Consider the following 229727-nt stretch of genomic DNA (forward strand, 5'->3'; position numbering starts at 1 on the left):
ACGCGACGTCGACCGCCTTGCCCAGCAGATCGATCCCGGAGACCTTCGAGGTACGGCCGGAGGGCAGCACGGTCACGCTGTCGCCGACGCGGAACGTACCGGCCGCGATCTGACCGGCGTAACCCCGGTAGTCCGGGTACTCGGCGGTCTGCGGGCGGATCACGTACTGCACGGGCAGCCGGGCGTGGCAGTGCGCCAGGTCGTGGCTGACCGGCACCGTCTCCAGGTGCTCCAGGACGGTCGGGCCGCCGTACCAGTCCATGTTCGCCGACGGGTCCACCACGTTGTCACCGGCGAGCGCCGAGATCGGGATCGCGGTGATCTCGGGAACGCCCAGCTCGGAGGCGTACGCCGTGAACTCCTCGGCGATCGCCGCGAAGACGGACTCCTTGTACTCGACGAGGTCCATCTTGTTGACGGCGAGGACGACGTGCGGGACGCGCAGCAGCGCGGCGACGGCGGCGTGCCGGCGGGTCTGCTCGATGACGCCGTTACGGGCGTCGACCAGGACGACGGCCAGGTCGGCCGTCGAGGCGCCGGTGACCATGTTCCGCGTGTACTGCACGTGACCCGGCGTGTCGGCCAGGATGAACCGGCGGCGCGCGGTCGCGAAGTAGCGGTAGGCGACGTCGATGGTGATGCCCTGCTCGCGTTCGGCGCGCAGGCCGTCGGTGAGCAGTGCGAGGTCGGGCGTGTCCTGGCCGCGGCTGGCCGAGACGCGCTCGACGGCCTCCAGCTGGTCCGTCAGGATCGACTTGGAGTCGTGCAGCAGACGGCCGACGAGCGTGGACTTGCCGTCGTCGACGGAACCGGCGGTCGCGAAGCGCAGCAGAGTCGTGGCCGACAGCTGCTCGACCGACAAGGGCTCGGTGGGTTCGGTGGTGCTGGTCATGTCTAGAAGTACCCCTCGCGCTTGCGGTCTTCCATCGCGGCCTCGGACACCTTGTCGTCGGCGCGGGTGGCGCCCCGCTCGGTGAGGCGGGAGGCGGCGATCTCGGCGATGACGGCGTCCAGCGTGGACGCGTCGGAGTCGACGGCGCCCGTGCAGGACATGTCACCGACGGTCCGGTAGCGGACCTGCCGCTTCTCGACCGTCTCGCCGTCCTTCGGGCCGCCCCACTCGCCGGCGGTCAGCCACATGCCGGCCCGCTGGAACACCTCACGCTCGTGCGCGAAGTAGATGTCGGGGAGTTCGATGCCTTCGCGGGCGATGTACTGCCAGACGTCCAGCTCGGTCCAGTTGGAGAGCGGGAAGACGCGGACGTGTTCGCCGGGTGCGTGGCGGCCGTTGTAGAGCTGCCACAGCTCGGGGCGCTGGCGGCGCGGGTCCCACTGGGAGAACTCGTCGCGCAGGGAGAAGACGCGTTCCTTGGCGCGGGCCTTCTCCTCGTCGCGGCGTCCGCCGCCGAAGACGGCGTCGAAGCGCTCCGACTGGATCTTCTCGGTGAGCGGCAGGGTCTGCAGCGGGTTGCGGGTGCCGTCCGGGCGTTCCTTGAGGACACCGCGGTCGATGTAGTCCTGCACGGAGGCGACATGGAGGCGCAGGCCGTGCTTCTCGACCGTGCGGTCGCGGTATTCCAGGACTTCGGGGAAGTTGTGTCCGGTGTCCACGTGCAGCAGCGTGAAGGGGATCGCCGCGGGGGCGAACGCCTTGAGCGCCAGGTGCAGCATGACGATGGAGTCCTTGCCGCCGGAGAAGAGGATCACCGGCCGCTCGAACTCGCCCGCGACCTCGCGGAAGATGTGGACGGCCTCGGACTCCAGCGCGTCCAGATGCGACAGCGCGTACGGGCTGATGCTCCCGGCGTCGCCCTCGGAACTGCCGGCCGACTCGGAGACAGTGGCTGCGGTCGTCATGCGAGACCCCTTTCGGTGAGCAGCGCATGCAGCGCGGCCGCGGACTCCTGCACGGTCTGGGTGTGCGACTCGATGCGCAGATCGGGCGACGCGGGCGCCTCGTAGGGGTCGTCGACGCCGGTAAGCCCCGAGATCTCGCCCGCGGCCTGCTTGGCGTACAGCCCCTTCACATCGCGTACGGAGCAGACCTCGACCGGGGTCGCGACGTGCACCTCCAGGTACGGGGTGTCCCCGGCCTGGTGGCGCCCCCGCACCGCCTCACGGCTGTCCGCGTACGGCGCGATCACCGGGACGAGCGCCTTGACGCCGTTGCGGGCGAGCAGCTCCGCGAGGAAGCCGATGCGCTGCACGTTCGTGGCGCGGTCCTCGCGGGAGAAGCCGAGACCCGACGAGAGGAACTCGCGGATCTCGTCCCCGTCGAGCACCTCGACACGGTGGCCCTCTTCGCGCAGCCGGCCGGCCAGCTCGTACGCGATGGTGGTCTTGCCGGCACTCGGCAGACCCGTGAGCCAGACGGTGGCTCCGGTCGTCACTTGCTGCTCCTGAGAAATCGTGGGGTCCGCGGCGTGCGCGGTCGTGTGCGGGGTCGTGTCCGTGGTCGTCATTCGTGCAGCCCGCACTCGGTCTTGGCGCGTCCCGCCCAGCGGCCGGCGCGTGCGTCCTCGCCCTCCAGCACACGGCGGGTGCAGGGCGCGCAGCCGACGGACGCGTAGCCGTCCATCAGCAGCGGGTTGGTGAGAACCCCGTGCTCCGCGACATAGGCGTCCACGTCGTCCTGCGTCCAGCGGGCGATCGGCGAGATCTTGACCTTCTGCCGCTTCTCGTCCCAGCCGACGACCGGTGTGTTCGCCCGGGTCGGGGACTCGTCGCGGCGCAGCCCGGTCGCCCACGCGTCGTACTTGGTCAGGCCCTCTTCCAGGGGCTTGACCTTGCGCAGCGCGCAGCACAGGTCGGGGTTGCGGTCATGCAGCTTGGGGCCGTACTCGGCGTCCTGCTCGGCCACCGTCTGGCGCGGGGTGAGCGTGATGACGTTGACGTCCATCACGGCCTCGACCGCGTCCCGGGTGCCGATGGTCTCCGGGAAGTGGTAGCCGGTGTCGAGGAAGACGACGTCCACACCGGGCTTGGCGCGGGAGGCGAGGTGGGCGACGACCGCGTCCTCCATGGAGGAGGTCACGCAGAACTTCGTGCCGAAGGTGTCGACGGCCCACCGGAGGATCTCCAGGGCGGAGGCGTCCTCCAGGTCGCGCCCCGCCTGCTCGGCGAGGCTCTTCAAGTCCTCGCCCGTACGCTCTTCCTGAATCGTCGTCATATCTCTGCCCCTCCACGATCATCCTGGCGAAGCCCCCGGGCCAGCAGCCCGAGGAACTTCAACTGGAAGGCTCGATTGCACGCTGCGCATTCCCACGCGCCGTGGCCCTGCTCGCTCGGACGAAGGTCTTCGTCACCGCAGTAGGGGCAGTGGAAGGGGGCCGCTCGCTCGCTCATGAGAGGGACTCCTCGGAGGCTCGGGTGGCCCACTTGGCGAAGCGCTCGCCTTCCTCGCGCTCCGCCTGGAAGCGCTTGAGGACCCGCTCGACGTAGTCGGGCAGCTCCTCCGAAGTGACCTTCAGGCCACGGACCTTGCGGCCGAACCCGGCCTCCAGACCGAGCGCGCCGCCCAGGTGCACCTGGAAGCCCTCGACCTGGTTGCCGTTGTCGTCCAGGACCAGCTGGCCCTTGAGACCGATGTCCGCGACCTGGATACGGGCGCAGGCGTTCGGGCAGCCGTTGATGTTGATGGTGATCGGCTCTTCGAACTCGGGGATGCGGCGCTCGAGTTCGTCGATCAGGGAAGCACCGCGCGCCTTGGTCTCGACGATCGCGAGCTTGCAGTACTCGATGCCGGTGCAGGCCATCGTGCCGCGCCGGAACGGGGAGGGCTTGACGGTCAGGTCGAGGGCTTCGAGGCCCTCCACCAGCGAGTCGACCTGGTCCTGCTCGACATCGAGCACGATCATCTTCTGCTCGGCGGTGGTGCGCAGGCGGCCGGAGCCGTGTCCCGCGGCCAGCTCGGCGATCTTCGTGAGGGTCGTGCCGTCCACGCGGCCGACGCGCGGCGCGAAACCGACGTAGAAACGGCCGTCCTTCTGCCGGTGCACACCGACGTGGTCGCGCCAGCGGGCGACCGGCTGGTCGGGCGCGGGGCCGTCAACCAGCTTCCGCTTGAGGTACTCGTCCTCCAGGACCCGGCGGAACTTCTCGACGCCCCAGTCGGCGAGCAGGAACTTCAGACGGGCGCGGGTGCGCAGCCGCCGGTAGCCGTAGTCACGGAAGATCGAGATGACGCCCTCGTAGACGTCCGGGACCTCGTCGAGCGGGACCCAGGCGCCGAGGCGCTGGCCGATCTTCGGGTTGGTGGAGAGGCCGCCGCCGACCCAGACGTCGAAGCCGGGGCCGTGCTCCGGGTGGTTCACGCCGACGAAGGCGATGTCGTTGATCTCGTGCGCCACATCCAGCAGCGGCGAGCCGGAGACCGCCGACTTGAACTTGCGGGGCAGGTTCGAGAAGTCCTTGTTGCCGACGATCCGGCGGTGGATCTCGTCGATCGCCGGCGTGCCGTCGATGATCTCGTCCTCGGCGATCCCGGCGACGGGCGAGCCGAGGATGACGCGGGGCGTGTCACCGCAGGCCTCGGTCGTGGACAGGCCCACGGCCTCCAGGCGGTCCCAGATCTCCGGGACGTCCTCGATGCGGATCCAGTGGTACTGCACGTTCTGCCGGTCGGTGAGGTCGGCGGTGCCGCGCGCGAACTCCTGCGAGATCTCGCCGATGACGCGCAGCTGCTCGGTGGTCAGCCGGCCGCCGTCGATGCGGACGCGCAGCATGAAGTACTTGTCGTCCAGCTCCTCCGGCTCCAGGATCGCGGTCTTGCCACCGTCGATCCCGGGCTTGCGCTGGGTGTACAGGCCCCACCAGCGCATCCGGCCGCGCAGGTCGTTGGGGTCGATCGAGTCGAAGCCCCGCTTGGAGTAGATCGTCTCAATGCGTGTCCGCACGTTGAGACCGTCGTCGTCCTTCTTGAACTGTTCGTTGCCGTTGAGCGGGGTGAAGTGACCCACGGCCCACTGACCCTCGCCGCGGTGACGGCTCACCTTGCGGCGGGGCGCGGCGGCGGGATTCTGCGGGGTGGCGGCCATGGTTGCTACGTCCTTCGAGACTGCGGGACAGATCTGTCAGCGGCTCTGACCTGCGCATACGGGCGCATACGGAAGTATGGGCGCGTCACTGCGCAAGGGTCGCAAAGAGGGGAGAGTCGGGCGTTGCTGGACTGGTCAGCTCGCCGGACAGATGGCGCTGGACATGCGGCCGAGGTCGACGTGCCGCCGACTCACCAAGGCAATTCCAGTTCCAGACATGACGGAAGCGTGTCACGGGGATCTCGGGCCAGTCCACCTTCATCCACCATGTGGACACCCTGGTCCCGCATCGTGAGACAAGGGTGGCGTCGGTCACATGTCCGGGCCGCCGGCGCTGCCCAAACGCGCCGGAAGCCGGTCACGGACAGGTCACCAGCAGGTCAGACCGCCCGGGCTCCCGGCCAGGGTCCCGGTGCGGCCACCTCCGGCTGCTCCTCCGCCTTCGTGTCGAAGAGCTTGAAGCCCCGCCGCAGATAGTTGTCCATCGCGTGCTCCCCGTCCAGGCTGCATGTATGCAGCCAGACCCGCTTGGTCTCGGCCCGCCCCGGCCAGCGCCCGGCCAGGTCCCAGGCCCGCGCGACCCCGTAGGAGAGGAGATGCCCGCCGATCCGGCGCCCCCGGAAGGCGGGGATCAGCCCGAAGTACACGACCTCCACGACCCCGTCGTCCTGCGGCTCCAGCTCGACATAGCCCGCGGGCGTTCCCTTGTCGTACGCGACCCAGGTCTCCGCGCCCGGCCGTTCCAGGGCCTCCTGCCACTGCGCGTACGTCCAGCCGAGCCGGTCGATCCAGCGGATGTCCCCGCCGACCGACGCGTAGAGGAAGCGGCTGAACTCGGGCGAGGGCACCTCGGACCGTACGATCCGGACGTCGCCGTCGGGCGCGCTCGCGGGGAGCAGGTCGGTCGGGGCCGTCTGCTCCAGGGACCAGGTGGTCACAGTGGCGTTGCTCATGCGAGCCAGGGAACCATGGGGGCACGCCGGCCTCCAAAAGTGACCCCGGAACCGCTTTCGGGAACCCGGGCGCGATCCCGGGCCCGAGTGGACGCCCACCTCAGCGAGCCGTCCGCTCCAGCCAGCGGTCTGCTCAAGCGAGCCGTCTACTCCATCGACCTGTCGACCGAGGACAGCGGAACGGCGTACAGCACCCGCTCCCGCACCGAGGTGCCGTCGGAGGCCCCGGTCAGCGTCCACAGCTCACCCGTCTCCTGCCAGTAGGAGAGGGACGCGGTGCCCAGGCCCCAGCACGCGTGCGACCGGTCCGCCGTGCAGGTGGCGGCCTTCGCGCCGCTGTCGGTCTGCCGCCAGAGGGTGCTGTGCTGGGTGGGGCTGTCCGTTGCGTGGCCCACGTACCACCGCGCCTCGCGCGTGCCGCTCGGTGTGTGCGACAGGACGCCGGACACTCCTGCCGCCTTGGTCTCGTAGGCCTCGACCGCGTCGACATACCCCTGGGAGTCGGCGAGCAGGCCCGTGCGGTAGGCGGCGGTGCTGTACGAGTACCGCCAGACACGGGACCGCGCCGCGCCGCCGGAGGTGGACTGCTCGGTCGCGACCAGGCTGTCCGGCGCCGTCGTACGGTCGAGGGAGAGGGAGCCGAAGCACGGGACCGCCTTGTCGCTGCCCGCCGTACACGCGCCGCCGGTCACGTCGTAGGAGCCGACGGCCGGGAGCACGTACTGGTAGCCGTCCGCCGAGTAGCCGTCGCTCACCCTGCCGACGGCGCCGCTGTTCACGTCGGCCTTCAGGATGCGGTGCATGTCGAAGACGAGCAGGCCCGCGCCGTGCGCGGCGGTGACGATCAGCTTGTCCTGGTACCAGACCATGCCGCCGAGGCCCGAGCGGACCGCCGTGAAGTCCTTGCCGCCGTCGCGCGGGGCGACGAGCAGGACCCAGCGGTACGTGAGGGCGTCCGGGTCGGTCGCGTCGACGAAGGCGATCCGGGCCAGGCCCTCGTCCCGGGTCGGCGCGGCGGCCTGCTGGTCGATGTGCGTCCAGCCGGCCAGGATCACCCGGTGCCCGCCCCACTGGCCGTCGTCGTCGGCGTCACCGGAGGTGGTCACGGACCGTGGCTGCCACTGGAGGGTCCTGGCGTCGCCGCTGTCCCAGCAGTACGCGCGCGTGGCCGTGGGCTCGACGGGCAGCGCTCCCCGCTCGCCGGCGGCGCAGCCGGCCTTGTCGCGCATGGAGCGGTCGGCGCTCTGAAGGACGCCGTCGACACCGACGTTCCCGCCCATGTCCTCGGTGAGCGTGTCGAGGGTGTCCCGGGCGACCAGGTTCTCGTGCAGACGCAGCTCACCGGTCGCGGCGGCCGACGTGAGCGGCGTCAGCCCGCCCGGAGTGCCGCTTCCCGTGGCCTGGGAGGCGCTGATCAGGGTGGCGGCCGCGGTGAGCGCGAGGGCGGTTCCGGCCAGGGTGGCGCGCAGCGCCTGTCCCCTTCTACGACGACGGTGCCTGCCACGCTGCTTCATGCGTCCTCCTGAGAAGGCCAACTGCCTCTCACACTCCGGGGGTTGACGGAGAGACGGGTGGGGTGGCCTGAGAGGGGATGCTACGGCAGATGCCCACGGGCCTGGTCGAAGACCCCGGAAGACACTCACGAAATACGCACGCCACGACATTCGTCATCCACACGCGACGGCACTCGTCGACCGGGAGTCACCCACGAAACACCCTCACGACGGACCCTCACGACAGACCCTCACGACAACCCCTGTCCCTGCCACGGCGCCCCGCCCGCCCGCGCCCCCAGCACCGCCGGCGCCGTCGAGTGCGGCAGCAGGTCCAGCGGATCGTCCGGCAGCAGGACCTCCACCTCCACCTCCTCGCGGAAGCGGTACGGCCGGTGGTCGAGCAGGCCCGTGAAGCGTCGCCGTACCCGGGACAGTTCGGCGCGGACCGTCACCGTGCGGGTGGGGTCGCCGAACAGGTCGACGGCGAGCTGGGCCGCGCTGCGTCCCTGGCGGTGCACGGCGAGCACGTACAGCAGCTCCGCGTGGCGGGGGGTCAGGTCCTGCGCCCAACTGCCCGCCGCTCCCGCGACGGTGGCGCACGGCCGCCGGGGCTCGCTGAGGTCCAGCACCACACGGCTCGCGGAGCCGGAGGTGTCGGTCTCCGTGACCCGCAGCAGCCATCCGCCGGGCATCGGCTCCGCGACGCACATCCCGAGCGAGGGCAGCCAGACCCGGCCCGCGCCGAAGGAGTTGGGGAGGGGGACCCGGTCCACGGGCGGCATCCCCGTGACGGCCGCCAGCCAGCCGTTCGTGTCGACCACCAGCGCCTTGCCGCCCAGCCGGCACAGGAGGGGCGCGGCCACCGCGCGCAGCCGCTCGATGGCCGTCAGATGCCTGCTGCGCAGTTCACTTTCGGCCAGCCGGGACACCGAGTCGACCAGGGCGAGCGTGGCCGGATGAAACGTGCTGTCCGGCCCGCTCACGTCGATGATGCCGAGCAGCCGCCCGTCCCGGGGGTCGTGCACCGGCGCGGCGGCACAGGTCCAGTCGTGCAGCGTGCGCACGAAGTGCTCGGCCGAGTGCACCTGGACGGCCGCGCCCGCCGACAGCGCGGTGCCGATCGCGTTGGTGCCCGTCGTGTCCTCGCTCCACGCGGCGCCTTCCTCCAGGCAGATGGTGTCGGCCCGGCGCAGCACCCCCGCGTTGCCCTCGCGCCACAACACCCGGCCCTCGGGGTCGGTGACCACCATGATCTGCAGGGACGCGTCGGCGACCGATCCCAGCCCGCCGCTGAGGATCGGCATCACCTCGGCGAGCGCGGTGGATGTCCGGCGATGTTCGAGTTCGTCCGTCTGCAACAGCACACTGTCCGTGCCTTGTTCGGGATCGACACCGAAACGTTTCACTCGTTGCCATGACTGGCCGATGACCGGTCGCGGTGCGATCGGGGAGCGTTCGCCTCTGAGCGTCGCGGCCCAGGTTTCCTGGAGGTGCCGGACCGTTTCGGACGCGTCCAGCGGAGCGAAACGGGCGGGGTTGAACGATGTGGTCTTCACAGGGCACTCCCGAAACCAGTACCGCGCATGAGCAGTGACGCCGCCGTCATCCCACATCGTGCCTGCTCCCGGCGCGGTACGCGGGCAGTTCGCACAAGGTGCGCAAAGGAATGCAACGGTCTGCAACTCTCGCCAACGGTCACAAGGTTCCTTGAAACTGACAACGACGTCACCTCGCGCGGCGTCCGTGCTCCTCGAACGGGGCCACAAGATGCGGGGGTGGTGCCGTGTCGGCGCAGCACCACCCCCGTTCCCGCGCGCTCACCTGCGAAGAGCAACGGAATCCGGCCGCCCGCGGTTCAGGAAACCGGCCGCGCCCGCTCCACCACCGTGGCCAGATCCAGACTGTGCGGCAGCGTCCCGAAGGCCGAACCCCAGTCCCCGCCCAGCCGTGAGGCACAGAACGCGTCGGCGACCTCCGGGGGCGCGTACCGGACGAGCAGCGACCCCTGGAGCACCGTCGCGATCCGCTCGACGAGACGGCGGGCGCGGCCCTCGACGCCGTCCAGGTCGGCGAGTTCGGCCAGCAGGTTCTTGATGGCCCCGTCGAGGCGGTGGTCGGCGCCGCGTGCCTGGCCCACCTCCCGCAGATAGGCGTCGAGGGCCCCCGGCTCCCGTTGCAGCGCGCGCAGCACGTCCAGCGCCTGGACGTTGCCCGCGCCCTCCCAGATGGAGTTGAGCGGCGACTCGCGCAGCAGCCGGGGCATGCCCGACTCCTCCACGTATCCGTTGCCGCCCAGGCACTCCAGCGCCTCCACGGCCACCGGCGTGCACCGCTTGGTCACCCAGTACTTGGCGGCCGGCACCGCGAGCCGCAGGAACGCCCGCTCCTGCTCGCTCCCGTCGTCGTAGGCGGCGGCCAGCCGCAGCGCGAGCGTCGTCGCGGCCTCGGACTCCAGCGCCAGATCGGCGAGTACGTTCCGCATCAGCGGCTTGTCGACGAGCCGGCCGCCGAACGCCTCACGGTAGGTGCAGTGGTGGATCGCCTGCGCGACCGCCTGCCGCATCAGCGAGGCCGAGCCGAGCACACAGTCCAGCCGGGTCGCCGCGACCATCTCGATGATGGTGCGCACCCCGCGCCCCTCGTCCCCGACCCGGCGCGCCCAGGTCCCGTCGAACTCGACCTCGCTCGACGCGTTCGACTTGTTGCCGAGCTTGTCCTTGAGCCGCTGGATGCGGAACGTGTTCTGCGAATCGTCCTCCAGAACACGCGGGACGAGGAAGCAGGTGAGCCCGCCCGGCGCCTGCGCGAGGACCAGGAAACCGTCCGACATGGGCGCCGAACAGAACCACTTGTGGCCCGTCAGCTCGTACGTCCCGTCCTCGGCGAGCGGCCGCGCCTCGGTCGTGTTGGCGCGTACGTCGCTGCCGCCCTGCTTCTCCGTCATCCCCATCCCGAAGAGCACGCCGGCCTTCTGGGAGGCGGGCCGCAGCCCCTGGTCGTAGACCGTGGACGTCAGCCGCGGCTCCCACTCGGCGGCGAGCGCCGGGTCGGTGCGCAGCGCGGGCACCGCCGCGTGGGTCATCGACAGGGGGCAGCCGTGGCCCGCCTCGGCCTGCGTCCAGACCACGAAGGAGGCCGCGCGCCGTACATGGCCGCCCGGACGGTTCCAGGCCGCGGTCAGCCCCGCGGACACGCCCTTCCCGAGGAGCCGGTGCCAGGCCGGATGGAACTCGACCTCGTCGATCCGGTTGCCGTAGCGGTCGTGGGTGCGCAGCTTGGGCGGGTTCTCATTGGCCAGCACCCCCCACTCCTGTACCTGAGCGGAACCGGCGCTGCGCCCGAGCGCCGACAGATCGTCTCGCGCCTCCTCAAGGATCTCCGGATCGAGATGTCGGCCGACCGCCTCCACGAGGGCCCGGTCGGCGGCGAATACGTCATATCCGACCAGGGGTGGAGCCTGGTTGGTCACGGTGTGGGTGCTGGCTGCCATACGGATACGGTAAGGACGTGCACCAGGCAAAAGAAACACCTGAACGGCCTCCCTCGGGCCGCTTCCACCGCGCTCGCGCGCTGTACAGGAACGTATCGAAGCGCAGGACCGCCTGGCTGCTGCTCAAGGACACCGTCAACTCGTGCATGGAGTACCGGATCCTGGGGCTGGCGGCCGAGGCCGCCTTCTTCACGCTCCTGTCCGTGCCGCCGCTGCTGCTGAGCATGATCGGACTGCTCGGATACGTGGACGCCTGGACCGGCGCCGACACGATCGCCAGCCTGGAGACCAACATCCTGGAGGCCTCGCGCACGGTCCTGTCCGACAAGGGCGTGCACCAGATCGCCGAACCGATCCTCCACGACGTGATGAAGGGCGGCCGGCCCGACATCATCTCCCTCGGCTTTCTGTTCGCCCTGTGGTCGGGCTCCCGCGCGGTGAACGTCTTCATCGACACCATCACCGTGATGTACGGCCTCGACGGCGCCCGCGGGATCGTGAAGACCCGGATGATGTCGTTCCTGCTGTTCATCGTGGCACTGCTGATCGGTTCGATCGCGCTGCCCCTGATGGTGGCGGGCCCGGACGCCGTGGTGAACGTCGTGCCGTGGTCGGCGACGCTCGTACAGGTCCTGTACTGGCCCGTCGTCATCGTCCTGTCGGTCGTCTTCCTCACGACGCTCTACCACGTCTCCGTGCCGGTGCGCTCCCCGTGGGTCGAGGACGTGCCGGGCGCCCTGGTGGCCCTCGGGATGTGGGTGCTCGGCAGCTTCCTGCTCCGCATCTACCTGACCAACACGGTCGAGGGCCCCACGATCTACGGCTCCCTCGCCGCGCCCGTCGCCGTTCTGCTGTGGATCGGCGTGTCCGCCTTCGCGGTACTGGTCGGCGCCGCCGTCAACGCCGCCATCGACCGGATCTGGCCGGCCGCCGCCACCGCCGCGGCCCGCGCCGCCAACGAACGCCTGCGCGAGGCCCAGGCCGCCGAGTACGTCGCCCGCGCCGCCGCGCACCGCTCGTACGACGCCGATCCCGACGACCTCGACGACTCCGACATGCCCTCCGAGTTCCCGGAACGCTGGTCGCGCTTCCTGCCCCCGGAGGACGTCACCTCCCGGCTGCGCACGCACGCGAAGAGCACGCATCACCATCCGCACCGGAACGGGGACGCACCGCCACCGGGGCAGTGATCAGGCCTTCCATGTGCCGGCCGCCGCGGCCTCCCGGGCGAAGTCAGTGAAGTCGCGCGGCGGGCGGCCCAGGATCTGCTGGACGCCGTCCGAGAGGTAGGAGTTGCGGCCGTCGAGGAGGCTCTCGAACAGGTCGACGAGGAACTCGACCTCCTCCGGCGGCACCCCGAACCCGGCCAGGTTGTCGCCGTACTGGCGCGCCGTCACCGGGGTGTACGTCAGCTCGCCGCCCGTCGCCTTCGCGATCTCCGCGACCGCCTCGCGGAAGGTCAGCAGCCGGGGCCCCGAGATCGCGAGCTCCTGACCGACGTACCGGTCGCCCGACGTCAGCGCGGCCACCACGACGTCCGCGATGTCCCGTACGTCGATGAACGGCTCGCGCACCTCACCCGCGGGGAAGACCAGCTCCCCGTGGCGCAGTCCCTCCACCAGCGGGCCTTCGCTGAAGTTCTGCGAGAACCACGAGGCCCGTACGATCGTCCAGTCCGCGCCCGACGCCCTGAGCGCCTCCTCGGTCGGCCGGGCCCGCTCCTCGCCCCGCGACGACAGCAGCACCAGCCGCCGTACGCCGAGATCGACCGCCCGCCGCCCGATACCGCCGACCGCCCAGGCGGCCTGTGGGGAGCCGACGTCCGAGGGGTACACGAGATACGCCGCGTCGCAGCCCCGCAGGGCGTCCGCCCATGTCGTGGGGTTCTCCCAGTCGAAACCCTGGGCGCGCGACGCGGCCCGCACCGTCAGCCCGGCCGCCCGCGCAGCCTCCGCGACCCGGCGCCCGGTGCGCCCCGAGGCGCCTGTCACCAACACCGTCATGTTCTTCGTGTTCTCTGCCATGCCTGTCAGTCAACTGCCGCCCGGTGCAAGGAACCATCGCTGAACGGCTCATTCCCATGCGTACGCGTCTACTCTGACGCCATGGACGCCCTGGCAGGCCTTTTGGAGGGTCCACGCGCGCGTGGAGCCTTCATGATCCGTGCGTGCTTCGACCCGCCGTGGTGTGTACGCGTCGAGGACCGCGCTCCCCTGACGATCATGCTGGTGGTCCGCGGCGACGCCTGGGTCGTACCGGACGGGGGCGAGCGGATGAGGCTGAAGGCGGGCGACCTTGCCATCGCGCGCGGCCCGGACCCGTACCTCTGCGCCGACGACCCGGGGACCGCGCCGCAGGCGGTGATCCTGCCGGGCGGCGAGTGCACCTACCCCGACGGGCGCTCTCTGAAGGGCCAGTGGGACCTCGGCGTACGCAGCTGGGGCGACCGGCTCGACGGCTCCACGGTGCTGCTGATCGGGACGTACATGATGCAGGGCGAGATCAGCGGACGGCTGCTCGACGCCCTGCCGCCCCTTCTCTCCCTCACCTCCGACGTGTGGGAGTGCCCGCTGACGCCGATCCTCGCCGAGGAGATGGTGCGCGACGAGCCCGGGCAGGAGGTCGTCCTCGACCGGCTGCTCGACCTGCTGATGATCGCCGCGCTGCGGGCCTGGTTCTCGCGCCCCGAGGCCGAGGCGCCCGCCTGGTACCAGGCTCTCGCGGACCCGGTCGTCGGCCGGGTGCTGCGGCTTCTGCAGGACGACCCGGCCCACCCCTGGACGGTGGCGACCCTCGCCGCCAAGGCCGGGGTCTCGCGGGCCGCGCTGGCCCGGCGCTTCAGCGAACTCGTGGGCGAGCCCCCGATGACGTATCTGACCGGCTGGCGGCTGGCCCTGGCCGCCGACCGCCTGGTCGAAACGGACGACACCCTCGACTCGATCGCCCGCCACGTCGGCTACGGCAGCGCGTTCGCGCTGTCCAGCGCGTTCAAGCGGGTGTACGGCGTCAGCCCGCAGGAGCATCGGACGCGGGCGGCGTAGCCTGGCGTACGTGTACGTGGAACGCGCGTCCCGGCTGGCGGGCGCCGTGGTGTGGAGCCGCGTCCTGCCGGGGAGCGGCGCGGCCGTACGGCCCGTGCTGCCCGACGGTTGCATGGACCTGCTGTGGACCGAGGGACGGCTGCTGGTCGCCGGTCCCGACACGCGGGCGTACGTTCCCGATGGCGTGCCCGGTGGCTGGGCGGGCATCCGGTTCTACCCCGGTACCGCGCCCGCGTTGCTGGGAGTTCCCGCGCACGAACTCCGCGACCGGCGGGTGGAGTTGGCCGACCTGTGGCCCGCTGAGGAGGTCCGGCGCCTCACCGGGAAGGTCGACGGGGCCGCCGACCCCGTGAGCGCCCTCGAAGAGGTGGCTCTGGAGCGTGCGGTGGACACGGACCCCCCGGATCCGCTCCTGCGGGGTCTGGTCGCGGCGCTGGACCACGGCCGGCCGGTCGCCGCGGTCGCTGATGAACTCGGCCTGAGTGCACGGCAGTTGCACCGCCGCTCGCTGGCCGCGTTCGGCTACGGGCCGAAGATGCTGGCCCGGGTGTTGCGGCTGCAGCGGGCCCTCTCGCTCGCGCGGGGCGGGGTGCCCCTCGCGGAGACCGCGGCTCGCGCCGGGTTCGCGGACCAGGCCCATTTGGCGCGGGACGTACGGGAGTTGGCAGGGATGCCCGCGGGGGAGCTACTGCGTCTCGGGTAGCCGCGCGAACAGGTCGACGCCGTTGCCGTCCGGGTCGTGCACGACGGCGTACCGCTGGCCCCAGAAGGCGTCCCACGGCTTGAGCTCGCCGTGATGACCGGCACCGACCAGTTCCTCGTACACGGAGTCGACCTCCGCGGGGCTGTCGCAGAGGAAGGCGAGCGCGATCCGTCCGCCGCCGGCCGGGGGCTGCCAGCCGCTGTGGAACGAACGGATCGTCTCCTCCGTGTCGAGCGCCAGCCGCAGCCCGCCGGGCAGCTCCGCCTCGACGTGCGGCTGGTCCTCGGAGCCGTCGGGGAACTCGATTCCGAGGCGACGGTAGAAGGCGAGGGAGGCGGCCATGTCGGAGACGACGAGGCCGATCACATCGAATCGTGGAGTCATGAGGGCACGGTAGTCAGGGCGGGGGAGCGGGGTCTTGAACGAATCGGACACGGTCCGCGGACACGGTCTGCACGATCATCGGCCGGGCCGGGCCGGTCTTTCCCTGGGCATTCGAAAATTTCGGTCTCATCGCCTCGCTGGAGCTCACCCCGCCGGGCGTATGCGGAGGGAGGCGGCGGGTTCGTCGGGTTCGTCGGGGTGCACGCCGCCGCCGGCGAATCCTCGTACGAGGGGAGTGCCCGGTGGGTCTTGCCGGTCAGAAGCTGACCTCCTGGGGCCGGCCTTAGTCTGTGGCCATGCTGCTGATCTACGACGGGGCGGTCGCCCCCGACGCGCCCGCGCCACGGACCGGCGGAGTCCCGCTCGCTCCGCGGGGATTCGCCTGGCCGAGGTACCGCGAGTGCGGCGGGGTCATGCAGTTCCTCGCTCATCTGCCCCTCGACATCGGCGTGGTCGCGGTGTTCTTCTGCCAGAACGACCCGGGCATGTGCGACGACTGGAATGCCACCGGCGGTGCCAACCGGGCCTACCTCTTCACCGGCGAGCTCGCCCGGGCCGCCGTCCCCGCCGAGGGCGAGACGCTGCTGGGCGCCGTCACCGCACTGCGCCGTCATCCCGCTGACACGCCTGCGGAGGAGCCGGTCCTCGGACGGCTCGGCGGCGAGCCCGACTGGCTCCAGGGCGAGGAGACCCCCGACTGCCCCCGCTGCGCCGGCCGCATGGCGTTCGTGGCCGAGCTGGAGGAGGGGTGCGACTTCGCCACCAAGGCGAACTTCGGCGGCGGGGGCCGCGGTTATGTCTTCGGCTGCCGTCCCTGTGGCGAGGCCGCGTTCCTCTGGCAGCGCTGACGGCCGTCGAGCTGAGTCTGGGGCTGGAGCCGGGAATCGCCCTGCGGCGACTCTTCCGCTGCCCGCCCCGCCCCGCCCGCGCCACTGTCTATCCGGGCGCCGGGCCCGTGCTCGACCTCTCCACCAGGCGGGTCGACAGCTCCGTGCGCGTGCCCTCCGGCTGGTCGCCCGCCATCATGCGGACGAGCAGGCGCAGAGCCGTCGCCGCCATCTCGGAGAGCGGCTGGCGCACGGTGGTGAGCGCCGGGGTGGCCCAGCGGGACTCGGGGAGGTCGTCGAAGCCGACCACGCTGATGTCGTCCGGGACGCTCAACTTCCGCTCTGCCAGGGCCTGGTAGACGCCGAGCGCCATCTTGTCGGAGCAGACGAAGACCGCGGTGGGCGGCTCGGGGAGGTCGAGGAGTTCCAGGATGCGGCGGTGCGCGCCGGTCTCGTTGAAGCTGCCGTAGCGGATGAATTCGGGGCGGTGCCGGATCCCGGCCGACGCGAGGGCCGAGCGGTAGCCGGCGATCCGGTCGCTGCTGCATATCTTGCGGCGGTAGCCGCCGATGGCGGCGATGCGCTCATGGCCGAGGGAGAGCAGATGCTCCGTCGCGAGCAGTCCGCCCTGCCAGTTCGCCGCGCCCACCGACACTACGCCCGGCGGCGGTTCGAGGACCGGGTCGATCATCACGAACGGGATGCGGTGCTGGTCGAGCCAGGCGTACTGCGACGCGGTCAGCTCGGCCAGGTTGAACAACACCCCTGACGATCCCCGGGTGGTGAGTTTGTCCAGCCAGCCACGCTCGGGACGCCCGCCCCTGGTACGGGTGAGCCCCGCCGACACCACCACTTCCAGGCCCGCGTCATGTGCGGCGCCCTCCACGCCGTGCAGCACCGCGCCGGACCAGGAGCTCTCCAGGGAGTGCACCACCAGGTCGACCAGGCCGGGCGCCTTTGACGCCTCGAAGCGGGGTCTGCGGACGTAGCCGAGCCGGTCGAGCGCCTCGGTGACCCTGCGGCGGGTCTCCGGCGCCACGTCCTCGCGGCCGTTGACCACCTTCGACGCCGTCGGCACGGACACCCCGGCCTCGCGCGCGACGACCGCCAGCGTCGGCCCGGTCACGCTTCCCGTACGGACCATGGAGTCCGCCCCTCCGGCCCGCCCGAGGGCCATCCCTGTGGCCCCGAGGGCCATCGAAAGTTTCGAATAGCGCTGCTCACGCGACCGAAACATTGACCGCCTAGCAAGCGCTTCCTACATTAAGCCCGCCTCAACACGGCGTGAAGAAGCAGGGATTCAAAGAATTTTGTCGCGCCGAAACTTTCGAAATGCCGAACAAGCGAGCCGCATTGCCAGACACACGCGAGCCGCATTGTCGAACGCGGAAACAGAGGGGTGAGGGCATGAAGTACCAAGCCAGCCAAGGGATACGGGTGGCGGTCGGCGCCGCGGTCATCGCCCTCATGGCGTCCGGCTGCGGCGGGGGCTCCTCCGACAGCGCCGACGGCGGAACCATCACGCTCACCGTCACGACCCACGTCGACTACGGCTACCGGGACCTCTACAAGGAGTACGAGAAGAGCCACCCCGGCATCAAGATCAAGGAAGTCCTGATCGACGACCTGCCGAAGAAGCTCGTCACCCAGCTCGCGGCGAACCGCGGCGCCTCCGACGTGGTCGGCCTCGGCGACGACATCATCGGCAAGTTCAAGCCCAGCCACCAGCGCTTCCTCAACCTCGCCGACTACGGCGTCGACAACACCTCCGACCCGTGGGTGCAATGGGCGTACGACTATGGCACGGTCGACGGCGGCAAGTACGTGCTGGGCATGCGCACCGACCTCGGCGGGCTCGGCATCTGCTACCGCACCGACCTGTTCAAGCAGGCGGGACTGCCGACCGACCCCGAGAAGGTCGCGGCGCTCTGGCCCACCTGGGACAAGTTCACCGAGACGGGCGAGAAGTTCAGCGCCAAGGTCAAGAACGCCTCCTTCACCGCCAATACGGGTGACGTCTGGGTCGGCATGGGCAATCAGCTCAAGGAAACCTTCTTCGCCGAGTCCGACGACTCATTCATCGCCGACAAGAACTCCGCCCTCAAGACCGACTTCCTGACCGCCGCGAACATGTCCGTGAAGAAAGTCAGCGGCGGATATCCGCCCTTCACCCCGGAAATGGCGAACGCCCTGAAGACGGGCAAGGCGGCAACCGCTGTCTGCCCCGCCTGGAAGCTCGACCGCACCAAGGAGGCGTCCGGCGCCGCCAACGCCGGCAAGTGGTCGGTGGCCGCGGCCCCGCAGGGCGGCAACTGGGGCGGCTCCTACCTCCTGGTGCCCAAGCAGACCAAGCACCCCAAGGAGGCCGTGGCGCTGGCCCGTTGGCTGACCTCCTCCAAGGTGCAGAAGCAGCTCTTCCTCTCCAAGGGCTACCTCTCCAGCCACCCGTCGGTCTACAACGACCCCCAGGTGCAGGCGAAGAAGGACGCCTACTTCTCCAACGCCCCCACCGGCAAGATCTTCGCCGAGGCCGTCGACACCATGCAGCCCCTCTACCGGGGCACCAAGGACAGCGACGTCGCCACCGCCTTCATGAACGGCCTGCTCCGCGTCGAACAGGGCAAGCAGAAGCCGGAGGCCGCCTGGAACCAGGCCGTCTCCGACGCCAAGAAGGTCGCGGGGGAATGACCCGATGACGGTCACCGAGACCCGTCCCGGCACGGGGGCACCCATGGCCCCCGTGCCGGGACGGCACCACCGCCGAGGCGGCTGGCGCACCCGCCTCACCCGCTTCGACCTGCGGTACACCCCGTACGTCTTCATCGCCCCGTTCTTCGTGATCTTCGGCGTCTTCGCCGCCTATCCGCTCCTCTACACCGGCTGGATCTCCTTCCACAAATGGGCGATCATCGAGGGCGACCAGGGCTGGACGGGCCTGCACAACTACCAACTCCTGTTCCAGGACTCGTACTTCTGGAACGCGCTCCTCAACACCACGCTCCTGCTGGTGTTCGGCACCGGAGTCCAGCTGCTCCTCGCGCTCTGGCTCGCCGGCATCCTCAACCGCAGGCTCAGCGGCAGCGCGGTGTGGCGGGCCGGGGTCGTGCTGCCGCACATCGTGTCCGTGGTCGCCGTCAGCCTCGTCTTCGCGCAGCTGTACGGCTTCCACACCGGCATCATCAACGACGTACTGAGCCTGGTAGGCATCGACCGGATCGACTGGCAGGCCAGCCGCTGGACCGCCATCCCCGCCGTCTCCACCATCATCATCTGGCGCTGGGCGGGCTACTACGCGCTGATCTTCCTCGCCGCGATGCAGGGCGTCCCGCGCGAACTCCATGAGGCCGCGATGCTCGACGGCGCCTCCAACCGGCGCATCTTCTGGTCGATCACCGTGCCGTCCATCCGCCCCACCATCATCTTCTCCGTCGTCATGTCGACGATCGGCGCCATGCAGACCTTCACCGAGCCCCAACTCTTCGACACCCAGGGCACGGAGGGCACGGGCGGCAGCGACCGGCAGTTCCAGACGCTGATGATGTACCTCTACGAGAAGGGCTTCCGCGAGTTCAACGCGGGTTACGCGGCCACCCTCGCCTGGGTGATGTTCCTGCTCATCGCCGTTCTCTCCGGCATCAACTACGCGCTGTCGCGGCGCATCGCATCGAAGGACTGATGCCGTCATGACCCTTGCCCTGCCCAGCCGGAAGACCCAGCAGGCCACCGGACGGCCCGGTTTCCTCGTGTACGGCGTCCTCGTCGCCGTCCTGGCCGCCTCCCTCTTCCCCCTCTACTACTCCTTCGTGCTGCCCACCCGCGACAACTCGGTGATCGGCGACTCGGCGCTGACCCTCACACCCGGCGGCAACCTGGTCCACAACATCCAACGCGTCTACGACACGGTCGACTTCTGGCTCGCGCTGCGGAACTCCCTGATCGTCTCGACCACGGTGACGGTCTGCTGCGTCCTGCTGTCGTCCCTCGCCGGGTTCGCCTTCGCCAAGCTGCCGTTCCGCGGCCGCAACGCGCTGTTCCTCGCGGTGGTCGTCACCGCGATGCTCCCGACCCAGCTCGGCATGATCCCGCTCTACATGCTGATGGGAAAGCTCGGCTGGATCGCCACCCTCAAGGCCGTCATCGTCCCGGCGCTCGTCAACGCCTTCGCCGTCTTCTGGATGCGACAAGCCAGCGAGGAGTCCGTCCCGTACGAACTGGTCGAGGCCGCCCGCGTCGACGGCTGCTCCACCCTCGGCATCTTCTGGCATGTGGCGCTGCCCGCGATCCGCCCGCAGGCCGCCGTGCTCGCCATGTTCACCTTCATGGCCACCTGGAACGACTTCATGTGGCCGCTGATCGTCCTGGACCCCTCCATCACCCCGACGGTCCAGACGGCCCTGTCCTCACTCGCGAGCGGCTACGCCCTCGACTACACCCTGATCCTCTCCGGCGCCGCGATCGGCGTACTGCCGCTGCTGCTCGTGTTCCTGCTGCTGTCCCGGCAGATCGTGGCGGGCGTGATGCAGGGCGCGGTGAAGGGCTGACCCGCACCAATCACCAATCACCCATCACCAAGCACCAACCTGCGTACCCCGAACCCTCTGCTGAAGGGACCTGCATGACCGCGGGCCATATCCGCAACCCCGTGCTGCCCGGGTTCCACCCGGACCCGAGCATCCTGCGCGTCGGAACGGACTACTTCCTCGCCACATCCACCTTCGAATGGTTCCCGGGCGTTCCCGTGCACCGCTCGACCGACCTCGTCCACTGGGAGCCGGCCGGTCACATCCTGGACCGGCCGGACCTACTGGACCTCCGTGGAGTCGCCGACTCGGCGGGGGTATGGGCGCCGTCGCTCTCGTATCACGACGGCCGTTTCTGGCTGGTGTACAGCATCGTGCGGACCATCGGGCACCCCTACAAGGACGTCGACAACTACCTGATCACCGCGCCCGCGATCGACGGCCCATGGTCGGAGCCGGTGTTCCTGAACTCCTCCGGCTTCGACCCGTCCTTCTTCCACGACGAGGACGGCCGCAGCTGGCTGCTCAACATCCAGTGGGACCCGCGCGAGGGGCACCCCTCGTTCGCCGGGATCCTGCTCCAGGAGTACGACGCCCAGAAGCAGGCCCTGATCGGGGAGCCCCGCAAGATCCTCACCCACAAGGAGCTGATCGAGGGCCCCAACGTCTACCGCCACGACGGCTGGTACTACCTGATGCTCGCCGAGGGCGGCACCGGCTGGAACCACGGCATCCTCATGACCCGCTCGCGCGACCTGACGGGCCCGTACGAACTCGACCCGGACGGCTCCCTGTTGACGACCCGGGACACCCCCGACTGGCCCCTGCAGAAAGCGGGCCACGGGGAACTCGTCCAGACCCCGGAGGGCGAGTGGTACCTCGCCCACCTGGCCTCACGCCCGGTGCGGACGGCGGAGGGTCCGCGCTGCATCCTGGGCCGCGAGACGTGCCTTCAGCGGGTGACGTGGACGGGGGAGGGGTGGCTGCGGTTGGCGGACGGGGGGCGCAGGCCGAGGGTGGAGGTTGCGGCGCCTGTGGGGGTGGAGTCGGGGCGGGAAACGGTGGCCGATGTCCGCGACGACTTCAACACACCCACCTTGGAGGGGAGTTGGAGCACCTTGAGAGGACCTGCCTCCCCGGACTGGCTGACCCTCACCGAGCGCCCGAGCTACCTCCGGCTCCGCGGCCGCCAAAGCCTCCACTCACACTTCGACCAGAGCCTGATAGCACGCCCGCTCACCTCGGTCCACTGCGAGGTGACCACCGTCGTCGACTTCCGCCCCTCGCACTTCTCCCAACTCGCGGGCCTGGTCTGCTGGTACGACACCTCCACGCACTACTACCTACGCCTCACCCACGTCGAGGGCAGGGGCCGCGTACTGGGCGTGGTCCTCACTGACGACGGCACGTACCGGGAACTCCCCGACACCGAACTGGCCGTGGACGACTGGCCATTGGTCCACCTGCGAGCCCGCTTCGACGGCGCGGAACTTCACTTCTCCGCCTCACCCGACGGAGCCGTCTGGTACGACCTGGGCCCGGCCCTGGACGCGAGCAAGCTCTCGGACGACTACGGGGGGCGGTTGCGGTTCACCGGGGCGTTCGTGGGGGTGTGCGTGCAGGATCTGGGCGGGACTCGTGTGGTGGCGGACTTTGACTGGTTCGAGGTGCGGGAGCTGGGTGAATAGGTTCGGGCGCTGGATCGGACGACGCTGTCGGCGCGGGCGTCGCGTGCGCCGCTTCACGGCTTCCATGCTTCATCGATCTGGAACCACACAACGGTTCCACCGAAGCGGCTGGGGCCGGCGGCCCAGGAATCCGCCAGCGCGTCGACCAGACAGAGCCCTCTTCCTTGCGCGTCACTGGCACTGGGACTGCGCAGCCGCACTTCAGCAGGGAACCCAGGGTTATGGACGTCGACCCGCAGGGCCTCTCCTAGGCGAGACCACTCGACCCGCACCCGCCAGGGTTCTTCGGCCTCTCCGTAGAGAATCGCGTTCGTCACCAGCTCGGAGAGCATGAGCACGCAGTCATCGATCGAACAGGCCAGGTTGTACGGGGCGGTGAACTTCCGGAACCATCGTCTCGCCCGAGCTACGGACTCGGGCACGGGATAGAGGGTCATGCCCCCGATCGGCGATGGTCCGGCAACCGCGGCTTCGGACTCTTCACGCGCATCCGCCATGAGCGCCACTACTCCCTACCGGTGCCGTCACAGTCGAGACAGCGCCGATTGGACGTAGCACGGGCGCGAGCATCGGCGGCGGAGAGCGCCAGGGCCAAGCGGGAGCTGACGTGCTTCCGCCCCCGTCCCCGGCATCCACGGCAGACCGCTTCCCGCGAGACGTGCCGTAACTCCCCGCATTCCTGGCTCACGCCCGTGCCCCTTCCGACCAAGTGGCCTTAGCCACTTACTGGATAGTGGCATTAGCCACTCGAAGCCGCAAGCGGCTCACGAGAGAAGCGCGACTTTCTAGCTGATCGGGTAGCCCTGCTCGAACGCCCAACGTCCCGGCGGGTAGGTGGCCTCAGCGAACTCCAGCGGCCGATCCTGCATGTCATAGACCACGTGGTGGACAATCAAGACAGCGTCTCTGGGCTCAAGTTCAAGGTCGGCGACCTCGTCGTCGTTCGCCAGCCGGGCACACATCCGGTCTTCGGCATAGCTTCCCTGGCGACCCGTCATGCTCTCGACGTGCATGAGCGTCCCCTCCTGAATCCGTTCAGGATCGAGGAGCTTGGGGGCCCGCTCGCCGACATCGGCATCGAACCAAGAAGTGGAGATGGCGATGGGGCCGGACTCGTTCTTGGTCACGCGGCGACGATGAACGGCTCGGGTTCCAGCCGCCAGACTCAGCGCCTCGGCCACGTAGTCGGGGGCCTCCAGCCAACCCGCGGAGGTGATCACCGCATACTCGCCCGGCGTATAGATCTTGCCGGTCTGCTTGGCTCGACCGTAGAGCTCCCGAGCACGCCGATTCACCGCAAGACCGCGCACGTAAGTGCCCGATCCCTGGCGCTTCTCCACCAGGCCTTGATGACTCAGGGCCTCCAGCGACCTCGCGGCCGTCGGGCGTGAAACGCTCCAGTCGGCCGCCAGCTGACGTTCCGACGGAACCTCGTCGCCAGGCCTCAAGTCACCCCGCAAGATCTGATCGCGGATGTGGTGTGCGATCTGGAGGTACTTGGGCTGGGTCTCTTCGATCTGCGGCATCGGAGCCCCTTCCCTAACTGGCTATTACCAGTAGCCACTATAGGATGAGTGGCCAACAGGGGAACCCGTACGCTGATGAGGGTGACCCGCTTGATCGTGGCAGCAGGAGGAGGCGGCGACGCCGTCGCCGCCGCAATGCTCGACGCAGCCCTCTACGGAGGCGGCGACAGTCCGGCGGTGATCCTCACGTACGCATGGGACCGCCTCCTGATCGATCCAGTGCCAGGACCGCGAGGGCCGGCGAACTTCACGGGCCTACTTCCCCTCACGCGAAGCGTCTGGACTGTCCCGTCCGACGCGAAGCCGGTTGCCCCGGCAGGCTCGACACTCCCGCGGCTGGCAGCCGAGCTCCCCCACACCTTCGCCCTGATCGATCCCTTGCACGGCGCCGAGGGCATTATCCGCCAACTCGAAGAGCTCATCGAGCACCTGACCCCCGAGTCCATCGACCTTCTGGACGTGGGCGGCGACATCCTCGCCAAGGGTGACGAGCCCACGCTGCGCAGTCCGCTGGGCGACGCCCTCACGCTGGCCGCATGCTGCCAGGTCAACGCGCCAGTCCGGCTACTGGTAGCCGGTCCCGGCCTTGACGGAGAGCTCCCGGCCGAGGTTCTGACCGACCGCATGGGCCCGGCAGCCCTGACGCTCACGGCCGATCACGTCGAACCGATCAGCTCAATCCTGGAATGGCACCCGTCCGAGGCGACAGCGATGCTGGCGGCCACAGCCCGCGGAGTCCGAGGCCTCTGCGAAGTCAGAGACGCGGGCCTACCGGTCCCCCTCACCGACGAAGGCCCCAGCGTCCACGAAGCGGACCTGGACGACGCCTTCAACCGCAACGAGCTGGCACGCGCCATCCTCGCGACGGAGACCCTTGCCGAGGCGGAGCAGTACAGCCGCCAGGTCTGCGGATACTCGGAGATCGACTACGAGCGAAACAAGGCCAGTTGGCTCGGCAGCCAGCCGGAACAGAAGCTCGACCCGGAATCCACGCTCCGCCAACTCGACCAGTTCGAGACCAAGGCCCGCGACCGCGGCATCACGCACACGACGTTCCGCAGGATCACTGAGGCGCTGGGCCTCAACGGCAAGCAGCGCCAGGACCTGAGGGCTCTGCTGCTGAGCAGTCGGCCGGAGCAGTACGCCGCTCCGCTGTGGTGCATCGCGTGAGCAATGCCGCTGCTCATGCACGCTCTTATCTGCCGGCCCCCGGTACGTTGCTCACCCAGACGGACTGGGGCTCGCTGGAACATGCTCTGGGACCGGCCGTTGAAGCCCCCGAGATGCTGGCCGCGCTGCTGGAACCCGACCAGGCCGCACGGACCAAGTCCCTGCTCTATCTCGATCACGTCCTGCACCACCAGAACACGTTGTACGCAGCAACGGTCCCAGCAGCGCTGTACGTCGCCGCAATTCTCTCGGCCACACACACCGAAAGCACGATCGACAACGAGTGTCGCCCACTACCCGACCCCCTCCGCACCCACCTTCTCGACTGGATGGACTCGGTTGCACACGAAGTCACCGACGAGGTAGCGGCCCTGAGCCGCAAGCACGGGTTCCCGTTGCGCGACTATCCCCCAGCACTCGGAATCCAGGAGATCCGTCCACTCCTTTTTCGTGCAGCCCACGCGCACACGAGCGACTCAGACCTACACGTCCGTGAAGCCGCCGTATCGGCCTGCATGCCGCTCCTGGACGACCCACGACTTCACCACCATCGATCCGCGCTGGTTCCACTCATCCGCAATGTCCTGGGCACCGGTGCGCGCTGGCAGTACCGCGAACGAGCAATGGACACGCTCGATGCATGGGGCGAGGACTCTTCAGGGATCGAAGGGCAACAGAACCCCTTCGAAGTCTGCGATGGCGACCAGGCACCGTCGCCGGACAGCCCATCACTATGGCGCACAGACAAGGCCCACGCGCACGGATACAGCGAAGATCCGCCCTTCTGATCGCGGGTCCATCCGTGATCAACCAAGGCCGCTAGCCTGCGAGTTACAACCTTCTCTACCTCATCGAGTTACAACCTTCTCTACCTCATCAAGGCGGACTGGCCCCTTGGGCTCTGGCCCTCTGCGCCTTCGGCGCCCCGGCCCTGACCCCTGGGGCCGCAAGCGAGTAGCGGCCCCGAGGTAGAAACCCAAACGGGCAAGCCACGGTCAGAACGAGCCTCCAGCGGTGTCTCGGCCGGCACCCGGATGGAGGGGGCGCCGTTCGAGGCCGCGGGTCGCAAGTGGCGTGCGCGGGGAGCTCCCATCCCGTCCGCCGTCGACCCAGGCAGAGCCGAGCAGACGCGGCCCATGGTGTCCAGGCCGTTCGTACAGTGGCGCGCTCCACCTGGACGCCATGAACCAAGCCCGCTCCACGGTGTGTGGGTCGACGGCGGACGGGATGGGAGCTGGGGGAAGCGGTGGGTTGAGGTGGTGCGTGGGGCAGTTTCGTTTCGAACACTGAACCACGCAAACGTCTCGGAAGCGCACGGTAGCTATGAGGGCAGCCGCCCGGAGCCTAATCTGCTCGGCGAGGGGGGAGGCGCGCAGCAGGCGACAATCCACCAGGGCGCGCCCTGTAGAGATGACCTCACTACTGTTAACGGCGCTGGGTGGTGCGTTGACCGCGGTCTTGGTGTCCCTCTTTGCCGCGTGTACCCGTCAAGGACAACGCGCCTGGGCCCGTGCGCGGTCCTATCCGCGACGATGGCGAGTTAGAAGAGATGCTCAAGCCGCTAGAGCGGGGCAGGGGGACCGAGCATGGCTCACCAACCCGATCGGTGGTGACACCTTCGATGGTGAGATCAAGGTCGAAGGCAGAGCCCTTGACCTGCCTGAAGACCATGAAGTGTGGATCGTTCACCGCGTTCCGAACGGCACCGAGATTTGGCCGAAGGAGAAGCTGGCCCCCGACGTGGCTGGGTGGTTCGAGGTGATCACCTTGGAAGGGGGCAGGGCCCGCTCGATGGCTGTGGTTGTGCTGCTGACACCCAAGCAGGTGAGCCAAGAGTTCGAAGACTGGTTCCAGCGAGGACGACAGACTGGCCATTTCCCCAGCCTCCAGCTTCCGTCTTCTGCTCGTGTGCTGGCTAGCGCTGTCGTTCGCTGTAAGGCTATTCAATAGGTCTTGCCTTCGATAGTCACGCTGCCCGCGAGCAGTGCGAGCACCCCACGAAAGACCACCGCCGCTCCCTTGCCTAATCTCCACGGTCAGCGTCACATCGCGGCATTGTTGCAGGGGGCGAGTATGCCCGCACCTGATCCGCTGCCTCGACTGCTAGCCCTCCCCGTACATCTACGAAGTGCAGCAGCCACAGCAACCGCCCTGGGTCGGCGATGCACTTGCAGGGCCTCAGCGCGACCGGTATGACCGTCACCGACCTCCACGACTACGGATCATATGCGTTGTTTATATAGTGGGCAGCGCATATCAGCGGGAGTTGAGAGAATTCTCGGCTTTATCAACGAGTTGCCTATAGTAGGGCCAGGCGGGCAGGTCGGCTGGCCTCGCCGCGTCGCGATGCGCAAGAAACGGTGCCGCCTTGTATTTGAGCTTGGCCAAAGAAGGTGACCAAAGTTCAAGAAAGTCCCTCTCGTTGACATACCCCTTGGCGCAATAAAAGCCTGCGACGTCAAGGGTGGCCAATGCTCGATTTGCTCTGCCGTATTCTTCTCGGTCGAGTTCGGATACCTCTTTGTCGAGGTTGAAAAGGATATGTCTTCCGGCCTGCAATTCGGGAGAGAGGAGAGTCTCGTGCAGCTTGAGGGTGAGGTCTCGTTTGTCAAGCCTCTTTCGATCCGCAAGTGAGAAGACGCTGATTCCGAGTGCAAGAATGGAAATGGCAACTCCGGCAAATTGCATGGCGAACCTCAGTCAATTCGTGCGCATCGGCGGGCTCGAGAATGCATGTTTCTTGTTCTTGTCCGACACAAGTTTAGGGTGCGCATTTCAGTCGCGCTAGAGGGGAGTCGGCCCTGGTAGCTGAACACTTAATGCGGGTGCCGGCGGGCGGCTACAGATGACCACTCTTCGCCGACCGCTGCGGCCAACCCGCGTGTTGCCCGGAACCCGCTGACGAGCGGGCCGTCTTGGAGGCCGCGATCTGCGCGCTTACCCTCAAGACGGCGCGCGAGGTGCGTCTCATCGTCCAGTGCTTGGACCAGTTGATCATCCAATGGCAAGGCGTGAACACCTGCGGCCGGCGCATGAATCGGTGGTGGGAGGACGCTTTCTGACCCTAGAGATCAGAAGGCCAGCCACAGCACAACGCAGGCTCCGGCCCATGCCACAACGATGCCAGATACAGGGTCAACCACCGTCAACAGCGGTGGCCAACGGCCGCGTGCATGCCCGCTAGCTCGCCCAGCGAAGCCGCAGGTCACCGGCGGAATGCCCCAGCCTCTCTCCTCAAGCGGTGCTTTGAGAGCGCATGGGCACCACAACTCAGCTGGTCCGACCGCTGTCATCATCATTGGGTGGCAGCAGAGCAACTACCCGCAGGGTGGACCCTTGAGGAGATCCGCAACGTGTCCGGCGATCGGGAGGCCATACCTCTCGACACCGATCGCGAGGTGACGTGGCAGGGCCCGCGCGCGGAAGGTGAACGGCTCATCCCGGAGATCGTCTTGGGGTTTCATGGACTGTGTCTGGTGAAACCCGTCAACGACGACGACTGGTACATGGGCAGTCTGAACGAGGACGGCAGTGTCATCTGCTGGAGCGCCTACAGCGATCTCTACGAGGCGCTCCGTGGTCTGTAGTCATCGACTTCCGGGGTCCGCGAGCCAAGTCCGCCAGACATGCCGCGTGTTGGGGAGATCGGGGCGGTCGAGGAGCCAGAGTACGTAGCCCGCGTGGAGTTGTGCCCATGGGTTCTCCGAGTGGTGAGCCCGGTGGAGTCTGGTGCGTAGGTCGTCGCCGTCGATGGCCCGGGCCACCCGTACGTACTCACGGTCCTTGCAACGGTAGGCCCGCTGGACGACGACCTCGACGAGATCGAGGAGCTTTGCCTTGACCGTTTCGTCGCGGTGGCCGCAGCGCGCCATCTCTCGGATGAGTGCTTGCTTCGTGCCCCACGCCTTGGCGTGCTGTGTCCACTCCTGCGGGAAGCGCGCCTCCCACTCCAGGAAGAGCAGGGCGAAGGGGAGCTGGGGCGATACGCCGATGTCATCGCGATGCGGTGCGTGCCACAAGGCTTCCGGTAGGCAACGGCTTCCCGCCTCGTCGTACAGTCGGCGGGCCGCGACGACCGACGGCTCCTGGTGCCAGTCTTCCGAGCCGGCCCTGGATGCCCGGAGCCAGGCTTCGTTGTACCGGGCACGTGCTGCCTGGACCTCTGCGCGGGCCGCGGCCAGACGGGCCAGCGCCGCACCTCGGTCGACAGGGTCGGGCGCTATCAACCCGTAGCTCCACCCCAGACGCTCAGCCCACTCGCGGGCGCCCTCCACGCTGGGGCCTGCCGCTTCTGTCATGTGGCACTTCTTCCTCGACCTGTACACAAAGGCGATCCCCATGGTGGCCTACCCCGCCGTGGTCAAGGGAGACGGTCGAGTAACGGCCCGGTGGGTGGCTGTGCATGTGCGGAGGTGTGGAGGTCGCATACGATCGACGCATGATGCTACGAAAGGGCCGTGCCGCGTAGGTCCCCGCATGCGCTTCGGGACGGGCCGCCCGAACGCCGAAGCCGCGGTTCATTCAGCCCATTCAGTCCATTCAGTACGTTGCACATCGGCATGTGCCCTGGGCCGCCCGTGTGCACCGGCGTGCATACGTATCTCTTTGTCGACGGCCTTGACCTGATCTCGCGCAGCGACAGCGGGGGCGTGGGTATGGGTCCGGAGCAGCTTCTCCGGCCCGGGGGGCCTCTCTATCCGACGGATGCCGCCCGCAGCGTATGCCTGGCGTGTCAGGAGCAGTCCGACCTGGGCGGCTCTGCGGGGCTCCGCATTCGTGTGCGGCTGCGTGGTGAAACGGTCGTGTGGAGCGAGCTGATGTATCCGGGTCTCGACCACGGGGTCATTGAGGAGGTCCGCTTCCACCTGGGGCAATATCTGGGCGAGATCGAGCGGGCGTACCGACTGCACGCCCGGTAGGCATCCCGGGGGCGCGTGCCGCCGCGCAGTGCGGGGGCGAGAGCGGCGGCAGTCAGGTTCAAGTCGAGCTCCGTGGAAGGTGGTTGGCGGGTCACCACTCGGCGAAGGAGCCGTCCCGGTGGCGCCAGATTTCGTTGCGCCAGCGGTGGCCCTCGGTAGCGGCGCGGCGGACCGCCTCCTCGTCGATCTCGATGCCAAGGCCCGGGGCCGTGGGGCGCTCGACCTGGCCGTCGGCGAAGCGGAAGGTCGCAGGGTCCGCCAGGTGGCCGAACGCGGGGGCGGGGGAGTGGATGTCGAGGCTCTGTTCCTGGATGAGGAAGTTCGGGGTGGCGAAATCGACTTGGAGACTCGCGGCCAGGGCGATGGGGCCGAGTGGGCAGTGCGGGGCGAGGGCGACGTCGTACGCCTCGGCCATCGTGGCGATACGGCGGACCTCGGAGATGCCGCCCGCGTGGGAGAGGTCGGGTTGGGCCACGGCGATGCCGGTCGGGAGTACGTCTCTGAAGTCCCAGCGGGAGTACAGGCGTTCGCCGGTGGCCAGGGGGATGGGGGTGGTGGCGGTGAGTGCCGTCAAGTCGCGGGAGAATTCAGGCAGGACTGGTTCCTCGACGAACATGGGCTGCAGGGGTTCGAGGAGGGGCAGCGTGCGGCGGGCCGTCGCTGTCGAGAAGCGGCCGTGGAAGTCGATCGCCATGTCCACCTCCCAGCCGACCGCCTCCCGGAGCGCGGTCAGGCGGTCCACCGCCCGGCGCAGGGTCGCCGGGGTGTCCAGGGGGCGCAGGCGGTCGGTGAGGTTGAGCTTGACGGCGTCGTAGCCCTGCTCGACGGCGCACAGTCCGGCCTCGGCGAGTTCGGGGGCGGTCGCGCCGTGGATCCAGCGGTAGACCCGGGCCCTTTCCCGCACCGGGCCGCCCAGCAACTCGTACACGGGTACGCCCAGTGCCTTGCCCTTGATGTCCCACAGAGCCTGGTCGATGCCGGCCAGTGCGCTGGAGAGCACCGGGCCGCCCCGGTAGAAGCCGCCCTTGGCCAGCACCTGCCAGTGGTCCTCGATCGGACCCGGGTCGGCGCCGAGCAGTACGTCCGACAACTCGGCCACGGCCGCGGCGACCGTCTCCGCGCGGCCCTCGACGATCGGCTCGCCCCAGCCCACGATGCCCTCGTCGGTGGCGATCCGGAGGAACAGCCAGCGTGGCGGCACGCGGAACGTCTCGACCTTGACGATCTTCATGTGACCTCTCTGGGGGCTGACCTCAAGGGGCTCTTGGGTCGTTGGGGTCTCTGGGGTCTCTGGGGGTTCGTGGTCTGTTCGGTCTGGTCGGTTTCTTTTTGGGTGCCAGTACGTTCGGTGACCTAGCGCCGGATACTCCAGCCTCCGTCGACCGGCAGCGCGGCCCCAGTGATGAATCCGGCCTCCGGTGAGGCGAGGAAGGCTACGGCGGCGGCCACCTCCTCGGCCCGGCCGAACCGGTCGAGTACCGTGCGCGCGGCTTCGGCGCGCATGTCCTGGTCCGGCGTCCGGTTCCACTGGGGTGTGGCGATGGGGCCCGGGACGACCGCGTTGACGCGCAGCGCCGGTCCGTACTCGACGGCCAACTGCCGTACCAGCGACTCGAGTCCGCCCTTGGCGGCGGCGTACGCCGAGAAGCCGGGCGAGCCGATGCGCGCGTGCACGGAGGAGACGGCGACGACGTTGCCGCGGGCGGCGAGGAGCGGCTTGTGCAAGGCGCGCAGGCCGAGGTAGGTGGCCTTCAGGCAGACGTCGACGATCCGGTCCCAGTCGTGTTCGGGCAGTTCGTGCGCGGGGCCGACGGTCAGCGCATAGGCGTTGGAGACGAGGATGTCGACCCGCGGCAGCTGCTCCGCGAGGCGGCGCCAGTCGTCCGCGACCGCCACGTCGCACTCCACATGCCGGGCGTCGCGTCCGGAGGACACCAGCTCGGCGGCGACCCGCTCGCCCGCCTTGGCGTCGATGTCCGCGACGACCACGGCGGCGCCCTCGCCCGCGAGCCGCCACGCACAGGCCGCACCGATGCCGCTGCCACCGCCGGTGACCACCGCGACCTTGCCCTTGAAACGCGTCGAGGTCGTCGAGGTTGCTGAGGCCATCGAGGTCGCTGAGAGGGCTGAGTCCGTCGAGAGGGCCGGGTCCGTCGAGGACAGTGAGTACGTCGAGTGCGGTGAGCGCGGCGACTCTGCCGAATCCGCCGAGTGCGATGACTCCGCCGAGTCCGCCCAGTGCCCCGACCGCGATGCGCGGCGGCCCGAGTCCGTCATACCGTCCGCCTGTTACTCGACGTCCCCGTCATCCGATTGAGCGCCGCCGCCAAATCCGGCGTCTCGCTGAGCACCAGCGCCGCCCCGCCCAGCGCCCCGACCCGCGCCCCGAGCCCCAACCTGGCCGGTACGACGTCCACTTCACGGACGAGGGACAGCGCACGCCCCCGTATCGCCTCGCGCATCGGGGCCAGCAGCACCTCGCCTGCCCGGGACAACTCCCCGCCTACGACAATGCGTTCGGGGTTGAGCAGATTGCAGAGGTTGGCGAGCACCTGGCCGACCACCGTGCCTACATCGGCGAACACCTTCTCGCCCGCAGGGTCCCCGGCCGCCGTGCGGGCCAGCATCTCCTCCAGGCCCACCTCCAAGCCCGCCTCCAGGCCCACCCCCTCGCCGGACCCGGACCCGGACCCGGACCCGGACCCGGACCCGACGGTCGGACCGGAGCCAGAGCCCACGCCCCGGCCAGAACCGTCGCCGACGCCGAACACCGCCCGCAACGCCCCCACCACCGCCGGAATCCCCGCATACAACACCAGGCACCCCCGATTCCCGCACGGGCACCACGGCCCGTCGACCGCCACCGACACATGGCCCAGCTCTCCCGCCGCGCCGACCGCCCCGCGATACAGCCGTCCGTCGAGGATCAGCCCGGAGCCGATGCCGCTGGACAGGCCGAAGTAGAGCAGATTCGCCGCTCCGCGCCCGGCGCCCCAGCGGGCCTCCGCGACACCTTCGAGCCGGGTGTTGTTCTCCACGGTGACCGGCAGTCCGAGAGCCCGCTCGAACTCCTCGGCGGCGTGCACGTGCGACCAGGGCTGCCCGGGCAGGGACACCCCGACGACGCCGGTGTCGCGGTGGATGGGACCGGGGACACCCACTCCGACACCGATGACCTGGGCGCGGTCCAACTCCTCGGCGTCGAGGAGCCGTTGGAGGAGCGACGCACCGACCGCGATGCGTTCGGCGGCCGGGGTGGCCGGGTCCAGCGTCGCGCCCTCGCTCGCGATCTCCCGTGCGGCCAGGTCGCTGAGGTGTACCCACACGCCGTCGAAGGTGTGGTTCATCCCGGCCACGACAGCCGCCCGCGGGTTGACCGACAACCGGTTTCCCGCACGGCCGTCGAGATCGCCGTCCCGTTCCTCCTCGGACTCGGCCAGCAGACCGCGCGCCATCAGCTCGCTGACGATGGTCGACACGGTGGTCCGCGACACACCCGCCTGACGTGCCAACTCTGCGCGGTGCAGGGGGCCTTGGGCCAACAGGAGGGCGAGAAGCTGTTCCTGGTTCGACCGCCGCAGGCTGCGCAGCGACCCTCCGGGCTGGTGGCTCATGACGCAGAGGTTACCCAGTCTTTTCGAAAGTCCGTCAAGACTCTTGACGCAGTTTCCGGACAGGAAGAAGCTCTGCCCCATTGGACAACAACCGGTTTCTACGTCGGCCGAGTTGTGGCCGGCAGGCCGATCTCTGGCCGCGATCCCCAACAGTCGCCCGAACATTCCGACAGTCGCCCGAACGGCCCGACAGTCGCCCGAACAGTCCGAAGCAGGAGGTGGTGCGTTCATGCCCTCACGTGCTGGTGCTCCAGGTGCTCCCCTGAGCCGCCGCCGATTTCTCGCCCTCTCGGCAGCCGGTGCCGCGACCGGTGCGGCAGCGCTGAGCGGTTGCGCACTCCAGGTGTCCACTGGGGTCGGTGGCTCGGGCGAGACCGTCACCGTGATGGCCAAGCCCGGTGACATCACCCCGGAGCTGGTCACGCAGGCGCGGAAAGACCTCGGGGTCAAGATCGTCACGGTGCCGTACAGCATCACCAAGCTGGTCGCCATGATGACCAACGGCAATCCGCCCGATCTGGTGCGCGGTGTCGGCGCCGTGGACGCGCCGTACTTCGCGGCGCGCGACGTGATGGAGGACCTGGACCCGTACTTCGCCGGAAGCGGCGTCCTCAGGCTCGACGACCTGGACCCGGTCAACGACCTGTGGCGCTACGACGGAAGGACCCAGGGCAAGGGCCCTCGCTACGGCATGGCGAAGGACTTCTCCCAGGACTCCATGTTCTGGTACAACACCGGACTCTTCGACGAGGCGGGTGTCGGCCATCCGCCGGAGACCGACCCGGTCACGTACGAGGAGTGGCTGGACAAGGCCAAGCGGCTCACCCAGCGCAAGAACGGCCAGACGACCGTCTTCGGCGGCAGCTACAACGGCGTACTCACGCCCAATCTCCTGGCCAGTCTGACGGTGGCCGCCGGAGGAAGTCTCTTCAGCGACGACTTCTCCCGGGTCGACTTCACCACCCCCGAGGCCCGCAAGGCGCTGGGCTGGTACATCGACTACTGCCGGACCAGGGTCGGGCCCAGCATCATCCAGCCGGACCCCAACACCTGGGACGGTCCCACGTACTTGGCGAACCGGCTGGCCATGTCGAACTCGGGCTACTGGCTCGGCGGCATGATCAACACCGACAAGAAGCTGGCGCCGGTGTCCCGTCTCGCCCCCGCCCCGGTCTTCGAAGGCGGCCGGCGGGTCAGCCCCTGCCAGGCAGGCACCGGTCTGTGGATGCCGAGGAAGGCCCACAACAAGGACGCCGCCTGGCGGGTCTTCGAGTGGTTCTTCGGCGAGGCACCGGCCAGGGCGCGCGCCTCAGCCGGCTGGGGCATTCCCACCCTGAAGTCCCTGCGTTCGCTGATGCCGGCCCAGGAGGACTACCAGAAGCGGGTGTTGAAGGTGCAGAACGCCGAGCTGAAGCACTTCTCGGTGATCGCCTTCACCCCCTACGCCTCGGTGGATTCGCTCTTCGCCCTCTTCAACCAGATCGCCCCGGCCGCGATGAAGGGCGAGATGTCCGTCGACACCCTCGCCGGACGCCTGAACTCGGTCATGAACGAGCAGCTGAAGCGCGGGAAGGAGCAAGTGGGATGACGGCCGATCAGATCTCCACCGTCGTGGACCGGCCCGGTACGACCGAGTACGCCGACCGGGCGGGGGGCGCGGACCGCCGGCCCCGGACGTCCATGACCACGCGCAGGCACCGGGCGTTCTACCTGTTCACCTCGCCCTGGATCATCGGGTTTCTGCTGCTGACCATCGCTCCCATGGCGTACGCGCTGTGGCTGAGCTTCACCACGTTCGACGGCATCTCGCCCCACTGGAGCTATGTCGGCCTCGGCAATTACCGTGAGCTGTTCGCGGACTCGCAGACCTGGGACGCCCTCGGCAGGACGGGCCTGTTCGCGGTGACTTCGGTGCCGCTGTCGATCGTCGCCGGGCTCGGGCTCGCCGTTCTGGTCAACCGGCCCCTCAAGGCGCGCGGCCTGTTCCGTACCCTGCTCTACCTGCCGGCCGTGGTGCCGCCGGTGGGCGCGGGCATCGCCTTCAAGCAGCTCTTCGACCAGAACTCCGGTGCGGCCAACGGTGTCCTGAGCCTCTTCGGCATCGACGCCCTCGGCTGGCTCGCCGACCCCTATGCCCGCTACGTACTCGTGATGACGGTGCTGTGGAGCGCCGGAAACATCATGATCATCTCGCTGGCCGGGCTCCAGGACGTCCCCCGTGAACTCCACGAGGCGGCCCGTATCGACGGTGCGAGCGCCTGGCGGAGCTTTCGCAGTATCACCGTGCCGCTGCTCTCGCCGGTGCTGCTCTTCCAGACCGTGACCGGCGTGATCGCCTCGGTGCAGACCATCATGCCGCTGCTGCTGTCGCCCGACGGCAGCGTGGCCGGCGTCACCGCGATCCCGCAGTCCAACTACCAGTACATGATGCACGTCTTCGTGGAGTACTTCGCGTTCGGCCGTTACGGCTACGCCTCCGCGCTGCTGTGGGTGCTCTTCGTCCTGATCCTCCTCGCGACCGGACTCATCTTCAGACTCACGTCCGGCGTGGTGTTCTACAACGTCGACCCGGAGGCGAAGAAGTGACCGCCACCAGCCCGCCCAGCGACTCCGCACCCCGCGTACGGATACGCGCGAACCGCCTCGTTCTCTACACGGTCCTCGTCGCGATCACCGGTCTGTTCCTCGGCCCGTTCGGCTGGCTGGTCCTCACCGGCCTGAAGACCCCGGCCGAACTGGCCGCCTCGCCCGTGCACTGGCTTCCCGACCACATCCAGTGGCACAACTTCGCGGACGCCTTCAACCTCGTCGACTTCCTCGGCTACGCCCGCAACTCCCTGATCATCGCGCTCATCTACGCCACCCTGGTCACCCTCAGCTCGGCCTGGGTCGGCTTCGGGTTCGCCCGTCTGGAGGCGCCCGGCAAGAAGACGCTGTTCGGCATCCTCATCGGCTCGATGATGCTGCCGCAGATGATCACCCTGCTCCCGACCTACCTGATCTTCGCGAAGCTCGGCATGGTCGACACCTACTGGCCGTGGGTGCTGTGGGGCCTCGGCGCCGCTCCGTATCTGGTCTTCCTCTTCCGGCAGTTCTTCGCCGGCCTGCCCCGCGAGCTGGAGGAGGCCGCGATCATCGACGGCTGCGGATACGCCGGGATCTTCTGGCGGATCTTCCTGCCGCAGTCCTGGCCGGTCCTCTCCGCGAGCTTCGTGATCGCCTTCACCTGGACCTGGGGGGACTACATCGCCCCGCAGTTGCTGCTGTCCACGGACAAGTCCACGCTCGCCGTCGCCGTCATGTCCACCTACGTCACGTCCGCCGGAACGCCGGTCACCAACCTCCAGGCCGCGGCCTCCGTGATGTACGTCGTCCCCATCCTGCTGATCTTCCTCGTGGCCCAGCGCGGTTTCGTCGCCGGGATGTCCACCTCCGGACTCAAGTGACCGTCCGCATCTCCCGTCCGTATCTCTCGTCCGTATCTCTTGTCCGGCGCTCCCATCCGTTCCGTTCCGCACCCGCAAGGAGTCGAACATGACCCCGTCCCCGTCCCCGTCCCCGTCCGCGTCCCAGTCCCCGTCCCTGTCACGCCGCACCGCCCTCCAGGCGGCGGGCGCCACCGTGCTCGCCGCCGGACTGTCCGGCCTGACGGCCACAGCGGCCCGGGCGGACGACGACAACGCCGCGCCGAAGCTGGTCACTTACCCGCGCCCGTCCACCATGGCGACCAACACCAGCTTCAAGGTGCGGGTCCGGGTCGCCCCCGACGGTGAGTGGCAGACCCTCGACATCTGGCGTCCGCAGCTGGAGGAGATCAACCCGAACACCGGCTCCGGCAAGGTCTACAGCGCCTCGATGGTGTACTTCGACTTCTGTGGCTCGGCCGAGATCGAGATCACCTACCTCAAGGGCGGCACCACCAAGGCCCGGGTGAGACCCGACGCCCTCGGCATCGCCCCCGAACTGCTCGGCGACACCCTCCGCTTCACCCTCGACCAGCCGCGCGACGTCGTCGTCCAGATCAACGACGAGATCTTCGACTGCCTGCATGTGATCAGCAACCGCGTCGAACACCACCCGCCCGCCGAGGACGACCCGGACGTCATCTACTTCGGCCCCGGCGTGCACACCGTCACCGGCAACGTCCTCACCGTCCCCAGCGGCAAGACCGTGTACCTCGCCGGCGGCGCGGTCCTGACCGCCCAGGTGTTTTTCAAGGACGTGGAGAAGGCCTCCCTCATAGGACACGGCATGCTCTACGCCAACCCCGGCGGCGCCATCCTCTGCGAAGGCAGCAAGAACATCCGCGTCGAGGACGTCATCATCATGAACCCGAGCGGCTACGCGGGCATCTTCGGGGAGAGCGAGAACGTCCACGTCAAGAAGGCGCGTTCGTTCAGCTCGAAGGGCAACGGCGACGGCTTCGACGTCTTCTCCTCGTCCGGGATCGTCTTCGACGGCTGCTTCATGCGCAACTCCGACGACTGCTTCGCGATCTACGCCCACCGCTGGAACTACTACGGCGACACGCGCGACATCACCATCCAGAACTGCACCCTGTGGGCCGACGTCGCCCACCCCGTCAATATCGGCACGCACGGCAACACCGACGCCCCCGAGACCATCGAGAACCTGGTCATCAAGAACGTCGACATCCTCGACCACCGCGAACCGCAGATGGGCTACCAGGGCTGCATCGCCCTCAACCCGGGCGACTCCAACCTGATCAAGAACGTACGTATCGAGGACGTCCGTATCGAGGACTTCCGCTGGGGCCAGGTCATCCACATGCGGATCATGTACAACACGAAATACAACACCTCGGTCGGCCGCGGCATCGAGGACGTCTACGTCAAGAACCTCAGCTACACGGGCACCCACGCCAACCCGTCGCTGTTCCTCGGCTACGACGCCGACCACGCCATCAAGAACGTCACCTTCGAGAACCTGGTGATCAACGGCCTGGTCGTCGCCGACTCGATGAAGAAGCCGACCTGGTACTACACCACCGACTCCGTGCAGTGGTTCTACAACGAGCACGTCACGGGCCTCAAGTTCCTCACCACCGCCGAGGCCGCCGCGTCATGACCCACGGACCCAGCCGCCGCGGCTTCCTCGGCGGGAGCGCCGCCCTGCTGCTGGCGTCGGGCGCGAGCACCCTGCTCGTGCCCGGCACGGCACGGGCGGCAGCCACCGACAGCGGTTTCGCCCACCCCGGACTGCTGCACAGCGCTGATGACCTCGCCCGGATGAAGGCCGCGGTCGCCGACAGACAATCGCCCGTATACGAGGGCTACTTGGCGCTCGCGGCCCACGCGCGCTCCTCGGCCACGTACACCGTCCAGAACACCGGCCAGATCACGTCCTGGGGACGCGGCCCCTCCAACTTCATGAACCAGGCCGTCGCCGACTCGGCCGCCGCCTACCAGAACGCCCTCATGTGGTGCGTCACGGGCGAGCGCGCCCACGCGGACAAGGCGCGCGACATCCTCAACGCCTGGTCGGCCTCGCTGACGGCTATCACCGGCGCGGACGGCCAACTCGGCGCCGGGCTCCAGGCGTTCAAGTTCGTCAACGCGGCCGAACTGCTGCGGCACAGCGGCTACGACGGCTGGGCGGACACGGACATCGCGCGCTGCGAGGACTCCTTCCTGCGCGTCTGGTATCCGTCCGTCTCCGGCTACATGCTCTACGCCAACGGCAACTGGGACCTGACGGCCATTCAAACCATTCTGGCCATCGGTGTGTTCTGCGAGAACCGCACCCTCTTCGAGGACGCCCTGCGGTTCGCGGCTGCCGGCGCGGGCGACGGCAGCGTGCCCCACCGCATCGTCACCGACGCGGGCCAGGGCCAGGAGAGCGGTCGCGACCAGGGCCACGAACAGCTCGCCGTCGGTCTGCTCGCCGACTCCGCCCAGGTCGCCTGGAATCAGGGCGTCGACCTCTACGGCCACCTCGACCACCGGATTCTCGCGAACGTCGAGTACGCGGCCCGCTACAACCTCGGCGGCGACGTGCCCTTCACCCCGGACCTGGACCGGACGGGCAAGTACATCAAGACCACCGTCTCCGCCGTCTCCCGCGGCAACCTGCCCCCGATCTACGAGATGGCCTACGCGCACTACGCCGGTGTACGTGGCCTCGACGCCCCGTACACCCGGCAGGTGCTCTTCCGGGGCTCCGGCGGGACCCGCGTGGTGGAGGGCAGCAACGACGACCTGCCGTCCTGGGGCACGCTGACGTACGCCGGGGCCCAGGCTTTCCCCACGACACCGACGGCACCCGCCGGCCTCTTCGCCACCGGCGACGACAACGCTGTCACGGTGTCCTGGCTGCCCTCGGCCTGGGCGAGCACGTACACGGTACGGCGGTCCACCGACCCCGAAGGCCCGTACGAGAGCCTCGCGGCCGGGGTGGAGTCAGCGACGTACACGGATCGCTCGGTGCGTGCGGGGCGGACGTACCACTACACGGTCTCCGCGGCGAACGCCCTTGGTGAGAGCGGCAGTTCGGGTGCGATCACCGCCACGGCCGGGCTGCCGGGCCCCTGGGACTCCGACGACGTGGGCGAGGTGCGGCGCGTGGGTGCCGCCGTCTTCGACGGTGAGCGGTTCGTTCTCGAAGCGGGCGGGGCGGACATCGGCGGCACGACCGACGCGTTCCGTTTCGTGCGGCTGCCGCTGCGCGGGGACGGCGTGATCACGGCACGGGTCGTGCATCCGCTCAGCTCGCAGTACTCCAAGGTGGGCGTGAGCGTCCGCGGCTCCCTGGCGGCGGACGCGGCGCACGCCTCGATGCTGATCCAGGGGCTGCCGCTGCACACCTGGAGCGGGGTATGGACCACCCGGACATCAGGGGGCGGGCAGACCACCGGCGCCGGCAGCACCCCCGTCCCGCCGTCCCAGCGGCAGGCGATCACCACCGGCGCCTCCTTCCCGATCTCCGCCCTCGGCACCCTTCCCGAGTCGGCGACACCCTTGACCGCGCCCTACGTGGAAGGGGCGGGCGACGGCTACCGGCTCCGGAAGCCCTACTGGGTGCGCGTCGAGCGCCGGGGCAGCCGCTGCACCGGATCCATCTCCCCGGACGGCGTCGAGTGGACCGAAGTCGGCTCCACCGACGTCGAGTTGGGGCGCACCGCGTATGCGGGTCTCGTGCTCACCTCCTGCCTGGGCGTCGACGCCTCGTACGCCGAGACCGGCACCGGCGCCTTCGACAACGTCAGCGTGACGTCCTCGTCCGGAGAGGTCTGGTCCGTCCCGCGCCCCGCCCGCACCGTCACCGACCCGCGGGCGGCTGCGACGGCCGACGCCATCGAGCTGACCTGGACCGACCCGGACCTGTCGTCCAGGTACTCGGTGCTGCGAGCCGACAGCCCCGACGGGGCCTACGGGAAGATCGCCACCGGCGTGGGGCCCGTCGGGTTCGGCACGCGGACGCGGTACGTCGACGCGACCGGGACGCCCGGACGGACGTACCACTACAAGGTCGTGAAGACCAACACGACGGGGTGCGGCCCGCGTTCGGCGAGCGTCAATGCGGTGATGCCGACGCCCTCGGTGCCGGGGATGCTCTCCTCCGCGACCGCGTTCGCCAACCAAGGTGTCCCCTTCCGGCATCTGATCAGGGCCTCGCACGAGCCGGTGCGCTTCTCCGCCGCGGGCCTGCCGCGAGGGCTGCGCGTCGACCGGCGTACCGGACTCGTCTCCGGAATCCCGCTGGAATCAGGCGAGTTCACGGTGACGACCGCCGCCTCGAACGCCTCCGGTACCGCTGTCTCCGACCTCGCCCTCACCGTCGGCACACCTCCGCCCACTCCATGGTCGTACGGCGATCTCGGTGATGTCGTGGTCGACGAGCGGGAGTTGGGGACGTACGGCGTGGTGTTCGTCCGGACCCCCGGGATCACCAGCAGCGACGGCACAGCCTTCGTCGTGCGCGGTTCCGGAACCGATCTGAATGTCAACGGCCAAGGGATGACAGGGCAGTTCGTACGTCGCCCGATGAGCGGCGACTGCGCGATCACCGCCCGGCTCGTGTCCCGTGCGGGCGCGGTGACGGCCGACCGGGTGGGGCTGCTGATGACCAAGTCCCTGTCGCCGTTCGACCAGGCGGCCGGGGTGATCGTGACCAGTGGCGGGACGAGCGCGGCCGGGACGCCGCAGCTCATGCTCCGCAAGACGGTCGCGGGCGCCTCCGCCTTCACCGGGGCGGCGGGAACCATCGGCGTGCCCTGCCTGCTGCGGCTGACACGGACCGGGACCGCATTCGCCGCCGCCGTGTCCACCGATGACGGCGCCACCTGGACCTCCATCGCCGCGGGCGAGATCCCCGGCTTCGGTGACGCCCCCTATTACGTGGGTCTGGTGGTCTGCTCCCGAGACCCCCTGGCCCACAGCACCTCGCACTTCGAAGAGGTGAGCATCACCCCCACCTAGCGGCCGCGGGGCCGCGAATCCTCCAGAGGATCGGAGATGCAAGAGTGATGAGCCGCATCACAAACCCCCACACGCAAGGCAGGCAAGGAGAGTTGAGCCGCCGGGGTCTGCTCAGGACCGCCGGCGGGCTCAGCGCAGCCCTCGCCGTCGGAGCGTCCGCCGCCGCCCTCACCGGCACCACGGCGGACGCCGCACCGGCGACCTTCACGCACCCCGGAATGCTGCACGCCTATGGCGAGCTCAACCGCGCCAAGGTACGGGTCGCCGCGGGCGACGACCCGTGGCTCTCCGGCTGGAACCGCCTCACCGCCAACAGCCACTCGGCGAGCACCTGGACGCCCAACCCGCAGGCCACGATCATCCGTGGCGGGACCGGCGAGAACTACGGCATCCTCTACAACGACATCCACGCCGCCTACCAGAACGCGCTGCGCTGGAAGATCGCGGGGACGACCGCCAACGGCGCCACGGCCGTGAAGATCCTCAACGCCTGGTCGTCCACGCTCACCACCGTCACCGGCAACGCCGACCGGTTCCTGGCCGCCGGGATCTACGGCTACCAGTTCGCGAACGCCGCCGAACTCATGCGTGGCTACAGCGGGTTCGACCTCGACGCGTTCAAGACGATGATGCTCGACGTCTTCTACCCGCTCAACAACGACTTCCTGGTCAACCACAACACCGCCTGCATCACCAACTACTGGGCCAACTGGGATCTGTGCAACATGAACTCGATCCTGGCCATCGGCATCCTGTGCGACGACGCCACGAAGTACGACCAGGCGGTCAACTACTTCAAGACCGGCGCGGGCAACGGCTCCCTCACGCACGCCGTCCCCTTCCTCTACGACGACGTCGACGGCTACGACCTCGGCCAGTGGCAGGAGTCGGGCCGCGACCAGGGGCACACCATGATGGGCATGGGCCAGATGGGCGCGTTCTGCGAGATGGCCTGGTCCCAGGGCGACGACCTGTACGGCTACGACGACAACCGGTTCATGAAGGCCGCGCAGTACGTCGCCAAGTACAACCTGGGCAACGACGTGCCCTACACCACCTACAGCTGGGGCACCGGACAGAGCTGCGCGTACAGCGAGCAGACGGTGATCTCCAGCGCCTCACGCGGCCAGGTCCGGCCGGTGTGGGACATCCTCCACTACCACTACGCGCGCCGCAGGGGCCTCGACGTCCCGTACATCACCGCCATGGCCGAGAGCGTCCGCCCCGAGGGCGGCGGCGGTGACTACGGCTCGACCAGCGGAGGCTTCGACCAGACCGGCTTCGGGACGCTGATGTACGCCAAATAGGACGTCCAGCACGCGCTGCGTCCGCCAAATGGGGACGTCCGCAGGAATACCGCGAGGTGATGTGATGCTCTGATGTGAACGATTCGCGGCGCGGTGAGGAGCTGGTGGTCGGATGGCGGTGGACGCGGTGGACCCGGTTTCCCGGACGGAGGACCCGGAGGTCGCCACCCCGTACGGAGCGGTGCGCGGCCGGTACGAGAACGGGATCGCCGTCTTCCGCGGCATTCCGTACGCGGCACCGCCGTTCGGCCCCCGCCGCTTCCGGCCACCGGAGCCGCCCGAGCCCTGGGACGGGGTGCGTGACGCGGGCGCGTTCGGGCCTACGCCGCCCAAGCCGCCGTACTCGGAGGCGTTCGCACGGCTCCTCGCCGACCCCGTCGTGCCCGGCGACGACTGCCTCAACCTCAACGTGTGGACGCCGGAGCCGGGCCCCGGCGCCCGGCTCCCCGTCATGGTGTGGATCCACGGCGGGGCCCTGACCCGCGGCTCCTCGGCCGTGCCCGTGTACGACGGGCGTGCCTTCGCGCGCGACGGCGTCGTCCTCGTCTCCTTCAACTACCGCCTGGGAGTGGAGGGTTACGGCCTCTTCCCGGACGCGCCCGCCAACCCGGGGCTGCGCGATCAGCTCGCGGCGCTGGAGTGGGTGCACGAGTCCATCGCCCAGTTCGGCGGAGACCCCGGCCGTGTGACCGTCTTCGGCGAGTCGGCCGGAGCCATCAGCATCGGCGCGCTGCTGGCAAGCCCGCGCGCCCGGGGCCTGTTCCACCGGGCCGTCCTGCAGAGCGGGCCGCCCGAGGCGAGCGACCGCGACAAGGTGCGCCGGATGGTGCGCAGGATGGCCACCCGGCTGAAGGTCCCCGCGACGGCGGAGGCGTTCGCCGCCGTGGACCGCGAGCTGCTCCTGCGCACCCAGGCCGACGTGGGGAAACTCAGCAGCCCGGTGCTCGGCGGGCCCGCCTTCGGCATCGTCGTCGACGGCGACGTCGTCCCACGCGATCCGCTGGAGGCCCTGGTCGAGGGTGCCGCGCCGGACATCGACCTGATGCTGGGCTGGACGAGCGAGGAGTACCGGCTGTGGCTGGTCCCGGGAGGCCTGCTGGAGCGGGTCGACCGGCTCGGACCCGTGGCCCTGGCCGGCGCGATGGCCCGCTGCCACTGCGGTCACGAGGTGCCCCGCGGCTACCGCGCCATCCACCCGGACGCGGGCACCGCGGACCTCGTCGGCCAGATGGTCACCGACCATCTCCTGCGGGTGCCGCTGCACCGCCTCGCGGACGCGCGCCGCGGGCAGACCCCAGCGTACGTCTACGAGTTCGCGTGGCCCTCGAACGTGCCGGACCTCGGTGCCTGCCACGCCCTGGAGCTGGGCTTCGTCTTCGACACCGCCGACGTACCGGAGTCGGCGAAGCTCGCGGGTCCGGGCGCTCCGCGGGAGCTCGCCGACGCCATGCACACGGCGTGGGTACGGTTCGCGGTCGACGGCGACCCCGGGTGGGCCGCCTGGGACGCCTCGCACCCGGTCCGTATCTTCGGCAGCGGCGAGCCCCACACCGTCCACGGACCGCGTGACCGCGAACTCGCCCTGTGGGACGCCGAGTCGGCGAAGCCCGTCAGTTCTCCGGAATCCACACCCGCATCGCGCCATCCCGCCGGTTGGCCCACGCGTAATACGGCACCGCTGTCAGCCGTACGGCGCTTCCGTCGCTCCGGCGGTGCCCCTCGGCCGTGACGACGGTGGGCGGCGGCCCGCAGATTCGCCGGGTTCCCGGCCTCCTCCAGCTTCAACGGGCCCTGCGGGATGCTGACTTCGGCATTCGTGCGACGCCGGGCCGCCCAGAATCCGTCAGTGATCCGCGCGGCCGTTGCCGGACGCAGGGCGGTGTGCGAGCCGCCGGTGAGGCGGATGGGGCCGGAATTCAAGCGCGTCAACCCTTCAGTCCTGCCGAGGCCATGCCTTCGACGAAGTACCGCTGTGCCACCAGGAACAGCGCGATCATGGGCAGCGTTGCCAGGACCGTGCCCGCCATGACGTAGTTCCACTGCACCGCGATGTCCGGCTTGCTGAAGACCGCCAGGCCCAGCTGGATCGGGCGCATCCGGTCCGTGCGGGTGACCAGCAGCGGCCACAGGAAGTCGTTCCACGCGGACTGGAACTGGAACACCGCGATCGTGATGACCGCCGGCTTGATCAGCGGAGTCATCACGCGCGCCCAGATGCCGATCTCGCCCAGGCCGTCGATCCGGGCCGCGTCCGCGAGCTCGCCCGGCAGATCGACGTAGAACTGGCGCGCCAGGAAGACGTACAGCGGCGCCAGCGCACCCGGCACGATGAGTGCCCACCAGGAGTCGAGCCAGCCCGTGCCGCCCTGCCCCAGCCAGTCGTTGCCGCCGAAGAACGGGATCGAGCGGACGATCAGGAACTTCGGGATCACGATCACATACGCCGGGACCATGATCATGGCGATGGTGAAGCCGAGGACGAGGCCGCGCCCGCGGATCGGGGTACGGGCCAGCGCGTATCCGGCGGAGGTCGCGAGGACCACCGTGATCAGGGTCTGGCCGACGGCCATGATCAGGCTGTTGAGGAAGTATCTGCCGAACGGCGCCGCGTTCATGGCGTCCGCGAAGTTGCCCCACTGGACATGGTGGACATGGTGCGGGAACCAGGTCGACTCGCCCAGCTCCGCGAACGGCTTGAGCGCCGTGAGCAGCATCCACACGAAGGGCGTCAGCATCACGACCGCGCCGAGGGAGAGGGCGGCGTAGAGGGCGATCCGTCCCGGCCGCACCGCGGGCGGCCTGCGGGTCGTGGCGGGGTCAGTCACGGCGGGCTCCCTGGTTGAGACGCATGACCAGGGCGGTGACCAGGCCGATCAGGGCCAGGAAGACGACCGTCTCGGCGCACGCGTAGCCGAACTTCAGCCGGTAGAAGGCGTTCTTGTAGATGTCGTACGTCAGGACGAGGGTGCTGTTGATGGGGCCGCCGGCCGTCATCACATACACCTGCTCGAAGACCTGGAAGGAGAAGATCACGGAGGTGATGAGGACGAAGAGGTTGCCGGAGGAGATCGACGGCCAGATGACATTGCGGAACACCTGCCACCGGTTCGCCCCGTCGAGCTGCGCGGCCTCCTTCAGCTCCGGCGGCACGGTCTGGAGCGCGGCGAGATAGATCACCATCTTCGAGCCGAGGCCCTGCCAGACGCCGAGCATCATCACGGACGGCAGCGCCCAGTCGGGGGAGCCGAGCCAGTTGATCCGGCCGACCCCGAAGAGCGCGAGGAACTGGTTGAACACGCCGAGATCCGGGTCCAGGACCCACAGCCACACCACCGCGACGGCGACCGTCGCCGTCATGTGCGGCAGGTAGTAGACCGTGCGGAAGAAGCCGCGGGCCGCGATGCGCTCGTTCAGCGCCAGGGCGATCAGCAGGGCCAGGCCCATGCCGACCGGGACCACGACCACCGTGTAGACGATCGTGTTCCACAGCGCCGTGTGGAAGCGGTCGTCGTGCCAGAGGGTGCGGTAGTTGTCCAGGCCCGCCCAGCTCGGGGACTGGAGGAAGTCGTAGCGGAAGAAGCTGAAGCCGACGATCATCAGCATCGGAGCGGCCACGAAGACCAGCATGTGCAGCAGACCGGGGGCGAGCAGCACCCAGCCCGCGCGGCGCCGGGACCTGTGCAGGTCCGCCCCGGTGCCGGCGCGGGCACGACGGCCGCCGTCGGGACGGAGGGGCAGGAGTTCGGCCGCGGGGGTGACCGAGGTGGTCGAGGCGGTCACATCGCACCTGCCTTCACGGCGAGGGAACGCAGCGCGTCCCGCACGGAACGGCGACGCAGCAGCGCCTCGTCGAGCGTCGGGGCGAACGAGTCCTGGAGATCGAGCCAGTTGGGCGCGCCGCCCGCGTACGCGGCGTCGGCCGTCGACTTCGCGGCGAAGACACTGGCCGGATTGGAGGTCTCGACCGCGGAACCGGCCGCGGCCTTCGCCGCCGGGATCGCCAGGTTCAGCTTGGCGAGGTCCTGCTCGGCCTCGGGGGAGGTGAGGACCTTCAGCAACTGGTAGGCGGCGCCCGGGAGATGGGTGCGGGAGGAGAGCGAGACGATCTGGCCGCCCAGGAACATCGAGGGCTCCGCGTCGGTGATGTGGAAGAATCCGAGGTCGTCGCAGACCTTCCGGCCCACACCCGTCTTGGCGCCGCAGTCGACGTACGCCCCCATGAAGCCCATCGCGGCGCGCCCCGACAGGACCATCGGGCTGCCGTCGGCCTGCCCGGTGCCGTAGTCCTGGGAGCCGTCGGTGTTCATCAGGCCGTCCATCGCCCGGAGCGCACGAACACCCTTGGCGTCGTCGAAGGCAGCCTTGCCGTCCTTGTCGTAGACGCTGCCGCCGGACGCCTTGAGGAAGGTCAGATAGTCCTGGGTGTACTGGTGGGTGGTCGGGTTCACCCAGAAGTCGAACCCGGAGCGGACCAGTCGGCCGTTCTTGCGGACCGTCAACTTCTTCGCGTACGACCGGAGTTCGGCGAAGGAGGTCGGAGGCTTGTCGGGGTCGAGTCCCGCCTGCTCGAACATGCTCTTGCGGTACGCGATGACCTTCGCGCCGCCGATGTTCATCACGCCGTACACCTTGCCGTCGTACACGGCGGGCCGCACGAAGCCCGGACGCACCTGCTCGGCCAGTGTCTTGGGGGTGAGCCCGAAGGACGACAGATCGGCGAAGGCACCCTTGTCGGCGAACGGGGGGATCCAGCCGACGCCGGTGACCATCACGTCCGGCATGTCCCCGGAGGCTATGGACGTCGCGACCTTCTCGTTGAGGTGCGCCCAGGAGGCCAGGTCCGTCTCGACCCTCACCTTCGGATACGTCTGGTGGAAGGTGTCGATGACCTTGTTCAGGGCCGCCTTGCCCTCCGGGGACGTCGGATAGCCCGGTGTCATGAAGTGCAGGGTGCCCGTGACCTCGGACGGGTCGGCGTCGGTGGTGAAGCGGCCCGGCGGTGCGGTGCGGTCGGCGCACCCGGTCAGGCCGCCCAGCAGCCCGAAGAGGGCCGCCAGCGCCGCGGCTCCCCGCCGCGTTCGCGCTGCGCTGCGCATAGCGGTGTCTCCCGTGTCTCCCGCGTCTCCTCGGGATAGAAACCGGTTGTTGTCCGGGTGAGCATAGGAAGGGCGGCCGTGCGCGACAAGGGTTCGGACGCGAATTCCAACAACCGGTTTCTAGGCAGTGCTTAGTGGTGTGGCGGGGCCGAGTTGCCGGCGAACAGACGGTGCAGGGCCAGCGCGGGGAGACTCATTCCCCAGAGCGGGGCGAGTGTCGGCAGGCGCCACAGCACCGCCGCCCAGGTCACGCACAACAGGACGGCCGCGGCGCAGCGCCCCGGGTGGGTCGTGGCCCGCAGCAGACACGCACGAAGCCATGCGCGCGGGGAATCCTCGGGGTGCCGGGCGGCCACGTCGAACACGGTGACGTGTACGAGGGCGGTGACGACGGCGACAGGCACAAGGGCGGCGGTCGCGAGGAGCAGTACGGGGCCGGGGGCGCCCAGCCAGAACGAGCCCGCCACCCACAGCCCGAGGACGCTCGCCAGTCCGCCGGCGGCCAGCGGCAGCGAGCCCCTGAGCCGTGCGCGGAACGCCCGGAAGAACGCTGCGGCGACCCGGGTCCCGCCCTCCTCACGCCACTCCCGCAGGGCCGTGTGCAGGGCGATTCCGGCGGCGTACGAGGTGATGACCGGGAGCGAGGCGAGCAGCCAGCAGAGGTTCAACACCGCGAGATACGCGGGGAATTCGAGCCACTGGAGAACGCGGGTGGTGGGGCGGGGGTGGGTGTGCGGGGGCTGCTCGGCCGAGGGGGTGCGCGACCGTGTGGGGGTGGGGGAGGGCGACCGCCCGGGTGGGAGGGACGGCGAGGGCGAGGGCGACGGTCTGGGCGATGGCGATGGCGATGGCGATGGCGATGGCGAGGGCGAGGGCGAGGGTGTGGGCGCGGGCGTGTCGGTAGGGCCTGCCGTCCGTCCGTGCCCCGCGTTCACCGTGCCCCACCGCCCGGAGCCGCCACCGAGTCCCGGACGACCACGTGCGTGCCCAGCAGAAGGTGTTCGTTCGGGGCGTCCGGGGTGCGGCCGAGGGCGGTGCGGACGGCGAGGCGGCCGAGTTCCTCGTAGGGGACGTGGACGGTGGTGAGCGGGGGGTGCAGGTCCCGGGCGAAGGGGATGTCGTCGTAGCCGGCGAGGGAGACGTCGGCCGGGACGCGCAGGCCCGCTTCGTGGAGGGCGGTCAGCGCGCCGGAGGCGACCATGTCGGTGGAGGCCATGACGGCCGTGAACTCCAGCCCCTGCGTGAGGGCTTGGCGCATCAGGCGGTGGCCGGAGTCGCGGGTGAAGTCGCCGTACAGCCGCAGCGCCGGGTCCGGGTCGAGGCCGCGGGCCCGGTGGGCGGCGAGATAGCCGCTTTCGCGGCCCTGGGCCGTGGTGTTGTCCGCGAGGCCCCCCAGGAACAGCACCCGCCGGTGGCCCTGGGCCAGGACGTGCGCGCACAGGGCGTAGGCGCCGCCCTCGTTGTCGTACTCGATGACGGTGACCGGTGTCCCGGGCGCGAGCGGCGGGCGTCCGCACAGGACGAGCCGCGATCCCGCCGACGCCAGTGAGTCGGCGATGCGGGCCATCCGCTCGCGGTACTCGGCGGTGTCGGTGGCGCCGCCGACCAGGATCACCGCGGCGGCCCGCTGGGCGCGCATCATCTCGATGAACTCCAGCTGGTGTTCGGCGTCGCCGTCCGTGCTGCACACCAGGCACAGATGCCCGAGCCGGGTCGCCTCGCGCTCCACCCCGTGCGCCATGTGCGCGAACGACGGGCCGGTGATGTCGTCGAGCACGAACGCGAGCGTCGGTGTACCGGCTCCCGCGATCGCCTTGGCGCGGGCGTCGGCGACATAGTCCAGATCGCGCACCGCCCGCATCACCCGCGTGCGCGTCGTCGTGCTCACCGGGTACTCGCCGCCGAGCACCCGCGACACCGTCGACGCCGACACCCCCGCGTGCGCCGCCACGTCCCGGATCGTGTGCCGGCCCCCGGCGTCGGTGGTGCTCTTCCTCGTCATCCCCTGGCCCCTTTCCTCCGCCCCGGGCGACGATGTCTCCGGCGCCGGGGCCTCTCGGGAAGTGCGGCAACATGAACGGCAACCGGTTCCCGAGCCGGAGGCTAGCAGGGGGAGCGGCGCAGGACGAGGGGCGGGGAAGGGGCGGGCAATTCGAAAGTTTCACTCCTGTGCCGCGGCCCGCTCTGGGCGCTTTGGGGCGCCCGGCATCAGGCGGCGAGGCAGAAACCGGTTGCTGAAGATGAGTGCACCTCATCGCAGCTGATTGCGGCGGATCGCGGGTGGTCATCGCAGGTCGTCACGGGCGGCAGGCCGGGCTCAGCCTCCTCCGGGCCAGCCGTCCCCACCGCCCCCACCTGCCGACCTTGCATGAAAATGCGAGATGTTGCATAGTCTTGCCATGTCCAAGGTCCTCACCTCCCTCCCCACCGGCGAGCGCGTCGGCATTGCCTTCTCCGGCGGGCTCGACACGTCGGTCGCTGTCGCCTGGATGCGCGACAAGGGTGCCGTCCCGTGCACGTACACCGCCGACATCGGCCAGTACGACGAGCCCGACATCGCCTCCGTGCCCGACCGCGCCTTCGCGTACGGCGCCGAGATCGCCCGGCTCGTCGACTGCCGTGCCGCGCTGGTCGAGGAAGGGCTGGCGGCGCTCGCGTGCGGCGCGTTCCACATCAAGTCGGGCGGGCGTCCGTACTTCAACACCACGCCGCTGGGGCGGGCCGTGACCGGCACGCTGCTGGTGCGGGCCATGCTCGAGGACGGGGTCCAGATCTGGGGCGACGGCTCCACGTTCAAGGGCAACGACATCGAGCGGTTCTACCGGTATGGGCTGCTCGCCAACCCGCACCTGCGGATCTACAAGCCCTGGCTGGACGCGGACTTCGTCACGGAGCTCGGCGGCCGCAAAGAGATGTCGGAGTGGCTGCTCGCGCACGCGCTGCCGTACCGGGACTCGACCGAGAAGGCGTACTCCACGGACGCCAACATCTGGGGCGCCACGCACGAGGCCAAGACCCTGGAGCACCTCGACACCGGCATCGAGACGGTCGACCCGATCATGGGCGTGCGGTTCTGGGACCCGTCGGTGGAGATCGGCACGGAGGACGTGACGGTCGGCTTCGACCAGGGCCGCCCGGTCACCATCAACGGCAAGGAGTTCGCCTCCCCGGTCGACCTCGTCATGGAGGCCAACGCGATCGGCGGCCGGCACGGTCTGGGCATGTCCGACCAGATCGAGAACCGGATCATCGAGGCCAAGAGCCGCGGCATCTACGAGGCGCCCGGCATGGCGCTGCTGCACATCGTCTACGAGCGCCTGGTCAACGCGATCCACAACGAGGACACCGTGGCCGCGTACCACAACGAGGGCCGTCGGCTCGGCCGACTGCTCTACGAGGGCCGCTGGCTCGACCCGCAGGCCCTGATGGTGCGCGAGTCGCTCCAGCGCTGGGTCGGCGCGGCGATCACCGGCGAGGTGACCCTGCGGCTGCGGCGCGGCGAGGACTACTCGGTCCTCGACACCCGCGGCCCGACGCTCAGCTACCACCCGGACAAGCTCTCCATGGAGCGCACCGAGGACTCGGCGTTCGGCCCGGTCGACCGCATCGGCCAGCTCACCATGCGGAACCTGGACATCGCCGACTCCCGTGCGCGCCTTGAGCAGTACGTGGGCCTCGGCCTGGTCGGCACCGCCCACCCGACGCCGATCGGCGCCGCACAGGCTGCCGCGACCGGTCTGATCGGCGCCATGGACCAGGGCGGCGCCGAGGCGATCGCCTCACGCGGCGAGGCCACGGCCGAGGAGACCGCCGAAGAGGCGATGCTGGACCGCGCCGCGATGGAATCCGGCACGGACTAAGACGGGCTCGGGACTGGCCCCGGCGGACTCTGTTCCGCCGGGTGCCGTCAGAGCGCCCCGTCAGGGGCGCGGGGAACTGCGCGAGCAACCCCCACGCACCCGCGCTTTGGGGGCGCGGGGAACTGCGCGCCCAGCTCCCACGCACCCGCAGACAACGAACCACCCGGTTCTTCCAGGGGCGCGGGGAACTGCGCAATCTTTTAGGGGGGTCTGGGGGCGCAGCCCCCAGGGATGGGACGGGTAGGGGCGGCGGGGGCGAAACCCGTTACGCCGCCCGCAACGCCTCGCTGATCCCCGAGATCGCCCCCGGCCCCACCCGGCAGCACCCACCCACAAGCCGCGCCCCCGCCCGCTCCCACCCGGCAACCTGCTCGGCGGTGAACGAGGACCGCCCGGTCCACGCACGAGCCTCCGCGTCCCACGCCTCCCCACTGTTGGGATAGACGACCACCGGCTTGCCGGTCACGCGCGCCGCGATCGCGATCGCGGCGTCCACATCCTCCGGAGCACAGCAGTTCACACCGACCGCGATGACCTCGTCCGCGTCGGCGGCCAGAGCGAAGGCATCCTCCAGCGGCTGCCCGGCCCGCGTACGGTCTCCGGCGACGCTGTACGACAGCCACGCCGGCACACCGAGCCCCCGCACACCCCGCAGCAGCGCCCGCGCCTCGTCGGCGTCCGGCACGGTCTCCAGGGCCAGAACGTCGGGCGCGGCGGCGGCCAGTACCTCCAGGCGCGGGCGGTGGAACCGCTCCAGCTCGGCCACGCTCAGCCCGTACCGCCCCCGGTACTCCGACCCGTCCGCGAGCATCGCCCCGTACGGCCCGACCGACGCGGCCACCCACAGCTGCCGCGAGACGCCCTTCGTGTGCGCGCGCCGGGCGGCCTCGCGGGCTAGCTCGACGCTGAGGCCGAGAAGTTCGGCCGCCCTCTCGTGGGGGATGCCGCGCTTGGCGAAGCCCTCGAAGGTCGCCTGGTAGCTCGACGTGATCGCCACGTCCGCGCCCGCCTCGAAGTAGGCGAGATGCGCCTCGACGATCGCCTCGGGCCGCTCCGCGAGCAGCCGCGCCGACCACAGCTCGTCACTCAGGTCGTGACCGGCCGATTCGAGCTGGTTGGACATGCCGCCGTCGAGGACGACCGGGCCGGCGGAGAGAGCGTCGGCGAGGCTGCGGGAGGTGTCGCTGGTCATGTCACGACGCTAGTCGATACGGGAGGCCGCGCCTCTTCGAGTCCACCAGATGAACAAAATGCCCGCGATGTGGGACATGGGAGTACCTGGCCCCCACAAGGCGGCCTATCTGGAGCGCTACGCCGAACCCGACAAGGGGTGGGAGGACCGCGCCGAAGCCCGCTGGCCCGCTCCCTACTGGTACATAGACACGGGGATGGCCGCACTCCTCATGCCGCTGAGCGCGATCGACGAAGGACTCGACGCCTGCTTCTTCGGCATCATGCCCGAGCACCTGCTTCCCTTCCGAGCCGAGTTCGGGGTGCCCGAGGCGTACGACCCGATCGGCGGGATCACGATCGGCTACCGCGCCGATGACCTTCCCCCGGAGGGTCCGCAGGTCGCGGAACGCCGACGCGGAGCGGACGAGGTCATCCACCGCGGCCACTGGGGCCGACACGGCTGACCGGGAGACGTCACCACGTATGTCACCTTGGGGCGAGGTCACGTAGAAGCCAGGTCACGTCAGGCGAGGTCACCGTGAGGCCGCGTGCCGTCGTCCGCCGCGCCGGCGGCCGCGCTTGCGTCGGGCCGAGGGGACGACCAGCGCGCCCAGCAGCATCGGGATGAGCAGGAGGGGCCACCAGGTGCGCGTGTCGTCGGTCTTGTCGAGGGCGGTGTGCTTTACGGAAGGCGCGGCGGAGGCCGACGGGCTTGCCGGGCGATGCTTCGACGCGGCGGCCTTGAGGACCACGTCGTTGCCGTCGCCCCCGTGGTAGCTGATGCGGTACGTCGTGTCGGCGAGCTTGAGGGTGGCGCCCTCGGCGAGGTGGGTGAAGGTGCCGGTGGTCTTCTCGTGGCCCGTGTGGTCGAGGAGGGTGATCTCGGGAGCGGGGTCGGTCGCCGCAGCCGAGAGGTCCAGATCGCCGGCGAGGCGGACGGCTCCGGTCACCTTCAAGGGCTTGTCGCGGAGGACCAGTTCGCCCTGGGCGCGCTGGGTGTAGTCGCCGGTCACGGTCAGGGCGCCCGCCACCACTCCCTCGTTCGTCAGCGAGCCTCGCACCGTGCCCTTGCCGGTGAGCGACGTCGTCACCCGCAGGCCGCTCGCGCGGGCGTCCAGTCGCGCGCCCGTGGACGTGAGCCGGATCGCCTTGCTGTGGGCGAGCGAGGCGCCCCCGGTCAGGGCGAGCGTGCCCTTCGTGACCGTCGTCGTTCCCGTGTACGTCACCCCGCCACCCGTGAGCGTCGTCGTCGCGGCGCCCGCCTGCGTGAACCCGCCGCTGCCGCCAAGTCGGGAGAAGGACAGGGGAGTTGAGGTGTTGTGGACGACCAGCATGCCGTCGTTCACCACGCGGCGCCGCGCCGTGCCCGTCATCAGTAAACCGTCGCCGCCCCGTTCGCCCGAGCCCAGGCGCAGCACGGCTCCCTTCTCGATGGTGGTCGACCCGTCGTAGTACTGCTTCGCCGCGAACGTGACGTCATTGCCCCGCGTCCCCTTGATCACGATGTCCCCGGCGCCGGGCGCGGCCAGCGTGTCGTGATACCTGCCGCCGCCGATGGGGGCGCCCAGCGTGACCGGGCCGTCGTAGGCGAACGTCAGCAGTGAGCGCCGCCCGCTCGCCTCGTGCAGGTTGATGTAGACGGTGTCCTTGGTGCCCGGCATGAAGATCTTGTGGGTCGTGCCGTCGCCCCACTGGACGTTCGCACCCTCGATGTTGGTGCCGCGCTTGTTCAACTGGTGGGCGATCGCACGCCAGTTGATGCCCGGGTCACTCAGGGACGGATGTGTGTCGTCGCCCCGGTCGCTGTAGCTGTACTGGCCGGTGAGCACCACCTTGCTGCCGGGCCGCGTATGGACGTTGACGTCACTGCCGTACGCGCGCTGGTAGAAGTTCTGGCGAAGAGTGATCGTCTGGTACAGCGGGGTGTCGATGATCCAGGAGCCCTGATTGAGGATCGCGCGGGCGTCAGGGAGGGCCACGGGGTACTCGGGGCGGCCCACCGCCATGCCCGTGCCGTTGTCGATCACCCCGGAGAAGGGGTGGGTTCCGGCCAGGTCCAGCGTGCCCCACATGTTGCGGGGCTGGGTGACCAGGCCCGAGCCGCTGATCGTGCCGATGTTGAAGGTGCGGGTCAGGGAGAGGCGGAGGGTGCCGTCGACCCGGACGTTGAGCTGGTTCAGCTGGTAGCCGGGCGTGCTGTAGGGGAAGTGGCCGATGAGGCCCGTCCCGCCGCCGGTGCCGTACTGCAGGGTCGTACCGCGGGCGACCGTGATAGCGGGCGGGTCGGGGTTGCTGACGGTGGTGTACGGGTGGTTGCCGCCCTGGGTGGTCACCTTCTGCCGCCGCCGGGCCGCCGGGAGCGTGAAGTCGCTGTCCTTGGTCAGGATCAGGGTCCCGCCGCCGCGCACGGTGAGCGTCCCCTCGCCATGGAACACCCCGTCGTACGTCGTCGTCCCGGCCGGCACGGTCACCACCGTGTCGCCGGTGAGCGTCACGTCCCGGCCCGCGAGCACATCGGCCGTGACATCCCGGCTCGTGGCGGCCGTCGCGGTGGGGGCGGTGAGCATGAGAGCGACCGCCGCGAGGAACCCGGCGGCGGCCGCTGACTTCTGGGGGATATGGCTGCGCACATCATCGGAGACGGTCCCGGCGGCCGCCGATAACAGAAACTTCGCGACCGTTTCTCTCCCCCCGCTGCCGTGTGCGCCGGGTGCCGTCCCGGCGAAGGTTCCCGGCACCGGGGTCGGCGTCAGGGGCTGGCCGTCACACGTCGAACGCCGTGTCCCGTGCCACCTTCTCCCACACGGCGATCTCCGCACGCTGCGCGTCGAGCTGGCCGGTCACGGCATCGACCCCGTCGTCACCGAGCGGCAGCCGCAGCGGGGTGTGCTCGGCGGCGAGAGCGGTCAGTACCGCCGCGACGCCCCTCGCCGGGTCGCCGGGCTGGGCGCCGTCACCGGCGGCGACGGCCTGGCGGGTCGGGCCGACCGTGGCCGCGTAGTCGGCGATCTCCTCACTCACGCCGGCCGCTCCCATCAGGTTCGTCCGGAAGGCGCCCGGCTCCACGATCAGCACCTTGATGCCGAGCGGGCCGACCTCGGCGGCCAGCGCGTCCGAGAAGCCTTCGAGCGCGAACTTCGTGCCGCAGTACGCGGAGAACCCCGGGTAGGTCATCTGCCCGCCCATGCTGCTCATCTGGACGATCGCCCCCGAGCGCCGCTCCCGCATGTGCGGAAGGACGGCGCGCACCAGTGCCGCGGGTCCGAAGAAGTGCAGGTCGAACAGGGACCGCAGCTCGCTGTCCGTGGTCTCCTCGGCGGCGCCGACATGGGTGCGGCCCGCGTTGTTGACCAGGACGTCGAGCCGCCCGTGCCGCTTCACCACATCGGCCACGACGGAGTCGATGCCCGCCGGGTCCGTGACATCGAGGGCGAGCGCCTCGACCTGGTCGGGGTGGGCCGCCACCAGGTCGGCCAGTGCCTCGGGCCTGCGGGCCGTGGCGACCACGACGTCTCCCTCCGTGACGGCCGCCTCGACGAAGGCCCGTCCGAAACCGCTGTTCGCGCCGGTGACCAGCCACACCTTGCTCATGTCCGACTCCCTCGTACATTCCCTCGTGCGTTCTTGCCTTCGATGTGTCGAGCTTCGCCCCGCACCCGCTCGCCCGTCCAAGACCCTTCGTGATAACCAATGGCTATGGCCATGGACGTTCACGGACGGGACCTGCGCTACTTCGTCGCGGTCGCAGAAGACCTGCACTTCACGCGTGCCGCCGAGCGCCTCTTCGTCTCCCAGCCCGCGCTGAGCAAGCAGATCCGCATGCTGGAACGGCAGCTGGGCGCCGAGCTGTTCGAGCGGGACCGGCAGGGCGTGCGGCTGACCGCGGTGGGTTCGGCCCTGCTGCCGTACGCGCGCCGGGTGCTCGCCGACTGGGACGCGGCGTCCGACGCCGTCGAGCGCGCCAAGGCCGAGCAGCAGGCCACCCTCGTCGTCGGCATGAGCACGAGCCCGGGGCGCGGCGGTCTGCTGCCGGCCATCAGGTCACGGTTCAGCGAGGCGTGCCCGGCGGCCAGGGTCGAGCTGCGGCAGGTGAGCTGGACGGATTCCAGCGCGGGGCTCGCGGACGGTTCGGTGGACGCGGCGTTCGTGTGGCTGCCGGTGCCGGACGAGGAGCGCTACGAGTGGGTGGTGGTGGCCGAGGAGCCCCGCCATGTCGCGTTGCCGGAGACGCATCCCCTCGCGCCCCGGCCGGAGATCGACTTCGCGGAGCTTCTCGACGAACCCTTCATCGCCATCCCCAAGTCCGCCGGTGTGCTGCGCGACTACTGGCTCGCGCTCGACGCCCGCGCCGGGAGTCCGGCACGGATCGGCGCGGAGGCCGCGAGCGCCGACGAGACGTACGAGGCCCTCGTGGACGGCCGCGGCGTCTGTCTGCTCGCCGCGGGCAACGCGCCCCTGCTCACCCGGGGCGGCGTCGTCACCCGCCCCGTGCGCGGCATCTCACCGAGCCGGCTCGCCCTCGCCTGGCGTGCGGGCGACCGCCGTCCGTTGGTGGGGGCGTACGCGGAGGCAGCCCGCCTGGCCTCGGGCGACCGCCCCGGCTGAAGCGTCCGCCGCACAAGTGGCGGGCGCTGTACGGGAAGCGCTTGCTCGCAGAGAAGTGTTCAGTTCTGTCCGACCCGTTGACCTTCCCGTAACACACCCTTACCTTTTCGGCGTTCGGTAATGGCAGATGTCGTTTCAAAATGTTGGACCTCTTTCGTTTCCTGCCACGCCCCCCTCCTCCGAGAGGCATGAGATGAGACGTGTGTATGCAATCCTCCTCGCCCTGTGCTGCGCGCTCGCCGCGGCGCTGGTGACCGCGGGGCCCGCCCAGGCCGCAGCCCAGACCATCACCAACGGCACCCAGTTCACGGACACTTCGGGCAACGCCGTGCACGCGCACGGCGGCGGGGTCATCAAGGTCGGCAGCTACTACTACTGGTTCGGTGAGGACCGCAACGCCGACAACACCTTCAAGTACGTCGACGCCTACCGCTCCACCGACCTGAAGAGCTGGGAGTTCCGGGGCCACGTGCTGACCCAGTCCAGCGCCTCGGAGCTGGGCACCGCCTACATCGAGCGGCCCAAGGTCATGTACAACGCGTCCACCGGCAAGTTCGTCATGTGGATGCACAAGGAGAACGGCGTCGACTACAGCGAGGCGCGCGCCGCCGTCGCCGTCTCGGACACGGTCGACGGCAACTACACCTACCAGGGCAGCTTCCAGCCGCTCGGCCAGTACATGTCCCGGGACATCACGACGTTCGTCGACACGGACGGCACCGGCTACATGATCTCGGCCGCCCGCGAGAACTACGACCTCCAGATCTACAAACTCACCGCCGACTACACCGGCATCGACAGTCTCGTCGCCGACCCCTGGCACGGCGGACACCGTGAGGCACCGGCCCTCTTCAAGCGCAACGGCGTCTACTTCATGCTGACTTCGGCCGCCACGGGCTGGAACCCCAACCAGCAGCAGTACGCGACCGCCACCTCCCTCGCCGGGCCGTGGACCGCGATGACGAACGTCGGCGACTCGACCGCGTACGGCTCGCAGACCGCGTACGTCCTTCCCGTGCAAGGGACTTCGGGCACCTCGTACCTCTACATGGGCGACCGCTGGGGCAACTCCTTCGGAGGCACGGTCAACGACTCGCGTTACGTATGGCTGCCGTTGACCTTCCCGACGACGACCACGATGTCGATGTCCTGGTCCCCCGAGGTCACCGTCGACACGACCGCCGGCACGGTCAGCGGCAACACCGCCACCTACGAGACCCTGACGGCCCGTCACTCCGCCAAGTGCGCCGACATCCCCAGCCAGTCGTTGTGGCAGGGCATCGCGCTCACCCAGTACACCTGCAACAGCGGCAACAACCAGAAGTTCTGGTTCAAGGACATGGGCAGCGGCTACTACGAGCTGATGGGCCGGGGAAGCTCCCTGTGCCTGACGGAGAACGCCACCAACGTCACCCAGGAGAACTGCGCCGGCGCCACCACCCAGCAGTGGTCGGTCACCACCTCGGGCAGTTACGTCCTCATCAAGTCCCGCGCGAGCGGTGAGTGCCTGGACGTGAACGGCGCGTCCACCGCCAACTCCGCCGCGATCATCACGTACACCTGCAACGGAGGCACCAACCAGCAGTGGACACGCAGCAGTTGACCGACAGTCAGCGAACTGGATTCCAGCCGTCCGTGCCCGCCAGATACTTCTGGGCCGTGTAGTTCGCGGCCTGGGAGTCGGTGAGCTGCGGGCGGTTGGAGTTCACCGTCGCGCCCGCGCCGGTGTTCTGGTACTCGAAGAACCGGGCGTTCTTCCATGAGTAGCCGCTCATGTCCGTCCAGGGTCCGGCGACCTTGACGGCGGCCGGCAGCGAGGTCTGCCGGATCACCAGCTGGCCGACCGCGTCCGACGTCGGATGCCAAGGGCGGCCCAGGTAGTAGGTGTTGGCCGCCGCCGAGCTGGAGACCGAGCTGCCGGTGACGAGGATGCCGTACGTCTTCGCCGAGCTGGTGTTGGGTGCCGACAGGAAGCCGTTGAGGCCGCCCGCCGCCGCGCCCGAGTCGCGCAGCTGGATGTTCACCCGGTCGTAGACGGCGGTCGCGTTGCCGAAGACGAAGTCGACGTCGCCGGAGATGAAGGACGAGTAGAAGTACTGCCGGTACTGGCCGGTCGACGACGGCGACCAGTTCAGCACCGTGTCCTGGCGGCTGATGAACCGGTCGTTGGTGAATGTCTGCCGGTCGCCCTGCGCGGTGACCGCGACGGCCTGCGTGTCCGTGATCTCCGGATGCGCCGCCTTGTCGAAGGTGTTCCGGACGGTGATCCCGGTGACGGTGAGGTTGCTCGCGGAGAAGGTCGCCACCGAACTGCCCAGCGTCCCGTACTTGTTGCCGCTCGCGTCGGTGTACCCGGCGGCCCGGTCGTAGGTGATGACGACGTCCTCGGCGTTGCCGGTGGCGCCCTTGATGGTCAGCCCGGTCTTGCTCACGGGCACGTTGACGATCTCCGTGTACGTCCCTTTCGCGACGGAGACCGTGTCGCCGGCGGCGGCCGCGTTCACGGCCGCCTGCACGGTCGTGTACTGGCCCGAACCGTCCTTGGCGACGGTGATGACGGTGGCGGCCTGCGCCTGGGTCACCAGCGGTACCGCGGCCAGCCCGAGGGCGGCCGCGGTACCGGTCGCCACGGCGGCGGCTCGGCGCCGGGCGGGGGAGAGGCGGTGCGTGGTCGGCTCATTCATGCCTACTGGTCGCCGCCCCCCGCCCGGACGTTGCCGGGCAGCGGATAATTTTGACCACAGCCCTAGGCGAGCAGGTCGATCGCGTCGATCGAGGTGCCCGCGCTCAGGAACGCCGTCGTCCCCGAACCGCTCACCACGTCGATCTTCAGCACGTTGTACTGGCTGGTGTCCGTGAGCCACGCGCTGGCCGGAACGCTGTAGGTGAACGTGTTGTTGTTGCCGCGATACGAACCCACCGTCAGTGATCGCGTGCTCGGCTGGGTGGGTGGCGAGGGGATCGACGACACCCAGCTGTTGACGGTGACCTGCGGCCGGCCGTTGGCGTACGCCGTCGTCACCCCGATCCGCAGCGTGTGCGCGGCGGCGGCCTGCGCCGCGGTCAGCCTGAAGTAGACCAGCAGACCGCTGTTGACGTCCTTCCAGATGTACGCGGGGAAGGCCGACGTCTCGCTGCCGCTGCCGATCACCACGTTGCCGGTCCACGCCGACGCCCGGACGTCCGACGGATGCGCGTACGTCATCAGGTCCGCGTTCTTGAACCCGCTCGGCGTGCCGTCCCAGTTGCCGATCCGCCAGATCGCGCCGGCGTTGCTCGGGTCGTTCGAGGAGGGGATCGCGATCGTGTTGAGGGTGGTCGTGCCGCCCGCCGTGACCGTCACCGAGGTGGTGTAGACGGCGAGTTCGCCCTTGAAGACGGTCAGCGTGTACGTGCCCGGCAGGACGCCCGTGATCGAGTAGTAGCCGTCGGACGCCCGTGCCGAACCCCAGTACTGGGCATCGGAGTTGGCGAGCCCGACCGTGTACGCGTAGGCCGTGTCGCGCCCGGAGATCCCGACCCCCGCGACCCGGCCGCGACCGCTCGCGGCGACGTACCCGGAGATGCCGAGCGAGTCCGCCCACGAGGTGCTGAGGGTGCCCGGGTACAGCGAGGAGGAGGGCGCCCCGCCGTCCGTGAGGGCGATGACGTACGGGCCCTGGAGCCCGAAGCGCTGGGCCTCGGTCTGGTTCTCGCCGTAGTACAGGATCTCGTACAGCCCGCCGCCGTCCGCGCTCTGGTGGCGCAGCAGGGAGCGGTAGAACGGGCCGCCCGAGGCCTTCTCGTGGTTGCTGCGCACGACCCACAGACCGACGCTTCCGGTGGTCCAGCCGACGTAGTCGTAGTCGATGACGCGGAGCTTCGAGTAGTGCTTGGAGCGGGTCTGGCCGTCGGACTTCTGGAAGACGTCCGAGGCCTCGATGGTGGTGGGCGCGTAGGTGTAGGAATCGGGCTCGTCGTTGAGGAACAGGCCCGCCTTGACGCGCACGATGTAGCGGGTGGCGCTGACCGAGGTGTCGGCCTTGTTGGTCCACAGATAGACGTTGTTCTCGCCGCTGCGGGCCGCGTAGTAGTGCTTGAGCGTGCCGTACGCGACGGAGACGAGGATCGTCGAACCGGACTGTGCGATCGTCACGGTGGAGGTGCCGAGACCCGACTCGACGTGCGAGTTCTTGCCGCCGTAGCCCTGGTACTCGGTGCCCTTGTAGACCAGCGACGTCAGATCGCCGTTGGTCTTGCTGACCTTGAAGACCAGGTTCGCGCCGGTGTCGATGACGTAGTTCGAACCGTCGTCCGTGTAGCCGAAGCTCGCCGCGCTCGCCGTCGTGGCGAGGGGACCGGCCAGGGCGGCCGAACCGGCCGCGGCGGCGCTGCCGAGAACGAAGGTGCGGCGGCGGACCGGTCTGGGGGCGGATCCGGACATGGGGGTGCCTCCTTCGGGAGGTGTGGGGGTGCGGGTGTCTCGCAGCGTGACAGTTGAATCGATTTCGCGAAAGGCCTTACGCGCGCCTGGAGTTGGCAATCATGTGAAATCGACCCCAGGACTAGAAAGCGCTTGCCCGGAGCGGTACGGTCCAGCCGCCAGGTCCTGTCGCCCTGTTGGAGGAGCCGCACATGAGACGTTTCAATACCGCCGTGCTGGTGGCGGGCGTCGCCGCCACCGCGCTGTCGGTCACCCCGGCGCAGGCCGGGTCGGACGAGGGGCGGCGCGCCCTGGGCCTGGAGAACTGCACGGCGACCGCCTGCCACTTTGACGTCGAGCCCGGGACGTACGACGTGAAGGTGCTGCTCGGCGGGGACACCGCGGCCAGTACCGCCATCAGCGGCGAGACCCGCCGCTCCCTGCTTCCCGAGACCGCCACCGAGGCCGGCCGGCGGGTGGCCCGCAGCTTCACCGTGAACGTCCGCACCCCCGAGGGCGAGCCGACCGGGCCCGAGGGCACCCCGGGCCTGGACCTCGTCCTCGGCGGCTCGGCGCCCGCGCTGGCCGACATCCGGGTGACCCCGGCACGGCCGCACACCCGCCAGATCTTCCTGGTCGGCGACTCGACGGTGTGCGACCAGCCCGGCGACCCGTACTCGGGCTGGGGCCAGCAGCTGCCGCAGTACCTGCGCAAGGGCCTCTCGGTCGCCAACTACGCGGACTCCGGGGAGAGTACGGTCACCTACCTCGCCACCCCGGCGCTCTTCCCGACCGTCCAGCCGCTCATCCGCAGACACGACCTGGTGCTCATCCAGCTCGCGCACAACGACAAGACGACCGACGAGGCGACGTATCGCGCGAACCTCGAAACCCTCGTCGCGGGCGTCCGCGCCCAGGGCGGCGAGCCGGTCCTCGTCACCCCGATCGTGCGCCGCTGGTTCAACGCGGACGGCACCCTGAACAACAACACCGCGCTGCTGGTGAACGGCCTCGGCGTCGACCACCCGGCCGTCATCCGCTCGGTCGCCGCCGCCGAGAACGTCCCGTTCATCGACCTGACGGCCAAGACCAAGGCCCTCGTCGAATCCCTGGGCGTCGAGGGCTCCAAGGCGATCTACCTCTACAACGAGAAACGGGACAACACGCACACCTCGGTGCACGGCGCGACGGTGTACGCGGGTCTGGTCCGTGACGAACTCCTCGCCCAGCATCTGGTGCCGGAGGGCCAGGTGAGGGTGGGATGAACTCCTGGGGCGTCCCGACCGGAACCGGGGCGCCCCAGGTGTCCGCCCGGCCCGAGACAGAAAGCCGTATTGATGCCCTCTGAGCCCGCAGCGCCCGTCGAGACTCCCGGACCCGCCGAGGACCGCACGCTGAGCCCGCACACCGGCTACACGCGCGCCCATTGGGAGGCGGTAGCGGACAACCTCCTCGCCGCCGTCGCGCCGTACGCCACCGGGGACGGCGCGCTCTACCACCTCCCCGGGGAGCACACGAGCTGGTCCGGCAGGCTCTCGGACGGCCTGGAGGGTTACGCCCGTACGCTGCTGCTCGCGGCCTTCCGCCGCGACGAGAAGGTCCTGGAGCGATACGCGGACGGTCTCGCCGCCGGAACCGCCGGTGTCTGGCCCCGCATCGAGGACCGCGGCCAGCCGCTCGTGGAGGCCGCGTCGATCGCCCTCGCGCTGCGGCTGACCCGGCCGCTGCTGTGGGACCGCCTCGACGACGGCGTACGGCAGCGGGCCGCGGAGTGGCTCGGCGACGGCCTGACGGCCGAACCCTGGCCCTGCAACTGGGAGTTGTTCCCGGTGACGGTCGGCGGTTTCCTCCAGGAGATCGGATACGAGCCCGAGGCGTCCGCCGCCGCGATCGACCGCGGCCTGGAGCGCATCGAGCAGTGGTACGTGGGCGACGGCTGGTACACCGACGGCGACGGCCGGAAGTACGACTACTACAACGGCTGGGCGATGCACCTGTACCCGTTGCTGCACGCGTGGCTCTCCGGCGACACGCGCTTGCTCGACCTGTACGGCGGCCGTCTGGAAACCCATCTGGCCGACTACGCCCGGCTGTTCGGCGGCGACGGCGCGCCCATGCTCCAGGGCCGCTCCCTGACCTACCGCTTCGCGACCACCGCGCCGCTGTGGCTCGGCGCCCTCACGGGCCGTACTCCGCTGTCGCCGGGCGAGACCCGACGGCTGTCCTCCGGTGCCCTGCGCTACTTCCTCGACCGGGGCGCGGTGGACGACCGGGGCCTGCTCAGCCTCGGCTGGCACGGCCCCGACGAGGCCCTGGTGCAAGGCTATTCGGGCCCGGCCTCCCCGTACTGGGCGAGCAAGGCCTTCGTCGGACTGCTCCTGCCGCCGGAGCACGAGGTCTGGACGGCGCGGGAGGAGCCGGGCCCGACGGACCGCGCCGACGCCGTCACCCCGGTCGGCCCGCCCAACTGGCTTCTCCAGTCGACCAGTTCGGACGGCCTGGTCCGTCTCCACAACCACGGCAGCGAGGACGTCCGCTACGACCCGTACTACACGCGGCTCGCGTACTCGACGGCGACGGAGCCGTCAGCGTCGTACGACAACAGTGTGATCGTCGGCGACGACCCGAGCCGTACGGGCATCGAGCCGCTGGGGGTGGGCGAGGGCTGGGCCGCGTCGCGGCACACGGCGGGCGGCGGCGCCCGGGTCACCAGCCTGGTCCTCGCGCACGGCGCGGTGGAGGTACGGGCCCATGTGGTGGCGGGAGCGGCACCCGGGACCGGAGTGCGGGTCACGGGGTGGACGGCGAAGGGCGAGGCGCGTGCCGAACTCGTGCCTGTCCACGGCCTGTTGGATGCGTCGACGGGCCTGGCGGGCCTGGCGGGCCTGGCGGGCCCGGCGGGCCTGGCGGGCCTGGCGGGCCTGGCCGGTCGGGCGGATCCGACTGGCCTGACCGGCACTGTCACCGGCGAAGGCTCTCTCTTCGTGGCACTCGCCCGCCTCACTGCCGAGCCGGACCCCGTTCCGCTGGCGGAGGCGGCGGCCGTACGAGTGGACGGGGCGGGGGAGTTGACGGTCGCCTGGAGCGGTGGGCGCGAGGTCCGGGTGCGGCTGGGCGACGGTGTGGCCGAGGTGCGCAGCCATACGGCCCGGGAATAGTAGACATCGCGGTTCCGCATGTGAATCGGCCGCGCCTTATGCGGCCCACCCCCCGCTGCTTCACTTCACCGGTGCACACACCTGTCTCATGAGCCTCCGTCATGAAAAGGGAGTTGTTGTCCGTGGAAGGAAGCAGCACGAACGGTGTGACGATGAGGGCGCGCCTCAAGGCACTCATCGCGGTCGGAGCGGCCGTCGCCTTACCGACGGCTGTCCTACCCGCGTCCGCCCGAGCCGCGACGAGAGCGGGCACGCTCTCGGTCGGCGCCGGGGAGACGTACGTACTGAGCGCGACCACGAGCCTGAGCGGCCTCTCCCTCGCCGAGGGCGGAACCCTCGCCGTGCCGGACGGGTACAGCCTGACGATGACGGTCGACGGCGTGGAGACAGGGTCGGCGCTCACGGCGACCCTGGCGACGGACACGGCCATCGTGCCCGGCACCTACGAGGGTGACATCGTGCTCACCGTGGCCGAGCGGAACACGGCGACGTTCGCGAATGTGACCTTCCCGCTGCGGCAGGCGCTGTACGTGGACTCCACCGGGGTGGTCTCCGCGAAGTCCGCCCTGTCGGCCGTGACCGGCGGCCGGGTGACGGACACCTCCGCGCGCAGGGTCGCCGTCGTCTCGACCGGAGAGGCCTTCGACGGCGTGTACGTGGCGGCCGGCGGCGCCTACACCCTCCGGCGGTCGACGTTCGCCTTCACCGGCAACGGGCGGTGCGACTTCGTCGGCGACGGGGCCGCCGTGGTGGGGACGGGGGCGGGGACGACGCTGGTCGTCGACGGGGTGACCATCTCCAACAAGGGCGTGGTGCGCGGCGCCGTCGTCGCCGCCGACGGGGCCGCGGTCGTCGTCAAGAACTCGACGATCCAGTGCCTCAACGGCGTCCTGCCCTCCGACTACGTGCCGGCCGGCGGCGCCAACATGCTGGTGGTGCCCTGGCGCCTCGGCATCTCCGGGAACGTTCGGGCCACCAACCTCCTGGGCACGAACACCAAGGCCACGTACCTCAACTCCACCATCGAGTCCGAGACTTGGGGAGCCTTCTCAGTCGACTCGGTCAGCAACGCGCGGGCGACGGCCATCAACTGCCGCATCGCCAACCTCGGCGCCGAGGGCTACGGCAGCTTCGCCGACGGCAATGTCGTCGAACGCATCCTGGGCTGCGAGATCGACGCCGGTACGTACGCCACCATCATCGGCGCCTCCAACGGCACCCTGTACTACGGCGACAGCACGGCGGAGGATATCGCCGCGCTCAACTCCGAGCTAGAGCTGGGCCTTTCGGACGCCGAGCTGGCCGCACTGCCCGAGCGCGCCACGAACATCGACTCCGGCGGCTTCGGCGTGATGTGGCACGGCGCCGGCACGCTGCACATCACCGGCGGGACCGTGCTCAACTCCGCGTACACGACCCTCCTCGACAAGGCCGTGCGGGCCACCATCACCGTCGACGGATCGCAGGGCGCCCAGCTGAACCCCGCGGACGGCGTCATCCTCCAGGTGATGGAGACCGACAACCCCGGCTCCAACGACGGCGTCTACACCGAGCCCACCGGCGATCCGGCCCGCGACGCGACCTTCGACGTCACCCAACTGCACGACGCCGACACCACCGCGACCTTCACCGCCATCGCCCTGAAGGGCGACTTCTACAACGCCCGGCGCAGCGGCCAGAACATGGCGCTGACCTTCGACGCCACCGAGGTCGAGGGCGTGCTCTCCGCCTCCGCGTCGAAGCACGCCGTCGACTCCATCAGCTCCGCCGAGTACGCGGAGCTGGGCCACGTCACCAACACCGTCCAGCCGGTCGTCAACAACGGTGTGCTCGTCACGCTGACCGGCGGTTCGACGTGGACCGTGACCGGCACGTCGTATCTGAGCGTGCTCTCCCTCGACGCCGACTCCACCGTCACTGCCCCGTCCGGCGGAACGGTGACGATGACGGTGGACGGCACGGAGACGCCCGTCGAGCCGGGGCGGACCTACACCGGCTCGATCACGCTCACCCCGGCATGAGGTACATGGGGCGCCCTACCGAGTGACGGAGGCGTCCTACGGAGTGACGCGAGCGATCTTCAGGGTCGTCGAGGTCGGGGACGCGCCGTTGAGCGCCGTGGTGTACGAGGGCGTGACCGGGGCGTACGCCCAGGTGAGCGCGCCGTTCGCTGACACGGCGACGTCACCGGTGATCCGGGCCCCGACGACCTTGTCCGCGCTCTGGAACTTCCCGGTCCAGTCGATGAGACGCAGGTGGGTGCCGGTGAAGGTGCCCGTGCAGGTGCCGGCCGAGCACTTGGCGTTCTTCAGGGACTCCCAGGAGACGAGCAGCCGGTCCTTGCCGTACGGGGCGACGTGGACGTTGATGTTCTCGGTGCCCTTGGCGCTGGTCAGGTAGACGGGCTTGCCCGACGGGGTGGTCTTGTTCTTCAGGAACGCCACCGCCACCTGGTGGGTGCTCGTCTTCGGCTTCACCGTCCAGCCGCGGCCGCTCGCGTCGTCCGGGTTCTTCGCGGCGGAGGCGGCGCCGCGGGAGGCGAACGCGGTGGCGTACCGGCCCGTCGAGGACTTCACCAGGTCGCCGGTGCGGCCGGCGAACGTGCCGCCGCAGTAGCCGGCCCAGCACTGCTCGCGCTGCACGACCGGCGCGGTGTCGGGCGCGCCGATGCCCGTCGACACGAACAGGCCCGAGCGCCAGTCGTCGAAGCACAGCGAGGTGAAGGCGCCGGACGTCTCGGCGTGCAGGGCGATGCCCTCGTTGTGGCTGCATCCCCAGCTCCAGCCACCGCTGAGCTTGGCCCCCTTGGAGCTGACGTACGCGAGCTTGTCGCCGTAGTGGCCGTCGGCGAAGCCCCCCGCGCCGTGCACCACGAAGTATGTGCCGTACTTGGTGCCGTTCCACGTGAGCTGGCCGTCGAGGAGCGGAGCCGTGTCGTTCGAGGCGGTGCCCGTGAGCTTCGTACGGAAGGCCTGCTTGCCGTTCTTGTAGCGGACGATCGCCGCCGCCGTCTCCTTCCACTTGTTCGTGTCGGCGACGCGGGTCAGCAGCGCGAACCCGTCGTTGTGCGCGACGAGTCCGCCGACCTCCTTGGTGCCCTTGACCACCGTGTCGGCGCCGGAGCGCTTGCCCGCCGCGGTGAGCGGTGTGACATGGATGCCGTCGGCGGCGGGCCATGCGACGCGCAGGGTGCCGTTCGGCGCCACGGCGGTGGCCGTACGGGTCCACTCGCGGCTGTTGTTGTAACCGGCCGCCAGATAGGGGAACTTGGCCGACAGACTCACGGTGGTGTTCGTGACGGTGAGGCCGGTCGTGGCCGTCGTCGCCCCGTTGGCGGTCGCGTACCAGGCCCCGGCCAGCAGGGAGGCGGCCGCGAGCGTGCCCACGACGGGCTTGCGGGCGATACGGCGACGGCGGTGCGTTGTGGTGGGTCTTGCGTTGGTCATGCCGGGTAGTCGCCGCCGACGGGCGGAAGGTTGCCCGGCATTTTCGTGGCCATGGTTCGGCGGTCGCCGAAGTGTTCGCCCCCTAGCGTTCCGCACATGAACGATTCCCCGCAGGAACACCCGGCCGAAGCCGTTCCGGAACACTCGGCCGAAGCCGTGCCGGAAGCCCTGGCCGAAGCCGTCACCTCGATGGTCGACCACGTCCTTGCCCTGGCGGCCACCTGGACGACCTGGGACGGCAAGCCCGCTCACGTCGACGACCGCGTCTACACCCCGCACAAGGCCATCCGCCGCGTCGCCGACCATCTCATCGACCACCTGGCCGAGTTGGAGGCCCGCCTCGTGGGCGAGGAACCCCGGCCCGACCACTGGCACGCCTCGGCGAGCACGACGGAGGCGGACCGCGCGCCGTTCACCCAGGAGGACCTTGACGAGGCCCGCAGCAGGCTCACCCGGCTGGCTCGGATCTGGGCGAACCGGCTGGGCACACTGACCGCCGAACAACTCGACGACTCCCCGGGCGAGGGCTGGACGTTCCGCGAACTCGCCCTCCACCTCAAGGGATCGACGTACTACGCCGATGCGGTAGGAAACCTGGCATGACCCCCTTCGCCGCGCTCCACCACGCCGACACCCCCCTCCTCCTGCCCAACGCCTGGGACCACGCCTCCGCGGCGCTCCTCGCCGCCCAGGGCTTCGAGGCCATCGGCACGACGAGCCTCGGCGTGGCCGCGCCCGCCGGTCTGCCGGACGGCGCGGCGGCGACCAGGGACCTGACGCTGAGCCTCACCCGGCGCCTCGGCGCCGGCTCGTACCTGCTGTCGGTGGACGCGGAGGACGGCTTCGCCCAAGACCCGGACGAGGTCGCCGAGTTGGCGCGCGCACTGGCCGACGCCGGAGCCGTCGGCATCAACCTGGAGGACGGCCTGGGTTCGGCCACACTGCACGCGGCGAAGATCGCCGCAGTGAAGGCCGCCGTGCCGGACCTCTTCGTCAACGCCCGTACCGACACCCACTGGTTGGGCGACGGTGACGAGCGGGAGACCCTGCAACGCCTCGACGCCTATCAACAAGCAGGAGCCGACGGTGTGTTCGTCCCGGGCCTGACCGACCCGGCCGGGATCGCCACCCTCCTCAAGACCCTCGCCGTCCCGCTCAACATCCTCTACTCACCCTCAGGCCCGACCGTCGCCCACCTCGGCGACCTGGGCGTACGCAGGGTCAGCCTCGGTTCGCTGCTCTACCGGCGGGCGCTCGGCGCGGTTCTGGAGGCGGTGGCGGACATCCGGGGCGGGCGGTCGCCCCAAGGCGCTGTGCCGTCGTACGACGAGGTGCAGGCCCTCATTCCGGTCAGGACTCCCCCGGGCCCGGCCGAGTGAGCGTCCGGGCCAGCAGGTCCGCGAACTCGACGGGGTGTTCCAGACAGCCCAGGTGACCCCCGGGGAACTCGACCAGGTCGGCGCCACTGAGTTCGGCGAGCAACACGGCTGTACGGTGCGGGAGTTGGTGCCGGGAGTCGTGCCCCGCGCCGAGGGCGAGCCGGGAGGACAGGCGCTTTAGGGTGTCCGCGTCCGGTGTGTGGGTGGCGAAGGGGCGCAGGACGTGGGCGAGGAAGATGCCCATGGGGGTGCCCCCGGTCGGGTCTTCGGGGCGGGGTTCCTGCGGCGGCCCGGGCTCCCAAGTGCGGTACTCCAGACCGGCGCTGAGGCGCGCCATCGCGGGCCCGACACCCTCCGTGCGGCAGATCTCGTCCACTTCCCCGACCATCGCCCGCTGCCGAGCCGCGTCGGGCAGCACTTCCACGGTCGGCGGTTCGTGGGCGACCACGCGCCGCAGCCGTTCCGGGTGGCGGGTCAGCAGGTCCAGGGCGACGATGCCGCCGGAGCTGGTGCCGAAGACGTACGCGGACTCGCCGTCGGGAAGCACCGCTTCGAGGAGCCGGTGGGCGTTGTCGCTCCACGCCTCCACCCGCTGGTCGCCGACCGGCTCGTCCAGCGGTCCGCGCGACAGCCCCAGCGGGTCGTACGTCACCACGGTGAACCGTTCCGCGAGGCGCGCGGTGACGGCCTCCAGGCCCATGGGATGACCGGCCCCGCCGGGGATGACCAGCAGCACGGGGCCGCTGCCGCGCACGTCGTAGGCGTAGGGCAGATGGTCACTCATCAGCGTCGTCCTTGTCGTCTTCCTTCGTCGGCGGCCAGTTCTCCAGGGCCACGTGCAGGGCGTCCAGCGCGCGCTCCCAGGACCTCTGTACGTCACGGGGGGCGCCGAAGCCGCCGATCGCTTCGAGGTTGCAGTAGCCGTGGAAGGTGCTGCGCAGCAGGCGTACCGCGTCGGTGAGGTCGGGCTCGGACAGCCCGTAGGCGCGCAGCATGCCGTATGTGACCTCGGCGGTGCGGCGGTACGTGGTGGACCCGGCGACCACGGCGGGGTCCTGCTGTGTGTGCGTGGCGCGGTAGCGGCCGGGCCGCTCCAGGGCGTACTCCCGGTAGGCGCCCGCGAAGGCGACGAGCGCGTCCTTGCCCGCGCGCCCCGCCACGGCCGTGGCGATCCGGTCGATCATCTCGCCGGCCGCGAGCAGCCCGATCCGCGCACGCAGGTCCTGCACGTTCTTGACGTGCGAGTACAGACTCGCGTCCTTCACCCCGAACTGCCGTGCCAACGCGGACACAGTCACGTTCTCGAACCCGACCTCGTCCGCGAGATCGGCCGCCGCTTCCACGACACGTTCGGTCGTGAGCCCGACGCGAGCCATGGGGACCACCTCACACTGGACTGTTACCTAGGGCGTCTAGGTAGCAGCCTAATGCAGTCTGCCTCGGCTGTGTGCGGCGAACTCCACGAACTCCGTCCAGGCGGTGGGGGAGAGGGCGAGCTGGGGGCCGCGGGTGTTCTTGGAGTCGCGGAGGTGGATGGTGGCGGGGCAGGTGGCGACTTCGACGCAGTCGCCGGAGTCGTCGCCGCTGTACGTCGACTTCCTCCAGGCGAGGGCCACTTCGACGCAGTCGTCGCCGTCGCTGCCGCTGTAGCTGCTCTTGAACCAGTTCAGCTCGGTGGTGCTCATAGCGCTCCTCGCATCCGCTGCAACAGGCTCCGGGAATCATCAGGGGTGAGGGCCTGTGAGCGCAGTTTCGCATAGCGCATGTGGAGCACACTGATCGATTTCGGGTCGGAGATGAACTGGCCGCTCCGCTGGCCCTCGCAATAGGCGAACCACTCGTTCTCCGGAGTTTCGAGTAGCCGGATGGGGCCGTCGAAACCAGCATGGACGTCGCGCGTCATCGACATCAACTGGAACTCCACGTTGCGGAGTTCCGTGACCTCCAGGATGTGGTCGATCAGCTCACGCGTGACATCGACCCCACCGGTCCGCCGCTGGAACACGTGCTCCTCCACGATGAAGCTGAACGCTGTGTTGGGCCGCTCGGCGAGCATGCGCTGGCGCTCCATGCGCGCGACGAGCTGAGCCTCGATCTGGGAGTCGGTCAGCAGGGGTACGCGCGCTCGGAAGAGGGTGCGTGCGTACCCTTCCGATTGCAGAAGCCCCGGGACCAGCCGGTTCTCGTACGTGCAGAGACTGATCGCCAGCTCCTCCAGCTCCGCCCACCTGCGGAACCATGACGCCAGCCCCTCCTCCCGCCCCGCGTACTTGTACGCCGCCTTGAGTGCCCCGAACGCGTCCAGGATCTCCTCTGCCCGCTCGACGAAGACGCGGGGTGGGAAGCGCCGCCCCTGCTCGATCGAGGCCACCGTCGACGGATGGAACCGCACGAGCGGGGCGTACGTCTCCTGCGTGTACCCCGCCCGCATGCGGAAAGCCTTGTGCACCGCGCCGAACGACTTCAAGCTGCTGGACGGCTCGGGCTCGTTCGTGATGCTGTCGTTGCTGATGGTGCTTTCGGTCATGTCGGGTACCCCCGAGTGCGTTGGTGCCAACCCCGCCAAGTCACCAAGAGTCACGCACAGTTACGCCTACTGTCCAGTCCGTGAACTCGTACGGCGCGCAGCGTACGAGTGGCGGACCTGGTCGACCGGCCCGCCCCCGGCCACCGTTGACCCATGCATGGAGACACCCGGGCCCAAGAAGCCGTCACCGTACGTACGTTCACGCAGCTCTTCAGCTGCACCCCGCGAGGGGCCCGGCTCGCGCGGCGGCTCGTCGAGCATCGGATGGAGGCGTGGGGGTTCGCGTACGACGGGAACGCGAGTCTGGACGTGGCGCTCGTTGTCGCCGAGCTCGCCGCGAACGCCGTGCTGCACGGGCGGGTGCGCGGGCGCGACTTCCGCGTACGGCTGGTGCTGCGCGACGGCCTTGTACGGGTGGAGGTGGCCGACGGGCGGACGGACCGGCTGCCTGTGTTGCGGGCGCCGGCCGACGAGGGCGGGCGCGGGCTGCTGCTCGTCGCGGCGACCGCCGAGCGGTGGGGCGTGGAGCCTCGGCCTGGTGCGCCGTACAAGGTCGTCTGGGCGGAGGTCCGGGTGGAGTGCTGATACGGAGGGCAGTCGGCTGGAACCGTGGTGAGGGTTCCAGCCGACATTGCTCCCCCGCACACCAAGCTACGCACCCGGCGCCCGCCCGAGTCTCCGATTCCCGCCCGCGGTGTCGCCGATTCGCGTCACGGAACCGGGCAACTGTCGTTTACGTCAAGGGAGATGAGGCTTCTGCGCGTGCGGGCGCGGTAGATGAGGGGCAGCCCATGAGCGACGGCGAGTTAGGCGCGTTACACGTACGCCGAGCCACTGTGGGCCAACTGCAGACCGCCGCCTCCTCGATCCTCGCGCCGCTCGCGGTGACCGCTCCGGGCGTCGACGGCTTCCACGCCGACATCGACGCGGCGGCGGTGGGGCGCGCGGCCGTGGCGCGGATCCGGGGCTCGGCGCATCTGGTCACCCGGACACCCCGGGCGATCACGTCCACCGATCCCGAGCTGCTGAAGGTGACGCTGCACCGGTCGGCGGGGCCCGCCGCCGCGGACCAGGGCGGACTTCAATCCCGGGCGCACGGCGGGGACTTCGTGGTGTTCGACATGTCGCGGCCGTACCGGCTCGCGGTCCCCGACGGCTGCGACGTCATCGCCGTCGGCATCTCGCGCACCGAACTGGGCCGCCACGCCGACACCGTGGCCCGGCAGGCGGCCCGGCGGCTGCCGGCCGACGCGGGAGCGCAGGCGGTGCTCTCCGCGTTCCTGCTGGGCCTCGGCCGGCACCTCGATGAACTGACGGGACCGGCGCAGGCGCAGGTGGGTGACGCGCTGGTGTCCCTGCTGATCGCGGCGTTCACGGAGTCCGCCCCCGGCCGGATGGACACGGAGACGGACCTGGTGGACCGCATCCGTGTCTACGCCCTGGCGAACATCTCCGAACCGTCCCTGTGCGTCGACTCGGTCGCCGCCGCGCACGGCATCTCGGCACGCCAACTGCACCGCCTGTTCCACCGCACCGGCACGCCCTTCGCGGCCTGGCTCCGCCAGGAACGCCTCGAACGCATCCGCCGCGACCTGCTCGACCCCGCCCACGACAGCCGTACGGCGGCGGCGGTGGCCGCGCGCTGGGGCATCCACGACCCACGGCACCTCGCCCGCGCGCTCAAGGCGCACTACGGCCAGTCGGCGCGCGACCTGAGGCACGGGCGAAGGGAGCCGGGGCGTCCGTCGTGATCGCCGCGGGAAGGCTACGCGTTCGGGTTGAGCCCGTTCGACAGGCCCGTGTAGGCGGGCTTCGCCGCATAGTTCTCGTCGTACGGGAGGGCGGCGCCGTATCCGCTGAAGGTGCCCGGGATCCACGAGTACTTGTCGCTGACGCCCCACACGGTGACGCCCGCGCAGCGCGGGACGCCGAGGCAGTTCTCGCTGGCCGTCTTGTAGTCGGCGGACTGCTGGGCGAGTTCGGCGGAGGAGGCGGGGAGCGGGATGCGGATGTCGAGCTCGGTGACGGAGACTTCGAGGCCGAGGTCGGAGAACCGCTTCAGGTTCGCCTTCATGGTGGACGGCACCTGCCCGACCACGAAGTGCGACTGGAAGCCGATCCCGTTCAACGGGACGCCGTCCGCGAGGAGTTGCTTGGCGAGGGCGTACAGGGCGTCGCTCTTCGCGTTGTCCGCCTCGATGCTGTAGTCGTTGATGTACAGCTTGGCGGCGGGATCGGCGGCGTGCGCCCACTTCAGCGCGTTCGCGATGTACCCGGTACCGAGCTTGTCCTGCCACAGCGAACCGCGCATCGAACCATCGTCGTTGAACGCCTCGTTGACGACGTCCCAGGCGTACACCTTGCCCTTGTAGCGCCCGACCTCGGTGTCGATGTGGCTCTTGAGGATCGAGTTGAGCTCGGACGCCGAGAAGTTCCCGTTCTTCAGCCAGGACGGCAACTGGGCGTACCAGGCGAGCGTGTGCCCCCGTACTCCTTGGCTGTGCGCGCTCGCATGGGCGACGAGCCGGTCGGCGGCGGCCCAGTTGAAGGATCCGCGGGTCGGCTCGACGGCATCCCACTTCATCGCGTTCTCGGCGGTCACCGAGTTGAACTCCCGGTCCAGCACGCTCGTGTACGCGGAATCGGAGGTGAGCGGTGTGTCCCCGACGGCCGCGCCGATCTTCACGCCGCGCCCGTCCGCGTACCCGCGCAACGTGGTGGCGGCGCTGGCGTCGGGCGTGAGCTGCGGCAACGCGACAGCCGCCGCGGCGACGAGCACGCCGGCGGCGACGAGGGGGAGGGGACGGAGGCGACGGCGACGCCTGTGTGCGGGTGAGTACGGCACGGCTGCTCCTCTACTCCTTGCGAAGTGGGATGGGGGGTGTGCGGGTGCGGTGCTTTCCCCTGTGTCGCCGCTGTGCGCGGAAAGGTTGCCGCGGGCCGGCATCCAGTCGCGGCGGGTTCCGTCACTCCGGGGGTGGATCTTCGGCACCCAGTGAGCCCAGCGCATGGCCCGGCGTACGGAGTGGTCGTACGGGCGTGCGGATGCTGGGCTCATGTCCACCCTCACTTCCCGGCATCCGTATCGCTCGCGCGTGGGGCGGGTCGCGTCGGCCATCGCCGCGGCGCTGGCGCTCGTCATCGTCCTGCCCGGTGGGGCGGTCGCCGCGCCCGGCGATCTCGACTCCACCTTCGGCAGTGGCGGCAAGCTCACCATCGACCGTGGCTACTTCGAGGAGGGGCAGGACGCGGCCCTCCAGCCCGACGGCAAGATCGTCACCGTCGGCACCGACCAGCAGGCCGGGTGGCTGACGCCCGATTTCTCCGTGACGCGGCACAACGCCGACGGCAGTGCGGACACCTCGTTCGGCGACGCCGGCGAGACGGTCACCGACTTCGGCGGTGGCACGGACCAGGCGCAGGCCGTCGCGCTCCAGCCCGACGGAAAGATCGTCGTGGTCGGCCGCACCGAGGTGCTGCCGGAAGGCGAAGGAGGCTGCTGCTGGTTCACGGTGGCCCGTTACACGGCGGCCGGCAGCCTGGACACCACCTTCAGCGGCGACGGCTGGGTCCGCGCCGACTTCGGCGACAACGGCTCCTCGGACGCCCAGGCGGTCGCGGTGCAGCCCGACGGGAGGATCGTCGCCGCGGGCCAGACCGGCGGCCGGTTCGCGGTGGTCCGCTACGACACCGACGGCAACCTCGACACGAGCTTCGGCGGCACCGGCAAGGTCGTCACCCCCTTCGACCAGGGCGCGCTCGGATACGACATGGCGCTCCAGCAGGACGGCCGGATCGTGGTCGCGGGCTACACCGGAAGCACCGCCTTCGACTTCGCGCTCGTCCGCTACAACACCAACGGCGGCCTGGACACCACCTTCGGCACGGGCGGCCGCGTGATCACCGACTTCGGCGACTACGACGTGGCACAGAGCCTCGGCGTCCAGCCGGACGGCCGGATCGTCGCCGTCGGATACAGCGGCGGCGACTTCGCACTGGCCCGGTACACCACCAGCGGCGGCCTGGACGCCACCTTCGGCACGGGCGGCAAGACCACCACCGACCTCGGCGGCAGCGCCGACCGGGCGAACGACATGGCACTCCAGTCCGACGGCCGGATCGTCGCCGCGGGCATCAGGAACACCGACTTCGCCGTGGCCCGCTACAACACCGACGGCACTGTGGACACCGGTTTCGGCACGGGCGGCCGTGCGGTCACCGACTTCGGCTACTACGACGAGGCCCGTTCCGTGGCCGTACAGTCCGACGGCCGGATCCTCACCTTCGGCAACACCGGTGACGACCGCGCGATGGTCCGCTACCTGGGCGGCAACGGCACTCCGCCGCCCCCGGACCTGTCGGTCACCAAGTCCGGTACGGCCACGGTCGGCATCGGTGACCGGGCCACCTACACCGTGACCGTCACCAACAACAGCACCACGACCGCCGCCACCGGCGTCGCCCTCACCGACACGCTCACCGGCCCCGCCGCCACGGTCATCTCGGCCACGCCCGGCCAGGGCACCTGCACCACCACCGCCACCGGCGCGAACTGCTCCCTGGGCACGCTCGCCGCCGGCGCCCACACCACGGTGACCGTCGTCGTCGAACCCCGCGCCACCGGCACCCTCACCGACCGGGGCACGGTCACCGCCACCCAGACCGACCCCACCCCGGGCAACAACAGCGCCACGGCGACCACCACCGTCAACAACAGCCATGGCTGCACCATCATCGGCACCAGCGGCAACGACACCCTCAACGGCACCTACGGCAACGACGTGATCTGCGCCCTCGGCGGCGACGACACGGTCAACGCGAGCTTCGGCAACGACACGGTGTACGGCGGTTACGGCAACGACCGCCTCGACGGCAGCTACAGCGACGACACGCTGAACGGCGGCCCCGGCAACGACAACCTGATCGGCAACTACGGCAACGACAAGCTCAACACCGTCGACAGTGTCTCCGGCAACGACACCGCCAATGGCGGCCTCGGCACGGACACATGCACGACGGACACGGGGGACACACGGATCAGCTGTCCCTAGGGTGCATCAGGGCACATGAGGGCGCATCAGGGCACAACAGCGCGGGGCCCGGACCGGTCGGCGGTCCGGGCCCCACTGCTGTCACTCCCCGGCCGTGCCCTCAGCCATTGACCCCCGTGTAGTGGCGAAGGCTCCAGTGCCACAGCAGGCGGGAGCCGAGGTAGGCGGCCAGGCCCAGCAGCGGGGAGCCGGCGGCCAGCCAGTACGGCACCCCCGAGTCGCCGCCGTGACCGGTCAGCACGGACACCGGGAAGTACGCGACGAAGGCCAGCGGCAGCCCGTACGTGAGGAAGCCGCCGACCGCGCGCGGCAGCACGTTGAGCGGATAGCTGCCGAAGGTGCCGAGCAGTTCCTCCAGCCAGCGGCCCCAGTAGTCCGCGGCGGGAAAGCGCAGCGAGGCACAGGCCACCGCCGTGAACAGCGCCGCCTCAAGAAGCATGCCGCCGAGCACGCAGACGACGAGATACGAGATCCGGGCGGCGTTCCAGTCCAGGTGACTGCGGCCGATCGCGCCCGCCATCAGGCCGGCCGCCACCGTCAGGTCGCCGATCGCGTTGGTGGGGAAGTGGGACAGCTGGAGCTGGCGGTAGACCGGCATGGGACGGACGAGGTACGTGTCGATCACGCCCTCCTGGATGCGGTGGCCGAGGCCGTGCACGCGGCCCAGGAAGAGCACGAAGAGACCGTGCGCCACCAACCGCGTCGCCGCGATCAGCAGCACGTCCTCGCTCGCCCAGCCGCCCATCCCGGTGAACCGGGTGAGCAGCACCGTCGCGAACACGATCACCGACACCTGCCAGACCGCGCCGATCGCGATCATCATCAGGAACTCGGAGCGGTACTCCAGCTGCGCACGGAAGTTGAGGCGCGTGATGCGCCACACCACCCGCCAGGGTTCCAAGGACATGGTCAGCCTCCCTGCGAGATCACGCGCCGGGCGGCGCGCCGCCACAGCAGTCGGGTGAACAGGGCGAGCGCCACCACCCAGGCGGCCTGCACGGCGAGCTCCGGGCCCGCGTCGGACAGCGGGATCCGGCCCACGTACAGCGAGAGCGGCACACTGAGCGTCGCCTGGAACGGCAGGAAGCGGCTGAGCGTGATGAACCAGTCGGGGAAGAACCACAGGGGCGCGTACACCCCTGACAGCAGGTTCTGCGCGAAGATCAGGATCATGATCGCGACGTCGTTGCGGAGCGTCCAGAAGCACAGCTGGTCGATGACGAGCATGATGTAGTAGAGGACCCACTGGCCGAGCAGCACGCTCAGCGCGAACACCCCCGCCACGGCGGCCGACTCGGGGGGTTGCACGACTCCGGCGGCCAGACAGATCGCGTATCCGGTCAACGCCCAGGCGAATCCGTACAGTTGCTCGCCGAGCGCGCGCAGCGCGTAGTAGCGCTGGGGTGGCAGCGGGCGCAGATACCAGTACACGATCGTGCCGAAGTGCATGTGCTGCTGGACGGTGTCCCGTCCCGAGTACTGGTCCAACTCCCGTATTCGGATGGCCAGTACGGCGAGAACGGCATAGGTGACCGCCTGGTCGCGGCTCATCCCGGCCGTGCTGCCGGTCGACGCGTACAGGCCGCGCCACAGCGACGCCACCAGCACGACCTGCACGGTGAGCCGGAGCAGCGCGGCGGTCATCCGGGGCGGGGTGTGCAACTCGCCCAGCGGAGTGACCCGCGCGGTCCGCCAGCCCCGGGGAAGGGTGATGCTCATGCTGCCTCCGCCTGGACGTAGGCCGCCCGCATCACGTCCTCCAGGTCGGCCTCGTCCACGGCGACATCGGAAACCTCGTACCGCTCGATGACCTGCTTCAACGCCTGGTGGACGGTGGGCGCGGTCGCCCCGTCCGGCCCGAACACGACCCGCGCTCCCTCACGCCGCAGCACGACGATCCCGGGCAACGGCTCGACGGGCGCGTGCGGATCGGCGAGGGTGGCCCGCACCTGCCAGGTCGAGCCGAACTTCCGGCGGATCTCGTCGAGCGTGCCGTCCAGGACGAGCCGCCCGTGGTTGATGAGCACGACCCGCTCGGCGAGCCGCTCGACCTCCGTCATGTCGTGCGTGGTCAGCAGCACCGTCCGGCCGCGCTCCTCCACCTGGTGCTTGAGGAAGCCGCGCACCTGCTCCTTGACCACCACGTCCATGCCGATGGTGGGCTCGTCGAGGAACACCACGGGCGGGTCGTGCAGCAGCGACGCCGCGAGATCGCAGCGCACCCGCTGGCCCAGGGAGAGGTGCCGTACGCGGGTGTCCCAGAAGACGGAGAGTTCGAGCAGCTCGTCGAACTCCCCGAGCCGGACGCGATGTTCGCTCTCCGGCACCCCGTAGATGTCGCGGAGGATCGCGAACGACTCGCGCACCGGGAGGTCCCACCACAGCTGGGTGCGCTGCCCGAACACCGCACCGATGTTGCGCGCGTTGCGCTCGCGCTCCTCGTACGGGACCACTCCCGCGACGCGTGCCTCGCCGGACGTCGGGGTGAGGATGCCGGTGAGCATCTTGATGGTGGTGGACTTGCCCGCGCCGTTCGGGCCGAGCAGTGCCAGCAACTCGCCGGGCGCGACATCGAAGCTGACGTCGGCGACGGCCTCCTTCGCGACGCGCTCGGGCTTGACGAGGGACTGGAGGGCACCGGTGAACCCGGGGCGGCGGACGGTGGTGTGAAAGGTGCGGGAGAGGCCGCGGACCTGGATGCTGCCGTTCACGGTGTTGTCGCGGTTCACAGCATTCATGTCGTTAACCCCTTTGCACCGTGCACCTTGTACGTGCGATTCACGCTGTTCACCCGGTTCGGGGCGAATGCGAGGCGGGACGCGAGCGCGGCCGGACGGCTGAAGAGCCGTCCGGCCGCGGGGCGTAGGTGAGGATCAGTCATGGATCTCCGAGAAGACGAACGAGAACTCCGCGGGAGCGGCTCGCAGTTGGTACTGGGGCAGCGCACCGGGGCCGCACGACTGCGAACCGATGCCTTGCTGGCCGTGGTCGAGGTTGACCCAGACCGTGTTGCCCGGCGCCAGATCCGTCAGATGCTCGGCGGTGTCGAGCTGTTCGGTCGTCCAGCGGCGCGCGGTGAACCAGAAGCATGGATCACCCTCGACACGCAGTCCACCGATTTCCGCCCAGCGGACGTCCGCCCGCGCGCCGTTCTCCTGGGGGCGGACGTAGGGCGTCTGCAGCTCGTCGACCGTCGACTCCCAACGCCCCACCATGGAAGCGGACTTGGTGTCCGGATACCCCTCGCCGGGGCCGCCGCCGAACCACTTCACCCGGTCCGCCGAGCCGGCGAGCCCCAGTCGGATCCCGAGCCGTGGCAACGGCAGCGTCCAGTCGCCCTCGGGTGACACGGACACCGTCAGCCGCAGCCGCGTCCCGTCGGACGTCCACCGGTACACCGTGCGCAGGCCCACCTCCCAGGCGGCGGGCGCCACCCGGGTACGTACGGTCAAGGCGTCGTCGCCCAGCTCCACCGCGTCGAGCCGGTGCCGCATCCGGTGCAGGCCCAGCTTGCGCCAGAGCAGGCCGTAGCGGGCGTCCGGCTGCCAGGGCGCGCCGTTGTCGTTGTCGGTCGGCGCCCGCCACACATCCAGGCGGAGTCCGGTGACGTCGATGCCGCCGATCGTCCTCAGCGCACCGGTGCGGGCGTCGAAGGCGGCCGGGCCGAGCGTGATGACCTGCTCGCCGGGCACGGGACCGTCGGACCGGGCGACCTGTGTCAACACACTGTCATTCAGGGGAAGTTGGGCCCAGGCGACCTGATGGCCCCGCGGGCCCCACGGGGTGTCGGCCGCCAGTACGGCCCGTACCGTCCACTGCGCCTCGGCCCCCTGCCCGTCCACGGGCGGCGCCGGCAGCTTCACCTCCGCGGACTCGCCCGGGGCGAGCGCGGGTACCGACAGGGCGCCCGTCTCGACCGTCTCGCCGTCGACCTGGTACGACCACTCGAAGGCGAGCGCGGAGAGGTCGGCGAAGTCGTGGGCGTTCCTGACCCGCACGGTTCCGGCCGGCCCGTCGCCGTCGATGCGGACCGGCTCGATCACCTTCTTGTACTCGACGAGCCCCGGCGACGGCGTCCGGTCCGGGAAGACCAGTCCGTCGCAGACGAAGTTCCCGTCGTGCAGCTCCTCGCCGAAGTCGCCGCCGTACGCGAAGGTGTACCGATCGTCCTTGATGCCGTGGTCGATCCACTCCCAGATGAAGCCGCCCTGGACGCGGTCGTACGACTCGAAGAGATGCTGGTAGTCGGCGATGCCGCCCGGGCCGTTGCCCATGGCGTGCCCGAACTCGCAGAGGATGAAGGGGAGTTCGCGCCGCTTCAGCCCCCCGCCGTCCAGGCCCCGGCCGATGCGCTCGACCTCGGCGTGGTCGGCGTACATCCGTGAATACATGTCCGTGTCACGGCAGTCGATGTCACCCTCGTAGTGGATGAGCCGCGAGGTGTCCCGGCCGCGGATCCACTCGGCCATGGCGGTGAGCCCGCGCCCGGTGCCGGCCTCGTTGCCGAGCGACCAGATCACGACGGACGGGTGGTTCTTGTCGCGCTCGACCATACGGGCGGCGCGGTCGAGCAGCGCCGGGGTCCAGCGGTCGTCGTCAACGGGGTTGTCGCGCCAGGCCTGTTCGGTGAAGCCGTGGGTCTCCAGGTCGCACTCGTCGATGACCCACAGACCGTACTCGTCGCACAGGTCGAGGAACGCGGGGTGCGGTGGGTAGTGCGAGGTGCGGACGGCGTTGATGTTGTGCCGCTTCATCAGCAGCACGTCCTCGCGCATGGTCTCCAGGTCGAGGGCGCGGCCCTTCTCCGGGTGCCATTCATGCCGGTTGACGCCCTTGAAGAGGATCGCCCTGCCGTTGACCTTGATCAGACCGTCCTCGAGCGCGACCGTGCGGAAGCCGATGCGCAGCGGGACGCGTTCGCCCTCCGTGACCAGTTCGCCGTCGTACAGACGGGGCGTCTCGGCCGTCCAGGGCAGCACCGGCACGGTCACCGGCTCGCCGGTCGCGACATCGATGTCCAGGGCGGGCACGAGGACCCGCCCGTCGATGTCGGAGTCGACGCGCAGCGTGCCCTCACCGGCGAGGTGGTCGTAGGAGGCATGCACGAAGAAGTCGAGCGCGCTGCCCGCCGGACGGTGCAGCAGCGTGACGTCCCGGAAGATGCCGGGCAGCCACCACTGGTCCTGGTCCTCCAGGTACGAGCCCGCCGACCACTGGTGCACCCGGACCGCCAGCACATTGCCGGACGGCTTCAGCAGGTGGCCCACCGCGAACTCGTGCGGCAGCCGGGAACCCTTGAACTCGCCGATGTCCGTGCCGTTCAGCCAGACCCGGGCGCAGGACTCGACACCGTCGAAACGCAGTACCGCACCGCCGTCCGAGGGCCACTCGGACGGCAGGTCGAAGGTGCGCACATGGTCACCCGTCGGGTTCTCGGTCGGCACGCGCGGCGGGTCGACCGGGAAGGGGTAGAGGTGGTTGGTGTAGATCGGTGAGCCATGTCCCTGGAGGACCCAGTGGCCGGGGACGGAGACCTCCGCCCAGTCCCCGGCGTCGTACCCCTCCGCGGCGAAGGAGTCGTCCTCGGCGTCGACGGTCGCCGAGAGACGGAAGCGCCAACTGCCGTTCAATGACAAGGACGTGGCATCCGAGGACGCGTACCAGGCGCGCGGCGGCAGTGCACCGCTGCCCGGCGAGACGTCCTCGACATAGTCAGTGGCGGTGGTGCGGAAAGACATCGGTCTCCAGGTCCTCGGAAGAAGGTGTCAGCCCTTGATGCCGGTCTGCGCGATCCCCTGCACCAGCCAGCGCTGGAGGAAGAGGAACACGAACAGCAGGGGCAGGATGGAAATGGCGGTGGCCATGAAGATCAGGTGGTAGTTCACCGTCTGGTTGGTCATGTACGAGGAGAGCGCGACCTGCACGGTCCAGGCGCTGGGATCCTGGCCGATGACCAGCGGCCACAGGAAGGAGTTCCAGCCGTTGATGAACGTGATGGTGGCGATCGCCGCGAAGAAGTTCAGCGAGTTGGGCACGACGACACGCCAGTACGCGCCCCAGTAGCCGAGCCCGTCCACGCGCGCCGCCTCCTCCAGCTCCTTGGGGAACCCCAGGAAGTACTGCCGGAAGAGGAAGCAGGTGAAACCACTGAACAGGCCCGGAATGATGAGACCGCGGTAACTGTCGACCCAGCCCAGCGACGAGACCAGCACGAAGCTCGGGACGAAGGTGACGGCGGTCGGCACCATCAGGGTGAACAGGACGGCGTAGAAGATCTTGTTGGCGTGCCGGTAGGGGATGCGGGCCAGGCCGTAGCCGGCCAGCGAGCACACCAGCAGGGTGCCGAGGGTGTGCAGCACGCCCACGATCATCGAGTTCACCATCGACTGGCCGAAGTCGACCGTGGTGTCGTGGAACGGCTCGGTGATGTTCTTCCACTGGATGTCCGTGGGGAAGAACTTCCAGTTCTCGCCGGTGATGTCGGGGTCGGTGGAGAGGGAGTTGCGGATCAGCAGGTAGAACGGGATCAGGAAGAGGAGGGTCGCGACGCCGGTGGCGATGTACAGGCCGGTGGAGCCCATGACGCCGCCGCGCTTCGCGCGCAGCGGCCCCTGCGTCGGCCGCTCGCTCTTCCTCACCTCGGGTACGGTCGTGGTCACTTCGACTCGTCCCCCTTTCCGAAGCCCATGATCTTGCCCTGGAACAGGGTCACGATGACGATCAGCATGGTCAGCATGACCGCGCCCGCGCTGCCCGCGCCGTAGTCCTGGTTCTGGCCGAGAGCCATGTAGTACAGCTCGACGAGCGGTGGGCGGCCCCAGGTCGTCTTCGCCAGGAGGTTGAAGAACTCGTCGAAGGCCTGGTACGCGGCCACGAGCAGCAGCAGGATCACGGCCGTCGAGGTGGCCCGCAGCTGCGGCAGCGTGATGTGGCGGAAGGTCTGCCAGCCCGGCTTGGCACCGTCGATCGCGGCGGCCTCGTAGAGCTCCTGCGGGATGTTCTGGAGCGCGGCCAGGAACAGGATCATGTAGAACCCGGACTGCAGCCACAGGCGGGCGCTGACGATGACCAGCCAGTACCACGGCGGGTCGGGGTTGGCGAGCCAGGCGACGTTCTCCACGCCGAACCAGCCGATGACGGTGTTCGCCAGACCGAAGCGGACGCCGTTGAAGATGGACATCTTCCATATCAGCGAGGCGGCGACATAGCTGCACGCGGTCGGCAGGAAGAACACCGAGCGGAAGAACGCCCGCATGAACCGCAGTCGGTTCACCAGCATCGCAAGACCCAGCGAGAGCGCCCAGGTGGTCGGCACGATGAACGCGGCGAAGACGGTGAAGGTGAGGAGCGCACCGGTGAAGTTGCCGTTGTCCAGCATGAACCGGTAGTTGTCGAAACCGATGAACTTGCTCGGCGTGACGGTGAAGCGCGCCTCGAAGAAGCTGAGCCAGATGCTCCAGCCGATGGGAACGTAGACGAAGATCACCAGACCGATGAGGAACGGGCCGGTGAAGAGCCAGAAGTTGAAGGTGGGGCTGCCCCGCAGACCCCGCCGCGGCCGGGCCTTGGAGGCCTTGGCAGGGGCGGGGCGCGCGAGGTCGAGCTTGGTGGTCGTCGACATGTCGTGATCCGTCCGGTGGCCTATCCGAAGAGCTTCTTGAGCTCGGCGCTGACCGTCTTCTCGGCCTTGTCGAGCGCGGCCTTCGGGTCACCGTTCTTGCGCACGGTGTCGGCGAAGACGTTCTCCGTGGCGGTGATCATGGCCTGGGTCCAGCCGATGTTGTCGAAGTGGCCGTAGTCGGTGAAGAGCTTGACGCCCTCAGCGGGCAGACCGGACTTGAGCTTGGTGGCGGACGCGGCGATCGAGGTGCGCGGCGGGATGTGGAAGCCGTACGAGGTCGCCCAGTCCTCCTGGTACTTCTTCTGCTCGATCCACAGCCACTTCACGTACTCCTTGGCCGCGTCGACGTTCTTGCCCTTGGCGTTGACGAACATCGACCAGCCGCCGTTGTAGACCGAGGGCTTGCCGGCGTCGTTGACCTTCGGGAAGGGGAAGATGCCGAGGTCGTCGCCGAGCGCCTTCTGCATCACGGGCATGGCCCACATGCCGCAGAACTGGATGGCACACAGGCCCTGGTCGAGCGCGGACGGGTCCCAGTAGTCGGCCGGGGCGTCCAGGAGGAGGTCGCCGCTGGTGAACAGCTTGCGCAGCTTCTTCAGACCCTCGGCGACGCCGTCCGTGTTGAAGGCGGGCTGGTTCTGGGCGTCGAGGGTGTCGGCGCCGGCCGACCAGATCAGCGGGTTGATCACCGCGTGCAGGTCGTTGCCGAGGAAGGCGCCCTTGACCTTGCTGGTGGTGAGCTTGGCAGCGGCCTCGATGAGCTCGTCGAGGGTCTGCGGCACCGCGACGTTCGCCTTCTCCAGCATCGACTTGCGGTAGAAGAAGAACTGCGGGTCGTCGATCATCCGGACGCCGTATATCTTGCCGTCGACCGTGTGGGACTGGATGTCGGCCTGGTTGAAGTCGTCCTTGACCGGCTCGATGATGTCGGTCAGATCCGCCACCTGGCCGCTCTTGACGAGCTGGATCTGCGGGTGGAACTCGAACAGGTCGGGCGCGTTCTTGGTGAGCAGTGTCGCGAACAGCTTGCTCTCGAAGTCCGATCCGGTGATCCACTGCGTGGACACGTTCGCCTTGTCGTAGGCCTTCGCGTATCGCTTGATGGCCTGCTCGGTGCCGGCCTCGCCGTACGCGTGGAAGAACTGGGTCAGGTTCGTGCCCGAACCGCTGCCCCCACCACGGCCGTTGTTGCCGCCGCAAGCGGCCAGCGGCCCCAGTGCGGCCAGGCCCGCGGCGGCCCGCAGTACGGATCGGCGGTCCCAGTTGCTGCTGCTCATTGCCGACATGCTGACGTCCTTGTCTCGAGTACGGCTACGGCTCAGTTGTTCCTGCGCCAAGTGGCTCAAATGGCGTTGCGGTGCGGGACGTTAACCTTCGGCTAAGGCTTCGGCAAGGGGTTGGACGAAGTCTGTTCGAAGTGTTGTGGAGAGTTCGGGATACCGGACATGCCGGGCTGCGGGCCGCCGCACCAGCGGCCCGCAACCCTCAACTCTCGTCAGCTCACTACTGCTTGGACCAGACCTCGTTCGTCCCGCCGGTGCAGCTGTAGAGGATCACCTTGCTTCCGTCGGCGGTCCCCTGACCGCTGACGTCCAGACACTTCCCTGATGCCTCGCTGACGATCTGTCCATTGGCGTTGAACTGCCACCGCTGGTCCGGACTGTCGGCGCAGGCGGCGGCCACCAGTCCTGAACTACCGGCCGTCAGACAGCCGTTGGCGCCCCGCACGGTGCCGTTGGCGTCGTACGTCCAGTCCTGGGCCTCGGTGCCCGTGCAGGTGTTGATCGAGGCACCGGAGGCGTCCGCGGTCAGGCACTTGCCCGACTGCTTGCCCTGCCAGGCGCCGGTCACGGCCGTGCTGTCATGACCCTTCTGGTCGAAGACGTACGTCGTGATGGAGCGCGCGGCGAGCGTCGCCGAGACCTCGCCGTCCTTGCCCACCGACGGCCCCGCGACGTTCGCCCAGTCCTCGGTGGCGGACGTCCGCACGGCCTGGGCCACGCGGCCCGGCGTCTTGCTGTTGAAGTGCAGGTTCAGCGCCGTGTCGGTGGTGTTGTGGTTGTTGACCACGACGACCCACTTGCCCTTGCGGTCGTACGAGGTGACGTCGACGCCGCTCGGCGCGCCCGTCACGTTGTGCGCGACCGCGCCCGGCTTCACGAACTTGCTGTACTGGCCGAGCGCGTAATAGCGCTTGGTGAAGTAGAGCGTCTGGTTGCCGTTGGTGGCGTAGTTCGGGTCGTAGTAGATCAGGCCGTCGTTCCAGCCGTCGTCGTTCTTCGCGTACGGGTCGCTGCCGATCATCTCGGAGAGCGCGACCCACCACTGGAACGCCGAGTCGTGCGCGGTCGCGAAGTCCTTGTAGATGATGCTCGACAGGTTCAGGCCGCCGTCGATGGTCGGGTCGTACTCCTGCGCCCAGCCCGTGCCGCCCTTGCCGAAGCAGCAGATCTCGGTGGACCAGGACTGCTTGCCGACCGACTTCGACGTCTCGTAGATCTTCGCCCGCTGGTCGTCACCGGGGTTGTTGTACGTGTGATGGGCGAGCCTCGACACGTACTGGGCGGTGTTCGGCTGCGAAATCCACTGCGGGACCTCGGTGTTGAAGCTGACCGTGCTGCTGGACTCGTCGGCGATGATGCCGGTCTTCTGATGCCGTGCCTGCTGCTCGGCGCCCAACGCCCGCACGATGTCGTCGCGTTGGTCGACCGGCACCAGCATGCCCTCCTGGCCGCAGCTGTCGAAGCTGTTGTTCGGCTCGTTGAAGGGGCTGATGTAGTCGAACTTCGCACCCTGCTTGGCGAAGTGATCGGTCACGTCGGCGACGTACTTCGCGAAGTCGGCCGTGTTCTCCGCCTTCAAGTACCCGCCGCAGCTCTGGGAGTTGGTCTTCCAGGCGGCGGGCGCGCTGTTGACGAAGGCGACCAGGTCCTCGACGCCGTACTGCGCCGCGTACTTCAGGAACGTACGGCCGCCCTTGTCCTTGCTCCAGTCGTACGTTCCGTCGGCGTTGAGGAAGTCCTCGGGGGCGCGGGACGGGGTGGTGACCGCGGTGCCGCCACCGCCGATGTTGTAGCGGTAGTTGCTGAGGTCCAGGCCCTTGGAGGAGAACAGCAGCTTCGCGACCCGGGCCTGGACCTTGGGGTCGAAGTTCTTGAGGTCGTTGACCCACCAGGCGCCGGACGCACCGATGTTGTCGATGGTCTGGGCGGCGTGCGGGGAGACCTCGGCGGCCGCGGGGTCGGCGGCTGATGCGGGCGGGGCGGATATTAAGGTCCCGGTGACAGCCAGCGCGGCTGCGGCTGTCGCGAGAACCGATCTGTTGGTGCGCGTCAACGTGCATCCCTTCCGTCGTCATGAAGGTGGTGCGGTACGGCTCCTTGCTGGGGTGGTGCGCTTCGGGGGCCTCTGGCCGACCGACTGGAGCGCCCCTTCCAGGGCGAACGTCGCGGCTCCGAGACAGACCGGATCGGTCGGGATGGGGGAGAGGACGATCTCGGTGGCGGCGTACGGCCGCTTCAGCGCGTGCCGGGCGACGGCCTCGCGCACCTCGTTCAGCAGCGGCTCGCCGAGCGTGGCCGCGACCCAGCTGCTGAGCACGACCACCTCCGGATTGAGGAGGTTCACCAGGTCGGAGATCCCGGCACCGAGGTAACGGGCGGTGTCGCGCACGACCTTGAGCGCCACGGGATCCTGCGCGGTGACGCCCTGGGCGAGCGCGTTGATAGTGGCGGTCTGGTCCTCCGGGTGCAGCAGTGTGCTCCCGGGGCTCAACTCCCGCAGATTCAGCATGATTCCGGGCGCGCCGACGTAGGTCTCCACACAGCCGTGGTTGCCGCAGTGGCACAGCCGCCCGTCCAGGACGAGGGTCGTGTGTCCCCACTCGCCGGCGCTGTTGCTGACGCCCCGGTGCAGCCCGCCGCCGAGCGCGAGGCCCGCGCCGACTCCCGTGCCCAGGTTGACCACCACGGCGTCGCCGCGTCCGCGGGCCGCGCCGAACCACAGCTCGGCGACCGCGCAGGCACGCAGCGGGTTGTCCAGGTACAGGGGGTAGGCGATGTGTTCGGAGAGCAGATCGAGGAGCGGCACGTCGTGCCAGTCCCAGTTGGGCGCGTACTCCGAGATCCCGGTGTCGCGGTCGACCTGCCCGGGGACGCTGACGCCCACGCCCAGGACGCGCGCGCCCTCGACGCCGGCCTGCGCGACCACCGAACCGAGGGCTGCCGCGACATGCCCGACGACCTGCTCCGGGCGGCTCTCACCGGGGCGCATGTCCTCGTCGGCACGGGCGAGCACGTTCAGCGCCAGGTCGAACAGCTCGACCCGTACGTATGTCTCCGCGATGTCGACGCCGATCAACGCGCCCCCCGACGCGTTGACGGCCACGAGTCCCCGCGGGCGGCCACCCGCGGAGTCCTCGAACCCGACCTCGGTCAGCATCCGGAGGTCGAGCAGCTCGCCGACGAGTGTGGCGACCGTGGCCAGGCTCAGCCCGGTGGCCGCCGCCAACTCCTGCCGGGAGGTGGGTGATTCGGCGATGATCTGGCGCAGCACCTCGTAACGGTTCGCGGTGCGGATGTCGCGTGATGTGCCGCGCTTCATCGGACTCCCCTCGGTCCCTCCGGGCCATGGCGAGGCCCTTCGGCCCCGGCGCGGCGCAAGGCTATGGCCTGTGAGGGACTTTCGACAAGGGGTTAGGAAAGGGGGTGGAGAAAGTCCCCCACGAAGGCGTTGGTGAACTTGCCCCCCGGGTCGAGGGAGTCGACCAGCGTCCTGAACTCGCCCCACCGCGGATAGCGCCCGCGCAGCACCGCCGGCGCCGTCGTGAACACCTTGCCCCAGTGCGGCCGGGGCTCGAACGGCTCCAGCGCCTCCTCGACCCGCCGCACCACCGGCAGTACGGTCGCCGTGTCCTCGACCCAGGTGAAGTGCAGCGCCACGGTGTCCCGGCCGTACGCCGGGCTCAGCCACTGGCGGTCGGCGGCCACGGTCCGCACTTCGCAGATCTGCAGCACCGGCGCGATCGTCTCCCGGATCGCGTCGAGAGCGTGCAGCGCGGCCAGGGCGTCCGAGCGCGGCAGCAGATACTCGGACTGGAGCTCGGCGCCGCTGCTCGGGGTGAACTCGGCGCGGAAATGCGGGAGCCGCTCGTGCCAGGGACCCGGGACGCCGAACTGCTCGGTGCAGTTCCGTGCGGGCATACCCGGCACCGGGTGCATCGCCTCGGTCGCGGGCGCGGCCCACGGAAAGTCCGGCAGCGGCTGGTCGGTGCGCCGCTTGAGCCACACCTGCCGGAAGCCCGGCCGCCCCCAGTCGGTGAACAGACTCACGCTGTACGCCGCCGCCGCGACCGTCTCGAAGTCCAGTCCGTCCAGCGGGAGTTCGGTGAAGACGTGCTGACTCACCTCGAAGTCCGGCTCCAGGTCGAGGGTGAGCGCGGTGACGACACCGAGCGCGCCCAGCGAGGTCACGGCACCGTCGAAACGCTCCTCGCCCCGGCCGATCCGCACGGTCGAGCCGTCCGACGTGACCACCTCGACCTCGCGCACGGCGGAACCGAGCGAGCCGTTCGTGACGCCCGAGCCGTGTGTGCCGGTCGCCACCGAGCCCGCCACCGAGATATGCGGGAGGGAGGCCATGTTGTGCAGCGCGAACCCGTGCTCGTGCACCGTGCGTGCGAGTTCGGCGTATCGGACGCCACCCGACACCCGTACCGTACGGGCCGTCGAGTCGACGTCCACGGCGGGTGGCAGCGCGCCCAGCGACAGCAGTACGCCGTCGGGGCCCGGCTCGGCGATCTCGTTGAACGAGTGACCGCTGCCCAGCACCCGCACGCGCGGGCTGTGCGCGACCAGCGTTCGGAGCGCCTGGAGCGTGTCGGGCCGGTGCAGTTCCTTGGTCGTGTACGTGATGTTGCCGGCCCAGTTGGTCAGGGTCTCTGTCATCCCTGTCGTCCCTCCCCGGGAAGTCGCCGTCCGTGGCCGGTGTGATGGCCACCCGGGGAAACTACCCCGCCGGTCCGGTGCGTTGACGGGTGCGTCCATTGACCCCCTCGTTCGGCCGCACCTACCGTAGAGACCGGTTGCTATATCTGACGTCACCGAGCCGGAAGGTCACCTCCTTGCCCGAGCGTCCACTGGCGATGTTCGCCATGACTGCCGAGAACGTGCCGCAGATCTTCCCTCCGGACGTACTGGCCCGGCTGCGCGAGCACGTAGAAATCGATCCCGCTCTGGTGGCGGAGAACTTCACCGACCCGAGGGTGCGCGAAGCCCTCGCCGGAACCGAGATCCTGATCACCGGCTGGGGCTGCCCGCCGCTCGACGAAGCCACCCTGGACGCGGCCCCGAAGCTGCGCGCCGTGCTGCACGCCGCCGGGTCCGTCAAGAGCTTCACCACGCCCGCGGTCTGGCAGCGCGGGCTGGTCGTGTCGTCGGCGGCCGGTGCGAACGCGCTGCCCGTCGCCGAGTACACGCTCGCCATGATCCTGCTCGCGGGCAAGGACCTCTTCGCGTACCGCGACCGGCTGCGCGCCGAACGCGCCTTCCCCTACGGGGATATCGTGCCCGGCATCGGCAACTTCGGGCGTCGTGTCGGGGTCGTCGGAGCGTCCCGGATCGGGCGCCGGCTGATCGAGCTGCTGCGCCCGTTCGATCTGCGGGTGAGTCTCGCCGATCCGTACGTCGACGAGGGCGGGGCTGCCGCGCTGGGTGTTCCTCTGCTGCCGCTGGACGAGTTGCTGAGCGGCAGTGACATCGTTACCGTCCACGCGCCGCAGACGGCTGAGACCCGGCACATGATCGGGCGCCGTGAGCTTGCGCTGATGCCGTCGGGGGCTGTGCTGATCAACACCTCGCGGGGGGCGCTGGTCGATCATGACGCGCTGGCCGAGGAGCTGAGGGGTGGGCGGATCAGCGCGATTCTCGATGTGACGGATCCTGAGCCGTTGCCTGCCGATTCCTTGCTCTACGAGCTGCCGAACGCGTTCATTACTCCGCATCTGGCGGGGTCGCAGGGGAATGAGGTGGCTCGGCTGGGGCTGACGGTGGTGGAGGAGGCTGGGCGGCTGCTGGTGGGGCGGGAGTTGGCGTTTCGGGTGGATGGGGAGGGGTTGGAGCGGGCCGCGTAAGGGGGGTTTCTTCGCCCCCGCCGCCCCTACCCGTCCCATCCCCCAGGGGCTCCGCCCCTTCGACCCCGGGGGGTTGTTCGTCGGCTGCGGGCCGGTGGGGGCTTGTCGCGCAGTTCCCCGCGCCCCTTTCTGGGGGCTGCGCCCCCAGACCCCCGCTTGGCCTGAACGGCCTTGTCCTCAAACGCCGGACGGGCTGAGAAACGTTGCCGTGGTCGTCACGAAACTGGTGGCGTCGTCCAGCCAGGGGAAGTGGGCGGTGGCGGGCTGGACGGTCAGGGTGGCGTGGGGGAACAGGGCGGCGAGCTCGGTCATCGCGGGTGGGGGTGAGTTCAGGTCCAGTTCCCCGGCCAGCACGAGGACGGGTGAGGGGAAGTGGGCCAGTGCCGCGCGGGTCGTGGTCGGGGTGAAGGCGCCCTCGGTGCCATAGACGGCCGCGGCCTCGTCGTTTCGTTGGTCGGCCTCCGCCGCACGATGGGCCCGAGCCGTGTCGTCCCAGCGGGCGTACCAGAACGGGGCGATGGCCGGGAAGGAGTCGGCATCCGCCTTGCCGGCGACGATCGCTTCCAGGGCGGCGTACGCCGTCGGGAACCACGGCTCGTCGTGGCGGAGCCGTGCCGTCTCGCGCCGGACGTCCGCCGGGATGGTGATGCCGAGTGCCATGACGCTCGGTGTGATCAGCGCGAGCCTGCCTACGCGGTCCGGATGGCGCGCCGCGTACAGGGCGGCGAGGTTCGTGCCGCCGGAGTGCGCCAGCAGGTCCATCCGGTCGAGGCCCAGGTGCTCGCGCAGGGATTCCACGTCGTCGACGAGCCGGTCGCAGCGGTAGGAGGCGGGGTCCTCCGGTGTCGCCGACCGGCCCGTTCCCCGAAGGTCCAGCATGACCAACCGGCGGTGCGCGGAAAGGCCTCCGAGGTCCCCGAGGTAGCGGGAGTCCTGCATGGGGCCGCCGGGGAGGCAGACCAGGGGAGGGCCGTCGCCGAACACGTGATACGCCAGCTCGGTCCCGTCCGGCGCGGAGAAGGTAGGCATGGCCGCGACTCTGTCAGCGGTGCTGGGGCGGAGCAACCGGGTTCCCCGGCGACCGCCGCCAGGGTCCCCCGTTCGCCCTGCCGGCCCCGGCCCCGGTCCCGGTCCCGGTCCCGGCCCTGGCTCCGGCCCTGGCCCCGGCTCCGGCCTAGGACTCGGTCACCCAGTGCTCCACGGCTTCCACGAATTCCCGCGGTCGTTCCTCGTGCAGATAGTGCCCTGCCCCCTCGAAGACGGTCACCCGCGACCTCGGGTCGGTCAGTGTTCCGCGCTCGAACTCCGCCGCCCCGGGGGTCGCGTACACGCCCAGCACCGGGCACTCGCGCCGGGCGAGGTAGGTGACCGTGGCGGGCCGCAGCCCGAAGGCGTCCGGGTTCAGATACATCCCGTTCCTGCACTGGACGAGCACGTCCGTGTCCATCTCCGTCATCAACTGACGCTGCCGGTCGCGGAGTTCGTCGTACACCCCCGGCCGGAAGGCCCCCGTCACGAAGCGCGCCGCCCACTCCGGACCCTCCGCGCGCAGCTCCTCCTGCTCCGCGGGGATCCGCGCCGCCTCCGCCTCGTCCGCGCCGTACGCGGGATCGACGACCACCAGCCCCCGTACGAGTTCCGGGTGTTCGACCGCGAGTGCCGTCACCGCTTGCCCGCCCATGGAGTGCCCGACGGCCACCACCGGCCCGGTGTCCAGCCCCCGCAACACCTCCGCCAGATCGGCGGCGAAGTCCCGGGCGCCGTATCCCTCCACGGGCTTCGGTGAGCGACCGTGGCCGCGCAGATCGGGGACGATCACCCGGTGCCGCCAGTACGGGAGCGTGGGGTCCCAGTCGCCGCCGTTGCCGCCCCAGCCGTGGACGAGCAGGAGGGCGGGGGCCGTGCCGGGGCGGTCCGCGTGGTGGAGCGGTGTGGGTGTCGTCGTCACGGGAGTGACTCTAGGAAAGGGGGTAGCGGTATCATCGCGTGCTGCGGATTTCGTTGTTCTGATGGATTTGAGTGACTGATTTCGTTTATTTGTAGCCATTCAGCATTCGATATCGCTAGCGTCGACTCCATGACGTACGGACCCCTCCCCGAAACCGACCTCACCCGGCACCGCCGCCTCCGGGAACAGGGCAGCCTGGACCGCGCCGACCTGGACGCGATCCTCGACGCGGGATTCATCTGCCACCTCGGTGTGATCGTCGAGGGGCGGCCGATGGTGGTGCCCACGGTGTACGGGCGGGACGAGCGGCAGCTGTACGTGCACGGGTCGGTGGCCAGCCGGAGTCTCGCGGCCGGCGCTCCCGTGTGCGTCACCGTCACCCACGTGGACGGGCTCGTCCTGGCCCGCTCGGTGTTCGAGCACGGTGTGAACTACCGCAGCGCGATGATCCACGGCATACCCCGCAAGGTCACCGACCCGGACGAGAAGACCGACGGTCTGCGGCGGCTCACCGAGCACGCCACGCCCGGCCAGTGGGACTACGCGCGCAGGCCCAGCCGCAAGGAGCTGGCCGCGACGACCCTGCTCGCGCTGTCTCTCGAAGAGGCCTCGGTGAAGATCCGTACCGGCGCCCCGGACGACGGGGACGGGCCCGACGCCGCGCTGGGGCTGTGGGCGGGAACGCTGCCGCTGACCTCGACCTGGGGCGCGCCCGAGACGGACCCGCTGCTGTCGCCGGACCTCGTCCCTCCGGCGCACATCGCGCGACGCGAGGGGACCCGGCACGGCTGATGTCCGAGCGGGGGCATACCGTGAGGAGCCGAGCACAGCAGACGGAACAGGTCGGGAGCGAGGAGATCGGGATGGGCAGCCGCACGGCGCTGGTCGAGGATCTGATGGAGCGGTTCCCGCACGTGCCGAGGGAAGCGGTCTTCAAGGAGGACCTGCTCCGCGGAGGTGTCGCCTTCGACGCGTCCGCCCTCAGTGACAACGAGGGCGGCGAGGTCAAGCCGAAGTCCTACTTCATCTTCTCCTTCGACCACGGCACCCTTCCCGAGCTGGGCGAGGCCGCGCTGCGGCGCCCGCCCGAGGAGATCATCCTCACGGGCGGCCCGTACGACCTGCGGCGGACCGTGGTGTCCGTACGGGTCAATCCCGCCTCGCCGTACCGCGTCGCCGCCGACGAGGACGGCATGCTCGGGCTCTACCTCGACGGGAAGCGGATCTCCGACGTCGGGGTGCCGCCGATGCCCGAGTACTACCGGCACAAGCTTTCGAACGGGAAGTCCGTGATGGAGGTGGCGCCCACCATCCAGTGGGGGTACCTGATCTACCTCACCGTCTTCCGCGTCTGTCAGTACTTCGGCGCCAAGGAGGAGTGCCAGTACTGCGACATCAACCACAACTGGCGCCAGCACAAGGCGGCGGGCCGCCCGTACACCGGGGTGAAGGACGTCGAGGAAGTCCTCGAAGCGCTGGAGATCATCGACCGGTACGACACCGCCAAGGCGTCCACCGCGTACACCCTCACCGGCGGCGCGATCACCAAGACGGTCGCCGGGCGCGACGAGGCCGACTTCTACGGGCACTACGCCAAGGCCATCGAGGAGCGGTTCCCCGGGCGGTGGATCGGCAAGGTCGTCGCGCAGGCGCTGCCGCGTGACGACGTCCAGCGGTTCAAGGACTACGGGGTGCAGATCTACCACCCCAACTACGAGGTGTGGGACCGGCGGCTCTTCGAGCTGTACTGCCCCGGCAAGGAGCGCTACGTCGGCCGCGACGAGTGGCACAAGCGCATCCTCGACTCCGCCGAGATCTTCGGCGCGCGCAATGTCATCCCCAACTTCGTGGCGGGCGTGGAGATGGCCGAGCCCTTCGGCTTCACCACCGTCGACGAGGCGATCGCGTCGACGACCGAGGGGCTGCGCTTCTTCATGTCGCAGGGCATCACGCCCCGGTTCACCACGTGGTGCCCGGAGCCGACGACTCCGCTCGGCAAGGCCAACCCGCAGGGCGCGCCGCTGGAGTACCACATCCGCCTGCTGGAGGCGTACCGCAACACGATGGACGAGTTCGGTCTCGCCTCCCCGCCCGGATACGGGGAGCCCGGCCCGGGCCGCGCGGTCTTCTCCGTCAGCTCCTTCATGGACAGTCTTCCCGCGCAGGAGCCGTCCCAGGTGTAATCCCTGCCGCGCCGCCGGACGGAAGGGGCCCCTGTTCGCGGCGCACTGCGGTCACGGGGCCCCTGAAAGCCGACGGGAATCGATACGTTCCGGCTTTCCATCCGTACAACACTCGGGACGCCGAGAACTGGTTCGGTCCGCAAGGCCGGAACCAGTCCGGAGCAAGTCCGGAGCAAGTCCGGAGCAAGGCCGAAGTCCTGGACCGCATCGCCCGGTTGCCCCGGCGGAGCAACCGCTTGCCGCATCATTTGAATACGTCGCTTGTCAGTTGTGTGGGAACCGTGAAAGGCTCGGGCCCCGTCGTGAGAGACGGGCCCCAACTCTCTTGTGTGGACGGCGAGTTGGGCATTGCATGACTTTGCACATGGAAGCAGTGGATGCAGGAGCCCCCCATGCCTGACCTGCCGACCCCTCAGGACGCCGCCGAGGCCGCGCTGTTCTCGGAGTGCTGGGACGCGGTCCTGTCGTACGCCGATCTGTGCACGTCCGGTTCCGCCGCGGCCTCCCAGCTGGCCACCGAGGCGTTCACGCACGGCATCCATGAGGCGCGCGCGGCCGCCGAGGGAACGAAGAGTACCGGCCGCAGGACTCCCCGCCTGCCCCGGATTCCCTTGCTGCTGACGTCGGTTCGCACCACGGCCGCCGCCTGGGAGGCGCACGGGCAGGGCCACCGGCTCGACCCCGACCTCAGGCTGTGGCTCAACTCCGAGAAGGCCGCCCGCTACACCGGTCCGCCGCTGCACCGCCCGCTCGCGCTGCGCGGCCTCAGGGACATGCAGGAACCGGACGCGGCGCTGCTGTGGCTCGCCGAGGTCGAGGCGCTGCCGCTGCCCGCGGTGGCCCGGCGGCTCGGCCTCGACCCGACTGCCGCCGCCGAGGAACTCGCCCAGGTACGTGCGCTGTTCAGGGACCGGTGCCATCGCAACCACCTCGACACGCCGATGGACGCCAACTGCCGCAGCTACGCCCGGCTCCTCGACGCGGTGACCCGCTCGCCCGGCGCCGAGACGCCCGAGGACCTGTCCCGGCATCTCGCCCGGTGCGTCGAGTGCGCGGAGGCGGCCGCCTGTCTGCGGCTGCACGGCGGCGGGCTGCCCTCGGCGCTCGCGGGCGGGGTGATCGGCTGGGGCGGACTCGCCTATCTGGAGCGCCGGCGCCGGGCCGCCGAGGCGGGTCTGGCGGGCGGACGTACGGACGCGGCCGTGGACACGGGGCTCGCCGAGGGCAAAGTGACCGGGCCCCGGATCGGCCGGACCGGGCTCCTGGTCGCGGCCGTCATCGTGTCGGCGCTGGCGCTCACCGTCTCGCTGATGCCCTTCGACGGCGCGGGCGGCGGCGGGAGTGCCGACGCGCGCGGCGACTCGGCGGACCGGCAACCCGTCGCGGACCCGGGCGTTTCGTCCCCCTCGGCCACCACACGCCCCGCGGGCACGCTGGTGTCGCCCGAACCGTCGGAGTCGGCGAACGGCTCCGAGACGAAACCCGACCCCGAACCCCAGGGCACCTCCACGTCCCCCGCCCACGAGACGGACGACTCGGCGGGTCCCACGCACAGCGCGTCGTCCTCCTGCGAGGTGACCTACGAGATCGTCAACCAGTGGCCGGACGGCTTCCAGGCGAGTGTCACCGTCACCTCCGTCAAGGCGCTCGACGGCTGGAGCGTCGCCTGGACCTTCCACGACGGCCAGCGAGTCAGCCAGATGTGGGACGGCACCTTCGTCCAGAACGACTCCCGGGTGACCGCCACCGCCGCCGACTACAACAAGTCCGTCGCCGCCGGCGGATCCTTCGCCGTCGGGTTCCTCGCCTCCTGGCACGACGGGAACTCGGTTCCGAAGAACTTCACGCTGAACGGCGGGAGTTGTACGAGCGCGGGCTGAGCGCTCTGTCGTAAGCACGGACCCGGCGGTGGCTTCCACCGCCGGGTCCGTCGCGTTGTCCATCGTCCCGTCCACTGTCCACTGGGCGAGACATTCCACGGGAGCTGTTGCGTGCCGTTCGCGAGTGACTTAATTTCTGAAATTAAGTCACCGAGTTGAGGGGGGAACGATGCGAGCCGAAGGCATGCGCCGGGGCAACGCTTCGGCGGTACTGCGTGCCGTGCTCGCGGAGGGGCCGCTCTCGCGGGCCGACATCGCGCGCGGTACGGGCCTCTCGGCGCCCAGCGTCACCAAGCTCACCGCCGTCCTGATCGAGGCGGGAGTACTGCGCGAGGAAGCACCGCTGGAGGCCACGCAGGGGCGACCCCGTGTGCCGGTCGGCGTCGACCCGTTCGGGCCCGCCGCCCTCGGCGTTCATATCGGCCTGCTGCGTACGACGCTCGGGCTCGTCGCCCTCGACGGCACCGTTGTCTCCCAGCGCGTCCTCGACCACGACGCGCCCGCCGACGGCGGCCTCGACCCGCGCCGCATCGCCGAGCAGGCCGTTCAGGGGGCCCGGGAGTTCGTCGCCGACCGGCTCGGCGGACGCCGGCTGCTCGGCACCGGGATCAGCCTCGGCGGCTGGGTGGACGGCGACGCGGGCACCGTCGTCGAACACAGCGCCCTGGGCTGGAGCGACGTATGCCTCCTCGATCTGCTGGACGGGCGGCTGCCCGGACCCGTGATGCTCGACCAGAACGTCCGGGCCGCGGCTCGCGCGGAGCTGTGGTTCGGCGCCGGACGCGAGGTCGACGACTTCGTGTACGTCTTCTTCGGCAACATCCTCGGCGCCGCCGTGGTCGTCGACCGCTCCGTGCACCGCGGACCCGGCGCGGCGGCCGGCGGCATCGAACACCTCCCGGTGAGCGGCGAGTCGAGCACCGCCTGCCCCTGCTGCGGCGCCGCCTGCCTCTCGGCGGTCGCCAGCGACGCCGTCCTGGTGGAGCGGGCCCGTGCGGAGGGCATCCTGTCCGCGTCCGACGAACACCTCCCGCTGGAGCGCCTCATCGCCGCCGCGCGCCCCGCCGGGTCCGGCTCCGGCGACCTGCGTGCCCAGGAACTGCTGCGCACCCGCGCCCGGCACGCGGGACGCGCCGTGGCGACCGTCGTCGATCTGCTCAACCCGAGCCGTGTCGTCCTCGCGGGCGGAATCGTCGCCGCCGACGAGTATCTGACGGACCTGCGCGAAGAGGTCGCCGACCGTGTACACCGCGGCTGGAGCGCCACCGAACGCATCGTGACCAGCACCTTCGGCTCCGGCACCCTCGTCGTCGCTTCCGCGATGCCCCTGCTGGAGGGCGTCTACCAGGACCCGATCGCACTGCTCGGCCCCGACGCACGGGGGGTCGCGTCGTGAGCCCCGCGCAGGAGGAGAGCTGGGAGCTGTTCCGGATCGCCGTGAGCCCGCGCACCGAGTGGCTGGTGCTGCGGGTCGGCGGACCGGACGGCGATCACGGGTACGGGGAGTGCTCGGACGCCGGTCCGACCGAAACCGTGGTCCGCGAACTCGACCGGTTTGTACGGGAGTTCGGAACGGATGGGCTTCACTCGGGCGACGACTTCGCCGCCATCACCGTACGCGGCGGCATCGAGCAGGCCCGCCTGGACCTGACCGCCCGCCGCGCCGACGTACCGCTGCGGAAGCTGATCCTGGGTCAGGATGCGGTGAGCTCGGTCGAGTTGTACGCCAACATCAACCGCGCCCCCGGCGGCCGCACCCCGCACGAAGTCGCCGCGACCGCCGAGGCCGCCGTCCTGGACGGCTTCACTGCCGTGAAACTCGCCCCGTTCGACACCCCGGACGCCGACGGACGGCGCACCCTCGCCGCGATCGGCCTGGAGCGCGTACGGGCCGTGCGCGAGGCGGTCGGTGCCGATGTCGACGTGATGGTGGACGCCCATGAGCGCCTCGGCCTCGACGAACTCACCCCACTTCTGGGCCCGTTCGAGGAGCTGGGCCTGTACTGGCTGGAGGACGGCGTCGGCATAGGCCGCCCGGGCGAACTGGCCGAGCTGCGCTCCCGCACCCGACTCCCGCTCGCCGGAGGTGAGTTCGTGCACCGTAGCGACGAGGTCGACGCCGTACGCGGACTCCTCGACGTACTGCTGCCCGATGTGAAGCACGCGGGCGGTCCACGTGCCGCACTCGATCTCGCCCACCGGACCGGGGGCATGGCGCGCATTTCGTTCCACAACCCCTCGGGCCCGGTCGCCACCCTGCACGCCGCACACCTCGCGCCCCTCGACGCGGCGGTGGCGGAGCGCCTGGAGTACGCGTACGGCGAGGTCGCCTGGCGCTCCGACGTCGTGCACGGCGCCGAACTGGTCCGGCGGGGCCGGCTCACCGTGCCGGACGCCCCCGGCATCGGCCTTGAACTCGACACCGATCACCCGGCGGTCACCCGGGTGTGGAGCGGACGCCTCGCACCGCGCCCCTCCTGTTGTCGCTGACCGCTGACCCCTCGCCACGCACTTTCGCAGCTTCCGGCCGCCGCTCATCTCCCTTTCTGCCACCCGGAGTTCCGCCATGCCCTCGTACAGCAACCCCCGTACGCCCGAAAGACTCGCCATCTCCCGCCGCAGACTGCTCGCCGCGATCGGTGCCGGAGGCGCCCTGCTCGCCGTCCCGGCCTGCCGCAGTGCCGCCGACGAGAGCGGGAAGTCGTCAGGAGCGGCCACCAAGGGCGGCACGCTGAAGATCGCGCAGTCCGCCGACATCGCGCCCGCCACGCTCTTCGGCCAGAACAACCCGAACTTCACGCTCGCCCGTACGGTCTTCAACACGCTGACCGAGTACGACCACAAGACGCTTCAGCCCAAGCCGTCGCTCGCCGAGTCCTGGACCGAGGCGAAGGACGGCACGTCGATCACCCTGAAGCTCCGCCAGGGCGTCACCTTCCACAGCGGGCGTGCCTTCACCTCCGCGGATGTCGCCTTCGCCATCGAGAACCTGCGGAAGGACACCACCGCCTCCCAGCTCAAGCACGTCGCGCTCGCCATCGAGAAGATCGACCAGAGCGACGAGCACACCGTCACGCTGCACCTGGCGCACCCGGTCAGCAACCTCTTCGACCTCTTCGAGATCCTCCTCATCGTCGACAAGGAGTCGATCGACGAACTGCTCAAGGGCACGAAGATCATCGGCACCGGCCCGTTCAAGGTCGCCGACTACACGCCCGGCACCGGCTTCCAGCTCAAGCGCAACGACGCGTACTGGAAGAAGGGCGTCCCGCTGCTCGACGCCGTCGAGGTGTCGGTCGTCAGCCAGTCGCCGTCGATGGTCTCGTCCCTGCGCTCCGGCGGCACCCACCTCCTCGTCGACGTCGCCCCGCTCGACGCGGCCTCCATCAAGAACGACGACCAGTTCGAGGTCACCGTCTCCGACGCCCACGACTCCGGCTTCTACGTCGCTTCCAACGTCAAGGTGAAGCCCCTCGACGACAAGCGCGTCCGCCAGGCGATCGCCTGGGCCGTCGACCGCGAGCGCATCCTCAGCCAGGTCCTCGGCGGCATCGGCACGGTCACCTCCCTCCCCTGGGCGACGAGTTCACCCGCGTACGACAAGACGAAGGCCGCCCACTACAGCCGCGACCTGAAGAAAGCCAAGGCGCTCATCAAGGCCGCCGGAGCGGGCGGCAAGACCGTCAAGGTCGTCTACAATGCCGGCCTCGCCACCAACGCGAAGATCGCCGAGATCGTGCAGTACGACCTCACCCAGCTCGGCCTCAAGGCGAAGGCCGAACCTCTCCAGGCCGCCGACTTCCTCGCCCAGCTCCAGGCGGGCGAACTGCCGGGCCTGTTCATCAACGGCCACGGCTTCGGCCAGCTGCACCCGGCCACCCTCGTCAAGGGCGCCTTCCCCTTCAACGCCGACAAGAACGCCTCCAACTTCGACAGCGACGCATACCGCACACTTGCCGACCAGCTGTGGCAGGCCACCGAGGAGAGCGAGGCCAAGAAGGCCGCCGACGCGCTCAACGACCTGCTCCTGGAAGAGCAGTTCGTCTCCGACCTGGTCGCGAGCTCGCACACCTTCACCCGCTCCAAGAAGGTCCAGGGCCTCAACTGGACGATGTACGACTACCTCGACCTCGACCAGACCTCGATCGGCTGACCGTCATGCTCCGCTACGCGACTCGGCGGGTGCCGTCCGCCCTGCTGGTGCTGCTCGTGGCGTCCGTGCTGGTGTTCGGTGTCCTCCGGCTCGCGCCGGGGGACCCGGCCGTCGTCCTCGCGGGCCCGGACGCCTCACCCGCCACGGTCGCCGAGGTCCGGGCCTCGCTCGGCCTCGACGCATCGCTGCCCGTCCAGTACGGGACCTGGCTCACCGGCGTCCTCACCGGCGACCTCGGCACCTCCTTCATCCTCGGCGCGCCGATCGCCCAACTGATCGGCCACGGCCTCGGCAACACCCTCGAACTCACCGCCGCCGCACTGCTGTTGGCGCTGATCGGCGGAGGCGCGGCGGGCATCGTCCTCGGCACGGCCCGCCGCGCGCGCCTGCTGACCGCCGCGGTGAACCTGGCGCTCGCCGTCCCGCCGTACGTCACCGGCGTCCTGCTCGTCCTCGTCTTCGCCGTCACCTTCCGGGTGCTGCCCGCCTCCGGACACGAGTCGCTGCTCGCCGACCCGGTGATCGGCGTGCAGTATCTGCTGCTGCCCGCCCTCTGCCTGGCGCTGCCCACCGGCGCGGTCCTCGCCCGCTTCCTCGCGGCCTCCCTGCGCAGATCCCGGCAGGAGGACTTCGTCCGCACCGGCCGCGCCAAGGGCGTCTCCGAGCGATGGCTGCTGGCCCGCCATGTGCTGCCGGGCGCGCTGCCCCCGGTCGTCACCGTCCTCGGCATCCAGATCGGACAGCTGCTCGGCGGAGCCATCGTGGTGGAGGCCGTCTACGCCTGGCCGGGGGTGGGGCAGCTGCTGCTCCAGGCGGTCCTGAGCCGCGACTACCTGCTCGTCCAGGACCTGCTGCTGTTCGCGGTCGCTGTGTTCGTGGTGCTCCAGACCCTCACGGACCTGGTGCAGGCCGGGCTCGATCCCAGGGTGCGGATCGGGGGCTCCGTATGACCGCCGTTCCGGCTGTACGGGTACGGGGACGCGCATGGACACGGGTCCGGCGCGCCGTCAGCTCCCGCGCGCTCAGTGCGCCCGGCGCCCGCTGGGGTCTCGCCCTGGTCGTCCTGCTGGTCCTGCTCGGGGCGGCCGCCCCCCTGCTCACCGGGCACTCCCCGCTCACCCAGGGCCCCGACGCGCTGGCCGCGCCGAGCGGTGAACACCCGCTCGGCACCGACGAGTTCGGCCGCGACCTGCTCAGCCGCACGCTGTACGGGATCCGGCTCGACCTGCTCGTCGCCTTCACCGCGGTCCCGCTCGGCGCGGTCGCCGGTATCGGCCTGGGGCTGCTGTGCGCCCTGCACCCGTCGCTCGACGTCGTCCTGCAACGTGCCTTCGACGTCATGCTGGCCTTCACCGCCCTGATCCTCGGCGTCACCCTCGCCGCGATCCTCGGCCCGGGCACGGCCGCCGTCTTCTGGACCGTCGCCGGTGTCAACATCCCCCTCTTCGGCCGGATCACCCGCGACGCCGTCCGCGTCGAGAGGGACCGCGAGTACGTCCTGGCGGCCGTGGCCCTCGGCGCCCGGCGCCTGCGGATTCTGCTCGGCGACATCCTGCCCAACATCCTCGACGCCCTCGTCGTCCAGGCAGCGCTCTCCCTCTCCACGGCCGTCTTCGTCGAGGGCGCGATGAGCTTCGTGGGCATCGGCGTCACCCCTCCCACCCCCTCACTCGGCGCGTTGCTGCGCACCAGCGTCTCCTTCCTCGCCGACAATCCCGCCTACGCACTCGGACCGATCACCGTCGTCGTGGGCCTCGTCATCGGCTTCAACCTCCTCGCCGACGGACTGAACAAGGGATTGCTCAAACGATGACCACAGACGCCGACACGACCACCGACGCCACCGCCGGCATGTCCCATGGATCCACCGCTGTCGTCACCGGCGCCGCCCGGGGCATCGGGCACGCCATCGCCGTCGAGCTCGCCGCCCGTGGGCACGTGGTCGTCGCCGTCGACATCCTGGAGTCCGTACGGAAGACGGCGACCGAGCGGATCCGCCCTGTCGTCGTCGACCTCACCGACCCCGACGCCCCCGGCCGCGTACTCGACGGAGTCGCACCGGACATCCTGGTCAACTGCGCCTTCGCCGAGGAGCGTTCACCCCTTCTCGACGCCACGGAGTTCGGCTGGGCGCTCACCTTCGACGTGAGCCTGCACGCGGCCGTCCGGCTCTCGCGGGCCTTCGCCGACCGCCTCATCACCGACGGACGGCCGGGGTCGATCGTCAACATCGCCTCCGTCCATGCCCAGTTCGCGGCGACCGGGTTCGGCGCGTACTCCGCCGCCAAGGCCGGGCTCGTCGCCTTCACCCGTACCGCCGCGCTCGAATGGGGCCCGCACGGCATCCGCGTCAACGCGGTCGCGCCGGGGCACGTCATGGTCGAGCGCAATGCCCAACTAGCCGACGACCCCGAGGAGTTCGCCGCCCGAGTCCGGCCCTATCCACTGCGCCGGGCCGGTCTGCCGCACGAGGTGGCCCGGGCCGTCGCGTTTCTCGCCGGGGACGACGCCTCGTTCGTCACCGGTGCCGTTCTGCCCGTCGACGGCGGTCTGTCCGCCCGTATCCCGGAGGCCAACCTCTGATGTTCCGCACCCGATGTAGCCGTCCCCGTCCCCGTCTCCGCAGCACCTCCGTCCCCATCCCCTTCCCCGCCGTCTCCCACGGAGTCCCTCCATGCGATCGCGCAGCACCGCCCTGCTCATAGGCCTGGCGGCCCTCGCCGCCGGCCTCGTCGCCACCCCCGCCGAGGCCGCCTCGACGACGTACTACGTCGACTGCTCGGCCGCCGCGGGCGGCACCGGCAGCTCCTCCTCCCCGTTCAACTCCCTGACCTCGGTCAACGCCCTCACGCTCACCGCCGGCGACCAGGTACTCCTCCAGCGCGGCACCGCCTGCTCCGGGCAGCTCGCCCCGAAGGCCACCGGGACCGCCGCCGCGCCGGTCGTCATCGGCGCCTACGGCAGCGGAGACCGGCCCGCGATCATGGCGGACGGCGCCACCAACGCCGTACTCCTCGACAACACCCCCTACACCACGGTCCAGGACCTGGAGTTGACCGCCGACGGCGACAACACGGCGTATCGGCGCGGGGTTTATGTGTACGCCGCCGACGCGGGCGTCGTCAGCGGCATCACGCTGCGGCGGCTCGACATCCACGACGTACGCGGTGTGCTGCCCGCGACCGTGAGCGGCAACTACCACGGCACCGGCAAGTACGCGAACGCCACCGGCGGCATCGTCATCGAAGCCCAGGGCACCACCACACCCACGGCCTTCGCGAACACGAGCATCCTCGACAACGAGATCCACTCCGTGGACCGCGAGGGCATCTACACCTGGTCCAACTGGTGCAAGCGGACCCAGCTCGCCGCCTTCTGGCAGGACTCCCTGTGCTTCGCCGACTGGAAGGCCTCGACCGGGCTGGTCGTCCGCGGCAACGACCTGCGCGACATCGGCGGCGACGGCATCGTCGCCAAGGGCCAGGACGGCGCCCTCGTCGAGCACAACCAGGTCACCGGTTTCAACGAGCGCGCGGGCAGCGTCAACATCGGCATCTGGACCGCCAACAGCGACAACGGCCTCTTCCAGTACAACGAGGTGTCGGGGGGCAACACCACCAGCGACGGCCAGTCGTACGACGTCGACCACTCGACCAAGGGCACGACCTTCCAGTACAACCTCTCCCACGACAACGACGGCGGCTTCTTCCTCCTCTGCCCGTACGACACACCGGTCTCGGACTTCGTCATCCGGGACAACATCTCGATCAACGACCGCACCCGCACGTTCCAGGTCTGCTCGGGCCAGATCGACAACGGCCAGATCTACAACAACACCATCAGCGTGGGCAGCGGACTGAGCCCGGTGTTCCTCACCGAGTCCACCTCCGCGACTCTCGATCTGGCCTTCACCGACAACATCGTGCGGAAGACCGGCAGCGGTTCCGTCAGCTGGAACTTCTCCGATTCCAACGTCACCTTCGACCACAACGCCTTCTACGGCGTAACCGCACCGACCGGCGCCACCAACACGGTGACCACGGCCCCGGGCCTCGTCGCCCCCGGCACCCGCGACCCCCACGGCTACCGCCTGATCACGGGATACGGCACGCTCGGCACCGGCGCGGTCGTCTCCGGCAACGGGGGACTGGACTACTACGGCAACACGGTCTCGGCCACGGCCGCCCCGAACATCGGCGCGTACAACGGAGGCGGTACGACCACTCCCGTACTGACCGACCTCTTCGACACCCTCTCGTCCAGCTGGACGGTGACCGGTACGGCATCCGCCACCGCCGACCCGTCGGGCGACCTCGGCAACTCCGCGAAGCTCACGGGGACTTCGGCCCTCACCCGGGCAGTCGGCGGCACCACCACGCGCCGCGTCTCCGCCCTCGTGCGCTCCGACTCCGCGTCGGCGCCCGTGGTCGTCGAGGTCCTCGACTCCGCGGGCACGGTGGTGGCCACCGCCGCGCAGTCCGACACCACGGCCGGTGAATGGCACCGCGTGGAGCTGTCCGCGCCGTCGACGGCCACGACGGTGCGGGTGCGGGCGACGTCGAGCGGGGCGTCGTACGTGGATGACGTGATCGTGCAGCCCGTCGGCTGACGCGCCGAAGGTCCCGGCCGCTGGGAGGGGGCCGAGACCTTCGCCGTTGTCCGCCGGTCAGTACGCCGTCGTCTGCGACCGCAGATAGTCCTTCAGGAAGGTGTACTTGGCGTCGGTGTCCGCTGCGGGGAGGGGCGCGAAGTGGTCGCCGAGCTCCATCGACTGCGGCTTCGCCGAGCGCAGGGCGGGCCAGTCGGGCAGGGACTGGCGGCCGCCGTGGCTGTTGGGGTTACCGGTTGCCGCGAAGTTCGCCACGTACGAGGAGGTGGTGTCGGCGATCGCGTAGTCCTCCTCGGTCCAGGGCCGGTCAGTGCCGTAGAGGTTGCCGAAGAGGTAGTACTTCTCCGCACCGTGATACGCGCCCGCACCGTTCGCGGGCTCGATCGGGTTGGTGGTGTCCGAGCCCGGGGGAACGTGGGTCCACCAGTAGTTGTAGACCGGGCTCCGGTTCCCGGCGGTCTCCTTGAACTGCGTGCCCCACAGGAGCGTGGAGACGCGTTCCTCGTCCCGCGCGTAGTTGTTGTACTGCTGTGCCGCCTCCGCGTCGGTGGCGGCCGGGTAGAGCGCGAGGAAGTCCGCCGCCCGGTCGCCGAACGTGGACGCGGCGTATGCCTGGAACTGGGCGACCGTCATCGTGAGGGTCGGCGAGGCGCCGTTCTCGTCCTTGTTGTTGCCGGTGAGGACCGGGACGTCGTACTCGGATCCGGAAACCATCGCGTCCGTGTACGTCGTCGGCAGTACGTAACCGTCGAGGACGTTCCCGAAGGTGGTGCCGGCGGCCGGGGCGCCGGACGCGTAGACCTTCGAGACGATCTCGTCCGCGGTCAGCGCCCGCAGGCCGGCGGTCGAGGAGGCGCCCATGTACGCGGCGAACGCGGTGCCGTTCGCCTCGGCGGTGGCCAACGGCGCGTATCCGCCCGCCACATGGCCGAGCGTCGGGTCCTTGGTGTACTGGACCCCGGCCGCGAGGAGAGCCCGGTGATACAGACCCCGGGCGAGCCGCGAGATCATGAGGATGTTGACGAACGACGAGCCGTGCGACCAGCCGCCAATCGTCACCCGGTCCGGGTCACCGCCGAACGCGGCGATGTTCTGCTTGATCCACTTCAGCACCGCCACGGTGTCCTGCACGCCCCAGTTGCCGGAGCCGCCGTGTCCGGACTCCGCGCTCAGCCCGGGGTGGGCGAGGTTGCCGAAGGCGCCGACGCGGTGGTTGTAGGTGACGACGACCGTGCCCTTGGCCGCCAGGTTGGCGCCGTCGTAGACCGGCTGCGAGGCCCACATGGCGCTGTTGCGCCCGCCGTAGATCCAGACGAAGACCGGGCGGCGCTCGCGCGAAGAGGCCGCTCCCGTCCAGATGTTGAGGTTCAGGCAGTCCTCGCTCAGCGCAGGCACCTTGTCGGCGGCGATGCCCGTGACGGGCTGCGGGCAGGCGGCGCCCCAGGTGTCCGCCTTGCGGACGCCCTTCCAGGACGGGGCCGGCTGCGGCGGACGCCAGCGATTGACGCCGGCGGTGGTGGCGGCGTAGGGGATGCCCTTGTAGACGGTGACGCCGTCGAGGGCGGCCGGGGCGCCGGTCACCAGACCGGACTCCGTGCGCACCGGCCGGTCGGCGTCGAGCTCGGAACTCCTGGAACTCTCGGGGCTGTTGGAACCTTGAGAACTCTTGGAGGCGGCCGAGGCGGGGGCGGTCTCCAGGCCGCCGAGCAGCGCGGCACCGGCCGCGGCACCGGCGGTGCGGCCGAGGAAGCCGCGGCGGCCGAGCTCGGTCGCGGCGGGGGTGGGGGGTTGGACGTCACGCAAGCTCACAGAGTCTCCCGGTCGGCAGAGGGGATGAACGATTCGCGTGCACGGCGCTGTGCGCGGGCCCGCCTGCGAATGAGTCGCCTCATGCTGTGCCGGGTCTCAGGGGTCGACAAGAATCACGGCAGCAACTCACAGTGTTCAACCGGGGAACTTAGGTTGCATGCCACACGGGTTGACAGTTCAGATGGTGAAGGCGCAGGGGCTTCAGGGCGCTCAGACACACCGGGTGGACCCGCCGGAGGAGCGGAAGAGCGGGGTCCACCCGGTCGCTGCGTGCCGGTCAGGCTGTGTGCCGGTCAGCAGCCCGACTTGTAGAAGTACTTGCTGACCGCCGGTTCGTTCATGTTGGCCTTGGTGATGGCGACCATGTTGGTGCCGACCGACTTGCTGACGGTCTTGCCCTCGAAGGCAGCGGCGAGCTGGTCGACGGCCTCCTTGCCGATCGCCGCCGGATCCTGGGCGACCAGGACCTGGAGGGTGCCCGCCTTGAGCGCGGCGATCTCGTCGGGCTCGGCGTCGAAGGCGGCGACCTTCACGGTGCCCTGCTTGCCGGCCTGCTTGAGGCCGGTGGCGATACCCTGGCCGGTGTTGGTGTTGCCCGCGAAGACGCCCCCCAGATCGGGGTGGGCCGCCAGCGTCGACTGGATCTGGGAGGCGGCGGTGGCCGGCAGGTCGTTGTCGTAGAGGGTGGGCAGCAGCTTGATCTTCGGGTACTTGGCCATCTCCTCGGTGAAGCCCTTGATCCGGGCGTCGGTGGTGGAGACGCCGGGCTTGACGCTGATCACGATGGCCGAGCCCTTCTCGTTCATCAGCTTGGCCAGCGCGTCGGCGGCCACCCGTCCGCCCTTCTCGTTGTCGGACGAGATGCGGGTGATGCCGATCGACGAGTCGGTGACCGTGGTGTCCACCAGGGCGACCTTGGTCCCGGACGACTGGATCTGCTTGAGCGACGGGGTGAGCGCGGCGGTGTCGACCGGAGAGATCATCAGCCCGTCGGGCCGGGCCGCCGCGACGGAGTCGAGGAGGGGACGCTGGACCGACACGTCCCACTGCGCGGAACCGTCGGCGGTGAAGTCCATGCCCTTGGCCTTGGCCTCCGTCTGCGCGGCGCAGGTCATGGTGATGTAGAAGGGATCGCTCTTCACGCCGGTGATCAGCCTGACCTTCTTGCCGGCGGCGCCGCCGGCCGACCCCGAACTTCCGCTGTCGCTCGACGAGCTGCATGCGGCGGCACCGGCGAGGGCCAGTACAGTGCTCGCGGCGACCAGGACCCTGCGCTTGCTGCGAATGCTCGGCATAACGGTGTTCTCCTTAGCGTGGGCTTGCTGTTTCGGCACACGTGGGGTGTGGGAGGGGGCAGGGGTGGTCATGCGCGCTCTCGGGTTCTCCTGCGCATCTGGTCGATGTAGACGGCCGCGACCAGCACGACGCCCACCGCCACGTCCTGCCAGTACTGCTGGACGCCGATGACGATCAGTCCGGTGGTGAGCACGGCGGGGATGAACACGCCGATCACGGTGCCCACCACCGATCCGCGCCCGCCGAACAGGCTGGTGCCGCCGAGGACCACCGCGGTGATCACCTTCAGGTTGTCGGTGGAGTGCCCGGCGATGGATGTCGTGCCGTAGGAGGCCAGCCACATCACCGCGCCCAGTCCGGCCAGCAGGCCCATCAGCCCGTACACCTTGATCAGGTGCCGCCCCACCGGGATGCCCGCGCGGCGTACGGCGGTCGGGTTGGAGCCGATCGCCAGGGTGTAGTTGCCGAACCTCGTACCGCCGAGGAGCGCGCCGAACAGGGCGGTGACCACCGCGGCGAGGATCACCATCCACGGGATGCCGAGCACTTTGCCGAAGCCGAGGCTGTTCTGCAGGTGGGCGGCGGACGCACCGGCCGGATCCTGGCCGCCTGTGGCGAGTTCGGCCAGCCCCAGCGCCGCGCCCAGACCGCCGAGCGTCACGATGAGCGGGGGCACCTTCCCGGTCGCCACCACCGCTCCCTGCAACGCGCCCCAAACGGTGCCGACGGCAAGAGCGATCAGGACGCAGACCGCGACCGTGCCCCAGCCGGCGGTGGGCCCGCCGTGGTGGACGTTGTATTCGCCCGCGGCCACCGCGGCCAGGACCAGGACCGAGCCGATCGACAGGTCGATGCCCGCGGTGATGATCACGTACGTCATGCCGACACCGAGAACCACGTAGATGGCCGCGTTGACGGCGATCTGCGTGAGGTTGTACGTGGTGAAGAACTTGCCGGGAGCGGCGATGGTGAAGAACGCGACCAGCGCCATGAGGATCAGAAAAGTCCACAGTTCACTGATCGAGGCAGCCCGGCGCAGCCACGGGGGTACGGCGATCTTTCCGTCGGCGGATCGGTGCGGATCCCGCACCGGCGCGGCCGACTGGATGTCCTGGCTGTCGGCGGTCATCGCCCGTCCTCCGATTCCGTAGGCTCCGTCGATTCCGTCGCACCGGCTGGGTCTGCCGGGCCTGCCGGGCCGGAGGCTCCGTTCGTCGGCGCGGTGCCGTCCAGCGATCCGGTCATGGCCCCGACGAGTTCCTCGATCGTGGTGTCGGCCGCGGTGAACGAGGCGACCCGTCGGCCCAGCCGCAGCACCTCGACCCGGTCCGCAACCGACAGCACCTCGGGCATGTTGTGGCTGATCAGCACCACGCAGATGCCCTGGTCGGCGACCCTCCGCACGGTCTCCAGGACGCGGGCGCGCTGCACGACACCCAGAGCGGCGGTCGGCTCGTCCATGAAGATGACCTTGTTGGCGAACGCGACCGCCCGCGCCACGGCCACGGACTGACGCTGGCCTCCCGACAACGTTGTCACAGCTGCCGTCACGTCCTTGAGTTCGACGCCGAGTTCGGCGAACGCCTTGACCGCCCGCCGTCGCATCGCGGGTCGGTCGAGGACGCCCAGGCGGCCGAGGATGCCACCGCGGACAAGTTCTCTGCCGAGGTACAGATTGGCCGCCGCGTCCAGATCGGGCGCCAGTGAAAGATCCTGGTAGACGGTCTCAACGCCGTGGCGCTGCGCCTCCATTGGCCCGCTGAACCGGACCGACGCCCCGTCCAGGCGGACTTCGCCGCCGTCAGGGGCGATCACGCCCGAAAGGACGTTCACCAAAGTCGACTTGCCGGCGCCGTTGTCGCCGATCAGCGCTACGACCTCTCCGGGGTACGCCGTGAAATCGGCGCCCTGGAGCGCCTGGACATGGCCGAAACGCTTGACCACGCCGTGTGCCGTGAGAAGTGGTTCCCTTGCAGAGGCCATGTGGTGCCTTCGGGTTGGTATCGTTAACAGCTCGTCGATTCTGGGAGGCCCGTGGGTGGGCGTCAAGGGTCGGGTACGAACGGGAAGTTGCGCGGACACCTTCGGTGCGTCACTCCCGGTCGCACCGGCTGAGATCTGGGAGGACGCGGCGTGGCCACGCGGCCCAGGATGAAAGACGTAGCCGCGGAAGCGGGCGTCAGCGTGATGACGGTGTCCCGGGTCGTCAACGGCGATGCGGGTGTGGCGCCTTTGACCGCCGCGCGAGTGGAGGCCGCGGTCCGCAAGCTGGGCTACCAGCGCGACGACGTGGCCCGACAGCTGCGCCGCACCGATCAGTTGAGCCAGACCATCGGGCTGATGGTCGACAACGTCGCCGACCCCTTCATGGCCGCCGTCGCGTCGGCCGCCGAGGACGTCGCCCGCCAGCGCGGCAGCATGGTGCTCATCGGCTCCAGCCGTGCCGACGTCCGCCGGGAACAGGAGGTCATCGAGACCTTCACCGCTCGCCGCGTCGACGGACTGATCCTCATCCCGGCCGCGGGCAGCCACCGCTTCCTGCGCTCGGCCCAGGCACAGGGGACCAAGATCGTGTGCGTGGACAGGGCGGCACCCGGCCTGGACGCGGACGCCGTGGTGGTGGACAACTTCGGCGCGGTGAAGGAGGCCGTCCACCACCTGATCGCGCACGGCCACCGCCGCATCGCCTACGTCGGCGACAAGCCGGAGATCTGGACCTTCGGCGAACGCCACCGGGGCTACCGGGCCGCGCTGGAGGCCGCGGGCATCGACGCGGACCCGGCGATCGTCCGGCACGGACTGAGGTCGGGCCCGGAAGCCGCCCGGGCCGTCACCCAGATCCTCTCCTCGCCCGAGCCCCCCACGGCGATACTGGCCGGCAACGAAGTCCTCGCGTTCGGGGTGCTGGCCGTCCTGCCCCCCGACATTGCGTTTCTCAGCTTCGACGACTTCGCCCTGGCCGCGCAGCTGACTCCGCCGGTCACCGTCATCGCCCAGGACCCGGTCGCGCTCGCGACGAGCGCCGCTCATCTCCTGTTCGCCCGCATCCACGGGGACACGTCCCCGCCCCGCACCGTCGTCATGCCCACCGAACTGATCCCGCGAGGGTCGGGGGAGATACCGGGGCCCCACGCGCCGTACGGGCGTTGAAGTCGATGGGGAAGCAGGGCGGGGCGACTTGGGGGAGATCCGCGACAAGAGCTTGGGGGAGTCCGAGACAAGAGGACCGGGGAGCACGGTAATTCGGTGGCACCCCGGTCCGGATGTCTCTATCTTGAGTGTCGTTCGCACGGCGGCGGTGGCTGCCGCTGTCTGCCGAGTGAGGAAGGGGAGGTGTGACCGTGATGACTGTCTCTGTGATGGGCGCTGCCCGCATCCCGAAGTTCATCAAGTCCACCTCCGTGGCCGCCGGCTGACCTTCCTCTTCCTACGCGCCGAAGCGCGCGTGCCGGGGCCGCCCTTGTGAAGGGTCTCCCTTGACTTCCAGCTCTGCCTTTTCTGTCTCTTCTGTCTCTTCCGCGCTCGCTCCCTATGGCTGGGACGACGCATGGGCGGACGAGTTCGCCCCGTACGCCTCCGAAGGGCTGATCGCCGGACGCGTGATCCGGGTCGACCGCGGTCAGTGCGACGTGGTCACCGCCGACGGGGTCATGCGTGCGGACACCGCGTTCGTGACGCCGCACGATCCGCTGCGGGTCGTGTGCACCGGTGACTGGGTCGCCGTCGAACCCGCGGGCAACCCGCGCTATGTACGGACGTATCTGCCGCGCCGTACCGCCTTCGTGCGCTCCACCTCCTCCAAGCGGTCAGAGGGGCAGATCCTCGCCGCCAACGTCGACTACGCGGTCGTGGCCGTGTCGCTCGCCGTGGAACTCGACCTCGGCCGCATCGAACGCTTCCTCGCCCTGGCCTGGGAGTCCGGTGCGCAGCCGGTGGTCGTGCTCAGCAAGGCCGACCTCGTGCCGGACGCGGTGACGCTCGGGTATCTCGTCCAGGACGTCGAGACGACGGCGCCGGGTGTGGCGGTGCTGCCGGTCAGCTCCACGACCGGGGAGGGCCTTGATGTCCTTGAGGCCGTCCTCGCCGGGGGTACGTCCGTGCTCCTCGGGCAGTCCGGGGCCGGCAAGTCCACCCTCGCCAACGCGTTGCTCGGTGAGGACGTCATGGATGTGCAGGCCACGCGCGACATGGACGGCAAGGGACGGCACACCACGACCACCCGCAACCTTCTCGCCCTGCCGGGCGGCGGTGTCCTCATCGACACGCCGGGGCTGCGCGGTGTCGGTCTCTGGGATGCCGAGACCGGGGTCGGGCAGGTCTTCTCCGAGATCGAGGAGCTTGCCGCCGATTGCCGCTTCCATGACTGCGCGCATGTCGCGGAGCCCGGGTGCGCTGTGATCGCGGCCGCTGAGTCCGGTGCGCTTCCGGAACGCCGGCTTGAGAGTTACCGCAAGCTGCTGAGGGAGAACCAGCGGATCGTTGCCAAGACCGATGCGCGGGTGCGGGCCGAGATTCGGCGGGACTGGAAGCGGAAGGGGGCGGAGGGGCGGGCCGCGATGGAGGCCAAGCGGGGACGTTGGCACCAGGCCTGAGCACGGGCTTCTTTCGCCCCCGCCGCCCCTACCCGTCCCATCCCTACCTGGGGGCTGCGCCCCCAGACCCCCCGGGTTGTTCGTCGGCTGCGGGTGGGTGGGGGCTGGTCGCGCAGTTCCCCGCGCCCCTGAGGGCTCGGGGCTGCGCCCCGTCGCCCCCGGCCCGCCCCCGGTCTTTCGTCTTTAGGGGCGCGGGGAACTGCGCGACCAGCCCCCACCGGCCCGCAGCCAAAGAACAACGCGATGTCCGATTTCCGCCAGCCCAGCGGCAGGCGACCCCGCACAATGGATGGTGTGATCGTCGAAGACACCAGATACGAGGCCGTGCGGAGCCGGGACGCCCGGTTCGACGGGGAGTTCTTCTTCGCCGTCGAGACGACGGGGATCTACTGCAGGCCGAGCTGCCCCGCGGTGACGCCGAAGCGGCAGAACGTGCGGTTCTACGCGACGGCCGCCGCGGCGCAGAGCTCGGGTTTCCGGGCCTGCCGCAGATGCCGCCCGGACGCCGCGCCGGGCTCGGCGGAGTGGAATGTACGGGCCGACGTGGTCGGTCGGGCGATGCGTCTGATCGGTGACGGCGTCGTCGACCGCGAGGGTGTCGGAGGCCTCGCGGGGCGCCTCGGGTACAGCGCCCGCCAGGTGCAGCGGCAGCTGACCGCGGAGGTCGGCGCGGGCCCCGTGGCGCTGGCCCGCGCTCAGCGTGCCCATACCGCTCGGGTACTGCTCCAGACCACCGGCCTCCCGATCACGCAGATCGCGTTCGCGGCCGGGTTCGCCAGCGTGCGGCAGTTCAACGACACGATCCGCGCGGTGTACGCGTCGACACCGAGCGAGCTGCGCGCCGCCGCCCCGCGCACCGGCGCGGGTGCCCGGCGCGCGGCCACTCCCACCGCCGGGATCCCGCTTCGGCTCGCCTATCGGGGGCCGTATCAGACCACCGCCGTCTTCGACCTTCTCGCCGGCGAGGCGATCGCCGGGGTCGAGGACGTCGGCGGCACCCGCGGGCGCCGTATGTACCGGCGCACACTCCGGCTCCCGTACGGCACGGGAATCGTGGCGGTGGACGAGCGCCCGGGCGGCGGCACGGGCCGGTCCGCGGCCGGGCGCGCGCCCGTCGGAGCCGGCGCCGCACACCCCGGTGGCTGGCTCGACGCCCGGCTGCATCTCACCGATCTCCGGGATCTGACCACCGCCGTGCAGCGGCTGCGCCGGCTGTTCGATCTCGACGCCGATCCGTATGCCGTCGACGAGCGGCTGGGGGCAGATCCGCGGCTGGGGCCGCTGGTCGTGGCGCGTCCGGGGCTGCGTTCGCCGGGCGCCGCCGATCCGGACGAGCTGGCGGTGCGTGCGCTGGTGGGGCAGGCGGAGGCCGAGCGGCTGGTGGCGCGGTACGGGAAGGTGCTGGACGCCCCGTGCGGCACGCTCACCCATGTGTTCCCGGAAGCGGCCGTGCTCGCGGAGGCGGAGCCGGACGGCACCCTCGGTGCGCTGACCGCCGCCCTCGCCGACGGCACCCTGCGGCTCGACGCGGGCGCCGACCGCGACGACGCCCAGGAGGCGCTGCTCGCGCTGCCCGGCATGGACGCGGGCACCGCCGCGGTCATTCGTACCCGGGCGCTCGGCGACCCGGATGTGGCACCGCCCGGCGAGGGCGTTCCGGATACCTGGCGCCCGTGGCGGTCCTACGCGGTACAACACCTCGGGGCGGCAGGGGAGTTGGAGGGGAGCGGTTCGAACTGGTCCCGCGAGTCCCGCGAGTCCCGCTAATCCCGCGGTGACGGCAACACGCGCGGCTCGATGCGCTCCTCGACCGCCGAGTCCCCCTCGCGCCTGACCACGTACGCGCCCTTGCCCGGTATCTCCGTGACTGCCTCGACGAGTTCGGTGCCCCGGTACACCAGCCCCACCCCGTCGTCCGTGCAGTGGGTGACGGGCAGCGTGCCGTCGGCGACGAGCCGGTGGACCAGGGGGCGGCGGCCCTGGTCGCTGTCGTAGTGGACGCCGTTGCCGTACGGCAGATATCCGAGCCCGTCGGTGAGCGGGCGCAGTTCGGGTCCGAAGGAGTCCGTGGTGCCGCCCTGGAACCAGCAGATCGACCCGGCGCTCACCCCGCTGAGCACGACCCCGGCCTCCCACGCGCGCCGGAAGACCGCGTCGAGTCCGTGGACACGCCATACGGCGAGCAGGTTCGCCGCCGAGCCGCCCATGACCCAGACGACGTCCTGTTCGAGTACCGAGCTCTCGATGTCCTTGAGGTTCGGCATGGGGAAGAGGTGGAGGGGGGTGAGGTCGAAACCGGCCACGCGGGCCGCCTCGCTCATCCGGGTGGTGAAGTGTTCGGCGTCGCCGATCGCCGTGCCGACGTACAGGACGCGGGGGCGACGCCCTTGGACGTCGGCCAGGTCCACGGCGTGGTGGACGAGCGCGTCGAAGGTCACCCGGGTCCGGTCTCCGAGGCGGTGACCACCCGAAGTGGCCAGGATGGTGGGTTCCGTGGCGGTCATGGTCGGTGACCCTACCAAGCCGTCGACGACTCCTGATCTTCGCCACCTTGCGCGGTCGCCGTCCACGATTTCTGATCTCCGCCACCCTTTAATGGCCGTCACCTTCAATGGCCGCCACCTTCAACGGCCGTCGTTCACACGGCCGTTCAGTCCTCCATCCCCCAGCTGTGGATCCGCTTCGGGTGGATGCGGATCAGCTCCTCGCTGAAGTGCGGACCCAACTCATGAGGTCCCGTGAGGAGTTCGGCCTCACCCCGGATGTCGATACCCCGTACCTTCCACGGCCGGACACTGACGATGTCGTCGACGACCAGGGCGACCTTCGGGTTCTTCAGCAGGTTGCGCCACTTCTTCGTGGCGCCCATCGAGTAGCCGCCGATCAGGATCGTCCCGTCCTCCTGCGGGAAGAAGCCGACCGGGTTCGCCTGTGGCTGTCCCTGGGGGTCGACGGTGGCCAGCCGTCCCAGCCGCTGCGACTTCAGGTACGCACGCTCGGCCTCGCTGAATTCGGTCATGACAGCAGCCAAACACTCCCGGGCCCGCACCGCATCGGGTCCTGGTCCTAGGTCCAGGGGAGGAGCGGGGTCCCGTAGGGGTGCGGCCAATGGTGTGACAGTGCGTTGCGGGGGCCGGCGGGCAGGGAAGCCATGCCCCCATGACCCGCGCGATCAAGGTCCGGTACGTCCTCGCCACCCTGGTGACCACCGTGATTCTCACCCCGCCGACCGCGATCGCCGACGCGGAGTCCGCGCCCGTGGACCGTACCGCCACCGCGCAGACCTGGACCGGCACGTGGGAGGCCGCCGCCTCCGGCACCACCCCCGCGCTGCCCGGCGCCTCGCTCCGCAATGTCGTGCACACCAGCGTCGGCGGCCGCGCCGCACGCGTCCGCATCTCCAACCGGCTCGGCACGAGACCGCTCCAACTCGGCGCCGTCACCCTCGCGTTGCAGCAGCCGGGCGCGCCGGGGAGCCCGAGGGCCGTCGCGGGCTCGATGCGTACGGTCACGTTCGCCGGCGCCGGGTCCGTGACGATTCCCGCCGGCAGAGACCTGGTCAGCGATTCCGTCGCTGTCCCTGTCCCCGCCGACTCCAACCTCCTGATCTCGCTGCACACCCCCGCCGACTCGGGCCCGGCGACCTACCACCGTTCCGCCCTCCAGGCCAACTTCCTTGCCCGCAAGGGAAATCGGACCGCCCAGGAAAGCGGCACCGCGTACACCGCGACGCTCGGCAACTGGTACTACGTGACCGGCGTCGACGTACTCGGCGCACCGGCCGTGGGTAGCGTGGTCGCGCTCGGCGACTCCCTCACCGACGGCACCGGCTCGACGTTCAGCGCCAACCACCGCTGGCCCGACCGGCTCGCCGACCGCCTCCGCGGCCTCCCGCCGTACCGCAGACTCGGCGTCCTCAACGCGGGAATCGCCGGAAACCGCGTCCTGCTCGAAGGCCGCGGCCCCAGCGCCCTGTCCCGCCTCGACGCCGATGTCCTCTCCCGCACCGGCGTACGCGCGGTGATCGTGATGGAGGGCATCAACGACATCAAGGGCACGCCGGAGCAGAGGGACCCGGGCACGCTGGAGGACGCGTACCGCGGCATCGTGCGCCACGCCCACGCCCGCGGCATCCGCGTCATCGGCGCCACGATCACTCCGTACGGCGGCCACCAGGCGTATACGCGGGCCCGCGAGGCCGTACGGCAGGCCGTCAACGCCGTCATCCGCACGCGCGGTCTCTTCGACGAGGTCGCGGACTTCGACGCCACCGTCCGCGACCCGTCCCACCCGAACCGCATCCTCCCCGCCTACGACCCCGGCGACCACCTCCACTTCAACGACGCGGGCATGAAGGCGCTGGCCGACACCATCGACCTGACGACCCTCGCCCCCGAGGAGACGCGCTAGGCGGGCAGCCCCCACCTGGGCGCCGGCTCGTTCGCCGGCACGGGCGCGACGGTGAGGTCCGGGCGGTCGCCCTTCGCCGTGATCAGCGCCGACTCGCCCTTCCGCAGGGCCACTTGGATCACCCCGCCGCCTGTCTCCTCGTACCGCAGCGGCCGCCCCCGCCCGTCCCGCACATCGACCGTTCCCGCGATGCCATGCCGTACGACACAGGGCGCGCCCGCCTCGCTGACCAGCCGGACCCAGCGGGTGACCCCGCCCTCGCGTACCGCGCTGAGCAGAAAGGCACCCTGCGTGCGGAAGTTGTGGACCGTCAGGTCCGCCCAGGCGGCGGGCAGCGCCGGGAAGACGCGGACGACGCCACCCCACGACTGGCAGACCATGTCGTGCAGGGACTGGGCGGCCGAGAGCGGGGTCTCGATGACCGGGCCCGACTCCTTGTACATGGTGTTGGCCTGGATGAAGCGGGTCATCAGCTCGCCGAGGTACTGGAGTGCGTCCTCGCCCTTGCCGAGCAGCGCGGACATCGACGCGGCGCCGGTGAAGGTATAGCCCTGGAGCGCGCCCTCGAAGCCGACCCAGTGCGCCAACGACCTTTCGATCAGGGCCCGTTCGTCGGGGGTGCGGCCCGTCAGCTCGTACAGCGGGTACACCGCGAGCAGATGCGAGTAGTGGCGGTGCGACTTCGCGAAGGGAATGTCCGCGCCGATCATGAAGCCGTTCGCGTCGGTCGGATACGCCACCCGCTTGGCCAGTACCTCCCGCCAGCCCGGCGCCAACTCGTCGTCGATGCCGAGGAGTTCGGCCGACTCCAGCAGGGTCCGGCAGCCCCAGGTCAGCAGCATCAGGTCGTAGTTGCAGTCGCGGGTGTTGCCGCCGTACTCGGGCGAGAAGGTGGCCGGGAGGTGCAGTCTGCTGTCCGTACCCGGCTCCAGGAAGTGCAGGTAGTAGTTGACCGCCTTGCGGAGGAGGGGGAAGAGGACGTCGCGGAGGATCGACTCGTCCATGGTGTGGCGGTAGCTGAGCCAGACGTTGTGCAGCGCCCAAGTGAGGTTGCCGACCTCGGGGGTTGGAGGGTCCTGGCCCGGGATACCGACGCCGTAGCCGGTGAGAGTGCCCGCCGCGCCGTTGACGAGCTGCGGGTCCGTGGTACGCGGGATGCCGAGCGAGTCGGCACGGTACCCGGACGACACCTCCTTCGACAGATTGTCCCGGAACTCGCTCAACGCCCTGGTCACCGCGTCGAGTTCGAGATGATTCGAGCCGTGGATCAGCCAGTACTCCAGCTGCACGTTGAGGTTCCACCACGTGTTGGGCCACGGCGTGGACTCCAGCCAGGGACCGCTGGTGGCCATCACGGGCGCGTCCCGGCGGGCGGCCGCAGCCGTCTTGTACAGCTGGATCCAGTAGAAGCGCTGGATGCGCGCGTCGGGGAGGGAGAGGAAGCTCTTGCGGAAGTAGGCGTGCCACCAGTCGCGATGGGTCCGCGCCAGCCGGTCGTACGGTGACGCCGATGCCTCGCGCACGGCGGCGAGCGCCCGGCCCAGCGCCGTGGACCTCGGGTACGAGTGCGCGACGTGGACGTACAGCGTCCGTGTCGCGCCCTGTGTCCGCTCCCGCCACGCCGTCACGTGCTGTCCGCCCGACAGCAGGGTCTGTACGGCGGCGGAGACGCCGTCGTGCTCGGCGACCTCGGCGGGCGGGTTGCCCCGGTAGCCCTCCGGCAGCGGTTTGAAGGCGGCGCGCGGGCTGATCGCGTCCGCCGGATGGAACACCCACCGGAAGTCGCGCTCGCCCTCGCTCGGTGTCACCTCCACGGCGAGGACCGAGCGGGAGTTGTGCACCAGGGCGCGGAACGTGAGCGTGCCCCGGTCCGTGGTCAGCGTGCCGGTCAGCTCGGCGTCGCGCAGCCCGAGGCGCCAGTCCAGACCGGTGATGACGCCCACCGGTTCCAGCGTGAAGTGGCCGATGGGCAGGCGCGCGAGCCCGAAGAGCGAGCCGAACTCGGGGCGGTGGTCCTGCACCTCGGAGTGCTGCACATTGAAGCGCACGGCGCTGGTCTCGGCGCCCGGCTCGGCGTAGATCCCCGAGCCGAGGAAGCCGTTGCCGAGGTACGGACCCTCGTACCAGGTCGTCGGCATGCGCTGCCAGACCAGATCGGCGTCGTCGAGGACCGTCTTCCAGGGGTCCGCGTCGGGCTGCGCGCCCGCGGAGGCCTGCGCGGGTACGCCCGCGGCGAGCAGCGCCCCTCCCAGGGCCGTTCCGGTGGCGAGGACGGTACGTCTGGACGGGCTGGGCATGCGGGTGCCTCCAGGCGGCTCAGGCGAGTGCGATTCATCGGAGCTATCCCGCGATGCAACGTAGAGAAGAGGTTTCGGATCGTCAATATGACGAGAGAGATCCGATGTGTTGACTTGCTGGAGTCAGTCCCTGGAAACGCTGGGGCTCAGCCTGCTGAAACGCCGGTGGCTCAGCCCCAGATCACCGCCCCCAGCCACGCCCCCATGATCAGCAGACAGGCGAACAGCTCCGTCAGCACGCTCCACCCGCCCGCCCGCATCACCGTCCGCACCGCCGCCTTCGCCCGCCCGTGCCCGCCCAGGCGCAGCCGCTCGTAGAGATAGATCCCGGCGAGGAAGCCGGGTATCGCGCCGATCACCGGCAGCAGAAGGAAACCGAGCAGCGCCCCGGCCCCGGCGTACACCGCCATTCGGGGGGTCGCGCCGCTCTCCCGCAGTCGTCGGGGCGGCAGCCCCCAGCGGATGGCCTGGGCCAGCAGCAGGACGGCGGTCGCGCCCACCAGCACGCCCCAGGAGAGGGCCTGCGGGTCGCTCAGGGCCCACCACAGGACCGCGGCCCAGACGAGCCACGACCCCGGCACGCCGGGCACCAGTACTCCGGCCAGGCCGACCACGATCACCACGCCGACCAGCAGGAGTTCCCACACTCCCATCTGCCCAGGGTGACTGAGCGGGCGGGAAACCGCAGGTCAGTCCCGCGCCACCCAGGCCCGCTCGTACGCGTGCCAGCCCAGCTGCAACCGGGTCGTCACGCCCGTCAGCTCCATGAGCCGCTTCACCCGGCGCTGCACGGTCCTGAGGCCGAGGTCCAGCTGCTTGGCGACGCTGGCGTCGGTCAGCCCGGCGAGGAGAAGGGAGAGGATCTCCAGGTCGATGCCGTCCGGCCCGTCCGGTTCCTGCTCCGTCACGCCGCGGCTGCCGAGCCGCAGCGGCAGTGCATCGTGCCAGACCGACTCGAACAGCCCCGACAGCAGTTCCAGCAGCCCGCTGGCGTGCACGACCAGCGCGGCGGGCTCCGCGGTGTGCGAGGTGAGCGGGACCATGGCGAGCGTCCGGTCGGCGATCACCAGCTTGGTCGGCACCTGGTCCACGACCCGCACCTGCTCGTCCCGGCCGAGCGCGGCGGACAGCTCGGTGATCCCGCCCGGCATGTCGAGGACGGCCCGCTCGACGACCACGCGGTAGCCGACGCCCCGCCCGGCCGCCTGTTCCTCCGCGACGTTGTCCGTCCCGGAGACGACCAGCGGGTTTCCGGTGACCAGCGCGCACACCTCGTCGCTCGCGCCGAGCTGGAGCTGGAGGAAGCGCTGCGCGACCGCCGCCGCGCCGATCACCACCTCGACCAGGTCGTGCACCGCGGGCTCGGCCGCCGCCGCCCGGTACTCCTCGGCGAGCAGCGCGGCCGCCAGCTCCGCCTTCTCCAGCTCGTGCCGCTGCTGGGTGAGCAGCGCGCCGAGGGCGACCCCGGGCGGCGCCGCGACCCAGCGCCCGGGCCGGGCCGACGACTGGGCGGCGAGACCGTGCCGCTCAAGGCGGCGCAGGGCGCGCTCCGTGTCGTACTCGCCGAGCGTGAGCCGCCGCGCGAGATCGGGCACGTCGGCGGCGCCCACGGACACCAGCGCCCGATACGCCGACTCGTGCGTCTCGTCCAGACCTATCGCTCCGAGCATGCGGCGACATCCCTCCCCAAGGATCCGTCCTGGCCGGTCGGTGGCGTCCGTGGCGGAAAACAGCCACGGCGCAAACCCGCCTTGGCACATCATCGCCGCACCCCCCGCCCCTCTGACAAGCTCACGCCACCGCAGCATCAACCACCGCCCGTAATGCCCCGCTTGGGTCTGCCTTGGCCTGCGCGGATACAGGTCGCATCGGCCCACGCGGACGCGGGCGGAACGATCTTGGGGACTGGGATTTTGGGGAAAGCGACCGTGCGTACCGTGCTGGGCGCGGCGACCGCCGCCGTCCTGGCCGTCACGACCGCCGTGCCCGCAGGGGCCGCGCACGACACGCGGGGGCCACTGACCGGCAGCGAGGCCACCGCCTCGGGTGCCGTCGTCACCCTCGTCACCGGTGACCGCGTCCTGGTGACGAGGGGCGGGGCCACCGCCCTGCCCGGTGAGGACGGCACCACTCCCTTCACCCAGACCCGCCAGTCCGGCAAGGACCTGTACGTCCATCCCGAGGGCGCCGTCGCGGCCATCGCCGCCGGCCGCGTCGACGAGGAACTCTTCGGCGAACGTGGCTTCCCCTCTGGGGTGTTCACGTCCCGGCCGACGACTCCTCGTACGAACTCACCCTCACCACGATGAAGTTCGGTTCGCGGGTCTGGAACCGGTCAGCGGATCACGCTGACCGCGACCGGGCACGCCGGGTACACGCCCGGCACGCTCACCTCGGTGCGGTTGTCGTACTCGTACGACGGTGGTGAGACCTGGACGCAGGCCGAGACCGCTCAGCGCGGCGGCCGGTGGACCGCGACCGTGAATCACAGCGGAGCCAAAGGGAAGCAGGTCACACTCAGGGCCGAACTGACCGATTCCAACGGCAACTCGGTCGTCCAGACCGTGACCAGGGCCTACGACGTGCGCTAGGTCCCGGTCACCCCGGCGCCGCCGGGCGGTTCTCCCGTGGGGGGTGGGACCGCCCGGCGGTCCGCTTTTCGGAACGGCCGCTCTCGTACCACCGTTCGACGCTTCACCCGACACGCCGTTCGAGATCCAGTCCCCTGGCCGGTTTTTCCGGATGCCCCGTTTTCATCCGGCTCCTGAGGTGGACAATTAGGGGCATGAGCCAGCAGGGGGAGAAGCCCACCGGTCACGAGGACGACTGGTGGGGGCAGTTGTACGACGACTCCACCGAGGACACGGGGCCCGCGGCCGTGGCCGATTCCCTGGACGACCGGTTCGCGTCGGCCGCGGGGACGATGGGACTCGGGCCGGCCCCGGGGTCCGCCCCGGGGCAGGCAGCGGGACCGGGCTCCGTCCGGCGACCCGACGCGCCCGAGCCCGAGCCCGATGTCCCGCCTCCGCCGGAGCGGCCTCCCGCGGTGAAGGACTCGACTCCCGCCCGGCCCGAACAGCCTCCCGCCGTACCGGAGCAGCGCGGTGGTCTCACCCGGCGGCTCGCCCCCTGGGAGCCCCCGCCCGACCGGCCACCGGCGCCCGCCACCTTCCCGCCCGGGCCGACACCGCCGGGGTTCCGCACACAGGAGCCCAGGAGCGGCACGCCGCAGGAGCCGCTGAGCCGTACGCCCTCCCCGGAGTCACCCGTCGCCGCCGTGCCCGCGTCGAGGGCCCCGGTGGACGTGCCGCCGGCCCCCGTGCCGCCCCCCGCCGCGGCCCCGGGCGACACCCTGCCCATCACCCCGTCCGACGCCCGGCCCCCGCAACCGGCCGTCACCCCGCAGGACACCGCACCCCCCGCCCGGCAGGACGCCCCACCCTCCGCCCCGGAGGCTGTTCCACCCCGCCACTCCACCCTCTCCGTCGCCCACCAGCCGCCCGCCGTCGACTACGTCGGCTCGGGCCCGCCCACCTACGACGCCGAACCCACCGCGCTCCCGCCCGCCGACCCGGACGACCTCGACGACCTGGTCGCCGACACCGTGCTGGACGGCGCGCGCTACGGAACCAGCACTCTGCGCGCCGTGTCCGTGCGCGGGGACTCCGCGCGGTACCGGGGCGAGCCACGCCGGGACTCGCTGCTCACCGCCCGGTTCGGGACCGGGGAGCAGGCGCTGGTGCTCGTCGCGATGGCGACCGGCGCCCGGGCCACGCCGGACGCGCACCGGGCGGCCGCCGAGGCGTGCCAGTGGATCGGGCGGGCCGTGGGCCGCAGCCACGCACGACTGGCCGAGGACATCCGGGCCGCCCGGCGCGGGGACCTGAAGTCGGGGCTGCACCGGCTCACCGACCGCAGCCTCGGCAAGCTGCGCGCGACCGCGGCCGAGCAGGGCATCGAACCCGAGGAGTACACCGCCAGCCTGCGCTGCCTGCTGCTCCCGGCCGATCCGGAGTGCCGTACGCGCGTCTTCTTCGGCGTCGGCACGGGCGGCCTGTTCCGGCTGCGGGACGGCGAGTGGCAGGACATCGAGCCCCGGGCCGCGGAGGCCACCGGAGAGGCCGTCGTCGGTTTCGGATCGCTGCCCCACGAGACGCCCGAGGGCGACCGGCTCACCATGGACCTGGGCATCACGACGCCGCCGAGCCCGTACGAACCGGCTCCCGAACCGCCCCGCGACCCCTTCCGCTTCCGTGCCTCCGTCGCCCGCCCGGGTGACACGCTCCTGCTCTGCACCGGCGGTCTGGCGGACCCGCTGCGCGGCGAACCCGAACTGGCCGGGCATCTGACCACGCGGTGGTCGGCGGGGGAACCGCCCGGCCTCGCCGCGTTCCTCGCGGACACCCTCGTGCGGGTCAAGGGGTACGCGGACGATCGGACGGCCGCGGCCGTTTGGGAGGCGTAACCCCGCTCCCTGTGAATTCATGGATCCAAGGGATGGAGATCCAAGGATCGCGAAGAGGTGCGTGAAGCATGGCCAAGCAGAACGTCGCCGAACAGTTTGTCGACATCCTCGTCCGCGCGGGCGTCAAGCGCCTGTACGGAGTCGTCGGCGACAGCCTGAACCCGGTCGTCGACGCCATCCGGCGCAACTCCGCCATCGACTGGATCCACGTCCGGCACGAGGAGACCGCCGCCTTCGCCGCGGGCGCGGAGGCCCAGATCACCGGCAAGCTCACGGCCTGCGCCGGCTCCTGCGGCCCCGGCAACCTCCACCTCATCAACGGCCTGTACGACGCCCACCGCTCCATGGCCCCGGTCCTCGCCCTCGCCTCGCACATCCCCTCCAGCGAGATCGGCCTCGGGTACTTCCAGGAGACCCACCCCGACCAGCTCTTCCGCGAGTGCAGCCACTACAGCGAACTGATCTCCCACCCGAAGCAGATGCCGAGGCTGCTGCAGACGGCTATCCAGCACGCCGTCGGGCAGAGCGGCGTCAGCGTCGTCTCCCTCCCCGGTGACATCGCCTCCGAGCCCGCCCCGGACAAGCCCGCCGAGACCGCCCTCGTCACCTCCCGGCCCAGCGTCCGCCCCGGCGACGCCGAGATCGACAAACTCGTCGCGATGATCGACGAGGCCGAGAAGGTCACGCTCTTCTGCGGCAGCGGCACCGCGGGCGCACACGCCGAGGTGATGGAGTTCGCCGAGAAGATCAAGTCCCCGGTCGGGCACGCGCTGCGGGGCAAGGAGTGGATCCAGTACGACAACCCGTTCGACGTCGGCATGAGCGGACTGCTCGGCTACGGCGCCGCCTACGAAGCCACCCACGAGTGCGATCTGCTGATCCTGCTCGGCACCGATTTCCCGTACAACGCCTTCCTGCCCGACGACGTCAAGATCGTCCAGGTCGATGTGCGACCCGAGCGCCTGGGCCGCCGCTCCAAGCTGGACCTGGCGGTCTGGGGCGATGTGTTGGAGACCCTGCGCTGTCTGACCCCGCGCGTGCAGCCCAAGCAGAACCGGCGCTTCCTCGACAAGATGCTGAAGAAGCACGCGGACGCGCTCGAAGGAGTCATCAAGGCCTACACGCGGAAGGTCGAGAAGCACGTCCCGATCCATCCCGAGTACGTCGCCTCCGTGCTCGACGAACTCGCCGACGATGACGCGGTGTTCACCGTGGACACGGGTATGTGCAATGTCTGGGCGGCCCGCTACATTTCGCCCAACGGCCGCCGCCGGGTGATCGGTTCGTTCTCGCACGGTTCGATGGCGAACGCGCTGCCGATGGCGATCGGCGCCCAGTTCACCGACCGGAACCGGCAGGTCGTCTCGATGTCGGGCGACGGCGGATTCGCCATGCTGATGGGCGACTTCCTCACCCTCGTCCAGTACGACCTGCCGGTGAAGGTCGTCCTCTTCAACAACTCCGCCCTGAGCATGGTCGAGTTGGAGATGCTGGTGGCCGGGCTGCCCTCGTACGGGACGACGAACAAGAACCCCGACTTCGCGGCCGTCGCCCGGGCCTGCGGGGCGCACGGCATCCGGGTCGAGAAGCCCAGGCAGCTCGCGGGCGCCCTGAAGGACGCCTTCAGCCACAAGGGCCCCGCCCTCGTCGACATCGTCACCGACCCGAACGCCCTGTCCATCCCGCCGAAGATCAGCGCGGAGATGGTGACGGGCTTCGCGTTGTCCGCGTCGAAGATGGTGCTGGACGGGGGAGTCGGCCGCATGGTGCAGATGGCCCGCTCCAATCTGCGGAACGTGCCGCGGCCCTAGAACTCCACCCACATGGAGCGTCCTCGTCGAGTACGGCGAGATCGGCAGTCGCCCATGGGCAGATGGGCCGATCGCCCGCGGTCAGCACGTCCCCGGGGGACATAGGCTCGAAGCCGTGCACGACCGCCGGGTCGGCGGCCGCTTCCAGCAGCAGCCGCAGGGTCTCGCCTGCCCTCGCGGGCGCCGCGACGGTCAGATGCCGGATGCGCGGGTGAACGCCCTTGAGGGGGACGCCCGCGGCGTCGTACAGAGCCCCTGCGCCTGGAAACCGGGGCCGTCACCCGTGAACCCGGGGCGGAACCAACTCGTCGACCTGGGCTTTCCGCAGACCGTGCCGGTCGTGAAGGGTTCGTACGCGATCCCCAACGTCTGGTCCACGGACACCGGTTCGCCGGGTACGTGCCGCACGGGGAGCATCAGCGGCACCGGGTCGGAGTACGGCCCGCGGCGCAGAAACCGCCGTAGCGCGCGCTCCAAGTGCCCCTCCGCCGGCGAACGGTCGTCGTGCAGGGCGGCTCCCCGGTGCTCGGACGGCTGTGTCCGGGGTTTCACTTCCCCATGGAGTTGCCGCGCATCCGCGGCCGCCCGGCGGGTGGTTGACGATTCGACATGACTGTCACGTGCCCTACGGGGCATGGATCCCCGTGAACGTGTTCGAGCAGGAGGGGAACCGACATCGGCGTGCAGGCGGGGGTCATGAAGAGGCAGGTACGAGGAGGTGGTCCCATGGCCATGGGGGCCTCCTCAGCGAAGGCGGCGGAGGAAGAGGCCGACAGGGCGACGGACCAGCCGGACGGCGCACAGCTCAGGCGCAGGCTCGGCAGGGCGGACCTGCGGGCGGTGCCCGAGGCCCGTAAGGCACTGAGGGAACTGTTACGGCACTGGGGGAAGCCGGGAAGGTCCGAGATAGCCGAGCTGCTGACCAGCGAGCTCGTCACCAACGCACTCATACACACCGACCACGACGCGGTACTGACGGCCACCGTCGGACCCCGCGGACTCCGCGTGGAAGTAAGGGACTTCGTGGGACGCAGGCCCAGACTGCGGGTACCGAACGCCGACGACGGTACGCACGGCAGAGGCCTCGTTCTCGTACAGTCCCTCGCGGACGCGTGGGGCGTACGGGCACACGGCGTGGGCAAGGCGGTGTGGTTCGAACTGGACGGCGGCGCGGTGTAGGTAACCACCGCGCCGCCGTAGTCCTGTCCGGGCCCGGCCGGAGAGATCCGGCCGGGACACCCGGGCTGGGGATCAGGTCCGAGCCTGGGCCTCAGGCATCACGCCTCAGGTCTCTCAGCCGAACTGCCGCTCAAGGTCCTTGAGCTTGCGCTCCAGGGAGTCGAGCCGGGGCAGAGCCATCGTGTCGTCCTCCGCGGTGAGGTCGACGGTGATGGGCTCAGTGCTCTTGCGGACGGGGGTAAGGGACGGCCGTGAGCGTACGGGCAGTTGCTCCGCGGTAGATATGGCAGGCTCCGCGGAAGCCTGGGCGGGAGCCCGCTCCACGGTCGTCTCAAGCTCCCGACGGGCGCCTCCGCGGCCCGGCAGGCCCCGGTGACCGCGGCTGAGCGCCTTGAGGTGCGCCCGCTCGACCCGCTCCTCGTTCCGGCGGCGCAGACGGGTCTGCTCCTTCTGCCGCTTGTCCTCGCGCACCTCGTCCACGGCCTCGTCGAGGGTGCGGACGTTCTCAAGCAGCATCAACGACCAGGCGCTGTACGTCTCACGGGGCGCGCGCAGCCAGCGGACGATGCGGATCTGCGGCAGCGGGCGCGGAACCAGGCCCTGCTCACGCAGCGCGGCACGGCGGGTCTGCTTCAGGGCGCGGTCGAAGAGCACCGCGGCCGACATCGACATGCCGGCGAAGAACTGCGGAGCGCCCGCGTGGTCGATGCCCCGCGGCGCGTGCACCCAGTTGAACCAGGCCGCGGCACTGGCGAACGTCCATACGAGTATCCGGGAGCCGAGTGCCGCGTCGCCGTGGCTGGCCTCGCGCACCGCGAGGACGGAGCAGAACATGGCCGCGCCGTCCAGGCCGAACGGAACCAGGTACTCCCAGCCGTCGGAGAGGCCGAGGTTCTGCTGGCCGAAGCCGACCAGGCCGTGGAAGGAGAGTGCCGCGGCGACGGCGGCGCAGCAGAACAGCAGCACATAGGAAGCCGTGCCGTAGAGGGCCTCCTTGCGCCTGCGGCGCTCCTCGCTGCGCTCCCACGAGTCGTCGCTGCTCGCGCTCTCCCCGGACCGCTTGCCGCGCGCGAGCACAGCCACCGCCGCCAGCAGGCCCAGGAGCAAAACGGCGCCCGGAAGCAGCCAGTTCAGCGATATATCGGTCAGTCTCATCTGGGGTCCCTTGCATTGGGATAGGGCGTAACGCCCGCCATAGTGGCCCAAACCCGTCGGCCCTCAGGGGGTTTCGGGGCAAGAGGCCGCCAAGGGAGTGCAAGGGGATGCGCAGGGCGACTTTCTGCTCGAACTGCCGCGCGAGGGACGGGAGTTGAGTGCGAATAAGATTACCCGTACGGATGGTTCCACGGAAAGTTCCTGCGACAAGTGAGGAAATTGTGAATCGCCTGTAATCCGCAGGGGGTCTCAGTCTGTGGTGATCTTAGGGCACGTACGGCCCGGCTCGTGACCACGGCCGCCCTTCGCGGGCTGCCTCAACTGGCTGCGGAGGCCATCAACTTGGTCACACGGTCCGCGTCGCAGGTGCGCGGGCAGGTGGCGCAGGTGTCCTCGGGGCGCACGGTGTAGAAGAGGCAGCAGCTCGCCCGGTCGCGGGTCGGCAGGGACTCCCCGTTCGGACCCGTGAGTTCGCGGAAGGCGGCGGAACCGGCGTACGGCCGGGTCGCCCCCGGCAGCAGCAGCTCCAGCTCGCGCATCGCGCGCCGCTCCTCGCCGAGCAGATGGGCGACGTACCAGAGGCCCTCGACGACCTCGTCGGTCGCCATGCCCCACAGGGCCCGGCCACGCCGCCGCATGCGCGGGCCGAAGCCGCCCAGGACCGGCTCCAGGTGCTCGGCCACGGCGGCCCGCACCTCCGCCCGCAGTGCCTCCTCGTCCGGTACGACCCGGGCGCCGGGCAGGGCGGCCGCCGGATCGTCGGGCAGACAGGCGAAGGCGGTGGCGCGGACGGCCATACGGCCGAGGGTGCGCTCGTATGTGACGTGCTCCACAGGGAAGCGGGGTACGCGACGCTGGAGGAACCAGGGAGCGGTGATCAGCAGGCAGGCGGGCCAGGCGTAACGGTGCAGCCCGAAGCTGGCCACGACATCCGGCCGCGCCCGCTGCCCGTAGTCCCGGATCACCTGCGCCTCGTCCCAGGCGAGAAACGCGTCGAGGTCGGCCCCGCCCTCCGCGAGCCCGGCGGCGGCGACCCAGCCGCCGTCCCGTGGCGCCGCTTCCCCGTGTCCCAGCTCCATGACGCTCAGCCCGGGAAAGACCTCGGTCAGCTGGGCGTACGCGTCCGTGACGGCCGAGGGGGCCGGGCATGCGCCGGTGCCGGCCGGGGTGCCCGAGGGCAGGGCGGGAGCGGGCATGGGGGACCATCGCTTCACGATCGTTAGCAGGTTAGGCTTACCTTACCCATATTTCTGGATGTTTGAACTGAGGCCATGTGCGCCTATGGTGCTTGACGGACGGGTAACAACCGCCGCAATGACCCCCAAGTACCACCAAGCCGGAGGAGGACCCCGTGGAGCAGGCCGGTCCGCGCAGCGCGCACGGCTCCGCCGGGGCGGGGGTCCCGGACATCCGTACGGCAGCCGTTCGGGTGCCCGCACAGCCACAGGCCTCGGACATGGACCGGAAGCGGGGCGTCGGCTCCGGAGGTACCGGGACCGGAGCCGGTGCCGGGGCCACGGCTCGCGGTGAGCACACGCACAGTGAGACGCCCATCCCGCGCCCCCGCACCGAGGTCGCCCGCCCCGTCGTGCAGCGTGCCTCCGTGCGCGGGCAGATCCTCGACGCCCTGCGTACCGCGCTCGTCGCGGGAGAGCTCGCCCCCGGAGCGGTGTACTCGGCGCCCGCGCTCGGCGAGCGCTTCGGGGTGTCCGCGACGCCTGTACGGGAGGCGATGCAGCAGCTCGCGCTGGAGGGCGCCGTCGAGGTCGTCCCCAACCGGGGGTTCCGCGTCATCGAGCGCGGCACACGGGAGCTGGCCGAACTCGCCGAGATCCGGGCCCTGATCGAAGTCCCCGTGATGCTGCGCCTCGCCTGCACCGTGCCCGCCGCCCGCTGGGCCGAGCTGCGCCCGCTCGCCGAGGCGACGGTACGGGCCGCGACCTCGGGCTGCCGCGCGACCTACGCCGAGTCCGACCGGGCCTTCCACCGTGCGGTGCTCGCCCTCGCCGGCAACGCCCAGCTGGTGCAGATCGCGGACGACCTGCACCGCCGCGCCCAGTGGCCGCTCGTCGGCGGCCCCGTCTCCCGCGGCCGCGCCGACCTGGTGGCCGACGCCGCCGAACACACCGCCCTCCTGGACGCCTTGATCGCCGAGGACCTGACGGTCGTGCAGTCCCTGGTGCGGGAGCACTTCACCGGCGCGTGCTGAGCTTGCTCCCCGGCCTCGGGGCCGGGCACCCGAAAAACGCGTATCGCCGCAGGTGGCGGCGCGTCTAGCCTGTGGGCCATGCATCAGGACCGAAGACGCGAGCGGCGGTCGGCCCGCCGCGCGGAGACGGTACGGACCCGGCGCCGGGAAGCTCCGGCCCTGGCGGTCGCGGGGGCCGATGTCGTCCTCGTCGGGTACTTCTCCGCCAAGCAGAAGGACTTCGCCGCGCTCATGGACTCGGCGGCAGCGGAGATGACAGCGCGCGGCGCACGGGTCGTGGGCCGGATCATCCAGCGGCGCGGCGTCTCGGGCGGCGGAGCCAAGAAGATGGCCCTGCCGTATTCCAGGCGGACTCTCCTGAGCCCGGGAAAGGCCTGCGAGGTGGCCGAGGCCTGCGAACGGACCGATGCCGACGCGGCGGTGTTCCTGACACCTCTGACCACTCTGACTGATCGTCAAGCAGAGCTGCTGACCACGCTGTTCGGCTGCCCCGTGGTGAGTCTCGGCGAAATCCTCGCAGCGGACGGTCTCGGAGACGGCCACTGAAGCCGCGGGTACGTGCCCTTCCGCTCACCCGTGTCACGGACCCGTACGGTCCACGCAACACACCCCGACACCGGGAACCCGGCCCGCCCCGCCCGCGTGCCCCTGGATACACGGCGAGAGCCGGACCGAACCCGGGGGAGATTCCGATGCCCGACCCGTCCTGGATGGCACAGCAGCAGGCCCAACAGGCCGCCCAGCAGGCCCAGCAGATCCACCAGAACAACGTGCGCCACCACCGCCACATGCACGACATGGCCCGCATCCACGGCGGCACACCCCAGATGCACCGCCCCATGCCGTACAGCGGAAGCCGAGGCGGCAGCCTGCGCGGCTTCCTGACGCTCCTGGTGATCGCGGCCGTAGTCGTCTACGTGGCCCACGACCCAGAACTCCGCACCACCGTCACGACGTTCGCCCGCGATCTGTTGACACGCGTCCAGAGCAACTAACGGTTCTTGTGAACCCCGGCTCGTGCAGCGCCCCGTCAGGGGCGCGGGGAACTGCGCGACCAGCCCAAAGCAACCCGCAGCCGCCCACTATGAACGGCCCCCCGAGCTCTCAGGCGCTCGCCGCAGGCGGAGCCAACTGCTGAGCCAGCCACGTAGGCACACCCCCAAGCAACCGAAACAACCGCCCAGCCTCCGCCCGCAACCGAGACGCCTCAGGCTCAACCTCCGCATCCGCCAACGACGCCAACGCCGGAGCAGTCCCCACGAGATACCCCAACTCCTCCCGAATCCGCAGCGATTCGGCAAACCCGTGCCGCGCCTCAGCCAACTCCCCGTCCCGCAGCGCGAGTCCAGCAAGATGCCGCCAAGTGAACGACAGCAACAACGGATCCCCCTGAGCGACCGCACCCGCATGAGCCCGCCGATACGCCGCCCGCGCGGCTTGCGGCGACCGCGCGAGATTCTCGGCGAGCAGCCCACGCCGGAAGTCAAGGAGGGCCCGCCCGGGCGCGCCCGGCGTGATCAGCGCCGCCGCCCGCCCGAGCGCGGCGCGCGCCTCGTCCGCCCGGTCACGCACGCCGAGCAGCGTGGCCGCGTACGCCAGTTGCCCCCGCTCACAGGCCGCCGCGCCCCGCTCGTCGTCGCTCTGGGCCACCGCCTCCGCCGTGCGCAGCGCGTCCTCCGCCTCGGCCCAGCCCTGCTCGGTGTACAGACACCGTTCGACGAGGAGTGAGGCTCGCTGGAGCGACGCTCCCGCCGTGTGCGGCTGGAGCAGTGCCGCCGCGTCGGCCCAGCAGGCGCGCGAGCGCAGCCGCCATACCGCGGTCTGGAGTGGATCGTCCCCTGCAGTCGTTCCGGAACCAGACATGGCGGTATGCGCCACGTTGCCCTCCCCGAGCACGCCATTGAGCTGTTGAGTGGTGGCATCTCAGCACGGATCACGGGGCCCGGCCAAGGGGGCGGGTGAAGGATTTCACAAAGTCGTGGGACACCGGCGGCACTTGGGGAGTCCGGGGCCGCCGGGCCCGCGACCTCAGCTCATGCGCAATGCCAGGAAGAAATCGAGCTTGTCCTCCAGGCGCGACAGGTCCCGACTCGTCAACTGCTCGATACGGCCCACCCGGTAGCGCAGCGTGTTGACGTGCAGGTGCAGCCGCGTGGCGCACCGCGTCCACGAGCCGTCGCAGTCCAGGAACGCCTCCAGGGTGGGGATCAGCTCGGCACGGTGACGGCGGTCGTAGTCCCGGAGCGGGTCCAGGAGCCGTGCGGTGAAGGCGCGGCGTACGTCGTCCGGCACGAACGGCAGCAGCAGTACGTGCGAGGCCAGCTCCTGGTGCCCGGCCGCGCAGACCCGGCCCGGACGTGCCCCGGCGACCCGGCGTGCGTGCCGGGCCTCCTCCAGCGCGCCGCGCAGCCCCTCCGCCGAGTGCACGGCGGCGCTGACGCCGAGCGTGAGCCGCCCGTCGTCGTTCAGGCCGGCCGAGAGCGGGGCCCGTACGGCCTCCAGAAGCGTGTCGGCGAGCAGGCCCGACTCGGAGCCGTCGTGCTCCGCCGAGACCGCCGGAAGGGGTACGAGAGCGATCGCCTCGTCACCCGTGTGGGCGACGGCGATACGGTCGGAGTGCTCCGGTCCCGCCGACAGCGGGTCGACGAGGATCTCCTCCAGCAGCGACTGGGCGACCGGACCGCCCTCGATCTCGCCGCCCTCCCACTCGACGCGGGCCACCACGACCTGCCAGTGCGGCGCGGCGCCGAGGCCCGGCAGCAGCACCGGCGCGGCCACCCGCAGCCGCGCCGCGATCTCGGCGGGCGCGGCGCCGGTCTGCACCAGCTCCAGAACCTCCTGCGCGAGCCGCCGCCGCACCGTGCGTGCCGCGTCCCGTCGGTCCCGCTCGACCGCGATCAGCTGGGTGACACCCTGGAGCAGGTCGAGTCGCTCCTCGGGCCAGTCCCCGGCATCCGCCTCGACGGCGAGCACCCAGTCGGAGAGCACCGTCTCGCGCACGTCCCGGGACGCGCCCGTGGAGCGCCCGGACGAGCGGACCGGGAAGAGCGAGTACGGCGTCGTGCCGACCGTCACCCGGTGCGGGCCCCGCCGTCCGGTGCGCGCCGCCGCCAGGTGCTCGGCGGCCAGCTTGGCGCACACGTCCGCGGGCAGCGCGCCCCCCTCGGCCTTGGAGCCCGCGATGGGCCGTCCGGTGGGCGAGAGGACCCAGGCCCGCAGGTCCAGGTCGGTGCCGAGCAGATCCAGGACCACGTCCGGGCCGCCGCCGGCCGGACCGGAGGTCATCATCCGCCGGTGGCGGTCCACCACGGCGGCCAGGTCTCCGGCGCGCTCGCCCGAGACCTGCCGTACGACGTGTTCGGTGATCGTCGCGAAGGCCACCCGCTCGTTCACCGCGAACAGCGGCAGCCGGTGCCGGACGCAGGCCTGGATCAGGTCGTCCGGCACATCGCCCAGCTCCGCCTCACCGGCGGCGAGGGCCGCGACCCCGGCGCCCGCGAGGATGCGTACGAAGGGCTCGGAGTCCGCGGCGTCGTGCCGCCAGGCGAGGCCGGTGAGGACCAGCTCGCCGCCCGAGAGGTAGCGGCTGGGGTCCTTGAGGTCCGTGGTCATCACACCGCGTACGGTGCGGTCCAGCTCGTCCTCGCCGCCGAGCAGCCGCAGGCCCAGCGCGTCGGTGTCCAGCAGTGCGCGCAGCCGCATTCTCGTCGCCGCCGTTCTTTGTCTCGAAATCTACGATGGATCTGTGGGATCTGGGAGCGGATCCCCCCGCGAGTGGGTCTGGCGAGCCGTACCGGTCGGGCTCCCGGGCTGTGACCTGGCTCTCAAGGGCTGTGACTGACGTTTCCCCAGGAAAACGAGGAGGTTACTGATGACCTCCGTTCATACGAATCTACAAGATGCGCGCGCTGGCCAGCCAACTCCTTCATGGTTTCGGTGACTGACCCCGGTGCGGGACGGCGCTGTGTACTGGCGTCAATCCGCGTTAACAACTCATGAACGAGCCGGGCCCGCCGCACACGATCTGGCTTGATCAGAACGACTCACGATACGAATGAAGAGAGCCACTCATGGACTTCCTTCGCCCCGCCAGCTGGGAGGAGGCGCTCGCCGCCAAGGCTGAGCACCCCACCGCTGTGCCGATTGCGGGTGGCACCGATGTGATGGTCGAGATCAATTTCGACCACCGCCGGCCCGAGTACCTCCTGGATCTGAACCGCATCGGCGAGCTGAGCGAGTGGGAGGTCGGCGAGGAGAGCGTGCGCCTGGGCGCCTCCGTTCCGTACACCGGGATCATGGAGAACCTGCGCGGCGAACTGCCCGGCCTGGCCCTCGCCTCCCACACCGTGGCCTCCCCGCAGATCCGCAACCGCGGCGGCGTCGGCGGCAACCTCGGCACCGCCTCCCCGGCCGGTGACGCCCACCCCGCGCTTCTCGCGGCGGGCGCCGAGGTCGAGGTCGAGTCCGTACGCGGCTCGCGGCTGATCCCGATCGACGAGTTCTACACCGGCGTGAAGCGCAACGCGCTCGCGGCCGACGAGCTGATCAGGGCCGTACACATCAAGAAGGCGGACGGCCCGCAGCAGTACTCGAAGGTCGGCACCCGCAATGCCATGGTCATCGCGGTCTGCGCCTTCGGCCTGGCGCTGCACCCCTCGTCGCGCACGGTCCGCACCGGCATCGGCTCGGCCGCGCCGACCCCGGTCCGCGCCAAGGCCGCCGAGGAGTTCCTGAACGCGGCGCTCGAAGAGGGCGGCTTCTGGGACAACGGCAAGATCATCACCCCGTCGGTCGCCAAGCAGTTCGCGGACCTGTGCTCCGCCGCCTGCAACCCGATCGACGACGTCCGGGGCACGGCGAGCTACCGCCGGCACGCGGTCGGCATCATGGCCCGCCGCACGCTGACCTGGACCTGGGAGTCGTACCGCGGCACCGCCGCCCGCACGGAGGGAGTCGCGTAATGCGCGTCAATTTCACGGTCAACGGCCGCAAGCAGGAAGCCGACGACGTGTGGGAGGGCGAGTCCCTTCTGTACGTGCTGCGTGAGCGCATGGGCCTGCCCGGTTCCAAGAACGCCTGCGAGCAGGGCGAGTGCGGTTCCTGCACGGTCCGTCTCGACGGTGTGCCGGTGTGTTCGTGTCTGGTCGCGGCCGGTCAGGTCGAGGGCCGCGAGGTCGTCACCGTCGAAGGTCTCGCGGACTTCGCCAAGCAGCGCGCGGAGCACGGCGGTTGTGCCACGGGTGCCTGCGGTACGTCCGGGAAATCGGGCACGACGCTCGACGAGGCCAAGCAGTGGGCCGCCAAGGGCCACGACTCGCAGACCGGCGAGGGCGGCGAACTGTCGCCCATCCAGCAGGCGTTCATCGACGCCGGCGCCGTCCAGTGCGGCTTCTGCACCCCGGGTCTCCTGGTGGCCGCGGACGAGATGCTGGAGCGCACCCCCAACCCGACCGACGCGGACATCCGCGAGGCGCTCTCGGGCAACCTGTGCCGCTGCACGGGCTACGAGAAGATCATGGACGCGGTCCGCCTTGCGGCCGCCCGGCAGTCCGAGGCGGTCTGACCATGGGTACGACTGGTACGCCCACCAACATCACGCAGGGCTCCAAGACCAAGGGCGGCATCGGCGAGTCGACGCTCCGCCCGGACGGCACCCTCAAGGTCACCGGCGAGTTCGCGTACTCGTCCGACATGTGGCACGAGGACATGCTCTGGGGCCAGATCCTGCGCTCCACGGTCGCCCACGCGGAGATCGTCTCGATCGACACCTCCGAGGCCCTCGCACAGCCCGGCGTCTACGCCGTCATGACGTACGACGACCTGCCCACCGAGGTGAAGAACTACGGCCTGGAGATCCAGGACACCCCGGTCCTCGCGCACGGCAAGGTACGCCACCACGGTGAGCCGGTCGCGATCGTCGCCGCCGACCATCCGGAGACCGCGCGCCGTGCCGCCGCCAAGATCAAGGTGGAGTACAGGGAGCTGCCGGTCATCACGGACGAGGCGTCCGCGACCGCGCCCGACGCGATCCTGATCCACGAGGGCCGCGACGACCACCACATCGGTCACGTCCCGCACCCGAACATCGTGCACCGTCAGCCGATCATCCGCGGCGACGTCGAAGAGGCCGCCAAGAAGGCCGACTTCATCGTCAAGGGCGAGTACACCTTCGGCATGCAGGACCAGGCCTTCCTCGGCCCCGAGTCCGGTCTCGCCGTGCCGTCGGAGGACGGCGGTGTGGAGCTGTACATCGCCACCCAGTGGCTGCACTCGGACCTCAAGCAGATCGCGCCCGTCCTCGGCCTGCCCGAGGACAAGGTCCGCATGACGCTCTCCGGCGTCGGCGGCGCGTTCGGCGGCCGCGAGGACCTGTCGATGCAGATCCACGCCTGCCTGCTGGCGCTCCGCACCGGCAAGCCGGTCAAGATCGTCTACAACCGTTTCGAGTCCTTCTTCGGGCACGTCCACCGTCACCCCGCCAAGCTCTACTACGAGCACGGCGCGACCAAGGACGGCAAGCTCACCCACCTGAAGGCCCGGATCGTCCTGGACGGCGGCGCGTACGCCTCCGCCTCCCCGGCGGTCGTCGGCAACGCGTCCTCGCTCGGCGCCGGCCCGTACGTCGTCGACAACGTCGACATCGAGGCCATCGCCCTCTACACCAACAACCCGCCCTGCGGCGCCATGCGCGGCTTCGGCGCGGTCCAGGCGTGCTTCGCCTACGAGGCACAGATGGACAAGCTCGCCGACAAGCTGGGCATGGACCGGGTCGCCTTCCGTCAGCTCAACGCGATGGAGCAGGGCACGCTCCTGCCGACCGGGCAGGCCGTCGACTCGCCGGCCCCGGTCGCCGAACTCCTGCGCCGCGTCAAGGCGATGCCGATGCCGCCGGAGCAGCAGTGGCTCGCGGCCGGCGAGGCCGCCGACGTACGGCAGCTGCCGGGCGGCCTCTCCAACACCACCCACGGCGAAGGCGTCGTACGCGGTGTCGGCTACGCGGTCGGCATCAAGAACGTCGGCTTCTCCGAGGGCTTCGACGACTACTCGACCGCCAAGGTTCGTATGGAGGTCGTGGGCGGCGAGCCCGTCGCGACCGTCCACACGGCCATGGCGGAGGTCGGCCAGGGCGGCGTCACCGTCCACGCGCAGATCGCCCGCACCGAGCTGGGCGTCACCCAGGTGACGATCCACCCGGCCGACACGCAGGTGGGCAGCGCCGGTTCGACGTCCGCGTCGCGTCAGACGTACGTCACCGGTGGCGCCGTCAAGAACTCCTGCGAGCTGGTGCGCGAGAAGGTCCTGGAGATCGGCCGCCGCAAGTTCGGTACGTACCACCCCGCCTGGGCCACCGCCGAACTCCTCCTGGAGGGCGGCAAGGTCGTCACCGACGGCGGCGAGGTCCTCGCCGACCTGGTGGACGTTCTCGAAGGCGAGGCCGTCGAGATCGAGGCCGAGTGGCGGCACCGTCCGACGGAGCCCTTCGATCTGCGCACCGGCCAGGGCTTCGGCCACGTCCAGTACACCTTCGCCGCGCACCGCGCGGTGGTCGAGGTGGACACCGAGCTGGGCCTGGTCAAGGTCATCGAGCTGGCCTGTGCCCAGGACGTCGGCAAGGCGCTCAACCCGCTGTCCGTCATCGGCCAGATCCAGGGTGGCACCACCCAGGGCCTCGGCGTGGCGGTCATGGAGGAGATCATCGTCGACCCCAAGACGGCCAAGGTCAGGAACCCGTCCTTCACGGACTACCTGATCCCCACCATCCTCGACACGCCGACCATCCCCGTCGATGTGCTCGAACTCGCCGACGACCACGCCCCGTACGGGCTCCGTGGCATCGGCGAGGCCCCGACCCTCTCCTCGACTCCGGCCGTCCTCGCGGCGATCCGGAACGCGACGGGTCTGGAGCTCAACCGGACGCCGGTACGCCCCGAGCACCTCACGGGAACCGCGTAGGCACCGGACACATCTCTCCGGGCGGCGCCGGGAACGTCACACTTCGCCGCGCCGCCCGGAGTACTCAAGTACCGCACCGCTCACGGCACTTGACGCAACACCCTCAGTAGATCGCTCAATCCCTTAGTTCGTCTCGGGCCGTCCCCCGGGTCGTGCAGCCGAAGCACCTTCCCAAATCCCGTAGCCGATAGAGGCTCCGCGGGTGTCCCTGTGAACCTTGGGAGTAAGGCACATGACCCAGCAGTCACTGGAGCCGCAGACCGCCGCGGAGGACGCGGGCACGGGTAGCCGTGTCCCGGCCGGACGGTTGTGGCTCGACCGGTACTTTCACATATCCCAGCGGGGAAGCTCGATCGCGCGTGAGGTGCGCGGTGGCGTCACGACCTTCATGGCGATGGCGTACATCCTGCTGCTCAACCCCCTGATCCTGTCCGGCAAGGACGCGGCGGGGGACATGCTCGGCCAGAAGGCCCTGATCACCGCGACCGCGTTCGCGGCGGCCTTCACCACCCTTCTCATGGGCTTCGTCGGCAAGGTGCCGCTCGCCCTGGCCGCCGGACTCTCCGTCTCCGGTGTGCTCTCCTCGCAGGTCGCCCCGCAGATGACCTGGCCGCAGGCCATGGGCATGTGTGTGATGTACGGCGCGGTCATCATGCTCCTGGTCGTCACCGGCCTACGCGAGATGATCATGAACGCGATTCCGCTGGCGCTGAAGCATGCGATCACCATGGGGATCGGCCTCTTCATCGCGCTGATCGGCCTGGTGAAGGCCGGCTTCGTCCACCAGGGCAAGGCGACCCCGGTCACCCTCGGCCCCACCGGTGAACTCGCCGGCTGGCCGGTCCTGCTCTTCGCGGCGACCCTGCTGCTGATCTTCATGCTCCAGGCGCGCGGCGTCCCCGGCGCGATCCTCATCGGCATCGTCTCCGGCACGGTCCTCGCCGTCGTCCTCAACGGCCTCGGCGTCATCGACCCCAAGCAGTGGGCCAGCGGCGCTCCCGAACTGCACGGCAGCGCCGTCTCGATGCCGGACTTCTCGCTCTTCGGCAAGGTCGAGTTCGGCGGCTGGGGCCAGGTCGGCGCGATGACGGTCGGCATGATCGTCTTCACCCTCGTGCTCGCCGGGTTCTTCGACGCGATGGCCACCATCATCGGCGTCGGCACGGAGGCCAACCTGGCCGACGCGCAGGGCCGGATGCCGGGTCTGTCCAAGGCGCTGTTCATCGACGGCGCGGGCGGAGCGGTCGGCGGTGTGGCCGGTGCGTCCGGCCAGACGGTCTTCGTCGAATCGGCGACCGGCGTCGGCGAGGGCGCCCGCACGGGCCTCTCCTCGGTGATCACCGGCCTGTTCTTCGCGGCCTGTCTCTTCTTCACCCCGCTGACGGCGATCGTCCCCGGCGAGGTGGCGGCGGCGGCACTGGTGGTCATCGGCGCCATGATGATGATGAACGCCCGCCATGTGGACTGGGCCGACCGCGCCACGGCGATCCCCGTCTTCCTCACCGTGGTGATCATGCCGTTCACGTACTCCATCACGGCAGGAGTCGCGGCCGGCGTCATCAGCTACGTCGCCATCAAGATCGCCCAGGGCAAGGCCCGGGAGATCGGGGCGTTCATGTGGGGCCTGACGGCGATCTTCCTCGTCTTCTTCGCCCTGAACCCGATCGAGAGTTGGATGGGCGTCCACTGACGCTCAAGAATCCCGTACGCAACCGCTGTTAAGGAGACCGAGAGATGCTGGACATCGCCGAAGAGCTGCACCGGTGGGTCGAGCAGGGACGCGACTTCGCCGTGGCCACCGTGGTGGCCGTCGGCGGCAGCGCGCCCCGCCAGCCGGGCGCCGCCCTCGCCGTCGACTCCGACGGCACGGCGATCGGCTCGGTCTCCGGCGGTTGCGTGGAGGGCGCGGTCTACGAACTCTGCCAACAGGCGCTGGAGGACGGCGAAACCGTCCTGGAGCGCTTCGGCTACAGCGACGACGACGCCTTCGCGGTCGGCCTGACCTGCGGTGGCATCATCGACATCCTCGTCACCCCGGTCCGTTCCGGCGACCTCGCCCGCCCGGTGCTCGCGACGGCGCTGGCCGCCGCAGCGGGCGGCGAGGCGGCGGCCGTCGCACGGATAGTCTCGGGCCCGGGGGAGCTGATGGGCCGCGCCCTCGTCGTACGCCCCGACGGCTCGTACGACGGCGGCTTCGGCGCCCACCCCGAACTGGACCGCACGGTGGCGAGCGAGGCAGCCGCCTTCCTCGACGCCGGCCGCACCGGCACCCTGGAGATCGGAGAGCAGGGCTCTCGTTGCGGAGCACCGCTCACGGTGCTGGTGGAGTCCTCGGTTCCACCCCCGCGCATGATTGTCTTCGGCGCGATCGACTTCGCCTCGGCACTGGTCCGCATCGGCAAGTTCCTGGGCTACCGCGTCACGGTCTGCGACGCCCGCCCGGTCTTCGCCACGGCGGCCCGATTCCCGGACGCGGACGAGATCGTCGTCGAATGGCCGCACAAGTACCTGGAACGCACGGAGACCGACTCCCGGACGGTGCTCTGCGTCCTGACCCACGACGCCAAGTTCGACGTACCTCTGCTCCAGCTCGCGCTGCGGCTTCCGGTGGCGTACGTGGGCGCGATGGGGTCGCGCCGGACACACCTCGACCGGAACGACCGGCTGCGCGAAGTCGGCGTCACCGAGCTGGAGCTGGCGCGACTGCGCTCGCCCATCGGCCTCGACCTCGGCGCCCGGACGCCCGAGGAGACGGCGCTGTCGATCGCCTCGGAGATCGTCGCCAACCGGCGCGGGGGGAGCGGGGTCTCGCTCACGGGCGCGCACACCCCGATCCACCACGAGGGGGCGTCGGCGTCCGTGGGGCGGATCGGGTCGGTGGCCTGACCGCCGTAGGCATGAGGGAAGGGCCCGCCGCAGACCGTGGCGGGCCCTTCCCCTGTCCGCCGTCCGCGGCATTCGCATCCGCTGTATCCGTGTCATCTGTATTGACGCGAGCATGACCCTCGACGAATCTCCTGTGGGAGCGCTCCCGCAAGTCCCTCGTGACCGTTGCGATCCAGGGGTGAACCCGGATGAGACGTACCTCAACATGGCTTGCCGCCCTGTCCGTCGGGCTGGCGGCCCTCTTCGTCGCACCATCGGCGCACGCCGCGGATTCGGTGGACCGCGGCCCCTCGCTGTATGTCCCCGACGCCAACCCGGCGGCGTACGACCAGGCCCTGGAACTCGCCCGGGCCGGCCAATTCCTCGACGCGGCGGGCGTCCTGGCCATGGTGAACACCCCGCAGGCCGTGTGGTTCGGGGATCAGAGCCCCGCCCAGGTGGAGCGGCTGATCCGCGATGTCGTGCGGGATGCGGACAAGGAGGACGCGATCCCCGTGCTCACGCTGTACAACATCCCCGGCCGCGACTGTTCCAACTACTCCGCGGGCGGTGCCGCCGACACGGCGGAGTACAAGGAGTGGATCGATGCCGTGGCGCGCGGGATCGGGGGGCGTGACGCCCTCGTCACCCTTGAGCCCGATGCCCTCGCGCTGCTGCCGTCCGACTGCGGGCAGGACGACGCGCAGGGGACGAAGACCGCCGCGCGGTACGTGGAGGTCAACTACGCGGTGGACAAGCTGGAGCCGTTGGCCGGGACCCGGGTCTATCTCGACACCGGGCACCCGGGCTGGCACACCGTCAACTCCATCGTGCCGCGGCTGATCAAGGGCGGCGTCGCACGTGCCTCCGGCTTCTACACCAACGCCTCGAACTACAACACCGACGACGCCAACTCCTGGTACGGCAAGCTGATTTCATCGTGTCTGGCGTATGTGGACGGGGGCGGTGACGTCGCCGAGTGTCCGCATCAGTGGTGGCCACGGGCCGACGCGCAGGCCTGGCTCGGCACGCATGTGAAGACGCCCCCGTCGCGGATGAAGCACTTCGTCACCGACTCCAGCCGTAACGGGCAGGGGCCCTGGACTCCGCCCGCCGGCAAGTACACCGACGCGCAGGACTGGTGCAATCCGCCGAACCGGGGCCTCGGTGCCCGCCCGACCCTGCGCACCGGTGACCCGTTGCAGGACGCCCGGCTGTGGATCAAGACGCCCGGTGAGTCGGACGGGCTGTGTCTGCGCGGTACGGCGGGGCCCGAGGACCCTGAGCGCGGGACGGTCGACCCGGACGCGGGGGACTGGTTCCCCCAGCAGGCCCTGGAACTGGTCCGGTTCGCCAATCCGCCGATCCTGCGCTGACGTTCGGAAGGGAGGCGGCCTCGCCTCGGCAGGGTGGCAGTCCCGCCTCTGTCAGGCGGCGGCTTCTCCCCGGCCGGGCGGCTGCCTCGCCCGGTCAGGTGTGCCCGGCGTCCCCGTCTCCATCGTCATGTCGCAGCAACCCCTCCACCGCCCGCCCGAACATCCACCGCGCCACCCACCGCAGCGGCCGGTCGGCGACCCCGGGCAGCCACCGCACCCTCAGGTCCTCCCGCCACACCACCCGTGAGCCCCCACCGTCCACCGGCCGCACCTCGATCTCGGCCCACCCCGTGACGAACGTGCCGTGCTTGACCAGCCGGCACCGCCCCGGGCCGCCGTCCCGCGGCGGCTGCCAGGTGACGACCTCCATCGGGTCGTCGAACGCCACGGGCCCCACCCCCGATCGCGCCACGAAGGAGGTGCCCACCCGTGTCGGCGGCGGTGTGAGCACCGTGACCCTGGTCAGGGGCACGACGTCCGCGTGCCGGGGCCAGTCGGTGAGGCGCCGCCAGCTCCGGTCGACGGGCAGAGGAGACTCGCGTTGCAGCAGGAAGAGGACCACCAGGTGATCGTAGGCAGGCGAACCCCAAGTGAATTCTCACGTAACCACCCGATATCGGGCGTCATCGCCCTACCATTTCCCTCATGGGGCGAGCAACGGCGCCCGCCCCCACGGGGAAGTTGGTCACCATGCCGCTGAAGGCGTACGGCGTACTGGTCACACGGGCGGTCGACACCCGCAGGGAGGGTTCCGCCGACAGCCCGCACTACCAGATCCATCTGACGGACGACCAAGGGACGCACTACCGGGCGTCGGTCAACGTGAAGTCGCAGGAGCGGCCGTCCGAGCTGCTCTATCTCGTCAACGACGACCTCCAGCACCCGGTCACCGCGCACCTGGAGGGCCTGGCCTCCGGCTGGAACACGCTGCCGCCCGGACCCGGCGGCCCGAACCTCGACTTCGTGCGGGGCAACCTCTTCGACCCGGCGAAGATGCGCACGCTGCCTCCGGACGTACAGGGTCCCGACAACGACCTGGCGGATCTGCTCGACCACTACGTACGGCGCGCGGTCGACGACCCGGCCGCCAGGCTGTACATCTTCGGTGAGCGCTTCGGCCCGGAGCCGAGCGTCCGGGACAAGGTCTTCGGGTTCCTGCCCGGCAACGGCGTGCACGACATCCATATGAACCAGGGCAACAGCGCCCGCTTCCAGGACGACGACGGGGTCTGGCAGGACGGCGGACTGCTGATCCACTTCCCGGCCCAGTCGCGCTGGGTCGGCGTCTTCCTCGCCTTCCAGAGCCAGTCCTGGCACACGGACGACGTCACCGGACACACCATCGTCCCGGACGGCGGCGGCTCCCGCCCCGAACCGGGCAGCCAGCCGGTGCGTATCATCGCGGCCCTGGTCAATCCGCGGGGCCCGGCGCCCGAATCCGAGAACGTCACGCTGATCAACGCCTCACCCGACCCGGTCGACCTCACGGGCTGGCGCATCGCCGACCGCCTGGGCCACACCTGCCCGGTGCCCGCCGGGCAGCTCGCCCCCGGTGCCAGCCTGTCGGCCTCCCTGGCGGACGGTGTCCAACTGGGCAACAGCGGCGGCCAGATCACCCTGCTCGGCGCCGACGGCCTGAAGGTGCACGGCGTCTCGTACACCGCCCAGCAGGCCGCCCGCGAGGGCTGGACCGTCGTGTTCTGACACCGCACCTCCGTCTCTTCTCGACCCTCGTTGACCTTTCTTGGCCAAAGGCGCCCTACCACCCCGCCCCACCCTGCGGCACCATGAGCGCGACCCCGCACCCATGGCCGGAGGGCGTCCCCGTGGACCATGAACTGCACGGCAGGCTCCACGAGTTGCAGCGCGATCCCTACCCGCACTACACGCGGGCACGTGGGACGGAGGGGCTCGTCCAGGTGCCCGAGCTGGACGCCTGGCTGGTGGCCCGGGACGCGGACGTACGGGAGGTGCTGCGGCGGCCGGAGGACTTCTCGTCGGCCAACGCGCTCACGCCCGACGTGCTGCCGTCGCCCGCCGCGCTGGCCGTGCTGGGCGGCGGATTCGGCGGCCGTCCGGTCGTCGTCACCTCCGACGGGGCCCGGCACCAGGAGCTGCGCGCCCCGATCGTCCGGGGCCTGTCGCCCGCGCGGGTCGCGGCGGCCCTCCCGTACGCCGCCGAGCGCGCCGCAGCCCTCGTCGACGCCTTCGCCAAGGACGGTCACGTCGAGCTGATGTCCGCGTACGCGCGGCGGTTACCGGGCGAGGTCATCGGGCGGATCGTCGGGTTCGACCCCGAAGACGTACCCGCCGTCGTCCACGGCGGCCACCGCGCCGAAGAGCTGCTGTTCCGCCCGCTCGACGAGGACGGGCAAGTGGCCGCTGCCCAGGACGTCGTGACGATGCAGCACATCCTCGACGCGCTCATACGCGAGCGTCGCGGCCGTCCGGGTGCGGATCTCGCCGACGAACTCATCGACTCCCTCGCCCCCGGTAACGGTGAGCTGACGCTCGATCAGCGGCACGAACTCGTCGCGCATCTGCAGAACTTGCTCATCGCGGGCCATCTGACCACCACCGCGCTCATCGGCAGCACGGTGCTGCACCTGCTGCGGCATCCGCGCCAGTGGGAGCTCCTGTGCGCGGAACCCGACCGCATTCCGGCGGCCGTCGAGGAGGCCGCGCGCTACGACACGGCACTCCAGGGCTTCCGTCGCGTCACCACCCGTACCGTGACCCTGGCGGGCACCGAACTCCCGGCGGGCTCCAGTGTGTTCGTCGCCTTCGGTGCGGCCAACCGGGACGGGGCGCGCCACCCACGGCCCGACGAGTTCGACATCACCCGCACCCCCGGCCGCCATCTCGCCTTCGGTTTCGGCGTGCACAGCTGCCCCGGATCACAGCTCGCGCGCGAGCAACTCCGCATCATGCTGGAGGTGTTGACACGCCGGCTGCCGGGACTGCGGCTTTCCGGGGACCACTCCCCGGTTATCATGCGTCCCACGATGATCCACCGATCGCCCGAGGCGCTGCACCTCGCCTGGTGACCGACCCCGCGACAGGAGACCACGTGCCGGACCAGCCCTATGTCATCGACCCCGCAGGAGCCGACCTCCACGGGGAGGCGGACCGGCTGCGCGAGCGCGGTGCCGTCGCCCTCGTCGAACTCCCGGGCGGGATACGGGCCTGGGCCCCCACCCAGTACGAGATCCTCAGACAACTCCTCGCCGACGACCGGGTCTCCAAGGACCCGAACCAGCACTGGCCCGCGTGGATCGACGGAGAGTACCGCGAGAGCTGGATCACCCTCTGGGTCGGTGTGACCAACATGTTCACCGCGTACGGCGCCAACCACCGCAGGCTGCGCAAGCTCGTCTCGCCCGCGTTCACGAAACGCCGTACGGACGCCCTGAAGCCCCGCGTCGAAGAGCTCGCCGCCACCCTCCTCGACCGCATGGCCGAGGCGCCCGGCGGACGGGCCGATCTGCGGTCCGCGTACGCGCACCCGCTTCCGATGCGGGTGATCTGCGAGCTGTTCGGCCTGCCCGAGGACAAGCGGGCCGACATCGCGCGGCTCATCGAGGCCAACATGGACACCACCATCACCCCCGAACAGGCCATGGCCACCTACCAGGAGGTCCATGAACTGCTCGCCGGACTCGTCGCGTTGAAGCGCGAGCGGCCCGGCGACGACATGACGACCGCCCTGATCGCAGCCCGCGACGAGGAGGGCTCCCGGCTCACCGAGGCCGAGCTGATCGACACGCTGCTCCTCGTCATCGGCGCGGGTCACGAGACGACCGTGAACCTGATCGGCAACGCGGTGCACGCCCTGCTGAGCCACCCCGACCAGCTCGCCCGCGTCCTCGGCGGCGAGATCCCCTGGAACGACGTCATCGAGGAGACCCTGCGCTGGGCCCCCTCGATCGCCAACCTTCCGCTGCGGTACGCCGTCGAGGACATCAAGCTCCCCGACGGTTCGCTGATCCCACGGGGCGACGCGATCCTGGCGACGTACGCGGCGGCCGGCCGCGACCCCCTGCGGCACGGTGAGAGCGCGGCCCGCTTCGACATCGCCCGTGCCGACAAGGAGCACCTCGCCTTCGGCCACGGCGTCCACTACTGCATCGGCGCCCCGCTGGCCCGCCTGGAGGCGTCAGTCGCGCTCCCGGCCCTCTTCGAGCGCTTCCCCGGGCTGAGCCTCGACACCTCCGAAGGGCCGGCCCGGCTCGCGGAGTCGTTCATCGGCCACGGCTACCGGACACTGCCGGTCCGGCTCGGCTGATTCCCCGTGGAAGACTTCGACTGACAGTCTGTCAGGGGCGGTACACCGTACCGGGCTTGGCCTTCGCCGGCGCCAGCAGCTGCGGCACGGTCACGAACACGTAGCCCCGCTTCTTCAGCGCGTCGATGATCCCGGGCACCGCGGGCACGGTGCCCGGGTAGAGGTCGTGCAGCAGGATGATGCCGTCGCGGGACGACTGCTCCAGGACGCGCTTCTGTATCAGCTTGGGGTCGCTCGTCTGGTAGTCCTTGGCAGTCACGCTCCACAGGACCTCGGCGAGCCCGAGCTCGCGGCTGATCTTGTGCACCGTGTCGTTCGTCCGCCCCTGCGGCGGTCGCATCAGCGTCGGCTTGTGCCCGGTGAGCTTCTCTATCGCGTCGTCGGGCTTCTTGAGCTCCTCGCGTATCTGCTCCGGCGTGATCCGCGTCAGTATCTTGTGGTCCCAGGTGTGGCTGGCCACCTCGTGCCCCTCGGCGGCCATGCGCTTGACCAGTTCGGGGTACTTCTCGATGTGCCGCTTGCCGAGCAGGAAGAAGGTCGCCGGGACCTGCTTCTCCTTGAGGATGTCGAGCAGCCGGGCCGAGTGCTCGCTCGGCCCGGCGTCGAAGGTCAGCGCGATGCACTTGGCCTTCCGGCAGTCCACGGTTCCGAACTTCGCCGGCGCACCGGCCGCGGCCTGTGCGCGAGCGGCGCTCGGCGCGGTGGTGTGGAGGGTCGTGCACCCCGTCAGGGGCAGGGCCAGCGCGACGACCGCGGAGATCGCCGCCGCACGCAACCTGAGCCCCGGTCTATTCGTCTTCCTGATCTGCGTAGGCGTGTTCTTGATCTGCGTAGGCATGCCGAGACTATACATGGCGTGTATACACCGCGTGCATAGTAGATGGTGCTGCGTAAAATGCCTGGTCAGGCGCCCAGTGGTGCGTCAACCTCCACACCGAACGGACGTGCCGTCGGCGGCCTTTACCGGCTAAGTCACCATGTGTAGAATTCAACGCGTCAAGAATTGTTGGGCCACCGAGCGGCGGTGAGGCACGTGGACGTGACCGGCAAGGACAGTTCGCGCACGGTGTACGACGTGGCCGTGATCGGTGGCGGGTTCGCGGGTTCACTGCTCGCGGCGGTGCTCGCGCGGAACGGGGTGCGGACGCTTCTCGTCGAGGAGGAGACGTCCCCGCGCTTCTCGGTGGGCGAGTCGATGGTTCCGTACACCGCGGCTCTCGCCCGTGTGGTCGCCCGGCGTTACCGCGTGCCCGAGGTCGAACACCTCACCAGTCTCAAGGCGGTTCAGGGCAAGGTGTCGGCCAACTGCGGGGTGATGCGGAACATGGGGTTCGTCCACCACCGCGAGCGGCTGCGCCAGCACCCGGGGGAGATCTACCAGGTCGTCAACCCCTCGGTCGTACCGCCCGTGCCCCACCTCTTCCGGCAGGACGTCGACGCCTATCTGCTGGGCGTCGCACGGCAGTACGGGGCCGAGGTGTGCACGGGCTCCCGGGTGGACGGTGTGGACATCGACCCGGACGTCGGAGTGACCCTGCGCACCGGGAGCGGCGACGAGTTCGCCGCGCGGTACGTGGTCGACGCGGGCGGTCATCGGGCCGCGCTGGCAGGGGAGTTGGGGCTGCGGGAGGAGCCGAGCCGGGCTCGGCACCACTCCCGCACGCTCTTCACCCACATGACGGGCGTGACCCCGTACGACGAGACGCCGGCCGGGCGGCAGCACGACCAGCCCAGCCCCTGGCACCAGGGCACCTTGCACCATGTCTTCGACGGCGGCTGGCTGTGGGTCATCCCCTTCGACAACCAGCCGCACTCCGCCAACAGCCGGTGCAGCGTCGGCCTCACCCTGGACCCGCGCAGGCACCCCGTCTCCGGACTGTCGCCGCAGGAGGAGTTCGACGCGTTCCTCCGCCGATTCCCCGATGTGGCAGGGCAGTTCACGCATGCCGTGCCGTCCCGGCCCTGGACCTCGACCGGGCGGCTGCAGTACTCCTCGAAGCGCGTCGTGGGCGACCGCTACTGTCTGACCGCCCACGCCGCCGGTTTCGTCGACCCGCTCTACTCGCGCGGTCTCGCCCACAGCCTTGAGGTCGTCAACGCGCTCGGCCGGCGCCTGATCGACGCGGCGCGCGACGGCGACTGGTCCACCGAGCGGTTCCAGTACGTCGAGGACCTCCAGCAGGCCCTCTTCGACGCGCACGACGATCTGGCGTACGCGTCCTTCGTGTCCTTCCGCGACTTCGAGCTGTTCAACGCCGTCGTACGGACCTGGACGGTGAGCACCGTGCTCGGCGCGCTCGCCGTGGAGAACGCGTGTGCCGCGTACGGCCGGAGCGGCGACGACTCCGTCTTCCGGGATCTGGAGGACACCCGGCACCCCGGATCGCCGTTCCCCGGGAGCGCGCACTACAACGGCCTCGGGCCGCTGACCCGGACCCTGTGCGAGGAGGTGGAGGCCGGCGCACGCACGTCCGGGGCGGCGGCCGAGCGCATCTTCGACGCCATCCGGCAGGCGGACTACCTTCCGCCGTCCCTCGGCCTGGGGGACCCGGCCGACCGGTTCTTCCACAACACTCCCGCGCGCATCGTGCAGGCCGCCAGGTGGGTTCGCGCCGACGCTCCCGACGAGGTCGGCGCCCTGCTGAAGGGGGCCATGGGCGGGCTGATCAGGGAGCGTCTGCGCGGCGCGCGCCGCCCTCGCTGACGCGGCCGGGTCCGTCCGGCGGACGAGGGCCCGGCCGCGCGGTCTCCCCGTGCCGGCCGCACGGTCGCACGGCACGTACGGCTGCCGTGTGCCGGCCACAGTCCTGTCCGACCGACGACAAGGAGAGAGCACGTGAAACCAACGGGCAACTCTGAGCCGCAGAAGAAGACCGAACGGGAGAAGAAGACCGACTGGGAGAAGAGGACCGAACGGGAGAGCGCGACCGAGCTGGAGAAGCAGACCTACGACGTCGCGATCCTCGGATCGGGCGTCGCCGGATCTCTGCTCGGGGCGATCCTGGCGCGGAACGGGGCCAAAGTCCTGCTGCTGGACGCCGGTTCGCATCCGCGGTTCGCGATCGGCGAGTCGACGATCCCGTTCACCCTGGTGTCGCTGCGTACCCTCGCGGAGCGCTACGACGTGCCGGAGATCGCCGCGCTCGCCTCGTTCACCGACACCACCCGGACGATCGGGCCGCGCTTCGGCGTCAAACGGCACTTCGGGTTCCTGCTCCACCACGAGGGTGCCCCGCAGAACCCCCGCGAGGTCAACGAGTTCAACACCCCGCCCCAACTGCTGCACGAGGCAGCCCACTTGTTCCGCCAGGACACCGACTCGTACCTCTTCCAGGTGGCGGTCAAGTACGGCTGCAAGGCCCGGCAGAACTTCTTCGTCACCGACATCGACTTCGACGGCTCGGGTGTCACCTTGGCCGGGAAGGACGGCGAGTACCGGGCCCGCTATCTGGTCGACGCCAGCGGATTCCGTTCCCCGGTCGCGGACAAGTTCGGGCTGCGGGAGGACCCCTGCCGGTTCAAGCACCACTCCCGCTCGATCTGGAACCACGTCGTCGACCTGACTCCGACCGACCGGCTCTTCGACCACCTCCCGGACAGCCAGCGACCGCCCGTGCCCTGGTACGAGGGCACCGTCCACCACATGTTCGACCGGGGCTGGGCCTGGGTGATCGGCTTCAACAACAACAAGTGGTCCAAGAACCCGCTGTGCAGCGTCGGCATGACGGTCGACCCGCGCCGCTTCCCCAAGCCGGAAGGGGTGAGCCCGGAGGAGGACTTCCACCGGCTCGCCGCGCCCTTCCCGGACATCGTCCGGCAGTTCGAGGGCATGAAGGCGGTACGGGAATGGACCTCGACCGGACGCCTCCAGTACTCCTCCAAGCAGACCGCGGGCGACCGCTGGTTCCTGCTCTCGCACGCGGCCGGCTTCCTCGACCCGCTCTTCTCGCGCGGCCTGTCCAACACGACCGAGGCCCTGAACGTGCTGGCCTGGCGGCTGCTGAGCGCGGTCAAGGACGACGACTTCTCCGGTGAACGGTTCGCGCCGGTGGACCGGCTCCAGCAGTCGCTGTTCGACTACAACGACTCGCTGGTCAACTCGGCCTTCATCTCCTGGTGCGACTACGACCTGTGGAGCGCGGTCTTCAGGATCTGGGCCTGGGGCGCCAACGCGGGCGTGTACCGGATGCAGACCGCGCTCACCAAGTTCCGCAAGGACGGCCGCGACAGCCACTTCGTGGACCTGGAGGACGTCCCGTACCCCGGCCTGTACTGGCCCGACCACGACGGCTTCGCCGAGCTCTACGAGACGATGGTCAAGCAGTGCGAGGCCGTCGAGGCCGGTGCCGTGAGCGCCCCGGACGCGGCGGACCTGCTGTACGAACGGCTGCTGGCGGCCGACTTCGTGCCCAAGCACTTCGGGTACGCCGAGCGTGAGGTGCGCTTCATCAACCCCAGCCCCAAGACCCTCCTGAAGATGCTCCGTTGGGCCGCCACGGAGGCGGACCCCGTGGTGCGCCGGCTGGTCCTGGGCAACGGGCGCGAGGCGATCAAGGCGAGGCTCAAGGGCACCAAACTGTTCTGACGGTACGTCAGGAATCTCTGCGCCGCGCGGGTTTGCCGTCGAAGTCAACGTGTGTAGAATTCAATGCGTACGGAATTCTGGTTCCGCTCGGAGATCCCGGGGACCGGGTTCCGGAACTCATCGTTGGCAATGGCGCTGAACGAGAGGTGCGGTGCGATGTCAGAGACCCTGACGTGGAGCGGAACGCGCGAGGCGGTGCGGTGGTGCTGAGCCGAGTCCTCCCGCCGCGCGGCCCCGCCCGCACCCTCACCGGAATCACCCTGGTGCACACCCTGGGCCAGGGCCTGTGGATGGCGCTCAACGCCGTCTACGCGACGGCCGTACTCGGGCTGTCGCCCGGTCAGTTCGGGCTCGGCGCCGGGGCGGCCGCCGCGGTGGCCCTGGCGCTGAGCACCCCCACCGGACACCTCGCCGACCGCGTCGGCCCCCGCGCCGTACAGATCTGGTCCTTCGTGGCGCTCGGGCCGCTGACCGCCGCGCTCCTCGTCGTCGACGGATTCGGCGCGTACGTGGCCGTCATGTCCGTGCAGGCGGTGGCCTACAGTGCCAGCCGCAGCGCCCGGATGGCCATGATCGCCGGACTCGTCCCGGCCGCCGAGCGTGTGAGAGTCCGCGCCCATCTGCGCGCCGCGAGCAACGTCAGCGTGTCGGTCGGCGCGGGAATCGCGGGCGCCCTGCTCGCCGTGGGGACCCCGGCGGCGTACCGGGCGGCCGTCGTCTTCAACGCGCTCACCTATCTGACCACCGGACTGCTCACCCTGCTGCTCCCGCCGGTACCCCCGCAGCCCGCCCGGCCGGGCCCCGCGCTCGTGGTGCTGCGCGACCGCCCCTTCCTCGCCTTCGTCGTCCTCGACGGACTGCTGTCCATGCACAACCTCCTCCTGGACGTCGTCCTCCCGCTCTGGGTCCTGCATCACACGCACGCCCCGCGCTGGATGATCGCCGTCATCCTGCTCACCAACACCGTGTCGGTGGTGCTGCTCCAGGTCAGGGCCGCCCGTGACACGGACGAACCCGCGAGCGCGGCACGCGCCTCCCGCGCCGGATCCTGGTGCCTGGGCGCCGCCTGCCTGGTCTTCGCCCTCAGCGAGGGCGCTCCGGCACCGCTCGCCTCGGCCCTGCTCGTCCTCGGCGCGCTCGCCCATGTCCTCGGCGAGGTCAGGCAGTCCGCCGGCAGCTGGGGCATCTCCTTCGGGCTCGCCCCGGAAGGCGTCCAGGGCCAGTACCAGGGCACGTACGCCATGGGCGCCGACATCGGCAAGATGCTCGCGCCCGCCCTCCTGACCTGGCTGGCGATCGAGCACGGCACGGCCGGGTGGGTGGTGATGGCCGCCGGGTTCGCCGCGCTCGGCTCCGCGATGCCGTCGGTGGTGGCGCTGGCCCGACGGCGCGACAAGGCGAGGGCGGTCCCGGCGACGGTGTGAGCGACCGCTTCTCCGGTACGCCCATGCCGCCGGCCCCGGGTGCGCGCCCTGTGCTCGGCCCGCCCTCCTGGACGCCTCGCGCGCCACACAAGTCCCGTACGGAACAAGGGAGTCAAGCCCGTGGATGACACGCTCGCCGTCGCGGTGCACGCGGCGCGGAAGCCCGAACCCCCGGCCGGTGGTGCCGTGCCCGCGCTCCGGATGCCCGTCGCCCGAAACGGCGACAGCACCGGTGACCGTCGTGCGGTGTTCTCCTGGTCCCTGGAGGCGGGCGCGTACCTCACCGAGCTGTCCCTGGCCGCGTTCGCCGTCCTCATCCACCGCTACAGCGGGCAGAACGACATCGCGCTGGGCCGGGTGGTCGACCCGGCAGGTGTGGCTGTCATCCGCTCCCGGGTCGGCGCCGACACCTGTCTCGCCGACCTGGTCGTCTCCCTCGAACAGCAGCCGCGGCCCCGCGGCACGGTGGACCTCGGCAGCGGACTGCGCGTCGGCTTCCTCAGCGGTTCGGGATCCGGCCGACTCCCTGTCATATCAAGGGACTTCGACCTGCTCCTCGAAGTCGCCCCCGCCGCCCGCTTCACCCTCCACTACGACCCCGACCGCTTCCCCCATGAGGTCGTCTCCCGTATGGCCGCCAACCACCAGGCCCTGCTCCTGGACGGCGCCCGCCGCCCACACACGCCGGTCCACGAGCTGAACCTTTCCGAGCGGGAGACCCGTTTCCTCCTGGACGAGACCACCGCCACGGCCCGGCCCTTCCCGCGCGACACCTCGCTGCATTCACACATCGAGGCCCAGGCCGCCCGGACCCCCGACGCGCCCGCCGTGGAGTGGCGGGGCGCCGTCCTCACGTACCGCGAACTCGACGCGACCGCCAACCGGATCGCCCGGGCCCTGCTCGCCCACGGCGTCGAGCCCGGCGCACGGGTCGGCGTCTCGACGGCCCGCACCCACCACACCGTCTGTCTGCTGCTGGCCCTGCACAAGGCGGGCTGCGCGTATGTCCCGTTGGACCCGGCCTACCCTGCCGACCGGCTCACCGGCATCGCGGCCACGGCCGGCATGACCGCCGTGGTCCTCGACGACCCGGCGGGGGCGGGGGAGTGGCTCCACTCCGTCGGCGCCACCCCGCTGTCCTGGACCGAGTTGCGGGAGAAGGCGCGGGGCGAGCGGCCCGACCCCGTGGACGTCGTCGTGAGTCCCGAGAACGCGACCCACCTGATCTACACCTCCGGGTCGACCGGGCTGCCCAAGGGCGTCGTGATCAGCCATCGCAACGTGGTGGCACTGCTGGCCTGGGCGTGGGACACGTACGACCAACAGGACGTCTCCCGTGTGCTGTTCGCGACCTCCCTCAACTTCGACCTGTCGGTGTTCGAGCTCTGGTGCCCGCTGACCATGGGCGGCTGCGTCGTGGTCGTCGACAACGTGCTCGCGCTGACGGAGGACCCGGGACTGCGGCCCTCCCTCGTCAACACGGTGCCGAGCGCCCTCAACGTGCTGCTCCAGCGCTCCGCCGTGCCGCCGTGCACCGTCGTCCTGAACGTCGCGGGCGAACCGCTCGCCAGGGAACTGGTCAACGCGGCCTTCGACAGCACCTCCGCACGGCGGGTCTTCAACCTGTACGGGCCTTCGGAGGACACCACGTACTCGACGTGGAAGTGCTTCACCGGGCCGCTCACCGACCAGCCAACCATCGGCGTGCCGCTCCCCAACACCGTGGCGTACCTGCTCGATCCCGCCGGCCGCCCGGTGCCGCGCGGCGCGATCGGTGAACTGCACCTGGGCGGCGCCGGGTTGTCCACCGGATACATCAACGACCCGGAGCGGACTGCCGCGGCCTTCGTGCCCGCCCCGGCCTGTCTCGCCCGCCCCGGCGTCAACACCCTGTACCGCACGGGCGACTTGGCGCTGTGGACCGAGGACGGCGAGCTGCGCTTCATGGGCCGCAAGGACACCCAGGTCAAGGTGCGCGGGTTCCGGATCGAGCTGGGCGAGATCGAGGCCGTGCTACGGGAGACGGTCGGCCTGCGCGATGTCGCCGCCCTCGCGGTGCGCCGCGGGGACGACACCCTCCTCGTCTGCCATGTCGGTCTGGAGGGCGACCCCGTCACCGTCGACACGATGAGCGCCCACCTGCGCCGGAAGCTGCCGCACTACATGCAGCCCGCGAAGATCGTGGTCGAGGACCGGCTGCCCCGGCTGCCCAACGGCAAGGTCGACCGCAAGGCGCTGGCCGCACGGACGGTCGACTGGGGAACCGCCGACGGTACGGGATACGCGGGCGACGACCCGGACGAGACCGTCGTGGCCCGCGTCTGGACCGACCTCCTCGGCCTCTCTCGACTCGCCCCGGACCTCGACTTCTTCTCCGTCGGCGGCCACTCGCTGCTCGCCACCCTGCTCGCCGCCCGCCTGGGCGACGAGAGCGGGGCGACCATCCGCGTGGCCGACATCCACGAGAACCGCACCCTCGCCGCCCAGGCCGCGCTGCTGCGCCGCGCCCGCGAGCGGACGCCCGCCGGCCAGCCCGCGACTGACACCGTCACGCGCTTGAAGGCCGTCGCCCGGACCCTGCACGAATCCGCGCACGGGCACGGTGTCCCCGCCGCCGCGGTCGCCGTATACGCCGATGGCGCACTGGAGTTCACCTACCACGGCATGGACGACACGGAGGCAGGCCCCGCCCGCACCGCCGCCTCCCGGCAGCGCGTCACCTGTGTCACCAAAGCCCTCCTCGCCTTCGTCGCGCTCCGCCTCGTCGACCGGGGACTGATCGGCCTCGACGACCCCCTCGACGGTCATCTTCCGCACGCGTTCGTACGACGTGACGGCCGTACGGTGTCCGTGACGCTTCGTCAACTCCTCTCCCACACCAGCGGAATCGACGACTCCTACGAGGTCTGGCACGACACCGACCACCCGGACCTCGACCACTACCTCGCGACCTTCCGCGCGTACGGGCAGCTCTTCGAACCCGGCGAGGTCTTCGCCTACTCGGCGTGCGCCACCTCGATCGTCGCCGCTCTGATCGAGAAGCTCCTCGGCCTGCCCTGGCGGCGGGCGCTCAACGAGCTGCTGCTGACCCCGCTCGGCATCCAGGAGATCCCGCAGAGCGGAACGGCGGAGGCCCACTACGGCGCCGTATCCACCGGATATCTGTGGAGCGAGACGAACGGGCGGTACGAACGGCACGCACCCGGGCCGCAGACCATCGCCGACGACGCCGCCGGATCGTTCTCGATCTGTCTCACCCTCCCCGAACTCGCCCGTATCGCCCTGCTCGCCCTGAACGACGGTGTCACCGAGAGCGGCGAGCGGCTGCTGTCCGCCGGGCTGGCCGAGCAGATGCGTACCCCGCAGATCGACGTCCCCGGCCATCACTTCATGCACGCCTGGGGACTGGGCTGGCTGATGTTCGGACCCACCGCCTTCGGCTTCAACTCCAACGGCAGCGGCCACCACAACTTCATCCAGATCTTCCCCGAAGAGCGCTCCTTCCTCCTGCTCCTCGCCAACGCCTACCCCGCCTTCGGCCTGTACGAGGACCTGCTCCGCGCCTTCACCGGCGAGGGCCTCATCCGCACCGGGCGCGGCTTCGACATGGAGCTCGACGACTGCGTGGGCGTCTACGCCTCCGACGGCTACCGGCTGGAGGTGCTGCCGGGACCCGAGCGGCTCCGGTACGCCTACTCCGAGCGACGCCGCGACGGCGGCTGGCAGCTCCTCGACGAGGGCGACCTCGTCTCCTCCGGAGCCGGTGGGTTCACCTCCATGTCGCAGAAGAACGTCCTCGCCGGATCCATCTCCTTCATCCCCACGCCCGGGACCGGCACCCCGGGCTTCGTCCGCATAGGCCAGAGATTCACAAGGAAGGTCCGATGACAGACGCAGCCAGTGGGACCCCGGCCAGTGGGCGCCCCGTCAGTGGGCATCCGGCCGCCGGGCGCCGACACGTGGTGTTCGTGACCTGGAAGACCGGCAACGCCCCGGCGTTCCGGGCGGCCAAGCGGCTCGGCCACGAGGTGACGCTGATCCGGTCGCTGCGCATGGAGCGGTCCCAGCACATCGACTTCACGACCTCGCCCTACCAGGAGTACGTCGACACGGTGCACGTTCTGGACGACGCCACCGACGTCGAAACGCTGCGCACCTGCGTCGCCACTCTCCACGAGGAGCGGCCGATCGACGGTTTCGTCGCCACCGTCGACGCCCTGGTCGTCCCCGTCGCCCGGATCGCCGAGGAACTCGGCATCCCGTTCACCAGCGCCCACGGCGCCGCGACCGCCAAGCTCAAGCACCGCTGCCGCGAGGCCCTCGCGGCGGCCGGGGTCGACTCCACCCGGCACGCCGTCGTCGGCGGCTACGTCGAGGCCGCCGCGTTCGCCGCCGAGGTGGGCTACCCCGTCGTACTCAAGCCGGCCAGAGGCTCGGCGAGCGAGGGCGCGCACATCGTCCACGACCGCGCCCGGCTGTGGGACCTGTGGCGGCACGTGCGGCCCGGCCGGGCCCCCTACCAGGACGGTGTCCTCGTCGAGGAGTACCTCACCGGCCGGTTCCTGTCGGCCGAGATCGGGCTCTCCCACAGCCGGTTCCTCCGTCTCGCCGTCAGCGAGCGCAAGACCTGGGACCGGCATGAGGCGCTGGAGGTGGGGACCACGATCCCGGCGGCCATCGACGCCGGGCTGTCCGACCGGGTCATGGAGTTCGCCGAAGCGGCCGTCCGTGCCGTGGACCTGCGGCTCGGCATCTTCCACGTCGAGATCATGCTGGGGGAGGACGGCCGCCCCCGGCTCATCGAACTCAACCCGCGCCTGATGGGTTCCTGCCTGCCCAATCTCTTCCAACTCGCCGGCGGAGGAGACCCGTTCGAGCTGCTCGTCCGTATTCACCTGGACGAGGAGGTGGACGTCGGCGAGATCGCGTTCAGCCGCTACGCGACCGTCCGCTGGTTCGGCGCCGCGGACCGCGTCCCCAAGCCGGCGGGGCCGCCGCCGAGCCTGGACTGGGCGCACGAGTACGGCGAGGTCCTGCACGCGCTGACCCTGAACCTCCCGGACGGCGACGTCCTCACGCCCTGCCGCGGCAATCTCGGCAACTTCGGCGAGGTCCAGGTCGTGCACCCCGACCACGCGACCTCGATCGGCGTCGCGGAGGAGATCGTCGCGCGGGCGGCGAAGCAGCTGGGGATCGAGGTGACGAGATGAGTACGGTGACCTCCTTCTTCAACGAGACCCGGGCCCAGCTCGGCCGGCTCGGACTGCCCACGGGGGACGGGGAGTCCGTCGCGGACTCCGAGCTGACCTTCGACGACGGCTGCCACTTCCGGATCGAGGTCCCCACCGTCAACTCCGCCCAGGCAGCGGAGACGCTGCTGTCGGAGAGCCGCCGCCGAGGCTTCACCATCAACCGCGTCACCGAGACCCGGGGCATGTACCGCCACACGGCCCGCGAACTGCGCGCGTACGCCGAACTGGGGGAGGAGTACGGCGCCCAGATCCTGATGTCGGTCGGGCCGCGGGCGGCGTACGACATCGGGGCGGGCGTGCAGACCCCCGAGGGCGCCCGCATTGGCTACCGGCTGCGCGGGCAGGAGCAGGTCGTCCGGGCGATCGAGGACGTCAAGCGGGGTGTCGAGGCCGGGGTGCGCGGCTTCGTCGTCTACGACGAGGGCCTGCTGTGGGTGCTGCACCGGATGCGGACCGCCGGCGAACTGCCCGCCGACATCCATCTGAAGATCTCCGCCCACTGCGGTCACGGCAACGCCGCCTCCGCCCAGATGCTGGAGATGCTCGGCGCCAACAGCTTCAACCCGGTGCGCGATCTGCCGCTGCCGATGATCGCGGCCATCCGCGAGGCGGTGGCGATCCCGCTGGACTGCCATGTCGACAACCCGAAACTGTCCGGCGGATTCGTCCGCACCTACGAGGCACCCGAGTTCGTCCGCGTCGCCGCCCCCGTCTACCTCAAGACCGGCAACAGCGCCCTGGAGGGCCACGGCGTGAGCCCCACACCCTGCCAGCTCGACGACATCCTGCGCCAGGTCGAGATCGTCACCGAATTCGTGGACCGTCATCTGCCGACGGCCCGCCAGACACCGGCCGGGCGCCACCACGTGCCCGTCGCCGGGTGACCGGGGGAACCAGGGATGTGTCGCATCTACGGCAGCTTCGGCGGCGAGCCCGTCGCCCCCGACGTCCTGCACAGGGTCGCCGAAGGCCTGCGTCACGGCGGCCCCGACGCCCAGACCCTGCTGCGGGGTGACGGCTGGGCACTCGGCAACAACCGCCTCGCCGTCCAAGGTGTCACCCACGGCCAACAGCCCTACGTCCTGGGCGACATGACGTGCGTCTTCAACGGCGAGATCTACAACCACCGGGAGCTGCGCGCCGAACTCGCGGCCCACGGTTACGAGTTCCGGGGTGACTGCGACGGCGATGTCCTGCTGCCGCTGTTCGAGCGGTACGGCGACGCGTTCGTCCGGCGTCTGGAGGGGATGTTCGCCCTCGCGATCGTGGACCGGCGCACCACCGAGCCGTGCCTGAAGCTCTTCACCGATCACGCCGGCATGAAGTCCCTCTTCTACTACCTCTCCGCCGACGGACACCGACTCTGCTTCGCCTCCGAGATGGAGGCCCTCAGCCGCTTTCCGGATTTCCCCGCCGCTGTCGACCCCCTCGCCATCGACCGGTACCTGGGCGGGAAGGCCGTCTGGGGGCCGGGCACGGTCCATACCGGCGTACGCACCCTGCTGCCGGGGAGCGCGCTGTGCTTCAAGGGAGATCAACTTTCCCTCACTCAGTGGCAGTTGGGAGCCATGGTCATCGAGGAGGGAGTCCCGGCCGCCGAACTCCTCGACGCCACGCTCCGCGACGAACTGAGCCGCATGCTCGACGCCGACGTGCCGGTCTGCGTCATCACCAGCGGCGGCCTCGACTCCAGCTATCTCACGGCGCTGGCGGCCGCCACCGTGCCCGAGCCGCACTCCTTCAACATCGCCTACCGCGGCGACTGGCCGGACGACGAGCGGCACTACGCCCGTGAGGTCGCCGCGCACTGCGGTACCCGCCACCACCAAGTCCTTGTGGACCCCACCGACTTCCCGGGGCTGATCGACCGGTTCGTCCGCCATCTCGACCAGCCCAACAACGCCCCGCACAGCCTCAGTACCTTCGCGCTGTTCGAGGCCGTCCACGAGGCCGGGTTCAAGGTCGCCCTCACCGGTGACGGCGCCGACGAACTGTTCGGAGGCTATACCCGCTTCGTCAAGGCGGCCCGGGACGACAGCGCGACCTGGCACCGGGCCTACCAGGACACGATGGCGGCGGCCGGCACCGCGACCCTGGCCCGCCTCTACACCCCCGACTACCTCGCCCGACTCCGCGCCGGGAACGGCTACTTCGGGGACGCCAACGGCGACGAACTCGACCGGCGCGTCCGTGGCGGCCGGCACGGGAAGCTGGAGGCGCTCCTGCGCCACGACCAGGAGTCCCGCTTCCCGTACTACATCCTGCGCCGCGTCGACCATCTGAGCATGGCGCACGCCGTGGAGGCGCGGATCCCGTTCCTCCAGCCGTCCGTGATGCGCCTGGCCCACGCCCTGCCACCCGGACTCAAGGTCGTCGGCGAGACGGTCAAGGCGCCGGTCGTCGAGGCCGCCCGCCGCTGGGTTCCCCGGAGCGTCGTCGAGCGGCCCAAGCAGCCGTTCACCCTGCCCGTCGCCGCGATGATCAGGCCGGGCGAGGCACTGTACGACCTGATCGGCGACACCCTGCTGGGACCGCACACCCGCTGTGAGGCCTACATCCGCCGCGACACCGTGCGCGAGCTGTTCCGGCTGCAGACCGAGCGCCCCGACGCCCACGCGGCCGAGGTTCTGTGGTCACTGCTGATCCTCGAAACCTGGTTCGCCGCCAGAAACCTCCGACCGTAAGCCGCCGTACATTCAAGGAGCCCACCCATGCCGGACGCCCAACAGGCCACCGTCACCGTCGAGTCACTCCTCGCGAAGGCGACCAAGGCCGACATCCGTCGCGAGCCGTTCCCGCACATAGTGCTGCACAACCCGCTGAGCCCGGACCTGTACGAGGCCCTCGCCACCACGATGCCGACCGCCGAGTACATCGGCACCCGCATCGGAAAGCCGATCACCTCGAACGAGCGCTACAACTACATGTCCCAGCACATCCTGGACGACGGGGAGATGGCCCCGGTGTGGAAGGACTTCGTCACCCGCAACGCCTCGCCGGAGTTCTACCGTGAGTTCCTCGACCTGTTCCGCGACGACCTGATCGCCGCGCTTCCGGACGCCGAGGCGAAGTGCGGCCCCTTGGGCTCGCTGCGCGTGGGCCGCCGCAACCACGACACGTTCGCGACCCACGACATCCTCATGGACTGCACGGCCGTCATCAACTCGGCGGTCTCCGGCCGCCCTTCGTCGTACCGGGGCCCGCACGTCGACAAGCCGTACAAGCTCTTCGGCGGGCTCTTCTACATGAAGCACCCCGACGACGACGCCACCGGCGGCCACCTGGAGCTCTACAAGTACCGCGAGGGCGCGCACCGGTTCACCACGAGCGCCTCCGAGTACGGGGACAACCGCTTCGACATCGACCCGCGCTATGTCGAGGAGGTCGGCACCATCACCTACGACAGCAATGTCCTGGTGATGTACCCCATCAACCCCCTTGCCCTGCACGGTGTTTCGGTCCGCAGCGTGACCCCGCACGAGCGCCGCTTCGTCGCCCTCGTCGGAGACCTCCAGCATCCGCTCTTCGACCTGGCGCTGTGAGGTGACCACCGTGGGCCCCGACGCGTCCCCGCTCTCCGAGGCGTCCCCGCTCCCCTTCGACCGGCGCACCGGAGAGATCTGGCTCGACGGCTCCCTCGTCCCCTGGGCCGAGGCGCGGCTGCACGTCCTCAGCCACGGACTGCACTACGCGAGTAGCGTCTTCGAGGGCGTACGCGTCTACGGCGGCTCCCCGTTCCTGCTGCGCGAGCACATCGCCCGGCTGCGCTCCTCCGCGCGCATCCTCGACTTCGACCTGGAGTACGACGACGAGATGCTGCATGCCGCGACCCTCGACGTCGTCGCCGCGGCGGGCATCCGCGACGGGTACGTCCGCATGAACGCGTGGCGCGGCTCGGAGGTCATCCAGACCGCGGCGCCGCACACCTCCGTGCACACCTCGGTCGCCGCCTGGGAGATCCCGGTCGGCTACTACGCGGCCGCCGACGCCCTCGACCGGGGCATCGCTCTGCGGACCGCCGAGTACCGCAGGCCCTCGCCACTGTTCGCACCGGTCAAGAGCAAGGCCGCCGGCAACTACATGATCGGCACGGTGAGCAAGAACCAGGCGCTGCGGGCCGGTTACGACGACGCGCTCCTGCTGGACGACGTGGGAATGATCGCCGAGGCCACCGGAGCCCATGTCTTCTTCACCCGGGCGGGCGCCCTGCACACCCCCACCACCCGCTGCACGATCGACGGCATCACCCGCGCCCGGGTTCTCGAACTGGCGCGCGCCGAGGACATCCCCTGCGCGGTGGAGGACCTGAGCCCGGCGTTCGTCCGTGAGGCGGACGGGGCGTTCATCTGCGGTACGGCGTGCGAGCTGCTGCCGGTCGCGCGGATCGACGACCACACGTACGAGCCGCGCGGGAACTCCGTCATCCATCGGTTGATCAGCGGTTACCGTGCCCTCACCGACCACGGGGAGGCCGTACGTCCATGGGGACACTGACCGCGCTGGAGAAACTCGTACCCGTCGTGCTGGCCTTCGGCTGCGGAGTGCTGCTCGCGCGCCGCAAGGTCGTGCCCGCCGACAGCTCGCGTGTCTTCGTCGACTACGCGTTTCTCTTCGCGGTCCCCTGCTACCTCTTCGGCAATATCTACAGCAGCGACCTGGGCGCCCTGTTCGACTGGCGCGCCATCCTCGCCTACGCGACCACGGCCGCCCTCGCGGTGCTCACCATCGGCGTCCTCGCGGGCCTCGGCGGCCAGCGCGATCCGCGCGCCATCGCGCTGCGCATCATGGCCGGCGTTCAGGTGAACACGGCCTATTTCGCCGTACCCGTCTTCATCACGCTCTTCGGGAACGCGGCCCCGATCTTCCCGGTCCTGCTCTTCCAGGTCTGCGTCCTGACCCTCGTCGTCATCTCGATCATGGAGCTGGGGCGGCCGGTGCGCGACGCCGCCCAGGGGGCGGGCCCGCGGTTGCTCCTCCGCGCTGTCGGGGCCTCCCTGGTCACCCCGGTCGTCCTCGCCTGCAACGCGGGCATCCTGCTCAACCTGCTGTCGCTGCACGTCCCGAAACCTCTCCTCGACGGCTTCTCGTTCGTGGGCGACAGCGCGTCGCCCGTCGCGCTGTTCGCCCTCGGCCTGCACCTGGGCGGCAGCGGTCTCTCCGTGCGCGGCACGACCCGGGAGGAGATCGGGCTCATCACCTTCAAGTGCCTGGTCTTTCCGCTGATGACCTGGGCCGTCTGCGCCACCGTCTTCGGCATCGACGGCCGCTGGCTGCAGTACCTCGTGCTCATCGCCGCGATGCCGGCCCCGCAGAACCTGTTCATCTTCGCCCAGCGCTACGACATCGGCGTCGACATGTCGGCAGCGCTCGTCATCAAGAGCTCGGTCGCCGCGCTGCTCCTGCTTCCGCTGTGGATGCAGTGGGCGGTGCACGTCGGCTGAGCCGCGGCCAACTCCTCGCGAGCTTCACAGGAAAGGCGGAACCATGACCTTGTCCATGGCAACGAGCACACCTGCCACCCGCATCGGTGTGCGTCGCATCGCCGGCCGGATAGGCGCCGAGATCACCGGAGCCGACCTGAGCGGTGACCTCGACGACGCCTCGGTGGCCGAGATCCGGCAGGCCCTCCTCACCCATCGCGTCGTCTTCTTCCGAGGCCCGGACATCGGGCACGCCCGGCACATCGCGTTCGGGCGGCGCTTCGGCGAGCTGACCCGGCGCCCCGGCACGAAGCACGGGGTGGCGCCCGACGGCTTCCCCGAAATCCTCACCGTGGACCCGAAGGCGGACGTCGAGCGCTACGGCAGCGACTTCGAGGAGCACTACCGCCGCAAATGGGTCTCCCCGCTCGCAGGCTGGCACAGCGACCTCACCCAGGCCGTCAACCCGCCCGACGCATCGATCCTGCGCGCCGAGACGACCCCCCAGTTCGGCGGCGACACCCAGTGGACGAACACCGTGGCCGCGTACGAGGGCCTGTCCCGGCCCCTGCGCGACCTGCTCGACTCGCTCCAGGCCGAGCACGCCTTCTTCACCGGTGTCCATCTGCGCCACTCCGACGAGCGCGACCGCGAGATCCTGAAGATCTACTGCGAGGATCCGCAGGTCGCCGTGCACCCCGTGGTGCGCGTGCACCCCGAGACGGGCGAGAAGGCCCTCTTCGTGAGCCCGGGCTCCACCACCCGCATCGTCGGATTCTCCGAGCTGGAGAGCCGCCGCCTGCTCGACCTCCTCTTCGAGCAGCTGACCAGCGCCGAGTACACGGTCCGCTTCCGCTGGGAGCCCGGCAGCATTGCCTTCTGGGACAACCGCACCACCTGCCACCTCGCCCCGACGGACTTCGCCCAGCTGGGCGTGGACCGCGTCATGCACCGCGTGACCCTGCTGGGCGAACCCGCCGTCGGCCCGGACGGCTTCACCTCCCGGCTCGTGGCGGGGGAGCCCCTGAGGGCCTGGTGACGCCCCGAACCCTCAGGGCGCGTACGAGGCGTTCCGCGCCGTGTCCACCACCTTCTGGCCGTCGCTCGCGCCGAGCAGTCCCGCCGACACCCACGCGTCCACCGTGCCCCGCACCCGCGAGACCAGCGCGCCCTTGCCGCTGAACGGAGCCGTCGCCCAGATCTCGTCGAGCAGGGTGGTGCCGTCCGCCCTGGCCGGATTGGCGACGCCGGAGTCGGTGCCGCCGAAGACCACCCGCGGCTCGGCACGCCGGAAGTAGGCGTGCGTGGGGCCCTCGGTCCCTTCGAAGAAGGGCGCGAACTCCGTGCCGTCGAGCGTGTAGTGGAGCGACTTGCCGGTCACGGGAGTGAGCGTGGGCAGCAGATCGCCGGAGAGCGCCGCGTTGCGGTAGAGCCCGAACGACAGATAGCTCGTGCTCGTGTCACGGGCGACCAGGTTGACCGGTCCGTGGAACAGGGTCTGCACGGACGGGTCGTCGAGGGCCTTCTCCACCCGCAGCCGGAACGGCACCGTGACCCGGACGGTGTCACCGGCTCGCCAGGTCCGCGAGACGGTGAAGTAGCTGCCCGGGACCGGAGTCCCGCTCACCGCACGGCCGTTGACCGTCACCCGGAATCCGGTCGCCCACGACGGCACCCGCAGCCGCAGCTCGAAGGCCGCGCTGCCGCCGCCCATGGTGATCGTGGACCCCTGCTCCCGGGGGTAGTCGGTGGTCTGCGTGACGGTGACGCCCTTCTCGGCCCAGGTCAGCGTGGTCGGGCTGTACAGATTGACGTACAGCGCGCTCCCGTCCGCCGCCTTGGAGTACACCGAGTCCTGGTACTTGGTGGCGCTCTCCATCCCCGTGCCCTCGCAGCAGGTCGTCCCCTGCTTGGGCGTGTAGTCGCGGACATGGCCGGGCGTCAGACCGATGAAGTAGGTGACGAGCGGCTTCTCCGCGTCCGCCTTGTCCTGCTTCGAGCCGAGCACCTGGTTGTACAGCGCCCGCTCGTAGTAGTCCATGTACTTCGGGTCCCGCGTGTGGAAGAAGAGCATCCGGCTGAGCTTGAGCAGGTTGTACGCGCAGCAGGTCTCCGCGTTGGTGGCGCTGATCGTCCCCGCGATCACCCCACGGGCCTTCCAGAACTCGCCGGTGCTGGTGCCGCCGATCCCGTACATCCGCACGGGGACGACCATGTCCCAGAAGTTCCGCGCGGCGCTCAGGTACCGCTGCTCGCCCGTCGCGTCGTACAGCCGCAGCAGCCCGGTGAAGATGGGGATGTGCTGGTTGGCGTGCAGTCCGTCGAGGGTGTCGTCGCCCGCGGCGCAGGCGTCGATGAGCTTGTCGAGGTCGAACAGCCGGGCCAGCGCGAGGTGTTCGGCCTTGCCGGTGAGGGCGTGCAGATCGCAGATCGCCTCGACGATGCCGCCGAACTCGCCGCTGGAGAAGATGCCCCACATCCGTTGCAGGGTGGCGTCGGGCAGCGGGGACAGCCGGGAGTACATCCAGTCGCACATCCCGGACGCGAGGTCGAGCGCCCGCGCGTCGTCGGTGTACAGATACGCGTCCAGCAGCCCGCGCAGGATCTTGTGCGCGGTGTAGTACGGCGCCCACACCTTGGTGTAGTCGCCGCTCGTCATCGACTCCAGCAGGATGAACTGCGTCTCCGGGTACGCCGCGAGGAACCCGGGATGGCTCGGTCCACCCCAGGTACGGCGCAGCGTGGCGTCCAGTCCGCGGCCGGACGCGTCCGCGAAGGTCCCGCCGCCGGTCTCGCCGAAGCCGTACGAGACCAGGTCGCCGCCGCCCGTGGACGCATCGGCGGCCCCGCTGCTCTGCAGCGCCGTGATCTCGGCGGCTGTCAGCGCCCGCGACCAGGCGTTGAACTCGTCGAACGCCCCCGCGAACACCGGGTCCGAGGAGTAGTTCGAGCGGCCGAGCCAGTTGTTCTTCAGGGTGCCCAGGGCCGCCGGGGTGAGGCTCATCGCCGTGTTTTCGGCCACGGCCGTGCCGTTGACGTAGAGGGTGCCGGTGCCGCCCGCGATGGTCACCGCCAGATGGCTCCACACGTTCAACGGCAGCGCGGCGGTGCCGTTGAGGCCCTGCTCGCCGCCGGGCCCGCCGGTCGTGATGGCGAAGCGCGGGACGCCGCTCGCGTTGCGGGCGGCGAGGTAGAGATAGCGGGTGGTGTCGTCGCCGAAGTCGAAGACCCGGGCCCAGCCCGCGTCGTGGGTGGGCTTCACCCAGGCCGACAGAGTGATCGCCGAGGCCCCGCCGAGCACCGCCGCCGGCAGGTCGACGTACTGGTACGAGCCCCGGACGTTCTCCGCGCCCGTCCCGAACCTGCCCGCCACACTCAGCACCGCCGGATCGTGCCGCAGCGCCTCCCGCACCTCGGTCAGCGCACCGACCATGGAGGCGATCCTGTCGGCGTACGCCTGCTCACCCGTGCTGCCGTACGCCTGCGCGAGCATGGTCATGAAGTGGCCGGTGTAGTGCCCGCGAAGGTTGCCATTGGCCTCGCCGTCCAGGCCCTCCCAGCCGCCCGGGGCGACCGCGCCGCGCGTCGAGAGACCGGCGTTGGCGCGGAAGACCTGGAGCAGCCGGTCCACGTCGTAGCCACGCCCGTGGTCCAGCATCAGGGCCCGCTTGGTGGCGAACAGGCCCTGACCGAGCGCCACTTCACTCAGGGGGAACGGGCGGAGGGCCCAGGCGGACGGCGCCGGAAGCGTGGCGGCGGCCGCCCCGCCGGTGGCGGTTAACGCGGCTCCCGGTGCCGCCGCGACGAGGATCGTGCTGCGCAGCAGGGTGCGTCGGGACAGGGGCGGTGTCATGGGCGCGTTCCTCGTCTCGTGGGGGATGGGGCGAGCGGAGGGCGGGGCGAGTCACTCGGCGTAGAACGTGGCGTCGGCCTTGGCGAGCGTCGTGTCGGCGGGCTGCGTGTAGAGCAGGTAGTTGTAGTGCCGCAGATAGCGGCCGGCGCTGCCGTACGACTCGAAGGAGAGGCCCGAGGCCGAGTCGGCGAGGCCCGCCCGCTGGTAGAAACTCGCGTCGCTCCTGAAGGCGGCGGTGCCGTCGTCCTTCTCCACCCAGACCTCGTAGTTCTTCTGGCGGAGGTAGTAGCCGGGGTAGTTGGCCGATTCGAGGGAGACGGTCCCGGTGCCCGCGAGCCCGGTCACCACGCGGAACTGCGAGTCGGCGAGGTTGGTGACGTTCGGCTCGATCTTGGCGCGGTAGTCCCAGTGGCGGATGTAGCGGTCCGGGAAGTTGTACGAGGAGAACCGGACCGGGGAGACGCCGTCGGCGACCGGGATGCCGAAGTTGGGCGTGCCGTCCGCGTTCCAGTAGATCTTCTGCAGGCGGGTACGGCGGTTGGGGTCGTTCAGTGGATCGCCGCTGATGTCCTTGTAGTTGCGGTCGTGGTAGACGAGGACGTCCGACTTGCCGTCCTCGGAGACCGTGAACGAGTTGTGGCCGGGCCCGTACTGCGAGGTCGCGGCGTTGCTCTGGAACACCGGCTGCGAGCCCTTGGTCCAGGAGGCGGCGTTCAGCAGATCCGCGGAGGCGGACGCGGTCAGCATGCCCATGCAGTAGTTGGCGTCGGTGGCGCTGGCCGAATAGGTCAGGAAGACCTTGCCGCCGTGCTGGATCACCGACGGCCCCTCGTTGACCTTGTAGCCGACGGTCTCCCACGACAGCGTGGGCTGGGAGATCTCGACCGGAGTGCCTTGAATCGTCCAGGGGTTGGCCAGCTTGGCGATGAAGAGGCTGGTGTTGTTGTCCTCGGACGGATTGCGCTGCGCCCACGCCAGATAGCGGACGCCGTTCACGGCGAAGGTGGTGGCGTCCAGCGAGAAGGAGGACACCGGGGTGGCGATCTGCCCCTTCTCCGTCCAGGTGCCGGTCAGCGGGTTCGCGGCGTCGCTCTCCAGGACGTACATCCGGATCGCCCACACATCGCTGGTCGACCCGGCGGCGAAGTAGACGTACCACTTGCCGTCGATGAAGTGGATCTCCGGCGCCCAGATGTGCGCGCCCATCACCCCGCTGGCGTGCTTGGTCCAGATCGTGGTCTCGGGGGCGGTGGCGAGGCCCTGGAGGGTGGTGGCCCGGCGCAGCACGATCTTGTCGTACGCGGGCACGGTCGCGGTGAAGTAGTAGTAGCCGTCGGTGTGCTTGAAGATGTGCGGGTCGGCCCGCTGTTCGGCGACCGGGTTGGTGAAGGTCGCCGCGGGGGAGGCCGGGGCGGCGGCGTGGGCGGGGGTGACGGTGGCGGAGAGGGTCAGGGCGGCGAGACCCGTCAGCACCACTCGGCGGCTGGGACGGCTCATGGTCGTACTCCTGTGGGGGTGGCGGTGACGGTGACGGTCAGGCGGTGGTGGGCTGGAGCCGCCACTGCTGGCAGGTGTTGTTCAGCCAGGTCCACTGGCGTACGTCGATGCCGTCGCCCGTCCCGCAGTTGGCGACGTCGGCGACCTTGCCGCTGTTCGCGTTGACGATCCGCACGTAGTCGCCGCCGGTGTAAATGAGCCGGAACTTCTGGCAGTTGTTGTTCAGCCACGACCACTGCCGGATGTCGGCGCCGTCGGCGGTGGAGCAGTCGGCGGTGTCCACGACCTTGCCGGTGGCGACATTCACCAGCCGGCTGGTGTCGTTGCCCTGGTCCTCGATCCGCCACTTCTGGTTGGCCCCGCCGCTGCACGTCCACTGGAAGATGTTGGTGCCGTCCGCGGTGTTGCCGCCCTCGACGTCCAGGCACTTGCCGCTGTTGCGGTTGACGATCGTGTACGCCGTCGGGGTCGTCGCGGTCTCGCCGGACGGGCCCGCGAGGGAGGTGCCGGTCGCCACCGGGGTGCCGAAGTTCGGCGTGCCGTCGGCGTTCCAGGTGAACTTCTGCGCCCGGGTCGTACGGCCGTTTCCGCAGCCGCCGCTCGACGAGCTGTTGGCGTGGTAGACGATCCAGTTCTCGGTGCCGTCCGGCGAGGTGAAGAACCCGTTGTGGCCGGGCCCGTAGACCCCGGCCGCGTCATTGCGCTCGAAGACCGGGGTCTGCTTCTTCGTCCAGGACGCGGCCGACAGCGGGTCGCTGCCGGTCAGTTCGAGCTGGCCGAGCTTGTAGTCCGCGGTCTGGCAGTAGCTGGCGGAGAAGGTGAGGAACGTCCTGCCGTCGTGATACAGCGGCTCGGGCCCCTCGTTGACCGGGGCACCGGAAGTCTCCCAGCTCAGTGTGGGGCTGGAGATGACGGTGAAGGTGGAACTGCTCAGCGTGTACGGGTTGCTCATCGGCGCGATGACCAGGCTCTGCTTGCTGCCGCCGACGGAGCCGCTGCCCACCAGGTACAGCTTGCTGTTGTACTGGAGCACGCTGGCGTCGATCAGCCAGCCGCCCGGGTCCAGATTGGAGCCGGTGAGGCTGTTCTTGTACGTGTACGGGCCCATCGGGTCGGAGCCCGCGCTCTCCAGGACATGTGTGCGCTGGGTGTCGCAGCAGGCGGCTCCGCTCTGCGCGCCCGAGTAGTACAGGTACCAGTGGCCGTTGAAGAAGTGGATCTCCGGCGCCCAGAAGTTCGCGTTGCGGCCGGAGGTGGTGTCCGACCAGATCTGGACGCTGGGGGCGGTGCTGAGCCCGGCGAGCGTCGGCGACTTGCGCATGGTCAGCTCGTTCGTGAACGAGGTCGTCACCAGGTAGTAGTTGCCGTTGTAGTACTCCAGCCAGGGGTCGGCGCCCTTCTGGGACTTGATGGGGTTGGTATACGGCTGCCCGGCGGCCGCGGACGCCGGCTGGCTGACGAACGACGCGAGCAGAGCCAGCAGCGCTGCCCCCAGGACGTACCAATGGCGGGTGCGGAACACGACGAGTCCCCTTTGACGGCCCTAGATTGTTCGAAATCCCGTACGCTGTACGGAGGTTCGACCAGAAGATAGGTTTCCGGCAAGGACACGTCAACGCTTCTGACACGTTTCGCTTCCGGTTGCCCACAGGGCACTTCGGGATCAACTCGCCACAGGGAGCCCCGCCGTGCGGAAGACCCGGCGCTCGGCGTCGACCGCGAACACCTCGCAGCCCTTGCGCGCGGCGGCCCACTCGATGCCTTCCGCGCCCATGGCGAAGGCCGCCGTCGCCGTCGCGTCCGCCTCGGTCAGGGAGGCGGCCACGACGGTGACGCTCAGCAGCCCGGTCGCCGGACGGCCGGTGCGCCCGTCGAGGATGTGGTCGCCCCGCTCGTACCGCGCGGAGGTCGCCACCGCGCCGTCGGTGATCTCCAGCACCGTGCACAGCTGGTCGGCGTGTTCGGGGTGACGTACGCCCACCCGCCAGGGGCCGCCGGCGGCGACCACGTCGCCACCGGCGTTCAGGCAGAACCGCCGTGCCCCCGCGGCCGTCAGCAGGCCGGCGGCCCGCTGCACCGACCAGCCCTTCACCATCGCGCAGGGATCCAGTCCGCGGCCGGGCAGCCGCACCTGAAACGCGCCACCGGTCGCGACCCGGTACTCCTCGCACAGGCCGAGCACGTCGGCCAGATCACGGCTCAGCTCATCGGGTTTCAGCTCGCCCCGGTCCAGCCGGGACACCTCACTGTCCGCACGGAAGGGGCTGAACCGTGCGTCCACCTCGTGCAGCCACGCGAACACCGGGTCCGCGGTCTCGTCGTCGGCGTACTCGTCGTCGATCCGCACCGAGACCGGGAACCCCATGACGTGTTCGACGCGGCGCACCTCAGGAACCCTTCGCGTCGAGGGCGGCCTGGAGCGACTGGACGTATCCCTCGCTGGTGATGGTGGCGCCGGACACCGCGTCGATGTCGGCGCTCTGCGCCTGGAGCGTCTCCTGGATGAGCTTGGGCACGGCCGCCGTGGTCTGCGGGTGGTTCGGCTGCTGGAGCATCCGCACCGAACTGATCTTGCCGCCGTCGAAGGTCACCTCGACCTGCACGACGCCCTTCGAGGTGGTGACGGTGCTGCCCTGGACGACCTGCGAGGCGGCGGACGAGGACGATGAGGACGGCGCGGATGACGAAGACGATGAAGACGACGAAGACGACGAAGAGGTCGCGGACGGGGTCGGGGCGGGCTCGGCCACCTCCGTGGTGGTGGACGTGGTGTCCTGCGACGGTGCGTAGCGCCACAGCGGGATCAGGCCCGCGATGGACAGGACGACGACAGGCAGTGCTCGTTTCACGGTGTCCCTCTCATCCCGCCAGGCTGAAGCGCTCGAAGTGGATCTGCGGCTTGGGCACACCCAGGTCGCGCAGGGTGCGCAGCACCGCACTCGTCATGGCGGGCGGCCCGCACACGAAGACATCCCGTTCGGCGACATCGGGCACGAGCCGGGCGAGTTCGCGCGGCGCCAGCTTGTCCGGCGTGGCCGGTCCGGTGACCAGGTGCAGCTCGGCGCCCTTGGCGTGCGCCAGCTCCCGCAACTCGTCGTAGAGCACCGCGTCCTGGTCCGTGGCCACCCGGTAGATGAGCACCACGTGGTCGTGCAGGTCCTCCAGCAGGGCCCGGATCGGGGTGATGCCGACACCGCCGGCGATCAGCAGGGTCTCGGAGCGGGTCCGGTGCAGGGTGGTGAAGGCGCCGTAGGGGCCCTCGGCGAAGACCCGCGTGCCCACCTTCAGATGCCGCAGGGCCGCGGTGCCGTCGCCGGCCGTCTTCGCGGTCAGCCGCAGCGTCCGGCCGTCCGGCGCGGCCGACAGGGAGAACGGATTGGCCTGCCACCAGCGGTCCTTGGTGAGGAACCGCCACAGGAAGAACTGGCCCGCCCGCGCGGGCAGCCGGTCCAGGTCCCGCCCCGTGATGTAGACCGACACCACGTTGTCCGACTCGGGTACGACGGCCGAGACGCGCAGCTGATGCCGCAGGTTCCGCCACAGCGGCAGCACCAGCCGGCCCACGCAGACCGCGCCGAGCGCGACGCCCCACAGGGTCCACCAGTACGCGGTGGCGGCGGGCGACGTGGTGAAGGTCGTACCGGCCGCGACCTGATGCGTGAACGCCAGCACCACCGCCACGTAGGTGTACAGGTGGACGAAGTGCCATGTCTCGTACGCGAGGCGGCGCCGGGCCCAGCGGGCCGACACCGCGCCGACCACCAGGATCAGCAGCAGCGCGACGATCGCGCGCAGCACGCCCTCGACGGTCTCGGCCAGCTCGACCAGCTCGTCCACGGGCCCCATCGACGACGACTGCGCGTAGCCGAAGGTGATGAACACCGCGTGCGACAGCAGCGTCCACAGCAGCCCGAAGCCGACCCAGCGGTGCCAGGACGTCAGCCGGTCCATGCCGATCCGGTGGTCGAGCCAGGGCAACCGGGCCACCAGCAGCAGCTGGAAGGCCATGAGGAGCGCCGCGTACAGCCCCGCCAGCCGGCCCAGCACGATCAGGGCGTTCGAGGCGAACCCGGCCTGGACGAAGAAGACGGTCACCACACCCGCGTTCGCGACCAGCAGGGCGTACAGGCCTGCGCGGGCCACCACCTTCGGGCGCACCGCCGTGGGAGGCGGCTGGACACGTTCGACAGTGGTCACGGAGGGCAGCTCCTCGTTCGGGTGTGGGGAACACCGAGCCTGCCCGCTCTCAGCTGTCGTTTTCCTGTCGGACGACTTTCAACTCTTTATCGATGTGGATCACGGGCGACCGCAGGTATGGCGTCGGGAGACACGTGAAGCACTATGAGCAGGTGGAAAAAGTGCGCCTTCTGGTCGTGGACGACGACCCTCCCATCGCCGATCTCGTCGCGACGGTCGCCCGTTACGAGGGATGGGAGGCGGTCACCGCGTACTCCGGCGAGGACGCGCTGCGGCGGGCCGCCGACTTCCACCCCGACATCGTGGTGCTCGACCTGATGCTGCCCGGCCTCGACGGATTCGCCGTCCTGGACCGGCTGCGGCAGTCCGGGACCATGGTGCCGGTCGTGTTCCTCACCGCGCGGGACGGCGTCGCCGACCGGGTCGCCGGCCTCACCCGGGGCGGCGACGACTACCTGGTCAAACCGTTCGCGGTGGAGGAGCTCATGGCGCGGCTGCGGACCGTGCTGCGCCGCAGCGCGGGCCCCGGCTTCCAGCGGTCCGTGCTCCGGGTGGCCGACCTGACGATGGACGAGGACACCCACGAGGTCCGGCGCGGCGACCGGCTGCTCACGCTCACCCCCACCGAGTACGAGGTGCTGCGCTACCTCATGCGCAAGTCGCCCACCGTGCTGACCAAGGCGCAGATCCTCGACCATGTCTGGGAGTACGGCTTCGGCGGCCGCTCCAATGTCGTGGAGCTGGTCGTCAGCCGGCTGCGCCGCAAACTCGACGGCCTCGATGACAGCGGTGCACCGCTCATCCACACCGTGCGGGGCGTCGGATACGTGGTGCGGCAGGTCGCCGAGTGACGAGCCGAGCGACCGGGTCCGGGATACGTGGTGCGGCCGGCCGCCTGTGGGGGACCTACCGCCGGACGCGCCTGGGCACCCGGCTGGCCCTCGGCATGGGCGTGCTGTCCCTCGTCGTGTTCGCCGTCGTCGGCACGGCGCTGACGACGTACATGCGCGACTACCTGGACCGCCAGCTCGGCGAGCAGATGAAGCTCGTCCAGGTCACCCAGTCCAAGGACGCCGCGGCCCACGGCACCGTGCAGCGCCGGCCGTACTACGGCTGGTTCACCGCCGTGTACGACGTCTCGGGCGACACGGCCGTGCTCCGCAAGCCCGCCGACGTACCGGCGGACACCGCCGCACTCACGGCCGCCGCCGAGGCGCTGCCGCCCGCGGGCTCCGAACACATCCTGCGCACCGCGAACATCGCGGGTGAGGGCACGTACAAGCTGCGCGCCTGCGAGGTCGAACCCGGGGTGGTGCTGGTCACGGCGGCGCCCGTGGCGGACCTCCAGGGCACCATGCGGCAGCTGATCACGGTCCAGGTCGTCACCTTTGCGCTCGCGCTGCTGGCGCTCGTCGTGGTCGGCCGGGCGGTGCTGCGGCGCGGCCTGAAGCCGTTCAGCGACATGGCGCACACGGCCCGCGGCATCACCTCGCACAACCTGACCGGCTCGGCACGGCTTCCGGTGCGCGCCGGCGGCGGGAAGGGCGGACCGGAGGTCGAGGAGCTGCGCACCGCGTTCAACACCATGCTGGAACACATCGACGACGCCCTCGCCGTCCGCACCGAGGCCGAACAGCGGCTGCGCCGCTTCGTCGCCGACGCCTCGCACGAGCTGCGCACCCCCCTGATGTCGGTACGCGGCTACGCGGACCTCTTCCAGTACGCGGCGGCCAACGCGCCCGGGGAACGCGAGAAGCACCTGGCCCGGCTGCGCGCCGAGGCGGCCAGAATGGGCGTACTCCTCGACGACCTGCTGCTGCTCGCCCGCCTGGACGCCGCCGAGGTGGAGACCCCGCTGCGGCTGGAGGACGCCGACCTCGCGGAGCTGACCCGGGAGGCGGCGGACGCCTTCCGCGCGGGCCACCCCGGGCATCGGCTGACGGCCACGGTCGGCGCCGACCCGGTGCGGCTCCGGCTGGACCCCCTGCGCATCCGGCAGGTGCTGGACAACCTGCTCACCAACGCCGCCGTGCACACCCCGGCCGGCACGAAGGTGTGCGTGGAGGTGTCCGTCTCGTCCGGCACGGCGGTCGTACGGGTCTCCGACTCGGGACCGGGCGTTCCGGCCGCCGACCAGGAACGTGTCTTCGACCGCTTCTACCGCGTCGACAAGGCCCGCAGCCGCGACCGCGGCGGCAGCGGCCTGGGCCTGGCGGTCGTGCGCTCCCTGGTCCGGGCGCACGGCGGCACCGTCGAACTGACCAGCCGACCGGGGTCGACGGCCTTCGCCATCAGGCTGCCCCTAGCAGGCTTCTGATGGATTTCCATGGCGTCGTGGACGGCACCGTCCCTCGCCAGGGGGACGGCGATCTGGCTCCATGGAGGGATGATCCCGAACAACGCCCGCTGCCATAATCGCCCATGTGCACCGTGCGACGGCTTGGCGTGACACGTGGATCGGAACGCGACGGCGGGTGGCGGAACTGCCGCACGTGAACGCTGTGTTCGGGACGCTGCTCGGACTGCTCGCCGTCTCGGAGTCGCTCGCCGAGTTCGTCGCCGCCCGCGGGTCGATTCCGCGTATGTTCGCCGACGCCGGCACGCAGGCCGGGCAGCACGGCAGCGCGGGCCGTGTCCAATTCGCCATGGTGGTCGGCCTGTTGTGCCTGTCCACCGCCTTGCCGCTGGTCTTCCTGCGTCCGCTGACGGCCGGGATCGCCGTCACCGCGGCGAGCGTCGGCTCGCTCGTGATCTTCGGGACGCTGACCCTGGCGGGCCTCACCGCGCAGATCGTCGCCCAGTACCGGCTCGGCCGCGGCGGCGCCCTCCTGCCGGCCGCGCTGCTCACCGCGCCCTTCCTTGTCCTGGCCCTGACGGCGCCCGACGACACCGGCTACCGCGTACGGGTCGTCCTGGTCGCGGTGCTGGCCCCGCTCACCACCCTCGCCGGACTGGCCGGCCGGTCGAACGAACAGAACCGGCGACACAGCGCCATGCGCCGCGCGATGGACGGCACCCAGTGGGAGAACGCGGCACGCGACGAACGCGTACGCATCGTCCGTGAGCTCCACGACGTCGTCGGCCACCACATCTCCATGATCGCCGTGCAGGCCGAGACGGCCCGGATAGCCACCGCGGGCATGCCCGCCGAGGGCGCCGAACGGCTCCTCGGCATCGGGGACACCGCCCGCGCCGCCCTGACCGAGATGCGCCGCCTGCTCGGCGTGCTCCGCGACGACACCGAGTCCGTCGCCGGCGGCGAGCGACGGCCACAGCCCGACCTGCATCAGATCCACGAACTCCTTGACGAGGCCCGCGAGGCGTCCGCGACCTCCGTCCGCCTCATCCTGAGCGGATCCCCGCGCGAACTGGACCCCGGCATCGAACTCGCCGCCTACCGCATCGTCCAGGAGTCCCTCACCAACGCCCGCAAGCACGCCACGGGCGCCGCCGTCGACGTGGAGCTCACCTACACCGACGACGCCCTGCACCTCCGCGTCCGCGACAACGGCCCAGGACCTCCGGTAGGCCAACTCCCCGGCGGACACGGCCTGCTCGGCATGCGGGAACGCGCGTCCGCGGTCGGCGGAGACGTGCACACCGGTTCGGCGTTCGACGGCGGCGGGTTCGTCGTCGAGGCACGCTTCCCCGCCAAGACGGAAGAGACCCTATGAGCAGCCCGTCCTCGCCGATCCGGGTCGTCGTCGCCGACGACCACGTAGTCGTCCGCACCGGGTTCTCCGCGCTGCTCGACAGCCAGCCGGACTTCACCGTCGTGCGCACCGCCTCCTCCGGAGCCGAAGCGGTGCGCGTCTGCCGCGAGGTGTCGCCGGACGTCGTCCTCATGGACATCCGCATGCCCGAGATGGACGGCATCGAGGCCACCAGACAGCTCGTCGGCTCCTCGCCCGAAGGAGCGGACGTACCGCGCGTCCTCATCCTGACGACGTTCGACCTCGATGAGTACGTGTACGACGCGCTGCGCGCCGGAGCGAGCGGCTTCCTGCTCAAGGAGGCCACCGCGGAACGGCTCTTCGACGCCGTGCGCGTCGTCGCCGCCGGGGACGCCCTGCTCGCGCCAGGCATCACCCGACGGCTCATCAGCGAATTCGCCCTGATGCCCGCCAGACCCGACGCCACGCCGCCGCCCGGGATGAAGTCCCTCACCGCACGCGAGACAGAGGTCCTGCTGCTCGTCGCCGAGGGACTCTCCAATCCGGAGATCGCCGCCCGGCTGGTCCTCAGCGAGGAGACGGTGAAGACACATGTCAGCCGCATGCTCGGCAAGTTGGCGCTGCGTGACCGCACCCAGGCCGTCATCGCCGCATACGAAACGGGACTTGTCGTCCCCGGATCGCGCCGGCCCGCGTAGCAGGCCCCGGCACCTCGTCATCCTCAGGTGGGACACCGCCCGTCCCTCCCGTGGGGGACGGGCGGCCCGGGTGGTGGCTCCCGTGAGTGTCATCGGAGTTGGCTCTCCGTCGTGACGACCGGGGCACCCGCTTCTTCCTAACCTGCTCGCATGGAGAAGACGATCGATGAGTCGCAAGCGACGATCGAGGTCAGGAACGTGCGCAAGCGCTTCGGGAGCACCCAGGCGCTGGACGGGATGACGTTCGACGTCAACCCCGGGCAGGTCACCGGCTTCGTCGGTCCGAACGGCGCGGGCAAGTCCACCACCATGCGCGTGATCCTCGGTCTGGACAGGCCCGACGAAGGGGCCGCGCTGGTCGGCGGGCGCCCCTACCGGGATCTGCGCACCCCGCTGACGCACATCGGGGCGCTGCTGGACGCCGCGGCCGTACAGCCGAGCCGTACGGCCCGCCACCATCTGCTGTGGCTGGCCCACTCCCAGGGGCTGAGCGCCGGGCGGGTCGACGAGGTGATCCGGCAGGTCGGCCTTCGGGACGTGGACCGGCGCAAGGCGGGCGGCTTCTCCCTGGGCATGAGACAGCGCCTGGGGATCGCGGCGGCGCTGCTCGGCGACCCGCCGGTGATCATGCTCGACGAGCCCTTCAACGGCCTGGACCCCGAAGGGTTCGGATGGATGCGCGGCTTCCTGGCGTCGCTGGCCGGACAGGGCCGGGCCGTGCTGGTCTCCAGCCATCTGATGAGCGAACTGCAGGACGGCGCGGACCATGTGGTGGTCGTCGGGCGCGGCAGGGTCGTCGCGGACATGAGCGTGCGGGATCTGCTGGCCTCCGTGTCCCGGGGCCGGGTGACCCTGCGGACGTCCGCGCTCGCGCGGGCGATGACGGTCCTGGCACGCGCGGGCGCCACCGTGACCTCCACCGCGTCCGACACGATCGGCGTGACCGGGCTGCCGGCCGAGCACGTGGTGTCGCTGCTCGGCGCGAACGCGGTGCCGTTCTCCGAGATCTCCGAGCACCGCGCCTCGCTGGAGGAGGCCTACATGGAGCTCACCCGGGACGCCGTGCAGTACCGCGGCGTCGTTCCCGAGGAGGCCGGCCGATGACCTCCACGATGATGCCGCCGCGCGCCACGGCACGGCCGGGGCGGGGCGGCTTCGGACGGCAACTGCACGCGGAATGGACGAAGTTCCGTACGGTGCAAGGCTGGGTGTGGAGCGCCGTCGGCGCGCTCCTGACCATCTGCCTGGTGGGCCTGCTCGCCACGGCGGCGAGCAACACGTCCGATCCGGACGGCAGTTCCGCGCTGCCCGTCGGCCCGGGCGGCGAAGCGGTCAACGACAGCTTCACCTTCGTGCACCAGCAGCTCCGGGGCGACGGCACCCTCACCGTCTCCGTGTCGTCGCTGGCCGGCGTGGTAACGACGAGCCCGACCGACAGCAAGGCCGGTCTCGCCCCCTGGGCGAAGGCCGGCATCATCGTGAAGGACGGCCTCGACCAGGGATCGGCCTACGCGGCGATGATGGTCACCGGCGCCCACGGCGTGCGGATGCAGTACGACTACACGCACGACACGGCCGGGACGACCGGCACGGTCTCCCACCGGACGCCGCGCTGGCTGCGGCTGAAGCGCTCCGGCGACACGCTCACCGGCTATGAGTCCTCGGACGGCGCCCATTGGACCGAGGTGGGCCACGCGGACCTCACCGGGCTGTCCGCCACGCCGCAGGTCGGGCTGTTCGTGACCTCCCCGTCGGTCGAGGACGGGACCGGAACCGGAACGGGCTTCGCCCCGGCCGTCGCCACCGGCACCTTCGACCAGGTCCTCCTCGGCGGCGGATGGACCAACGGCTCCTGGCGGACCGGACAGGTGGGCGGCGACGCGGGCACCTCCGGCAGCTACAGCCAGCACACCAAGGGCGGGGCCACCCCCTCCGGCAGCGGCTTCGCGATCACCGGGGCCGGGGACATCGCGCCGGTCGTCGGCGGGCCGGCCGGCAGTGGCGTACGGACCATCGAGAACTTCCTCGTCGGCGCGTTCGCAGGGCTGATCGTCATGGTCGTCGTGGGCGCGGGATACATCACCGTCGAGTACCGGCGGGGCATGATCGGCGTCACCCTGGCGGCGAGTCCGCGCCGGGGCCGCGTCCTGGTGGCGAAGGCCCTGGTGGTGGGCTCCGTCGCCTTCACCATAGGAGTGGCAGCCGCCGCCGTCATGGTCCCCCTCGGCGGACAGCGGTCGGAGTCGAACGGCTTTCCCGTGCTGACGGTGCCGACGGCGACCGAACTGCGCGTCATCGTCGGTACGGGCCTGCTCCTCGCCGTCGCGAGCGTGTTCGCCCTCGCCGTCGGCACCATCCTGCGGCGCAGCGCCGTGGCCATCACCGTGGTCGTCGTCGGCATGGTCCTGCCCTATCTCCTCGCGGCTGCGTCCCTGTTGCCCGACGGGGCCGCGGAGTGGCTGCTGCGGGTCACCCCGGCCGCCGGATTCGCCATCCAGCAGAGCGTCGAGAGATACGACCAGGTCGTCACCGTCTACGCGCCGTCGTCCGGCTACTTCCCGCTGGCCCCGTGGGCGGGCTTCGCCGTCCTGTGCGCCTATGCCGCGGCCGTGTTCGCCGCCGCCATGGTCCTGCTGCGGCGGAGGGACGTATGAAACGCGCCGGACGTGCCGAGTGGACGAAGCTGCGCACGGACGCGAGCAACGGCTGGCTGACGCTCGGCGTCTTCGCGCTGACCGTGGCCGTCGGCGCCGCGGTGGCCATGACGTCCCGGTGCGACGCGACCGGCTGCGGCGCAGACCCGACGCGCCTCAGCCTCACCGGGGTCATGGTCGGACAGGTCGTCGTCGCGATTGTGGCGGTGCTGATGGCCGGCAACGAGTACGGAACGGGCATGATGCTCACCACGCTCACAGCGGTGCCGCGCCGGCTGACGGTCCTCTGCTCGAAGTCCGCCGTGCTCACCGCGGTGACGCTGGTGACCGGCACCATCTCCGTACTCGCCTCCCTGCTGATCGGACGCCTCGTGCAGCCGGGCCGCGGGTTCACGAGAGAACACGGCTTCCGGGCCCTGTCGTTGGCCGACGAACCGACGCTGCGGGCCGCCGTGGGCTCGGTCCTCTACCTCGTGCTGATCGGTCTGCTCGGCCTCGGCGTCGCGCTGGCCGTACGGCACTCGGCGACCGCGATCGGCATCGTGCTCGCCCTGCTGTTCGTCTTCCCGATCCTCGCGCAGCTGGTGGCCGACCCCGACTGGCAGCGCCACCTCCAGCAGATATCACCCCTGACGGCCGGCCTCGCCGTCCAGACGACCGTCGGTGTCGACGACCTTCCCATCGGCCCCTGGCAGGGCCTCGGTGTGGTGGCCCTGTGGGCGGTCGGCGCGCTGGCCGTCGGGGGCCGGCTGCTGTGCGCGCGGGACGCCTGAGCCGGTGACGGAGGAACCGACGGAGGAACCGACGGTGGGACCGACGGATGTCACGACGACCGTCACCGGAGCGAGCGGCACCACCGTCACGTCCGGCCCGTACGCACCGGAAGGTGCATCAGATCCGTGCCGAGGAGCACGCGACCGCCGAAGTCCGCCGTGCGCGCGCTGTCACGCAGCAGTTTCCGCCACGTCGCGTCGGAGACCACGCTCCGCTGCCCGGGGCTGAGGTGGGTGGCGACCAGGGTGCCGACCCCGCTCTCGGCGGCGATCCTGCCGATCTCGGCCACGTCCGTGTGCGAACTAAGGATGTGGTCGATCAGGGCCTGGGTGAGCCCAAGGCCCGCCAGCCCGTCGGGGTCGAGGGCCTCGTGCACCAGGACGTCCGCGTTCCGGGCGAGCGTGATGACGTTCGGAGTCGGGGCAGTGTCGCCGGAGAAGACGACACTGCCGTGGTCGGTGTCGAAGCGGTAGGCGTAGGCGGGGAACACCGCGCCGTGCGGGACCAGCACGGCGGTGACCTTCACGTCGTCGTTCTCCATGACCGTGAAGGGAGCCATCGCCGGTGCCGTGTGCGTCGCCGAGGCGCCGGTACCGGACGGCGGCAGCACGTCGTGGACGTTGAGCAGGGTCGCCGGGTCGATGCCCGCGTGCTCGGTCATGAAGAACGTGGGGGAGGCGGCGTACGCCTGCCCGGCCAGCTTCGTCATCTCCACGGTGCCCGGCGCCGGCCCCGGAGCCCCGGTGACGGTCGAGGAGATACCGGCGGACCCGGGGCCGTGGACCTCGATCGGGCTCCGGAAACCCTGCGCTCCCGAGGCACCGGCGGCGAGCAGCGGAAAGGAGTAGTAGTCGACGACGTGGTCGGCGTGCAGATGGGTCAGGAAGATGCCGGCCAGAGAGGGCATCGACAGCCCGGCCCGCAGATACTGGGTGACCGCGCCCCGGCCGCAGTCGACGACATAGGTCCGGCCGTTCACCACCAGCGCCGACGAGATGCCGTACCGGTCCGCGAGCGGCGGCGGCCCGCCGTTGGTCCCCAGCAGGACGAGGGATACGGCGGCATCGGATGGGCTCGTCGGCGCCGCGGCGGCGGGAGAGCTCGTCAGCAGGGGAGCGGCGGCCACGGCGGAGGCGGCCATGGCGCCCAGCAGCGCTCTGCGTGACGTCTCCGGAGCCGGTCCCGTCCGTGACCCCGTGGTCGTCTCTGCGGCGGATGTCCCATCGTCTGCGGCTCGGCACATGGTGCGGCAACTCCTTTGCGGCTCACACGACTTGGCGCGGCCGGGCAGGAGGAATCCACGAGACCCGGACCGCTCACCTGCCCCGATCGCGTGCGGCGGCCGTGATCAGGGACGGTGAGCGGAATGCTGCCCACGGTCGGACACGTACGGGGAGCCCGAGGGGCGAAACCTAAGGTGACGCCGTTCGACGCGGCGCCCGTGGTCAGACCGAGTCGCGGACGATGATCCGGGCCGGTACGGGCACCAGGCCGCCGGTGTCGAGGCCGAGGGCGGTGCGGGCGGCGAGGCGGCCGTGGGCCTCGGCGTCGATGTGGACGGTGGTGAGGGCCGGGGTGACGAGTTCGCCGTACTCGGTGTCGTCGTAACCGATGACGGCGACGTCGCCGGGGACGCTGAGGCCGAGGTCGTGCAGCGTGGTCAGGGTGCGCAGGGCGACGTCGTCGTTGAAGCCGGCGATGGCCGTGACGCCGGGGTGGGCGGCCCGGAACTCCCGTACGGCGCTGGCGCCCGCGCTCCTCGGCCGGGGCACGACGAACGAGGCGAGGGGAGCCAGGCCCAGCGCTGCCGCGGTCTGGCCGGCGAACCGCAGCCGCGCCTCGGCCAGCGGGGTGCCGCTGTCCGGCAGGGCCAGCGCCATGCGGGTGTGGCCGTGCTCGGCGAGGTGGCGGATCTGGAGGGCGGCATGGGCGGCGAGGCCGTCCCGCCAGCCGCCGCCGCGGTCGTCCAGTTCATGGCCGGTCAGGTAGGGCTCGCCGAACCGGAGGACGGCGCGAGGGGCGATCGTGTCGAGGACCTGCTGGGTCGCCTGCGGGGTGTGGTGTCCATGGCGGACGAGGAGGACGTGGTCGTGGGCGGCCAGTTCGTCGTCGAGGCCCCGGACGTAGCTGCGGGAGTAGTTGCCCTCCAGGCCCCAGTCGATGTTGAGGACGACGACGCGGGAGGCTCCCTCGCGCAGCGCCCGGGCGACGCCGTGCGGTACGTAGCCGAGGTCGCTGGCGGCCTGCTGGACGCGCTCGCGGGTGGCTGCCGAAATCGTCTGGTTCGGGGCCTTGTTGAGGACGAAGCTGACGGTGGCGCGCGACACTCCGCTGGCGGCGGCGACGTCGTTCAGCGTGACTCTTCCGGAACCGCCCATCACCCTGCCCCGATCCGCTGTGACGCGTCACGTTTCCGCACCGTGCCGCTGGTTCAGTCTAGTCAGCGGCCACCGCACGACGGGCCGTGTGATCGCCGGGCACCGGCAGCCGCACGATGCGGAAGCCGTGGGCGGACGCCTGCTCCTCCCGTCCCGGTGCGCGTCCTCCCGCCGCACAGGGCTCACCCGGCGCAAGCAATGAGTGCGCCGCATGATGCTCGCCAACGCCGGAACCGCTCTGCTAGCTTCCCACTAGATCGATTTAGCCGCATGTCAAATGTCTGCCCCACCGAGCCGAGTCGAGCCGTGGAGCGGAGAGATTCCCCGCCGGTTCCTCGCCGCTCACCAGGTTCACTAGATCGATTTAGTTCATCGATTTAGTTCATCGTCGGGCGGACGATGATGAGAAGGAGCCGCATGGCAATCCCCAGTCTTCAGGACGGCATCGACAAGGCCGGATCGCCCATCAAGCTGCTGTGGAAGCCGGGCGCCGCGCCGTGGACTCCCGAGGTGGTCGAGCGCGAGTACGCCGGCTGGCGTCAGGAACAGGCGGCGTGGCACGAGGGCGTCGCCCTCCTCAACCTCTCGCACCACATGTTCGACATGTGGATCGAGGGCCCGGACGCCACCCGTCTGCTCGCCGACCACGGCGTCAACAACTTCGAGAACTTCGCCCTCGGGCAGGCCAAGCAGTACGTCCCGGTGACGAAGGACGGCAACATCGTCACGGACGGCATCCTCGCCCGCGAGGCCGAGAACAAGTACCTCCTCAGCGGGATCCCCGCCGCACAGCACTGGGTCCAGTACCACGCGGAGAAGGGCGGCTACGACGTCGCCTTCGCCACCGACGCGTCCTCCGCCTTCCGGCAGGGCGGCGGCGACCCGAAGCTGTTCCGCTACCAGATCCAGGGCCCACTGGCCAAGGACGTGGTGGAGCGGGCCTTCGGCGGGCCGCTGCCGGAGACGAAGTTCTTCCACTCCGCCCCGGTCGCCCTGGACGGCCGCCACTTCCGTGCCCTGCGGCACGGCATGGCGGGCCAGGCGGGCTTCGAGTTCATCGGCCCCTGGGAGCACGCCGCGTATGTCCACGAGGCGTTCCTCAAGGCCGGTGAGCCGTTCGGCCTGGTCCAGGTCGGCGCCCTGGCCTACACCACGCCGAGCGTGGAGAGCGGCTGGATACCCTCGCCGGTGCCCGGCATCTACAGCGACCCCGACCTGCGGGAATACCGTGAGCAGCTCGCCCTGTTCGGCATTGAGGGCCAACGCCCGCTGAACGGCAGCTACTTCTCGGAGGACATCGAGGACTACTACGCCTCTCCGTACGAGCTCGGCTACGGCAAGATGATCTCCTTCCGCCACGACTTCCTGGGCCGGGACGCCCTGGTGAAGGCGAAGGAGGCCGTCCACCGCACGAAGGTCACCCTGGTCTTCGACACCGACGACGTGCGCGAACTCATCGGCCGGGGCCAGGACCCGGGCTTCGTGCTCACCTACGCCCGGCACCGCGTGGAGAACGTGACCGGCCTGGTCGGCATGACCATGCAGACCGCGTCGATCGACCCGGTGGGCACCGTCCTGTCGCTGACCCTGATCGACACCGCGTACGCCGAACCCGGCACTGAGGTGTGGGTGGTGTGGGGCGAGCACCCCGGCCCCGGTACCGACCCCGAGGCCGACCTCGGACTGCCGCGCATCCGCGCCACCGTGCGGCCCGCGCCGTTCAACCAGCACGCGCGCACCCTGTACCGCCGCAACGCCTGAGCCATCCGCCCGGCCGCCGCGCACGGTCCGCCAAGGGTGCGTCAGGCACGAGGACGAGGACACAGCGCCGGACAAGGACACAGCGGCCGGATCGCGGTGCGCCGCCCGGCGGCGCCCGCTCCGGCCGTCCGGCCGACGGCCTCCGGACCCGGCGCACACCCCGCCACCGCGGCCCCGTCACGAGCCCGGGCGCCCGCATCGTACGGCTGCCCGCTCGTGACGGCCCGCACGGTGCCCCCCATCGGTGGCGCACCGCAGAACAAGACGTCGAAGAGGAGCACGATGAACCCCGGTTCCACGGTCCCGGCAGCGGTGGGCACATCGCTGTTGGAGGACTTCTCCCTGGAGATGACGGGCAAGGACGTCCCGAAACTCCAGGAAGCCAGCGACACCATCCCCCAGGGCACACGCGTCAACGTCACCTTCCTCGGCAACGAGGACCTGCGGATGCGCCTGGATGCCGCCCGCGCGGTCAAGCGGCTCGGCTTCGTCCCCGTACCGCATCTGTCCGCCCGCCGTCTCGCCTCGCAGGCGGACCTCGAGAAGTTCCTCGCCGGTCTGCGGGCCGACGGCACCGGGGAGAACGTCTTCGTCGTCGGTGGCGACCCCGCCCGCCCCGAGGGCCCGTACGAGGACGCGTTGTCCGTCATCCGCACCGGGCTGCTTCAGGAGTACGGGGTGCGCCATGTCGGCATCAGCGGGTACCCCGAGGGCCACCCCGCCATTCCGGACCGGGCGCTGTGGTCGGCCCTGGAGGACAAGCACACGGACCTGGCGCAGGGGGAGTTGAGCGGCAGCGTCATCACCCAGTTCGGCTTCGACGCCGACCCCGTCCTCGCCTGGATCGAGGACGTACGCCGACGGGGCATCGGCCTGCCGATCAGGATCGGCGTTCCCGGCCCGGCAGGCGTGCGCCGCCTGATGACGTACGCCGCGCGCTTCGGCGTGGGGACCAGCGCCGCCATCGCCAAGAAGTACGGCTTCTCCCTGACCAACCTCATCGGCACGGCCGGTCCCGACCGGTTCCTCCACACCCTGGCCTCCCACTACGACCCGGGGCGGCACGGCGAGGTGAAGCTGCACTTCTACACGTTCGGCGGGCTCAGGACCACCTCGGAGTGGGTCGCCCGGTTCAGGAAGGGAGCCTGACATGACGCTCACCCACGAGGCCCCCGCACGCCCCGAGCCGCGCCGGCGCCCCGGCCAGCAGGCATCGCTGATCGTCCAGGGAGAGGACCGCACCGGCATCGTCGCCGCCGTCGCCTCGGTGCTCGGCGGACACGGAGCGAACATCGTCTCCCTCGACCAGTACTCCGACAATCCGCAGGGCGGCGCCTTCTTCCAGCGCACCGTCTTCAGCCTCGACAACCTTCCCGCGGTCCTTCCCGCCATCGAGGAGGACCTGCGCAAGCGTCTGGCCGACGGCTACGGGCTGACCTGCACGCTGCGCGACCTGTCGGTGCCCCAGCGCGTGGCGGTCTTCGCGTCGAAGTCCGACCACTGTCTGCTGGACCTGCTGTGGCGCCACCGGCGCGGTCAGCTGCCCGTCAGCATCTCCATGGTGATCTCCAACCACCCGGACACGGCCGAGGAGGTACGCGGATTCGGCATCCCCTTCTTCCACGTGCCCTGCCAGGGCCCGGACAAGTCGGCGGCCGAGGCGGAACACCTGCGGCTGCTGAAGGGCAACGTGGACTTCGTCGTCCTGGCCCGCTACATGCAGATCCTCTCCGCCGGCTTCATCGAGGACCTCGGCGTCCCCGTCATCAACATCCACCACTCCTTCCTGCCCGCCTTCATCGGCGCCGGGCCCTACGCCAAGGCCAAGGAACGCGGCGTGAAACTGGTGGGCGCCACAGCCCACTACGTCACCGAGAACCTCGACGAGGGCCCGATCATCGAGCAGGACGTCGTACGCGTCAGCCATGCCGACACCGCCGCCGACCTTCAGCGGCGCGGCGCGGACGTCGAACGTGCCGTGCTCTCCCGCGCCGTGCTCTGGCACGCCGAGGACCGCGTCATCCGCAACGGCAACCACACCATCGTCTTCGCGTAGCGAGGACCCGTTCCATCGACAGGGAAATCGACGGGGAAACCGTCCGGTGCGGGATCGCGGTCCTCGGCTCGCCCGGCTCCTCCACGCAAGAGACGGATTCAGCACCATGACCACACGCATCGACGGCAGAAAGCTCGCCCAGCAGATCCGGTCGAAGGTCGCCGAGGACGTCGCGGCGGCCGGTGCCTCGGGGCGGGTGCCGGGCCTCGCCACCATCCTCGTCGGCGACGACCCGGCGAGCGCCGTGTACGTCGCCGCCAAACGGCGTGCCATCGGGGAAGCGGGGATGCGCGACTTCCACCGCGCGCTGCCGGCGCAGGCCACGCAGGAGGAAGTCGCGGCCGTGATCGACGAGTTGGCGGCCGACCCGGCCGTCTCGGGCATCCTGCTGCAACTGCCGCTGCCCGGCCGGCTCGACGCGCCCGCGCTGATCGACCGTATCCCCGTCACCAAGGACGTGGACGGTCTGACCACGGCCAGCGCCGGACTGCTCGCCCGCGGTGTGCACGGACTGCGCCCGTGCACACCCCTCGGCGTCATCGAACTCCTCGACGCGGAGGGCATCCCCATCGAGGGAGCGACGGCGGCCGTGGTCGGCTGGGGCGAACTGGTCGGACGTCCCCTGGCCCAGCTGCTGCTGCGGCGCGGTGCGACCGTGACCGTGGCCCACGAGTTCACCACCGACCTCGCGGCCGTGACCCGGCCGGCCGACATCGTCGTGGCCGCCACCGGAGTAGGGGGACTCATCGGCCCCGAGCACATCAAACCCGGCGCCGCCGTCATCGACGTGGGCATGCACCGAACGGAAGCAGGCCTCACCGGCGACGTCCGCGCGGCCGAACTGGAAGGCATCGCCGGCTGCATCACCCCCGTACCCGGCGGCGTCGGCCCGATGACGATCGCGATGCTGATGCGCAACACCCTCTACGCGGCGGAGTGGGAGAGAGCCGCCGCGTAGAGGGCCGGCTCGTCGTCAGCCACGCCCCGGTCCGGACGGCAGCCGTGCCTCGCTGTGTGCCGCGTCCGCGCCGGCCGGGTGCCCGGGCCCGACGGCGCTGGAAGCTGCTGCCGGAGCGGAGGGAGTGTGCCGTGGCCGGCGCAGCAGGACCGCGGAGACCAGGGCGGCCAGGAGCGGGAGAGCCGCCGCCACGATCAGGCACAGGCACATGCCGTCGAGGAAGGCATCACCCAGGGCGCCCAGCGCGTCCGGTGGCGGCACCCAGGTCCAGCTGCGCGACCGCGCCCAGCCCACCCGAGTCCGCGGCCGCCACCATGCGCTCCCGCGCCGCGGGGCCGACCCCGGCGTCCGCGAGGTGGCCGGGCAGGGTGTCGACGGCCCTGGTGGTGAGCAGGGCGCCCAGGATCGGCGGGTCCAGTGCGCCGCCGACCTGGCGGAACGCGTTGTTACCGGCCGCGGCCATCGCCGCGAGACGGAGCGGCACGGAGGAGACGGCCGTGGCCGTCATGGGGGTCATGACGAAGCCCATGCCCAGGCCGAGCAGAGTCAGCCGCCCAGGCCGCAGAGGCGAAGGAGGTCCAGGTGTCGACGCCGAGCAGGGAGAGCAGCGCGCCCGCGACGAGCAGCAGGCCGTCGGTGATCAGGACGCGGGGCGACACACGGTGCATGCCTGTTCCGGGGCTCAGGGCTTTCCTCCGGGGCCACGGTCCGAAGGCCCGGCTCTCACTGCCGTCCGGGGCACTGTGGACATGCCGCGCAGGGGCACCGCTCGTACCCTGAAGTAGATCCCTGCGGACGTTCCTGTCCACAGTGAGCCGGCTCGCCCGGTACGCAGTGCCCGGGATTCCTGCCCGGCAGCCGGTGGAGCGGCGGGAGGTTGTCCCATGAGCAGGCGCTGGACCGCGCGTCTGGCCCTGGCGGCGGGCGCGGCGGCGCTCCTGGTACTGGTGGTCTTCGCCGGGCTCGGAAGCCTCGTGCTCATGGCGGTGGGCTGGGCAGGACTGGCGCTCACGGCGGTCGGCGTGTGGTGGTTGCTCACCCACACCGGCTGGATCAGGGTGCTGGCTGTGCTGCTGGTGGTCGCCGCGCCGCTCGGCGTCCTGCTTCTGTACACGTCTGCCGGGCTGCTGTGGGTGGTGCTGGTCTCGCTCGGTCTCTGGGCGCTGGCCGTTTCCGCAGGCAGGGCCGCACTTGTCGAGGACACCTCGCCCAGCATGCCGGAGCGCTCCGTCGACCGGGCCGAGCGACCGTTCCTGATCATGAATCCGCTCTCCGGCGGCGGAAAGGTCGAGAAGTTCCACCTGGCGGAGCGAGCCAGAGCTCTTGGTGCCGAGGTCGTCGTGCTGGATCCGGCCCACCGGCAGGATGTGGCCGAGCTGGCGCGGCGGGCCGTGCGGAGTGGAGCCGACCTGCTCGGCGTCGCGGGTGGTGACGGTACGCAGGCCTCGGTCGCCCGTGTGGCCGTGGAGCACGACCTTCCCTTCATGGTGATCAGCGCCGGCACCCGCAACCACTTCGCCATGGATCTGGGCCTGGACCGGCAGGATCCCTCCCGATGTCTGGAAGCACTGACCGACGGCGTCGAACTGCGCGTCGACCTCGGCTACGTCGATGCGGGAGAGCCGGGAGAGCCGGGAGAGCCGGGAGAGCCCGGGGACGTGAGTGCGGGGCAGGTCTTCATCAACAACGCCTCGTTCGGCGTGTACGCGGAGGTCGTGCAGAGTCCCGCCTATCGCGACGACAAGGCCCGCACGATCCTGGAGATGCTGCCGGATCTGCTGACTCACCACAGCGGCGCGCGGCTGAGTGTCCGCGCCGGTTCGCTGACCATGGACGGTCCCCAGGCCGTACTGGTGAGCAACAATCCCTATGAGAGGGGCGACTCGGCGGGACTGGGGCGCCGAGAGCGACTGGACTCCGGCGAGTTGGGGGTGCTTTGTGTCGGCGTCGACAACGCCGCCGAGGCGACGGAACTCCTGCTGCGGCGCGGGCAGGACCGCGGGCTGACCGCGGCCACCGTCCGAGAGGTCGTCATCGACGCCGACTCTCCTCTCGTCCCGGTCGGTGTCGACGGCGAGGCCCTGATGCTGCCCACCCCGGTGCGCTGTCGCCTCGCGGCCGGCGCTCTGCGCGTGCGCGTGCCCCGGCACCGGCCCGGCGTGCCGCGCGCCGCCCCGCCGATGGACTGGCGCCGGGTGCGGCGCCTGGCGCTGACGATGGGGCGGGTCGCGGCAGGACGCGGTGCCTCCTGAGCGAGCGGCTGGTGCCGGTCCGGCGGACATACGGCGTGCGGTACGGGTGCGGCCACGCCCGGGTCCGTTGTCCGGGGGACCACCGGATTTCCCGTTAGCCGGAGGGCGGTCACTGCTCGTCGGTGGGCGGAGGAGTCACGGCATCGGGACCAGGCCGGTCGTGCCGGTCGGGCTGGGCGGGCTGTTCGGCGGCGGCCGGGGGTGTCCACTCCGCTCCGGTGCGCAGACGGAAGGCGGCGACGGCGGCTTCCACTGTGGGGAAGAAGTGTCGTGGGTCGATGGTGCGGGTGAGCTCATACCGTTCGATCTTGCGCCGCACGGGGTCCTTGAGCTCGGCGAACACAAGGTGGATGTGGTCCGCGTTGAGCGTCTCGTCGAGTTCCTCCAGCACGTCGGCGGCGGTGGTGTCCACGTCGGTCATGGGCTCCGCCGCGATCACGATCCAGCTCGGCCGCGGATCCGCGCCGGCCAGTCGCCTGACCTCGTCGCGGAAAGCCTTGGCGTTGGCGAAGATGAGCGGGGCGTCGAATCGGTAGATCACCAGGCCCGGCAGCTGCCCGGCCTGTGGGTAGGAGCGGACGTCGTGGTAGCCCTCCAGGCCCTGCACCCGCCCCAGCAGGGTGTCGTACGGCCACCACGCGCGTCGGAAGACGTTGAGGACGGACAGGGCCACGGCGATGGCGATCCCGGGCAGTACGCCGAGCAGGGCCACGCCGACGAAGGCCGCGAGGCACAGCAGGAACTCCGTCCGGCGCTGCCGCCACAGCCGTACCGCCCCCGGGACGTCGGCCAGGGAGAGTGACGCGGTGATGACCACGGCGGCAAGGGCCGGCTGGGGGAGGTTGCGGAACAGGCCCGGAGCCAGCACGAGCATGAGGACGATGAGCGCCGCTCCGACGACCCCGGTGAGCTGGCTTCTGGCCCCCGCGCGCTCCGCCACCGCCGTACGGGATCCGCTCGTGCTGACGGGGAAGCCCTGGAAGAGACCGGCCGCCAGATTCGCGGCACCGACTCCCGCCATCTCCTGGTTGCCGCGAACCTCCTGCCCCGTTCGGGCCGCGAAGGCCGACGCGTTGGAGATCGTGTCGGCCAAAGACACCAGGGCAATGCCCAGCGCACCGCCGAACAACGGTGCGAGGTCGGCGAGCCGGACGTCGGGGATCGTGAACGGCGGGAAGCCCTTGGGCAGTTCTCCGACCAGGCTGACGCCATGCTCACCCAGGTCGAAGACGGTGGCCGCGGCGATCGCCAGGACCACCATCGCCAGCACCGCGGGGACCTTCGGCAGGAAACGCTGCAGGACCAGGATCAGGACGATTCCGCAGCAGCCGACCGCGGCGGCGGCCGGCACCGCCGCCCCGTCGGCGAGTTTCTGTACGAAGCCGACGCACTCGCCGATCAGGTTGTCCGCCTCGACCTTGAAGCCGAGCAGCTTGGGCAGCTGACCGATCAGAATGGTCAGGGCCAGGCCGTTCATGTAGCCGATCATCGTCGGTTTGGAGATCAGATCGGCGATGAAGCCGAGCTTCGCCACCGAGGCCAGGATCATGATGGCCGCCACCATGAGCGCGAGCATCGACGCCAGCGCGACCGCCCGGTCGGGATCCCCGTCGGCCGCCACCAGGGGCAGCACGGTGGCGGCGATCATCGGCCCCAGCGAGGAATCCGGGCCCAGCACCAGGATCCGGGACGGCCCGCACACCGCGTATCCGAGCAGGCAGAGGACCGTCGTGTACAGGCCGGTGATGGTCGGCAGACCCGCCAACTCGGCGTACGCCATGCCCTGCGGCACCAGCAGCGTGGTCAGGACGACTCCCGCGACCAGGTCCTTGACCAGCCACTCGCGCCGGTAGGACGACACCGCCCGGATCCCGGGAACGGCCCGCAACCGGGAGAGAAGCCCGTGGCTGGTGTGCTGGGTGGTCACCGGCCGGCCTTCCGTCGCATCAGGTGCCTCTCGACCGGCGGGCCAGGAGCTTGCCCAGTTCCCACAGGAGCAGAAGTACGAGGGCGGCCAGCAGCGCCCAGCCGAACTGCCGCGCGTCGATCCGGGTCGTCCCGAGGATGCGGCGGAAGCCGTCCAGCTGGGTCACCAGCACCGCGAGCACGAACTGGGCCAGTGCCACCCAGTTCATCTGCCTGCTGTCGAACGTGGACGTCGTCAGCACCGAACCCGTCTCGCTGCGGCACTCGAACGCGGCCACGATCAGACACAGGGCGAAGGCGGTGAACGCGATCGACTGACCGGTCTCGACGCTGTCGAAGTGGGCCTGACCGAGCTTGATCAGTCCGAGCAGGAGGACGGTGATCGCCAGCCCGCCGATTCCGACCGTGACCAGTACCGGCCGGGTGAGCACCGACTCCCCTCGCGGACGCGGCCTGCGCCGCATGAGTCCGGGGCTCTCCCGGTCGAAGCCGAGCGCGAAGCCGAAGGAGGCGTTGACGACGAAGTGGATCCACAGCACCTGCGGCGGGGTGAAGGGCTCACCGGCGGCGATGTTGAAGACGGTGGCCCCGAGGAACGTCACTACGAAGGTGACCAGCAGGAGAAGGACGAACCGGATGTACTTGGTGAGGTTGTCGTAGATCCTCCGGCCCTGCTCCACGGCGTAGACGATGGTGGCGAACTTGTCGTCGGAGAGGATCATGCGTCCGGCGTTCTTCGCCACGTCCGTGCCGCTGCCCATGGCGATACCGATGTCGGCGGCCTTGATGGCGGGCGCGTCGTTGACGCCGTCCCCGGTCATCGCCACGACATCGCCCTTCTTCTTGAGCGTGTTGGCGAGCAGCACCTTGTGCTCCGGCGCGACGCGCCCCACCACACCGATGCCGTCGATGCGGGCGAGCTGCTCGTCCTCGCTCATGGCGGCGAAATCGGCGCCGAGGACCGCCTCGCCGGGGATGCCGAGCTGCCGGGCGATCGCCGCACCGGTGGTGACGTCGTCCCCGGTCACCATGCGGACCCGGATGTGCCCCGCCCGGGCGCCGGCCACGGCGGCCTTCGCGTCCTCGCGGGGCGGATCGACCATGCCGACGAGACTGGTCATCCGCAGCTCGGTGACGTACGCGAGCAGGTCGCCGTCCGGATCGAAGCCGGCCGGGTCCAGATCACGGGTGGCCGCGGCCATCACCCGGCGCCCCTCGCCGCCCATCCGCTCGGTCTGCGCCTCGGCACGCGCGACCAGTTCGGCGTCCCACGGGACGGTCTCGCCCGCCGCGAGCGCGGTGGTGGCCCGCGCCACCACCGCCGGTACCGCGCCCTTGACGAAGCAGCGGACGACCTGCCGCCCGGAGGCGTCGACCGCTGAATTGAAGGTGGCCATCAGCTTGTAGCCAGGGTCGAACGGCAGCGTGGCGAGCCGGGGAAGGCGCTCCCTGGTGGCGTCGACGTCCAGCCCGGCCTTGTGCGCGAGCACCAGCAGCGCGCCCTCGGTGGGATCGCCCACCACCTCGCCGTCCACCAGCTTCGCGTCGCTGGCCACCACGTACGGCAGGATCGCGTCCTCGATGCCCGCGGAGGAACCCGCGGCGTGGTGGATCTTCCCGTCGAGCCCGTAGCCGGTGCCCGAGACGGTGTACCGGTCCGTGGGACTCACGACTTCGACGGCGGTCATCTGGTTCATGGTCAGAGTGCCGGTCTTGTCCGAGTTGATCGCCGACGTGAACGCCAGGGTCTCGACCGACGGCAGTTCCTTGACGATGGCGTTCCGCTGCGCCAGGTTGAGGCTGCCGACGGACAGGATCGCCTGGGTCACGGTCGGCAGGGCCTCGGGGATGGCGGCGATGGCCAGCGAGACCGCGCTGACGAACAGGACGTCCCAGGCCTGGTCCCGTTGCCGCCCCAGGGCGAACATCACGATCATCGTCAGGCCCGCTGCCCCCGTGATCCACAGCGTCAGGGTGTCGAGCTCCTTGGTGAGCGGCGGTACCTCCTTCTCGGTGGCCGACAGCATCCCGGAGATCTTGCCGACTTCGGTTCCGGCGCCGGTCGCGGTGACGACGAGTACGCCGCTGCCATGGGTGACCGGGGTGTTCATGAACGCCATGTTCGTCCGGTCGCCGGGTGCCGGCTGGGGGCCCGGCAGCGTGCCGGCGTCCTTCGAGGCGGGAACGCTCTCGCCGGTGAGCGCCGACTCGTCGATCTGCAGGGCGCTGGCCTCGATGATGCGTCCATCCGCCGCCACCTGGTCCCCGGCGGCGATGAGCACGATGTCGCCGACGACCAGCTGTTCGGCGGGGATCTCGGCCTCCGTCCCGTCCCTGCGCACCCGAGCCGTCGCCTTCATCATCGACTGCAGCGCGTTCATCGCGCTCTCGGCCTTGCCCTCCTGGCGCAGGCCCACGACCGCGTTCAGCAGGGTCAGGGCGATCAGCAGGATCGCGGTGGTCCACTCCTCGATGAGCAGCGAGACGACCGCCGCGGCCACGAGGACGATCTGCATGTAACTGCGGTACTGCTGAAGGAACCGGCGCCAGGCCGGAGTCCGCTTCTCCTCGGGCAGCGCGTTCGGGCCGTGCGCGGTCAGCAGTTCCGCGGCCCGTGCCGAGGAGAGACCGACCGCCGGATCGACGCCGAGCGCCGCCACGACCTCCTCGGGAGCGCGCGTGTACCAGTCGTCCCCCGAAGCCCGGGGCGGTTCTCCCACGGAATTCGAACGCACCGTCATCGTTCAGCCTCCGATCCGTGGCCGCGGATGCGTCCGGGCCGGTCGCGCGCCGCTCCGACAGGCCCTGGCTAGCCGCGCTTCTTCTTCTTCGGCCGGTCTCTCCGCCCAGTGGCCCGCGTGGCCGACGGATGCCGGTCGGCGTACGGATCGGCCGGCGCCCCGGCAGGGGCCTCCCGCTCCAGATCCCGTTTGGTGACGAGCAGGTCCTTCCGCGCCTCTTCCCCCACGTCGGGGTACTGAGGGTCGATGTCCATCAGAGTGTGCGCGAGGATCGCCGCCGCGGAGATCCGCGCGAACCACTTCCGGTCCGCCGGAACGACGTACCACGGCGCCCACTTCGTACTCGTGGCGGACAGCATTTCGGAGAACGCGTGCTGGTAGTCGTCCCACCGGCGCCGCTCCCGGACGTCGGCCGCGGAGAACTTCCAGTTCTTCTCCGGCAGGTCGATCCGCTTCAGGAAGCGGGTGCGCTGTTCCTCCTTGGACAGGTTCAGGAAGATCTTCACCACCTTGAACCCGTTGTCCGTGAGGTAGCGCTCCCAGTCGTTGATCTCCCGGTAGCGCCGGTCCCACAGGCCCCGCCCACCCGCGTTCTCCGGCAGCTTCTGCCGGGCAAGGGTCTCGGGGTGGACTCGTACGACGAGAACCTCCTCGTAGTGCGAGCGATTGAAGATGGCGATCTCGCCGCGCGTGGGCAACCGCCGGCCGTAGCGCCACAGGTAGTCGTGGTCGAGTTCCTCGGCGGAGGGCACCTTGAAGCTGCTGACCCGTACGCCCTGGGGATTGACGCCGCTCATCACATGGCGGATCGTCCCGTCCTTGCCTCCGGCGTCGAGTGCCTGGAGACAGAGCAGTACCCCGTACGTGTCCTGGGCGGCCAGCCGCTCCTGGTACTCGGCCAGCAACGACACCCCGGTCCGCAGCAGCTCGATCCCCTCCCGCTTCTTCATACCGGCCTTGTAGCGAGGATCGAAATCCCGCTCCAGGCGCACCTTCGACCCCGGTTTCACCCGTAGCGGCCCGATGAATTCCGCGATGCGTTCGGCTCTCTCGTCCGACATCACCTATCAGTCCTTCACTGGTCCGGGGTGAGCACGGCGCGTCAAGGGGCCGCCCTGTCGTCGATGGCCTGACCGGGAGCGGTGCGGCAGGCGGCACGGAGCACCCTCCGGGACCGGCGTTCGGCCAGGATCGGCACGTAGGCCCTGACCCTGGCCTGGTGGAACGCGTCGTACGCGGCCCTGACCGTCGCCTCGACGGTGACCGTGTCGACCGAGGGGTAGTCAGCGCTCAGCCGCGCCACCATGTTCCGGACGGACACGAGTTCGTCCTGCGAGCCGGGTGACGGGAGGCTCGGCGGCTCCGCGGGACCGGCGCGCTCCACCGGCCCGGGGCGGCGACCCAAGCCCTCGACGGGAAGGCATGCGCCGACTTCAGCAGTCTGTTCTCCCACCGTCATGGCCGCACAGATCCCATCTCCACGACCTCCAGACTGCAGAGCCACACATCCCGCCACAGCCGCGAGAGGATCCCTCGCGCTCATTGTCTGCTTGCCTGCACAAGATCGCCCCCTGAGGCCGGGGGTGAAGAGCACCGCCAAAGGGGGGGTGGTCGCTGCACGCCAGTGGCTCGTACGGCGATTACGTCAAACTCCAGAGATGGCCGGATGCGCACGGACGCATGGGTGCGGATCATTGCGACGCTTCACCAGTTGTCCTTCCGCTCGAGCGCGGCCAGCCGCAGCTCAAGCTGGTCAACCCGGTGCCGAAGCAGGGTGACCTGGGCTTCGAGGCTGACTTCCCGTTCCGCCCTGCGCTGGATGCGCGGCGACGCGGCGGCGCGCTCGATCACCGCGTCCAGCTGGACCAGGCGCTGCGGCCCGTTCGGGCCGTCCACGAGCCGGGACCGGATCTCGCCATTGCGGTACCAGGACCGCAGGGCCGAGCGGGAAACGCCGGTCTCGGCTTCCGCCTTGGCCAGCGTGACCCAGGGTGTCTCGTCCAGCTGCTCGAACAGCTCCAGCTCGTTCTGCCAGCGCGCGAGCCGGTCCTCCCAGTCCGACGGTGTCTCCATCACACCCTCCCTTCAGCGCGGTGACCCTATCAATAACAGTGTATTGACATGGTTGAGACCATGGAAGCATGCCATTTGAAAGGTTCACGGTGGAAGCCCGCAAGGTGGTCGTCACGGCTCAGGAGGAGGCGAGGCTGCTCAAGCACAACCACATCGGCACGGAGCACATCCTGTTGGGGCTGCTCGACGCGCCGGACAGCATGGCGGCGAAAGTTCTGCACCAGCTCGGGTACGACAAGGCGACGGCGCAGGTCGACATCGCCGCGGTGGTCAAGCCCGGCACGCAGGAGCTGAGCGGCCATATCCCGTTCGCGCCGCGCGCGAAGAAGACGCTGGACCTCGCCCTGCGCGAGGCACAGCAGCTGCACCACACCTACATCGGTACGGAACACATCCTGCTTGCCCTGGTCAGTGAAGGTGAGGGCGTCGGCGCGAAGGTACTTGCCGAGCGGATCAATCCGATCAGCAAGATCCGTGCCGCGGTGCTGGCGTCATCGGAGGGATCGCACGGATCGCAGGGATCGCAGGACGTAGCGGCCGGTCCATGGCCGGCCGGCACATCCGCCACCGAGGACACCGTGTCCGCCGCCAGCGCGCTGGCCGGTGGCGCACCGGTCGGCAGCCATCACCTGCTTGAGGCGATGCTGCGGGCGGAGAACAGCATGGCGGCCAGGGTGCTGCGCGAACTCGGGGTCGACCCGGACGCGGTCGCCGCCAAGATCGACGAACTGGATCCGGAGACGACCACGGACGCGAACCCGGAGGAGGCCGCCGCGCGCAAGATGGAAATCCGGCTGGTCGACGATGAGGTGCACCTGATCCTGCGGGACCCGGCAACGGTCACGATCGCCAAGAAGGTCACCGAGCTGTCCAACGGCCCGATCCAGGGCGTCGGGCCGGTGGCCGGCATGTTCGTCCCGCTCTGGCGGTCGACCAACCAACTGCTGCTGCAGATCCAGCGTGTGCTGGAACCGGAACCCGGAGAAGAGGACGGATCCGCCGCGAGCAACGTGGCCAAGGTCGTGCGCTCGGTCCTCGCGCCCCGGCTCCGCCGGTGAACGGGCTGATCAGCGCGCCGGAACCGGTCGTCGGGACAGGCGAGGACGGGGGCGTGGTGAGCGACGACGAGCCGGCGCCGTTCTCGTCGGCGACCAGGGCGTCGTTCACAGGCGCGTTCGCCGCGCCCACCGAGGCGCGGCGCGGCGCCCGGCAGGCCGTCGCCGCCGGCCGGCACGCGCTGGTAGTCCCGTCTCGCCGAGCCGGCCGAGGCCGGCCAACTGACCGCGTTCCCGGCCGAGTTGATCGGCGAGTCCGGGATCGCGTTCGGCGCCCCGCCGATGGTGGCCCGCGCACACGGGTCGATCTCGCGCGAGCAGGCAATACGGCGAATCGGAGGCAACCATGACCATGAGCATCACCATCGTCGGAGCCGGACTGGGCGGCCTGGCCCTTGCCCGTGTGCTGCACGTGAACGGCATCGACGCCGTCGTGTACGAACGGGAATCGTCGCGCGGCGCGCGCGGTCAGGGCGGCATGCTTGATCTGCACTCCGGGACCGGGCAGCGGGCGTTGCGCGAGGCGGGCCTGATCGACCAGTTCCGCGCGATTGCCCGTCGTGAAGGCCAGGACCTGCGACTTCTCGAGCCGGACGGCACCCTGCTGCTCCAGGAGGACACACCCGACGACGCCCCGTTCGAGCGACCCGAGGTCGACCGTGCCGATCTGCGCAATCTGCTGCTGGACTCTCTCCCCGAACACACGGTGCGCTGGGGGCACGCGGTCGAATCCGCCGACAAGGGCCTGCTGCACTTCGCCGACGGCAGCAGTGCGACGTACGACCTGCTGGTCGGCGCCGACGGCGCGGACTCCCGGGTCCGCGCGCTGCTCACCGACGCCCGACCGGCGCACACCGGCCAAAACGTCGTTGAGCTCGGTATCCCCGACATCGACCGCACCCACCCCGGCCTCGCGGCGATGGTGGGGCGCGGCAACTACTGGGTGCTCGGCAACGGACAATCCCTGTCGGCGCAGCGCAACGGCGACGGCCGCGTACGCGTCTACCTCAGCTTCTACGACAGCGCCGAGGACTGGTTCGCCACCAGTGGGATCCCGTTCGGCGACCCAGCCGCCGCCCGGGTGCGGCTGATCGACCTGTTCACCGGCTGGGACTCACGGTTCACCGCACTGATCGCAGCCTGCGACGACACAGTCCTGCCGCGGTCGATCACCACTCTCCCGGTCGGCCTGACCTGGCCGTCGACGCCAGACGTCACGCTGCTCGGCGATGCCGCGCACCTGATGCCGCCGGTGGGGCAGGGCGCCAACATGGCGCTGCTCGACGGCTCCCTGCTCGGCCTCGCGCTGGCCGCGCAACCGGACGACTTTCCCGCCGCCGTCAAAGAATACGAACGCGAGATGTTCCAACGCACCAGCGCCGCCGGCCGGCAGTCCGCGCACATCCAGGAAATCCTGGCGTCGCCGGACGCCGGCCGGAAAATGCTCGCGTTCTTCCAACCGGGCTGAAGGCAACCGAATACGACCAGGCTGGTCAGGTTCCCTGTCGGGCGCGCTCATCCTCTTCGCGGTAGAGCACCAGGTGCTCGTGGAAGAGAACGCCGTCGCGGATGTCGCCGGTGGCGGTGAAGCCGGTGTCGTCGACGTAGTCGAGGTGGTTGCCGGTGACGGTGTAGCTGCCGGTGTAGGCGCTCCGGCGATTGCCGCGGGCCTCGTCGTAGCGGCCGTTCGGCAGCAGTTCCTGGCGGATGAATCCGTCCGCGGTCACCCACATCCCGACGTACGGGTGCGGGGCGCGGGTCACGTCGTTACTGGTCATGGCTCCACCGTCCGCCCGGTGACCGGTGACAACCAGGCCGCCGTCTCCCCAGGTGAGGGCTTCCTGGGTGCCCGACACCTAGGGACACTGCGGCCTGGTTCCGATTCCACCGCGCGACGAACCTGGTGGTCAGGCAGCTGCGGTAGCTGCCGAACACTCGCCTCGGACCTGCACCGGCGCTCACTTCGCGCAGCGGGCACACCCATGAGGCGACTCCACTGAGGAGCTTGCCATGACCATCACCGACTCCGTGAGCTGGAATCCCGAGGCACTCGACGAGATCCTCTCGAACGACGAGGGGCGTCCCGTTCTGTTCACCAACGCCCGCATCCTGACTATGGATCCGCTGATCGGGACCATGACCGGCGCCGACCTCCTGTTCGTCGGCTCCCTGACCGTGGGGGTCGGCCCCGGCATCGTCACCGCGGCACAGGACGACAACGCCATCGTCGTCGACTGCACCGGCATGACCATCACTCCCGCCGTCGTGGACACCGTCGCGCTGGCCGACGGCCACGGCCACCGCTCGGAGTACGTCGCGACGCTGACCCCGGGCAACACCCCCGATTTCCTGGTGCTGCCCGACGAACTCGCCGCCGACGTGCCGAACGCTGTGGCCACCCTCATGGCCCAGCCGGAGCAGGTCCGCGCACTCGTCGCGGCCGGCCGGCCCGTCCTGTGGGCAGGCGGCGGCGTCCCCGGCCGGGCCACCGCGCCCGAGGCGGGCATCCCGGCCGCCGAGGACCTGACCGGCAGCCCGCGCGTCGGCGTCTGGATCGACCGGAACGACTTCCTGCACCAGGAACTCACCGCCGACGGCCGCTACGACGAGACCCGGGGCGGCCGCCCGCACGCCTACCAGGGCCGGTACTGGATCGACGGCGACCGGATCGACTACCTGGACGACCTCGGCTTCTGGGCATACGGAGAGTTCCAGGGCGACGAACTGCACCACGCGGGCTACGTCATGAAGCTCAGCTGATCTTCCCTCCGGTCGGCGCACTCACGGGTCCCGGTCCTGGGTGCGCGACACCTGGGGAAACCGCGGCCCGGTTGCCGTGACGGGCGCGGCCGAAGCTGGTGTTCGAGCAGGCCCGACCGCCCACGGCGACCACCCTCCCAGCCTTCTCCGGCGTACGGCCCACCCTGCCGGCCCTCTCCGGCGCGTAGCCCGTCCTTCGGTCCCTCTCCTCCGTACCGAAAGAAGACCTCTCATGAACGTCAACACCACCACCAGCGCCGCCGTGCTCGAAGAGCTCCGGCGTCGGCCCGCCGACCGGCGGCGCGTCCTGTTCACCGGCGCGACCATCGTCACCATGGACCCCGGCCTCGGTGTCATCGACGGGGGCGACCTCCTCGTCGAGGGCGACACGATCACCGCCGTCGGCCGTGACCTCGGTGCGGGCGATGCCGTGGTCGTCGACGCCACCGGCACGATCCTCACCCCCGGCTTCGTCGACACCCACCGGCACGCCTGGGAGGCCCAACTGCGCCGGATCATGCCGGACGTCGACGACCTCGGCGGCTACGTCATGGCCACCCTGGCCGGCTACGCCACGGTCTACCGGCCCCAGGACATGTACATCGGCACCAGACTCGCCGCCCTGACCGCGATCGACAGCGGCATCACCACCATGCTCGACTTCTCCCACAACTCCCGCACCCGCGAGCACTCCGACGCCGCGATCGAGGCCCTCCGGGACACCGGCATCCGCGGCGTTCACGCCTCCATGGGCCCGCACTTCGGCGAGTGGGACCGGCAGTGGCCCGGCGACCTGACCCGCATCAAGGACCAGTACTTCAGCAGCGACGACCAGTTGCTCACGCTGCGCCTGGCGACCCTGGCCACCGACGAGATCGCCGGACCGGCGCTCGCCTACGGCCCTGAACTCGCCCGTGCCGCCGAGGAGTTGGGTATCGGAGTGAGCGTGGACGCCGTTTTCGGCACGTCCTCCTCCGAAGCGGTCCTGCGCTGGGCCAAGGACGGCATCCTCAGTCCCGACGTCACCCTCATCCACTCCACCGGACTGACCCCCGAGGCGTGGAAGGCGATGGGGGAGACCGGCACCACCGTGGCGCTCGCCCCCACCTCCGACGCCCAGATCGGCCTGGAGACCGCGATCCCCGCCGTCGACGAGGCCCTGTCCGTCGGCATCCGCCCCGGACTGAGTATCGACGTCGAAGTCGCCCTGGCCAGCGACATGTTCACGCAGATGCGGGCCCTGCACGCCATCCAGCGGATGCGCGCGGTCAACGCCGTCTACGGCACCGACCAGCAGCCCTCCCGCATCACCACCCACGACGTGCTGGACTTCGCCACCCTCCAGGGCGCCCGCACCAACGGCCTGGCCGGCGTCACCGGCTCACTCACCCCGGGCAAGAGGGCCGACCTGCTGGTCATCCAGGCCGAGGACCTCAACAACATGCCGCTCAACGACCCGATCGGCACGATCGTGCTGGGCTCCGACGCCCGCAACATCAGCGCCGTCCTCATCAACGGCGAGCCCCGCAAGTGGGACGGACAGGTCCTCGACGTCGACCTGGCCTCCCTGCGCGGAGAGGTGCACGCCTCGCGCGAGTACGTGCTGAACACCCCGGCTGTGTGAGCGACCTGGCGGCCTGGCAGCCCCGCTGCCCGGGCAGTCCCCTTCATCGTCCCCGGCCGCTTCTCCCCTCTGCGGCCGGGGGCACCCACCCACCGAATCCCGGTGGTGCCATCGGCCGATCGCGCCACGCGGACACGCGGGGCGGCGACCGGCCGCCCCTTCTGGAGTTCCCATGCCCGACCCCACTCCCACGACTTCCCCCCGGAACACGGCAGCCGCGTCGCCCAGCGCCCCGGATCAGCCGACCTCCTGGGCACCCGCCGCCCCGACCATTGCCCTGCTGACCGCGCTGGGCGTCCTGATGGTCGGTCAGATGTACACCGTCCTGGCCCTGCTGCACCCCATGGCCACCGCACTCGGCACCACATCAGGACAGGCCACCTGGACGGCGACGGCGTTCGGCTTCGCCTACGCCGCCGGATTCCTCCTCGCCGGTCCGCTGTCGGACCGCTACGGTTCGCGCGCCGTGATCACCGTCGGGCTCGTGGCCGCCACAGCAGCCACCCTGGCGGTCAGCGCCGCCCCCGACCTCCCCACGGCCATCGCCCTGCGCAGCCTGCAGGGACTCACCGCCGCGACCTTCGCGCCCTCCGCGCTCTCCTACGTCGTCCACCACCTCGCGCCCCAGCGCCGCGGCATCGCTCTGACCTGCGTCACCAGCGGCATGTTCGCCGCCGCCGTGCTCCTGCAGATCGGCGCCCAGACCGTGGCGGCCGGTCTCGGCTGGCGTGCGGTCTTCTGGCTCAGCGCCGCCCTCATGGCCCTGAGCCTGATACCGGTGCGCCGTGTGCTGCAACCCACCCTCCGCAACGGTTCCGGCGGCGGGCTGCGCCAGGCGTTCGCGGCGATGCCACGGTTGCTCGGCCGGCCGCGACTGGTTGCCCTCTACCTGTCGACCGTGGCCCTGATGTCCTCCTTCGTCGCCGTCTACACGGCGGTCGCCATCGCCGGACCGCCCGGCATCGCCGGGAACTCCTCCGCGATCCTCGCCCTGCGGGCCAGCGCACTGCCGGCCCTGGTCGCCGTTCCCGTGCTCGCCCCCGTACTCCAGCGGCTGGCCGCACCCCTGCGCGCGGTCCTCGCCTTCGCGCTGGCCGCCCTCGCCGTCGCGGCCGGCTCCTTCCTCGGCGGTCACACCGTGGCGCTGGCCATCGCCCTGCAGTTGTTCGTGGCGGCCGTCGCGGCAGCGGCGCCCGCCATCGTCGAGACCATCAACGCAGGCGCCCCGCACGCACGCGGCGCGGCCGTCGCCCTCTACGGGTGCAGCATGTTCATCGGCGCCAGCCTGGGCCCGCAGCTCACCGGCGCGCTGACCGGCCTGGGCTTCGCCGGCATTCTGCGCGTCGTCGCCGCCACGCTCGCACTGGGCGTCCTCCTGGCCCTGCCCGCGCTCCGCCGTGGGCACACCGGCTAGGCCCACCCGCAATACCGCCCTTCAGCAAGGCGACGCCGTCGTGTTCATCACGGCCGCGTCGCCTTCTCCTTTTCGTTCCTCGGCAGGCGACTGCCTTGGTGACAGCCGCGGCCCTGCTCGGTGCCCGCGCTGAGGCCGTGCCCGGCCGCGACACCACCTGTGCCGGGCTGCGGAGTCTCCGAGGAGCTCCGGAGGGCAGCCGCCTTCATCCACCGCGTCCGCCCATGCGTCATGGCGGGGGAGGAACAGCGTTCGGCTGTTCCTCCCCCGCCATGACGGGACGGACTTCAGATGGCCTGGGCCGTGGGCAGGATGGTGATCTCGGTGAGGTTGACGTGGCGCGGGACGGCGGCCATGAAGGCGACGGTCTCGGCGATGTCGGTGCTCTGGAGGACGTCGATGTCGTGGATGAGGTCGGCCATCAGCTTGGAGGCGTCGGGGTCGGTGACATGGTCGGGGAGTTCGGTGTCGACCATGCCGGGTTCGATGGTGGCGACGCGGACCATCTTGGGGCCGAGTTCGACACGGAGCAATCGGGTGAGATGGCTGATGTAGGCCTTGGTGCCGGAGTAGATGGAGAACTTCGCCAGGATGCGGGTGGCCGCGATGGACGAGGTGTTGATCAGGTCGGAGGGCCCGCCCTGGGCGGCCGAGTCGGTCAGGTGGGGGAGGAACGCGGCGATGACGTTCATCAGGCCGCTGATGTTGAGGTCGATCTGGCGCTGCCAGTCGTCGACCTTGAGCTCCTCGATGCCGGAGATGAGCTGGACACCGGCGTTGTTGAACACGAGGTCGGCCTTGCCGAAGCGCGCGGCGACCTGGTCGGCGGCGGCCTGGACGGCGGCGCGGTCGGTCACGTCGACGGCCAGGGCGAGCGCGGTGCCGCCGGCGGCCTCGATGTTCTTGACCAGGCTGTCGAGGCGCTCCTTGCGCCTGGCCAGCACGACCACGGTGGCACCCAGTTCGGCGAGGCGCTCGGCGGTGACGGCACCCATGCCGCTGGAGGCGCCGGAGACGACAGCGACACGGCCGGCCAGGGGAGTGCCGGTGAGCAGAGCAGCAGACATCACAAAACCTCAATCTCTTTGATCGGAGGGTGGGGAGAGTCAGATCGGTGCGGGTGCCCGCCCGGCCGGTTCTTCCTTCCCGGCCGGGTTGCTTGAGGGCTGCGGCCACCCGAGTGCCATGGCGCCCCGCGCGGTGCGTCAGGCGGTGTCGTCGTGCGCGGTGGCGGCGGACTTCTGGCGCCACGGGGCGAGGTCGTCCTGCACCTGCTGGTACTTGACGTCGAGCCGCTCCAGGGTGTCGCGCCCGAGGTAGAGGTGCGTGGGCAGCTTCTCGGCGGCGGCGGCCTCGACGATGAGGGCGGCGCCCTTGACGGGGTCGCCGAGCTGGGCGTGGTTGGCCTTGTCGATCCAGTCCAGCGTCACGTGGGCGGGGGTGTCGTCGTAGTCGGCGATGCGGTTCGCGGCCACCGAGAGCGAGCTGGCGTCGAGGAAGTCGGTGCGGAAGACACCCGGCTCGACGACCATCGACTGGATCCCGAACGGGGCCATCTCGACGGAGAGCGCCTCGCTGATACCGGCGACGGCGAACTTCGACGCGCAGTAGAGGCTGACACCGGGCTCGCCCTCGAAACCCGAGCGGGAACCGATGTGCACCAGCCGGCCCGAGCCCTGCCCGCGCATGACGGGCAGCACGGCACGGGTGACGTTGATCAGACCGAAGACGTTGAGGTCGAACAGCGAGCGGGCCTCCGCGTCGGTGATCTCCTCCAGCGCGCCGAGCAGGCCGCGGCCGGCATTGTTGACCAGGACGTCGATACCGCCGAACCGTTCCACGGCGGCCTCGACCGCCTGCGGGATGCTGTCGTTGTCCGTGACGTCCAGGGCGACCGCGAAGACCTGGTCGGAGTCCTTCAGATCGGCCGGTACACGCTCCGGGTTCCGTACGGCGACCACGACATTGTTTCCGCCTGCCAGGGCGGCGCGGGCGATTTCGGCACCGATTCCGCGCGAGGCACCTGTGACAAACCACGTAGCCATGGGAGATAACCTCTTTCGTCGCTTCCCCTTGTGGGGGATTCCTGTTGACGAATTCGAGTCTGCCCGTCGACTACGTAGCTATGAAGGCTGCGCTTTTCCTGGGAGTCCTACACCTAGGATGACGCGACGTACGTTCGGCGAAGTAACGCAGGGGGCGGTGAGTTCCGGTGGGCCGAGGCCCGCAGGCAGCAGGATGCGGGCCGCACGGCGGCGAACCGCGCACCCTTGATGCCCTGGCCGGAGTCCGCAGACAGCGTGCTGCGGGACGGAAATCCAGAAATCGGGATTGGCTGGAACGCGGCCGCGGAAACGCGCGACAGCAGATTTTCTTTCTGCTGACATCCAGCTAGGCGATTTCGGTGACCTGTTCGACCGAATTTCGGGCACCGTCGGGAGGAATTCGACGTAGCGGCCCGGGTTATATCTCCTGGCTCAGACTCAGGTGCCGTCCGCAGGATTCTGCTGACGAGGGACTTCAGGTGCGCTGAGGGAGCCCAGCAGGGCCAGACCGTCCGCGGAAGGGGAGCCCGGCTCCGCCTGGAGGATGACGAGCTGCTGTCCCGGAGCGCTGCGGATGGTGAGGGCCTCGTGCCGCAACTCCAGGTCTCCCACGACGGAGTGGTACATCTGCTTGATCTCGTAGGGCGGGACCCGGGTGTACTCGTGCGCCCACAGGGAGCGGAACTCGCCGCTACGCACCGACAGTTCGCCGACGAGCTCCAGGATGCGGGCATCCTCCGGGGCATGCGCGGCGGTCTGCTGGAGGTCGGAGACCGCGCGATGCTTGGCCCGCTCGGCGTTCCGGTAGAAGCTCTTTGCCGCAGGGTCCAAGAAGAGCATGCGCAGCACGTTGTCATGCTGCGCGAAATCACGGTAGAGAGCGTCGGTCAGTGCGTTGGTGGCCAGCAGATCCTGGGCGTGGCCGACGATGAACGCCGGCGTCCTGGTCCAGCTCTCGATCAGTTGTCGCAGGTGCGGCCGGACCCGCTCGACCCGGGCGGGGGACTTCGTGCGGCGGCGAGCTGCCGGCTGGGCCAGCCGGAAGAGTTCCCTCTTGTCCTTCTCCCCGAGTCGCAGCACTCGGGCCATGGCCTCCAGCACCCGGAGCGAGGGGCTGAGTTCACGGCCCTGCTCAAGTCGGCTGTAGTAGCTCAGACTGACACCCGTCAGCGCCGCGACCTCGTCGCGCCGCAGCCCGGGTACCCTTCGGCGGCCGGCGCTGGGCAGCCCCGCGTCCGCGGGGCTGAGGCGTTCCCGGCGGGAGCGGAGGAACTGACCCAGCCCTTCAACCGAGTCAGGGCGCGTGACGTTGTCCATGCTCCTGAGGCTAGGCGGAAAAGACCCGTGAATGGACTGCTGATGGTGGGTGCGTTACACCCAGGATTGTGGGCCCACAGGCGGCGCATGGATGTGACGGACGGCGAAATGCCTCCTGGCAGCCCGACCTCCGCAGGAACCCCGCGAGGCCCGGAAAATCCCGCCAATCAGGACATGAAGGTACTGCGCGTTCAAGATCCGCGACCTAGTGTCATATTGCGCGACCGGCAGGTCCCGTCGGCTGGAAACCATTTAGTCTTGCCGCATGAGCAATGGGACACCTTTGGGTGATTTCCTCAGAGCCCGCCGCGAGGCCCTCAAGCCGCAGGATGTCGGTCTGCCCGAATACGGGCGACGTAGGGTGCCGGGACTGCGCAGAGAAGAAGTCGCGATGCTCGCCGGAGTCAGCTCCGACTACTACATCAGGCTGGAACAGGGGCGCGAGAACAGCCCCTCCCCGCAGGTTGTCGAGGCCGTGGCGCAAGCGCTGAAACTGGATGCGGAAGCCGCCGACCATCTCAACCGCCTCTGCCTCACCGCCTCACAGCGCCCGCGCGACTGGGGCCAGGCGGACATCAGCCAACAGTTGTTGGAGCTGATGAACGGATGGGAGCACACGCCGGCCTTCGTCGTCGGCCCGGCCCTCGACATCATGGCGGCCAACTCCCTTGCCACGGCTCTCCACAGTGGATTCGACCGGTTCGACAACCTCGCCCGCATGGTGTTCGTCGACCCGGCAGGGCGCGAGTTCTACCAGGAGTGGGAGCGAGCCGCGCACTCCTGTGTCGCCGAACTCAGGGCCGCCTACGGCCACGATCCCGAATCGGCCCGCATCGCCGACGTCGTGGCGGAACTGTCCGCCCAGAGCGAGGAATTCGCCGGGATCTGGAAGCTGCACGAGGTCAAGAGCAAGTCCCAGGAAGGCAAGCACCTCAAGCACCCCGAGGTCGGAGACCTGTACATCAAGTTCGCGGCTTTCACGGTCAATGGAGCGCCGCATCAGCAACTGGTGGTCTATCAGGCCGAACCCGCCGGCCCGACGGCAGCCGCCTTCGAGACCCTGAGGGCGACGGCCGCCGAGCCGAAGCAGGCCCAAGCGGCTGTGCCCGTGGCCGGCCTCGCCGTCGAGGAGCAGTAGCGGCGGACGTGGGCATGCGAGTCCGGGTGGGCTGATCCTGCCGCACGCAGGAACAATGCAGACGCTCCGTGGGAGCCTGAGATCGGGGCTGTTCACGCTCGCGGCGGCGCCTCTCGCGCCGACTGCTCAGAGCCAGTCCTTCCGCTTGAAGATGACGTACAAACTGATACATACAACCGCCATCAGGACGATCACAAAGGGATATCCGAACCCCCAGTGCAGCTCCGGCATGCTGTCGAAGTTCATCCCGTAGATCGTCCCGACCAGCGTCGGAGCGAACAAAATCGCCGCCCACGACGAGATCTTCTTGAAGTTGTCCAACAGGCGGCACTGACCTGCGATTATGCGATTGAAGGGGTCTCTGACCTGTGCGGATTCTTCTTTCAGTGTCTTTTAGGCCCGTGTTGGGTTACGTAGCCGATTCTCCCCACGCACTCCCCGGGGCAGCCGACACTCCCCAGATTCTCCCCAGGAGGACCGCCGCGGGTGCGCTGGGTCTTTGCCGAACCTGGCGACCTTAAAGATTCTCCCCCAGCACCTGGAGCTGCGATCCGAGCCGAGATCGCGCGCCTCGCTGTTGAGCGACGCGGTCACCTCGCGCGGAGAACGGAGTGGAGTGCCTCGTCGATCGTGGGGTGACTGAAGGTGAAGCCCGCCTTGCGCAGGGCCGCCGGGACGGCGCGGCAACTGCCCGTGATGCCCGTGGCGAACTCACCGAGCGCCGCTCTGAGGGCGAAGGCAGGGACGGAGGCGATCGTCGGGCGATGAAGGGCGCGGCCCATCGCTCGCGTGATCTCGCGGTTCGTCAGTGGTTCGTGGGCCGCGAAGTTGACGGGACCTGAGAGCTCCTCGTCATCGATCGCGAAGCGCAGTGCCGCGATGTGGTCGGTCAGCGAGATGAACGGCCAGTACTGGTCACCGGAGCCGAGTCGGCCGCCCAGGCCGAAGCGGAAGAGCGGGAAGAGCCTGCCGAAGGCGCCGCCCTTGGCAGAGACCACCAGGCCGGTGCGCGGGTGCACCACCCGGATGCCCGCCTCCCGGGCAGTGTCCGCGGCGGCCTCCCAGTCGACGCAGACGGCAGCCAGGAAGTCGTCCCCGGGCGGCGCGCTCTCCTCGATGGTCCGGTCGCCGGTGTCGCCGTAGTAACCAGTCGCGGACGCGGAGACAAGGACGCGTGGCGGGGTGGCCGATTCGGCGCAGGCCCGCGCGATGGTCCGGGTTCCCAGTGCGCGGCTGCGGCGGATCTCCTCCTTGTACGCCGCGCTCCACCGCTTGTCTCCGACCCCGGCGCCGGCCAGGTGCACGACGGCGTCCACGGCGTCCAGCGCACTGGGCTGGACGCGGCCTTCGACCGGATCCCATTGCGCCGACTCGCTGCCGTCCCCCGCGTGGCGTGCCGACCGATCGCGGACGAGGCGAACGACCTGGTGGCCGTCGGTGAGGAGCGAGTGGGTGAGGGCGGATCCGATGAGTCCGGTGGACCCGGTGATCGCGACGCGCATGGCGTCCTCCCGAACAGGCTTGGACGGGTGGCCTTGTAGCCGCCCGGAATGGGTGTCGGATTTCGAGGCTCTGGGTGTCAGCGGCGGTGCCACGGCAGGGCCGACGGGTAGGCGTCCTCCTCGCCGGCCTGCCTGAGGGAGGCGACCACGGTGGCGGTGATGGTGGCGAGCTGCTCCACCTGTTCGGGGCTGAGGGCGTCGAACACCACGCGGCGGACGGCAGTCACATGGCCGGGGGCGGCCTTGGCCATCAACTCCATGCCGGCGTCGGTGAGTTCGGCCAGCTGTCCCCGTCCGTCGGCCGGATCCTCCCGGCGCCGTACGTATCCGGACTCCTCCAGGCGGATCACTGCGCGGGTGAGGCGGGTGCGGGTGAACTTCAACTGCTCGGCGAGCAAGGACATCCCCAGGGCGCGGTCGGGTGCCACGGACAGGCGGGCCAGGAGGCTGTAGTCCGCGTGCGTCATGGCGGCGTCGCGCCGCAACTGCTGATCGAGGTAGTCGCTCATCAGCGTCGAGCAGTCGAGGAAGTTGATCCAGGCTCGCAGCTCCTCGGGAGTGAGCCACCGGGTGGGTGTCATGGCGGCCACTGTAGTCGAGATGTTTGCCTGATCAAACACTTCGGTAGTAGCGTCCCTGGTGTTTGAAAGATCAAACGTCTGCCGTTCTGGCGCTGCACCTGTCGTTCTTGAGCTCTCTGCAGGAGGTCCCCATGCCCGGTTCCGTCCCCGATGCCGCCCCGTCCGCGCCGCGCTCCCGCGCCCTGACCGTGGTCGCGGGGCTTCTCGCGGCGGCTGTCGTGGCCGTCCTCGGGAACGCGGTGGTCGCGTTGCTCGCCCGCACGGCGGGGGTGTCGGGTGATTTCGATCCGCTGCACCCCTCCGCGTACGGGCCGCTGACCGTGTTCGGCGTCGTCCTCGGCGCCATCGGCTGGGCGGTTGTCCGTCGCGTCGCCAAGAACCCGGCGGAGTTGCTGCGGTGGCTGGTGCCCGTGCTCGTGGTCGTGTCGTTCGTGCCCGACCTGTCCCTGCTCGGTGGCGACACGCCCGGCAGTGGCCCGGTGGCCGTCGTCGCGCTGATGGTGATGCATGTAGTGGTCGCGGCCATAGCCGTCGTCGCCTACCGACGCGTCCTGCCGCTGCCTGTCCCCTGACGCCCCCTGGCGGGTGCGACCGTGTCGGCTGCGGGCGGTATCCCGGGGGCCCGGGCTCGACCGGGTTCCGGGACACCGCCGTGTTCGCGCGCAGGAACGGCCGCGCACGTCTTCCGTTTCTGTGACGGTTGCCCATCCCATCCACAGCGTGGATAACCCGGATACGAGATTCGGATTGCGCAGGGGATGGCAACCGGCGTCTTGGCGCCCCCATAGTCGCAGCTACCCGCACGCCGCTGTCCGGATGTCGCCGGCGTGCGAGCTTCCCCAGCATGCCGTGCGCCGTCGGCGCACGTGAGGCATGCCCGCTCTCTTACGCCGTCCCCTGGAGTCGCCATGCCTGGTTCCGTGCCCCCACCGCCTCCCGCCGCGGTCGATGCCACCACTGCGTCAGCCGTCGCTGTGTCGGGCCCGGCGCATCTGCTGCGGGTGACCCTTCTGATGGCGGGCAGCTGCCTGCCAATCCTGGGGGCGGTGCTGATCGCCCCGGTGCTGCCGAAGTTGCAGGACCACTTCGCTTCTGTCCCGGGGGCCAAGGCGTTGGTGCCCCTCGCACTGACCGTTCCGGCGCTGGCGCTGGCGCTGCTGGCCCCGTTCGCCGGCGTGATCGTGGACCGGCTCGGCCGCAAGCGCCTGCTGATCGTGGCGACCCTCCTGTACGCCGTGTTCGGCACCGCCCCGCTCTGGCTGGACTCGCTGGGCGGCATCATCGTCAGCCGCGCCCTGGTCGGGGTCACCGAGGCCGCCATCATGACCTGCTGCACCACACTGATCGCCGACTACTACAGCGGTCACCGGCGGGTGAAGTACCTCGCCCTGCAGACCATGTGCGCCTCCGCGTCGGCCACTGTCTTCTTCGTGCTCGGCGGCGCCGCCGGATCGGCGGGCTGGCGCCTCCCCTTCTGGGTCTACGCCGTGAGCCTGGCGCTCGCCCCGCTGATGGCCACCGCCCTGCCCAACCCGGCGCCCCGCGTGGCCGCCGACGAGTCCCCGGCCGAGGGTCCGGCCGAGGCGGAGGCCCGTCGTCCGTTTCCCTGGCGGCAGTTGGCGGGCATCTGCGCCCTCACCTTCTTCGGGGCGATGGTCTTCTACACCGTCCCGGTGGAGATGTCGTACCTGCTCGACGACCTCGGAGTGGAGAACTCCGGCGTGATCGGTCTGGCCACCGCGATCGCCAGTGCCGCCACCGTGGGCGGAGCGGTCACCTTCGCCCGGCTGAAGCGCTCCCCGGATCCGATGCTGCCCGCTGTTCTCGCGGTCTGCGCGGTCGGCTTCGGGGTGATGTTCCTTGCGGACACCGCCCCCCTGCTGGTCATCGGGGCGGTCGTCAACTGCGTGGGCACGGGCATGCTGCTGCCCGCCCTTCTCACCAGCGCCATGTCCCGCCTGGCGTTCGAGGACCGCGGCCGTGGCACGGGGCTGTGGATGGCGGCCTTCTTCGGCGGCGAGTTCGTCTGTCCGCTCGTGCTGCTCGCCGGGGAGTCGGCGGTCGGCAGCCTCGCCGGTGCGGTGGGCGTGCTGGGGCTGGCCGCCGCCCTCGTCGCGGCGGGGCTGTGGGCGGCCCGCCGCCGCGTGGCTGCCGTCGACCCCCGGCCGTTGCCGGAGCAGTTGGCCTGAGGGCGCGCTGGCCGACTCACCGAGGGCGCGTCGTTCACGGGCTGCCGCCGGGCCGGATCAGAGCCGGCCCAGCGGCAGCCCGGCGCTCCGTTCGGCGGAGACGGCCTTTCCCGGGCCGTTGCCGTTGCCCGTCAGCGTCGCACCCACCTCCGCGGCCTTCTGCCGCAGCCAGATGTGGGCCGCGTCCTGGGTGTGCACCGGGTGCCACCACATCGCCTCCCGCACCGGTACCGCCTCGAAGGGGCAGGGCAGGACGCGCACCGCGGCGGAGCGGACCGCTCTACGCGCCAGACGTTCCTGGATCATCGCGACCCGGCGAGTGCCCTCGACCATATGGGGCAGCAGCTGGAAGGTCTGCACGGAGACCTCCACCCGGGGACTGATGCCGATCATGCTGAGCTGGCGGGCAACTGGGGCGTCGTAGGGGCGCTGGTAGACGGCCCAGGGCAGGCGGGCCAGCTGGTCGAGGGTGAGCTCGTCGCCGATCTCGGGGTGGTCGTCGGCGATCAGGCACAGCCATCGGTCCTGGAAGAGGTCAACGGCGGGGAAGCCGTCGATGACGCCGTGCGGCATGAGCAGTCCGTCGACGGTGCTCAGCAGGGCGGCGGTGTTCTCCTCGACGGAGGGTGTCGGGTGCCGGAAGGTGAGCCGGATGCCGGGGGCCTCCTCGTGCAGGGTGCGGGCGAGTGCGGCACCGAAAACGGCCGCCCCGTAGTCGGAGGCGAGCAGGGTGAACTCTCGGGTCTCTGCGGCCGGGTCGAAGTCGGCCTGGCTGGAGAAGACGCGCTCCAGTAGGTCGCACGCGGTGGCGCTGCGATCCCGCAGGGCGACACCGAGCGGTGTCAGCTCGTAGCTGTTGCCGGTACGGGCGAGCAATTCGTCGTCGAAATGGCGGCGCAGCCGGGACAGCGCCGCGCTCATCGCGGGCTGGCTCAGCCCGACGCGCTCGCCGGCCCGGGTGACGTTGCGTTCCTCCAGCAGCGCGCGCAGGGCGAGGACCAAATTGAGGTCGAGTCGGGACAGGTTCACCAGGCACCACCTTTGCAAGCAAGAGCCATCCACGTCATGGATTCGGCACATCTACAGGATTGATTTCCATGATTCGCCGACCGGGGCCAGAGTAGACCGCAACCCAGCAGGAGGAAATCTGATGGCAACGCTCGCGCAACCTGCCGGCCCGTTCGCGCTCGGCACGTTCTCCGCTCAGGGCGGGGAGCCGTTCCCCGGCCTCTTGGCCAAGGACCGGGTACTCGACCTGAGCAGAGCCCTGGACTGGGCACCTTCCGGCGTGCGTTCTGTGGTGGAGCGGTGGGAGGAGACCCTCCCCCTTCTGTACGCCCTGGCGAACGACGACGCCCTCGACTGGCGGCCGCTGGCGGGCCTACGGGTGCACGCCCCACTGGAGCCCCGCCAGATCTTCCAGTCCGGCGCCAACTACCGGCAGCACGTGATCGACCTGGAGGTCGCCCACCGCTCCGCCGACGACCCCCGCACCGTCGAGGAGGCACGCGCCGAGATCGCCGCGATCATGGACCGGCGGGCCGCCGAGGACCTGCCCTACGTGTTCATCGGCGTGCCCAGCGCGATCACGGGCCCGTACGACGACGTCACGCTGCCCGCATGGGCCGAAAAGCCGGACTGGGAGTTGGAGTTGGCGGCCGTCATCGCCAAGCCGGCCCACCGGGTGTCCGTCGAGGAGGCCCTGGAGTACGTCGCCGGGTACACGATCGCCAACGACCTCACCGACCGCGCCACCGTTTTCCGCCGGGACATGAAGGCCATCGGCACCGACTGGCTGCGCTGCAAGAACGCCCCCGGCTTCACCCCGCTCGGCCCGTGGCTCGTCCCGGCCGAGTCGATCGTGGACCCCGGTGACCTGCGGGTCACGCTGAAGCTGAACGGCGAGTCGATGCAGGACGAGTCCACCAAGGACATGCTCTTCGGCGTGGCACGGCTGGTGTCGTACGCCTCACAGAGCGCTCAACTCCTCTCGGGAGACCTGGTGTTGACCGGGAGCCCGGCCGGCAACGGCATCCACTGGGGACGGCTGCTGCGCGACGGCGACGTCATGGAGGGTTCCATCACCGGTCTGGGTGTGCAGCGCACCCGTTGTGTGGCGGAGGCGTCGGCATGAGCCTGGACCGCCACGACCCGGAGGGCGCGATCGCCGAGGCCGCCAAGGCGTACTCCAACTGGGGGCGCTGGGGAGAGGACGACGTGCTCGGCACCCTCAACTTCCTCGACGAGGCCAAGCGGCGCGAGGGCGCGGCGCTGGTGCGACGGGGCGTCAGTTTCTCGCTCTCGCAGTCCTTCGACATGAACGGCCCGCAGAAGGGCTGGCGCCGGCGCACCAACCCGGTGCACACCATGCTCGACACGGGCACCGACGCCGCCCTCGGCAACCAGGGCTTCCCGCACGGCATCGGCGGCGCCGACGACGTGATCGCGATGCCGTTGCAGTGCTCCACCCAGTGGGACGGGCTCGGCCACATCTTCGACCACGGCAAGGCGTGGAACGGACGGGACTCCGAGAAGGTCGTCACCTCCGACGGCGACCTCGTCACCGGCATCGAGCACATGGCGCCGTACGTCGCCGGACGGGGCGTGCTGCTCGACGTGGGCCTGGTCGTCGGTACGGACGGCGAACTGCCCGACGGATTCGCCATCACCGAGGAGCACCTCAAGCAGACCGCCGACGTACACGGCGTGACCGTCGGCCGCGGCGACATCGTCCTCGTCCGCACCGGACGGCTCGCGCGCGCCCGGCGGGACGGCTGGGGCGACTATGCCGGCGGGCCCGCGCCCGGGCTGTCATTCACCACCGCCGGGTGGCTGCACGGCAGCGAGATCGCCGCGATCGCCACCGACACCTGGGGCTTCGAGGTGCGGCCGAACGAGTTCGAGAACGCCTTCCAGCCGCTGCACCAGGTCGTCATCCCCAACATGGGCCTGCTGATCGGCGAGATGTGGGACCTCGACGCGCTCGCCGCGGACTGCGCCGACGACGGCGTGTACGAGTTCTGGCTCACCGCCGCGCCGCTGCCCGTCACAGGAGCCGTCGGCTCCCCGGTCAACCCCATCGCCGTCAAGTAGCCCGCTCAGCCGCCGGACGCGCCCTTCCCCGGACAGCAGCGGCGCATCCGGCCCGCACCCCGTCCCCACCCCTGGCCCGCGCTCCCAGCGGGCGAGCCGCACCCCCGCCGCCCAAAGCCGCGCGGCCCAACCCGGGAGGTCTCCCCGACATGGCTGACAGCCCCACCCTCCCCCACTCTCGACTTCGCTCGAGCGGGGGGTCCCCCATCGTCCTCGTCATCGGCGGAGGCACCTCCGGAAACGCCCTGACCGTCCTGTTGCGCCGGGCCGGGATCACCGTCGACCTGGTCGAGGCCAGCCCCGACTGGAAGGCCGCCGCCGGCTCCGGCATCACCCTTCAGGGCAACGCCCTGCGCGTGCTGCGCGAGGCCGGCGTCCTCGACGGCATCGAGAAAGACGGATACGCCGCCGAAGGCGTCGCCATCCTCGCCCCCGACGGCACCGTGCTGCACGCCCACGAGGAACTCCGCACCGGCGGCGACGACCTGCCCGCCCACATCGGCATGCAGCGGCCCAGGCTCCAGAAGCTCCTCATCGACCAGGTACGCGCCTCGGGCGCCGACATCCGCCTCGGCACCACGGCCACCGCCTTCCAGCAGGACGGCGAGGGCGTCGACGTGACCTTCTCGGACGGCACGAGCCGCCGCTACGACCTGGTGGCCGGCGCCGACGGGCTGCACTCCGCCACCCGCGAGATGATCGGCATCACCGACAAGCCCGAACCCACCGGCATGGGCATCTGGCGCGCCCCCGCGCCCCGCCCGGCCGGTGTCCGCCGCACCGAGATGATCTACGGCAGCCGCTGTTTCATCGCCGGGTACTGTCCGACCGGCGAGGACACGGTCTACGCCTATCTCGTCGAACGGCTCCGCGACCGGTCCTCGCTGGACCCGGACACGTACGCCGACGAGATGCGGGCACTCAGCGAGGGCTACGGCGGCGCGTGGGAGGAGATCCGCACCGCGTTCACCGACCCGAAGGCCGTCAACTACACCCGCTTCGACCGGCACCTGGTGGAGGGCCCCTGGCACCGCGGCCGGGTCGTACTCGTCGGCGACGCCGCTCACGCCTGCCCGCCCACCCTCGCCCAGGGCGCCGCGATGTCCCTGGAGGACGTCCAGGTCCTCGCCGAACTGCTGACCAGCCGGACCGAGTGGGACAACCAGCTCCTCACCGACTACCACGCCCGACGGATGCCCCGCGTACGCATGGTCGTCGACGCCTCCGTCCAGCTCGGCCAGTGGCTGCTCGATGGGGTGCGCGACGCGGACGTACCCGGGCTGATGGGCCGCACCATGACCGCGCTGAAGGAACTCCCATGACCGAGCCCGTGTCGATCCCGACGATCGACGTCCACGCCCACCTCCTGCTGCCGGAGGTCGAGGAGGCCGTCGCCGGCCACCCCGGCCTCGCCGAGGCCCGCACCCTCGACGCCCGCCGCAACGGCCCGGCGGCCCTGACCGTGAACGGTCCGATGGTCGGCGCACGCGTGCCGAAGCTGACGGATGCCGCGGTGCGCTTGGCGGCCATGGACGCCGCCGGCGTGGACATACAGGTGGTGAGCCCCTCGCCGTCCCACTACCACTACTGGGCCAAGCCCCAACTAGCCGAGAAGGTCTGCCGGTTGGCCAACGAGGGCACCGCCGCACACTGTGCGAAGGCCCCCGACCGGCTGCCCGGCCTCGGCCTGGTCCCGCTCCAGCATCCCGGCCTCGCGGTCGACTTGCTCGACCACGCCCTGGATCAGGGGCTGAGGGGAGTGGAGATCTCCTCGCACGCTCCCGGCCACGAGTTGTCGGATCCCGCGTACGAACCCCTCTGGTCCCGTGCGGAGGAGACGGGCGCCCTCCTCTTCGTGCACCCGTTCGGCTGCACGCTCGACGAGCGCCTGGACCAGTGGTACCTGTCCAACACCGTCGGCCAGCCCACCGAGAACGCGGTCGCCCTCTCCCACCTGATCTTCTCGGGCGTCCTGGACCGCCATCCGGGCCTGAAGCTGATCGCGGCGCACGGCGGCGGCTACCTGCCCACCCACATCGGCCGCTCCGACCACGCTTGGCGGGTCCGCCCCGACGCCCAGGGATGCTCACGGAAGCCGAGCAGTTATCTGAGGCAGCTGTACTTCGACTCCCTCGTCCACGACCCCCACGTACTGCGGGAGCTGCTGCGAGCCGCAGGCCCGGAACAGGTCCTGCTCGGCTCCGACTTCCCCTTCGACATGGGCACGGACGACCCGCTCGGCGCACTGCGCGCCGCGCACCTGCCCGACCACGACTTCCACTCCGTCCGCGGCGGAAACGCCGCCGCCCTGCTCAACCTCGTCTAAGGAGGAACCCCCCCCATGAGCAACCGCCTGCTCACCCACCTCCGTCACGTCGACCTCGCCGTGCCCGACTACGACAAGCAACTCGACTTCTACGCCGGCGTCTGGGGCCTGACCAAGGTCACCGAGGACTCCGGCATCTCCTTCCTGGCCGCCGAGGGCAGCCCCGAGCAGTACGTCGTGCGGCTGCGCAAGGCCGACGAGAAGCGTCTCGACCTGGTCTCCTACGGGGCCGCTTCAGTGACCGACGTCGACACCCTCGCCGAGCAACTCCTCGCCGGTGGCGTGCAGTTGATCTCCCAGCCGGGCAAGGTGGACACCCCTGGCGGTGGCTACGGTTTCCGCTTCTTCGACGTCGACGGCCGCAGCATCGAGGTCTTGGCCGACGTCGAGGTCCGGCAGCACCGCAAGATCGAGGAGAAGGAGTCGATCCCGGTCAAGCTGTCGCACGTCGTCCTCAACTCGCCGGACCTCGACAGGACACGCGAGTGGTACGAGCGCCACCTCGGCTTCCGTCACTCCGACACGCTCAGCTCGCCGCACGTCGGTGACGTCATGCACTTCATGCGGATCAGCAACCAGCATCACTCCATGGCCATCGCGAAGGGCCCGCACACCTCGCTACACCACGTCTCGTTCGAGATGCGCGGCCTGGACGAGTACATGCGCGGCTCCGGCCGCGTGATGCGGGCCGGCTTCCAGAAGGTCTGGGGTCCGGGCCGGCACATGGCGGGCGACAACACCTTCACGTACTTCCTCGACCCGCACGGCAACACCGTCGAGTACACCACCGAGCTGGAACTGCTGGACGAGGACACCTGGCACCCGCACGTCTACGACTTCTCCCAGCCCGAGGTCACCGACCAGTGGGGCACCGCCAACCCCATGAACGAACTGGTCGCCAAGGAGTCCTTCAACGACCCCGACCACGGCTGCTTCGTCGCCCCGCCGGTCTGACCGGCCGACCTTCCGACCGGCAACGTTCCCAGACACCCGGGGGCGCGGCGCTCCCCTGTCATGCCCTGACTGCCCGCCGCGCCCCCAGGCCTTCGCGCCCGCCTTCCCTCCGACAGGACCCCTCCCATGCGTTTCGCCACGTACGAGTACCGCAACCGACGCCAAGTGGCCGTCGTCGAAGAGGACGGCACGCTCTACCCCCTGACCGGCGTCAGCTCACTGACCGGCCTGCTCGCCGAGGGAGGCGGCCTGCCCGAACTGCTCGACGCGGGCTCCGCGATGCTCGACGTCCCGGCCGGTCCCCATGTCTCCGAAGTACGACTGCTGCCGCCGCTCCAGCCGCCCACCGTGCGGGACTTCGTCACCTTCGAGGAACACGTCGAGGGCGTACGACGGTCCGTGGAGGGGGCCGCCGGTGTGCCCGAGCGGTGGTACGCGGCCCCGACGTTCTACTTCGCCAACCCGTACGCGGTGTACGGCCCGCACGACGACATCCCCGTGCCCCCGGGGTCGAGCGTGCTCGACTTCGAGCTCGAAGTCGCCGCCGTGATCGGGCAGGAGGGCCACAACCTCACCCCCGAGCAGGCCCGCGACCACATCGTCGGCTACACCGTCTTCAACGACTGGTCCGCCCGCGACCTGCAGTCCGCCGAGATGAAGGTCGGCCTCGGCCCCTGCAAGGGCAAGGACACCGCGACCACGCTGGGCCCGTACCTGGTCACTGCCGATGAGCTGGAGAAGTACCGCGACGCGGACGGCTTCCTGCGCCTGGCACTGACCGCCGAGATCAATGGTGAGGTGGTCGGCAAGGACCTGCTGTCCAACATGAGCTGGACCTTCGAGGAGATGGTCGCATACGCCTCGCGCGGGACCTGGGTGCGTCCTGGCGACGTCCTCGGCTCCGGCACCTGCGGCAACGGCGGCTGCCTGGCGGAACTGTGGGGTGTACGAGGCCGACAGGACCCGCCACCGTTGAAGCCCGGCGACACGGTCACACTCACCGTGGAAGGCATCGGCACCGTGACCAATACCGTGGTGACCGGCCCCGATCACGTACCGGTCCCGGGCGCCCGGCGCCGCCCCAGGGAGCGGCCGTGACCACCGACCTCCGTCCCTGGAGGCACCTCCCGGCCGAAGGCTGGGGGAGGCTTCTCGGCAAGGTCGTCGTGGTCACGGGCGCGGCCGGCGGACAGGGCGCCGCGGAGGCCGAGGCACTGACCCGCGAGGGCGCCCGGGTGATCGCCACCGACGTGACGGAGGCACCCGGCTGCCGCCGCCTCGACGTCACCAGCGAGAAGGACTGGGCGGGGCTCGCCGCCGAGCTGCGCGAGGCGTATGGACAGGTGCACGGCCTGGTCAACAATGCGGGCGTCACCTGGCGGGCCCGGATCGACGACGTGCGCCCCGAGGACATGGCCCGGGTCCACGCGGTCAATGTCACCGGTCCGCTCCTGGGCATCCAGCATCTGGCCTCGCTGATGCCGCCCGGCTCGTCGATCGTGAACGTCGGCTCGTCCGCCGCGCTCACCGGCCACTACCCGGTCGCGTACACGGCCAGCAAGTGGGCGCTGCGCGGCCTGTCGAGGACTGCCGCCATGGAACTGGGGCCCCGTGGTATCCGTGTGAACATCATCCACCCCGGCTTCATCGAGACGGAGATGACCGCCTCCGCAGCGCCCGCGTTCCGCGAGGCGAACGTCCGCGAGACACCGCTCGGCCGCACCGGCACCGTCGATGAGATCACCCCGCTCGTCACCTTCCTCCTCTCCGACGACGCGTCCTTTGTCACCGGAGCCGAGATCCCGGTCGACGGCGGTCTCACCGCGCACGGCGGCGCCAAGCCAATATCGGACGCCCTGCGCCCCGGCGCCTGAACCAGAAACAACGCACGACAGAAAGGTCCTCCCTCCATGGACAAGGTCCGCGCGAGTGCCGCGGAGGCGGTCGCCGACATCCCCGACGGCGCGTCGCTGGCTGTCGGCGGCTTCGGCCTCAGCGGCATCCCCGACGTGCTCATCCAGGCCCTCCACGCCCAGGGCGCCACCGGCCTGGAGGTCGTGTCGAACAACTGCGGTGTGGACGGGCGCGGACTGGGAGTCCTGCTGGCCGACGGCCGGATCGCCCGTGTCACGGGCAGTTACGTGGGCGAGAACAAGGAGTTCGCCCGTCAGTACCTGTCGGGCGAACTGGAGGTGGAGCTGGTGCCGCAGGGCACGCTGGCCGAACGGCTGCGCGCCGGTGGAGCGGGCATCCCCGCCTTCTACACCCCGGCGGGGGTGGGCACCCAGGTCGCCCGCGGCGGACTGCCCTGGCGCTACGCGGCCGACGGCACGGTCGCCGTGGCCTCCCTGCCCAAGGAGACCCGCGACTTCACCGACCGCACGTACGTCCTCGAACACGGCATCACCACCGACTTCGCCCTCGTACGGGCCTGGCGCGGCGACCGCCACGGGAACCTGGTCTTCCGTAAGTCCGCCGCCAACTTCAACCCGCTGGCCGCGATGGCGGGCAGCATCACCGTCGCCGAGGTGGAGGAACTCGTCGAGCCGGGTGCGCTGAGCCCGGACGAGGTCGACCTGCCGGGCATCTTCGTCCAGCGAATCGTGGTCCTCACTCCGGCCCAGGCCGCTGACAAGCAGATCGAGCACCTTTCACTTTCCGCGTCTTCGACACGAGGGGCTGTACGCGCATGAGCACCACCATCGGAACGCAGCTGGGCTGGACCCGCGACCAGATGGCCGCCCGCGCCGCAGCCGAACTCACCGACGGCTCCTACGCCAACCTCGGCATCGGCCTGCCCACGTTGATCCCCGGCCATCTGCCTCCCGGCGTGCAAGTCGTGCTCCACTCCGAGAACGGCATCCTCGGCACGGGGCCCTACCCGACCGAAGCCGAGGTGGACCCTGACCTGATCAACGCCGGCAAGGAGACCGTCACCGTCCTCCCCGGGGCCTCCTGCTTCGACTCGGCCTTGTCCTTCGGCATGATCCGCGGCGGCCACATCGACACGGCCGTACTCGGCGCCATGCAGGTGTCGGAGAACGGCGACCTGGCCAACTGGATGATCCCCGGCAAGATGGTCAAGGGCATGGGCGGAGCGATGGACCTCGTCCACGGCGCCCGCCGGGTCATCGTGCTGATGGAACATACCGCCAAGGACGGCTCCCCGAAGATCGTCAAGGAGTGCACGCTCCCGCTCACCGGCGAACGCTGCGTCCACCGCGTCATCACCGACCTCGGAGTCCTCGACGTCACCGAGGCCGGCCTCACCCTTGTCGAAACGGCACCCGGCGTCACCGTCGAGGACATCGCGTCCCGGACCGCGGCGGCCCTGCATCTGGACCACGCCTCCGCTGCCTGCTGAACTCCGATGAGCGGAATTGTCACTCTCCGTCATGCCTTCTGGTGCGGGATGGGATTGCTCGGAGCAGGGACGGGCGACTGACTTGCCACGTGATGGGCGTCGGCGCCTCGGTGCGGAACTGAGTCTCCCCAGATTCTCCCCAGCGTTGTTGGGTGCCCAAAAGCCCTGGTCAGGGGCTGATTGGGAGCAGGGCGAGGAGATCACCCGCATCACTTCTCTCCCCCAGGGGCTCCCCAGAGCCTGTCGCGGCTCCACTTTCGGGAGGTGCGAGAGTAAACAGCGCGAGCCGTTCGAGGAGTGAACATCCGACCCTAGAGCCAGTCCCGCCGCTTGAAAATCACGTACAAACTTACGCAAACCACCCCCATCAAGCCGATCGCGAAGGGGTACCCGAACCTCCAACTCAACTCAGGCATGTGATCGAAGTTCATGCCGTAGATGGTCCCGACGAGCGTGGGTGCGAAGAGAATCGCCGCCCAAGAAGAGATCTTCTTGATCTCCTCGTTCTGCTCGAACCCCGCCTCCGCCAACGCCCGCATCTCGGCGTTCTGCTGCTGGGTCACCAGCGTCGCGTTGACGGTGAGGATGTCGGTCAGGGCCTGGCGGAAGCCGTCGACGCGTTCGCTGGTGTGGGTGACGTGGTCGGCGACGTCGCGGAGGTAGCGCTGGAGTTCCTCGTCGGTGCCGTACTTGGCGAAGCCGGCCATCAGGGCGTGCAGCATGCCGACGAGGGGGCGGGTGGCGCGCTGGAACTCGACCATTTCGCGGGAGAGTTCGTAGATGCGACGGGAGACCGCGGGGTCGCCGCGGAAGACCTCGGTCTCGATCTCGTCGATGTCGATCTGGACGCCGGAGACCACGGGGAGGTAACCGTCGACCACGGAGTCGAGGATCGCGTAGAGGACGGCCTCCGGGCCGAGTTTCAGCAGCTCCGGGGTGTCCTCCATGCGGCGGCGCACCGCCGAGAGGTCCGGCGCCGCACCGTGCCGGACCGTGATCACGAAGTCCGGGCCCACGAACACGTGCAGCTCGCCGAAGTCGACCTCCTCCAGTGCGTCCAGGTAGCGCGCGGCGCGCAGGACCACGAAGAGTGTGTCGCCGTAGCGCTCCAGCTTCGGGCGCTGATGCGCCTCCATCGCGTCCTCGACGGCGAGCGGATGCAGGTCGAACTCGGCGGCCAGAGAGAGGAGTTCGGCCTCCGTCGGGCGGGCGAGGCCGATCCACGCCACGCCGTCCGGCTCGTCGCGCAGCTCGCGGAAGGTGTCGGCGAGGGTCGTGGGGGTCGAGACGCGTACGCCGTCGCGGTACAGGGCCGCCTGTACGACGCTGCCGGCGTCGTCGGGGTCCGGTGCCGGCGGGTCGGGGCGGGGCGACGGGGGCTGCGCGGGCGGCGCGGCCGGCGGGGTCAGGGCGCGTCGCCAGACGGACTTCCTGGCGTCCTTCCCGTTGCTCGTGTTCTTCGAGTCGCCCCTCGTGTCCTTCGAGGCTGAGCGGGCGCGTCGCTCGGACATCGCGGCTGCCTCCAGTGTCGAACGTGCGTCTGCGTGATCACGGAGCAGGATATACGGGGCAAACGGGCAGGGCGTGCCCTGGCGCCTCGGGATCCGGTGAGAGTTGCGGACAGAAGGTGTCCGCAAGCGGCGTTAGCGTGCGGAGCATGACGAAGACGACCACGACGGCCCCGGTACTCGGCACCCGCGCCCTCAACCGCGCGACCCTCGACCGTCAGCTTCTGCTGCGCCGCTCCCCGCTGTCCGCGAAGGCCGCAGTCGAACACCTCCTCGGCCTCCAGGCGCAGAACGTCAAGCCGCCGTACTACGCCCTCGCCGCCCGCCTCGACGGCTTCACCCCCGAGGCGCTGTCGCGGCTCATGGCCGACCGGGAGGCCGTACGCATCGTCACCATGCGCTCCACCATCCACACCCACACCGCCGCCGACGCCCTCACCCTGCGCCCGCTCGTGCAGGCCGCACGCGACCGGGAGCTGGGCAATTTCCGCAAGGGGCTCACCGGCGTCGACCTGGACCGGCTCGCCGCGATCAGCCGCGAGCTGGTGGAGGCCGAGCCGCGCACCATGAAGCAGCTGCGCGAGGCGCTGCTCGCCGAATGGCCGGACGCCGACCCGTTCGCCCTCTCGGTCGCCGCCCGCTGCCGGCTGCCGCTCGTCCAGGTCACCCCGCGCGGTCTGTGGGGCCGCAGTGGCCAGGTCGCGCTCACCACCGCCGAGCACTGGCTCGGCCGCCCCGCCGAGCCCGCGCCCACGCCGGACGCGACCGTCCTGCGCTACCTCGCCGCCTTCGGGCCCGCCTCCGTCAAGGACATGCAGACCTGGGCGGGCCTGACCCGGCTGCGCGAGGCCTTCGAACGGCTCAGGCCCCAGCTGGTCACATTCCGCGACGAGAACGGCGTCGAGATCTTCGACCTTCCCGACGCGCCCCGCCCGGACGCGGACACCCCTGCCCCGCCGCGCTTCCTCCCCGAGTTCGACAACCTGCTGCTGTCCCACGCCGACCGCTCCCGCGTTGTACCCGCCGGCCTCAAGGGACGCAGCTGGCAGGGCAACCAGGCGTACTGCACCCTGCTCGTCGACGGATTCCTGGCCGGCGTGTGGAAACTGGACGACGGGGCGCTCGTCATCGAGCCCTTCGGCACGCTCACGAAGGCGCAACGGGACGAGGTCACCGAGGAAGGGGAGCGGATGCTCAAGGTGATGGGGCAGGGAGAGGCGTACGACATCCGGTTCGGGACCGTCGTACGGCCCTGATGGTCCGGAGCGCCGTACGCTCCTGGCCTCTCAGTCCGCGCGCCCCGTCACCGCCACCGTCAGCCCCAGCCCGATCATCGTGAAGCCGCCCGCGCCGCCGATCAGGGACAGGCGGCGGTCGGAGCGGGCGAACCAGGTGCGGGCCGCCGACGCGGTGAGGCCCCACAGGGTGTCCGTGACCAGGCCGATGGAGATCGGGACCAGACCCAGCAGCAGCATCTGCGTCGTGACCTGGCCCGCGGAGTGGTCCACGAACTGGGGGAGTACCGCGGCGAAGAAGACGATGCCCTTGGGGTTGGTGACGCCGACGAGGGCGCCGTCCAGGACCGTGCGGAGATCGCCGCGCGCCTCGGCCGCGGGTGCCGCCTTGATCGCCGACGCCTTCAGTTCCTTGCGGTGCCGGAACGCCTGCACGCCCAGGAGGACGAGATACGCGGCGCCGGCCAGCTTCACCGCCAGATAGACCGTCATCGAGCGCTCGACCAGCGAACCGATCCCGAAGGCGACCGCCACGACCAGCAGGTACGAGCCGAAGACGTTGCCGAGCGCCGTCGCCACCGCGGTGCGCCGGCCGTGGGCGAGCGCCCGCCCGATGACGAACAGCACGCTGGGCCCGGGAATCACGATCACCAGCAGCGACATCGCGGCGAAGGCCAGGAAACGGTCTGTGGACACCATGTCCATCACCTCCCACGAGGGCCCATTCAAACAGGCGGCCCTCAGGGCGCTCTAGAGTCCACGGCATGGAACTTCGGCAGCTCAGCTATTTCGTGACGGTCGCCGAGGAGCTGCACTTCGGCCGGGCGGCGGAGCGTTTGCACATCGTGCAGTCGGCCGTCAGCCAGCAGATCCAGCGGCTGGAGCGGGAGTTGGGCGCCGAGCTCTTCGACCGTTCGCCCCGGCATGTACGGCTCACCGGTGCGGGGGAGCGGCTGCTGCCCGAGGCGCGCGCCGTGCTGGCGGCGGCCGAGCGGGCGCGGGCGTCCGTCGCACCTGCCGCCGGGCTGCGGCTCGGCACCAGCACCGGCCTCGGCGAACATCTGGACCGGGTGCTCGCGGCCTTCGCCGAGCGGGAGCCTGACGTTCCGGTCGAACTGGTCTCGCTCCCGGCCCAGGAGCGGCTCGCCCGGGTCGCGGACGGGCGGCTGGACGCGGCGTTCGTCCGGGGCGTGTCACCGCACGAGCAGGTGCCGGGCGTACGGGTGCTGCCGCTGTGGCCCGATCCCCTGGTGGCCGCCCTGCCCGCCGCGCACCCGCTGGCCGCGCGGGACGAGGTCGCCCTCGACGAGCTGGCCGGGCTGCCGCTGAGCATCACCGAGCGCCGGGTGAATCCCGCGCTGGTCGACCTGGTGGTCGGGGCCTGTCACGACGCGGGGTTCCAGCCGCTGCCCGGGCCGGCGAGCGGCTCCCTTCAGGACACCCTCGCCACCATCGGCACCCGGCCGCTGTGGACGGTCGTGTACGCCTCCCACGCCCGCGTCCTGCACGCGCCCCGGATCGCCTTCGTACCCTTCCGGGCGCCGGGCCTCGCGCTCACCACCGGGCTCGCCGTGCACGGCTCGAATCCGCCGCCGTACCTCGACAACCTGCGTGCGGCCTGCGGCGATCACAAAAGCTGATCGCTGCGGTCGCGGGCTGCCTCTTGGTCGGTGACGCCCCGCGCGATGGACTGTTCCCGTACCCGGAAAGCGGCAAGGGCCGCCTCGGACAAGGGAGTTCAGCCATGCCCATCGTCACCATTCAGCAGGGTCCGCGCGACGTCGAGCTCAAGCGGGACCTCGTCAAGCGCGTCACCGACGCCTTCGTCGACGCGTACAGGATTCCGGCCGAGACCGTGCACGTCTGGATCCACGAGGTGCCGGCGGACAGTTGGGGTGTCGCGGGGAAGCTGACCGCCGACAAGTAAAGGGGATAGAGGGACGGGAAAGAGTGCGGTGGATAGGGGGCGCTGCGGGCCGCTCGTGGTGGCTCGCAACGCCCCCTGGTATTCACCTGAGGGGTTCTCAGGAGTTCATCGGTGACTACGAGTTGACCTGTGTGGTCACCAGGCTGGAGAAGGTCGTCAGGCGGGTGTAGACACCCGGGTAGCCGGCCTCCGCGCAGCCCTCGCCCCAGGAGGTGATGCCTGCCAGGACGCCGCCGATGAGAAGCGGGCCGCCGCTGTCGCCCTGGCAGGTGTCGACGCCGCCGGAGGTGTATCCGGCGCAGACCATGTCGGAGGCCACGAAGTCGGAGCCGTACGAACTGGCGCAGCTGGAGTTGGACACGATCGGGACGGTCGCGGTCCGCAGCTGGTTGGAGGAGCTGCCGTTCTCGGAGGTGGTGCCCCAGCCGACGATACGGGCGGTGGTGCCGGTCGCGTACACGCTGGTGTCCGTGGAGGCGACGTACTTC

Annotated in this window: 194 protein-coding genes and 3 pseudogenes (2 of these 197 only partly in view); 105 read left to right on the top strand and 92 right to left on the bottom strand. The window is 70.1% G+C overall.

What is annotated here, in order from left to right; all coding sequences use genetic code 11:
* From OG975_RS36900 to OG975_RS36950, 11 genes are all read right to left on the bottom strand, one after another.
* A protein-coding gene (locus OG975_RS36900; RefSeq protein ID WP_406333761.1) for a sulfate adenylyltransferase subunit 1 crosses the window boundary here: on the bottom strand, positions 1–892 show its 5' portion. The gene continues 464 nt to the left of window position 1, outside the view; 892 of the gene's 1356 nt are visible here — the first part of the coding sequence; the start codon lies at positions 890–892; its stop codon lies beyond the left edge, outside the window.
* A gap of 2 nt (positions 893–894) precedes the next feature.
* Positions 895–1857, bottom strand: coding sequence for a sulfate adenylyltransferase subunit CysD (gene cysD / locus OG975_RS36905; RefSeq protein ID WP_406333762.1), 963 nt, complete (start codon positions 1855–1857; stop codon positions 895–897).
* The gene (cysC, locus tag OG975_RS36910; RefSeq protein WP_406333764.1) at positions 1854–2390 is read right to left on the bottom strand and encodes an adenylyl-sulfate kinase; all 537 of its coding nucleotides are present in this window, start codon (positions 2388–2390) and stop codon (positions 1854–1856) included. The genes cysD and cysC overlap by 4 nt, the downstream gene beginning before the upstream one ends.
* 68 nt (positions 2391–2458) lie before the next feature.
* Entirely contained in the window at positions 2459–3169 is a 711-nt protein-coding gene (locus tag OG975_RS36915) for a phosphoadenylyl-sulfate reductase (protein WP_406333766.1), read from the bottom strand.
* Positions 3166–3345, bottom strand: coding sequence for a hypothetical protein (locus OG975_RS36920; RefSeq protein WP_327432637.1), 180 nt, complete (start codon positions 3343–3345; stop codon positions 3166–3168). Before OG975_RS36920 ends, OG975_RS36915 begins: the two co-directional genes overlap by 4 nt.
* Positions 3342–5036, bottom strand: coding sequence for a nitrite/sulfite reductase (locus OG975_RS36925; RefSeq protein ID WP_406333767.1), 1695 nt, complete (start codon positions 5034–5036; stop codon positions 3342–3344). Before OG975_RS36925 ends, OG975_RS36920 begins: the two co-directional genes overlap by 4 nt.
* Positions 5037–5171: 135 nt before the next feature.
* Complete coding sequence (locus OG975_RS36930) at positions 5172–5255, bottom strand: putative leader peptide (RefSeq protein ID WP_309486338.1); 84 nt, start codon at positions 5253–5255, stop codon at positions 5172–5174.
* A 161-nt stretch (positions 5256–5416) separates the two neighbouring features.
* Positions 5417–5989, bottom strand: coding sequence for a GNAT family N-acetyltransferase (locus OG975_RS36935; RefSeq protein WP_406333769.1), 573 nt, complete (start codon positions 5987–5989; stop codon positions 5417–5419).
* A 146-nt stretch (positions 5990–6135) separates the two neighbouring features.
* Complete coding sequence (locus tag OG975_RS36940) at positions 6136–7503, bottom strand: hypothetical protein (RefSeq protein WP_406333771.1); 1368 nt, start codon at positions 7501–7503, stop codon at positions 6136–6138.
* Positions 7504–7733: 230 nt separating this feature from the next.
* Positions 7734–9002: a GAF domain-containing protein gene (locus tag OG975_RS36945; protein ID WP_406336633.1), complete on the bottom strand. Its 1269-nt coding sequence runs from the start codon at positions 9000–9002 to the stop codon at positions 7734–7736.
* Between the two features lie 338 nt (positions 9003–9340).
* Entirely contained in the window at positions 9341–10975 is a 1635-nt protein-coding gene (locus OG975_RS36950; RefSeq protein WP_406333773.1) for an acyl-CoA dehydrogenase family protein, read from the bottom strand.
* A gap of 17 nt (positions 10976–10992) precedes the next feature.
* On the opposite strand from OG975_RS36950, the gene OG975_RS36955 reads away from it, so the two are divergent.
* Positions 10993–12165, top strand: coding sequence for a YihY/virulence factor BrkB family protein (locus OG975_RS36955; protein WP_406333774.1), 1173 nt, complete (start codon positions 10993–10995; stop codon positions 12163–12165).
* Here the strand turns inward: OG975_RS36955 and OG975_RS36960 are convergent, their stop codons facing one another.
* Positions 12166–12999 (bottom strand): NAD(P)H-binding protein, encoded by an 834-nt coding sequence (locus tag OG975_RS36960; RefSeq protein ID WP_406333776.1) that lies wholly within the window; start codon positions 12997–12999, stop codon positions 12166–12168.
* Positions 13000–13080: 81 nt separating this feature from the next.
* Here OG975_RS36960 and OG975_RS36965 point away from each other — a divergent pair, with 81 nt between their 5' ends.
* Together OG975_RS36965 and OG975_RS36970 are read left to right on the top strand one after the other, a co-directional pair.
* Positions 13081–14016, top strand: coding sequence for a cupin domain-containing protein (locus OG975_RS36965; protein ID WP_406333778.1), 936 nt, complete (start codon positions 13081–13083; stop codon positions 14014–14016).
* Between the two features lie 10 nt (positions 14017–14026).
* Positions 14027–14719 (top strand): helix-turn-helix domain-containing protein, encoded by a 693-nt coding sequence (locus tag OG975_RS36970; RefSeq protein ID WP_406333779.1) that lies wholly within the window; start codon positions 14027–14029, stop codon positions 14717–14719.
* On the opposite strand, the gene OG975_RS36975 is transcribed toward OG975_RS36970, so the two are convergent.
* Entirely contained in the window at positions 14702–15103 is a 402-nt protein-coding gene (locus OG975_RS36975; RefSeq protein WP_406333781.1) for a VOC family protein, read from the bottom strand. The two genes, OG975_RS36970 and OG975_RS36975, sit on opposite strands and share 18 nt — an antisense overlap.
* Before the next feature lie 296 nt (positions 15104–15399).
* Here OG975_RS36975 and OG975_RS36980 point away from each other — a divergent pair, with 296 nt between their 5' ends.
* Positions 15400–15951 carry a hypothetical protein gene (locus tag OG975_RS36980; RefSeq protein ID WP_406333783.1) on the top strand — a complete coding sequence of 184 codons (552 nt, stop codon included), beginning with the start codon at positions 15400–15402 and terminating at the stop codon, positions 15949–15951.
* 88 nt (positions 15952–16039) lie between these two features.
* Here the strand turns inward: OG975_RS36980 and OG975_RS36985 are convergent, their stop codons facing one another.
* Positions 16040–17074, bottom strand: coding sequence for a LacI family DNA-binding transcriptional regulator (locus OG975_RS36985; protein ID WP_406333784.1), 1035 nt, complete (start codon positions 17072–17074; stop codon positions 16040–16042).
* A 263-nt stretch (positions 17075–17337) separates the two neighbouring features.
* Here OG975_RS36985 and OG975_RS36990 point away from each other — a divergent pair, with 263 nt between their 5' ends.
* The 4 genes from OG975_RS36990 (at position 17338) to OG975_RS37005 (ending at position 22138) form a co-directional block, all read left to right on the top strand.
* Positions 17338–18618 carry an ABC transporter substrate-binding protein gene (locus tag OG975_RS36990; protein ID WP_406333786.1) on the top strand — a complete coding sequence of 427 codons (1281 nt, stop codon included), beginning with the start codon at positions 17338–17340 and terminating at the stop codon, positions 18616–18618.
* A 4-nt stretch (positions 18619–18622) separates the two neighbouring features.
* Positions 18623–19606, top strand: coding sequence for a carbohydrate ABC transporter permease (locus tag OG975_RS36995; protein WP_406333787.1), 984 nt, complete (start codon positions 18623–18625; stop codon positions 19604–19606).
* 7 nt (positions 19607–19613) lie between these two features.
* Positions 19614–20471 carry a carbohydrate ABC transporter permease gene (locus tag OG975_RS37000; RefSeq protein ID WP_406333789.1) on the top strand — a complete coding sequence of 286 codons (858 nt, stop codon included), beginning with the start codon at positions 19614–19616 and terminating at the stop codon, positions 20469–20471.
* Between the two features lie 74 nt (positions 20472–20545).
* Complete coding sequence (locus OG975_RS37005) at positions 20546–22138, top strand: glycoside hydrolase family 43 protein (protein WP_406333790.1); 1593 nt, start codon at positions 20546–20548, stop codon at positions 22136–22138.
* A gap of 53 nt (positions 22139–22191) precedes the next feature.
* Here OG975_RS37005 and OG975_RS37010 read toward each other — a convergent pair whose 3' ends face one another.
* Both OG975_RS37010 and OG975_RS37015 read right to left on the bottom strand, forming a co-directional pair.
* Positions 22192–22635 (bottom strand): ATP-binding protein, encoded by a 444-nt coding sequence (locus OG975_RS37010; protein WP_406333791.1) that lies wholly within the window; start codon positions 22633–22635, stop codon positions 22192–22194.
* A gap of 288 nt (positions 22636–22923) precedes the next feature.
* A complete protein-coding gene (locus OG975_RS37015) occupies positions 22924–23664 on the bottom strand; it encodes a GntR family transcriptional regulator (RefSeq protein WP_406333793.1) in 741 nt (246 codons plus the stop codon).
* Positions 23665–23799: 135 nt separating this feature from the next.
* Here OG975_RS37015 and OG975_RS37020 point away from each other — a divergent pair, with 135 nt between their 5' ends.
* Together OG975_RS37020 and OG975_RS37025 are read left to right on the top strand one after the other, a co-directional pair.
* Positions 23800–24834, top strand: a complete 1035-nt coding sequence (locus tag OG975_RS37020) for a DUF1152 domain-containing protein (protein ID WP_406336635.1) — start codon at positions 23800–23802, stop codon at positions 24832–24834.
* Positions 24831–25622, top strand: coding sequence for a hypothetical protein (locus OG975_RS37025; RefSeq protein ID WP_406333794.1), 792 nt, complete (start codon positions 24831–24833; stop codon positions 25620–25622). Before OG975_RS37020 ends, OG975_RS37025 begins: the two co-directional genes overlap by 4 nt.
* 1468 nt (positions 25623–27090) lie before the next feature.
* On the opposite strand, the gene OG975_RS37030 is transcribed toward OG975_RS37025, so the two are convergent.
* Entirely contained in the window at positions 27091–27522 is a 432-nt protein-coding gene (locus OG975_RS37030; protein ID WP_406333795.1) for a hypothetical protein, read from the bottom strand.
* A 614-nt stretch (positions 27523–28136) separates the two neighbouring features.
* Between OG975_RS37030 and OG975_RS37035 the strand changes: the two genes are divergently transcribed.
* Complete coding sequence (locus OG975_RS37035) at positions 28137–28421, top strand: hypothetical protein (RefSeq protein ID WP_406333796.1); 285 nt, start codon at positions 28137–28139, stop codon at positions 28419–28421.
* On the opposite strand, the gene OG975_RS37040 is transcribed toward OG975_RS37035, so the two are convergent.
* Positions 28422–29132 carry a hypothetical protein gene (locus OG975_RS37040; protein ID WP_406333797.1) on the bottom strand — a complete coding sequence of 237 codons (711 nt, stop codon included), beginning with the start codon at positions 29130–29132 and terminating at the stop codon, positions 28422–28424. It lies immediately after the preceding gene.
* Positions 29133–29423: 291 nt separating this feature from the next.
* On the opposite strand from OG975_RS37040, the gene OG975_RS37045 reads away from it, so the two are divergent.
* A complete protein-coding gene (locus OG975_RS37045) occupies positions 29424–29753 on the top strand; it encodes a hypothetical protein (RefSeq protein ID WP_406333798.1) in 330 nt (109 codons plus the stop codon).
* A 91-nt stretch (positions 29754–29844) separates the two neighbouring features.
* On the opposite strand, the gene dgoD is transcribed toward OG975_RS37045, so the two are convergent.
* The 3 genes from dgoD to OG975_RS37060 all read right to left on the bottom strand — a co-directional run bounded on the left by dgoD (position 29845) and on the right by OG975_RS37060 (position 33367).
* On the bottom strand, positions 29845–30984 hold the full coding sequence (dgoD, locus tag OG975_RS37050; protein ID WP_406333799.1) for a galactonate dehydratase: 1140 nt from the start codon (positions 30982–30984) through the stop codon (positions 29845–29847).
* 122 nt (positions 30985–31106) lie between these two features.
* A complete protein-coding gene (locus OG975_RS37055; protein WP_406333800.1) occupies positions 31107–31862 on the bottom strand; it encodes an SDR family NAD(P)-dependent oxidoreductase in 756 nt (251 codons plus the stop codon).
* A 164-nt stretch (positions 31863–32026) separates the two neighbouring features.
* On the bottom strand, positions 32027–33367 hold the full coding sequence (locus OG975_RS37060; RefSeq protein ID WP_406333802.1) for an ROK family transcriptional regulator: 1341 nt from the start codon (positions 33365–33367) through the stop codon (positions 32027–32029).
* Positions 33368–33596: 229 nt separating this feature from the next.
* Between OG975_RS37060 and OG975_RS37065 the strand changes: the two genes are divergently transcribed.
* From OG975_RS37065 to OG975_RS37095, 7 genes and pseudogenes are all read left to right on the top strand, one after another.
* Positions 33597–34955: an extracellular solute-binding protein gene (locus OG975_RS37065; protein ID WP_406333803.1), complete on the top strand. Its 1359-nt coding sequence runs from the start codon at positions 33597–33599 to the stop codon at positions 34953–34955.
* On the top strand, positions 34952–35953 hold the full coding sequence (locus OG975_RS37070) for a carbohydrate ABC transporter permease (protein ID WP_406333805.1): 1002 nt from the start codon (positions 34952–34954) through the stop codon (positions 35951–35953). Before OG975_RS37065 ends, OG975_RS37070 begins: the two co-directional genes overlap by 4 nt.
* The gene (locus tag OG975_RS37075; protein WP_406333806.1) at positions 35950–36813 is read left to right on the top strand and encodes a carbohydrate ABC transporter permease; all 864 of its coding nucleotides are present in this window, start codon (positions 35950–35952) and stop codon (positions 36811–36813) included. The genes OG975_RS37070 and OG975_RS37075 overlap by 4 nt, the downstream gene beginning before the upstream one ends.
* An 88-nt stretch (positions 36814–36901) precedes the next feature.
* Positions 36902–38455 (top strand): glycosyl hydrolase family 28 protein, encoded by a 1554-nt coding sequence (locus OG975_RS37080; protein WP_406333808.1) that lies wholly within the window; start codon positions 36902–36904, stop codon positions 38453–38455.
* The gene (locus tag OG975_RS37085; RefSeq protein ID WP_406333809.1) at positions 38452–41805 is read left to right on the top strand and encodes an alginate lyase family protein; all 3354 of its coding nucleotides are present in this window, start codon (positions 38452–38454) and stop codon (positions 41803–41805) included. The genes OG975_RS37080 and OG975_RS37085 overlap by 4 nt, the downstream gene beginning before the upstream one ends.
* 47 nt (positions 41806–41852) lie before the next feature.
* On the top strand, positions 41853–43112 hold the full coding sequence (locus OG975_RS37090; RefSeq protein WP_406333811.1) for an alginate lyase family protein: 1260 nt from the start codon (positions 41853–41855) through the stop codon (positions 43110–43112).
* 112 nt (positions 43113–43224) lie between these two features.
* Positions 43225–44544 (top strand): annotated as a pseudogene (locus OG975_RS37095) (carboxylesterase/lipase family protein); the annotation flags it as partial.
* 178 nt (positions 44545–44722) lie between these two features.
* Here the strand turns inward: OG975_RS37095 and OG975_RS37100 are convergent.
* The 6 genes from OG975_RS37100 to OG975_RS37125 all read right to left on the bottom strand — a co-directional run bounded on the left by OG975_RS37100 (position 44723) and on the right by OG975_RS37125 (position 50210).
* Entirely contained in the window at positions 44723–44788 is a 66-nt protein-coding gene (locus OG975_RS37100; RefSeq protein ID WP_406336636.1) for a hypothetical protein, read from the bottom strand.
* Between the two features lie 249 nt (positions 44789–45037).
* Positions 45038–45937 (bottom strand): carbohydrate ABC transporter permease, encoded by a 900-nt coding sequence (locus tag OG975_RS37105; protein ID WP_406333813.1) that lies wholly within the window; start codon positions 45935–45937, stop codon positions 45038–45040.
* Positions 45930–46892, bottom strand: coding sequence for a carbohydrate ABC transporter permease (locus tag OG975_RS37110; RefSeq protein ID WP_406333814.1), 963 nt, complete (start codon positions 46890–46892; stop codon positions 45930–45932). Before OG975_RS37110 ends, OG975_RS37105 begins: the two co-directional genes overlap by 8 nt.
* Positions 46889–48208 carry an ABC transporter substrate-binding protein gene (locus OG975_RS37115; protein WP_406333816.1) on the bottom strand — a complete coding sequence of 440 codons (1320 nt, stop codon included), beginning with the start codon at positions 48206–48208 and terminating at the stop codon, positions 46889–46891. The genes OG975_RS37110 and OG975_RS37115 overlap by 4 nt, the downstream gene beginning before the upstream one ends.
* 131 nt (positions 48209–48339) lie before the next feature.
* Positions 48340–48876 (bottom strand): DUF624 domain-containing protein, encoded by a 537-nt coding sequence (locus tag OG975_RS37120; protein WP_406333817.1) that lies wholly within the window; start codon positions 48874–48876, stop codon positions 48340–48342.
* Positions 48877–49139: 263 nt separating this feature from the next.
* Complete coding sequence (locus OG975_RS37125) at positions 49140–50210, bottom strand: LacI family DNA-binding transcriptional regulator (RefSeq protein WP_406333818.1); 1071 nt, start codon at positions 50208–50210, stop codon at positions 49140–49142.
* A 397-nt stretch (positions 50211–50607) separates the two neighbouring features.
* Here OG975_RS37125 and argG point away from each other — a divergent pair, with 397 nt between their 5' ends.
* Positions 50608–52068, top strand: a complete 1461-nt coding sequence (gene argG / locus OG975_RS37130; RefSeq protein WP_369263345.1) for an argininosuccinate synthase — start codon at positions 50608–50610, stop codon at positions 52066–52068.
* A gap of 265 nt (positions 52069–52333) precedes the next feature.
* Here the strand turns inward: argG and mmuM are convergent, their stop codons facing one another.
* On the bottom strand, positions 52334–53260 hold the full coding sequence (gene mmuM, locus OG975_RS37135) for a homocysteine S-methyltransferase (protein ID WP_406333821.1): 927 nt from the start codon (positions 53258–53260) through the stop codon (positions 52334–52336).
* A 49-nt stretch (positions 53261–53309) separates the two neighbouring features.
* On the opposite strand from mmuM, the gene OG975_RS37140 reads away from it, so the two are divergent.
* On the top strand, positions 53310–53705 hold the full coding sequence (locus tag OG975_RS37140; RefSeq protein ID WP_406333822.1) for a nitroreductase family protein: 396 nt from the start codon (positions 53310–53312) through the stop codon (positions 53703–53705).
* Positions 53706–53774: 69 nt separating this feature from the next.
* On the opposite strand, the gene OG975_RS37145 is transcribed toward OG975_RS37140, so the two are convergent.
* Positions 53775–55871, bottom strand: coding sequence for an autotransporter (locus OG975_RS37145; RefSeq protein WP_406333823.1), 2097 nt, complete (start codon positions 55869–55871; stop codon positions 53775–53777).
* Positions 55872–56004: 133 nt separating this feature from the next.
* A complete protein-coding gene (locus OG975_RS37150) occupies positions 56005–56832 on the bottom strand; it encodes an oxidoreductase (protein ID WP_406333825.1) in 828 nt (275 codons plus the stop codon).
* A gap of 105 nt (positions 56833–56937) precedes the next feature.
* Between OG975_RS37150 and OG975_RS37155 the strand changes: the two genes are divergently transcribed.
* Entirely contained in the window at positions 56938–57846 is a 909-nt protein-coding gene (locus tag OG975_RS37155) for a LysR family transcriptional regulator (RefSeq protein ID WP_406333826.1), read from the top strand.
* 193 nt (positions 57847–58039) lie between these two features.
* On the top strand, positions 58040–59449 hold the full coding sequence (locus tag OG975_RS37160) for an RICIN domain-containing protein (protein ID WP_406333828.1): 1410 nt from the start codon (positions 58040–58042) through the stop codon (positions 59447–59449).
* A 7-nt stretch (positions 59450–59456) separates the two neighbouring features.
* On the opposite strand, the gene OG975_RS37165 is transcribed toward OG975_RS37160, so the two are convergent.
* Both OG975_RS37165 and OG975_RS37170 read right to left on the bottom strand, forming a co-directional pair.
* Positions 59457–60530 (bottom strand): pectinesterase family protein, encoded by a 1074-nt coding sequence (locus OG975_RS37165; RefSeq protein ID WP_406333830.1) that lies wholly within the window; start codon positions 60528–60530, stop codon positions 59457–59459.
* 62 nt (positions 60531–60592) lie between these two features.
* A complete protein-coding gene (locus tag OG975_RS37170) occupies positions 60593–62269 on the bottom strand; it encodes a rhamnogalacturonan lyase B N-terminal domain-containing protein (RefSeq protein ID WP_406333831.1) in 1677 nt (558 codons plus the stop codon).
* Positions 62270–62460: 191 nt separating this feature from the next.
* Here OG975_RS37170 and OG975_RS37175 point away from each other — a divergent pair, with 191 nt between their 5' ends.
* The 3 genes from OG975_RS37175 to OG975_RS37185 all read left to right on the top strand — a co-directional run bounded on the left by OG975_RS37175 (position 62461) and on the right by OG975_RS37185 (position 67427).
* Positions 62461–63513: a rhamnogalacturonan acetylesterase gene (locus tag OG975_RS37175; protein ID WP_406333833.1), complete on the top strand. Its 1053-nt coding sequence runs from the start codon at positions 62461–62463 to the stop codon at positions 63511–63513.
* 72 nt (positions 63514–63585) lie between these two features.
* A complete protein-coding gene (locus OG975_RS37180) occupies positions 63586–65406 on the top strand; it encodes a DUF2264 domain-containing protein (protein WP_406333834.1) in 1821 nt (606 codons plus the stop codon).
* A 122-nt stretch (positions 65407–65528) separates the two neighbouring features.
* Positions 65529–67427 (top strand): hypothetical protein, encoded by a 1899-nt coding sequence (locus OG975_RS37185; RefSeq protein WP_406333835.1) that lies wholly within the window; start codon positions 65529–65531, stop codon positions 67425–67427.
* 36 nt (positions 67428–67463) lie between these two features.
* Here the strand turns inward: OG975_RS37185 and OG975_RS37190 are convergent, their stop codons facing one another.
* Positions 67464–68852 (bottom strand): hypothetical protein, encoded by a 1389-nt coding sequence (locus OG975_RS37190; protein WP_406333836.1) that lies wholly within the window; start codon positions 68850–68852, stop codon positions 67464–67466.
* Positions 68853–69041: 189 nt separating this feature from the next.
* On the opposite strand from OG975_RS37190, the gene OG975_RS37195 reads away from it, so the two are divergent.
* Together OG975_RS37195 and OG975_RS37200 are read left to right on the top strand one after the other, a co-directional pair.
* Positions 69042–69455 carry a hypothetical protein gene (locus OG975_RS37195; protein ID WP_406336638.1) on the top strand — a complete coding sequence of 138 codons (414 nt, stop codon included), beginning with the start codon at positions 69042–69044 and terminating at the stop codon, positions 69453–69455.
* Complete coding sequence (locus tag OG975_RS37200) at positions 69452–70231, top strand: isocitrate lyase/phosphoenolpyruvate mutase family protein (RefSeq protein WP_406333837.1); 780 nt, start codon at positions 69452–69454, stop codon at positions 70229–70231. The genes OG975_RS37195 and OG975_RS37200 overlap by 4 nt, the downstream gene beginning before the upstream one ends.
* On the opposite strand, the gene OG975_RS37205 is transcribed toward OG975_RS37200, so the two are convergent.
* The 4 genes from OG975_RS37205 to OG975_RS37220 are packed head-to-tail and all read right to left on the bottom strand — an operon-like array spanning position 70203 to position 72758.
* Positions 70203–71015 (bottom strand): alpha/beta fold hydrolase, encoded by an 813-nt coding sequence (locus tag OG975_RS37205; RefSeq protein ID WP_406333838.1) that lies wholly within the window; start codon positions 71013–71015, stop codon positions 70203–70205. The two genes, OG975_RS37200 and OG975_RS37205, sit on opposite strands and share 29 nt — an antisense overlap.
* On the bottom strand, positions 71008–71607 hold the full coding sequence (locus OG975_RS37210; protein WP_406333839.1) for a TetR/AcrR family transcriptional regulator: 600 nt from the start codon (positions 71605–71607) through the stop codon (positions 71008–71010). The genes OG975_RS37205 and OG975_RS37210 overlap by 8 nt, the downstream gene beginning before the upstream one ends.
* A 48-nt stretch (positions 71608–71655) precedes the next feature.
* Positions 71656–71916 (bottom strand): DUF397 domain-containing protein, encoded by a 261-nt coding sequence (locus OG975_RS37215; protein WP_406333840.1) that lies wholly within the window; start codon positions 71914–71916, stop codon positions 71656–71658.
* Positions 71913–72758, bottom strand: a complete 846-nt coding sequence (locus OG975_RS37220; protein WP_406333841.1) for a helix-turn-helix domain-containing protein — start codon at positions 72756–72758, stop codon at positions 71913–71915. Before OG975_RS37220 ends, OG975_RS37215 begins: the two co-directional genes overlap by 4 nt.
* Positions 72759–72911: 153 nt before the next feature.
* Here OG975_RS37220 and OG975_RS37225 point away from each other — a divergent pair, with 153 nt between their 5' ends.
* Together OG975_RS37225 and OG975_RS37230 are read left to right on the top strand one after the other, a co-directional pair.
* On the top strand, positions 72912–73343 hold the full coding sequence (locus OG975_RS37225) for an ATP-binding protein (protein ID WP_406333842.1): 432 nt from the start codon (positions 72912–72914) through the stop codon (positions 73341–73343).
* Positions 73344–73594: 251 nt separating this feature from the next.
* Positions 73595–74509, top strand: coding sequence for a helix-turn-helix domain-containing protein (locus OG975_RS37230; RefSeq protein WP_406333843.1), 915 nt, complete (start codon positions 73595–73597; stop codon positions 74507–74509).
* A 14-nt stretch (positions 74510–74523) separates the two neighbouring features.
* On the opposite strand, the gene OG975_RS37235 is transcribed toward OG975_RS37230, so the two are convergent.
* The gene (locus OG975_RS37235) at positions 74524–75603 is read right to left on the bottom strand and encodes an endo-1,4-beta-xylanase (RefSeq protein WP_406333844.1); all 1080 of its coding nucleotides are present in this window, start codon (positions 75601–75603) and stop codon (positions 74524–74526) included.
* A gap of 211 nt (positions 75604–75814) precedes the next feature.
* On the opposite strand from OG975_RS37235, the gene OG975_RS37240 reads away from it, so the two are divergent.
* Positions 75815–77809, top strand: a complete 1995-nt coding sequence (locus OG975_RS37240) for a calcium-binding protein (protein WP_406333845.1) — start codon at positions 75815–75817, stop codon at positions 77807–77809.
* A gap of 100 nt (positions 77810–77909) precedes the next feature.
* Here OG975_RS37240 and OG975_RS37245 read toward each other — a convergent pair whose 3' ends face one another.
* From OG975_RS37245 to OG975_RS37290, 10 genes are all read right to left on the bottom strand, one after another.
* Entirely contained in the window at positions 77910–78716 is an 807-nt protein-coding gene (locus OG975_RS37245; RefSeq protein WP_406333846.1) for an ABC transporter permease, read from the bottom strand.
* A gap of 2 nt (positions 78717–78718) precedes the next feature.
* On the bottom strand, positions 78719–79528 hold the full coding sequence (locus OG975_RS37250; RefSeq protein WP_406333847.1) for an ABC transporter permease: 810 nt from the start codon (positions 79526–79528) through the stop codon (positions 78719–78721).
* The gene (locus OG975_RS37255; protein WP_406336639.1) at positions 79525–80520 is read right to left on the bottom strand and encodes an ATP-binding cassette domain-containing protein; all 996 of its coding nucleotides are present in this window, start codon (positions 80518–80520) and stop codon (positions 79525–79527) included. The genes OG975_RS37250 and OG975_RS37255 overlap by 4 nt, the downstream gene beginning before the upstream one ends.
* 162 nt (positions 80521–80682) lie before the next feature.
* Positions 80683–83547 carry a glycoside hydrolase family 2 TIM barrel-domain containing protein gene (locus tag OG975_RS37260; RefSeq protein ID WP_406333848.1) on the bottom strand — a complete coding sequence of 955 codons (2865 nt, stop codon included), beginning with the start codon at positions 83545–83547 and terminating at the stop codon, positions 80683–80685.
* 27 nt (positions 83548–83574) lie between these two features.
* A complete protein-coding gene (locus OG975_RS37265; protein ID WP_406333850.1) occupies positions 83575–84468 on the bottom strand; it encodes a carbohydrate ABC transporter permease in 894 nt (297 codons plus the stop codon).
* Positions 84465–85430 (bottom strand): sugar ABC transporter permease, encoded by a 966-nt coding sequence (locus tag OG975_RS37270; RefSeq protein WP_330308164.1) that lies wholly within the window; start codon positions 85428–85430, stop codon positions 84465–84467. Before OG975_RS37270 ends, OG975_RS37265 begins: the two co-directional genes overlap by 4 nt.
* Positions 85431–85450: 20 nt before the next feature.
* Positions 85451–86716: an ABC transporter substrate-binding protein gene (locus OG975_RS37275; RefSeq protein ID WP_406333851.1), complete on the bottom strand. Its 1266-nt coding sequence runs from the start codon at positions 86714–86716 to the stop codon at positions 85451–85453.
* A gap of 217 nt (positions 86717–86933) precedes the next feature.
* Positions 86934–88766: a glycoside hydrolase gene (locus OG975_RS37280; protein ID WP_406333853.1), complete on the bottom strand. Its 1833-nt coding sequence runs from the start codon at positions 88764–88766 to the stop codon at positions 86934–86936.
* Between the two features lie 18 nt (positions 88767–88784).
* Positions 88785–90032, bottom strand: coding sequence for an ROK family transcriptional regulator (locus OG975_RS37285; protein WP_330308167.1), 1248 nt, complete (start codon positions 90030–90032; stop codon positions 88785–88787).
* 92 nt (positions 90033–90124) lie between these two features.
* Entirely contained in the window at positions 90125–91375 is a 1251-nt protein-coding gene (locus OG975_RS37290) for an FAD-binding protein (RefSeq protein ID WP_406333854.1), read from the bottom strand.
* A 176-nt stretch (positions 91376–91551) separates the two neighbouring features.
* Between OG975_RS37290 and OG975_RS37295 the strand changes: the two genes are divergently transcribed.
* Positions 91552–92559: a hydroxyacid dehydrogenase gene (locus OG975_RS37295; protein ID WP_406333855.1), complete on the top strand. Its 1008-nt coding sequence runs from the start codon at positions 91552–91554 to the stop codon at positions 92557–92559.
* Between the two features lie 177 nt (positions 92560–92736).
* Here the strand turns inward: OG975_RS37295 and OG975_RS37300 are convergent, their stop codons facing one another.
* Complete coding sequence (locus tag OG975_RS37300; RefSeq protein ID WP_406333856.1) at positions 92737–93588, bottom strand: alpha/beta fold hydrolase; 852 nt, start codon at positions 93586–93588, stop codon at positions 92737–92739.
* A 145-nt stretch (positions 93589–93733) separates the two neighbouring features.
* Positions 93734–94507 carry an alpha/beta fold hydrolase gene (locus tag OG975_RS37305; RefSeq protein ID WP_406333858.1) on the bottom strand — a complete coding sequence of 258 codons (774 nt, stop codon included), beginning with the start codon at positions 94505–94507 and terminating at the stop codon, positions 93734–93736.
* 129 nt (positions 94508–94636) lie between these two features.
* Between OG975_RS37305 and OG975_RS37310 the strand changes: the two genes are divergently transcribed.
* The 10 genes from OG975_RS37310 (at position 94637) to OG975_RS37355 (ending at position 107332) form a co-directional block, all read left to right on the top strand.
* On the top strand, positions 94637–95299 hold the full coding sequence (locus OG975_RS37310; protein ID WP_406333859.1) for a pyridoxamine 5'-phosphate oxidase family protein: 663 nt from the start codon (positions 94637–94639) through the stop codon (positions 95297–95299).
* A 71-nt stretch (positions 95300–95370) separates the two neighbouring features.
* Positions 95371–96690, top strand: coding sequence for a radical SAM protein (locus OG975_RS37315; RefSeq protein ID WP_406333860.1), 1320 nt, complete (start codon positions 95371–95373; stop codon positions 96688–96690).
* 392 nt (positions 96691–97082) lie between these two features.
* On the top strand, positions 97083–98570 hold the full coding sequence (locus OG975_RS37320; protein ID WP_406333861.1) for a cellulose binding domain-containing protein: 1488 nt from the start codon (positions 97083–97085) through the stop codon (positions 98568–98570).
* Positions 98571–98739: 169 nt separating this feature from the next.
* Positions 98740–99966 (top strand): ROK family protein, encoded by a 1227-nt coding sequence (locus tag OG975_RS37325; protein ID WP_406333862.1) that lies wholly within the window; start codon positions 98740–98742, stop codon positions 99964–99966.
* Entirely contained in the window at positions 99963–101060 is a 1098-nt protein-coding gene (locus tag OG975_RS37330) for a mandelate racemase/muconate lactonizing enzyme family protein (RefSeq protein ID WP_406333863.1), read from the top strand. The genes OG975_RS37325 and OG975_RS37330 overlap by 4 nt, the downstream gene beginning before the upstream one ends.
* Positions 101061–101136: 76 nt before the next feature.
* Positions 101137–102723: an ABC transporter substrate-binding protein gene (locus OG975_RS37335; RefSeq protein WP_406333864.1), complete on the top strand. Its 1587-nt coding sequence runs from the start codon at positions 101137–101139 to the stop codon at positions 102721–102723.
* 5 nt (positions 102724–102728) lie between these two features.
* A complete protein-coding gene (locus tag OG975_RS37340) occupies positions 102729–103673 on the top strand; it encodes an ABC transporter permease (protein ID WP_406333865.1) in 945 nt (314 codons plus the stop codon).
* Positions 103670–104536: an ABC transporter permease gene (locus OG975_RS37345; RefSeq protein ID WP_406333866.1), complete on the top strand. Its 867-nt coding sequence runs from the start codon at positions 103670–103672 to the stop codon at positions 104534–104536. The genes OG975_RS37340 and OG975_RS37345 overlap by 4 nt, the downstream gene beginning before the upstream one ends.
* Entirely contained in the window at positions 104533–105306 is a 774-nt protein-coding gene (locus OG975_RS37350) for an SDR family NAD(P)-dependent oxidoreductase (RefSeq protein ID WP_406333867.1), read from the top strand. The genes OG975_RS37345 and OG975_RS37350 overlap by 4 nt, the downstream gene beginning before the upstream one ends.
* A 91-nt stretch (positions 105307–105397) precedes the next feature.
* Positions 105398–107332: a right-handed parallel beta-helix repeat-containing protein gene (locus OG975_RS37355; protein ID WP_406333868.1), complete on the top strand. Its 1935-nt coding sequence runs from the start codon at positions 105398–105400 to the stop codon at positions 107330–107332.
* A 57-nt stretch (positions 107333–107389) separates the two neighbouring features.
* On the opposite strand, the gene OG975_RS37360 is transcribed toward OG975_RS37355, so the two are convergent.
* The 4 genes from OG975_RS37360 to OG975_RS37375 all read right to left on the bottom strand — a co-directional run bounded on the left by OG975_RS37360 (position 107390) and on the right by OG975_RS37375 (position 112420).
* Entirely contained in the window at positions 107390–109135 is a 1746-nt protein-coding gene (locus tag OG975_RS37360; protein WP_406333869.1) for a carboxylesterase/lipase family protein, read from the bottom strand.
* Positions 109136–109434: 299 nt separating this feature from the next.
* Complete coding sequence (locus OG975_RS37365; protein ID WP_406333870.1) at positions 109435–110436, bottom strand: ABC transporter substrate-binding protein; 1002 nt, start codon at positions 110434–110436, stop codon at positions 109435–109437.
* 68 nt (positions 110437–110504) lie between these two features.
* Positions 110505–111566: an ABC transporter permease gene (locus OG975_RS37370; protein WP_406333872.1), complete on the bottom strand. Its 1062-nt coding sequence runs from the start codon at positions 111564–111566 to the stop codon at positions 110505–110507.
* Positions 111563–112420: an ATP-binding cassette domain-containing protein gene (locus tag OG975_RS37375; RefSeq protein WP_406333874.1), complete on the bottom strand. Its 858-nt coding sequence runs from the start codon at positions 112418–112420 to the stop codon at positions 111563–111565. The genes OG975_RS37370 and OG975_RS37375 overlap by 4 nt, the downstream gene beginning before the upstream one ends.
* A 168-nt stretch (positions 112421–112588) precedes the next feature.
* Here OG975_RS37375 and OG975_RS37380 point away from each other — a divergent pair, with 168 nt between their 5' ends.
* From OG975_RS37380 to OG975_RS37390, 3 genes are all read left to right on the top strand, one after another.
* Positions 112589–113587 carry a LacI family DNA-binding transcriptional regulator gene (locus OG975_RS37380; protein ID WP_406333876.1) on the top strand — a complete coding sequence of 333 codons (999 nt, stop codon included), beginning with the start codon at positions 112589–112591 and terminating at the stop codon, positions 113585–113587.
* Between the two features lie 326 nt (positions 113588–113913).
* Positions 113914–115029 carry a ribosome small subunit-dependent GTPase A gene (gene rsgA / locus OG975_RS37385; RefSeq protein WP_406333877.1) on the top strand — a complete coding sequence of 372 codons (1116 nt, stop codon included), beginning with the start codon at positions 113914–113916 and terminating at the stop codon, positions 115027–115029.
* Positions 115030–115272: 243 nt separating this feature from the next.
* Positions 115273–116796: a DNA-3-methyladenine glycosylase 2 family protein gene (locus OG975_RS37390; protein WP_406333878.1), complete on the top strand. Its 1524-nt coding sequence runs from the start codon at positions 115273–115275 to the stop codon at positions 116794–116796.
* Here the strand turns inward: OG975_RS37390 and OG975_RS37395 are convergent.
* Together OG975_RS37395 and OG975_RS37400 are read right to left on the bottom strand one after the other, a co-directional pair.
* Positions 116793–117533: a Type 1 glutamine amidotransferase-like domain-containing protein gene (locus OG975_RS37395; protein ID WP_406333879.1), complete on the bottom strand. Its 741-nt coding sequence runs from the start codon at positions 117531–117533 to the stop codon at positions 116793–116795. The two genes, OG975_RS37390 and OG975_RS37395, sit on opposite strands and share 4 nt — an antisense overlap.
* 146 nt (positions 117534–117679) lie before the next feature.
* Complete coding sequence (locus tag OG975_RS37400) at positions 117680–118048, bottom strand: PPOX class F420-dependent oxidoreductase (RefSeq protein WP_406333880.1); 369 nt, start codon at positions 118046–118048, stop codon at positions 117680–117682.
* A 140-nt stretch (positions 118049–118188) separates the two neighbouring features.
* On the opposite strand from OG975_RS37400, the gene OG975_RS37405 reads away from it, so the two are divergent.
* On the top strand, positions 118189–119439 hold the full coding sequence (locus tag OG975_RS37405) for an SGNH/GDSL hydrolase family protein (RefSeq protein WP_406333882.1): 1251 nt from the start codon (positions 118189–118191) through the stop codon (positions 119437–119439).
* Here OG975_RS37405 and OG975_RS37410 read toward each other — a convergent pair.
* From OG975_RS37410 to OG975_RS37420, 3 genes are all read right to left on the bottom strand, one after another.
* Positions 119436–121736 (bottom strand): glycosyl hydrolase family 95 catalytic domain-containing protein, encoded by a 2301-nt coding sequence (locus OG975_RS37410; protein WP_406333883.1) that lies wholly within the window; start codon positions 121734–121736, stop codon positions 119436–119438. The genes OG975_RS37405 and OG975_RS37410 overlap by 4 nt on opposite strands.
* Positions 121737–121906: 170 nt before the next feature.
* A complete protein-coding gene (locus tag OG975_RS37415; RefSeq protein ID WP_406333885.1) occupies positions 121907–122389 on the bottom strand; it encodes a DUF456 domain-containing protein in 483 nt (160 codons plus the stop codon).
* A gap of 36 nt (positions 122390–122425) precedes the next feature.
* Complete coding sequence (locus OG975_RS37420) at positions 122426–123406, bottom strand: helix-turn-helix transcriptional regulator (RefSeq protein ID WP_406333886.1); 981 nt, start codon at positions 123404–123406, stop codon at positions 122426–122428.
* A 561-nt stretch (positions 123407–123967) separates the two neighbouring features.
* Here OG975_RS37420 and OG975_RS37425 point away from each other — a divergent pair.
* The 3 genes and pseudogenes from OG975_RS37425 to OG975_RS37435 form a co-directional block, all read left to right on the top strand.
* A pseudogene (locus OG975_RS37425) lies at positions 123968–124327 on the top strand (peptidase); the annotation flags it as partial.
* Positions 124328–124521: 194 nt separating this feature from the next.
* On the top strand, positions 124522–126201 hold the full coding sequence (locus tag OG975_RS37430; RefSeq protein WP_406333887.1) for a protein phosphatase 2C domain-containing protein: 1680 nt from the start codon (positions 124522–124524) through the stop codon (positions 126199–126201).
* A 68-nt stretch (positions 126202–126269) separates the two neighbouring features.
* Positions 126270–128012: a pyruvate dehydrogenase gene (locus OG975_RS37435; RefSeq protein ID WP_406333889.1), complete on the top strand. Its 1743-nt coding sequence runs from the start codon at positions 126270–126272 to the stop codon at positions 128010–128012.
* Between the two features lie 19 nt (positions 128013–128031).
* Here OG975_RS37435 and OG975_RS37440 read toward each other — a convergent pair.
* Positions 128032–128522, bottom strand: a pseudogene (locus OG975_RS37440) (alpha-mannosidase); the annotation flags it as partial.
* A gap of 222 nt (positions 128523–128744) precedes the next feature.
* Here OG975_RS37440 and OG975_RS37445 point away from each other — a divergent pair.
* Positions 128745–129191, top strand: a complete 447-nt coding sequence (locus OG975_RS37445) for an ATP-binding protein (RefSeq protein WP_406336641.1) — start codon at positions 128745–128747, stop codon at positions 129189–129191.
* A 114-nt stretch (positions 129192–129305) separates the two neighbouring features.
* Here OG975_RS37445 and OG975_RS37450 read toward each other — a convergent pair whose 3' ends face one another.
* Entirely contained in the window at positions 129306–130346 is a 1041-nt protein-coding gene (locus tag OG975_RS37450) for a DUF2637 domain-containing protein (RefSeq protein ID WP_406333890.1), read from the bottom strand.
* A gap of 317 nt (positions 130347–130663) precedes the next feature.
* Complete coding sequence (locus tag OG975_RS37455; RefSeq protein ID WP_406336643.1) at positions 130664–131542, bottom strand: (2Fe-2S)-binding protein; 879 nt, start codon at positions 131540–131542, stop codon at positions 130664–130666.
* A gap of 155 nt (positions 131543–131697) precedes the next feature.
* Between OG975_RS37455 and OG975_RS37460 the strand changes: the two genes are divergently transcribed.
* The 3 genes from OG975_RS37460 to OG975_RS37470 all read left to right on the top strand — a co-directional run bounded on the left by OG975_RS37460 (position 131698) and on the right by OG975_RS37470 (position 133550).
* Positions 131698–132555: a GntR family transcriptional regulator gene (locus OG975_RS37460; protein WP_406333891.1), complete on the top strand. Its 858-nt coding sequence runs from the start codon at positions 131698–131700 to the stop codon at positions 132553–132555.
* A 78-nt stretch (positions 132556–132633) separates the two neighbouring features.
* Complete coding sequence (locus OG975_RS37465) at positions 132634–133101, top strand: hypothetical protein (RefSeq protein ID WP_406333892.1); 468 nt, start codon at positions 132634–132636, stop codon at positions 133099–133101.
* A gap of 146 nt (positions 133102–133247) precedes the next feature.
* Entirely contained in the window at positions 133248–133550 is a 303-nt protein-coding gene (locus tag OG975_RS37470) for a hypothetical protein (RefSeq protein ID WP_406333894.1), read from the top strand.
* A gap of 109 nt (positions 133551–133659) precedes the next feature.
* Here the strand turns inward: OG975_RS37470 and OG975_RS37475 are convergent, their stop codons facing one another.
* On the bottom strand, positions 133660–134433 hold the full coding sequence (locus OG975_RS37475) for a hypothetical protein (protein WP_406333896.1): 774 nt from the start codon (positions 134431–134433) through the stop codon (positions 133660–133662).
* 150 nt (positions 134434–134583) lie between these two features.
* Complete coding sequence (locus OG975_RS37480; protein ID WP_406333897.1) at positions 134584–136257, bottom strand: PucR family transcriptional regulator; 1674 nt, start codon at positions 136255–136257, stop codon at positions 134584–134586.
* Between the two features lie 368 nt (positions 136258–136625).
* Between OG975_RS37480 and OG975_RS37485 the strand changes: the two genes are divergently transcribed.
* From OG975_RS37485 to OG975_RS37510, 6 genes are all read left to right on the top strand, one after another.
* Positions 136626–137516, top strand: a complete 891-nt coding sequence (locus tag OG975_RS37485; protein WP_406333898.1) for an FAD binding domain-containing protein — start codon at positions 136626–136628, stop codon at positions 137514–137516.
* Entirely contained in the window at positions 137516–138118 is a 603-nt protein-coding gene (locus OG975_RS37490) for a (2Fe-2S)-binding protein (protein ID WP_406333900.1), read from the top strand. The genes OG975_RS37485 and OG975_RS37490 overlap by 1 nt, the downstream gene beginning before the upstream one ends.
* Positions 138119–138120: 2 nt before the next feature.
* Positions 138121–140508 (top strand): xanthine dehydrogenase family protein molybdopterin-binding subunit, encoded by a 2388-nt coding sequence (locus OG975_RS37495; protein ID WP_406333901.1) that lies wholly within the window; start codon positions 138121–138123, stop codon positions 140506–140508.
* A gap of 232 nt (positions 140509–140740) precedes the next feature.
* Positions 140741–142198, top strand: a complete 1458-nt coding sequence (locus OG975_RS37500; protein WP_406333903.1) for an NCS2 family permease — start codon at positions 140741–140743, stop codon at positions 142196–142198.
* A 44-nt stretch (positions 142199–142242) separates the two neighbouring features.
* Positions 142243–143394, top strand: coding sequence for an XdhC family protein (locus OG975_RS37505; protein ID WP_406333904.1), 1152 nt, complete (start codon positions 142243–142245; stop codon positions 143392–143394).
* 188 nt (positions 143395–143582) lie between these two features.
* Positions 143583–144749 carry a glycoside hydrolase family 6 protein gene (locus OG975_RS37510; protein ID WP_406333905.1) on the top strand — a complete coding sequence of 389 codons (1167 nt, stop codon included), beginning with the start codon at positions 143583–143585 and terminating at the stop codon, positions 144747–144749.
* A 94-nt stretch (positions 144750–144843) separates the two neighbouring features.
* Here OG975_RS37510 and OG975_RS37515 read toward each other — a convergent pair whose 3' ends face one another.
* Positions 144844–145311, bottom strand: coding sequence for an SRPBCC family protein (locus tag OG975_RS37515; protein ID WP_406333906.1), 468 nt, complete (start codon positions 145309–145311; stop codon positions 144844–144846).
* A 128-nt stretch (positions 145312–145439) separates the two neighbouring features.
* Between OG975_RS37515 and OG975_RS37520 the strand changes: the two genes are divergently transcribed.
* The 3 genes from OG975_RS37520 (at position 145440) to OG975_RS37530 (ending at position 149034) form a co-directional block, all read left to right on the top strand.
* On the top strand, positions 145440–146453 hold the full coding sequence (locus OG975_RS37520) for a DUF2278 family protein (protein WP_406336644.1): 1014 nt from the start codon (positions 145440–145442) through the stop codon (positions 146451–146453).
* Between the two features lie 122 nt (positions 146454–146575).
* Positions 146576–147796: a cytochrome P450 gene (locus tag OG975_RS37525; RefSeq protein ID WP_406336646.1), complete on the top strand. Its 1221-nt coding sequence runs from the start codon at positions 146576–146578 to the stop codon at positions 147794–147796.
* 23 nt (positions 147797–147819) lie between these two features.
* On the top strand, positions 147820–149034 hold the full coding sequence (locus tag OG975_RS37530) for a cytochrome P450 (RefSeq protein ID WP_406333907.1): 1215 nt from the start codon (positions 147820–147822) through the stop codon (positions 149032–149034).
* Between the two features lie 31 nt (positions 149035–149065).
* Here OG975_RS37530 and OG975_RS37535 read toward each other — a convergent pair whose 3' ends face one another.
* Positions 149066–149872 (bottom strand): polysaccharide deacetylase family protein, encoded by an 807-nt coding sequence (locus OG975_RS37535; RefSeq protein WP_406333909.1) that lies wholly within the window; start codon positions 149870–149872, stop codon positions 149066–149068.
* 186 nt (positions 149873–150058) lie between these two features.
* Between OG975_RS37535 and OG975_RS37540 the strand changes: the two genes are divergently transcribed.
* From OG975_RS37540 to OG975_RS37590, 11 genes are all read left to right on the top strand, one after another.
* Positions 150059–151738, top strand: a complete 1680-nt coding sequence (locus tag OG975_RS37540; RefSeq protein ID WP_406333911.1) for an NAD(P)/FAD-dependent oxidoreductase — start codon at positions 150059–150061, stop codon at positions 151736–151738.
* A gap of 132 nt (positions 151739–151870) precedes the next feature.
* Positions 151871–153619 (top strand): NAD(P)/FAD-dependent oxidoreductase, encoded by a 1749-nt coding sequence (locus OG975_RS37545; RefSeq protein ID WP_406333913.1) that lies wholly within the window; start codon positions 151871–151873, stop codon positions 153617–153619.
* A gap of 200 nt (positions 153620–153819) precedes the next feature.
* A complete protein-coding gene (locus OG975_RS37550) occupies positions 153820–155043 on the top strand; it encodes an MFS transporter (RefSeq protein WP_406333914.1) in 1224 nt (407 codons plus the stop codon).
* Positions 155044–155163: 120 nt separating this feature from the next.
* Entirely contained in the window at positions 155164–158931 is a 3768-nt protein-coding gene (locus OG975_RS37555; RefSeq protein ID WP_406333915.1) for a non-ribosomal peptide synthetase, read from the top strand.
* On the top strand, positions 158928–160253 hold the full coding sequence (locus OG975_RS37560; RefSeq protein ID WP_406333916.1) for an ATP-grasp domain-containing protein: 1326 nt from the start codon (positions 158928–158930) through the stop codon (positions 160251–160253). Before OG975_RS37555 ends, OG975_RS37560 begins: the two co-directional genes overlap by 4 nt.
* Positions 160250–161179: a peptidase gene (locus OG975_RS37565; protein ID WP_406333917.1), complete on the top strand. Its 930-nt coding sequence runs from the start codon at positions 160250–160252 to the stop codon at positions 161177–161179. The genes OG975_RS37560 and OG975_RS37565 overlap by 4 nt, the downstream gene beginning before the upstream one ends.
* 15 nt (positions 161180–161194) lie before the next feature.
* Entirely contained in the window at positions 161195–162979 is a 1785-nt protein-coding gene (asnB, locus tag OG975_RS37570; RefSeq protein WP_406333918.1) for an asparagine synthase (glutamine-hydrolyzing), read from the top strand.
* A gap of 27 nt (positions 162980–163006) precedes the next feature.
* Positions 163007–163837, top strand: coding sequence for a hypothetical protein (locus OG975_RS37575; RefSeq protein WP_406333919.1), 831 nt, complete (start codon positions 163007–163009; stop codon positions 163835–163837).
* 10 nt (positions 163838–163847) lie between these two features.
* Complete coding sequence (locus tag OG975_RS37580) at positions 163848–164789, top strand: aminotransferase class IV (RefSeq protein WP_406333920.1); 942 nt, start codon at positions 163848–163850, stop codon at positions 164787–164789.
* Positions 164777–165736, top strand: coding sequence for an AEC family transporter (locus OG975_RS37585; RefSeq protein WP_406333922.1), 960 nt, complete (start codon positions 164777–164779; stop codon positions 165734–165736). Before OG975_RS37580 ends, OG975_RS37585 begins: the two co-directional genes overlap by 13 nt.
* Positions 165737–165791: 55 nt before the next feature.
* Positions 165792–166754, top strand: coding sequence for a TauD/TfdA dioxygenase family protein (locus tag OG975_RS37590; RefSeq protein WP_406333923.1), 963 nt, complete (start codon positions 165792–165794; stop codon positions 166752–166754).
* A 12-nt stretch (positions 166755–166766) separates the two neighbouring features.
* Here OG975_RS37590 and OG975_RS37595 read toward each other — a convergent pair whose 3' ends face one another.
* The 6 genes from OG975_RS37595 to OG975_RS37620 form a co-directional block, all read right to left on the bottom strand.
* Positions 166767–169568 (bottom strand): beta-L-arabinofuranosidase domain-containing protein, encoded by a 2802-nt coding sequence (locus tag OG975_RS37595; protein ID WP_406333924.1) that lies wholly within the window; start codon positions 169566–169568, stop codon positions 166767–166769.
* 51 nt (positions 169569–169619) lie between these two features.
* The gene (locus tag OG975_RS37600) at positions 169620–171065 is read right to left on the bottom strand and encodes a family 43 glycosylhydrolase (protein ID WP_406333925.1); all 1446 of its coding nucleotides are present in this window, start codon (positions 171063–171065) and stop codon (positions 169620–169622) included.
* 37 nt (positions 171066–171102) lie between these two features.
* On the bottom strand, positions 171103–172587 hold the full coding sequence (locus tag OG975_RS37605; protein WP_406333926.1) for a family 43 glycosylhydrolase: 1485 nt from the start codon (positions 172585–172587) through the stop codon (positions 171103–171105).
* A gap of 141 nt (positions 172588–172728) precedes the next feature.
* Positions 172729–173451, bottom strand: coding sequence for an FAD:protein FMN transferase (locus tag OG975_RS37610; protein WP_406333928.1), 723 nt, complete (start codon positions 173449–173451; stop codon positions 172729–172731).
* 1 nt (position 173452) lies between these two features.
* Positions 173453–173914, bottom strand: a complete 462-nt coding sequence (locus OG975_RS37615) for an FMN-binding protein (protein ID WP_406333929.1) — start codon at positions 173912–173914, stop codon at positions 173453–173455.
* Between the two features lie 10 nt (positions 173915–173924).
* Positions 173925–175262, bottom strand: coding sequence for a ferric reductase-like transmembrane domain-containing protein (locus tag OG975_RS37620; RefSeq protein ID WP_406333930.1), 1338 nt, complete (start codon positions 175260–175262; stop codon positions 173925–173927).
* A gap of 92 nt (positions 175263–175354) precedes the next feature.
* Here OG975_RS37620 and OG975_RS37625 point away from each other — a divergent pair, with 92 nt between their 5' ends.
* The 7 genes from OG975_RS37625 to OG975_RS37655 all read left to right on the top strand — a co-directional run bounded on the left by OG975_RS37625 (position 175355) and on the right by OG975_RS37655 (position 183061).
* Complete coding sequence (locus OG975_RS37625) at positions 175355–176113, top strand: response regulator transcription factor (RefSeq protein WP_406333932.1); 759 nt, start codon at positions 175355–175357, stop codon at positions 176111–176113.
* Positions 176110–177579, top strand: coding sequence for an ATP-binding protein (locus OG975_RS37630; protein ID WP_406333934.1), 1470 nt, complete (start codon positions 176110–176112; stop codon positions 177577–177579). The genes OG975_RS37625 and OG975_RS37630 overlap by 4 nt, the downstream gene beginning before the upstream one ends.
* A 175-nt stretch (positions 177580–177754) precedes the next feature.
* Positions 177755–178936, top strand: coding sequence for a sensor histidine kinase (locus OG975_RS37635; RefSeq protein ID WP_406333935.1), 1182 nt, complete (start codon positions 177755–177757; stop codon positions 178934–178936).
* Positions 178933–179634, top strand: a complete 702-nt coding sequence (locus OG975_RS37640) for a response regulator (protein ID WP_406333937.1) — start codon at positions 178933–178935, stop codon at positions 179632–179634. Before OG975_RS37635 ends, OG975_RS37640 begins: the two co-directional genes overlap by 4 nt.
* 150 nt (positions 179635–179784) lie before the next feature.
* Entirely contained in the window at positions 179785–180738 is a 954-nt protein-coding gene (locus OG975_RS37645) for an ATP-binding cassette domain-containing protein (protein WP_406333938.1), read from the top strand.
* Complete coding sequence (locus tag OG975_RS37650) at positions 180735–182288, top strand: ABC transporter permease subunit (RefSeq protein ID WP_406333940.1); 1554 nt, start codon at positions 180735–180737, stop codon at positions 182286–182288. The genes OG975_RS37645 and OG975_RS37650 overlap by 4 nt, the downstream gene beginning before the upstream one ends.
* Positions 182285–183061: an ABC transporter permease gene (locus tag OG975_RS37655; RefSeq protein WP_406333941.1), complete on the top strand. Its 777-nt coding sequence runs from the start codon at positions 182285–182287 to the stop codon at positions 183059–183061. The genes OG975_RS37650 and OG975_RS37655 overlap by 4 nt, the downstream gene beginning before the upstream one ends.
* Positions 183062–183147: 86 nt before the next feature.
* Here the strand turns inward: OG975_RS37655 and OG975_RS37660 are convergent, their stop codons facing one another.
* Both OG975_RS37660 and OG975_RS37665 read right to left on the bottom strand, forming a co-directional pair.
* A complete protein-coding gene (locus OG975_RS37660; RefSeq protein WP_406333942.1) occupies positions 183148–184203 on the bottom strand; it encodes an MBL fold metallo-hydrolase in 1056 nt (351 codons plus the stop codon).
* Positions 184204–184507: 304 nt separating this feature from the next.
* Positions 184508–185440, bottom strand: coding sequence for a LacI family DNA-binding transcriptional regulator (locus tag OG975_RS37665; protein ID WP_406333944.1), 933 nt, complete (start codon positions 185438–185440; stop codon positions 184508–184510).
* A 417-nt stretch (positions 185441–185857) separates the two neighbouring features.
* Here OG975_RS37665 and OG975_RS37670 point away from each other — a divergent pair, with 417 nt between their 5' ends.
* The 4 genes from OG975_RS37670 (at position 185858) to OG975_RS37685 (ending at position 190215) form a co-directional block, all read left to right on the top strand.
* Positions 185858–187201: an aminomethyl transferase family protein gene (locus tag OG975_RS37670; RefSeq protein ID WP_406333945.1), complete on the top strand. Its 1344-nt coding sequence runs from the start codon at positions 185858–185860 to the stop codon at positions 187199–187201.
* A 282-nt stretch (positions 187202–187483) separates the two neighbouring features.
* The gene (locus OG975_RS37675) at positions 187484–188350 is read left to right on the top strand and encodes a methylenetetrahydrofolate reductase (RefSeq protein WP_406333946.1); all 867 of its coding nucleotides are present in this window, start codon (positions 187484–187486) and stop codon (positions 188348–188350) included.
* Position 188351: 1 nt separating this feature from the next.
* Positions 188352–189257 carry a formyltetrahydrofolate deformylase gene (purU, locus tag OG975_RS37680; protein ID WP_381257528.1) on the top strand — a complete coding sequence of 302 codons (906 nt, stop codon included), beginning with the start codon at positions 188352–188354 and terminating at the stop codon, positions 189255–189257.
* 106 nt (positions 189258–189363) lie between these two features.
* Positions 189364–190215, top strand: coding sequence for a bifunctional 5,10-methylenetetrahydrofolate dehydrogenase/5,10-methenyltetrahydrofolate cyclohydrolase (locus OG975_RS37685; protein ID WP_406333948.1), 852 nt, complete (start codon positions 189364–189366; stop codon positions 190213–190215).
* Between the two features lie 15 nt (positions 190216–190230).
* Here OG975_RS37685 and OG975_RS37690 read toward each other — a convergent pair whose 3' ends face one another.
* Together OG975_RS37690 and OG975_RS37695 are read right to left on the bottom strand one after the other, a co-directional pair.
* Positions 190231–190476 (bottom strand): hypothetical protein, encoded by a 246-nt coding sequence (locus tag OG975_RS37690; protein WP_406333949.1) that lies wholly within the window; start codon positions 190474–190476, stop codon positions 190231–190233.
* Positions 190442–190732, bottom strand: coding sequence for a hypothetical protein (locus OG975_RS37695; protein WP_406333951.1), 291 nt, complete (start codon positions 190730–190732; stop codon positions 190442–190444). The genes OG975_RS37690 and OG975_RS37695 overlap by 35 nt, the downstream gene beginning before the upstream one ends.
* 367 nt (positions 190733–191099) lie before the next feature.
* On the opposite strand from OG975_RS37695, the gene OG975_RS37700 reads away from it, so the two are divergent.
* Positions 191100–192467, top strand: coding sequence for a diacylglycerol/lipid kinase family protein (locus tag OG975_RS37700; RefSeq protein ID WP_406333952.1), 1368 nt, complete (start codon positions 191100–191102; stop codon positions 192465–192467).
* A 109-nt stretch (positions 192468–192576) separates the two neighbouring features.
* On the opposite strand, the gene OG975_RS37705 is transcribed toward OG975_RS37700, so the two are convergent.
* From OG975_RS37705 to OG975_RS37725, 5 genes are all read right to left on the bottom strand, one after another.
* Positions 192577–194394 (bottom strand): SulP family inorganic anion transporter, encoded by a 1818-nt coding sequence (locus OG975_RS37705; RefSeq protein ID WP_406333954.1) that lies wholly within the window; start codon positions 194392–194394, stop codon positions 192577–192579.
* 19 nt (positions 194395–194413) lie between these two features.
* The gene (locus OG975_RS37710) at positions 194414–197134 is read right to left on the bottom strand and encodes a cation-translocating P-type ATPase (protein WP_406333955.1); all 2721 of its coding nucleotides are present in this window, start codon (positions 197132–197134) and stop codon (positions 194414–194416) included.
* A 68-nt stretch (positions 197135–197202) separates the two neighbouring features.
* The gene (locus OG975_RS37715; protein ID WP_406333956.1) at positions 197203–198195 is read right to left on the bottom strand and encodes a polyphosphate kinase 2 family protein; all 993 of its coding nucleotides are present in this window, start codon (positions 198193–198195) and stop codon (positions 197203–197205) included.
* A 41-nt stretch (positions 198196–198236) separates the two neighbouring features.
* Positions 198237–198455, bottom strand: coding sequence for a three-helix bundle dimerization domain-containing protein (locus tag OG975_RS37720; protein WP_406333957.1), 219 nt, complete (start codon positions 198453–198455; stop codon positions 198237–198239).
* A 383-nt stretch (positions 198456–198838) separates the two neighbouring features.
* Positions 198839–199207, bottom strand: a complete 369-nt coding sequence (locus OG975_RS37725; RefSeq protein ID WP_327432806.1) for an excisionase — start codon at positions 199205–199207, stop codon at positions 198839–198841.
* Between the two features lie 68 nt (positions 199208–199275).
* Here OG975_RS37725 and OG975_RS37730 point away from each other — a divergent pair, with 68 nt between their 5' ends.
* Positions 199276–200265 carry a Clp protease N-terminal domain-containing protein gene (locus tag OG975_RS37730; protein WP_406333958.1) on the top strand — a complete coding sequence of 330 codons (990 nt, stop codon included), beginning with the start codon at positions 199276–199278 and terminating at the stop codon, positions 200263–200265.
* Positions 200266–200614: 349 nt separating this feature from the next.
* Positions 200615–201730 (top strand): FAD-dependent oxidoreductase, encoded by a 1116-nt coding sequence (locus OG975_RS37735; protein WP_406336647.1) that lies wholly within the window; start codon positions 200615–200617, stop codon positions 201728–201730.
* 25 nt (positions 201731–201755) lie between these two features.
* Here the strand turns inward: OG975_RS37735 and OG975_RS37740 are convergent, their stop codons facing one another.
* Complete coding sequence (locus tag OG975_RS37740; protein WP_406333959.1) at positions 201756–202040, bottom strand: Atu4866 domain-containing protein; 285 nt, start codon at positions 202038–202040, stop codon at positions 201756–201758.
* Positions 202041–202272: 232 nt separating this feature from the next.
* Here OG975_RS37740 and OG975_RS37745 point away from each other — a divergent pair, with 232 nt between their 5' ends.
* From OG975_RS37745 to OG975_RS37755, 3 genes are all read left to right on the top strand, one after another.
* The gene (locus tag OG975_RS37745; protein ID WP_406333960.1) at positions 202273–203022 is read left to right on the top strand and encodes an Atu4866 domain-containing protein; all 750 of its coding nucleotides are present in this window, start codon (positions 202273–202275) and stop codon (positions 203020–203022) included.
* A 232-nt stretch (positions 203023–203254) separates the two neighbouring features.
* Positions 203255–204646 carry an amidohydrolase family protein gene (locus OG975_RS37750; RefSeq protein ID WP_406333961.1) on the top strand — a complete coding sequence of 464 codons (1392 nt, stop codon included), beginning with the start codon at positions 203255–203257 and terminating at the stop codon, positions 204644–204646.
* A 172-nt stretch (positions 204647–204818) separates the two neighbouring features.
* Positions 204819–206060 carry an MFS transporter gene (locus tag OG975_RS37755; RefSeq protein WP_406333963.1) on the top strand — a complete coding sequence of 414 codons (1242 nt, stop codon included), beginning with the start codon at positions 204819–204821 and terminating at the stop codon, positions 206058–206060.
* Between the two features lie 287 nt (positions 206061–206347).
* Here OG975_RS37755 and OG975_RS37760 read toward each other — a convergent pair whose 3' ends face one another.
* From OG975_RS37760 to OG975_RS37770, 3 genes are all read right to left on the bottom strand, one after another.
* The gene (locus OG975_RS37760; protein ID WP_406333964.1) at positions 206348–207130 is read right to left on the bottom strand and encodes an SDR family oxidoreductase; all 783 of its coding nucleotides are present in this window, start codon (positions 207128–207130) and stop codon (positions 206348–206350) included.
* Between the two features lie 135 nt (positions 207131–207265).
* Positions 207266–208105 (bottom strand): SDR family NAD(P)-dependent oxidoreductase, encoded by an 840-nt coding sequence (locus OG975_RS37765; protein WP_406333965.1) that lies wholly within the window; start codon positions 208103–208105, stop codon positions 207266–207268.
* A 438-nt stretch (positions 208106–208543) separates the two neighbouring features.
* Positions 208544–209422 (bottom strand): helix-turn-helix transcriptional regulator, encoded by an 879-nt coding sequence (locus tag OG975_RS37770; protein WP_406333966.1) that lies wholly within the window; start codon positions 209420–209422, stop codon positions 208544–208546.
* A gap of 265 nt (positions 209423–209687) precedes the next feature.
* On the opposite strand from OG975_RS37770, the gene OG975_RS37775 reads away from it, so the two are divergent.
* A complete protein-coding gene (locus OG975_RS37775) occupies positions 209688–210560 on the top strand; it encodes a helix-turn-helix transcriptional regulator (protein ID WP_406333968.1) in 873 nt (290 codons plus the stop codon).
* Between the two features lie 126 nt (positions 210561–210686).
* On the opposite strand, the gene OG975_RS37780 is transcribed toward OG975_RS37775, so the two are convergent.
* The 3 genes from OG975_RS37780 to OG975_RS37790 form a co-directional block, all read right to left on the bottom strand.
* Entirely contained in the window at positions 210687–210947 is a 261-nt protein-coding gene (locus tag OG975_RS37780) for a CorA family divalent cation transporter (protein WP_406336649.1), read from the bottom strand.
* A gap of 203 nt (positions 210948–211150) precedes the next feature.
* Complete coding sequence (locus tag OG975_RS37785; protein ID WP_406333970.1) at positions 211151–212062, bottom strand: TIGR01777 family oxidoreductase; 912 nt, start codon at positions 212060–212062, stop codon at positions 211151–211153.
* 77 nt (positions 212063–212139) lie between these two features.
* A complete protein-coding gene (locus tag OG975_RS37790) occupies positions 212140–212643 on the bottom strand; it encodes a MarR family winged helix-turn-helix transcriptional regulator (RefSeq protein ID WP_406333971.1) in 504 nt (167 codons plus the stop codon).
* Between the two features lie 131 nt (positions 212644–212774).
* Between OG975_RS37790 and OG975_RS37795 the strand changes: the two genes are divergently transcribed.
* The gene (locus tag OG975_RS37795) at positions 212775–213215 is read left to right on the top strand and encodes a DUF6069 family protein (protein WP_406333972.1); all 441 of its coding nucleotides are present in this window, start codon (positions 212775–212777) and stop codon (positions 213213–213215) included.
* Between the two features lie 336 nt (positions 213216–213551).
* A complete protein-coding gene (locus OG975_RS37800) occupies positions 213552–214832 on the top strand; it encodes an MFS transporter (RefSeq protein WP_406333973.1) in 1281 nt (426 codons plus the stop codon).
* Between the two features lie 57 nt (positions 214833–214889).
* Here OG975_RS37800 and OG975_RS37805 read toward each other — a convergent pair whose 3' ends face one another.
* Positions 214890–215861: a LysR family transcriptional regulator gene (locus OG975_RS37805; protein WP_406333974.1), complete on the bottom strand. Its 972-nt coding sequence runs from the start codon at positions 215859–215861 to the stop codon at positions 214890–214892.
* Positions 215862–215982: 121 nt separating this feature from the next.
* On the opposite strand from OG975_RS37805, the gene OG975_RS37810 reads away from it, so the two are divergent.
* From OG975_RS37810 to OG975_RS37850, 9 genes are all read left to right on the top strand, one after another.
* Positions 215983–216966 (top strand): fumarylacetoacetate hydrolase family protein, encoded by a 984-nt coding sequence (locus tag OG975_RS37810; RefSeq protein ID WP_406333976.1) that lies wholly within the window; start codon positions 215983–215985, stop codon positions 216964–216966.
* Positions 216963–217925, top strand: coding sequence for a cyclase family protein (locus OG975_RS37815; RefSeq protein ID WP_406333977.1), 963 nt, complete (start codon positions 216963–216965; stop codon positions 217923–217925). The genes OG975_RS37810 and OG975_RS37815 overlap by 4 nt, the downstream gene beginning before the upstream one ends.
* Positions 217926–218074: 149 nt before the next feature.
* On the top strand, positions 218075–219247 hold the full coding sequence (locus OG975_RS37820) for an FAD-dependent oxidoreductase (protein WP_406333978.1): 1173 nt from the start codon (positions 218075–218077) through the stop codon (positions 219245–219247).
* On the top strand, positions 219244–220251 hold the full coding sequence (locus OG975_RS37825; RefSeq protein ID WP_406333979.1) for an amidohydrolase family protein: 1008 nt from the start codon (positions 219244–219246) through the stop codon (positions 220249–220251). Before OG975_RS37820 ends, OG975_RS37825 begins: the two co-directional genes overlap by 4 nt.
* 15 nt (positions 220252–220266) lie before the next feature.
* Positions 220267–221205, top strand: a complete 939-nt coding sequence (locus tag OG975_RS37830) for a VOC family protein (RefSeq protein ID WP_406333980.1) — start codon at positions 220267–220269, stop codon at positions 221203–221205.
* A 126-nt stretch (positions 221206–221331) separates the two neighbouring features.
* Complete coding sequence (locus OG975_RS37835) at positions 221332–222303, top strand: fumarylacetoacetate hydrolase family protein (RefSeq protein WP_406333982.1); 972 nt, start codon at positions 221332–221334, stop codon at positions 222301–222303.
* On the top strand, positions 222300–223079 hold the full coding sequence (locus tag OG975_RS37840) for an SDR family NAD(P)-dependent oxidoreductase (protein ID WP_406333984.1): 780 nt from the start codon (positions 222300–222302) through the stop codon (positions 223077–223079). Before OG975_RS37835 ends, OG975_RS37840 begins: the two co-directional genes overlap by 4 nt.
* A 36-nt stretch (positions 223080–223115) precedes the next feature.
* Positions 223116–223898, top strand: a complete 783-nt coding sequence (locus OG975_RS37845) for a CoA transferase subunit A (protein WP_406333986.1) — start codon at positions 223116–223118, stop codon at positions 223896–223898.
* 20 nt (positions 223899–223918) lie between these two features.
* The gene (locus tag OG975_RS37850; RefSeq protein WP_406336651.1) at positions 223919–224569 is read left to right on the top strand and encodes a CoA transferase subunit B; all 651 of its coding nucleotides are present in this window, start codon (positions 223919–223921) and stop codon (positions 224567–224569) included.
* A 311-nt stretch (positions 224570–224880) separates the two neighbouring features.
* Here OG975_RS37850 and OG975_RS37855 read toward each other — a convergent pair whose 3' ends face one another.
* Positions 224881–226080 (bottom strand): magnesium and cobalt transport protein CorA, encoded by a 1200-nt coding sequence (locus OG975_RS37855; RefSeq protein ID WP_406333987.1) that lies wholly within the window; start codon positions 226078–226080, stop codon positions 224881–224883.
* A 146-nt stretch (positions 226081–226226) separates the two neighbouring features.
* Between OG975_RS37855 and OG975_RS37860 the strand changes: the two genes are divergently transcribed.
* Entirely contained in the window at positions 226227–227333 is a 1107-nt protein-coding gene (locus OG975_RS37860; RefSeq protein ID WP_406333988.1) for a winged helix DNA-binding domain-containing protein, read from the top strand.
* Positions 227334–227363: 30 nt separating this feature from the next.
* Here the strand turns inward: OG975_RS37860 and OG975_RS37865 are convergent, their stop codons facing one another.
* On the bottom strand, positions 227364–228011 hold the full coding sequence (locus OG975_RS37865; protein WP_381257508.1) for a LysE family translocator: 648 nt from the start codon (positions 228009–228011) through the stop codon (positions 227364–227366).
* 65 nt (positions 228012–228076) lie between these two features.
* Here OG975_RS37865 and OG975_RS37870 point away from each other — a divergent pair, with 65 nt between their 5' ends.
* Together OG975_RS37870 and dmpI are read left to right on the top strand one after the other, a co-directional pair.
* A complete protein-coding gene (locus OG975_RS37870; RefSeq protein ID WP_406333989.1) occupies positions 228077–228952 on the top strand; it encodes a LysR substrate-binding domain-containing protein in 876 nt (291 codons plus the stop codon).
* 104 nt (positions 228953–229056) lie between these two features.
* Positions 229057–229239, top strand: coding sequence for a 4-oxalocrotonate tautomerase DmpI (gene dmpI / locus OG975_RS37875; protein WP_330308260.1), 183 nt, complete (start codon positions 229057–229059; stop codon positions 229237–229239).
* A 115-nt stretch (positions 229240–229354) separates the two neighbouring features.
* On the opposite strand, the gene OG975_RS37880 is transcribed toward dmpI, so the two are convergent.
* A protein-coding gene (locus tag OG975_RS37880) for a S1 family peptidase (RefSeq protein ID WP_406333990.1) crosses the window boundary here: on the bottom strand, positions 229355–229727 show its end. The gene runs 419 nt beyond the window's last position; the window shows 373 of its 792 coding nt (coding positions 420–792); its start codon lies beyond the right edge, outside the window — the gene reads right to left on this strand; its stop codon occupies positions 229355–229357.

Origin of the sequence: Streptomyces sp. NBC_00203 (assembly GCF_045206325.1) — a bacterium.
Lineage (GTDB): Bacteria > Actinomycetota > Actinomycetes > Streptomycetales > Streptomycetaceae > Streptomyces > Streptomyces lutosisoli.

What these genes read in the sequence shown, in the direction of transcription:
- OG975_RS37445 (WP_406336641.1), top strand. Translation starts at nt 128,745, where the DNA reads ATGGGGGCCTCCTCAGCGAAGGCGGCGGAGGAAGAGGCCGACAGGGCG.
- OG975_RS37455 (WP_406336643.1), bottom strand. Translation starts at nt 131,542, where the DNA reads ATGCCCGCTCCCGCCCTGCCCTCGGGCACCCCGGCCGGCACCGGCGCA.
- OG975_RS37090 (WP_406333811.1), top strand. Translation starts at nt 41,853, where the DNA reads ATGAGCCGCATCACAAACCCCCACACGCAAGGCAGGCAAGGAGAGTTG.
- OG975_RS37180 (WP_406333834.1), top strand. Translation starts at nt 63,586, where the DNA reads ATGCCCTCTGAGCCCGCAGCGCCCGTCGAGACTCCCGGACCCGCCGAG.
- OG975_RS37810 (WP_406333976.1), top strand. Translation starts at nt 215,983, where the DNA reads ATGGCAACGCTCGCGCAACCTGCCGGCCCGTTCGCGCTCGGCACGTTC.
- OG975_RS37020 (WP_406336635.1), top strand. Translation starts at nt 23,800, where the DNA reads ATGCTCGACGCAGCCCTCTACGGAGGCGGCGACAGTCCGGCGGTGATC.
- OG975_RS37055 (WP_406333800.1), bottom strand. Translation starts at nt 31,862, where the DNA reads ATGGCCTCAGCAACCTCGACGACCTCGACGCGTTTCAAGGGCAAGGTC.
- OG975_RS37735 (WP_406336647.1), top strand. Translation starts at nt 200,615, where the DNA reads ATGAGCATCACCATCGTCGGAGCCGGACTGGGCGGCCTGGCCCTTGCC.
- OG975_RS37655 (WP_406333941.1), top strand. Translation starts at nt 182,285, where the DNA reads ATGAAACGCGCCGGACGTGCCGAGTGGACGAAGCTGCGCACGGACGCG.
- OG975_RS36925 (WP_406333767.1), bottom strand. Translation starts at nt 5,036, where the DNA reads ATGGCCGCCACCCCGCAGAATCCCGCCGCCGCGCCCCGCCGCAAGGTG.
- OG975_RS37415 (WP_406333885.1), bottom strand. Translation starts at nt 122,389, where the DNA reads ATGGGAGTGTGGGAACTCCTGCTGGTCGGCGTGGTGATCGTGGTCGGC.
- OG975_RS37565 (WP_406333917.1), top strand. Translation starts at nt 160,250, where the DNA reads ATGAGTACGGTGACCTCCTTCTTCAACGAGACCCGGGCCCAGCTCGGC.
- OG975_RS37745 (WP_406333960.1), top strand. Translation starts at nt 202,273, where the DNA reads ATGACCATCACCGACTCCGTGAGCTGGAATCCCGAGGCACTCGACGAG.
- OG975_RS37000 (WP_406333789.1), top strand. Translation starts at nt 19,614, where the DNA reads ATGACCCTTGCCCTGCCCAGCCGGAAGACCCAGCAGGCCACCGGACGG.
- OG975_RS37775 (WP_406333968.1), top strand. Translation starts at nt 209,688, where the DNA reads ATGAGCAATGGGACACCTTTGGGTGATTTCCTCAGAGCCCGCCGCGAG.
- OG975_RS37520 (WP_406336644.1), top strand. Translation starts at nt 145,440, where the DNA reads ATGCCGCTGAAGGCGTACGGCGTACTGGTCACACGGGCGGTCGACACC.
- OG975_RS37285 (WP_330308167.1), bottom strand. Translation starts at nt 90,032, where the DNA reads ATGAAGCGCGGCACATCACGCGACATCCGCACCGCGAACCGTTACGAG.
- OG975_RS37820 (WP_406333978.1), top strand. Translation starts at nt 218,075, where the DNA reads ATGGCTGACAGCCCCACCCTCCCCCACTCTCGACTTCGCTCGAGCGGG.
- cysD (WP_406333762.1), bottom strand. Translation starts at nt 1,857, where the DNA reads ATGACGACCGCAGCCACTGTCTCCGAGTCGGCCGGCAGTTCCGAGGGC.
- OG975_RS37595 (WP_406333924.1), bottom strand. Translation starts at nt 169,568, where the DNA reads ATGACACCGCCCCTGTCCCGACGCACCCTGCTGCGCAGCACGATCCTC.
- OG975_RS37685 (WP_406333948.1), top strand. Translation starts at nt 189,364, where the DNA reads ATGACCACACGCATCGACGGCAGAAAGCTCGCCCAGCAGATCCGGTCG.
- OG975_RS37590 (WP_406333923.1), top strand. Translation starts at nt 165,792, where the DNA reads ATGGCAACGAGCACACCTGCCACCCGCATCGGTGTGCGTCGCATCGCC.
- OG975_RS37715 (WP_406333956.1), bottom strand. Translation starts at nt 198,195, where the DNA reads ATGTCGGACGAGAGAGCCGAACGCATCGCGGAATTCATCGGGCCGCTA.
- OG975_RS37535 (WP_406333909.1), bottom strand. Translation starts at nt 149,872, where the DNA reads ATGCCTACGCAGATCAAGAACACGCCTACGCAGATCAGGAAGACGAAT.
- OG975_RS37700 (WP_406333952.1), top strand. Translation starts at nt 191,100, where the DNA reads ATGAGCAGGCGCTGGACCGCGCGTCTGGCCCTGGCGGCGGGCGCGGCG.
- OG975_RS37260 (WP_406333848.1), bottom strand. Translation starts at nt 83,547, where the DNA reads ATGTCTTTCCGCACCACCGCCACTGACTATGTCGAGGACGTCTCGCCG.
- OG975_RS37065 (WP_406333803.1), top strand. Translation starts at nt 33,597, where the DNA reads ATGCCCTCACGTGCTGGTGCTCCAGGTGCTCCCCTGAGCCGCCGCCGA.
- OG975_RS37190 (WP_406333836.1), bottom strand. Translation starts at nt 68,852, where the DNA reads ATGACCAACGCAAGACCCACCACAACGCACCGCCGTCGCCGTATCGCC.
- OG975_RS37770 (WP_406333966.1), bottom strand. Translation starts at nt 209,422, where the DNA reads ATGGACAACGTCACGCGCCCTGACTCGGTTGAAGGGCTGGGTCAGTTC.
- OG975_RS37560 (WP_406333916.1), top strand. Translation starts at nt 158,928, where the DNA reads ATGACAGACGCAGCCAGTGGGACCCCGGCCAGTGGGCGCCCCGTCAGT.
- OG975_RS37215 (WP_406333840.1), bottom strand. Translation starts at nt 71,916, where the DNA reads ATGAGCACCACCGAGCTGAACTGGTTCAAGAGCAGCTACAGCGGCAGC.
- OG975_RS37755 (WP_406333963.1), top strand. Translation starts at nt 204,819, where the DNA reads ATGCCCGACCCCACTCCCACGACTTCCCCCCGGAACACGGCAGCCGCG.
- OG975_RS37830 (WP_406333980.1), top strand. Translation starts at nt 220,267, where the DNA reads ATGAGCAACCGCCTGCTCACCCACCTCCGTCACGTCGACCTCGCCGTG.
- OG975_RS37380 (WP_406333876.1), top strand. Translation starts at nt 112,589, where the DNA reads ATGAAAGACGTAGCCGCGGAAGCGGGCGTCAGCGTGATGACGGTGTCC.
- purU (WP_381257528.1), top strand. Translation starts at nt 188,352, where the DNA reads ATGACGCTCACCCACGAGGCCCCCGCACGCCCCGAGCCGCGCCGGCGC.
- OG975_RS37355 (WP_406333868.1), top strand. Translation starts at nt 105,398, where the DNA reads ATGCGATCGCGCAGCACCGCCCTGCTCATAGGCCTGGCGGCCCTCGCC.
- OG975_RS37125 (WP_406333818.1), bottom strand. Translation starts at nt 50,210, where the DNA reads ATGACGAGGAAGAGCACCACCGACGCCGGGGGCCGGCACACGATCCGG.
- OG975_RS37640 (WP_406333937.1), top strand. Translation starts at nt 178,933, where the DNA reads ATGAGCAGCCCGTCCTCGCCGATCCGGGTCGTCGTCGCCGACGACCAC.
- OG975_RS37245 (WP_406333846.1), bottom strand. Translation starts at nt 78,716, where the DNA reads ATGTCCTTGGAACCCTGGCGGGTGGTGTGGCGCATCACGCGCCTCAAC.
- OG975_RS37080 (WP_406333808.1), top strand. Translation starts at nt 36,902, where the DNA reads ATGACCCCGTCCCCGTCCCCGTCCCCGTCCGCGTCCCAGTCCCCGTCC.
- OG975_RS37200 (WP_406333837.1), top strand. Translation starts at nt 69,452, where the DNA reads ATGACCCCCTTCGCCGCGCTCCACCACGCCGACACCCCCCTCCTCCTG.
- OG975_RS37085 (WP_406333809.1), top strand. Translation starts at nt 38,452, where the DNA reads ATGACCCACGGACCCAGCCGCCGCGGCTTCCTCGGCGGGAGCGCCGCC.
- OG975_RS37150 (WP_406333825.1), bottom strand. Translation starts at nt 56,832, where the DNA reads ATGAGCAAGGTGTGGCTGGTCACCGGCGCGAACAGCGGTTTCGGACGG.
- OG975_RS37625 (WP_406333932.1), top strand. Translation starts at nt 175,355, where the DNA reads ATGTGGATCACGGGCGACCGCAGGTATGGCGTCGGGAGACACGTGAAG.
- OG975_RS37030 (WP_406333795.1), bottom strand. Translation starts at nt 27,522, where the DNA reads ATGCAATTTGCCGGAGTTGCCATTTCCATTCTTGCACTCGGAATCAGC.
- OG975_RS37740 (WP_406333959.1), bottom strand. Translation starts at nt 202,040, where the DNA reads ATGACCAGTAACGACGTGACCCGCGCCCCGCACCCGTACGTCGGGATG.
- OG975_RS37790 (WP_406333971.1), bottom strand. Translation starts at nt 212,643, where the DNA reads ATGACACCCACCCGGTGGCTCACTCCCGAGGAGCTGCGAGCCTGGATC.
- OG975_RS37140 (WP_406333822.1), top strand. Translation starts at nt 53,310, where the DNA reads ATGAACAAAATGCCCGCGATGTGGGACATGGGAGTACCTGGCCCCCAC.
- OG975_RS37670 (WP_406333945.1), top strand. Translation starts at nt 185,858, where the DNA reads ATGGCAATCCCCAGTCTTCAGGACGGCATCGACAAGGCCGGATCGCCC.
- OG975_RS37665 (WP_406333944.1), bottom strand. Translation starts at nt 185,440, where the DNA reads ATGGGCGGTTCCGGAAGAGTCACGCTGAACGACGTCGCCGCCGCCAGC.
- OG975_RS36930 (WP_309486338.1), bottom strand. Translation starts at nt 5,255, where the DNA reads ATGTCTGGAACTGGAATTGCCTTGGTGAGTCGGCGGCACGTCGACCTC.
- OG975_RS37710 (WP_406333955.1), bottom strand. Translation starts at nt 197,134, where the DNA reads ATGACGGTGCGTTCGAATTCCGTGGGAGAACCGCCCCGGGCTTCGGGG.
- OG975_RS37765 (WP_406333965.1), bottom strand. Translation starts at nt 208,105, where the DNA reads ATGGCTACGTGGTTTGTCACAGGTGCCTCGCGCGGAATCGGTGCCGAA.
- OG975_RS37005 (WP_406333790.1), top strand. Translation starts at nt 20,546, where the DNA reads ATGACCGCGGGCCATATCCGCAACCCCGTGCTGCCCGGGTTCCACCCG.
- OG975_RS37170 (WP_406333831.1), bottom strand. Translation starts at nt 62,269, where the DNA reads ATGTCCGGATCCGCCCCCAGACCGGTCCGCCGCCGCACCTTCGTTCTC.
- OG975_RS36975 (WP_406333781.1), bottom strand. Translation starts at nt 15,103, where the DNA reads ATGACTCCACGATTCGATGTGATCGGCCTCGTCGTCTCCGACATGGCC.
- OG975_RS37210 (WP_406333839.1), bottom strand. Translation starts at nt 71,607, where the DNA reads ATGGCTCGCGTCGGGCTCACGACCGAACGTGTCGTGGAAGCGGCGGCC.
- OG975_RS37300 (WP_406333856.1), bottom strand. Translation starts at nt 93,588, where the DNA reads ATGCCTACCTTCTCCGCGCCGGACGGGACCGAGCTGGCGTATCACGTG.
- OG975_RS37500 (WP_406333903.1), top strand. Translation starts at nt 140,741, where the DNA reads ATGACCCAGCAGTCACTGGAGCCGCAGACCGCCGCGGAGGACGCGGGC.
- OG975_RS37160 (WP_406333828.1), top strand. Translation starts at nt 58,040, where the DNA reads ATGAGACGTGTGTATGCAATCCTCCTCGCCCTGTGCTGCGCGCTCGCC.
- OG975_RS37730 (WP_406333958.1), top strand. Translation starts at nt 199,276, where the DNA reads ATGCCATTTGAAAGGTTCACGGTGGAAGCCCGCAAGGTGGTCGTCACG.
- OG975_RS37585 (WP_406333922.1), top strand. Translation starts at nt 164,777, where the DNA reads ATGGGGACACTGACCGCGCTGGAGAAACTCGTACCCGTCGTGCTGGCC.
- OG975_RS37060 (WP_406333802.1), bottom strand. Translation starts at nt 33,367, where the DNA reads ATGAGCCACCAGCCCGGAGGGTCGCTGCGCAGCCTGCGGCGGTCGAAC.
- OG975_RS37315 (WP_406333860.1), top strand. Translation starts at nt 95,371, where the DNA reads ATGGGCAGCCGCACGGCGCTGGTCGAGGATCTGATGGAGCGGTTCCCG.
- OG975_RS37340 (WP_406333865.1), top strand. Translation starts at nt 102,729, where the DNA reads ATGCTCCGCTACGCGACTCGGCGGGTGCCGTCCGCCCTGCTGGTGCTG.
- OG975_RS37785 (WP_406333970.1), bottom strand. Translation starts at nt 212,062, where the DNA reads ATGCGCGTCGCGATCACCGGGTCCACCGGACTCATCGGATCCGCCCTC.
- OG975_RS37495 (WP_406333901.1), top strand. Translation starts at nt 138,121, where the DNA reads ATGGGTACGACTGGTACGCCCACCAACATCACGCAGGGCTCCAAGACC.
- OG975_RS36920 (WP_327432637.1), bottom strand. Translation starts at nt 3,345, where the DNA reads ATGAGCGAGCGAGCGGCCCCCTTCCACTGCCCCTACTGCGGTGACGAA.
- OG975_RS37370 (WP_406333872.1), bottom strand. Translation starts at nt 111,566, where the DNA reads ATGACCGCCGACAGCCAGGACATCCAGTCGGCCGCGCCGGTGCGGGAT.
- OG975_RS37845 (WP_406333986.1), top strand. Translation starts at nt 223,116, where the DNA reads ATGGACAAGGTCCGCGCGAGTGCCGCGGAGGCGGTCGCCGACATCCCC.
- OG975_RS37825 (WP_406333979.1), top strand. Translation starts at nt 219,244, where the DNA reads ATGACCGAGCCCGTGTCGATCCCGACGATCGACGTCCACGCCCACCTC.
- OG975_RS37175 (WP_406333833.1), top strand. Translation starts at nt 62,461, where the DNA reads ATGAGACGTTTCAATACCGCCGTGCTGGTGGCGGGCGTCGCCGCCACC.
- OG975_RS36940 (WP_406333771.1), bottom strand. Translation starts at nt 7,503, where the DNA reads ATGAAGCAGCGTGGCAGGCACCGTCGTCGTAGAAGGGGACAGGCGCTG.
- OG975_RS37420 (WP_406333886.1), bottom strand. Translation starts at nt 123,406, where the DNA reads ATGCTCGGAGCGATAGGTCTGGACGAGACGCACGAGTCGGCGTATCGG.
- OG975_RS36950 (WP_406333773.1), bottom strand. Translation starts at nt 10,975, where the DNA reads ATGGCAGCCAGCACCCACACCGTGACCAACCAGGCTCCACCCCTGGTC.
- OG975_RS37220 (WP_406333841.1), bottom strand. Translation starts at nt 72,758, where the DNA reads ATGACCGAAAGCACCATCAGCAACGACAGCATCACGAACGAGCCCGAG.
- OG975_RS37725 (WP_327432806.1), bottom strand. Translation starts at nt 199,207, where the DNA reads ATGGAGACACCGTCGGACTGGGAGGACCGGCTCGCGCGCTGGCAGAAC.
- OG975_RS36985 (WP_406333784.1), bottom strand. Translation starts at nt 17,074, where the DNA reads ATGGTCCGTACGGGAAGCGTGACCGGGCCGACGCTGGCGGTCGTCGCG.
- OG975_RS37400 (WP_406333880.1), bottom strand. Translation starts at nt 118,048, where the DNA reads ATGACCGAATTCAGCGAGGCCGAGCGTGCGTACCTGAAGTCGCAGCGG.
- OG975_RS37395 (WP_406333879.1), bottom strand. Translation starts at nt 117,533, where the DNA reads ATGACCGCCACGGAACCCACCATCCTGGCCACTTCGGGTGGTCACCGC.
- OG975_RS36965 (WP_406333778.1), top strand. Translation starts at nt 13,081, where the DNA reads ATGGACGCCCTGGCAGGCCTTTTGGAGGGTCCACGCGCGCGTGGAGCC.
- OG975_RS37815 (WP_406333977.1), top strand. Translation starts at nt 216,963, where the DNA reads ATGAGCCTGGACCGCCACGACCCGGAGGGCGCGATCGCCGAGGCCGCC.
- OG975_RS37410 (WP_406333883.1), bottom strand. Translation starts at nt 121,736, where the DNA reads ATGCCCAGCCCGTCCAGACGTACCGTCCTCGCCACCGGAACGGCCCTG.
- OG975_RS36935 (WP_406333769.1), bottom strand. Translation starts at nt 5,989, where the DNA reads ATGAGCAACGCCACTGTGACCACCTGGTCCCTGGAGCAGACGGCCCCG.
- OG975_RS37290 (WP_406333854.1), bottom strand. Translation starts at nt 91,375, where the DNA reads ATGACAGAGACCCTGACCAACTGGGCCGGCAACATCACGTACACGACC.
- OG975_RS37470 (WP_406333894.1), top strand. Translation starts at nt 133,248, where the DNA reads ATGCCCGACCCGTCCTGGATGGCACAGCAGCAGGCCCAACAGGCCGCC.
- OG975_RS37505 (WP_406333904.1), top strand. Translation starts at nt 142,243, where the DNA reads ATGCTGGACATCGCCGAAGAGCTGCACCGGTGGGTCGAGCAGGGACGC.
- OG975_RS36915 (WP_406333766.1), bottom strand. Translation starts at nt 3,169, where the DNA reads ATGACGACGATTCAGGAAGAGCGTACGGGCGAGGACTTGAAGAGCCTC.
- OG975_RS37405 (WP_406333882.1), top strand. Translation starts at nt 118,189, where the DNA reads ATGACCCGCGCGATCAAGGTCCGGTACGTCCTCGCCACCCTGGTGACC.
- OG975_RS36960 (WP_406333776.1), bottom strand. Translation starts at nt 12,999, where the DNA reads ATGGCAGAGAACACGAAGAACATGACGGTGTTGGTGACAGGCGCCTCG.
- OG975_RS37430 (WP_406333887.1), top strand. Translation starts at nt 124,522, where the DNA reads ATGAGCCAGCAGGGGGAGAAGCCCACCGGTCACGAGGACGACTGGTGG.
- OG975_RS37795 (WP_406333972.1), top strand. Translation starts at nt 212,775, where the DNA reads ATGCCCGGTTCCGTCCCCGATGCCGCCCCGTCCGCGCCGCGCTCCCGC.
- OG975_RS37325 (WP_406333862.1), top strand. Translation starts at nt 98,740, where the DNA reads ATGCGAGCCGAAGGCATGCGCCGGGGCAACGCTTCGGCGGTACTGCGT.
- dgoD (WP_406333799.1), bottom strand. Translation starts at nt 30,984, where the DNA reads ATGAAGATCGTCAAGGTCGAGACGTTCCGCGTGCCGCCACGCTGGCTG.
- OG975_RS37575 (WP_406333919.1), top strand. Translation starts at nt 163,007, where the DNA reads ATGCCGGACGCCCAACAGGCCACCGTCACCGTCGAGTCACTCCTCGCG.
- OG975_RS37225 (WP_406333842.1), top strand. Translation starts at nt 72,912, where the DNA reads ATGCATGGAGACACCCGGGCCCAAGAAGCCGTCACCGTACGTACGTTC.
- OG975_RS37865 (WP_381257508.1), bottom strand. Translation starts at nt 228,011, where the DNA reads ATGGTGTCCACAGACCGTTTCCTGGCCTTCGCCGCGATGTCGCTGCTG.
- OG975_RS37015 (WP_406333793.1), bottom strand. Translation starts at nt 23,664, where the DNA reads ATGCCGCAGATCGAAGAGACCCAGCCCAAGTACCTCCAGATCGCACAC.
- OG975_RS37040 (WP_406333797.1), bottom strand. Translation starts at nt 29,132, where the DNA reads ATGACAGAAGCGGCAGGCCCCAGCGTGGAGGGCGCCCGCGAGTGGGCT.
- OG975_RS37205 (WP_406333838.1), bottom strand. Translation starts at nt 71,015, where the DNA reads ATGAGTGACCATCTGCCCTACGCCTACGACGTGCGCGGCAGCGGCCCC.
- OG975_RS37375 (WP_406333874.1), bottom strand. Translation starts at nt 112,420, where the DNA reads ATGGCCTCTGCAAGGGAACCACTTCTCACGGCACACGGCGTGGTCAAG.
- OG975_RS37860 (WP_406333988.1), top strand. Translation starts at nt 226,227, where the DNA reads ATGACGAAGACGACCACGACGGCCCCGGTACTCGGCACCCGCGCCCTC.
- OG975_RS36980 (WP_406333783.1), top strand. Translation starts at nt 15,400, where the DNA reads ATGCTGCTGATCTACGACGGGGCGGTCGCCCCCGACGCGCCCGCGCCA.
- OG975_RS37240 (WP_406333845.1), top strand. Translation starts at nt 75,815, where the DNA reads ATGTCCACCCTCACTTCCCGGCATCCGTATCGCTCGCGCGTGGGGCGG.
- OG975_RS37165 (WP_406333830.1), bottom strand. Translation starts at nt 60,530, where the DNA reads ATGAATGAGCCGACCACGCACCGCCTCTCCCCCGCCCGGCGCCGAGCC.
- OG975_RS37275 (WP_406333851.1), bottom strand. Translation starts at nt 86,716, where the DNA reads ATGTCGGCAATGAGCAGCAGCAACTGGGACCGCCGATCCGTACTGCGG.
- OG975_RS37485 (WP_406333898.1), top strand. Translation starts at nt 136,626, where the DNA reads ATGGACTTCCTTCGCCCCGCCAGCTGGGAGGAGGCGCTCGCCGCCAAG.
- OG975_RS37435 (WP_406333889.1), top strand. Translation starts at nt 126,270, where the DNA reads ATGGCCAAGCAGAACGTCGCCGAACAGTTTGTCGACATCCTCGTCCGC.
- dmpI (WP_330308260.1), top strand. Translation starts at nt 229,057, where the DNA reads ATGCCCATCGTCACCATTCAGCAGGGTCCGCGCGACGTCGAGCTCAAG.
- OG975_RS37870 (WP_406333989.1), top strand. Translation starts at nt 228,077, where the DNA reads ATGGAACTTCGGCAGCTCAGCTATTTCGTGACGGTCGCCGAGGAGCTG.
- asnB (WP_406333918.1), top strand. Translation starts at nt 161,195, where the DNA reads ATGTGTCGCATCTACGGCAGCTTCGGCGGCGAGCCCGTCGCCCCCGAC.
- OG975_RS37600 (WP_406333925.1), bottom strand. Translation starts at nt 171,065, where the DNA reads ATGAGCCGTCCCAGCCGCCGAGTGGTGCTGACGGGTCTCGCCGCCCTG.
- argG (WP_369263345.1), top strand. Translation starts at nt 50,608, where the DNA reads ATGTCCAAGGTCCTCACCTCCCTCCCCACCGGCGAGCGCGTCGGCATT.
- OG975_RS37480 (WP_406333897.1), bottom strand. Translation starts at nt 136,257, where the DNA reads ATGCGGCTGCGCGCACTGCTGGACACCGACGCGCTGGGCCTGCGGCTG.
- OG975_RS37450 (WP_406333890.1), bottom strand. Translation starts at nt 130,346, where the DNA reads ATGAGACTGACCGATATATCGCTGAACTGGCTGCTTCCGGGCGCCGTT.
- OG975_RS37195 (WP_406336638.1), top strand. Translation starts at nt 69,042, where the DNA reads ATGGTCGACCACGTCCTTGCCCTGGCGGCCACCTGGACGACCTGGGAC.
- OG975_RS37750 (WP_406333961.1), top strand. Translation starts at nt 203,255, where the DNA reads ATGAACGTCAACACCACCACCAGCGCCGCCGTGCTCGAAGAGCTCCGG.
- OG975_RS37350 (WP_406333867.1), top strand. Translation starts at nt 104,533, where the DNA reads ATGACCACAGACGCCGACACGACCACCGACGCCACCGCCGGCATGTCC.
- OG975_RS37650 (WP_406333940.1), top strand. Translation starts at nt 180,735, where the DNA reads ATGACCTCCACGATGATGCCGCCGCGCGCCACGGCACGGCCGGGGCGG.
- OG975_RS37335 (WP_406333864.1), top strand. Translation starts at nt 101,137, where the DNA reads ATGCCCTCGTACAGCAACCCCCGTACGCCCGAAAGACTCGCCATCTCC.
- OG975_RS37310 (WP_406333859.1), top strand. Translation starts at nt 94,637, where the DNA reads ATGACGTACGGACCCCTCCCCGAAACCGACCTCACCCGGCACCGCCGC.
- OG975_RS37675 (WP_406333946.1), top strand. Translation starts at nt 187,484, where the DNA reads ATGAACCCCGGTTCCACGGTCCCGGCAGCGGTGGGCACATCGCTGTTG.
- OG975_RS37510 (WP_406333905.1), top strand. Translation starts at nt 143,583, where the DNA reads ATGAGACGTACCTCAACATGGCTTGCCGCCCTGTCCGTCGGGCTGGCG.
- OG975_RS37695 (WP_406333951.1), bottom strand. Translation starts at nt 190,732, where the DNA reads ATGACCCCCATGACGGCCACGGCCGTCTCCTCCGTGCCGCTCCGTCTC.
- OG975_RS37345 (WP_406333866.1), top strand. Translation starts at nt 103,670, where the DNA reads ATGACCGCCGTTCCGGCTGTACGGGTACGGGGACGCGCATGGACACGG.
- OG975_RS37365 (WP_406333870.1), bottom strand. Translation starts at nt 110,436, where the DNA reads ATGCCGAGCATTCGCAGCAAGCGCAGGGTCCTGGTCGCCGCGAGCACT.
- OG975_RS37660 (WP_406333942.1), bottom strand. Translation starts at nt 184,203, where the DNA reads ATGGCCGCCTCCGCCGTGGCCGCCGCTCCCCTGCTGACGAGCTCTCCC.
- OG975_RS37465 (WP_406333892.1), top strand. Translation starts at nt 132,634, where the DNA reads ATGCATCAGGACCGAAGACGCGAGCGGCGGTCGGCCCGCCGCGCGGAG.
- OG975_RS37010 (WP_406333791.1), bottom strand. Translation starts at nt 22,635, where the DNA reads ATGGCGGATGCGCGTGAAGAGTCCGAAGCCGCGGTTGCCGGACCATCG.
- OG975_RS37800 (WP_406333973.1), top strand. Translation starts at nt 213,552, where the DNA reads ATGCCTGGTTCCGTGCCCCCACCGCCTCCCGCCGCGGTCGATGCCACC.
- OG975_RS37070 (WP_406333805.1), top strand. Translation starts at nt 34,952, where the DNA reads ATGACGGCCGATCAGATCTCCACCGTCGTGGACCGGCCCGGTACGACC.
- OG975_RS37250 (WP_406333847.1), bottom strand. Translation starts at nt 79,528, where the DNA reads ATGAGCATCACCCTTCCCCGGGGCTGGCGGACCGCGCGGGTCACTCCG.
- OG975_RS36990 (WP_406333786.1), top strand. Translation starts at nt 17,338, where the DNA reads ATGAAGTACCAAGCCAGCCAAGGGATACGGGTGGCGGTCGGCGCCGCG.
- OG975_RS37855 (WP_406333987.1), bottom strand. Translation starts at nt 226,080, where the DNA reads ATGTCCGAGCGACGCGCCCGCTCAGCCTCGAAGGACACGAGGGGCGAC.
- OG975_RS37490 (WP_406333900.1), top strand. Translation starts at nt 137,516, where the DNA reads ATGCGCGTCAATTTCACGGTCAACGGCCGCAAGCAGGAAGCCGACGAC.
- OG975_RS36995 (WP_406333787.1), top strand. Translation starts at nt 18,623, where the DNA reads ATGACGGTCACCGAGACCCGTCCCGGCACGGGGGCACCCATGGCCCCC.
- OG975_RS37155 (WP_406333826.1), top strand. Translation starts at nt 56,938, where the DNA reads ATGGCCATGGACGTTCACGGACGGGACCTGCGCTACTTCGTCGCGGTC.
- OG975_RS37115 (WP_406333816.1), bottom strand. Translation starts at nt 48,208, where the DNA reads ATGCGCAGCGCAGCGCGAACGCGGCGGGGAGCCGCGGCGCTGGCGGCC.
- OG975_RS37835 (WP_406333982.1), top strand. Translation starts at nt 221,332, where the DNA reads ATGCGTTTCGCCACGTACGAGTACCGCAACCGACGCCAAGTGGCCGTC.
- OG975_RS37390 (WP_406333878.1), top strand. Translation starts at nt 115,273, where the DNA reads ATGTCCGATTTCCGCCAGCCCAGCGGCAGGCGACCCCGCACAATGGAT.
- OG975_RS37645 (WP_406333938.1), top strand. Translation starts at nt 179,785, where the DNA reads ATGGAGAAGACGATCGATGAGTCGCAAGCGACGATCGAGGTCAGGAAC.
- OG975_RS37270 (WP_330308164.1), bottom strand. Translation starts at nt 85,430, where the DNA reads ATGTCGACGACCACCAAGCTCGACCTCGCGCGCCCCGCCCCTGCCAAG.
- OG975_RS37320 (WP_406333861.1), top strand. Translation starts at nt 97,083, where the DNA reads ATGCCTGACCTGCCGACCCCTCAGGACGCCGCCGAGGCCGCGCTGTTC.
- mmuM (WP_406333821.1), bottom strand. Translation starts at nt 53,260, where the DNA reads ATGACCAGCGACACCTCCCGCAGCCTCGCCGACGCTCTCTCCGCCGGC.